The following is a 230686-nucleotide window of genomic DNA, read 5'->3' on the forward strand; positions in this document are numbered from 1 at the left end:
CAACGGCCCGGCACGACCGGCCGGTGAGGGCCCGGATGCGGCGACGGCTGCCGGGGCGAGTGGCCCGGCAGCCGTCGTCACGTCGTTCCGTTGTCAGGTGCGGCGCCCCGCCGGATCGCGCACGGGGCTGTCCAGATCACCGTCGGAGTCCGGTGCCGGTGCGGCCTTCGGCTCCTTCGCCCGGTCCGCGTGGCCCGGCCACCAGGCCGCGTGGCCGATCAGGGCCGTGAGGCTGGGCGTGAAGAACATCGCCATGACGAACGCGGCGACGGCGATGCCGAAGGAGACCGCGAAGCCCATCTCGGTGAGGAGCGCGTTGCCGGCCAGCATCATGGTGGCGAAGGTCGCCGCGAGGATGAAACCCGCCGCGGCGACGGTGGGTCCGGCGTGCCGTACGGCCATGCCGGCCGCCTCGCGTGGATCGCGTCCCTCGCGGGCCTCCTCCCTCAGCCGGGCGATCATGAGGATGTTGTAGTCGGTGCCGATGGCGACCACGAAGAGGTACATGATCACCGGGAGCATGAACATCAGTCCCGAGTGGCCCTGTCCTTCCTGGAAGATCCAGACGGTGGCGCCGAGTGTGGCGCCGAATCCCAGGCCCACCGACCCCATCAGGTACCAGGGAGCGACCACGCTGCGCAGCAGCAGCCCCAGGATGAGCATGATCAGTGCGGCGGCGACGGGGAAGACCGTCTTGTAGTCGTGGTTGACCGCCGTGTCGATGTCCTTGAAGATCGAGGACATTCCGCCGACGAGAGCTTCGGTGCCGTCCGGGGCGTCGGAGTGCGCGACGTCACGGACCTGGCCGACCGTCTCGATGGCCTTGTCCGTCGAGGCCTCGTACTTGAGCGTGACGGTGAAGTCCGCGGTCGTTCCCGCCTTGTTGACCTGGGTCATGCGGGCGCTCGCGACTCCGTCCACGGCCCCGAGTTTCGACGCGTACGCCGTGAAGGCGCCCTTGTCGAGGGGACTGCCGTCGGTGCTGGAGAGGTAGACGTCGGTGGGTGCGGCGGCGCCCGCCGAGTAGGCCTTCTGCATCTCGTCCTGGACGACCATCGACTCCTTCGTGTCGGGCATGGACCCCGACGCCAGGTCGAACGTGGCCTTGTAGCCGAGCGTCCCGAGGGACAGCGCGACCAGGACGAGGCCGGAGAGCGCGGCGGTGAGCGCCGGACGGTTCCGCACGCCCCGGCCGAGGGCGGCGAACCGGGCGTTCTCCGGCTCCCGTTGCCAGGACTTGGACGGCCAGAACACCTTGGGGCCGATGAGGGAGACGACGGCGGGGATCAGCGTCAGGCCCGCGATCAGGGTGACGGTGACCGCGATGGCCAGGGCCGGGCCCATCTGCTTGAGGAAGCCCAGCGTGGACAGCACCAGCGCGAGGAAGGCGATGATGACCGCCCCGGCCGCGGAGGCGATGGCCTCGCCGACCCGGTCGACCGCGTTGATCATGGCCTGCTTGGGTTCGTCACCGAGGCGCAGCCGTTCTCGGTAACGGAACATCAGGAAGAGGAAGTAGTCCGTGCCCACGCCGAACAGCACGACGATCAGGATCGACGAGATCGAGCTGTTGGCCTGGAGATCGAACAGCTTGGTGGCGTACGCGATCAGCCCGTTGGCGATCGCGGACACCAACCCGATCGTGATGAGGGGCAGGAAGGCCAGGATCGGGGCCCGGAAGATGATCAGCAGGGTCACCAGGATGATGACGAAGGTGCCGATGCCGATCAGTGCCTCGCCGCGCTTGGACGAGTCCTGCTGGTCGAGGGCCTGCGCGGCCGAACCACCGAGCTTGACGTCGAGGTCGGTGCCCTTGGCGAGTTGTTTGACGTCGTCGCGCAACACCTTGGCCGCGTCGGCCTGTTCGGGCTGGCCGGCCTTCTTGCTGTCCATCTGGACCAGGGTCAGGGTGTACCTGCCGTCTTCGGACGGCTGGCCGGGGACCACCTTCTGCACCTGGTCGATCTTCTTCTCGCCCAACTCCTTGGTGATGCGGGCGACGTCCTTCTTGTCCTCGGCGGTCAGTCTGCCGCCGTCGGTGCGTTGGTACAGCGCGATCGCGGACGGGGTGAAGGCGCTGGGGAACGCCCTCTCCTGGAGATCCGCCGCTTTGATCGATTCGTAGCTCTTGGGTAGAAAACTGCTCTCGTCGCTGTTCGAGGGCAGGCTCGGGGCGGTGGCGACGATCGCCACGGCGGCGATCAGCCAGGCCACGATCGTCCAGACGGGATGTCGGACGACTGCGTTGCCAATACTTCGGAACATGCGGGGCGTCCTCCTGGGCAGGAAGATCACCGCAGCCCGGGGAGCGGTCCCTGGCACCGGCGACCCCGACCGCCCCTCAGGGCACTCCCCCCGTCGGGCGGCCGGAATGGTTGTCTTGGGCTCTCATGGTAGGGATCACTGTTGAAGATCGCTTCCGGGGGTGCCGCGTTCACCCGTCGCCGCGCCTGAACCGCAGCCGTACGCAGCCGTTGACCGGGCCGACGCTGCCGCGTCCTGGTCGCGTCCTGGTCGAGAACCCGCCGGAGACGCGGGCCTTCGGGCGCCGCCACCGGGTCGGCAGGCGGTGAGCGTTCGTGAAGCGTCTGTACAGGACCGGGACAACTTTAAGTATCAAGCTTCCCTGTCGGGGCGACACCTGTGACAGTGGGGTCATTGGGGGCAGTGCTGATGCCGGACGGACCACCCAGGACCACAACATGACGCAGAACCACAGCGGCGCACGTGTACTCGGCATGCTGCTCGTCCCCTTCCTCTTCAGCGGACTGATCCTCACCTGCACCGTGGGCCACGTCAGAACGACCATGTTCCGGGCTCCGGCCGCGGAGGGCCGCCAGGCGTACGACGACGAGGCGGCGGTCCTGTCGACCGTTCTGGCGACGCCGTCGGACTGCGGCCCGGAGATCCTCTCCTCCCTCACCGTTCGCCTTCCCTCGCCTTCTCCCTTGCCGTCGGCGGCCCCTTGAAGCCGACATCGCGTCCGGTGTGCCGTACAGCGGGATGCCCCGTCGACGGGTGAGGCCCGCCGGCTGATCCTGTACATCCGGCGTCGCACATGAGGGAGCGGAGCACCGATGACCATCCCGTACGGCTTCACGGTCGCCCTGGACCGGCACACCCGGGTCGTCGACGGCGGGCGGGCACTCCTCGGCGGCTTCCCGACCCGGCTGCTCCGGCTCACCCCGCGCGCGAGCGGACTGCTGACCGGGCGAGAAGTGCAGGTGAGCGACCGGGCGGGCGCACTGCTCGCGGAACGGCTGCTCGACGTCGGACTCGGCCACCCCGTGGTCGCCACCCTGCCCGAACTCCCCGCCGCCCGGCACACGTTCGTCGTTCCGGTCCGTGACCGGGCCGCACAGCTCGACCGTCTGCTCACCAGCATCGGACCGGGGCGGACGGTCATCGTCGTGGACGACGCCTCCGAACACCCGGAACCCGTCGCGGACGTCGCCGCGAAGCACGGGGCCCGGCTCTGTGTGCTGCCCGTCAACGCCGGACCGGCGGGGGCCCGCAACGCCGGGCTCCGGCTCGTCACCACGCCGTACGTGGTGCTGGTGGACTCGGACGTGGTCCTGCCCCCGGGCACCGTCCCGACCCTGCTCAGGCACTTCGCCGACCCCAAGGTCGCCATGGCCGTCCCCCGGATCACGGGCCTGGCCACCGCCGCCTCCACGGGCTGGCTCGGCCGTTACGAGAACGCCCGCTCCTCCCTCGACCTGGGTGCCCACCCCGCCGCCGTACGACCCGGCAGCCCCGTCTCCTGGGCGCCCACCGCGTGTGCCGTGGCGCGGACGGAGGCGTTGCGCGACGGGTTCGACGCCCGGATGCGGGTGGGGGAGGACGTCGACCTGTGCTGGCGGCTGATCGAGAACGGCTGGCGGGTGCGCTACGAGCCGAGCGTCGAGGCCGCCCACGAACACCGCGTCCGCGTCGGCGACTGGTTCCGTCGCAAGGCGGTCTACGGCACCGGCGCGCACCCTCTGGCCGAGCGCCACCCCGAGTTCATCGCACCCGCCGTCCTCACCCCCTGGAGCGCCGCACTGGCCGTCGCCCTGCTCGCCCAGCGGCGATGGTCGCTGCCCGTAGCCGGCGCGGTCTGTGCGGTCACCGCCGTCCGGATCGCCGACAAGCTCTCCGGCACCCGTGAGCCGCACCGGCTGGCGCTGCGGCTCACGGCTCACGGCGGCGTCGCGGCCCTCGCCCAGACCTCCGCCCTGCTGACCCGGCACTGGTGGCCCCTCACGGTCGTCGGCTGCCTCGCCTCGCGCCGTGTCCGCAGAGCGGCGGCCGTCGCCGCCCTGACCGACATCGCGCTCGAGTACCGCCGCGACCGCGCCGGGCTGGACCCGGTCCGCTACGGCGTCGCCCGCCGCCTCGACGACCTCGCCTACGGGGCCGGTGTCTGGTTCTCGGCGCTGCGGGGCCGCTCCACGGCGGCTCTGCGCCCCCGTTTCGTCCGCTCGGAGGGGCGTCGGACGCGCGGCTGAGCGAGGTCGAGGAGTGTCGGCCGGGGGGTCGCCCTCCCAAAATTTACTAGGACGTCCTACTATTTTCTTAGCCCACGCTTTTCGACGTGTCTTGGGAAGGCCCCGCCATGAGCGATCTGCACCGCCCCGCACACCCTGTTCGCCTGGTCACGGCTTCGGCGCTGTTCGACGGACACGACGCCTCGATCAACATCATGCGGCGGATCTTCCAGTCGCAGGGCGCCGAGGTGATCCACCTGGGCCACAACCGGTCCGTGCGGGAGGTCGTGGACGCGGCTCTCGAAGAGGACGCGCACGGTGTGGCGGTCTCCTCGTACCAGGGCGGACACGTCGAGTACTTCGAATACCTGGTCGCCTCGCTGCGCAAACAGGGGGCGGAGCACATCCGGGTCGTGGGCGGCGGCGGCGGTGTCATCGTGCCCGAGGAGATCACCCGGCTGCGGGAGAGCGGCGTGGCGATCTTCTCCCCCGAGGACGGCCAGCGGATGGGTCTCGCGGGAATGGTCAACACGGTCGTGCGGGACTGCGACTTCGACCTCTGGGACGGCAAGCCGGCCGACATCTCCGCCGTCCTGACCGGCGACCGGTTCGCGATCGCCCGCGCCCTCACCGGGGCCGAACTCGGCAAGCTGCCCCCGGAGTTCCTGGCGGAAGTGCGGGCCACCGCGGCCGCGCGACAGGTGCCGGTGCTCGGCATCACCGGCACCGGCGGCTCGGGCAAGTCGTCCCTGACCGACGAACTGGTGCGCAGGTTCCGCGTCGACCAGCGCGACGCCCTGCGCATCGCCGTGATCGCGGTCGACCCGACCCGCCGCCGCGGTGGCGGGGCGCTGCTCGGCGACCGGATCCGGATGAACTCCCTCGACGGCGACCGGGTGTTCTTCCGCAGCCTCGCCACCCGCGGCAGCCGTGAGCTGCCCGAGCACCTCGCCGACGTGATCGACGTCGTGAAGGCCGCCGGATTCGACCTGGTGATCGTGGAGACGCCGGGCATCGGGCAGGGCGACGCGGCGATCGTGCCCTTCGTCGACGCCTCCCTGTATGTGATGACGCCGGAGTTCGGCGCCGCCTCGCAGCTGGAGAAGATCGACATGCTCGACTTCGCCGACGTCGTGGCCATCAACAAGTTCGAACGGCGCGGCGCCAAGGACGCGCTGCGGGACGTCGGCCGCCAACTGGTGCGCAACCGCGAGGCGTTCGGCAAACGGCCCGAGGACATGCCGGTGTACGGCACCTCCGCGGCCACCTTCAACGACGACGGCGTCACCGCACTCCAGCAGCACCTCACGGCCGTCCTCGCCGAGAAGGGACTGCCGCCGGCCGAGGGCGCCCTGCCGCGGGTCGACGTACGGCACTCCTCCGGCATCCGTCAGGTGGTTCCTCCCGAGCGGGTCCGCTACCTCGCCGAGATCACCGACACCGTGCGCGGCTACCACGCCGAGACCCTCCAACTCGCCGAAGCGGCACGGCGGGTCCAGCGGCTGGAGGCGGTCACGGCCGAACTCGTCGACGCCGGCTCCGACGCGGACAACGTGCGGTCCCTGTTGGAGGACGCGCACGGGAAACTGCCGCGCGACATCGTGCGGCAGATCGAGAACTGGCCCTCCGTGATCGCCTCCTACTCCGGCGACGAGCAGGTCGTGAAGGTCCGGGACCGGGAGATCCGCACCAAGCTGACCCGCGAGTCCCTCTCGGGCAACAAGATCCCCCGCGTCGCCCTGCCCCGCTTCACCGACCACGGCGAACTGGTCCGGTTCTGGCGCGCGGAGAACCTGCCCGGCCACTTCCCCTTCACGGCCGGGGTCTTCCCCTTCAAGCGCGACGGCGAGGACCCGGCCCGCATGTTCGCCGGCGAGGGCGACCCGTTCCGCACCAACCGCCGCTTCAAGCTTCTCTCGGAGGGCCAGCCGGCGACCCGCCTGTCCACCGCGTTCGACTCGGTCACCCTCTACGGCCGCGACCCCGACGAGCGCCCCGACATCTACGGCAAGGTCGGCACCTCGGGCGTCTCGGTGGCCACCCTGGAGGACATGAAGGCGCTCTACGACGGCTTCGACCTCGTGGCGCCCACCACTTCGGTGTCGATGACGATCAACGGGCCCGCACCGGCCGTCCTGGCGTTCTTCCTCAACACCGCGATCGACCAGCAGATCGAGCGGTTCCGCGGCGAGGAGGGCCGCGACCCGCTGCCCGAGGAGGCGGCCGAGCTGCGCGCGCACGCGCTGGCGAACGTGCGCGGCACCGTGCAGGCCGACATCCTCAAGGAGGACCAGGGCCAGAACACCTGCCTGTTCTCCACCGAGTTCAGCCTGCGGATGATGGCCGACATCCAGGAGTGGTTCATCGAGCAGAAGGTCCGAAACTTCTACTCCGTGTCCATCTCCGGCTACCACATCGCCGAAGCCGGCGCGAACCCCATCAGCCAGCTCGCCTTCACCCTGGCCAACGGCTTCACCTACGTCGAGGCGTACCTCGCCCGCGGCATGCGCATCGACGACTTCGCGCCCAACCTGTCCTTCTTCTTCTCCAACGGCATGGACCCGGAGTACTCGGTCCTCGGCCGCGTCGCCCGCCGCATCTGGGCCGTCGCCATGAAGGAGAAGTACGGCGCGGACGAGCGCAGCCAGAAGCTCAAGTACCACGTCCAGACCTCCGGCCGGTCCCTGCACGCCCAGGAGATGGACTTCAACGACATCCGCACGACGTTGCAGGCACTCATCGCGATCTACGACAACTGCAACAGCCTGCACACCAACGCCTACGACGAGGCCGTCACCACCCCCACCGAGGACTCCGTACGCCGGGCTCTGGCCATCCAGCTGATCATCAACCGGGAGTGGGGCCTGGCGATGAACGAGAACCCGCTGCAGGGGTCGTTCATCATCGACGAACTCACCGACCTGGTCGAGGAGCAGGTGCTCCAGGAGTTCGAGCGGATCAGTGAACGCGGCGGTGTCCTCGGCGCGATGGAGACCGGCTACCAGCGGGGCCGAATCCAGGACGAGTCGATGCTGTACGAGCAGCGCAAGCACGACGGCACCCTGCCCCTGATCGGCGTCAACACCTTCCGCAACCCGCACGCCGACACCGCCGAGCCCGGCGTCGTCGAACTCGCCCGCGCCACCGAGGAGGAGAAGCAGTCCCAGCTGGAACGGGTACGGGACTTCCACGGCCGCCACCACGACGAGGCCCGGATCGCCCTGGACGCCCTCAAGGACGCGGCCGTACGGGGCGACAACGTCTTCGCGGTCCTCATGGACGCCACCCGGGTCTGCTCACTCCAGCAGATCACCGAGGCCTTCTTCGAGGTCGGCGGCCAGTACCGCCGCAACGTCTGAGGGGCCGTCCCAGGACGCGACCGCGCAGGGGGCCGGCACCCCCGGTCATCGGCCGGCGCCCGACTCCCTCACCGACCCGCACCCCACCGCGTCGACCACATGACGCAGGAAGCCCGCCGCCGCGCCGCCGTCGCAGACGCGGTGGTCGAAGGTCAGGGACAGGTTGACGATCTTGCGCACCTCTACGCGTCCGTCCACCGCCCACGGGCGGTCGGTGACACGGCCCACGCCGACCATCGCCACCTGCGGGTGGTTGAGGATCGGCGTGGCGCCGTCGACGTCGAAGACTCCGTAGTTGTTGAGGGTGAAGGTGCCCCCGGTGCGGTGCCCGGCGGGCAGGGCGTCCTGCCGGGCCAGGTCGGTCAGGCGCCGCAGTTCCGCCGCGAGCGCGTCTAGGGACAGCCGGTCCGCATCCCGTACGACGGGCACGACCAGGCCCGTCGGCGTCTGCGCGGCGAAGCCCAGGTGCACCCGGGAGAGACGGACGATCTCCCCGCGGTCGCCGTCGACGCGGGAGTTGAACTCCGGGAACTCGGCGAGGCCGGTGAGACAGGCCCGGGCCAGCAGCGCCAGCAACCCCGTCCCGCGGGAGGCCCGTTCGGCGAGCAGGCCGGTGGCGTCCACGTCCGCCCAGATCGTCACCGCGGGGATGTCGGTATGGGCGCGGAGGAACTTCCCGGCCGCCGCGTCCATCGGCACGCGGGTGTCGGACGGCTCGACCTGCCCGACCTGCCCGACCTGCCCGGCGCTCCGGGCGGGCCAGCGCTCCGGCGCGCCCGTGCCGTACCCCGTCAGTACCGCACCCGACCCGAACTCGGCCTCCGCCACGGTGAGCAGCGGCGCACCCACCTGTACGACCTCACCGGCCGGGCAGTGCAGGGCAGTCACCGTTCCCGCGAACGGACTGGGCAGCGTCACCACGGTCTTGGCCGTCTCGACCTCGGCGACCACCTGGTCGTGCGCGACGGTGTCGCCCACCGCGACCTTCCACTCCAGGAGTTCGGCGTCCGCCAGGCCCTCGCCCAGATCGGGGAGGACGAAAGTGCGGTCGGACGACGGCGGGGAGGGACGGCTCACGGCTCGTCCGGCGACCCCCAACAGGCGGTGCAGTGCCGCGAGTACACGCGGCACACCAGGGATGTGAGCGCCCTCCAGGAGAGGCGGGGGATAGGGGGCGTCCAGGCCCGTCACGCGCAGCACCGGCGCGCGCAGTGCGTCGAAACACCGCTCCTGCACCAACGCCGCGATCTCCGCGCCGACTCCGGCGAAGCCCTGCGCCTCGTGGACCACCAGACAGCGCCCGGTACGCCGTACGGACTCGGTGAGCGTACGGTCGTCCAGCGGGACCAGGGTGCGCAGGTCCAGCACCTCGACGTCCAGGCCGCCGGCTGCGGCCTCCGCGGCGGCCGCCAGGGCCAGGGAGACCGACGGACCGTAGCCGACCAGAGTGGCGTCGGTGCCGGGGCGGCGTATCGCAGCGGTTCCGAACGGCTCGGTACGGGAAGGGAGTTCGGTCTCCTCCTTCGACCAGTAGTGCCGCTTCGGCTCCAGGAAGATCACCGGGTCAGGGTCCGCGATCGCCTCGCGCAGCAGGGAGTAGGCGTCCGCGGCGGTCGCCGGGGTCACCACCTTCAGACCGGCCGTGTGCGCGTAGTACGCCTCGCTGGAGTCGCTGTGGTGCTCGACGGCACCGATCCCACCGCCGTACGGGATGCGCACCACGATCGGCAGGGCGACCCGGCCCCGGGTGCGGTTGCGCATCTTGGCCATGTGCGAGGCGATCTGCTCGAAGGCCGGGTAGGCGAACGCGTCGAACTGCATCTCCACCACGGGCCGGAAGCCCGCCATCGCCAGCCCGATCGCGAGACCGGCGATACCGGCCTCACTGACCGGGGTGTCGAAGCAGCGCCGCTCGCCGAACGCGTCCGCGAGCCCGTCGGTGACCCGGAAGACCCCGCCGAGACGGCCGACGTCCTCCCCGAAGACCAGGACGCGTTCGTCCGCGGCGAGTGCGTCGCGCAGGGCGGCGTTGAGAGCCTGGGCCATCGACGTCGACTTCGGGGACTGTGCCGTCGTGGCCGGTTCGAGGGCTTGTGCCATCTCAGCGCCTTTCCAACTCGATGTGCAGCGCGTCGCGTTGGGCGAGCAGCTGGGGGGTGGGGGTGGCGAAGACGTGGTCGAGCAGGGCCGCGGGATCCGCCTCGGGGTCCGCCGCCAGCCGCTCGCGCAGCCGTGTCGCGTACGCCTCGGCCTCCTCTGCCGCGGCGGCGACGTCCGCGTCGGTGAGCAGGCCCCGCTCGCGCAGCGCGGCCTCCAGGCGGACGAGCGGGTCCCGGGCACGCCAGTGCTCCTCCTCGGCGGCCGTCCGGTAGCGGGACGGGTCGTCGGCACTGGTGTGCGGGCCCACCCGGTAGGTGTGTGCCTCGATCAGCCGGGGCCCACCGCCCGCGCGCGCGTCCTCCACGGCGGCGGTCAGCACGGAGAGCACCGCGGCCGCGTCGTTGCCGTCCACCTGCTCCGCGCGGACGCCGTAGCCGATGCCCTTGTACGCCAGGCCCGGTGCGGCGCTCTGGGCGGACAGCGGCACGGAGATGGCGTACCGGTTGTTCTGGATCAGGAACACCACCGGCGCGCGCAGCACCCCCGCCAGGTTCACCGCCTCGTGGAAGTCGCCCTCGCTGGTGGCGCCGTCGCCGACCAGCGCCAGGGCGACCGTGTCCTTGCCCTTGAGGCGCTCGCCGTGGGCCAGGCCGACGGCGTGCGCCGCGTGGGTGGCCAGCGGGGTGCACTGCGGTGCCGTGCGGTGACGCGTGGGGTCGTAGCCGCAGTGGGCGTCACCGCGCAGCAGGGTGAGCGTCTCCACGGGATCGATGCCGCGGCTGACCAGGGCGACGCAGTCGCGGTAGGTGGGGAACAGCCAGTCGGTCGCGCGCAGCGCGAGGGCCGCGCCGACCTGACAGGCCTCCTGGCCGAGGCTCGACGGATAGACCGCGAGCCGTCCCTGCCGGGCGAGCGCCGTCGCCTGCTGGTCGAACCGGCGCCCGAGGACCATCCCGCGATACGCATCGAGGAGGAGTTCGGAAGGAGGCGCCCCGTCTTTCTCCAATTCTTGGAGAAAGGAAACCGGAACCTTGGAAGGAAGCCAGAAGGAAGGGTCTACCCATTCTGCGGGCTCCTTATGCATCGGCCTATCTCCCATGGCCCGCCGTCCTTTCTTGAAGGGCTGTTCGCCATGGATGCTGTCCGCTTTCCCAACTGCCGTGCAGGGGAGCCCAGGTGAAGCACAGTGAAACATCGAGGTCCGCGTTCAACAGGGTGAACGCGGAGAGGTACGTGTAATCCAGGCGTTGCCGAAGGGTCATTTTCCAGTCGCCTGTGATTCCGGTGGGCCGGGTTCCAATTGACCCGCCAGACCCGGCACTTCGGAAAGCGAGCGAAAATGTCCCGAGCGCTCCCGGGAACACGTCACTACACGGTTGTCTGTTCCTCATGCGGAACCCGCTACGAGGACGACGGACTCATGCTCGACTGCCGTGCGTGCCAGGAACCCGCGTTCCTGCGCACCGAGTACCACGGGACGTACACCGCGAGCGCCGCCGGCCTGTTCCGGCACGCCCCGCTGCTGCCGGTGGCGCGGACCTTCCCCGGGGTGCCCGGACCGGTGGTGTACCCGGCGGACCGGCTCGGCCGGCTACTGGGCCTGGACCGGCTGTGGGTGGCGTTCAACGGCCACTGGCCCGAGCGCGGGGCGCTGTTGCCCACCTGTACGTTCAAGGATCTCGAGGCCTACACGGTCCTCGGCCGGCTGCCCGCGAACCCGCCGCTCCTCGTGATCCCCTCCGCCGGGAACACCGCCGCCGCCTTCGCCTGGGCCGCCACCCGGTACCGGGTCCCGTGTCTGCTGGTCGTGCCGGCCCCGGCCCTGGAGCGGATGCGCTTTCCCGCCGCGCTCGACCCCTGCGTCCGGATCGTCGCCCTCGACGGGGCCGCCACCTACAGCGACACCATCGCCTGCGCCGACCTCCTCGCCCGTATGCCCGGCCACCACGCCGAGGGCGGCGCGCGCAACGTGGGGCGCCGCGACGGACTTGGCACGGTCATGCTGGCCGCCGCGGACGCCATCGGAGCCCTCCCGCAGGTCTACGTACAGGCCGTGGGCAGCGGCACGGGCGCCATCGGCGCACACGAGGCGGCCCGCCGGATCCGCGGCACCGGCGAACGCCTGCCGCGGCTGCTGATGTGTCAGAACGAGCCGTTCGCCGCCCTGTACGAGGCCTGGTGTCACGGCGGACAGCCGCCCGCGAGCCGCGAGCTCGAGCCGCTGGCCCGTGAACTCACCAACCGGCGCCCGCCGTTCGCCGTCCGGGGCGGGGTGCGGGACGCTCTGGACGAGAGCGGCGGCCACGTCCGATGTACCGACAACGAAGCCGCGCTCACCGCCATGGCCCTCTTCGAGGAGACCGAGGGCATCGACATCGAACCGGGCGCGGGTGTGGCCGTGGCCGCGCTCGCCGAGGCAGTACGCGATGGGCAGGTCCGCCCGGACGAACTCGTGCTCCTCAACATCACCGGAGGCGGCCGCGCCCGCCAGGCCCAGGACCTTGCCCTCGTGCCCGCCGAACCGTGGCTCCGCGTGACCTGGCCGGGCGGCGAGCACGGCCCGCGCCGCGTGGCCGAGCAGGTCGAACGCCGACTGGCGGGCGCCATGGCCGCGGGGGCCGCGCGATGACGGAACTCTCCACGCCCGCGCATGCTGTTCGCCCGCCCGGTCCGTCCGCCCCAGCGCGTCCGCTCGGCCTGTCCGCCGCCCAGCGGTCGATGTGGTTCGGTCAGCGACTCGACGCCGCCGCCGGATCCGCGTACAACGTCGGCGAGTACACCGAGATCCACGGCCCTCTCGACATCGACCGCTTCCGCACCGCCCTGCGCCGGGTCGTCGCGGCGACCGAGACGCTGCGGACCCGGTTCACGGCCGACGGCGAGGCCGTCCACCAGATCGTCGAGCCCGACCCCGCCTGGGAGTTGACCGTCCTCGACCTCGCAGGCTCGGCCGATCCCGGTGCCGCCGCCGAGGCCTGGCGGGAGTCGGACTTCGCGGTGCCCTTCGACCTGGAACGGGCCCCGCTGTTCCGGTACGCGCTGCTCCGGCTCGGCGAAGAGCACTGGATCTGGTACCACTGCTACCACCACATCGCCGTCGACGGATTCAGCTGCTCCCTCATCGCTGCCCGGGTCGCCGACGTCTATACGGCCCTCGTGGCGGGCGCCGAGCACGAGCCCGTCGAAGCCCCTCTCGCCCCCCTGGTCGCGGCCGACGACGCCTACGACGCCGACGACCGGCACGAGCGTGACCGCGCGTACTGGGCCGGTGCCTGCGCCGACCGCCCCGATCCGGTCGGCCTCTGCGACCACCCGCCCCGCGTGACCGACGGCTTCCTGCGCCAGACCGGTCATCTCGCCGACGCGGCGGGCGACTTGGTGCACGCTGCCGCCGTACACACCGGCACCCGCTGGTCCCGCGTGCTGATCGCCGCGACCGCCGCCTATCTGCACCGGCTGACCGGAGCCCGGGACATCGTCCTCGGCCTCGCCGTCACCGCCCGCGAGAGCGACACCGAGCGGGCCACCCCCGGCATGGCCTCCAACGTCCTCCCGCTGCGGCTGTCCGTACGCCCCGACACCTCCGCCCACGACCTCGTACGCCAGGCCGCGGCCGCCACCCGTGAGCTGCTCGCGCACCAGCGCCTCCGGGGCGAGGAGCTGCGCCGCGAACTGAACTGGCCGGGCGGCGACCGCCGGTTCTTCGGGCCCGTCGTGAACATCATGGCGTTCGGGCCGGAGTTGAGGTTCGCCGGACATCCGACGACGCGCCACAACCTGTCCACCGGCCCGGTCGAGGATCTCGCCGTCAACGTCTACGAGCGCGGTGACGGCAACGGCATCCGGATCGACCTCGACGCGAGCACCGCCTGCTACACGGCCCCCGAACTCGCCGCCCACCACCGCCGGTTCACGCACTTCGCGGAGCGCTTCGCGGCCGCCGTACTCGGCCCCGGCACCCCCGTCGGGCGGGTCGAGGTGACGCTGCCCGAGGAGTCCGGGTCGGCCCGGCTCGACGGCCCCGCACCCCGTACGGGCGCAGGGACCGTGCCTGCCCTCTTCGCGGCCCAGGTCGCGGCGACACCCACGGCGACGGCCGTCGTCTGCGGCGAACAGGCCTTCACCTATGCCCAGTTGGACGTCCGGGCCAACCGCCTCGCGCACCGCCTCCTGCGCCTCGGTGTCCGTCCGGAGGACCGCGTCGCCGTCCTGATGCGCCGCTCCGAACACCTGGTCACCGCCCTCCTCGCGATCCTCAAAACGGGCGGCGCCTACGTCGGCCTCGACCCCCGCGCCCCGGCCGCCCGCACCCACCGCATCCTGGAGGGGACGGCGGCGGCGGTCCTGCTGACGGACGGGCCGTCGACGGCGACGCCTTGGACGGACGGGCGGGCGCGGTCGTACGCCTGCGAGGTGGTCGTGGTCGACGACCTGCCGTCGCTCGCCGCCGAGCCGGACACCGACCCCGAACTCCCTCTGCATCCGGACCGGTTGGCCTACGTCAGCCACACCTCCGGCTCCACCGGCGCCCCCAAGGGCGTGGCCGTCACCCACCGGGACGTCACCGCCCTCGCGACGGACCGTGCCTTCGCGGGCGGTGCGCACACGCGGGTCCTCGTCCACTCGCCGGTCGCGTTCGACGCCTCCACCTACGAGCTGTGGGTTCCGCTCCTCACGGGCGGCACGGCCGTGGTGGCGGACCCGGACGAGGACGTGGACGCGGCGTCGATCACCCGGCTGACACACCGCCACGGGCTGACCGCTCTGTGGCTGACGGCCGGCCTGTTCCGGCTCGTGGCCGAGGAGGATCCCGGCTGTTTCTCGGGTCTGCGCCAGATCTGGGCCGGCGGCGACACCGTCCCGGCGGGTGCTGTCCGCAGAGTGCTGGACGCCTGTCCCGGGCTGACCGTCACCAACGGGTACGGCCCCACCGAGACCACGACCTTCGCCACCATCCGCCCCTGCCCCGGAGCCCTGCCGGTACCGGACCCGCTCCCCATCGGCCGCCCCCTGGACGGCATGCGGGCCTACGTCCTCGACGGTGCCCTCCGCCCGGTCCCGCCCGGCACGGTCGGGGAGTTGTACGTCGCCGGGGCCGGCGTCGCCCGCGGCTATCTCGGCCGTCCGGGCGCCAGCGCGGAGCGGTTCGTCGCCGACCCGTTCGGGCCGCCCGGCGCGCGGATGTACCGCACCGGGGACCGCGTGCGGATGACCCCGGACCGTGAACTCGCCTTCCACGGACGGGCCGACGACCAGGTCAAGCTCCGCGGCTTCCGCGTCGAACCGGCGGAGGTCGAGGCGGTCCTCGCCGGACACCCGGGCGTAGAGCACGCCGTCGCCGTCGTCCGCGAGGACCGGCCCGGGGACAGCGGCCTCGTCGCCTACGCCACCGTCACCCCGGGCACGGCGGCGGACGCTCTGCGCGAGCACCTCGCCGCGCTGCTGCCCGCCTACCTGGTGCCGTCCGCCGTCGTGCTCCTGGACCGGCTGCCGCTGACCGCCAACGGCAAGGTGGACCGCGCGGCCCTGCCCGCGCCGGTGCACACCGGCGTGGACCTCGAGCGTGGCGCGCGCACCGCCCACGAAGAGCTGCTGTGCGCCCTGATCGCCGATGTGCTCGGTCTGCCCGGCGTCGGCCCCTACGACGACTTCTTCGCCCTCGGCGGTCACTCCCTGCTGGCCCTGAGGCTCGTCCACCGCATCCGCACCACTCTGGGCGCCGACCTCGGCCTGCGGGACGTCTTCGAAGCGCCCACCGCGGCCGCGCTGGCCCGGCTCCTCCCGTCCGCCGAGCCAGCGCGGCCGGTGCCTCCACTGATCCGGAGCACGGAGGACGGCGAGGCCCCGCTGTCCTTTGCCCAGCGGCGCCTGTGGTTCCTGCACCGCGCCGAGCCGACGGGCGCCGCCTACCACGTACCTCTCGCCCTACGGCTGACCGGCGCACCCCTGGACCAGGACGCCCTGCGAGCGGCCCTGGCCGACATCTGCGACCGGCACGAGATCCTGCGGACCGTCTACCCGGACACCGAGGGCACCCCGCGGCCGCGGCTGCTGGAGGGCGTGGCCCCGCACCTGCCCGTCTCACGCGTGGCGGAGGACGAACTCCAGAGCGTTGCCGCCGAACTGGCATCCACGGAGTTCCGGCTCGCCACGGACATACCCTTCCGCGCGCACCTCCTTGTCCTCGCCGCCGAGGAGTCCGGAAAGTCCGGGGAGCGCGAAGATCTCGAGAAGCCCGAGGATCCGGCGTCGTCCGATGCGCCCACGGACCATGTCCTGCTGCTCGTGCTGCACCACATCGCCGCCGACGGCTGGTCCCTCCAGCCGCTCCTGCGTGACCTGGCCACCGCCTACCGGGCCCGGCTGGCGGGCGCGGCCCCCGACTGGGCCCCACTCCCCGTCCGCTACACGGACTACGCGCGCCATCAGCGCGAACTCCTCGCCGCCGACCGGGACCGGCAGCTCGCCCACTGGCGGCAGACCCTCGCAGGCCTGCCCGACGAGCTCGCGCTGCCCGCCGACCGCCCTCGCCCGGCCCGGGCCACCCACCGGGGCGGCGACATCCCGGTCCGCTGGGACGCGGACCTGCACCAAGGACTGCGCGACCTCGCCGCCGGCCAAGGCGCGACGGTGTTCATGGCCGTCCAGGCCGGGCTCGCCGCGTTGCTCACCAGGCTGGGCGCGGGCACCGATATCCCGCTCGGCACTCCGGTCGCGGGCCGCGCCGACGAGGTTCTGGACGATCTGGTCGGCTGCTTCGTGAACACCCTCGTGCTGCGCACCGACACCTCGGGTGAGCCGACGTTCCGGGAACTCCTCGACCGGGTGCGCGACACCGACCTGGCCGCCCACGCCCATCAGGACCTGCCGTTCGAGCAGCTCGTCGAGGCGCTGAACCCAGTCCGCTCACCGGCCAGGCACCCGCTGTTCCAGGTGATGCTCGCCTTCCGCCCGACCGCGTCATGGCGACTCGAACTTCCCGGGCTGAACGACCACGCCATTACGGTGGAGACCGGTGCGACCAAGATCGACCTCACCTTCAACCTCGCCGAACACCGGACGCCCGACGGTACGGCGAACGGGATCGAGGGCACTCTCCAGTACAGCGGCGACCTTTTCGACCGGCGGACCGCCGAGGACCTGGCCGCGCGTCTGGAACGGCTGCTGCGGGCCGCGCTCGCCGAACCGGAGCGGGCCATCGGCGCCCTCGACATCCTCACCGCCGACGAACGGCGACGTCTGCTGTCCGACCTGACCGACACCGCACGGGACGTCCCGGACACGACGTTTCCCCGGATGTTCGAGCAGTGGGCAGCCGAGACGCCGGAAGCCGTCGCCGTGACCGACGCGCAGAGCTCCCTGACCTACCGCCAACTGAACGCACGAGCCGATGACTTGGCGCGCGTGCTGGTCGTGCACGGCGCCGGCCCCGGCCGGGTCGTCGCCTTCGCCCTGTCCCGCTCCGTCGACGTCGCGGTGGCGGTCCTGGCCGTCCTCAAGGCGGGAGCCGCCTATCTCCCGCTCGACCCGGAGCACCCCGCGGAACGCACGGCCCACGTGCTGTCCGACGCCGACCCCGTCTGCGTCATCGCACGGGAAGCCGTCGACACGGACCGCCCGCACGTGCGCCCCGACGCGACGCCCGCCGACCACACGGTCGAACTCCCCGAGGCCCGGGCCGCCGACCCGGCCTACCTCATCTACACCTCCGGAACCACCGGCCGCCCCAAGGGTGTGGTGGTCGAACACCGCAACCTCACCACCTATGTGGCCCGCTGCATGGAGGCCTACCCGAGCCTGCGCGGCACGTCCCTGCTGCACGCCACGATGACCTTCGACGCGACCGTGACCACCCTGCACGGAGCGCTCGCCATGGGCGGCAGGGTCCACATCGCCGCCTTCCACGAGGCGGGCGCCACCGACCTGCCCGGCGGCTACAGCTTCCTCAAGGCCACTCCCAGCCACCTCCCGCTCCTGCCCGCGCTGCCGTACGACCTCTCGCCGGCCGGGGAGTTCATGCTCGGCGGCGAGGTCCTGGTCGGAGAAGCACTGCGCGCATGGCGACGCGATCACCCCGGAGTGCGGCTCGTCAACCACTACGGCCCGACCGAGCTCACCGTCGGCTGCACGGACCACCGCATCGAACCGGGTGAGGAACTTCCGTCAGGGCCGGTACCCGTCGGCCGCCCCATGTGGAACACCCGGGCGTATGTGCTCGACACACACCTGAACCTCGTACCGCCGGGTGTCGAAGGCGAGCTGTATGTGGCGGGAGACCATGTGGCCCGCGGCTACTGGAGGCGCCCCGGCCTGACCTCCGAACGGTTCGTGGCCGACCCCTTCGGGCCACCGGGGGAGCGGATGTACCGCACCGGCGACCTGGCCGTGCGACGCGCCGACGGTGTCCTGGAACTGCGCGGCCGGGCGGACGGACAGCTGAAGATCAGGGGACTGCGGATCGAGCCCGGCGAGGTCGAGGGCGCGCTCACCGGTCATCCGGCCGTCACCCAGGCCGCGGTGATGGTGCGCGAGGACACGCCCGGGGTACGACGCCTGGTCGGCTATGTCGTAGGGGCGGCCGACGGTGATCTCGACGCGATCCGTGCCCACCTCGCCCGGCAGCTGCCCGCCCACATGGTCCCCGAGACGCTCGTCCCCCTCGGCGCCCTGCCCATGACGTCCAACGGCAAGCTGGACCGGCCCGCCCTGCCCGCACCGGCGGCCGGTTCCGGCACGGCGGGCGGACGGGAACCGCGCACACCGCAGGAGGAGACCCTGCGCGGCCTCTTCGCCGAGGCGCTCGGACTGGAGGTGTCCGAAGTCGGCCTGGACACCGGCTTCTTCGACCTCGGCGGTGACAGCATCACCTCCATCCACCTGGTCAGCAGGGCCCTCGCGGCCGGTCTGCGGCTGACGCCACGGGATGTGTTCGAGCAACGGACGGTCGCCGGACTCGCCGCGGTCGCGGCCGCCGCGCCGACCGTGACGCCGGTCGCGCAGGACGCCCCCACCGGCGAACTGCCGCTGACCCCCGCACTGCGGCGACTGGTCGAACGCGGCGGGCCGATCGAGGCGTTCAGCCAGTCGATGCTGCTGGTCACGCCGGAGGACGCCGACCAACAGCGTCTCGTGGCGGCGCTCCAGGCCGTGATCGACCACCACGACGCCCTCCGGATGCGCCTGGGCGGTGACGGCACGGCCGTCATCCCGCCGCCCGGTTCCCTGGACGCAGCCGGCCTGCTGGAGCGGGTGACCGCACCGGACCCGCACCGGCCGCCACCGCGACTCGACACGGAGCGAGGTGAGTTGGTGCGCGCGCTCTGGTACGACGCGGGCCCCGGCCGCCGCGGACGACTGCTGCTGACGATCCATCATTTCGCGGTGGACGCGGTGTCCTGGCACATTCTGCGTACCGACCTGGCCGCCGCCTGGCGGGGAGAGGACCTCACCCCGAAGGGCACGTCCTTCCGGGCCTGGGCCCGTCTGCTGGAACAGCAGAGCATGTCCCGTGAGCCCGAACTCGACCTGTGGCGGAACGTGTTGGCCGACCCCGGCCCGCTCCCCGCCGTCCGGCCCACCGACCTCGTCGGCCAGATGCGCCACCTCACCCGCGCACTCCCGTCCGCCGGTCTGCTCACCACCGTCGCCGCGGCCTTCCACACCGGCCCCGAGGACGTCCTGCTCGCCGCGCTGGCCATCGCCTTCGCCCGCCTGCGCAGCCGGCCGGCACTGCTGCTCGACATCGAGCGGCACGGCCGTGAGGAGATCGCCGACGGCGTCGACCCGACCCGCACGGTCGGCTGGTTCACCAGCGTCGTACCGGCCCGCCCGGACCTGCGTGGGCTCGACCTCGACGATCCGGCGCAGATCCTCAAGGCGGTCAAGGAGCATCTGCGGGCCGCCCCCACGGGCGGCCTGGGACACGGCATGCTGCGCCACCTCAACTCCGGGACGGCCGCGGCCCTCGCCGAACTCCCCGCCCCGCAGGTCGGGTTCAACTACCTCGGCCGCAGCACCCCCGGCGCCGACACCCCCTGGTCTCCAGCGCCCGAAGCCCTGCCCGGCCCGGCACTCGGCGTCGCCCACGACCCGGCGCAGCCCGTCGCCCACGGTCTGGAGATCACCGCCGTGACCGACCCCGAGGGCACCCTCACCGCCACCTGGTCCTGGGTGCCGCGCCTCTGGAACGAGGACGACGTGAGCGCCCTGGCCGACGGCTGGTTCCAGGCCCTGGCCGCCTTCGAAGGCACCGGCGCGGACGGCGGGCACACCCCGTCCGACGTGCCCCTGGTGTCCCTGTCCCAAGCGGAGATCGACGAACTCGAAGCCGAGTTCGGAAGCGAGTGGAGGTAACCCACGGTGACCCGGTCCGGAATTGCCGACATCCTGCCCCTGTCGCCGTTGCAGGAAGGGCTGCTCTTCCACGCCCTGTACGACGACGACCAGGCACCCGACGTCTACGCCGCCCAGCAGATCCTGGAGCTGACCGGCGACGTCGACCCCGCCGCCGTACGCGCCGCAGGCCAGGCGCTGCTCGACCGGCACCCGAACCTGCGCGCCTGCTTCCGCCGCCGTGAGGCCGCGGCGCCCCTCCAGATCGTGCCCACGGACGTCGAACTCCCCTGGTCGGAAAAGGACTTGAGCGGTCTCGACGACGCCCGGCGCGAGGCCGCCTGGCAGCGGACCCTGGACGAGGAGCGCGCCCGCCGCTTCGACCTGGCCCGGCCACCGCTGCTGCGGTACGTGCTCGTCCGCTGGGCCGCCGACCGGTACCGCCTGCTGATCACCAACCACCACATCCTCCTCGACGGCTGGTCGAAGCAGCTGCTGGTGCGGGAGTTCACCGCCCTGTACGCCGGAGAGCACCCGACCGGTCTTCCCATCACCCCGCCGTACCGCGACTACCTCGCCTGGCTCTCCCGGCAGGACCGCGCCGCCGCCGGGACGGCCTGGCACCAAGCCCTGGAAGGCACCGAGGAACCCACCCTCCTGGCCCCGGGAACCGCGGCCGGACCAGCGGTGCTCCCGGACGAACTCGTCGTCGAACTCACCGAGTCGGAGACCGCCGCCGCCGAGAGCGCGGCCCGCGCCCTCGGCATCACCCTCAACACCCTGGTCCAGGGCGCCTGGGGCCTGCTCCTCGGCCGCCTCACCGGCCGCACGGACACCACCTTCGGCCAGACCGTCACCGTCCGCCCGCCCGAACTGCCCAACGTGGCCTCGATGGTGGGCTTCTGCATCAACACCGTGCCGACCCGGGTGCGCTGGGACGACGGGGACACCGTCGCCGGCTTCCTCACCGCTCTCCAGGAGCGACAGGCCGCCCTGCTCCCGCACCAGCACCTGGGCCTCGCCGACATCCGGCGCGCCACCGGCGTCGGCGACCTCTTCGACACCCTGCTGGCCTTCGAGAGCCACCCCACGGCCACCGGCCCGGGCGAGGACCGGGTCACCCAGCTCACCGGCCGCGACGCCACCCACTACCCCCTGACCCTCGCCGTTCTGCCCGCCCGCCGGCTGGCCCTGCGCCTCTCCTACCGGCCCGACCTGTACGACGAGACCGGCGCCCGCACCCTCCTGGACCGGTTCGCCGTCGTCCTGGCGCAGCTGGCAGACGGTCCGGCACGCCGTGTGGGTGAGGTGGAGGCGCTCCTGCCGGGGGAGCGGGAACGGCTCACGAGGGGCGGCGCACCCCTCGCCACCGCCCCGTCCGCCGCCCTCACCGACCTCTTCGCCCGCCAGGTGGCCCACACCCCCGGCGCGAAAGCCGTGGTGCACGGGAACACCAGCCTCACCTATGCCGAACTGGACGCCCGCGCCACGGTGTTGGCGTCCGTGATGGCGGCCCGCGGCGCCGCCCCCGAGCGCCTGGTCGCCCTCGCGCTGCCCCGCTCCAGCGACCTGGTCGTCGCGATCCTGGCCGTCCTGAAGACCGGCGCGGCCTACGTCCCGCTGGACCCGGAGTACCCCGCCGAGCGACTCGCGTACATGCTCGGCGACTGTGCGCCCGTCCTGCTGCTGACCACGCGGGACCTGGCACCCGGGCTGCCCGCCACCGACGTACCCGTGCTGGCCCTGGACGACGACAGGACGTCTCCGTGCGACGCGGACCTCCCGAAGCTGACGGGTGATCACCTCGCCTATGTCATCTACACCTCGGGCTCCACAGGGCGGCCGAAGGGCGTCGCCGTCCCGCACCGCAACGTGGTCCGCCTCCTCGACTCCACCCGGCACTGGTTCGCCTTCGGCCCCGACGACGTGTGGACCCTGTTCCACTCCTACGCCTTCGACTTCTCCGTCTGGGAACTGTGGGGAGCGCTGCTGCACGGCGGCACCCTCGTCGTCGTACCGCACGACGTCACCCGCGACCCGCACGAGTTCCTGCGGCTGCTGGCCCGGGAACGGGTCACCGTCCTCAACCAGACCCCGTCGGCCTTCGGCGAACTGGTCCGGGCCGATGCCGAACTCCCCTCGGTATCAGCCGAACTGAGTCTGCGTCACATCGTCTTCGGCGGTGAGGCGCTCGATGTCGCACCCGTGGCGGAGTGGTTCACCCGGCACCCCGAGGACGCCCCCGCCCTGGTGAACATGTACGGCATCACCGAGACCACCGTCCACGTCACCGGACTCCCGCTCACCCGGGAGCGCTGCGAGGGCATCGGCGAGCCGATCCCCGATCTGCGCGCCTACGTCCTGGACGCCGGTCTGCGGCCGGTGCCGCCGGGCGTGGCGGGCGAGCTGTACGTGGCCGGTGCGGGCCTGGCCCGCGGCTACCTCGGACGACCGGGCCTCACGGCGGGCCGTTTCGTCGCGGACCCGTTCGGCGAGCCGGGCGAACGGATGTACCGCACCGGCGACCTGGCCCGCCGGACGGCCGACGGGCGGCTGGAGTACGCGGGCCGTGCAGACGACCAGGTCAAGATCCGCGGTTTCCGTATCGAGACGGGCGAGGTGGAGGCGGCACTCGCGGCCCATCCCGAGGTGTCCCGCGCGGTCGTCCTGGTCCACGACGGACGCCTGGTGGCCTACGCCGTGGCCGAAGGACCACTGGACCCGGCGGCACTTCGGGCCCACACCGCACTCACCCTGCCCGAGCACATGGTCCCCTCCACGGTCGTCGTCCTGGACCGGCTGCCGCTGACCGCCAACGGCAAGCTGGACCGCGCGGCTCTCCCGGTCCCCGCCGCCACGACCGGTGTCACAAGCGCCACCCGGACCCCGCGCACCCCGCAGGAGGAGATCCTCTGCGGCCTGTTCGCCGGTGTCCTCGGCCTGGAGTCCCACCAGGTCGGCGCGGACGACGCCTTCTTCGACCTCGGCGGCGACTCCCTGCTCGCGATGCGCCTCGCCGACCGGATCAGGACCGCCTTCGGCACCGCACTGCCCGTACGGGCCGTCTTCGAGGCGCCGACCCCGGCCTCCCTCGCCACCCGGCTGGGCGAGTCGCGGGACGGCAACCGCCCCGCCCTCCTGCCCCTGCCGAGCCGCCCCGACCCGATCCCCCTCTCCTACGGCCAGCAGCGACTGTGGTTCATGAGCCGTCTCGACGGCGGACACACCACCTACACCGTCCCCGCGGCCCTGCGCCTGACCGGCCCACTGGACCGGCAGGCACTCACGGAGGCCCTCGCCGACATCGTCACCCGCCACGAGCCGCTGCGCACGCTGCAACCCGACGTCCAGGGCACCCCGTACCAGCGGATCCTCACGCCGGAGGAGGCCCGCCCGAACCCGGACGTCGTCCGCACCACCGAGGCCCAACTCCCCGCGCTGCTCAAGGCGGCAGCCGGCCACCGCTTCGAGCTGGCCGCCGAACCGCCCCTGCGGGTGACCCTGTACGACCTCGGCGCCGACACCCACGTCCTGCTCCTGCTCGCCCACCACAGCGCGGTCGACGGCTGGTCGATGCGCCCGCTCACCCGCGACCTGGAGACCGCCTACGCGGCCCGCTGCGAGGGGCGGGCGCCCGAATGGCCGCCCCTGCCCGTCCAGTACGCCGACTTCGCACACTGGCAGCGCGAATCACTCGGCGACGAGAACGACCCCGGCAGCCTGATGGCCGATCAGATCGACTTCTGGCGTACGGCGTTGGCGGGGATGCCCGAAGAACTCCCGCTCCCCGCCGACCACCCGAGGCCCGCCGAACCCAGCGGCCGCGGCGACCGTACGGCCGTCACCCTGGACGCCGCCCTGCACGCCGGGCTCCGCGACCTGGCCGCCGCACAGCGGGTGACCCTGTTCATGGTGCTCCAGGCCGGCCTCGCGGCCGTACTGACCCGGCTCGGCGCGGGCACCGACGTTCCCGTCGGCACCCCCGTCGCCGGGCGGAACGACGAGCGACTCGACGACGTCGTCGGCTTCTTCGTCAACAGCCTCACCCTGCGCACCGACACCTCCGGCAACCCCACCTTCCGGGAACTCCTCGCCCGAGTCAGGGAGTTCGACCTCGCCGCCTACGCCCACCAGGACGTACCGTTCGACCTGCTCGTGGACGCGGTCGGCCACGAGCGGACACTCGCCCGCCACCCGCTCTTCCAGGTCATGCTGGCCTACACCGGCCATGGCGCGGACCCTGTCCCGGCCCTGCCCGGCCTGAGCGTCGCGCGTGAGACCGTGACGACGGGCGCGGCCCGTTTCGACCTCTCCCTGTACCTCACCGAGCATCGCCACGGCGACGGCACACCGGCGGGCATCGACGGTGTCGCCGAGTTCAGCACCGACCTGTTCGAACCGGAGACAGCCCGCCGACTGGCCCAAAGGCTCATCCACTTCCTCAGCGACATGGCCGCAGACCCGGACCGGCGCATCGGCGACGTCGACCTCCTCGACCGGGACGAGCACGCACGCCTGGTCGACTGGAGCGCCACCGGGGAACCGGTACCTTCCGAGTCCCTGGCCGAGATGTTCTCCCGACAGGTACGGCTCAGGCCCGAGGCCCCGGCCCTCGACGACCTGTCCTACGCCGAACTCGACGCCCGGGCCCGGCAGGTGGCCCACTGTCTCGCCGGCCGCGGCATCGGCCCCGGCGACCTCGTCGCCGTACCGCTCCCGCGATCCGCCGACCGCATCGTCGCCCTGCTCGCGGTCGCCCTCTCCGGCGCCGCGTTCCTGCCGATCGATCCGGCGCTGCCCACCGACCGTATCGACGCCCTGCTGGCCGACGCCCGACCGGCACACGTCCTGACGGACCTCACGGCGGACGGCACCTCCGGCGAACTCCCCACCGCCCACCACCCCCACCACGCGGCCTACGTCATCCACACCTCCGGCTCGACCGGCACCCCCAAGGGCGTGATCGTCGAGAACCGCGGGCTCGCCGCCCTCGCGCGGACCCAGATCGAACGCTTCGGACTCGGCCCCGACAGCAGGGTCCTGCAGTTCTCGGCGCCCGGCTTCGACGCGTCCGTGATGGAACTGCTGATGGCGTTCGGGTCCGGCGGGACCCTGGTCGTGCCCGACGCGCACGGCCCGCTGCTGGGCGCGGAACTCGAACGGGAACTGACCAGCGGCCGGATCACCCACGCCCTGATCCCGCCGACCGCACTCGCCACACTGCCGCCGGGCGAACTGCCCGACCTGGAGACACTGGTCGTGGGCGCCGAGGCGTGTTCGGGCGAGCTGGTGGCCCGCTGGGCGCCGGGCCGCCGTATGGCCAACGCCTACGGGCCCACCGAGTCGACGATCTGCGCGACCATAGCCGTCCCGCTCACCGGCGACCAGGCCCCGCCCGTCGGCCGCCCCGTCGCCGGCACCCGGACCCTCGTCCTGGACGCCTGGCTGCGCCCCGTGCCGCCGGGCGCGGTCGGCGAGCTCTACCTCGCGGGAAGCGGAATCGCCCGCGGCTACCTGGGCCGCCCCGCACTGACGGCGTCGCGCTTCGTCGCGGACCCCCACGGCGGCCCCGGCGACCGGATGTACCGCACCGGCGACCTGGTCCGCTGGTCGCCCGACGGGCAGCTGCAGTACCTCGGCCGCGCCGACGAGCAGGTCAAGCTGCGCGGCTTCCGTATCGAACCCGGTGAGATCGAAGCCGCCCTGGCCCGCGACCCTGCCGTCGCCCAGGCAGCCGTGGTGGTGCGCGAGGACGAGCCGGGGGACCGGCGCCTCGTCGCCTACGTCACCACCCGCGCCGGACACCCGCCCGCCGACCCCGCCGCACTGCGCCGGGGCGCCGAACGCCTGCTCCCGGAGTACATGGTGCCCTCGGCCGTCGTCGTCCTGGACGTCCTCCCGCTGACCCCCAACGGCAAACTGGACCGCAGGGCGCTCCCCGCCCCCGAGGCGCAGGCGGCCCCCGAAGCGGCCCGCGAGCCTAACTCGCCCGCCGAGCGCGTGCTCGCCGAACTCTTCCGCGACCTGCTCAAGCTCCCCGGGCTCACCCTCGACGAGGGCTTCTTCGCGCTCGGCGGGGACAGCATCTCCTCGATCCGGCTGGTGAGCCGGGCCGCCGAGGCCGGCGTGGTGATCAGCCCGCGTGACGTGTACGAGCACCAGACGGTGGCCGCCCTCGCGGCGGTGGCCCGCGGCCCCGTGGGCGCCGCACGCGCCGGCACGGGTGATGACGGGGTGGGACCGGTGCCGTTCACGCCCGTGATGCACTGGCTGGTCGAGCGCGGCGGCCCTATCGGCCGGCTCAGCCAGTCGGTGCTGCTGACCGTGCCCGCGGACGCCGACACGCCACGGCTGACCCGCACGATCCAGGCACTCGTCGACCACCACGACATGCTGCGCTCCCGCCTCACCGGGGAGCGCGCGATGGAGGTCGGCCCGGTGGGCTCGGTCGCCGCCGTCGTGGACCGCCGAGACGTGAGCGGGACCGACGATCTCCACACCGCCGTGGCCGAGGAGTTCGACCGCGCGCTCGGCACCCTCGATCCGGTGACCGGCGCGATGCTGCGGGCCGTATGGCTCGACGCGGGCCGGGACCGTCCAGGGCGGCTGCTGCTGGTCGTCCACCACCTTGCCGTGGACGGGGTCTCCTGGCGGATTCTCGTGCCCGACCTGGAAACGGCCTGGAAGGCGGTCTCGGCCGGACGCGAGCCCCAACTCCCGCCCGTCGGAACGTCGTTCCGATCCTGGTCCGCCCTGCTGCGCGAGCAGGCCCGGGAGCGGGGCACGGAGGCCAAGCTGTGGCGGCGGACGAACGACGCCCCCCGCGCGCCGTTCGGGGCCCGGCCCCTCGACCCCGCCAAGGACACCGCGGCCACCTCCAGGTCGCTCCGGCTGACCCTCGACGCCGACGTGACGGGGCCCCTGCTCGGCAGCGTGCCCGCCGCGTTCCGTACCGGACCGCAGGACGTGCTGCTCGCCGGCCTGGCTCTGGCCGTCGCCGCACGCCAGGACAGCCCGCACGTCCTCGTCGACGTCGAGGGGCACGGCCGTGAGGAGGTCGCCCCGGGCCTCGAACTCTCGCGTACCGTCGGCTGGTTCACCTCGCTCTACCCGGTGCACGTCGACCTGGAGGGCATCGATCTGCGGGACGCGCTGGCCGCCGGTGCCGCGGCCGACGGCGTGGTCCGCCGGGTCGCCGACCGCACGGGCGAACTGCCCGACCGGGGCGTCGGGTTCGGCCTCCTGCGCTACCTGAACCCGGACACCTCGGGCGAGTTGGCCCAGCAGGCCGCACCCGCGATCGGCTTCAACTACCTCGGCCGCTTCACGGCTCCCGCCGCCGACAGCCCCTGGTCGTTCGCCCCGGAGTCCCCGGCCCTCGGCAGCGGCACCGATCCCGGTCTCGCCGCCGCCCACGCCCTGGACCTCAACGCGGTCGTCCACGACACGGCGGCCGGCCCCCGGCTCGTCGCCGACTGGTCCTGGCCCGACGGCGTGCTCACCGAGGCCGAGGTGCGAGAACTCGCCGAGGCCTGGTTCGCCGCCCTCACCGCCCTGGCCGACCGCGCCGCCCGCACGGCACCGGCGGCCCCGGGAGCGCTGCTGTCGGCGGAGCTCGACGCGGACGAACTCGACGACCTGGCGGCCGGATTGGACGGCTAGGGGAACGGCCGACCCCACCGCCGGACCCCCCACCCGCACCGAAAGAGACGATGCGATGACCCAGCCCGCGCTGGCCGACGTACTGCCCCTGACCCCCCTCCAGGAAGGTCTGCTCTTCCACGCCGTGTACGAGCACGAGCGGGACGCCGCCGACGTGTATCTCGTACAGCTGGTCTTCGAACTCGAAGGCCCGGTGGACGCGAGCCGGCTGCGTGACGCCTGGCAGGCCCTGCTGGACCGCCACCCCAACCTCCGTGCCGCCTTCCGGCGCCGCAAGGGCGGCGCGCCCGTCCAGGTCGTCCCGCACCGGGCGACCCTGCCGTGGACGGAGACGGACGTCGACACCGAGGACGCGTGGTCCCGGCTGCTCGACGAGGACCGCGACCGCGGCTTCGACCCGGCCACCCCACCCCTGATCCGCTGCACCCTCGCCCACCTGGGCGACGCACGCCACCGACTCCTCGTCACCCACCACCACATCCTGCTCGACGGCTGGTCGGTGTCCGTCCTGGTCCGCGAACTCCTCGCGCTCTACACGAAGGCCGAGCTGGCGCCCGCTCCCGCCTACCGCACCTTCCTCGAATGGCTGGCCCGCCAGGACCGCACCACCGCGGAGGCCGCCTGGCGGACGGCTCTGGACCAGGTGACCGAACCGACCCGGCTGACCCCGCCCCACCCCGGCCCAGGGCCCCTCGCCCAGGCCCGCGCCGAACTGCCGGAAACCACCTGTGCCGCCCTTACCGCCCTCGCCCGCAGGCTCGGCATCACCGTCAACACCCTCGTGCAGACGGCCTGGTCGATCCTGCTCAGCCGGACGACCGGCCGCAACGACGTGGTGTTCGGCGCCACCGTCTCCGGCCGCCCCGCCGCCCTGCCCGGCGTCGAGTCGATGGTCGGGCTCTTCGTGAACACCGTGCCGGTTCGCGTACGGCTCCGCCCCGACCGATCGCTCGCCGAACTGCTCCGCGACGTCCAGGACGCCGGCGTCGGCCTCCTCGACCACCACCACCTCGGCCTGGCCGACATCCAGCGCACCACCGGACTGCCCGAACTCTTCGACACCCTCGTCGTGTTCGAGAACTACCCGATGGACGAGGCCACCCGGCCGCACACGGGCGGTCTTCGCATCACCGGGACGAGCGGCCGCGACGCCACCCACTATCCCGTGACCCTCGTCGCCTTCCCCGGACCGCGCCTGCGCTTCCGCCTGGCCCACCGGGCCGACCTCTTCGAGAACGGCTGGGCCGACGCCCAACTCGCCCACCTCGTCCACATCCTGGAGACCATCGCCGCACACCCGGAACTCCCGCTCGGCCGCCTGGGCCTCCGCGACCCGGGGAGCGACCCCCGCCCCGAACCGGCCCCCACGCCCCACACTCTGACCGACCTCTGGACGGCCCGGGCGAGGGCCACACCCGACGCGGAAGCGGTGAGAGCGGGCGGGACGACTCTGTCGTACGGCGAACTCGACGCGCGGGCCGAGCAATTGGCAAGGAGACTGACCGCACGCGGCGCCGGACCGGAGCACGTCGTCGGCATCGCTCTGCCCCGCACGCCCGACCTGGTCGTGGCCGTCCTCGCCGTACTGAAGTCGGGAGCCGCCTATCTGCCGCTCGACCCCGCGTACCCGAAGGACCGGCTCGCGTACATCGTCGAGGACGCCCGACCGGTGGCGGTCCTGGCCACAGCCGAAACGGCCGGAGTGCTTCCGGAGAAGACAGAACTGCTCCTGCTCGAGGGTGAAGTGACGGATCATCAGGTAACACTGAAGAGTCCGCTCCCAGGCAACCTCGCCTACATCACCTACACCTCGGGTTCCACCGGCCGCCCCAAGGGAGTCCTCGCCACCCACCGCAACGCGGTCGAGTTCGTGGAGTGGACCCACCGGACCTTCGGCCCCGAGGCCCTGAAGAAGGTCCTCTTCTCGACCTCCCTCAACTTCGACGTCTCGGTGTTCGAGATCTTCGCCCCCCTGCTGTGCGGCGGACGTATCGAACTCGTCGACAGCCTGCTGTCCCTCACCGCCTCTGGCACCGACGCCGGGCTCATCAGCGGCGTGCCGTCGGTGATGGCCCAAGTGGTCGCCGAACGCCCCGACGCCACACCGCACACCGTGGCCCTGGGCGGCGAGCCCATCCCCGCACAGCTGCGCGCGGACCTCGAAGCCGCCTTCCCCGGAGCGCGGTTGGTCAACTTCTACGGGCCCACCGAGGCCACCATCTACGCCACAGCCTGGCGCTCCGACGACGACCCCGCCCACACACAGGGCCCGCCGCCCCTCGGGCACCCGCTGGCCCGCAACCGCGTCCACCTCCTCGACCAGGCCCTGCGGCCCGTCCCCGACGGAATCGTCGGCGAGGTCCACCTCGGTGGCGGCGGCCCGGCCCGCGGCTATCTCGGCCGCCCCGGCCTCACCGCCGAGCGGTTCGTCGCCGACCCGTTCGGGCCGCCGGGGGAGCGGATGTACCGGACCGGTGACCTCGCGGTCCGTGGCCGCGACGGACGGCTGCGGTTCGTCGGGCGGGCCGACCACCAGGTGAAGATCCGCGGTTTCCGCGTCGAACTCGGCGAGATCGAGGCCGTACTCACCGCCCACCCGGCCGTCGCCGAGGCGACGGTGGCCGTACGGCAGGACGGACGCGGTGAGAAACAGCTGGTGGCCTACGTCGTGGGCGCGGGCGAGCGGAACACCCCGCGCAACACCCCGCACCCGGGCCTCCCCGAACCGCGCCCCGAGCAGACGGACACGACCGTCCCGCTCCCGGCCCTGCGCGAGCATCTGACCCGTACGCTGCCCGCCCACATGGTCCCTGCCGTGATCGTGCAGCTCGCCGCCCTCCCGCGCACCGCCAGCGGCAAGACCGACCGCACGGCCCTGCCCGATCCCGCCGCGCCGGCCGCGACCGGCAGCGCCCCGCGGACCCCGCAGGAGGAGCGGCTGCGCGCGATCGTCGCCGACGTCCTGGGTCTGGATCCCTCCCGCGTCGGCGTCCACGACAGCTTCTTCGACCTCGGCGGCCACTCCCTCCTCACGCCTCGCCTGACCGCCCGCATCCGCACCGACCTCGGCACCGAACTGCCCCTGCGTGCCGTGTTCGACACCCCGAGCGTTGCCGGGCTGGCCCAGCGGCTGCGGAACGGCGCGTCGGGGGCGGCACCCCTGGACGCCGTACTGCCCCTGCGCACCCGCGGCGCCAAGGAACCGCTTTTCTGCCTGCCGCCCGCCTCCGGCCTGGCCTGGGGCTTCGCCGGACTGGCCCGTCACCTCGACCCCGAGCGCCCGCTGTACGGCCTCCAGTCCCAGGGGCTGCTCCCCGGCCGACCGCGCGCGGACAGTCTGCGGGCCACGGTCGCCGACCACATCGCCCGCATCCGTGAGATCCAGCCCGAGGGCCCCTACCACCTGCTGGGCTACTCCATGGGCGGTCTGGTGGCGTACGACGTCGCCGTCACCATCCAGCAGGCGGGCCACGAGGTTGCCCTCCTCGCGATGCTCGACGCGTTCCCCGGGGTCTGGATCGACCGGGGAGCCCGCGCGGCGGACCGCCCCGCGCTGCTGCGCAGCCTGCTCGACATCCTGGGCCGCCCGCAGCCCGAGGACACTGAACCCCTTACGGATGCCCGCTTCTCCGAACTCGTGCGCAGGGTCCCGGACATGGCCGCGAGCCTCGACGACGCCGAACTCGCCGCCCTGGTCGAGGTGACCGCGGCCAACCGGCGTCTGATGGAGGAGTTCGCCCCCACGTCGTACCGCGGTGACCTGCTGTTCTTCACGGCCGCACAGGATCCGGACACGCACCCGGAGCGCCACCGCGCCTGGCAGCCGTACGTCGACGGACGCGTAGACAACCACGACATCCCGTGCGTCCACGGGGAGATGACCCGGCCGGGCCCGCTGGAGCGGATCGGCCCCGCACTGAACACCGCAACCCATTGGAGGAACCCCGCATGAGCGTCAACCCGTTCGACGACGACACCCTCGAGCACTTCGTGCTGGTCAACGACGAGGGACAGCACTCGCTGTGGCCCGCCTTCGCCGAGGTCCCGGCCGGCTGGACGGTCGCCCACGGCCCGGCGAGCCGCCAGGAGTGCCTGGACCACGTCGAGCAGCACTGGACCGACATGCGCCCGACGAGCCTCGTCCGGGCCATGGGCGAATAGGGTACGGACCCAAGGGACTTGGAAGGTGGGACGCAGATGACCGCGCGGCGGACGATCGCAGCCGAGGAACTGGACACGCTCGACCTGGCCGATCCGCGGCTGCACGCCGAGAGCGACCTGTCCGCCGTGTGGCGCCGGCTGCGGGAGGAGGAACCGGTCCACTGGAACCCGGCGACCGACACCCGGCCCGGCTTCTGGGTGGTGACCCGGCACGCCGACGTCACCGCCGTCTACCGCGACAGCACCCGCTTCACCTCCGAGGGCGGCAACGTCCTGGAGACCCTCCTCGCCGGCGGCGACTCCGCGGCCGGACGGATGCTCGCCATCACCGACGGGGCCAGGCACACCGGGCTGCGGCGCCTCCTGATGTCCGCGTTCACCCCGCGCGCCCTGCAACCGGTCGTGGCGAGCGTGCGGCGCACGGTCGACCGGCTGCTCCGCGAGGCCATCGCCAAGGGCAGCTGCGACTTCGCGGCGGACGTGGCCGCTGGCATCCCCCTCGGCGCCATCTGCGACCTGCTCGGCGTTCCCGAGAGCGACCGCGCCCATGTGCTCAGCCTGACCTCCTCGGCCCTCGGCTCCCACGACGCCGACGGGACCGCGGCCGACTCCTGGATCGCCAAGAGCGAGATCCTGCTCTACTTCGCCAACCTCGCCCGCGACCGCCGCGACAGCGGCCACGCGGACGTCATCGCGCTCCTCGCCGGCAGCAAGGTCAACGGGGCTCCGCTGGACGACGACGAGATCATGCTCAACTGCTACAGCCTGATCCTCGGCGGCGACGAGACGGCCCGGCTGTCCATGGTCGGCGCGGCGCTCGCCCTGGTGGAGCACCCCGACCAGTGGCAGGCACTCAAGCGGGGCGACACCGGCGTCGACACGGCCGTCGAGGAGATCCTGCGCTGGACGACCCCCGCGCTCCACTCGGGCCGCACGGCCACGGCCGACACCGAGATCGCCGGCCGCGCGATCCGCACCGGCGACATCGTGACCGTGTGGAACGCCTCCGCCAACCACGACGAGCAGGTCTTCGAGGCACCCGGACAACTCCGCCTGGACCGCACCCCCAACAAACACTGCACCTTCGCCTACGGCCCCCACTTCTGTCTCGGCGCGTATCTCGCCCGCGCGGAGATCGGAGCCGTCCTGGAAGGCCTGCGCGACCAGGTGGCGCACATGGAACAGTCCGGCCCGAGCAGGCCGGTCTACTCCAACTTCCTCAACGGCCTCTGCGAGTTGCCGCTGACACTGAAATGACGTTGTGCCGCCTCACGTCAGCCCGGCGGCGGGGCCGTGCTCGCCCTCACCACCAGGCTGGTCGGCACGAGGTCGGTGCCGGGCTCCGCTCCTTGCTGCGCGCGGATCTGCTGGAGGGCCTTGCGGACGCAGCGGTCACCCACCTCGGCGAAGTCCTGGTGGACGGTGGTGAGCGGCGGCACGAAGAACGCCGCGTCGGGGATGTCGTCGAAACCCACCACGCTCACGTCGTGCGGCACGGACAGCCCCCGCTCGTGGAACGCGCGCAGCAGCCCGAGCGCCATCTGGTCGTTCGCCGCGAACACGGCCGTGCAGTCCGGCGGTTCGGCGAGCACCAGCCCGGCTTCGTACCCCGACTCGGCCGACCAGTCCCCGTACAGGGCGGGCGGCACCGGGCGCCCCGCCTCCTCCAGCACCGCCCGCCAGGCCTGCGCCCGCCGCTGTCCCGCGAAGGACGCCTGCGGACCCGTCACATGCCACACGGTCCGATGGCCCAGGTCGAGCAGATGCCGTACAGCCCTCCTGGCGCCGTCCGCCTGGTCGGTGTCGACCACGCTGTAGCGGTCGCCGGCGTCGGAGTCGACCACGACGACATGCACCCCGGGCGGCAGCTGCACCGTGCCGGTGTCGAGCAGATGGATCTCCATGATGACGATGACCGCGTCGACCGCCAGCTCGCCCATCCGCGTGAAGGCCCCGAGGACGTTGTCCTGCGTCGGGACGTCGATGGGGATCAGGGTGATCGCGTACCCCTCGGCCGCCGCGTGTGTGGCGATCGCCTCCACCGTGCGGCTGTTGCCCGTCGAGGACAGGCTGAACAGGATCACCCCGATGGTGTTGAACCGGCCGTACCGCAGAGCCCGCGCGGCACTGTTGGGCCGGTAGCCCAGCTCCCGCATCGCCGCCAGGACCTGCTCCCGCGTCGAACTGATCACCCCGGGGCTGCCGTTGGAGACCCGCGAGACCGTCTGTGAGGAGACGCCCGCGAGCTTGGCCACGTCGGCCATGGACACGCGCTGCTTGCGCCGCCCACCGGGGACACCGGAACCGCCCCGCTCCACCACTGATGCCTCCTTCGCCGAACACGTGCCTGTCGCGTGTCGCACCGGATGTTACGTGTGGAACACCTTGACGGTCGCCGGAGCTGATGCCACGATTCCGGCGCTGTCATGTTTACGTAAACATGCTGTCGCTCCGAAAGGGATTGGCCGATGCGCAAGACCCCCACCAGCGCCCGCCGCACCCCGAGGCTGCGTGCCTCGCTCGTCGCGGTCGCGCTCGCCGCGATCAGCGGCGCCACCCTCACCGGCAGCCCCGCCTCCGCCGCCGCGCCCGCCCAGGACACGACCCAGTTCAAGGGCGTGAACTGGGCGGACCCGCGTGACAACTTCGCAGACGACGCGCTCCAGCTGTCGGGCCTGTCGACCTCCGACACCTACGCCCAGACGTACGCCAAGGCGACCCGGATCATCTCGGCGTTCCGCGCGAACCTCGGCGCCAACACCGTCAGGCTGCCCATCAACCCGTACACGGTCAACGGCTCGTACTGGAAGTCGTACCGAGGCGTCATAGACGCGGCGACGGCCCAGGGCTTCAAGGTCATCGTGTCCTACTGGGAGGGCACCGGTGACCGCAAGGACGGCTTCATCGACGACGAGGCCACCTACTGGCCCATGTGGAACACCGTGGTCAAGGCCTACAAGGGCAACTCCAGGGTCTACTTCGAGCCGATGAACGAGCCGCACGGCTACACGGACGCCCAGTGGGCCGACATCGCCGCGAAGTGGCTGAACACCTACAAGTCGGTGCCCCGCAACCGCGTCTTCGTCAGCGGCGCCGGCTACAACGACCACGTCACGACGGTGTGCGCCGACCCGCGCCTGAAGGGCACCTACCTGTCGCTGCACCACTACGGCTTCTGGAAGTCGTACGCCACCTACGACGAGTGGGTCGCCGACCTGAAGGTGCGCATCGGTGACTGCGCGAGCCGCACAGTGGCGGACGAGTTCGGCGCGCCGATGACGACCGGCCTGAACTACGACGTGAAGACTCCGGACGACAACTTCGTCAACTTCATCCAGGCCGTCACCGACACCTTCCGCGAGCTGAAGATGGGCTCGGTGTACTGGCCGGGCCTGCGCACCGACGACATCTACTCGGTGCAGAAGCTCGTCGGCCCCGCCGACCGCCCGTGGCTGCAGACCACCAACCAGTCCGGCGCCGACCGACTGGCCTGGGCCTGGGGCCGCGGCAAGCCCGTCAAGGGCTGACCGCGATCCGGACATGGCCGGGTCGCACCCTTCTCACGCCTGCCCCGGCTGCCCAGACTCCTTGGAAAGAGCACAAGGGGGGAGGGCGTAATGGCCAGGAGGCGACGGAGCAGGGCCGCTCGCAGGCGGTGGGCGCGGCATCTGTGGTGGGGCGGCGCGGTGGCGCTGGTCCTCGTGGTGGTGTCCCGGGCGGGCGTGTGGCCGTATCTCCTGGGCGTGCTGCTGGTCGCCGGCGCCGCGGCGGTGGCCTGGCGGCTGTGGCGCACGGACCGGTTCGTGCGGGGGAGGGACCGGCTCTGGCGTCAGGAGGAGGCGGTGAAGGCGGGCCGGCGCACCCTCGCCGGGGTGGACACCATGACGGGCACCGAGTTCGAGGAGCTGGTCGCCGGTCTGTGCCGGCGGGACGGATGCACGGAGGTCCGGCGGGTGGGCGGTGCGGGCGACAACGGCGCCGATGTCCTCGGGCGGCTCCCGGACGGCCGGACGATGGTCGTCCAGTGCAAGCGGTACGCGCCGAGCAGGGCGATCCCGACCCGCGAGCTGCGCGATCTGCTGGGCTCGCAGGTGCACTTCCGTGCCGACCTGGCCGTGTTCGTGACGACCTCACGCTTCACCGGCCCCTCCGAGAGGTTCGCGCCCGCCCACGGCATCCTCCTCGTCCACCGCGACCACCTCGGCCTGTGGCACAACGGGGCCTCCCTCATGTCACTGAGCGAGGTGAACGGCCGGGGCCAGGGGGACGCCCGGCACCGGGCCCGCTGGAAGCAGGCGTACGGAGGTTAGGAGACGCGGGTCACATTCATCCATGTCACAAACCGCCGGGCCGTTCAGTCATAGGTGTGTAGCCAACGGCAACGCAGAAGGAGCACACCATGGAAGCCCGACTGAACGTCTTCGCCGGCCCGCTCTCCGGCAAGTTGATGAAGCACTTCGCCATGGCGGGCAAGGTGGTCACCGAATCGGGACTGCCGATGACGACCCAGGAGCTCGTGAAGATCCGCGCGAGCCAGATCAACGGCTGCGGCTTCTGCCTCGACATGCACACCAAGGAGGCCGCGGCCGCGGGCGAGACCGCGCAGCGACTCCACATGGTCGCGGCATGGCGTGAGGCCAAGGTCTTCACCGAGGCCGAGCGGGCCGCGCTCGAACTGGCGGAGCAGGGCACCCGCCTCGCGGACGGGGCCGGTGTTCCGGACGACGTCTGGGAGAACGCCGCCAAGCACTACGACGAGGAGCAGCTCCTCGCCCTGGTCTCCCTGATCGCTCTCATCAACGCCTTCAACCGGCTGAACGTCCTGACCCAGCAGCCGGCCGGCGACTACGTGGTCGGCCAGTTCGGCTGACCCCGACGGCCGGTGGGCCGGCCCCGGGGGCTGCAGACCCCGGGCCTTCAGCCGGCCAGCGGGTAGTGACAGGCCACATGGCGACCGGAGGCTGTCGCCGTGAGCCTCGGACGTTCCCTCGCACACAGCTCCTGGGCATAGGGGCATCGCGTACGGAACGGACACCCCGTCGGCTTGTCCGCCGGACTCGGCACCTCACCGGTCAGCACGATCCGCTCCCGCGGCCCCCCTTCCGTGAGCGTCCCGTCGTCGATGTCCGGGACCGCCGACAGCAGGGCCTGGGTGTACGGGTGGGCCGGGTCCGAGTACAACGCCTCCGTGCCCGCGAGTTCGACGATCTCGCCGAGGTACATGACGGCGATCCGGTCCGACACATGACGGACCACACCGAGGTCGTGCGCGATGAAGACATAGGTGAGGCCGAACTCCTCCTGGAGGTCGGCGAACAGGTTCAGCACCTGAGCCTGGATCGACACGTCGAGCGCGGACACCGGCTCGTCGGCCACGATCAGCTTCGGGTTCGTCGCCAACGCCCGTGCGATACCGATGCGTTGGCGCTGGCCGCCGGAGAACTCGTGCGGATACCGGTCCAGATGGGCCGCGGCCAGCCCTACGACGTCGAAGAGCTCCCCGACCCTGCGGCGGACCGCGGCCCGGTCGCCGTACCGGTGCACGAGCAGCGGCTCGGCGACGATGTCCCCGGCGCGGCGGCGGGGGTTGAGCGACGCCTGCGGGTCCTGGAAGACCAGCTGCATGCCCGGCCGCACGGGACGCAGCCTGCGCGTGGACAGTGTCGAGATGTCCTGCCCGTCGAACTCGACGCGCCCGCCGGTGAGTTCGGTGAGCCGGACCAGACAGCGGCCCAGCGTGGACTTGCCGCAGCCGGACTCGCCCACGATCCCGAGGGTCTCACCGCCGCGCACCTCCAGCGAGACCCCGTCGACAGCGCGGAGTACCTGGCGCCTGCCGCGTACGGGGTAGTGCTTGGTGACGTCCGTGGCCCGTAGCAGTACCTCACCCTCGCCGGGAGACACCAGCCCGTCCACTGCCACGATCTCCTGTGCCGTCACGACGCCGCCTCCGCGTTCAAGTCCTTCTCCGCCGTCAGCCGCAGTGCCGCACGATCGTCCGGCGGCAGCCAGCACGCGTCCCGATGTGCGGCGTCGCCATGGCCCGCGGACGGCACCGGCCGTTCCTCGCACCGCTCGTGCCGCAGCCTGCAGCGTGGTGCGAACGCGCACCCGTCCGGAACGGCACCGGGCGAGACGGGCATCCCCGCGATGGTGGGAAGCCGTCGCAGCCGTGCACCGCCCACCCGGGGCACCGAGTCCAGCAGACCCCAGGTGTACGGATGCCGGGGGCCGTGGAACACCGCCCGCCGCGGACCCTCCTCCGCCACCCGGCCGCCGTACATGACCAGGACCCGGTCGGCGATCTGCGAGACCACGCCCATGTCGTGCGTGATGAGCACCATCGCGGAGCCCCCTGCGTTGAGTTCCCGCATCAGATCGAGGATCTGCGCCTGGACCGTGACGTCCAGTGCCGTCGTCGGCTCGTCGGCGATGAGCAGCGAGGGGCTGCACGAGAGCGCCATCGCGATGACCGCGCGCTGGCGCATCCCGCCGGAGAACTCGTGCGGATAGGCGTTCACGCGCGAGGCCGCGTCGGGGATGCCGACGTCGGAGAGGAGTTGGACGGCCCGGGCCCGGGCCTCCTTGCGGGAGACGTGTTCGTGCGCCCGGATCGCCTCGGCGATCTGCCAGCCCACGGTGTACACCGGGGTCAGCGCGGTCATCGGGTCCTGGAAGACCATCGCGATCTCCCGGCCGCGCACCGCCCGCATCTCCTGGTCGGGCAGGGTGAGCAGGTCGCGTCCACGGAAGCGGACTTCGCCCGAAACGGTCACGTTCGGGTTGGTCAGCAGCCGGAGCACGGCCAGCATCGACACACTCTTTCCGGAGCCCGACTCGCCCACCACGCCCAGCACTTCACCGGGGGCGACGGAGAGGGAGAGACCGTCGACAGCGGTGACCATGCCCTGCCGGGTACGGAAGCGCACGGTCAAGTCACGTACGTCCAGAAGGGGTTCGTCAGGCATGGCGGGCCCTCGGGTCGAGTCGCGCGTACAGGATGTCCACCAGGGCGTTGGCGAGGACCACGAAGAACGCCGCGTACAGGACGGTCCCCATGATCACCGGCAGGTCCAGGTTCTGGAGGGCGTCGAAGGTGAGCTTGCCGATGCCGGGCAGACCGAAGACCACCTCGGTCAGCAGCGCGGCACCGCCCACGAGCGCGCCGAAGTCCAGGCCGAACAGCGACACGATCGGGATCAGCGAGCAGCGCAGGGCGTGCCGGAGCAGGATCCGCCGCTCGGACAGGCCCTTGGCGCGGGCCGTGCGGACGTAGTCCTCGTTCAGCGCCGTGACGACCTCGCCGCGCAGCAGCCGGGCGTAGATGCCGGCGTACAGCAGGGCCAGGGTCAGCCAGGGGGAGAGCATGTGCAGTGCCCACTGCCCCGGGTCCGTGCCGAGGCCGACATAGCCGGGCGGGGGCACCCAGGAGAAGAGCGAGTCGTGGAGCTGCTTCTGGGTGAGGAGGTTGACGACCTCGCCGAGCCAGTAGGCCGGGAGCGAGACACCGACCACGCCGACCAGCATGATCAGCGGGTCGGCCGCCCTGCCGCGCAGGGCCGCGGCGGCCGTGCCCATGAGGATGCCGGCCGTCATCCAGATGAGAGCCGCTCCAATGACCAGGGACAGCGTCACGGGAGTGGCCTGCAGGATCTGCGGAACGACCCGGGAGCCGCGGTTGACGAACGACTCGAGGTCCCGGTCGACGAGCAGGTGACGCATCATCAGCAGATAGCGGACCGGCATCGGCCGGTCGAGCCCGAAGGAGTGCCGCACCTGGGCGAGGGTGGCCGGATCGGCGTTGCGGCCGGCGATGCGGGCCGCCGGGTCGACTCCCGGGGTGGCGAAGAAGATCAGGAAGACCAGCACACTGATCGCGAACATCACCAGCAGGGCGGATCCGAACCGCTTGAGTGCGAAGGACAGCATGGTCACATCCCTCCACGCAGCCGGGCGCCGGGGTCGAGCGCGTCGCGCACGCCGTCGCCGAGGATGTTGAGTGCGGCCGTGGTCAGCGCGATCAGCAGGCCGGGAGCGATCGTCACGGCGGGCCGGGTGTACAGCAGTCCCAGGCCGTCCTCGATGATCGTGCCCCAACTCGCGTCGGGCGGCTGCACGCCGACGGACAGGAAGGACAGCGCCGACTCGGTGAGCATGGCCAGCGCGGTCATCAGCGGCACGAACACGATCGCCGTCGGCACCACGTTCGGCAGCACCTCACGGCGCAGGATGCGCACGGTGGGCGCGCCGGAGCCGATGGCCGCCTGGATGTACTCCTTGTTGCGCAGCACCAGCACCTGACCGCGCAACGGCCTTGCTATGTACGGCACATAGATCGCCGCGATGATCGTGACGGGCAGCCAGAGACTTCCCGCGTCCACGGTGACAGGGCCCAGCTCGAGCCCGTTGGTGAGCAGCACCACCGACAGGCAGATGGCCAGCAGATACACCGGGAACGCCCAGATGACGTCCAGGATCCGGGAGATCACGCCGTCCACGAACCCGCCCGCGTACCCGGCGACGACCCCGACGGCCGTACCGACGGCGCAGGTGAGCAGCGCCGCCGTGAACCCGATGAACAGGCTGGTACGGCCGCCGTAGAGCAGACGGGCCATGACGTCCCGGCCCTGGTTGTCGGCGCCGAGGAAGTAGTGGGAGGGGTCCCAGGTCGGGCCGATCGGGGTGACGCCGAGGCCGAGGCCGGTGCTGCTCGGGGTGAGCACCGGCACGGTCTTTCCGTCCACGATCGTGGAGCCGGAGACCTGGGACTGGAAGGGGTCGGTGTGGGCGATGTGGTCCGCGTAGAGCGGAGCGCACACACTCGCGAGCACGACCAGGAGCAGGACCGCGGCGGCGGCCAGCGCCGGTCTGTTGCGCAGCAGGTCGCCGGCGGCGGTCCGCCAGGGGCCCGGCGAGCGCCGGGCCCCGTCCGGCGGGGCGAGGGTCACTTCACCCACAGCTGCCCGACCAGCATGTAGAACTGCTTGCTGAACCGGTAGTTGCCCACCCGCGTCGACGTGAAGTCGATCAGCTTGGGGTTGATCAGCGGTACCACGGGCGACTGGGCCATGACCGCCTGGTCGACGGCTCCCCACTGCTTGTCGGCGGCCGCCTTGTCGGTCTGGGAGGTCTTCAACGCCGCCTGCATCTGCGCGTCCACGCCCTTGTCGCAGAACCCGGAGATGTTGATGCTGGAGTCGCTGCCGGGGTGGTAACTCGCGCAGGACAGCAGCACGTTGAGGAAGTCGGAGGCCGCCGGGTAGTCCTGGTACCAGGACGTCAGGGCGAGTTGCACCTTGTTCTTGGTGTTCTGGATGTAGGTGAACTGGATGTTCCCCGACAGCGGCTTGAGCGTCGCCTTGTACCCGAGCTGGGTGAGCAGGCTCTGCAGGTACTGCCCGATCGACTTGTTGACGTCGTCGTCCTGCGTGACGATCCCGACCTCCTGCCCCGCCGTGCCGGACTGCTTCACCAGCGCCTTCGCCTTGGCGAGGTCCGCCGCCTTCCAGGTCGTACCGCCGCCCTTGGTGTAGTCGCAGGAGTCGACGTGTCCGGGGAAGCCGGGCGGCAGGATCGTGCAGGCGGGAGAGGCGAGGTTGGTGCCGCCGTACAGCCGCACCACGGCGGACCGGTCGACCGCCCAGTTGATCGCCTGGCGGGCCAGCTTGTTGTCGAACGGTGCCATGTTGACGTTGAGCGTCGCGTACCAGAACGCCGTCAGCGGGTTCACATGCGCCTGGGCGGCGTACTTGGTGCCGATCTCGCTCAGCCGGTCGGCGGGCGGCGGATCGTACATCCAGTCCGCCTGGCCGTTCTCGACGGCGGTCACCTCGGACTCGACGGTCTGGCCGAAGGTGTAGTCGATGGCGTCCGGATAGCCCTGCGGCTCGGCTTCCCGCGACCACTCCTTGAAGTGCGGGTTGCGCACCAGCTTCAGCGCCCGGTTCGGGTCGTACGACGCCGCCATGTACGGGCCGGTCGACGGCAGCGGCTTGGTCCCGGCGTCCTTGGCCGGCGAGTCCTTCGGTACGACGACGGCGTGCGGGACGGCCAGTTTGTACTCGAACTCGGGGTCCGCCGCGGTGAGGTTGATGGTGACGGTGCCGGCCGCGGCGTCGGCGACCACACCCTTGGACAGGGTGCAGGAGGCCGGGGTCTTCAGACAGGCGTCGGCGCCGACGATGCCGTTGTAGAAGGTGCCCGCGGTCGGGCTGGAGACTTTGAAGATGCGCTGGAAGGAGGCCACCACGTCGGCGGTGGTCAGGGGCTTGCCGTTGGAGAAGGTGACGCCCTTGCGGAGGGTGAAGGTGTAGGTCTTTCCGCCGTTGGTCACCTTCGGCATGGCGGTGGCCAGGTCGGGGACGACGGTGAACGACTCCTGGCCGTTGACCTTCTTGAAGGCGAGCAGCCCGTCGTACATCGACTGGAACAACTGCCAGTACTGGAGTGTGTAGTTGACCTGTGGGTCGAAGCTGCCCGCGGCCGCGTGGGCGACGAGTTTCAGGGTGCCGCCCCTGTGCTGCGCCTGGAAGGCGGAGGAGCCGGAGACGGAGGCGCTCGGGTCGGAGGAGGAGCCCGGGTCCGAGGAGGACGAACAGGCGGCGGCGGTGAGTGCGAGGGCGACGGTGGCGGCGGCCAGCGCGCCCCGTCTGGTGGTGCGGGACATGGCAGAGAACTCCCGGATCAGTCGGTGGAGTCGAGGAACTCGCCGACGATCCGGAGGTAGAGCTCCTCCTCCTCGACGTGCGGCATGTGGCTCGAGTGCTCGAACATGTGCCAGCGCGCATCGGGGATGCGGTCGGCGAAGGGACGGACGGTCTCGGGCGTCGCCTCGTCGAAGCGGCCGGACACCAGCAGGGTCGGCACCTCGATCAGGTGCAGCCGGTCGATGACGGACCAGTCCTTGAGGGTGCCGACGACATGGAACTCGTTCGGGCCGTTCATCGTGTGGTACACGGTCGGATCGGCCGCGATGTTGTCCCAAGTGGCCTGTACCTCGGGCGGGTTGGGTGTGAGGCGGCACACGTGGCGCTCGTTGAAGACCTGCTCCGCCGCCCGGTAGTCGGGGTGGCCCGTGGTCCCGGCCGCCTCGTGGGCGTGCAGGACGCGCTGGACCTCCTCGGGGAGCTCGGCGCGCAGTTCGGCGGCCCCCTGGAGCCACAGCTCCATGGACGCGGGGGAGTTGGCGATGACGAGGCCGCGCAGCCCGGGCGGGCGGCGTACCGCGTGCTCGGCGGCGAGCATGCCGCCCCAGGACTGGCCGAGGATGTGGTAGCCGTCGGCTATGCCCAACTCCTTGAGCAGGTTGTCCAGTTCGTCGAGGAAGAGCTGGACGGTCCAGAAGTCGGCGCCCCGGTCGGGCAGATGGGTGGAGAACCCGGTGCCGAGCTGGTCGTAGTGGATCACGGGTCGGCCCTGCCGGGAGATGCCCGCGATGCTGAGGGTGTAGTGGTGACCGGCGCCGGGGCCGCCGTGCAGGACCACCAGCGGTGTCCTGCCCGGTTCGCCCGTGATCCGGTACCAGGTGGAAAGGCCGTTGAAGTCGACCGTTCCGGTGTGGTTCGGTTCGGGGATCGCCACGGGGAAGCCTCCCAGACCGGCCGGAACCGGCCGACCGCTGTCTGAAAACAGGTGGGTGTAACGGATGGGTGAGATAGTGGGGCGCTAAAAGGTCAGCCCACAAGACCTTTTAGCGGGGCGAGGGAAAGACGTAACGGCGGGTTCACATGGCCCGTACGCGTTTACAGAAGCGGCGACTTGCAGGAGGACAACTGACATCCGAACCCGAACCCGGCGACGAGTTCTCCCGCGTTCTCGACCGGGTCCTGCTCGGCGGCGGCCCGTCGTCCTCGCTGCGCCCGGTCCGGGTGAGCTCCGCGGTCGACGAGGTCAGCGACCGGCTGCTCACCGCGATCGCGGTCGGCGACTTCCTCCCCGGCGAGCGCCTGCCGGCCGAGCGGGAGCTCACCGGACTGCTGCACGTCAGTCGCCCCACCGTGCGCGAGGCCGTGGCACGCCTCCAGGTGCTGGGTGTCGTCGAGATCCGTCGGGGCCGCAGCGGCGGCGCCTTCGTCCGCGACAGCTGGACCGAGTCCTCCGGGGACGCGGTCCGCCGCACGCTGCTGCCCCGCTGGGCGGAGTTCGAGCAGCTCTTCGACCTGCGCGGGCTGGTGGAGGGCATGGTGGCGGCGACGGCTGCCCGGCGCCGGCGCCCGGAGGACCTGGAGCCGATGCGTGAGGCGCTGACCGCGCACCTCGCCGCGCGCACTCCCCGCGAGGAGCAGGCCGCCGACAGCGCGTTCCACCTGGCGATCTGCGCGGCCACCCACAACCCGCAGATCGCGCGGCTCAGCCGGGAGCTGCTGACCCGGATCAGCCTGGGCTTCCCGGTCGAGCCCTGGGGGAGGGGCGAGCGGTCCCATCACGAGCGGGCCGGCCACGGGCACGCGGAGCTCTACGAGGCCGTCGCGGCGGGCGAGCCGGAGCGCGCGGAGGGGATCGCCAGGGAGCACTTCATGATCAGTGCCGAGATGATCCGGGATGTCCTGGCCCGGGTGAGGGGAGCAGAGTCCCACTGATCGGGGCTACACCTCCCGGTGATCGATCCCCAGCAGACCCGCGGCCGCCCCGAAGTCGGCGCCGTGGTGACCCACGGCCAGCGACCAGTGGTGCCCCACCCCCGTGGCACTCCAGGCGTCGACCCACTCGCCGGGATCCCGGCCGAAGTCGACCCTGCTGGTGGTGTTGCCGATCTCCAGCAACGGCCCCGGGACGACCGTGCCCTCGGAGGTGATGAATGACAGGCTGCCGTCGGCGTCCTGACCCAGACCGAGGAGGGTCACGGGCCCCTGCCGGACGTCGAACTCCACACTGACCCCCCAACCGCGCTTGCCGTGATAGACGCCGAGGCCGCGCAGCAGTGGGTCCCGGGCGCTGAGCGCCAGGTGGGCAGGGCCGTCGTGGCCCATCTCCACCACCCCGTCCTCGAAGTTCAGCGCCTGGATCTCCGTGAAGGAGCCCCCGGCGCCGACACTCTGCGAGGCCAACTGGGCGATGCTGGTGCGCAGTTCGAACTCACCGGCCGCGGGCACACCCCGGGCCGTGAGCAGCGAGGCGCCCAGGATCATGCCAGCGCCGAGCCGTTCGTGTGTCTCGCCGTCGAGCCCCCGGTGGTAGTACGCGAGGGTGTCGAGGCCGAAGTCCGCCACCAGCCGGTCGAGGGCGACCGACACGGTCGCGCCCCACGCGAAGTCCTCGTCGACCACGCTGTCGTCGACCGTGAAGATCCGCCGGGCCAGCTCCACCCGCTCCCGGGTCTCCGCCTCGGTCACCTTCTCCACCCGGTGCCGCAGATCGTCGAACTCCAGCACCTCGACATGCGAACCGAAGGTCGCCGAGAGGAGCGTCGGATCGGTCTGGACGTCGAGCATGCCGGGATACACATGCCCCATCAGCCCGTGCCGGGCGTGCCGGAGCGCGGCACGGACATGCGCGGCGCGCACCCACCGCTCGATGCGCCGCCACGCCGACTCCTGCCGCAGCCAGCCCGACACCGACCGGAAGGGGATCCCGGCCCGCCGGAAGACGTTGCCGACCTCCGGCACGGAGCACTGCGAGCAGTACGCCAGCCAGGCACCCGTGTCGAAGGAGGCGTGGTCCATCCGCTCGGAGGGCTGGAGGTCGACGACCAGCACCGGGGTGTGCGTGCGCTGGGCGATCGGCAGCACCATCGACGAGGTCAGATAGGTCGTCAGGAACAGCACGATCAGATCGCAGTCGGCCCGCCGGAGCTGCTCGGCGGCGGCCGCGCCCTCCTGTGCGTCGGAGACGAACCCGGCGTCCGTCACCTCCGCGTCCAACTGCCCCAGCCGTTCGGCGACATACGCGGCCGACTCCTTCAACTGGGGTAGCAGCCCCGGGAACTGCGGCCAGTACGTGCCGAGCCCGCCGGACACCAGCCCGATCCGCGGTCGGCGCCGGGTCACGGGCGGCAGCAACTCGCCCAGCACGGCTTCCCGTTCACCGGCATACGTCGTGCGGAATTCGGTCGTCGCCATGGTCGGCGCTCCTTCGGGGTTCGGTTCAGGTCCGCGCGACCTTCAGGTCCGCCGGAGCCGTGGCTGCCGGGGACGCGCGGGGAACGAGGACGCGGACGATGTACAGGCCCGCGAACGCCGACAGCGCCATGCAGCCGGTGATCACCCAGAGCAACAGGCTGGGGCTCCGGTCGAGCAGGGCGGGCGTCACGAACGCGACGCCCGCGAAGACCCCGCGCGAGACGGCGTAGGTGATCCCCTGCGTGGTGCCCCGGGTCTCCGCGGGCAGCGTCAGCTGCGACCACACCTTGTAGTTGGCCTCGCCCGCGAAGGGATAGGACAGCTGGTAGAGGACGTAGAAGACGAGGAAGCCGACGATGGCGCCCAGGGTGAGCGTGCCGATGGCGAACGCCGCGATCTGCACCACCGTGGCGATGTAGAACATCCGGTCGCGGCGCGGGCCGTCGGCGATCCGGACGAAGGCGAGCGTCAGCAGCAGTCCGATCGGAAGACAGGCAAGGTTGATGCCGGTCGCCACGCTCTGGGTGGCGCCACTGACCGTGACCAGCAGATACGTCGTGAACTGGCCCATGGTGTTGGCGCCCAGACCCCAGGTGACGTAGAAGGCGAAGGTCGCGAGCATGGGCACCAGGGCGGCGCGGGTCCAGACGTTCCTGAGCGCGACACCCTGCTCCGCGGTCGGCTTCTCGGCCGTGACCCGGTCCTGTACCGGATCGGGCCCGGTGGCCAGTTCCAGCTTGGAGCGCAGATGCCAGGTGACCAGTGCGGCGACCGCCAGATGGCCGGTGATGAGGCGGGCCCCGAGCATGCCGGTGTCCGACAGGGCGAAGCCGACGAAGACCACGACGATGATGCCCAGCATCCACATGACCTGCGTGAAGGCGATGAGCCGTCCCCGGGCGTGGTCGGGGGCGGCGTCGGAGACCACGGCCAGGGACGTCGGCAGGTCGGCACCGGCCGCGAGACCGGCGAGGAGGACACCCACCAGAAGGGTGATCTCGCCGGGGGCCAGGGTGATGACGACCGCCCCGAGGGCGTAGCAGAGGATGTCCAGGTTGTAGAGACGGCGTCGGCCGAAGACGTCGGCGAGCCGTCCGCCGACCAGGGAGCCGACCGCGATGCAGATGGTGACGATCGCGCTGATCGCACCGGCCATCCAGACGCCCATGTCGTAGGCGTCGCGGTAGATGGCGAGGTTGACGCCGATGCTCACGATGAGCGCGGCGTCGAGGTAGGACGCCATGCCGGAGAGGGTCGCGACCTTCCACAGGCGCTTCTCGATGGGCGGTTCCGGCTGGTTCGGGGCAGGCGAGGTTCGGGCCATGATGCGGCTCCGTCTGGGGAGAGTGGGTCCGAGCGGAGGGGGGACGTCGCTGTTCTCGGCCGATGTCTGGCGACTATAGGAGGGTAAAAACGTTCCAACAAGACGTCATGCGGCCATCCGTGGAAACGACCTGACGGCCCCGCAGTTCTGGTGGGTGTCCCGGAGGTGTCCTACGGTGAGGCTGACGTAAAACGTTTTTGATCCGTGGGAATGTCCGGGCCGAAGTCGGAAGGACCTGTCCGTGATCTCTCCAGCCCTGCGACAACTGTTCGACAATCCGCCCCGGGACTTCGGCCCCACCCCGTTGTGGTGGTGGTCCGGCGCGAAGGTCACCCGCGAGCGTCTGGCCTGGCAGCTGCGCCGGTTCGCGGACGGCGGCGTCCACAACCTCGTGGTGATCAACCTGGCCCCGGCAGGACCGACCTTCGGCGCCCGCACCGACGACCCCATGTGGTTCGGCGAGGAGTGGTGGGCCCGCTTCACGGACGCCTGCGAGATCGCCGGGGACCTGGGCACGCGCCTGTGGTTCTACGACCAGATCGGCTTCTCGGGCGCCAACGTCCAGGGCGGCATCACCCGACGGCACCCCGAGTCCGCGGGCCGGGCCCTGCGCTCGCGCCGGGCGGTCGTCCACGGCGGCAGGGTCGCCCTGAAAGGCACCGAGACACTGCTGGGGGCGTACGACAGCGCGGGCGCCCGGCTGCCGGTCACAGGTCTGCCCGCCCGTGCCGGCCAGGAGGAACCGCCGCGGATCGAGACGGCGGACGGCACCGAGGTGCGCCTGGTCCTCACGGTCCCCACGGCCTTCGACTATCTCGACCCCAAGGCCGTCGGTCTGCTGTTCGACGCCATCCATCACGAGTACGACCGCCGCGTCCCCGAGTACCTGGGCAACGTCATCGCCGGCAGCTTCCAGGACGAGCTGCCCGCCACCAACTCCTGGACCGGCCGCCTCCCCGAGGAGTTCCGGGCCCGGCGCGGCTACGACCTCCTCGACCACCTGCCCGCCCTCTTCGGTGGGAGCGGCGACGACACCACCCGGGCCCGCAAGATCCGCGCCGACTACTACGCCGTACGCGCCGAACTCACCGAAGAGGCCCTGTTCCGCCCCCTCGCCGCCTGGCACGACGAGCGCGGCCTCCTCCTGGGCTGCGACCAGAGCCATCCCGCCCGCTCAGGCTTCCCCGCCCAGTCGACACAGCTCTACACCGACTACTTCCGCACCCACCGCTGGTACAGCGCCGCCGGCAGCGACCACCACGGCGACGCCAAGGTGCACTCCTCCATGGCCCACCTCTACGGCCATGAGCGCGTCTGGATCGAGTCGTTCCACTCCTCCGGCTGGGGCGGCACCCTGGAGGAGACCTACGACTGGCTGCTGCCGTTCCTGCGCAGCGGCGCCAACCTGTACAACCCGCACGCCAGTTACTTCGGCACCGCGGGCGGCTGGTTCGAGTGGGCGCCCCCCTCCACCGACTGGCGCCAGCCCTACTGGCAGCAGTACCCCGCCTTCTCCCGGGCCGTCGCCCGGATCTGCTCGATCCTGACCTGGGGCACCTACAGCGCCGACGTGGCGGTGCTGCACCCCGCCGCCACCATGCAGTCCCTCATTCCCCTGGACGCCCCCGTACGGCATTTCGGCGACGGCCGCCTCGGCGAGGCCCACGCCGACGTCGACGAGACCCAGCGCCACTACCTGGAGCTGTGCGGCACGAACAACTGGCTCCGGCCCGACGTGGGCGCCCTCGACCGCCACCGGATCTCCTTCGACGTCATCGACGACGCCTCGGTGCAGGGCGCCAAGGCGGGCGACGGTGCCCTGCGCGTCAGGGAGCAGGCGTACAGCGTGGTCCTGCTGCCCTCGGCGAGCGTCCTGGAGGACGGGACGGCCCGCCGACTGGCCGAACTCCTCGACGCCGGCGGCCGGGTCGTGGTCGTGGGCCGGCCTCCGGCACAGGCCGCGGGGCTGGCCGGTGACGACTCCGCCGTGGCCGCACTCCTGGACCATCCGCGGCTCGAGCGGGTGCCCGACGCCGAGGCCGGTGCGACGGCGGTCGCCGACGCCGCCGGATACGCGACGGGCGAGGTGCCGCTGCTCGTCAGACGGCAGGGCGACTCGGCGGTCGCGCTGGTCACGGGGGCCTTCCCCGACGCCCGGACGCATCCGCCGGGGGACCACCACGAGATCGACCCCGCGCGCTACGCCCGCACCTCCTCCGTCACGGTGCGGGGCCCGGTCGCCGAGGCCGAGATCTGGAACCCGGCGACCGGCGAACGCCGCCCCGGACGCGTCACCGTCACCGACGGCGTCTCGACCATCGAGGTGCCGCTGGAAGGAGCCCCCGCCGCACTCGTCGTATGGCGCGAGGGTCCTCCGGTGGGCGGCACGCTCCCGGCGCCCGCGCAGCGGTCGGAGACGACCGACCTGTCGACCGGCTGGGAGGGACGCCTCGCTCCGACGATGGACAACACCTGGGGCGATCTGGCCCTGCCCGAGGGATCGTCCGTCGCCGAACCGCAGATCTGGACCATGCGGTGGACCGAGAACGACGGCCTCTGGCAACCGGTCAGGGCGACCTACGGCAATCGGGTCCGGGTCCTGCCACCCGTGCCCTCCGCGCAGGCCCCGGCTCCGCTGGACGCCGCCGCGGTCGGGCAAGTCCTCTCGGGAGAGCGGGAGTTGGCGCCCCCGGACTGGGATGTCTCGCTGTACTCGTCGAGCCGTGGCATTCCGGACCCGAACGGGCTGCTCGGCAACAAGGGCCTGGTGCCGGAGGAGTTCGTGCGGGTGCCGGTGCCCGGGAGCGGGACCGTCGCCCGGGTCAGGACCGTCGTGGAGACCGGCCAGCGCGGTCCCGCCGACCTGCACATCGGCGCGGCCGCGACCAAACGCGTGTGGTGGAACGGCACCAGGCTGGAGACCGGCGGCGGCCATCTGGCATCCGCCCGCGTGGAGATCGAGCGCGCCCGCAATGTGCTCGAGTACGAACTGTCCGACGCCCAGGACCGGCCGCAGACCATCTCGGGTGCCGCACACACCCCCTTGGGCAGTTGGTTCTGCCTGTCCCGCCCGGACGGTTTCGCGCCGCGCCCGCTGTTCATGCGTGTCCCCGACGGTGTGCGGCCGGACGGTGGCGTGACCTACCGGGGCCGGTTCCGCCTCCCGGGGCAGGGCGCGGCCGCGGTCCTCGTCGTGGGCGCGGCGGTGGGTGTGACCGTCCTGCTCGACGGAACCGTCGTGGCACGGCAGGAGAAGGTGGAGTACTACGAGTCCGACTGGGGCGCGGTCCCGATGTTCTTCCGGCACGAACTGGAGCCGGGCGGTGGCGATCACGTCCTGGAGGTCGTGGCCGACAGCGTCGACGCGCGGGACGGGATCTACGTCGACCTCGTGGCCGGCACGACCGCTCTGGTCAGCGGCCCGGGCTGGGAGGCCCGGACGGGGCAGTGGAACGGGCCGACGGTCGAACACGAGGGCCGCTGGGGGGAGTTGCAGCACTGTGCTGCCTCGGTACGGCCGCATCCCCTGCCCGGCGCCGAGTGGCTCGCCGGAGCCCCGGTGCTGGGCTCTGCCGCACTGCCCCTGCGATCCACCGACGACCTCCGGGAGGCGGAGCAGCGGTTCCGGTTCACCGTGCCGGCGGGGACCGTGTCGCTGGACCTGCCGCTGGAACTTCCCGCCCGCCTGAGGATCGACGGCGGTCCCGAACTGTCCCTCGACGGACCGGAGATGACGTTGGATCAACCTCTGGACAGGCCGACGGAGTTCGAAATCGTCACCGCCCCCACGGCTGTCCTTCGCGGTGGCTCCGCCTGGCGCGGACCGGTGCGGGTGCGCATGGTTCCGGCACCCCTGCCCCCGGGTGAGTGGGGGGAGTTGGGCCTTGGCGGCTGGAGCGGAGGCGTGACCTACACGCGGACCCTGGAGGTGCCTGCCGGGTCGGACCCGGTGCTGGACCTGGGGCGGGTGCGCGGCAGCGTGGCGGTGCGCGTCGACGGGGAGCTCGTCGGCGAGGCGTTCTGCGCGCCGTACCGCTTCGCGCTGCGCGGCACTGCCGGGCGCACCGTCCGTCTCGAGGTGACCGTGCACAACACGCTGGCCCCGTATCTCGCCGAGGCCACACCGACCGCCTGGGCGTTCCCCTCCCAGCTGCCGTCCGGGCTACTGGGCCCGGTGACGCTAGAAAGGCCCGTCTGAGGCCGCCCTCGTGGAGTCCCGCAGGACCAGTCCCGGAGCGAACACCCGTGCCTCGTGGGCGTGTTCCGCGCGGGCCTCCACCTCGTCGAGGAGCATCTCCACGGCCGCCCTGCCCAGTTCCTCGACCGGCTGGCGGACCGTCGTCAGGGTCGTGCCCACGAAGCTCGCTATGTCCAGGTCGCCGTAGCCGACGACCTGTACGTCCCCGGGGACCTTCACGCCGCGCTCGCCCAGGGTGCGGCACAGCCCCGCCGCGAGGAAGTCGTTGGTGCAGAAGACCCCGTCGGGCAGCTCGTCGAGACCGCGGGCGATCGCGGCGCCGTACGCCACCGTCATCTCCTCGGCCACCACCTGGCCGATGCGTGCCTCGCGCCGGGTGCGCACGGCCTGGCGGGCGCCCTGGTAGCGGTCGGCGCACTGGCGGATCGTGCGCTCGCCGTTCACGACGAGGATGTCGCGCGCCCCGCGGTCCAGCAGGTGCTGCACGGCGATGCGGCCGCCGGCGATGTCGTCGACGGAGACCGAACAACCCTCCTGGGCGGGCATCGCCCGGTCCGCCAGGACCAGCGGGATGCCCCGCTCGCGCAGTCGTGTCAGCCGGGTGGGGTCGGCGCTGAGCGGGACCACCACCGCGCCCACGGCCCGCTGTTCGACGAGCATGGTGAAGTAGCCCTGCTCCCGCTCCGGCGCGTCCCCGCTGTCGCAGAGCACGAGGGAGTAGCCGTGTTCGTACGCCGCGTCCGCGGCACCGCGTGCGATGCGCGAGTAGAACGAGTTGGCCACGTCCGGCAGCACCAGACCGATCGACGAGGAGTGCCCGGTGCGCAGACCGGCGGCTCCCGGATGGGGGACGTAGTCGAGTGCGGCGACCGCGTTGCGGACCCGCTCGGCGGTGCGCGCGTTGACCCGCTCGGGCCGGTTCAGGACGTTGGACACCGTGGAGACCGAGACTCCGGCGGCGGCCGCGACGTCCTGGATACGGGCGGGGCGAACCGAAATGGCGTCCACCCCCCTTGTTGGTGCGGCCGTTCGACCGGGCGACGCAAGTCTACCCTCGTGGAACGTGAAACGTTTTTCGTAGGGGGAGGCGAACCTGCTCCGGCCGGGTCCGTCATCGAAAATCCGGTGAACCTGCACACCGTTCGCCGCTTGGCCGGGGGAAGTCCGGGTCATGGCCGTGGTTGTCCCGCCCCACGCCTTTTGCGTGTCGCCGCGAGGGCGCGGCGCGTGAAGGAAAAGGTGTGTTCGGTGAGCGGGTTGCGGCGCTGGTGAAGCCCTTCGCGTCGGCCGGTGACGGGCAACTGGCAGTGATGCTCAGGGCATGCTTCGATCCGGGTGCCGCCCTCGGCATCGCTTCCTCGAAAGGAACCGCGCGACATGAACTCCGCCCCCCACATCGACACCACCGAGATCCACGACACGGACCTCGACGCCATCTCCGGTGGTGTGGCCGTCGCCGCCGCCGTCGGCCTCCACGTCGAGGTCGGACCGCTCGCGGTCTGCGCCGACGTCGACGCGTTCGCCTCGGCCGAGGGCGTCTCCGCGAAGGCCAACGCGGCAGCCTTCATCGGCTGAACCGGCCACTGCACGCCCGACGGGCCCCGGATCCACGGATCCGGGGCCCGTCGTGTGACGTTCGGGCGCACCGCGTGGTCCCGGTGACATGCTGGCGGTTCCGGAGTGCCTCAGGAGGCCCGCATGCCCGAGCAGCCGTCCGTCCTCGCCTCGCTGGTGTCCGCCCTGCGAGCCGGCTCGATCGAGGTCGTCGACCTCACCTCACCCTTGTCGTCCTCGACACCGGTGATCCAACTGCCCCCGGAGTTCGGGCAGACGGCGACCTTCGAGCTGGAGGAGATCAGCCGGTACGACGACCGCGGACCGGCCTGGTACTGGAACAACTTCCGCAGCGGCGAGCACACCGGCACCCACTTCGACGCCCCGAACCACTGGGCGACCGGGAAGGACCTCGCCGACGTGGCGTCCGTGCCAACGCACCGGCTGATCGCCCCCGTGGCCGTACTGGACTTCACCGCGGAGGCGGCGAAGGACCCCGACTTCCTGGTGGAGGTGGACCACGTCAAGGCCTGGGAGGAGCGCAACGGACCGCTCCCGGAAGGAGGTTGGCTGTTCCTGCGCACTGGCTGGGACGCCCGCTCGCACTCCCAGGAGGCCTTCCTGAACGCCGACGAGAACGGCCCGCACACTCCCGGCCTGTCCCCGGAGTGCGCCCGCTGGGTGGCCGAGGAGTCGCCCGTGATCGGACTCGGCGTGGAGACGGTCGGCACGGACGCGGGGCGTGCCCACTCCTTCGACCCGGCCTTCCCCTGTCACTCCCATCTGATGGGCAGCGGCAAGTACGGCCTCACCCAGCTCCAGAACCTCGCCGCGCTGCCCGCGACCGGCAGCGTCGTCATCGCGGGCCCACTGCCCATCGTCGCGGGCTCCGGCGCACCCGCACGCGTACTCGCGCTGGTGGAACGGCCGTGAAGGTCGCGGAGGCCGTAGGGCGGGCCCTGTACGCGGCCGGTGTCGAGCAGGTCTTCGGCGTCGTCGGTTCCGGCAACTTCCATCTGACCAACGCCATGATCGCGGCCGGGGCCCGATTCGTCGCCGCCCGCCACGAGGGCGGTGCGGCGACGATGGCCGACGCGTACACGCGCGTGAGCGGCACAGTGGCCGCCGTGAGCGTCCACCAGGGACCCGGCCTGACCAACGCGCTGACGGGGATCGCCGAGGCGGCCAAGAGCCGTACTCCGCTGATCGTGCTGGCCGCCGAGGTGACCCGGCCGACCTCCAACTTCTACGTCGACCAAGAGGCGTTGGGGGCGGCGGTGGGCGCGGTGCCGATGCGGGTCGGTACGGCCGAGGACGCCGTGGAACAGGCGTGTGCGGCGGTGCGGCGGGCTGTGCACGAGCGGCGCACGGTTCTGCTCAACCTCCCTCTGGACGTACAGGCGTTGGACGTCCCCGAGGGTGCCCTCGCCCAGGCGGCAGGACCCCCGCCGCGACCGGCCGTCGCGCCGGTCGCTGCCGAAGTGGCGGCTCTGGCCCAGGTGTTGGAGCGGTCCCGGCGGCCCGTCTTCGTGGCCGGCCGCGGAGCACGCTCACCCGGCGCGCGGGACGCCCTCGAAGCCCTCGCCGAGCGCTGCGGCGCGCTGCTGGCGACCTCGGCCGTGGCACGCGGGCTGTTCCACGGCAACCCCTGGTCGCTCGACGTGTCCGGGGGTTTCGCCTCCCCGCTGGCGGCCGAACTCATCGGCGGCGCCGACGTGATCGTCGGCTGGGGCTGTGCCCTGAACATGTGGACCATGCGGCACGGCGCCCTGATCGGCGCCGACACGACCGTGGCGCAGGTCGACGACGACCCCTCGGCCCTCGGCGCGCACCGGGAACTGCACCTCGCGGTCACGGGCGACGCCGAACTCACCGCGCGGCAGGTCCTGGAGGCCGTCGGCGGCAAGCGGGAGGGCTGCCGGACCCCGGACGTCGCCGAGGACATCGCCACCCGGATCCGCTGGCGTGACGTGCCGTACAAGGACACGAGCACCGGTGACCGGATCGATCCCCGCACGCTGAGCATCGCGCTCGACGACATCCTCCCCGCACAGCGGGTGGTCGGCATCGACTCCGGCAACTTCATGGGCCACCCGAGCATGTTCCTGTCGGTGCCCGACCAGGACGGCTTCTGCTTCACCCAGGCCTACCAGTCGATCGGCCTCGGACTCGCCACCGCGATCGGCGCGGCCCTGGCCCGCCCGGACCGGCTCCCGGTGGCCGCGCTCGGCGACGGGGGCGCGCTGATGGGCGCCGCCGACCTGGACACCGTGCGGCGGCTCGGGCTCCCCATGGTCGTCGTCGTGTACAACGACGACGGCTACGGAGCGGAGGTGCACCACTTCGGTCCGGACGGGCACCCGCTGGACACGGTCGAGTTCCCGCCGACGGACATCGCCGCCGTGGCACGCGGCTACGGCTTCGAGGCGGTGACCGTGCGCACCCGAACGGACCTGGCCGCCGTCGAGGACTGGATCGCGGGGCCACGGGCCGCGCCCCTGCTCATCGACGCGAAAGTGGTGCGGGACCGCGGGGCGTGGTGGCTGGAGGAGGCGTTCCGGGGGCACTGAGCCGGTGTGCGGAAACCCTCGGGCGGATCGTCGTCCCGCTGTGTCAGTCTGGCGGCCCGGACGGCCCAGGGGGAGCACTCATGACCGCAGGACCTCGACTCGCGCCTCTGCTGGACCAGTTCGACTGGGCCTGCGAGCGGCTGGCCGGCCGTCTTGCCGGGCCGGTCATGGACAGCGGCGACGGCTCGCGGACCCCGGTCGGTCCGATGACCGACGCCGAACACCTGTGGGAACCCGTGCCGGCCTGCTGGTCGGTGCGGCGGCGTACGGACGGGCCGGGTGCGCGCGCGGCCTTCCTGACCGGAACCGGCGGGTGGGGCAGGGACGGCGCACCGTACCCGCACCCCGTCCCGCCACCGTTCACGACCATCGCGTGGCGCCTGAGCCACCTCGCCGAGATGCTGCTCCTGCGCGCCGACCACACCGCGGGCACCCACTCCCTCACCCGCGAGGACCACCGCAGCAGTGGCACCGCCGCCGAAGCGATCGCCGCCTTCGACACCGCCGCCGCTGCCTGGCGCGAGGCCCTGCTCGGGACCGACGACAGCGACCTCGACACCGTCGGCCGCTGCACCTACCCGCACGGCAGCGACCCCGAGGAGCCGTTCCTGGACGTCGTGTGGTGGGTCAACCAGGAAGTACTGCACCACGGGGCCGAGATCGCCCTGCTGCGCGACCTGTACCGCGAACTGCGGCGCTGAGCGCGGACCGGCGCGGTTCAGACCGCCGCCGGGTACGTCGGGTACTCCACCCCCGAGACGTGCTGGACGACACGGATGACCTGGCAGGAGTAGCCGAACTCGTTGTCGTACCAGAGGTAGAGGATCGCGTTGTCGCCGTCGACCTTTGTGGCGCCTGCGTCGACGATCGAGGCGTGGCGGGAGCCGATGAAGTCGCTGGAGACCGCGTCGGGGGCCGTGGTGAAGTCGATCTGACGCTTGAGCGGGGAGGTCAGCGAGACGTCGCGGAGGTGGTCGAGGACCTCCTCGCGGGTCGTCTCGCGGCCCAGGCGCAGGCTGAGGATCGCGATGGAGACGTCGGGGACCGGGACCCGGATCGAGCTGCCCGTGATCGGCGCCTCGAGGTCGGGCAGTGCCTTGGCGACGGCGGAGGCGGCGCCCGTCTCCGTGATGACCATGTTGAGCGCGGCCGAGCGGCCCCGGCGGTCGGCCTTGTGGTGGTTGTCCAGCAGGTTCTGGTCGTTGGTGAACGAGTGGACCGTCTCGACGTGACCGCGCAGCACGCCGTACTCGTCGGCCATCGCCTTCAGCGGCGGCACGATCGCGTTGGTCGTGCAGGACGCGCAGGACAGGATCTGCTCGTCCGGCTTGATCGTGTCGTGGTTGACGCCGTGCACGATGTTGGGGACGTCACCCTTGCCCGGCGCGGTCAGCACGACCTTGTCGATGCCGGGGCGCAGATGCTGCGAGAGGCCCTCGCGGTCGCGCCACTTGCCGGTGTTGTCGATGAGGATGGCGTCCTTGATGCCGTACGCCGTGTAGTCGACCTCGGACGGGTCGTTCGCGTAGATCACCTTGATGGTGTTGCCGTTGGCGATGATCGCGCCCTCGGACTCGTCGACGGTGATCGTGCCCTGGAACTGGCCGTGGATGGAGTCCCGGCGCAGCAGCGAGGCCCGCTTCACGAGATCCTCCGAGGACCGGTCGCCGCCGCCCCGGACCACGATGGCCCGCAGCCGCAGACCGTTGCCGGAGCCCGCCTTCTCGATCAGCAGCCGGGCCACCAGGCGGCCGATGCGGCCGAAGCCGTAGAGGACGACGTCCCGGGGTTCACGGCGCTCGATCTTGTTGCCGCCCGTCGCGCCGGCCACGGCCTCGGCGGTGAACTCGGCGACGCTCAGCCCGCGGTCGTCGCTCTGGTAGATCTCGGCGAGCCGGCCGATGTCGATCTGTGACGGGCCGAGGTCCAGCGTGGTGAGCGCCTGGACGAACGGCAGGGTGTCGGTGACGGAGAGCTCCTCACCGGCGATCTGCCGGGCGAACCGGTGGGTCTTGAGGATGCTGACCACCGACTTGTTCACCAGCGAACGGCTGTGCAGCAGAACGGTGACGTCCCGCTCCCGGTGCAGCCTCCCGATCATCGGGATCATCGATTCCGCGATCTCCTCGCGGTTCTTCCAGTCGGTGAACGAGTCGTCCTTGACAGTCACAGAATTCTCTTTCGAGCTAGGCGGCGCTCATATGGTAACCCCCTGATGTTTTGATCGATCGTCGGGGTGTCGCAGCTCACGGGCCCAGGAGCCGGGGCGGCGTGGTGTCCGGAACCGGCCGGAGCAGCGAGGGGTGCGCGTCGGCCACCCGCTCCTTCGTGAACGCGGCCACGATCCTGCGGGCCAGGAGGGGATCCGCCGGGAGCGCGTGCGCGGCGAACCAGCGGGCGGCGGCCGGGTCGGGGGAGGGCTCGACGAACTCGGCGCCCGCGTAGTCGTCCAGCGGCGGGTCGTAGACGTAGCCGCAGACCACGTCGTGCCGCACGAGCCGCTGGACCAGGGTGTCCCGGTCGTGCACCAGCAGCGGCACCCGGAACAGCGGGAGCGGCCCGTCGTGCACGGTCCGCTCCCGCAGCGCCGGTGAGGCCCACGGTGTGCCCGCCAGCAGGGCGACCCCGGCCCTGCGCCTGGCGAGGTCCTCGTCGAGGCCGGCCATCCGCAGCGTCAGCTGGCCGCGGACCAGCGAGCCGTGCCGGGAGCGGTAGCCGTGCAGGTCCACCCGGATCCACGGCTCGTACGCCGTCAGGCTCGGCGCCTCCCGCGCGGACACGGTGAGCCGCGGTGCGCGCAGGTCCATCCGGAACGCGTCCCGCTCCAGCAGCCCCAGCCGTTCCATGGCCCGCCACGCCGGTCGCACCAGACGCAGCGTGCGGACAGCGGACCGGGCCAGCGGGCGCAGGGTCGTGGCGAGGTCCTCGCGGAGCCGGCCCGGGGTCAGCAGATCGTCCCGCAGCAGCTCCAGCTCCCGGCGCGTGCGCGCGTCCTCGACGGCGAGGAAACCGCCCGCCATTCCCGCCACGTGCTTGGACAGGCTGAACGCCGCCGCCCTGCCGAAGGTCCCGATCGGCTGTCCGTCCACGTGACTGCCGATCGCGTGCGCCGCGTCCTCGAACAGCGGGATCCCCAACTGTGCGCAACGGCGCCGCAGTTCGAGAACCCGGTCGGGTACGCCGTAGAGGTTGCTGGTCAGGACGGCGTCCACGTCGCGCCAGGTCGACTCCGGCACCGCGGCCGGGTCGATGTTGCCGTCCCACGCGGACACGGGGGCCTGCACGGGGCGCAGTCCGGCGGCCAGGACCACGAACAGGATCACGTCGTCGGTCACCGGCGACATGAGCACCCGCGCACCTGGTCGGCACCAGCGCCGGAACGCCAGGTACAGGGCCAGCCGGGCCGAGGGCGTGTAGACGCACTCGCGTCCCAGCCGTCGTGTCATCGTCGCGGCCAGCCGTGAGCCGTAGGGCATCGGCACCCCTTGTGTCGATGGGCCGGAGAAGGTCCGGAGAAGGGCTGAGCAGGAGAGCGGCGCTGCCCGCGTCCCCGATGGCGGGCGGAGGCGCTCAGGACGAGACGTCAGGGTGCTTCGAGCGCTGCGGGTGAACCGGGCAGGTGCGCTCAGCTCGCCATCGGGCCCGCCTTGCCGGAGTCCGACGAGCGTGCGGACGTGCGCAGCGTGCCCACGGTCTTGAGGAGGCGGTCGGCGGGCTCGCGCAGGGCCGGATGGGCGTTGACCGTGTTGCGCAGCCCCCGCACCGGGCGGCGCCACAGACGGTGCGCCGTCGCGACCGGATGCGGGCGGGTGGCGAATCCTTCCGCCACGCGCAGCTCACGCGTCTTGAGCCAGTCCTTCCACTCCTTGTCACCGCGCCCCATGTCCATGAGCCGCGCCCCCCGACGGCCCGCCGCCTCGGCCATCCGCAGATGCATGATCAGGCCGGGGGAGTAGTAGCGCAGCTCGGGGTCGTACGCGGTGAACCACGGGGCGAACACCGTGCGCGAGGTCGGTCCGAAGTGGGCGGCCACCGGCCGGTCCCCGGCGTACACGACCGACAGCACACCGGTGAAGTGCTCCTCGCGGACCTGGAAAAGGTCCTCCACCAGGCCCACGATCCATGGCCGCGCGAACCGGTCCATCCGGCCCGTCCTGCGGTACTGGGCGGACTTCCACTGCATCAGGGTGCGCAGCGCCGCCGGGTCCCGCTCGTCGAACACGAACCGCATCTCGCCGAGGTCGCGGGTGAGCCGGCGTTCCTTCTTGAGCGTCGTCTTGGCGAGCCCCGGGTACGCGCCGCGCAGCCACTCCGGGTAACTGTCGCTGCCGACCTTCAGATCGATCACCGGGGAGGCGAACGTCCCCGTGACGTAGGGGGCGAAGGGCCGCTGCTCCTCGACGAGGTGGTCGAACTCGAACACCGAGAGCCGGCAGGCCTTGAGCAGGGCCCGCGTCTCCCAGGTGATCCCGGGGCGGTGCACGAGACCCTGGCAGTCGGAGAGCCCGAGCCCGACCGCCCGGCCGACACCGAAGGAGTTGCGTTCGTACGGGAGGAAGCCCACCGCCTCACCGCGCTGGTGCAGGACCGCCACCCTGGCACCGCCGCGGTGTCTGCCGATCCCGGCCGCGAACTCCGGTGCCAGGAACGGGTTGGCGTAGTCGGGCGACTCGTCCATCGCCCGGTGCCAGGCCTTGCGGAGCGAGGTGTCGAGTTCTTCGGGTCTGTGGATCGTTATGTCCGTGTCACTGCTCATGGATCGCATGGGCGACCGCTCCCCCCAGTTCCCCCCACGACGCGGCGTCCGCGTCCCGCCGAGCGAAATGTCGGCAAGGATCAAACGTCGCCAAACAGTACGCATGCTGTCAAGGGTGCCTGCCGTAACGGAAGAGTGCGGATCGGACACTTCTGGTTCCCGCGGCCGGTCACCCCAGCAGCCGCCGCTCCTTGGCGACCGCCACCGCGCCCGCCCGGGTCTCGACGCCCAACTTGCCGTAGATCCGGCCCAGATGGGTCTTGACGGTCGCCTCGCTGATGAACAGGGCGCGGGCGATCTCCCGGTTGCCGAGGCCGAGGGCGAGCTGCGCGAGGATGTCGTGCTCGCGCGCGGACAGGGCGGGGCGAGGGCTGCGCAGCCGGGTCAGCAGTCGGTCCGCCACCGGGGCGGACAAGGTGCCGCGGCCGGTGGCGGCGTCGCGGATCGCAGTGAACAACTCCTCGGGCTGTTCGGCCTTGAGGAGATAGCCGGTGGCACCCGCCTCGATCGCCCGGGTGATGTCGGCGTCGGTGTCGAACATCGTCAGCACCAGCACCCGGGGGCCCTGCGCGCCCCGGGCGGTCAGCATCCGGGTGGCCGTCACCCCGTCCATCCCGCCGTCGAGTTGAAGATCCATCAGTACGACGTCGGGGCTCAGATGGGCCGCCATGGCGAGTGCCTCCTCGCCGGTCGCCGCCTCCCCGACGACGTCGATACCGCCGGCGCTGGACAGCAGGGCGCGCAGCCCGGCGCGGACGACGGCATGGTCGTCGCAGAGCAGCAGCCGCACGGGGGAGGAGGGGAGTGACGTACTCACAGGGCGGGCTCCTTGACCACGAGGGGGACGGCGACCGACACCACGGTGCCCTCGCCCGGTGTGGACTCCACGGTGAGCGTGCCGCCGGCCTGCCGGGCCCGGATCCGCATGGCGGGGAGACCGTGTCCGCGCGGTGACGTCGGCCGGGGACGTCGAGGACCGCCGGTCTCGAAGCCCCGCCCGTTGTCGGCGATGTCCAGCGACACCTGATCGTCCAGCCAGGTCAGCGTGAGCGCGGCCCTGGTCGCCGCCGCGTGCTCGCGTACGTTGGCCAGCGCGCCCTGGGCGATCCGCACGAGCGCCGCCGCGACCCGCTCCGGCAGCGGGCCCGGTGCCCCGTCGAGCCGGAACTCCACGCTCAGCCCCGGACCGTTCTCGCGCCGGGCGAGTTCTTCGAGCGCCTGCGCGAGAGAGCGCTCCGTGAGGTCGGCCGGAGCCAGGTCGTGCACGAAACGGCGGGCCTCGGCGAGGCTGTGCGAGGTGATCTCCGCCGCCGCCCGGGCGTGCTCCCGGGCCGCCCGCGGGTCGGTGCCCCACACCCGCTCGGCGGCCTGGAGCAGCATCCGCTGACTGGACAGACCCTGGGCGAGGGTGTCGTGGATCTCCGCGGACAGCCGCTGACGTTCCGCCAGGACACCGGCCCGCCGCTCGGTGGCGGCGAGTTCGCGCCGGGTGCGCACCAGGTCCTCGATCAGGAGCCGCTGCCGGGCCCCCTGCCGCTGGAGGTGCACCAGTACGGCGGTGGCGACCGCGGCGACCGCGGGCGGGGCCACGACCATGTTGGGGTTGATCGGTCCTTCGGCCACCCGTATCTCGCAGAGCACGACCAGCGCGGTGAGCACCGCCGCCGACGGCACCGCGATTCTCGCGGGCAGCGCGTGCAGCCCGGCGAACAGCAGGGGCATCACACACCAGGTGGCGCTCGGTGTGACGGCGAGCAGGACGACCCACACGGCGGTGACCGAGCCCAGCCAGAACAGATGACGCCGGGTGGGCGGCAGCCCCGGGCGGGGCGGCGGGGCCAGCGGATGCCCGAGGACGTAGAGCAGAAGGAAGAACGCGAACAGCGCCACCACCGGCCCGGTGTGCGCCCCGCCCTGGTCGCGGCTCAGGAAGCGGACGAACGACGAGCCCAACAGCAGGAAGAACGCGCCGTGCACGATCGCGCCCAGCCAGCGCTCGTCCGGGTCGGTGTGGTTCATGTTCCGTGTCTAACGCCCGGGCCGAAGGACCGCATCAACCGATCGGCTGACATGACGGTCACCCGAACCTCCTCGCGGCACAAGCCTGTTGACCGAGCCGGAGGCCCGGCTCCCGCACCGAGGCTGGCAGCAGAGCGACGACCTCCGAAAGGGCCCAGGATGCCAGCCAAGAACCTCACCGCCAACCGCGCCGCCCTCGGCCACCGCCTCGGCTACGCCCTGCGCCACCCCGACCGCGTGCCCCGCCACTTGGCCCGCGCGGCCCGCGACCTGTGGCTCGGCCACCGCCACCCGGACCACGTCTCCTACTACCGGGCCGTGATGCGCTCCGACACCCGCACCGACCCTGACGCGGCCGTCGGCAGCCGCAACCGGGAACGCTGGATGGCGCTCGGGGCCATGCAGTTCGACTACCTGCTCGGCCACGGCCTGCGGCCCGAGCACCGGATGCTGGAGATCGGCTGCGGCAACCTGCGCGGGGGCTGGCGGTTCATCCGCCATCTGGAACCGGGCCGCTACCACGGGATCGACATCTCGCCCGACATCCTCTTCGCCGCCCAGGACACGATCGTCGAGATGGGACTGGAGAAGCGGCTGCCGAGCCTGACCCCGGTCCGCGACCTGACCCTGCGGTTCCTGCCCGACGCACACTTCGACGTCGTGCACGCGCACAGCGTCTTCTCGCACTCCCCGCTCCCGGTGATCGAGGAGTGCCTGGCCCACGTCGGCCGGGTGCTCGCCCCCGGTGGCTGGTTCGACTTCACCTTCGACCGCACCGAGGGCGAGGAGCACCAAGTACTGCGGGAGGACTTCTACTACCGGGTCGAGACGCTCGTCGTCCTCGCCGAGAGGCACGGCCTGCGGGCCCGGTTCATGGACGACTGGGAGGAGCTCCCGCACGGCCAGTCCAAGATCCGGGTGACCCACGGCGTGCCACGGCTTCAGTGAGGGGACCTCAGGGGTGGGATCTCGTCGGACCGTCGACCTTGGCCCCGGGTGCTGCTCTCGCGGTCGCCGTGGTGATGGGCCGCGCCTGGTAGAGCCACAGTTTCCCGTCCACGTCGAAGGCGAACTCCAGGTCCACCGGCCCGCCGAGGACCCGCTCGGTCTTCTTCGCCAGCGCCACGAGCCGGGTGATCCGCCGGTGGGGCAGCAGCCGCCGCCGGGCCGGTTCGGGCGGTTCGGTCCGCACCAGCCGGGCGAAGCGGGTCAGCTGGTAGTGCACGCCCTGCGTGCCGCCGTCGACAAGTTGGCCGGGTTCGCCGCTCACCACGGTGACCAGGAGCCGGTCGGTGTGCCCGGTGACCGGGTCGGCGGTGGACAGCACTCCGCCGACGGCTGCTCGCAGCATCGGCTGCACCAGCACCGCCGTTCCGCCGTCCGGCGGCCCTGGTAGCTGCGCCTGCCGAGCCGGATCCAGTACGGCCCGCACGGCGTCCTGGAACGCCTCCCAGCCCCGTACGCCGGGCACCGGGTCGATGGGGCCGGCCGCCGAGAACTCCTCGGTGTCTCCGTGCACGGAGGAGGGTCTGACCACCAGGGCCTCCGCGATGTCGTCGAGGACCTGCCAGACGCCGTGCACCGCGTCGCCGCCGGCGGGAGCCCCGGGCGCGCGGTCGGCGGGCACCAGCACGAATCCCGGCAGCACCGGCAGCCCGGCCACGGCGGACCGGGCCAGGTTCGCGGCCCGGGCCCCCGTGACGGCCGGGTTCTTCGCCTGTTCCGTGCCGAGCGCCACCACGGCGAGCTGCGCCAGCGGATTTCCCATGAACTGCTCCTTGAGCCCGTGATCCATATTGCTTGAGTCAGGCAAGCATATTTGAGTTACTTGAGTCAAGCAAATAAATGATATGCATGGTGTGCCGATAACGACCCGGGGTCTTGTTAGGACAATCGCCGGGCATCTAGGGTCGACTCCGGGGAGCAAGCGCTTTCCCTGCACGTCAGCGTCCCTGTGCCGGACGCCCGAGGAGGACCGTATGCCCCGTCCAGCCCGCCGCCGCGCAGCCGTGGTCGGCACCGGCGCCATCGTCAGCGGCAGCCATCTGCCCGCGCTCAGGGCCCACGCGGAGCGGGTGGAACTGGTCGCCGCCGTCGACGTGGACCAGGGCAGACTCGACGCCTTCCAGGAGCTCGCGGGCGCCGGGGTCGCCGGGTACACCTCGATGGACGAGATGCTGGACGCCGTACGCCCCGATCTGGTCCTCATCGGCACCCCGCCCTCGCTGCATCGGGAGCAGACGGTGGCCGCACTCAAGGCGGGTGCCTGGGTGCTGTGCGAGAAGCCGCTGACGCTGTCGCTCGCCGAGTACGACGAGATCGCCGCGGCCGAGGAGGCCTCCGGCGCCTACGCCTCCGTCGTCTTCCAGCACCGCTACGGCTCCGGAGCCGACCACGCGCGCGAGCTCATCACCAGCGGTGAGCTGGGCGCCCCCCGGGTCGCGCACTGCCAGACCACCTGGCACCGGGACTCCGCCTACTACGCCGTACCGTGGCGCGGGACCTGGGCCAGTGAGGGCGGCGGCCCGACCATGGGCCACGGCATCCACCAGTACGACCTTCTCCTGCACCTGCTCGGCCCGTGGGCGGAGATCCGTGCCATGGCGGCCCGGCTGGTCCACGACACCGAGAGCGAGGACGTCTCCACGGCTCTCGTCCGGTTCGAGAACGGCGCCCTTGCCACCGTCGTCAACAGCGTGCTGTCACCCGACGAGGTGAGCCGCATCCGCATCGACTGCGCCGACGCGACCGTCGAACTCACCCACCTGTACGGCCATCGCAACGAGGACTGGACCTACGTCCCCGCCCCCCACGTGGCCGCCGACCGCGTCGACGCCTGGCGCACGCCCGCCTCCGACGTGCCCAGCTCGCACGCGGCCCAGCTCGGCACGCTCCTCGACGCGTACGACAACGGTGTCAGGCCTCCCGGCAGCGGCACCGAGGCGCGTGCCACCCTCGAGTTCGCCGCCGCGCTCTACAAGTCGGCGTTCACGGGGCAGCCCGTGCACGCCGGTGAGATCGCGCCCGGAGACCCCTTCTACCCGGCCATGCACGGCGACCACCCCCACTGGGCCCCCAAGGAGCGCGCATGAGCATCCGCGTCAGCCACGTCCACGGCGAACACATCGCCGTCGAGGCGGCGAACGGCACGGAGATCCTCCGCTACGTCTACCGACCCGACCTCGAGGCCTTCGAGGCCAGGAAGCCCTACGCCCATCCGGTGCGCACCCTCGCCGGGAACACGGTGACCGGCTACCGCCCGAACGACCACCGCTGGCACAAGGGCCTGCAGATGACGGCGAGTCATCTGTCCGGGCAGAACTTCTGGGGCGGCAACTGCTATGTCCACGGGCAGGGTTATCTGCCCCTGCCGGAACGCGTCGGCTCGATGCGGCACGACGGCTTCCCCGTGCTCACGGTCGACGACGACCGTCTCATCTTCACCGAGGAGCTCACCTGGGTGGAGAACGGCGGCACCGAGTGGGCGCGCGAAGTCCGCGGCATCACCGTCCACTCGGTCGACGAGGAGGCCGGCTCCTGGGCCCTGGACTGGTCGATCCGCCTCACCAACACCCGTGACGAGCCCCTCGCTTTCGGCTCCCCGACCACCGCGGGCCGTGAGATGGCCGGCTACACGGGACTGCAGTGGCGCGGTCCCCGCGACTTCACCGGTGGCGCGGTCTTCGCGCCGGGCACCGACGCCGACGCGGACAAGCTGATGGGCAGTCAGAGCCCCTGGCTCGCCTTCACCACCGAGCACGACGACGTGGACGCCCGCTCCACGCTCGTCTTCGCGCACGCCCCCGAGAACCTCGACGCGAACAGCGCGATCCACGAGTCGCACTGGTTCGTGCGCTCCGAGCCCTTCCCGACGGTCGCGTACTCGTGGGCGTTCTTCGAGGAGTTCGAACTGCCGCCGGGGGAGTCCTTCGAGTACCGCTACCGGCTGGTCGTCGCCGACGGCGCCTGGGACACCGAACGGGTCGGTGACCACCTGGAGGGGCTGCCATGGTGAGCGGGCCGGAGCTTTCGGGGTTTCCCCATCCGTTGCCCGGCGCCGTGGGCCTGTCCCACCTGAGCGCCTACGACTGGGAGGCCGCGGACGGCGTCTGCGGCGGCAGCCCGCATCTGCACCTGGTCTGCACGGAGGCCTACGTCGTCACCGGCGGCCGGGGCGCGGTGCAGACGCTGAGCCCCGACGGATACCGCGAGATTCCCCTGGAGCCGGGCTCGGTCGTCTGGTTCACGCCGGGCACCGTGCACCGCATGGTCCAGGGCGGCGACCTGCGGATCACCGTGCTGATGCAGAACAGCGGCCTGCCCGAGGCCGGCGACGCCGTCTTCACCTTCCCGACCGAGGTGCTGGCCGACCCTTCGCGGTACGCCGATGCCGCCCGACTCCCGCCAGGTACGGGGCCGGAGACGGCCTCGGTCGCCCGCAAGCGCCGGGACCTCGCGATCGAGGGCTACCTCGGCCTGCGCGAGGCCCTGGTCGCCGGGGACAACGGCCCGTACCTGGAGTTCCAGCGGGCCGCCGCGCGTCTGGTGCGGGAGAAGGTGCCCGACTGGCGCGAGCTGTGGCAGGCGGGGGCGCTGGCCACCGCCGAGCGCACCGGCGCCCAGCTCGACGCGCTGGCGGCCGGCGAGCCCGCGTACCTCGGTGAGGCGACCGCCCACGAGGCGGCGCCCACCCGGCTCGGCGGCTTCGGGATGTGCGGCCGGCGGGACGAGTACAACCTGCCGGGCACGACGCTGCCGTACCGCGGCGAGTAACACCGCTCGCTCCGGGGGGAGTTACGAGCGGGAGTTCCGAGGGGGGCCGTAGAAAGTCCGAGGAAGGGATGAGGTGACCTCGGCATGCCCGGACACAGGACAAAGGGGTTCTGCGCATCGGCTGTCGCACTCGCGCTCTGCGCGCTGGCGGCCGGTTGCGGGGGATCCGGGGAATCGGTCGGCGGCGGCAAAGTCGTGCTGCGCTACACGTGGTGGGGCAACCCCGACCGCGCGGAACGCACCGAGCAGGCCGTCGCCCTGTTCGAGAAACAGCACCCGGACGTCCAGGTGCAGACGTCGTTCTCGGGTTACGACGCCTACAAGCAGAAGCTCGCCGTCCAGGCCACGGGCGGCGACGCACCCGACGTGATGCAGCTCGACTACCGCCAGATCGACCAGTACGCCTCCGGCGGGGTCCTGCTCGACCTGGCGAAGCAGAAGGCCGTCCTGCGCACCTCGGAGATCGACTCCGGGCTGCTCGCCACCGGCCGCGTGGACGGCACCCAGTACGCGATCCCGCAGGGCCGGGGCACCGAGACCGTCGTCTACGACGTCAAGACCTGGAAGGACTCCGGGATATCGCTGCCCCGGCAGGGGTGGACCTGGGACGACTGGGCCGAGTCCGTGCGCGCGCTGGAGAAGCAGACCGGCGTACCCGGCGCCACCGACCCCGGGCAGAGCGAGGACGCCTTCGAGGTCTGGTTGAGAGGCCAGGGCAAGGCCCTCTACACGAAGAGCGGCGGCCTGGGCTTCACCGCCGACGACCTCACCAAGTGGTGGACCTTCACGGACGGGTTGAGGCGAGAAGGCGCCGTCTCACCGGCCGAGCAGACCACCCAGCTCGACGGGTCCGTGGAGAACACCCCGCTCGGCCGCGGCAAGGCCACCGCGGACATGAACTGGGACGCCCCGTCCAGCGGTTACCTCGCGATCATCCCCACGGGGATCGCGCTGGCGCCCATGCCGTCCGGCGCCGACGGTACGCCCGGCCAGTACTTCAAGCCGTCCATGTTCCTCGGCGTCTCCGCGAACACCGGCCACACCAAGGAGGCGGCACAGCTCGTCGACTTCCTCCTCAACGACAGGAACGCGGCGAAGATCCTCGGCGCCACCCGGGGCATCCCCGTCAACGAGACGATCCGTGAGGAGACCGCACCGCTCCTGAAGGACTTCGACAAGACCGTCGCCGACTACCAGGCGTCCCTGGAAGGCAAGTTGAAGGATCCGCCACAGGCCCCGCCCGCCGGCGACAACGCCCTTCAGAGCACCTTCCAGCGCGACTACGACCAGGTCTCCTACGAGCGCATGTCGCCCCGCGAGGCGGCCGAGGACTACGTCACCGAGGCGAAGGCGGAGCTGAGGTCATGACCACCACCGCGATCCCCACCGGGGAGAGGCCCACCACCGCCACCACCCCGAAACGCCGCCCCAAGCGCGAACGCCAGGGCGCCGCCTGGGTGTTCCTCTCCCCGTGGGTCCTCGGCGCGATCGTCCTCACCCTGCTGCCGATGGCCGTCTCCCTGTACCTGTCCTTCACCGACTACAACCTCTTCGACCCGCCCCACTGGGTGGGCCTGCGCAACTACACGCAGATGTTCACCGAGGAGCCGCGCTACTGGCGCTCGGTCATGACGACCCTGATGTACGTCGTCATAGCCGTGCCGCTCCAACTGGCCCTGGCGCTGGTGGTCGCGCTCGCCCTGAAGTCGATGAAAAGGGGCAAGGCCTTCTACCGGTCCGCGTTCTACGCCCCCTCGCTGCTCGGCGCCTCCATGTCCATCGCCCTGGTCTGGCGGGCCGTCTTCAACGACGGCGGTACCGTGGACAACCTTTTCGGTACCGGCGGCTGGGTCAACCGGCCGGGCTGGGCGCTGCTCGCCGTCGCGCTGCTGACGGTGTGGCAGTTCGGCGCCCCGATGGTCATCTTCCTCGCGGGTCTGCAACAGATACCCGCCGAGCTCTACGAAGCGGCGGCCGTCGACGGAGCCGGGAAATGGCGGCAGTTCCTGTCCGTCACGGTGCCCATGCTGTCCCCGGTGCTCTTCTTCAACCTGGTCCTCCAGACCATCCAGGCCTTCCAGGTCTTCACTCCCGCCTTCGCTGTCAGCGCGGGCAAGGGCGGCCCCGCTGACTCCACGCTCGTCTACACCATGTACCTCTACGACCGAGGCTTCGTCGCCTCCCACATGGGCTACGCCTCCGCCATGGCCTGGGTGCTGCTCCTTGTCATCGGTGTCGTCACGGCGGTCCTCTTCCGCACCTCGCGCTCCTGGGTCTTCTACGCGTCCGAGGGGGACCGATGACCTCCAACTCAACTCCCGTATCCGGCAAGCCCGTTCGCTGGGGCCGGGTCGCCCTGCACCTCGGCTGCCTGGCCGCGCTACTCGTGATGCTGTACCCGCTGGCCTGGCTCCTGGCGACCTCGCTCAAGCCCGCGGACGAGGTGATCGCCAGCCTCGACCTGCTGCCCAGCCATCTGGAGTGGTCCAACTACGAGACCGCCTTCGAGGGCGTCAACGACGTCTCCGTCTGGCGGCTGCTGTCCAACTCGCTGCTGATCGCGGGCGGCGCGGTCCTCGGCAACGTCATCAGCTGCTCGCTGGCCGCCTACGCGTTCGCCCGGCTGCGGTTCCGCTTCCGTGGCCCGATGTTCGCCTTCATGATCGCCACGATCATGCTGCCGCACCACGCGATCCTGATTCCGCAGTACATCATCTTCAACAAGCTCGGCCTGGTGAACACCTACTGGCCGCTGATCCTGCCCAAGTTCCTCGCCACGGAGGCGTTCTTCGTCTTCCTCATCGTGCAGTTCATGCGCGGTCTGCCCCGCGAGCTGGAGGAGGCCGCCCGCATCGACGGCTGCGGGCCCTTCCGCAGCTTCTTCCAGATCGTGCTGCCGCTGACCAGGCCCGCACTGATCACCACGGCGATCTTCACCTTCATCTGGACCTGGAACGACTTCTTCACCCAGCTCATCTACCTGTTCGACCCGGACAAGTTCACGCTCACGCTCGCCCTGCGGTCGTTCGTGGACGCCTCCAGCCAGTCGGCGTTCGGCCCGATGTTCGCGATGTCGGTGATCGTGCTGCTGCCGATCGTGCTGTTCTTCCTCGCCTTCCAGCGGTTCCTGGTGGAGGGCATGGCCAGTTCGGGACTCAAGGGGTGAGCGGGATGCCCGTGCGTGAACCCGGTGAGGTCTTCGGACCCCGCATGACCCTGTTCGCCGACATGCTGAGTGTCGGCCTGGCAACGGCCGTGACGTGTCTGCCCGTTGTGACGGTCCCGGCCGCACTGTCGGCCGCGTGTGCGGTGCTGCGGGGTGCGGGGGAGGGACAACCCGCCACCGCGGGGTGGTACTTCACGGTGCTACGGCGACGGCTGCGGGCCGGCGACCTGGCGGCGGGCGCCGTTGCCCTGGCCGGTGCGCTGCTGTTCCTGGCGGACCTGGCGCTCGCCGGGGCGGGGCTGCCCGGGGCGCCGTTGTTCGCGGTGGTGGCCGCTTGCATCGGCGTGGCCGCGCTCGTGGTGGGCCTGCGTGCGTGTGCCCGCCCCGAGTCGCTCACCGACTGGCCGGCCGCGGTGCGCGCGGCCGCCCGGGATGCCGTCCGGGACGTGGGCGGGAGCGCGCTGGTGCTGCTCGCCGTGGCGACAGCCACCCTGTGCGCCTGGATGCTGGTCCCGCTGGCTTTCCTGGCTCCCGGCCCATTGGCGCTGGCACTGACCGCCGTTCATGTCCGGCAGAACGCCGAATCCGGCTGAGGTTCCCCTCGGTTCCCCGCGCCCGTTGTCGAGCCGGAGGCTCGCAAAGGGGCGCGGGGCTGCATTCATTTGCGGCTCCGCCGAGTGGGCGCGATCAGCCACGAACGATCCGCACCCGCCCACGAGACAACACCTACCGAGCTCATGGGCGCACAGCCCCGTCCGCCGGCCGGAACGAACGCAACCGCAGCGAGTTCCCCACCACGAACACCGACGAGAACGCCATCGCCGCCCCCGCCAGCATCGGATTGAGCAGCCCCGCCGCGGCCAGCGGCAGCGCGGCCACGTTGTAGGCGAAGGCCCAGAAGAGGTTGGTGCGGATGGTGCCCAGGGTCCGGCGGGCGAGTCTGATGGCGTCCGCCGCGGCCCGCAGGTCGCCGCGGACCAGGGTCAGGTCGCCCGCCTCGATCGCGGCGTCCGTGCCGGTGCCCATGGCCAGGCCCAGGTCGGCCTGGGCCAGCGCGGCCGCGTCGTTGACACCGTCGCCGACCATCGCGACCGAACGGCCCTCCGCCTGAAGCCGCTTGACGACGTCCACCTTGTCCTGGGGCAGCACCTCGGCGATCACACGCCCGGGGTCGATGCCGACCTCGCGGGCCACGGTCTCCGCCACGGCCCGGTTGTCACCGGTCAGCAGGATCGGGGTGAGCCCGAGTGCGCGCAGGCGCGTGATCGCCTCACGGCTCGTGTCCTTGACCGCGTCGGCGACTTCGAGCACCGCCCGTGCCTCGCCGTCCCAGGCGACCGCGATCACCGTGCGGCCGGCGGACTCCGCCGCGGCTTTCATGAGCCGGAGTTCCTCGGGCAGCTCCATCGCCCACTCGCCCAGAAGGCGCTCCCGTCCGACGAGGACGGCATGACCGTCGACGATGCCCTGCACGCCGAGCCCCGGTACGTTCGCGAAGTCCTCGGGAGTGGGCAGCGAACCCAGCTTCTCCAGCGCCCCCTCGGCGACCGCGCGGGCGACCGGGTGCTCCGAGGAGTGCTCCAACGCGCCGGCCAGGCGCAGGACTTCGGTCTCGTCGGTGCCGTAGGCCGCGTGCACGGACAGCAGGGTCATGCGGCCCGTGGTGACGGTGCCGGTCTTGTCCAGGACGACGGTGTCGACCCTGCGGGTGGACTCCAGGACCTCGGGACCCTTGATGAGGATGCCGAGTTGGGCGCCGCGCCCGGTTCCGACCAGCAGTGCGGTCGGGGTGGCGAGGCCCAGGGCGCACGGGCAGGCGATGATCAGTACGGCGACGGCGGCGGTGAACGCGGCGGCCGTACCGGCACCGTTGCCGAGCCAGAAGCCGAGGGTGCCGAGCGCGAGGGCGATGACGACCGGCACGAACACCGCGGAGATCCGGTCCGCGAGCCGCTGGGCGGCCGCTTTGCCGTTCTGGGCGTCCTCGACCAGCTTGGCCATCCTGGCGAGCTGGGTGTCGGAGCCGACCCGGGTCGCCTCGACGACGAGCCGGCCGCCCGCGTTGAGGGTGGCGCCGGTGACGGAATCGCCGGGGGTGACCTCCACCGGCACCGACTCACCGGTGAGCATCGAGGCGTCCACGGAGGAGGAACCCTCGACGACGGTCCCGTCGGTGGCGATCTTCTCGCCGGGACGGACCAGGAACCGGTCGCCGACCTTCAACTCCGTGACGGGGACGGTCTGTTCGTGTCCGCCCGCACGCAGGACGGTCACGTCCTTCGCGCCCAGTTCCAGCAGCGACCTCAGGGCGGCGCCGGCCTTGCGCTTGGAGCGGGCCTCGAAGTACCGCCCGGCCAGGATGAACGCGGTGACACCGGCGGCGGCCTCCAGATAGAGGTTCCCGGTGCCGTCACCGCGGGTGATCGTCAGGTCGAAGGGATGCTTCATGCCCGGGGTGCCCGCGCTCCCGAGGAACAGCGCCCACAGCGACCAGCCGAAGGCGGCCGTCGTACCGACCGAGATCAGGGTGTCCATGGTGGCCGCGCCGTGCCGGGCATTGGTGAACGCCGCCTTGTGGAAGGGCCAGCCGGCGTACGTCACCACGGGCGCCGCCAAGGTCAGCGACAGCCACTGCCAGTACTCGAACTGCAGCGCGGGGATCATCGCCATCGCGACGACCGGGACGGCGAGTACCACGGCGGTCACCAACCGCTCGCGCAGGGACCGTAGTTCGTCGGGCTCCTCGTGGTCAGGGGCGGCAGGCTTCGGCGGTTCCGGTTCCCGGGCCGTGTATCCGGTCTTCTCCACGGTCGCTATCAGGTCCTGGACCGAGACGCCGGTGTCGTACGTGACCTTGGCCTTCTCGGTGGCGTAGTTGACGGTCGCGGTGACCCCGTCCATCCGGTTGAGCTTCCTCTCGATACGGGCCGCGCAGGAGGCACAGGTCATACCGCCGATGGCGAGCTCGGTCTCGGCTGCTGCGGTGGTGGTCATCGCCACTCCTCGTGAGTACCGGGTGGGGGTATGCTGGTTCGCATCTCCTGTATACCCCTGGTAGGTATTCGGAGCAAGCGGCATCGACGGCTTGACTTGATACCCCCCAGGGGTATGGTGAACTGCATCGAGAGTCCATACCGGAGGTGTCGATCATGCACGCAGGCCTGAAGATCACCGCATTCGCCGCCGCACTGGCCGCGACGTTCGGCACCGCGTACGGCGTGGGCCAGGGCGTCGGACCCGTGGTCGAGGACAAGAGCCCCGCACGCCATGACACACACACGGCCGACGCCGACAGCGATCCACGGCAGGAGTCATCCCCGGCCGGCGGACTCCAGATCTCCGAGAGCGACTACAGCCTCGACCTCCGGACACCCCGCCTCACGGCCGGCCGAACCGCCGAACTGCGCTTCGCCGTCCGAGATGACGACGGCCGCGCGGTCACCGCCTTCCGTCGGGAGCACGACAAGGAGCTCCATCTGATCGTGGCCTCGCGCGACCTGAACACCTACCGCCATCTGCACCCCACCCGGGCCGCCGACGGAACCTGGAGCATCCCCGTGTCGCTGCCCCGCGCGGGCGACTACCGGGTCTTCGCCGACTTCACCCCCGAAAAGAAGGGCGCCGTGAACCTCACCCTCGGCGCGGACCTGGCCGTGTCCGGCACCTACACACCGCAGAGCCTGCCGACGCCGAACCCCACCGCCACGACCGACGGCTACGAGGTGAAACTGGGTGGCGCCCTGCGCCCCGGCGCCGCCCGAGAGCTGAAGCTCACCGTCTCCCGGGGCGGCAGGCCCGTCACCGACCTCCAGCCCTACCTCGGCGCCTACGGCCACCTGGTCGCCCTGCGCTCCGGCGACCTCGCCTACCTCCACGTCCACCCCGGCGGCGAGCCCGGCGACGGCACGACCGAGCCCGGCCCGGACATCTCGTTCACGGCCACGGCGCCCAGCAGCGGCACCTACCGGCTCTTCCTCGACTTCAAGCACGAGGGCAAGGTGCACACCGCCGCGTTCACGGTCCGGGCGGCAGGAGCGACGGCCGTGGACGAGGCGCCCGGTGAGGCCGCTCACGAGACCTCGGGCGACCACGGCCACTGACGATCGGGCACGGGTTCCGGATCAACCCTGAACCTTCGGGATCGGATCAGGGTGTCTGCGGCGCCGCGCACTGGGTGTCCGGCGGGCAGAACCAGGCTCGGGCCGTGTCGAGCACCTCGCGTTCGGCATCCGTCTGGTCCGTCTGGTCCGACTGCGAGCCGTAGACGATGAGCGCGTACTTCTCGCCGTCCTCGGCCTGGAACCGGTAGTCGATGACGTGGTAGCCGGCACCGGTACCGGTGGCGGGTTCGCCGCTCAGTTCGTCGGACGTGTACTCGTGCTCGGCCGCCTCGCCCCCGGACGGGTCCGTCACATCCTGGACATGGATCTCCTGGTAGCCGTCCAGCTTGCTGCTCGCCTTCTGGGACTCGACCACCGACTCGTGCGCGGTGGCCTCCATGACCTGGAAGACCTGAATCCTGCGGATGCCGTCGGGGCCGCGGTACGCGACGATGTCGATGCCGTACTGCGACGACTGGCTCTCGCGGGTCCATCCCTCGGGCACGGCGATGCGGAAGCCCTGGGCGTCGTCCAGGACCTCGTAGCCCGCCGGGGGAGCGGTCGAGGTCGACACGGACTGCTCGGGGTCGGCGGTCGTGGCGCCCTCGGAGCCGCCCGGATCGACGGGCGCCTCCTGGGCCGGCGGCCGGTAGGGCCGCGGCTCGTCCTTCCAGCCCAGGGCCCACGCGCCGAAGGACACCCCGCACACCGCGAGGACGACAGCCGTGCGCTGAAGGACGGCCCGCTGGCGCGGCAGGTCGAGATACCGCTCGGTGTGGAAGAGCCGTTCACGGCGCGAGGCGGACCACTCCTGCCGCTCGGTGTCGAACACTCTCATCGTCGCCGTCCCCCGTGTCCTCGTGCCTGTCATCGGATGTGCCGCGCACGTCAGCCGAGCAGTTGGGCGATGCCCTGGACGACCGCGGTGGCCGAGGCGATCGCGCCGGCCACCGCGGCCTGCGAGCCCAGCCAGCCCCGCACACCGCCCAGCAGCCGGGTGAGCCGGTTCGCGTCGGCCGTTCCGGTGTCCACGATCTCGGCCTCGGCGTCGGCGAGTTCACCGTCGAGCGCCTCGTCCTCGGCGCTACGGCCGGCCACCGGCGGCAGCGCACCGCGCAACTCGCGAATGGCTGCGAGGAGTTCGGAGTGGCGCGGGTCGGGTCCGGCACCGGTGGTGTTGTACGACGTCGCCCTGCCGTGGCTGCCGGTCGCGATCGACCCCCCGCTCATCGAACCGATACTCACGCCGCCACTGCCGGGTTCCTGCTCCGGAGTGCTCTGTCCGCTGTTCGACATGTGCCGCGTTCCTTCTCTCATGGCGTGTGGTTGGCATGGGTCGGCGGCGCCGGAGACGGCGGCGGGTCGTTGTGGGTGGCGCTGCCGTGGCTGCCGGTGGCGACCGCGCCGCCGGACATGTCCTTGATGAACACGCTGCCGCCGCTGAGCTGGTAGACGTGCTGCTCGAACTCCTCGGTGCGGTAGCCGTGCGCCTTCAGAGCCTCGCGGACTCCGTTCACGATCCGTTCCTGGATGGTCTTCACATAGCGGGTGCTGTCCATCCGCTGGAACGCCGACAGCCGCTTCTGGCTCGCCAGGACGCGCAGGGAGACCCTCGGCACGTCCGGCGGCGGTTCCCGCACCGACCAGTTGGTCGCGACGGTGTTGCGCAGGGTGGCGAGGCCCCCGATGCCTGCGTCGACCCCGATCGCGGGGGCGTCGCGCAGCGCGCGCAACGCGCCCCGGGCCCAGGTCTCGGGGAGCCGTTCCACCAGGGCGTCGATCGCGCGGAACTCCTTGCGGACGGGGCCGAGGACGAACGGCAGCACCTCGAGGACGAGCATGCGGCCCTGGGTGTGCACCCGGACCAGGACGGTGACCACGACCTGCTCACGCCAGGCGCCCACCCGGATCCGCAGGAACACCCGCCGGCCCTCGCCGCCCTCGTCGACGGCCTCCCGCCGGTGGGCGGCGACCTGGGCGGGGTCGTAGACGGACAGCCCATGGCGTCGGCCGTTGCCCTGGGGCATCGCGGCCGGGTCGGGGACACCGCCGATCTCCAGGTCCTCGTCGCGTGCCACTCCGCCCGGGAGGTAGACGAACCGGTCGATCTCCAGGTCCCGCAGCCGGTCCTTGCCGCTGCGCGCGGCGGACTCGCGCAGCCCCGTCAACTGCGGCTCGATCATGGTGAGCGCGGAGTCCGCGGTGAGGGGACCACCGTTCTGGCGCGGCAGAGCGGCACCGGAGAGGAGACCCGGAGCGTCCTGCTCACCGGGCTGCGGCGTGCGCCTGCGCAACTCCATCGCGAACGACCAGGGAGTGCCCTGTTCCCCCAGCCCCACGAACGACGGGCTGTCGGCGTCGTACAGGGTCAGCGATGCCTCCTGCTCCCGCTGTACGTCGTCCCGCAGCATCTCGTACAGGGGACCCGGGGGCAGCGCGGGCTGGGTGGCGGTGGGAAACGTCCAGCGGCTCAGGAGCCGGCAGAGGTTCTTGCGCTGCCAGGTCTGGTACCACCAGGCGATGAGCGCGATCACGACCGGGAACAGCAGCGGGTACGGAGTCTGGGCGTGGCCACCGAGCAGACCGGAGACGTACGAGTACCAGTAGTAGAGGGCGAGGAACCAGGCGCCGAGGGAGACCATCGTGCCTGCTCCGTCGGCGGCCTTGGCCACCGGGTCGGGCAGTCCCGCCGAACGGGCGGCCGAGCCGCCTCCGCCGACCGTGCGGGCGAACCACAACGCCAGGGCGACCAGCGCGTAGAGGACCGACCAGGGCAGGGGTCTGCCGTCGGTCAGCTGGTCGTCGCCCTGGAAGAACGCGGTGAGCACATCGCCGAAGTGCACATCCGAGCCGTCGCCCCAGCGGTCGGAGAGCCGGTCCCAGAACATGATCACGTCGGACAGGAAGAACCCCGCCCAGGCCGCGAGCATGAGCAGTGCGGCCCGTGCCTCCTGCGAGGTCACCCGCAGGGCGTGGGAGAGGACCGGCAGGATGTCGACACCGTTGGGCGGGGCGACCGGCCGTTCCCGGTGGTCGAATACCTCTTCGATGACCTGCCGTCGGAAACCGGCGTCCTGATACACGCCGACGCACAGCAGCCGGGTGGCTTCCGTACGGCTGTAGCGGTGTTGCGGAAGGCCCACACCAGACACGTCGTTCCCCCGATGCTCCGTCGTCTCCCCGGTCGACGGAATGTAGGGCTCCTGCGGCCTCTGGCGGACGGCCATGGCCGCAACGTGCACCGATGGAATGAAAACCAGGCCCAAAGCCTGGACCCGGTCCGACGGGACTGCTACGGCCGTCGCGGTGACGTGGCGCTTCGCTGAGCGCATCCCCCGCCTCAGTCGATGCGAGCCCCGGAACCGCTGACACGCACCCGCGGGTCACCCGCGCCGAGCGTCACCGTGAGCTCGCCCGGGCGGCCCAGGTCCTCGCCCTGGTGCAGAGTGAGGACGGCGTCCTCGGGGACCAGGCCGAGCTCACGGGCGTACGCGCCGAACGCGGCGGCCGCGGCACCGGTCGCCGGGTCCTCGACGACACCGCCGACGGGGAACGGGTCCCGGACGTGGAAGACGGTGGCCGACTCCCGCCACACCAACTGGACGGTGGTCAGGTTCAGTTGATGCATCAGGGATGCGAGGCGAGTGAAGTCGTACGCGAGATCCGCGAGCCGTGCGCGAGTCGCCGCCGCGAGGACGAGATGTCGGGCGCCCGCGAACGCGATCCGGGGCGGAAAGGCGGGGTCGAGATCGGCTGTGGACCAGTCGAGCGCGGCGAGCGCCTCCGTGAGGTCCCCGTCCGCGATCTCCTCGACGTGCGGCTCCACGCTCGTGAGCGTGGCCCGCACCGTCCCGCCCTCCTCGAACACCTCCACCGGCACGGTCCCGGCGCGGGTCGCGAACACCAGCTCGCCCGGGCCGATCCGCTCGGCCAGCGCGACGGCGGTGGCGACGGTCGCGTGCCCGCAGAACGGCACCTCGGCCTTGGGGCTGAAGTAACGGATGCGGAACACCCGCCCCTCCGGGCCTTCGAGACCGTCCGGCGGCGCGGTCAGAAACGCGGACTCGGAATATCCGAGCTCGGCGGCGATGGCCAGCATGTCGCTGTCGTCCAGGGCGGTCGCGTCCAGGACGACACCTGCGGGGTTGCCGCCCTCGGGGTCGCTGGAGAAGGCGGTGTAGCGCAGAACCTCTGGCTGTGGCGCGTTCGTCGTCATGGTCGCCGCAACGTGGGAAGGGCCGCGGCCATTCCGTCCCGGCGGCTTCCGGCGACGCGCACACGCGATCCCACGGGGTCAGCCGAGGGCCCGGTCCAGGTTGAACGCCGCGCTGATCAGGGCGAGATGGGTGAACGCCTGCGGGAAGTTGCCCTGTTGCTCCCCGGTGTGGCTGATCTCCTCGGCGTACAGGCCCAGATGGTTGGCGTAGGTGAGCATCTTCTCGAAGGCGAGGCGGGCCTCGTCGATCCGCCCGGCGTGCACCATGGCCTCGACGTACCAGAACGAGCAGATCGAGAACGTGCCCTCGTCGCCGCGCAGCCCGTCGGGGCTGGCCAGCGGGTCGTAGCGGTAGACGAGGGAATCCGACACCAGCTCCTGGGTCAGGGCGTCCAGCGTGGACAGCCACTTGGGGTCGGTGGGCGCGATGAACTTGGTGAGCGGCATCATCAGGACGGCCGCGTCCAGCACGTCGCCGTCCTCGTGCTGGACGAACGCCTGCCGGGTCTCGGACCAGCCGCGCTGCATGATCCGCCGGTAGATCGCGTCGCGGCACTCCCGCCAGCGGTTGAGGTCGGCGGGCAGACCGCGCCGGTTGGCCATGCGGATCGCCCGCTCGATGGCCACCCAGCACATCAGACGGGAGTACAGGAAGTTCTTGCGGCCGCCGCGGGTCTCCCAGATGCCCTCGTCGGGCTGGTCCCAGTGCTCGCACACCCACTCCACGAGGGTGCACACGTCGTCCCACTGGCCGCTGGAGATCGGCTTGGCCCACTTGTCGTAGAGGTAGATCGAGTCGATCAGGGCGCCGTAGATGTCGAGTTGGAGCTGGTCCGCCGCCGCGTTGCCGACCCGGACCGGCGCGGAGCCCTGATGCCCCTCCAGGTGCGCGAGTTCACGCTCCGTCAGATCGGTGCGGCCGTCGATGCCGTACATGATCTGGAGCGGTCCCGAGGGGCCGTGGCCTTCCGGACTGACGTGCCGGATCAGGAAGTCCATGAACTGCTCGGCCTCGCTGGTGAAGCCCAGCCGCAGCAGCGCGTACACACAGAAGGCGGCGTCCCGCACCCACACGTACCGGTAGTCCCAGTTGCGCTCGCCGCCGAGCTGCTCCGGGAGGCTCGTCGTCGGCGCGGCCACGATGGCGCCTGTGGGCGCGTAGGTGAGGAGCTTCAGGGTGAGGGCGGAGCGGTGCACCATCTCCCGCCAGCGGCCACGGTACTTGGAGGCGGACAGCCAGTGCCGCCAGTAGGCGACCGTGCTGTTGAACTGCTCCTCGGCCTCGGTGCGCGCACACCGGCGCGGGGTCACCTCGCCGCCGACCTGGTCCAGCGCGAACACCGCCGACTCGCCTTCGGAGAGCTTGAAGTCGGCGCGTACGTCCGGCCCTTCGGTCTCCAGCGGTACGGTCGCGGTCAGCCCCAGGGTCAGTTTCGGGGACTCGAAGACCGCGACGTCCCCGACCATGCGGAGGGTGTGCGGCTGGGTGCCGTAGTCGAAGCGGGGCGCCACCCGCGTGCGGAACGGGATGGAGCCGCGGACGCACAGCACCCGACGGATCAGCCGGTGCCGCTCGGTCTCCACCGTGCCGCCGTCGACGGGCATGAAGTCCTGGACCTCGCCCACCCCGTCCTCGGTGTAGAACCGGGTGATCAGGACGTTGGTGTCGGGGAAGTAGAACTGCTTGGTCCGCGCGGGCACGGCCGCCGCCAGCTCGAACCGGCCGCCGCGCTCGACGTCCAGGATCGACGCGAAGACACTCGGCGCGTCGAAGGACGGGCAGCAGTACCAGTCGATCGTGCCGTCGGTCCCGACCAGCGCCACGCTGCGCAGATCGCCGATCAGCCCGTGCTCGGCGATCGGCAGGTAGCCCGTGTCGTTCCCTGGTGATCCGCTCATCGCAGCCTCCTGCAGATCAGCCTAGGCAGGATCGGCCGCGGGTGTCCTGGGAACGGGTCCTCGGCCTGTCTTCGGGCCTCCCTCAGGCCGTCAGGACCCGCAGCCCCGCCTCTTCGAACCGACCGACCGTCTCGGGTGCCGCCGCCGCGTCCGTGACCAGGGCGTCGATCTTCTCGGTGCCGCAGATCCGTACGAACGCCCGCTGCCCCAGCTTCTCCGTCCTCGGACCGTCCTTCGATCTCCCGCTGACCCCAGCGCACGATTCCTGCGCTCGAATGCTTGATTATGCTCGAAACCTCGCTATATCTTGCAAGAACAATCATTACCACGGAGAGGTGCCGGCATGACCCATGTCGAGGACGAGCTGACCAGCCAGCCGGAATGCTGGACCCGGGCGGCGACGGAAGCGGCGCAGCACGCAGGTGCGCTTCCGTCGCCCGGGGAGCGGGTCGCGATCGTCGGGTGCGGCACCTCCTACTTCATGGCGCAGGCGGTGGCGGCACTGCGAGAAGGCGCGGGCCTGGGGGAGACCGACGCCTTCGCCGCGTCGGAGTTCCCGCACGGCCGGCCGTACGACCGTGTCGTGGCCCTCACCCGCTCCGGTACGACCACCGAAGTCATCGACCTGCTCGGGCGGTTGAAGGGGCGCACCCGCACGACCGCCCTCACCGCCGACCCCGCGACCCCCGTCATGGCAGCCGCCGACGACGTGGTCGTCCTCGACTTCGCCGACGAACAGTCCGTCGTCCAGACGCGGTTCGCCACCACGGCCCTCACCCTGCTCCGCGCCCACCTGGGCCTGCACTCCGACTCCGTCGTGACCGACGCCCGCACCGCACTCGCGACTCCCTTGCCCGAAGGGCTCGTCGGGTGCACGCAGTTCACCTTCCTCGGCCGGGGCTGGACGGTGGGACTGGCCAACGAGGCCGGACTGAAGATGCGCGAGGCCTGCCTCGCCTGGACCGAGGCCTACCCGGCGATGGAGTACCGGCACGGCCCCATCAGCATCACCACCCACGGCACCGCCACCTGGATGCTCGGCGAGGCACCGGAAGGCCTGGCCGAACAGGTGCGGGAGACCGGCGGGACGTGGGTGCCGGGCACCCTCGACCCCCTGGCCGAACTGGTCCGCGTGCAGCGCCTCGCGGTCGCCGTCGCGGCGGCCCGCGGCCTCGACCCGGACCAGCCCCGCCACCTCACCCGCTCGGTGATCCTCGCCCGCCCCTAGGGCCTGTGTGGGGTGGCGATCTGGGCTCGCGGGGCGTGGCACGCACTCCCCCAGAGGGGGGACCCCCAGCCGCGTTGCCGAAACACCCTGGTAGCTCCGCTACGAGGGCCCTTCCGGCGCCTTGCGATCGCACGCACCACGCACCACGCCCCGCTCCCTGATCCAGATCACCACCCCACACAGGCCCTAGGAGACGTCGTGCCCCTGGTCACCACCCGCGAACTCGTCACCCGCGCCGCCGCCGACCACTCCGCCGTCGCCGCCTTCAACATCATCACCCTGGAGCACGCCGAGGCCGTCATCTCGGGCGCCGAGTCCCTGGCGGCGCCGGTCGTCCTCCAAGTCAGCGAGAACGCCGTCAAGTTCCGCTACGGGCGTCTGCACCCGCTCGCCCGCGCCGCCGTCGCCCTGGCCGAACGCGCCGCCGTACCCGTCGCGTTGCACCTCGACCACGTGCAGAGCGACGATCTGCTCCGGCAGGCGGCCGACGCGGGTTTCAGCTCCGTGATGTACGACGCGGCCCGACTGCCCTATGCCGAGAACCTCGCCGCGACCCGAGCGGCAGCCGACTGGGCGCGTTCCCAAGGGCTGTGGATCGAGGCGGAGTTGGGCGAGGTCGGCGGCAAGAACGGCGTACCGCCGCTGGACGCCCACGCCCCCGGCGCCCGCACCGACCCCGCCGAGGCCCGCGCCTTTGTCGCCGACTCCGGCGTGGACGCCCTGGCCGTGGCCATCGGCAGCGCGCACGCGATGACCGAACGCACCGCCACGCTCGACCACGGCCTCCTGAAAAGCCTGGCCACCGCGGTGGACGTCCCCCTCGTCCTGCACGGCTCCTCCGGAGTCCGGGACGACGAACTCACCGCGGCCGTCGCGGGCGGCATCGTCAAGGTCAACGTCGGCACCGCGCTCAACATCGCCATGACGGGCGCGATCCGGGAGTTCCTGGCGGCCCACCCCGAGGCGGTGGACTCCCGGAAGTACCTGAGCGTCGGACGGGACGCCATGGCCGAGGCGGCCCGACGGATCATCGGGTTGCTCGGGCGGTGAGTACGGGCTGGTAGAACGCGTCGGCGGCGGGATCGTGCCAACGGATGTCGACGAAACCGGCCGCGGACACGAACTCCGTCAGCTGTGATCGTGTCAGCGCCCAGGAAGTCGTACGGCGGACGCGGACGGTCCAGTCGTCCCCCTCGCCGGCGGCCAGCTGGACGTACTCCTGGTCGTAGCGCTCGCCGTCCTCGTGCCAGTGCCACAGCTGGACGGTGATCACCCGGCCGGCTGAGGTCTCGGAGACCTGCACCGGCGCGGCGCGGGGCCTGGTCCGGCGGATCTCGTCGTAGTCCCGCACGGTGAGCACCAGCAGGCCGCCGTCCCGCACGACCCGACGCATGCCCGCGAGCGAGGCCTTGACGTCCGGGGCCGTCAGCAGATGCGCCACGGAGTTGTCGGCGCAGACGACGACGTCGAAGGCGCCCGGTGCGAAAGGCAGCCGCCGCATGTCCGCGGCGGCCGTCGGCAGCAGTGCCCCGCGGGCCGCGGCCTCCTGGGCGGCACGCGCGGCGGAGACCGGGCTCAGATCGCTGCCGACGACCCGGTGACCGGCGAGGGCCAGCCCGATCGCCTGGGTCCCGATCCCGCACGAGCAGTCCAGGACCCGTTGGGAGCCGGGCCCCACCCCCTCCCGTACGAGCGCCCCGAACACCTCCGCCTGACGCGCCATGCTCGCGTCCCAGTCGGCGAAGATCTGGTGGTAGTCGGGAGCCAGCGAGTCGTAGAAGGCGCGCACCGAGGGATCGGACATGCGATCCACCGTAGCGGCTAGCGCTTCACGGCCTTCAGCACCACGAACTTCGGTCCGCCGGCCACCAGTTCACTGTTGCCGAAGAGCTTGCGCAGCTTCAGGTGGTACCCGAGGTGACGGTTCCCGACGACCCACAGCTCGCCACCGGGCCGCAGCGCGCGGCGCGCTCCGGTGAACATCCGCCAGGCCGTCGCGTCGGTCGTCGCCTGGTGGGAGTGGAACGGCGGGTTGGTGAGGACGATGTCGACGCTGCCCTCCGGGACGCCCGTCAGCCCGTCCCCGACGCGGAACTCCGCGTGTCCGGGCACGCCGTTCGCCTTGTACGTCGCCTGCGCCGAGGCCACGGCCTGGTAGGACTCGTCCACGAACAGCACCTCGGCCCCGGGGTCGGCCAGGGCCGCCGCCGTGCCGACGACGCCGTTGCCGCAGCCCAGGTCCACGATCCGGCGGGTGCCGTGACTGTCGCGGGTGTCAGGGAGGTGCTGGAGGAAGAAGCGGGTGCCGATGTCGAGCCGGTCGGCGCAGAAGACACCCGCGTGGTTGACGACGGATCGCCCGGAGGCGGCACCGATGCCGTCCGGGAGGGTGTAGCCGTACGGCCAGGGGTTTGCTGGGCGTTCGAGCGACGGCTTCGGCTCGCAGAAGATGAGCCGGGCCTTCTTCTCGGCGAGCGAGGTGCGGGTCGGCCCGAGGATCCGCTCGAACAGCTGGAGCGTCGAGGTGTGGATGTCCTTCACCATGCCGGTACCGACGACGACCGTGCCCTCGTGCACCGCGGGCGCGAAGCGCGACAACTGGTCCTCCAGCAGGGCCAGGCTCTTCGGCACACGTACCAACAGGACGTCGATGCGGTCGGGTGGCGGGTCCTGCGTGGACAGCAGCTGGACGGCGCCCGGTTCGACGCCCGCGCGCGCGAGGTTCGCCCGGGTCGCCTCCTGGCCGAGGAAGGAGTCGGTGATCTGGACCGGCCGGTGCGCCGCCAGCGCGGTGACCAGTGCGCCCCAGCGGTCCCCGACCACCACGACCGCACCGGTCAGCGGCACCTCCTCGGCCGCGAGATGCCTGAGCAGATACTCGTCGGAGGCGTCCCAGGCGCGCAGCCGGTCACGCGGGTCCTCGGGGAAGCGGGTGAGCGCGAGCTCGCCCCAGGGGGTCGTCATACGGTCGTCCATCGTGTGCCCAGGCTATCGGAGTCGCAGCTCAGGCCCGCTCGGGCAGGATGGAACCCATGGACGCCGAGCTGTTCCCCAGGTCCCGGGCCACGGTCGCGCCCGGCGCGGTGCACGTCCCGGGCTGGCTGGACCCGGAACGGCAGCGTGAGCTGCTCGCGGCCTGCCGGGAGTGGGCGCGCCCGCCGGCCGGACTGCGCACGGTCCGCACCCCGGGCGGCGGCACGATGACGGCACGGCAGGTGTGCCTCGGCCGGCACTGGTACCCGTACGGCTACGCCCTGACGGTCGTCGACGGCGACGGCGCACCGGTGAAGCCCTTCCCACACTGGCTGGGCGAACTGGGCCGGGAAGCGGTCCGGGACACCCTCGGCCCGCGGCAGGCGCCGTACGACATCGCACTGATCAACTTCTACGACGGCGACGCCCGCATGGGCATGCACCGCGACAGCGACGAGAAGTCGGACGCGCCCGTGGTGTCCCTGAGCCTCGGCGACACCTGCGTCTTCCGCTTCGGGAACACCGGGACACGGACCAAGCCGTACACGGACGTCGAACTGCGCAGCGGCGACCTCTTCGTGTTCGGCGGCCCCTCGAGGCTCGCCTACCACGGGGTGCCCCGTGTGCATCCGGGCACCGCGCCGCCCGAGTTGGGCCTGACAGGGCGGCTGAACATCACGCTGCGGGTCAGCGGCCTGTAGCCCGTGGCACGAACGGATCATGGGAGACTCGCCCTCATGAGCGGCAAGGCGGACCCCCGGCCGGCGGGGGAAGGGACCACCTCGAGGGCGCGGCTGGACCGGGGGCGCGGCGCGCTCGGGCCCGCGCTGGAGCTCGTGCACACCGGACGCGCGCCCACCCGGGCCGTGCTCACCGCCGAACTCGGCGTGACGCGGGCGACGGCCGGCGCGGTCGCCGCCGAGCTGGAGGCACTCGGACTGATCCGCGTCGACGCCCGGCCCACCGCGGCCGCCGGCTCACAGGGCCGGCCCTCGCACCGCCTCGCGGTCGCCGAGGACGGCCCCGTCGTCCTGGCCGCGCAGGTGCACGCCGACGGATTCCGGGCCGCCCTGGTCGGCCTGGGCGGCCGTATCGTCGCCACCGCACCCGGCTGCGAGACCGTCGACGCCGACCCCGCGAAGGTCCTCGGCTCCGTCGTGGAGGCGGGCGCCGACCTGTTGCGCACGACCGGCAGGCGCTGCGTCGGTGCCGGACTCGCCGTACCCTCCGCCGTCGCCGAACCCGAGGGACTCGCCCTCAACCCCCTCCACCTGGCCTGGCCCGCGGGCGCCCCCGTCCGCCGCATCTTCGACGAGTGCGTGCGCGCCGCCGGCATCACCGGCCCGGCCTTCGCGGGCAACGACGTCAACCTCGCCGCGCTCGCCGAACACCGGCACGGCGCCGGGCGCGGCGCCAGGGACCTGCTGTGCGTGGCCACCGGACACCGGGGCGTGGGCGGCGCGCTGGTGCTCGACGGGCGTCTGCACACCGGCAGTTCGGGCCTGGCGCTGGAAGTCGGTCACCTCACCGTCAACCCCGAGGGCCGCCCCTGCCACTGCGGCAGCCGCGGCTGCCTGGACGTCGAGGCCGACCCGCTCGCGTTCCTCACGGCCACGGGACTCGCCCCGGGCCCCGAGCTGTCCCTGCTCCAGCAGGCCAACGACCTCGTCCGCAACCACTACGACGACCCGGCCGTCCGTACGGCCGCAGAGGCGCTGATCGACCGGCTGGGCCTCGGACTCGCCGGCCTGGTGAACATCCTCAACCCGGATCGCATCATCCTCGGAGGCCTCCACCGCACCCTCCTGGACGCCGACCCGCACCGCCTTCGCGCGGTCGTCGCCGACCGAAGTCTGTGGGGACAGAGCGGCGGCGTCCCCATCCTGGCCTGCACCCTCGACCACAACAGCCTGGTCGGGGCGGCCGAGTTGGCGTGGCAGCCGGTACTGGACGACCCGCTGGGGTCACTCACCCGTGACTGAACTGCTGACCGCCGAAGGACTCCGTCTGGTCGAGGTCGCCCCGCCGGCCCTTCCGGCCGAGCAGCGAGCGGCCATGAACCGCGCGTGGGACGAGGCCGTCCTGGCCAACCCGACCCTCTTCGACGGACCGGTCGCGCTCTGCGCGGGGCTTTCGCGCGACGCCGGGGAGAAGCTGGTCGTCTCCTGGTCCCGCTCCACCTACCGGTACTTCGCGCTGCGCCGCGTCCCGGGCGCCACCCCTCTGCGGTCCCTCTTCGTGAGCGTGGTGCAGCCCACGGACGACGGACGGGTGCTGGTGGGCCGCATGTCGCCGTCCACCGCGACACCCGGCCGCTGGCAGTTCCCCGGCGGATCGGTGGAGCCGCCCACCGGCGACGAGCCGCTCGACGAGCCCGCACTGCGCCACCACGCGGCTCTCGAACTGTCCGAGGAGACGGGCGTCGACACCCCGGCCGCCGCGCTCACCCGATGCCTGGTCACCCACGGCGAGGACGGCCAGGTCGGTGTGCACTACCTGGCACCGCCCCTGCCCGCGTCCCGCCTCCATGAGCGGTTCGCCGCACTCGTGGCCGCCGATACGGCACACGGGCGTGTCCCGGAGTTCGACCGGATCGCCCTCGTCGGCTCCCCGGCCGAACTGCCGGACCTCGTCGGCCCGCACGTGCTCTACCTGGAACCCGTCCTCGTGTGGACGAACCGCCGAGTAGGCTCGTGACATGCGGATCTCCGTCTCCTCGGACATGGACGAAGCAGTGGCGCGCGCCCTCGTCGACGAGCTGCGCGCGCGGGGCCACGACGTGGTTCCCCACGGCGCCCTGAGCCCCGGCGACGACCCGCAGTGGGCCGTCTGCTCCGAGGCCGCGGCCCGTGAGGTGGCCGCGGGGACGGCCGACCAGGCCATCGTGTGCTGCTGGACCGGCACCGGCGCGTCCATCGCCGCGAACAAGGTCCCCGGCGTTAGGGCCGCCCTGTGCACCGACGCCTACACGGCCGACGGAGCCCGCCGCTGGAACGACGCCAACGTGCTGGCCCTCAGCCTGCGTCTCACCTCCGAGCCGCTCCTCAAGGAGATCCTCGACGCCTGGTTCACCGCGGAGGCGAGCGAGGACGCCGAGGACCGGGAGAACGTGGCCCGGGTGGGGCGCCTGGACGCCGAACGGCAGGCCTAGCGCCTCCGGTCCCGGACACGGTGGCTCAGCCTCCGGTCCCGGCTCCCGTGCTGTCAGGAGACGAGCGGGCCAGCCACCTTCAGCTCGTCGTGTTCGATCAGCCAGCGGACGGACTCGAGTACGGCCGCCTCCGGTTCGTAGCGCGGTGTGTAGCCGAGGAGGGTGCTGGCCTTCTCGATGGTGAAGCAGTGGCTGCGGTAGAGATGCTCCCAGCTCGCCTCGGCGTGCTCAGGGGCCGTGGTCCGGCGGAACCGCTCCCAGGTCACCGGTTCCAGCGACGCGCTCCGGCCGAACCAGCCGGCACCCACGTGAGCGAACCCGCGGACGTTGAGCGCGGTGGGGGCGACGACGTTGAAGTCCTCTCCGGCCGCCGCGTCCCGGTGCTCGATCGCTCGCTCGAAGGCCTGGGCGACGTCGTCGGCGTGCACGTGGTGCATCAGCTCGACACCGCTGCCCGGGATCTGCAGCGGCTTCCCCGCCGAGAGCGTGTACCAGACCGCGGGGTCGAGGTTTCCGAGCGGGCCGATCGGGTGCCAGCCGGGACCGACGATGTGCCCGGGGTGCAGAGACGTGGTCACCACGCCCCCGGAGGCGGTCTCCTCCTTCAGCATCCGTGCGATCCGGTCCTGTTGGATGCCGTACTCCCCGACGGGCGGGGTGCCCGTGGTCTCCGAGATCGGCACCTTGTCGCTGGGGCCGCAGCGCCACACCGTGCCGCAGTGCAGCAGATGGCCGACCTCGCCGCGCAGCCGTTCGACCAGCGCGGTGGCCGCCTCAAAGGTGAAGCAGACGAGGTCGACCACGACGTCCGGGTCCAGTGCGGCCACCGTGTCGCCGAAGGTGCCCTCGGCATCCTCCCGCTCCCGGTCGGTGGCGACCTGGCGCACCTGCTGCCACTCCGGAGCATCGGCGTAGGCGGTGCGGATGCCACGGCTGATGTTGATCACTTCATGACCCGCTCGCACCAGCCGGGGGACCAGGAAGGTGCCGATGTGCCCGCTTCCGCCGATGACGACGACTCGCATGTGTTTCCCCTCGGTGTCAGGCAGGGCTATGGGGCCACGTTCGAAGGCCGGTTGCTCGTGCACATCCTGCCGCAGCCGGTGGTGACGTACGGGCCGGGGGTCGACGGCTCGATCTCGGGACGAGCAGCAGATCGCTCGCCGGTCCGTGCAGGTCATGTCCGCTTCGGGTCACCCGGCACCGACATCGGTGCGCGTGCTCAGGTGTGGCTCCGCCGGCGCCGTCAGACTCCACAACGCCGACACCAGCGGCCTGCGCAGATCGGAGCGCCGTACGCACAGACCGATGGGGAACCGATCGGGCCGCGGGCCGGCGGGGACCTCCGACAGACGCTCCCGCACCGCGCTGTGCTCCAGTACGAGGCGGGGGACCACGCCCGTGCCGCAGCCCAGGGCGACCAGTGTCAGCAGCCCTTCGTGGCCGTCGGGCTCGCAGGCCACGTCGGGGACCGTGCCCCGAGCGCGGAACCAGCGGTCGGCGGCCTCGCGGACCAGCCCGCGGTGGGGGAGGACGAACGGCCCGTCCAGGTCGGGGTCCGGACGCTCCCGCGCGGTGACGAAAACCAGGTCGGTCACCGCGACCGTCCGGCTCACCAGCCCCTCCGGCAGCCTCGCCGGGATGCCCGCCACGGCGACGTCCACCTCGCCCTCGTCCAGCCGGGCCAGCGCGGCCGCCGCGTCACCGGTGCGCAGGTCCAGCCGTACCTGGGGATGGGCCGCGCGGAACGGGGCCAACAGGTCCGGAAGCAGGGCCTGGCAGGCGGTCACCGTCGCGAACACCGTGAGGTGGCCGGTCAGTTCGGCCGGGTCGGGATGCTCCTCCCTGAAGGAGCGCCACAACTCCAGGGCCTGGACCGCGTATTCGCGGAAGCGATGGCCCTGTGCCGTGAGGGACACCCCACGCGGTCCCCGGTCGAACAGCCGGTGCCCCAGATCCGCCTCGAGGCGCTGCACGGTTCTGGTCAGGGTGGCCGGGCTGACGTGGCAGTCGAGGCTGGTCCGGCCGAAGTTCAGCGTCTGCGCGAGGTGCAGAAAGAGGCGCAGTTCCCGGTGGTCATCCATCCGACCTCGGCCTTTCAATCCGTGCAACAGTCCGCTGCGGAAGTTGCACTTGCCGCAATGCTCGGCCGGAGCCTACAACTCCACCATGACCTCCACCACGTATGCCTCCGGCGTCTTCGACCTCGAATCCATGGACGTCCCCGGCGGATCGGAGACCGTCCTGCGCGGCGGCCGGCACCTGTTCCCCCTGTTGCCGCGGGCTTTCGCCGGGATCAGCCGGGTCGGTGTGCTCGGCTGGGGCCCGCAGGGCCGCGCCCAGGCGCTCAACCTGCGTGACTCCCTCGCCGGTACGGACATCAGGGTGGCCGTGGGCCTGCGCCCCGGTTCCCGTTCGGCCGACGACGCGCGTGCCCACGGCTTCACCGAGGAGGACGGCACGCTGGGCGACTGGCTCGCGGTCGCCGCCGACAGCGACCTGGTCGTGCTGCTGATCGCGGACGCGGCACTCGCCGCCCACCACCAGCAGATCTTCGCGGTGCTGAAACCCGGTGCCGCGATCGGGCTCTCGCACGGCTTCCTCCTCGGCCATCTCCGGGAGAGCGGGGGCGAGTTCCCGGCAGGGCATCCGGTCATCGCCGTGTGCCCCAAGGGCATGGGTGACTCCGTGCGCCGCCTCTACCAGCAGGGCGCCGACATCAACGGCGCCGGGATCAACAGCAGTTTCGCCGTGCACGCCGACCCCGACGGCCGGGCGGTCGACCTCGCGCTCGGCTGGTCGGTGGCGCTCGGATCGCCGTACACCTTCCGCACCACCCTCCGGAGCGAGTACCTCTCGGACATCGTCGGTGAGCGGGCCATCCTGCTCGGTGCGGTCCACGGCATCGTCGAGAGCCTGTACACGCGCTACCGCCTGGCCGGGGACGACGAGGCGACCGCGTACGAGAGGTCCTGCGAGAACGTCACCGGGCCGATCGCCCGCACCATCTCGCACGCCGGACTGCGCGCCGTCCGCGACGGCCTCGATCCGGCCGACCGGGACGTCTTCGACCGCGCGTACACGGCGACGTACGCACCGGCCCGCGAGATCGTCGCGGAGATCTACGACGAGGTCGCCGACGGCACCGAGCTGCGCAGTGTGATCCTGGCCGAACGGCGGCTGGGGGCACGGCCGATGAGCGAGATCGGCGGCTCACCGATGTGGGGTGTGGGTGACCGGGTGCGGGCGCGGCGGGGCGAACGCGAGCTGTCTGTCGACCCGTTCACGGCCGGGGTGTTCGTCGCCACCATGCTCGCCCAGATCGACGAGTTCGCCGAACGCGGCCACCCGTGGTCGGAGATCGTCAACGAGTCGGTCATCGAGGCCGTCGACTCCCTCCTGCCCTACATGCACGCGCGCGATGTGGCCTTCATGGTCGACAACTGCTCCCGTACCGCCCGCCTCGGCGCCCGCCGGTGGGGTCCGCGTTTTCAGGCCGCCTACGAGCAGATCGCGTACCCGGCCGCCGAACGCCCCGCGGACGAGGCCCTGATGACGGCTTTCCTGAGCCACCCCGCCCACGGGGCGCTGGCCGCGGCGGCGAAACTCCGGCCGTCGGTGGACATCTCGGTGGCGTAGCGCCGATGTCAGTGGCGGCGGTTAGCCTGCGGGTCATGTTCGAGACGACTGAGGGCGACCGCGCCTTCCCGCCCGCCCTGGCCGATGTGGCCCGCGTGGAGTTCGACTACGACGACGGCGAGGGCGTCGACTTCGAGCCGTACGACGCCTTCGACTCCGCCGAGGAGACCACCGACTGGCTCCGCAACTGGACCGGCAACCACGAACTGGACGGCGACGCCTACCGGGTCTTCGGCCAGGACGGCACCGGAGGTCTCGCCGCCCTGTGGTGCGTACGGCCGGGGCGGCCCCTCGCCGAGCAGCCCGTGGTGTTCCTGGGTTCCGAGGGCGAGCGCGGTGTGGTGGCGGCCACCCTGTCCGACTTCCTGTGGGTGCTGGCCGACGGCCTGGGACCGATGGAGGTCGTGGAGTACGGGCAGTACGAGGCACGCCCGAACACGGCGCTGACCGAACTCGCCGAGCGCCACGCGGTCACCCCGCGCCGCACCACCCGGGACATCGTCACCGCCGCCCGTTCGGAGTTCCCGGCCTTCTCCGAGGACATCGACGCCCTCTGCCGGTGAGCGCCGGCGCCGGGGTGAGGTGCGGCCCGCCGCGGGAGAGGTCGGCAGCCCGTACGGCGTCCACGGCACGACAGGCCCCCACCCTGGGCGGCGAACGCGGCCGGCTCGGCCCTCGCCGCGGTGACGCTTCGCTACTCCTGCCGGGGCAGTTGCGGGCTGCCGAAGAACAGATGGTCGCGCGCGTCGCACACGCCGAGCCGTTCGTCGGGCACGTCGCCGGTGACCGTACAAACCGCGCTCACCACTGGCGTCCCCGTGGCAGCCGCTCCCGGCCCGGCGCCGACACGTGCAGCACCTCGAACACCTCACCGTCGGCCTTGGGCGCCTCGTGCGTCCACAGCGAGAATTGGGTCAGCTCCCAGCGGGCCGTGTCCACGGCGGCGGCCGCGAACACCACGCCGTCCTCCCGGGCGAGCCGCTCGGTCTCACCCACCGCCTCCGCCATCACCTCGGCCAACTCCACGCCGTCGGGCACCGATTGACTGCGACGCACAGCCGACCGGGCAGGGATGTCGACAGCACCGCCCTCCGCGTACGACAGACCCGTCCACTGCCGTACCGACGGCCGCCCGAAGTCGTTGCTCACCTTCTGGAAGGCACCCTCCCAGAGGAACGTGTTCATGCCGTCCACGGTGTCCCAGAGGTAGAAGGGCGCGTACTGGTTGACGGGCGAGCCGCTCACCCCGCGCTCACGCATCAGATACGTCTTGAATCCGAGCCCCGGCCAGTCGTCGAGCAGATGCCCGACCCGGGCCACCCGGGCCCGGATGACCTCCATGTCGTAGTCGGCGGGCAGTGTGAGCTCGTACTGCATGGCGTGCATCCGGTGCCTCCTAGGGCGGGGTGGTCCTCGGGACCGCCATGCGCGTCCCAGCCGGCGGTCGAGCCGTCCTCCGCGGCCTCGACGACCGCGAGACGGGTCCGCTGATCCGGTGAAGTCCTCGGCCGCTCCCTGCCGGGTCCCGGACGCCGTCGGGTGATCTGCACGTGGTGAACTCCCTTACGGGGAGTGGGGTGTGAGCAGTGCGAGCAGCCCCCGCACGCCCGTGTCGAACGCCGCGGGCGAGCCGGACGCCCGGGCGAGGACATAACCGCCCTGGACGGTCGCGAGAACCGTCGCCGCGATCTCCTCGCCGTCCAGCCGGGACGCGAACTGGCCCTGTTCCTTGCCCTCTTCGACGATCCCGGCGATCCGTTCCCGGATCCAGTCGATCGTCTCGTCGACCGGCGCGCGCAGTTCGTCGCTGGCGATGACGTCCGGGTCCATCGTGAGCCGGCCGATCGGACAGCCGCGCAGTACGTCCCGCTCGCGCCGCAGATACGCCTCGATGCGTTCGTACGGCGTCCCGGGCCCGCCGAGTGCCGCCTCCGCAGTGGCCCGCAACTCTTGGGCGGTACGCCTGATCGCGGCCAGCGCCAGCTCCGGCTTGCCCTTGAAGTGGTGGTACATGCTGCCCTGTCCGGCGCCCGCGCGCTCCAGGATGGCCTTGGGGCTGGTGCCCACATAGCCGCGCTCCCACAGCAGCTCACGGGTGGACTCGATCAGTCGGTCCGAGGTGCTCATACACGCACTGTACATACTAGTAGTTACAGAAGTCGAGACCCTGAGGAGCAGGCAGGGCCGGCCCGCGTACTCCCCGGGAGGTACCCGCACTGCCGCTGCCCGTACGACGACCCGGACCCCTCCCCGGAGCCAGTCTCGAAGCATCACACCTTCAGGAACTCCAGGGAGATGAACCGACATGCAGACTCTCGCCAACTGGGACGGCGGCCCCGGCCCGTGGATCCTCTTCTTCCCGTTGACCTGGGCGGCCGTCGTGCTCGGCGTCGTGACTGTCCTGCGCCGCACCGCCTGGCGCGGCCGCCGCGGACCGTGGCGCGCCATGACCGACAGCGGTCCCTCCGGCGACTCGCCCATCGCCATGCTCGGCCGACGTTTCGCCTCGGGTGAGATCGACGAGGACGAGTACTGGCGCCGGCTCTCCGTCCTGGACGAGCAGTTCGGCCGGGCGACGGGCAAGGGCGGTGCGGCATGACCGCCGCGACCGTCCCGACGAGGACGCTGCCGGCCGCCCGGGTGGTCGACGCGGTGAAGCTGTACGGCAGTGGTGACACCGGCGTGAGGGCCCTGGACGGGGTGAGCGTCGACTTTCCGGCCGGGCGCTTCACCGCGATCATGGGGCCCTCGGGCTCCGGCAAGTCCACTCTCATGCACTGCGCGGCCGGCCTCGACACACTGACCGAGGGTGGTGCCTACATCGGCGACACCGACTTGGGTTCCCTCGACGACCGCCGTCTGACCCTGCTGCGCCGGGACCGTGTCGGCTTCGTCTTCCAGGCCTTCAACCTGGTGCCGACGCTGACCGTGGCGGAGAACATCCGGCTGCCGCTCGACCTCGCGGGCGATGCGGGCGACCCGGAGTGGATCGACGCGCTCGTCGACGTCGTCGGCCTGCGCGACCGGCTCCACCACCGGCCGGCCGAACTCTCCGGCGGACAGCAGCAACGCGTCGCCGTGGCCCGCGCGTTCGCCGGCCGGCCGGACGTCGTCTTCGCCGACGAACCCACCGGAAACCTCGACTCCCGCTCCGGCGGCGAGGTCCTCGGCCTGCTCGGCAGGACCGTGCGCGAGACGGCCCGTACGGTCGTCATGGTCACCCACGACCCGGTCGCCGCCGCCCACGCCGACGAGGTCGTCTTCCTCGCCGACGGACGTCTGGTGGACCGTATGGAATCCCCGACCGCCGACAAGGTCCTCGACCGGATGAAGGCCTTCGAGACGCCCGCACGGACGGAGACGCTCTCATGAACGCCTCCGTACGCCTCAGCGTCTCCTCCCTGCGTGCCCACAAGCGGCGCTTCGCCGGGACCTTCCTCGCGGTGTTCCTCGGTGTGTCCTTCCTCGCCGGGACCCTCGTGATGGGTGACACGCTCCGCGCCGGCTTCGACACCATGTTCGGCAATGCGACCGGCGGCACGGACGCGGTCATCCGCAGTGCCGGGGCCATCACCACGCCTGGGGAGAGCCAGGGGGTGCGCGAACCGGTCAGCACCGGGCTCGTGCGGACCGTCGAGCGGGTTCCGGGTGTCGCGGCCGCCGTGCCCGACATCCAGGGCGCAGGACAGTTGATCGGCGCGGACGGCAAGCCCATCGGCGGCCAGGGCCCACCCACCCTCGCCGGCAACTGGATCGACGACCCGAAGCTCAACCCGTACCGGCTGGCCGAGGGCCGCGCCCCCGAGAAGTCCGGCGAGGTCGTCGTCAACCGCGGCACCGCCGACCGGGGCGGCCTGAAGATCGGCGACAGGACCGTCCTGCGCACGCCCGACCCCGTCGAGGTCACCATCGTCGGCCTCGCCACCTTCGGAGGCGAGGACGGCATGGCCCAGGTGACCTTCACCGGCATGACCCGGTCCGACGCCGAGAAGTACCTCATGGCCGGGCCCGGCGAGGCGTCGGGCATCCAGGTGCGCGCAGGTCCCGGCGTCAGCCAGCGGGAACTCGTCGACCGGCTGACTCCCGTGCTGCCCAAGGGCGTTGAGGCCATCACCGGTCAGGAGTCGACCGAGGAGAACACCGACATGATCTCCAGTCAGTTCCTGTCGGTCTTCACGACCCTGCTGCTGGTGTTCTCGGGCGTGGCGCTCCTGGTCGCCACCTTCTCCATCCACAACACCTTCGTGATCGTCGTCGCCCAACGCACCCGTGAGAACGCGCTGTTGCGGGCACTCGGCGCCTCGCGTCGTCAGGTCACCGCGTCGGCCCTGACCGAGGCGAGCGTCGTGGCGGTGACCGCGTCCGCGGCGGGTCTGGCGGGCGGCATCGGTATCGCCGCCGGGCTCCAGGCCCTGTTCCCGGCCATCGGATTCCCCTTCCCCGAGGGCGACTTGGTGGTCAGCGCCCTGTCGATGGCGCTGCCGCTCGCGGTCGGCATTGTGGTCTGTCTGGCCTCCGCGCTGCTGCCCGCCGTACGGGCCGGCCGCACCGCCCCGCTGGCCGCCCTGCGCGAGACGGCCGTCGACCAGTCGGGCGCCTCCCGCGTCCGCGCGGTCACCGGGGCGGGCCTGGCCGCGCTCGCCCTGGCCGTCACGCTCACCGGCGTCCTGGTGTCCCCGTCCATCCTGCTGGCGGGAACGGGGGCGGTCCTCGCCCTGGCCGCCTTCGTGGTGCTCGGACCGGTCGCCTCGACGACAGCCGTACGTGTCCTCGGCGGCCCCCTCGACCGCCTTCGCGGAGTCACCGGCCGGCTCGCCCGACGCAACGCCCTGCGCAGCCCCAAACGGACCGCCGCCACCGCGAGCGCGCTGATGATCGGCGTGGCCGTGGTCTCGCTGTTCACGGTGTTCGGAGCATCGCTGAAAGCGACCATGGACCAGACCGTGTCCCGGTCCTTCGCGGGCGATGTCGCCGTCAGCACCCCGTCGTTCGGCGCGGGCGGCAGTGGTCTGAGCCCCCGGCTCGCCGCAGCGGTGCAGCGCCTGCCCGAGGTGGACACCGCCGTAGGACTCGGTCGCGGAGTCGCCGAAGTCGACGGCGTGGGACGGGCGTTGACTGTCACCGACCCGCTCGCACTGGAGCGCACCTTCGACCTCGGCAAGGTCCGGGGCTCCCTGAACGACCTGGGCCCCGACGGCATCGCCATCACCGAGAAGGAGGCTGACAAGCAGCATCTCGCCCCCGGTGACACGGCCCGCCTGACCTTCACCGACGGCACGTCACGGACCTTCACGGTGCGCGCGCTCTACGGGCAGTCGGAGCTGGCGGGGGAGTACGTCATCACCCGGGCCGCCTGGGCCCCGCACCGCACGCAGGACTCCGACACCCTGGTCGCCGTCTCCTTCAAGGACGGCGTGAGCACCGCCGCGGGAAAGGCGGCGGTGAAGAAGGTGGCGGCACAGTACGGCAAACCCGAGGTGCAGACCCGCGACGAGTACGCGCAGTCCTCGGCCGGCGGAATCGACATGATGCTGACGCTCGTCTACGCGCTGCTCGCCCTCGCGGTCCTCATCGCCCTGCTGGGCATCGCCAACACCCTGACGCTCGCGATCCACGAGCGCACCCGTGAGCTGGGTCTGCTGAGGGCCGTGGGCCAGACCCGGTCCCAGCTGCGGGCCATGGTCCGCTGGGAGTCGGTCCTCGTCGCCGCCTTCGGCACCGTCGGCGGACTCGCCCTCGGAGCGTTCCTCGGCTGGGTCCTGGTCGAGGCCTCGGACGGCGCGAGCGACAGCACCTTCGCCTTCGCGATGCCGCCGCTGCAACTCGCGGTGGTCGCGTCGGTGGGCCTCGCGGCGGGAGCCCTCGCGGGCCTGCGCCCGGCCCGGCGCGCGGCTCGCCTGGATGTGCTCCGGGCGATCGCGACCGAGTGAGGACGAGGAGTGTCACCGCCCGGTCAGCCGGCAACGGCGGACCGGGCGGGAGCGTGTTCGGGCCTGTGGCTGTCCACCGAGACGTCCGCGAACCTGAGTGCGGGCTTCTCCGTGACCGTCCGCCGGAGCGGATGGGCGACTCCAGGCCGAACAGCGGCAGGCGTCGGCAGCGTGAACCACACGACCTTGCCCGACGGGCCGTCCGGCCGGACGCCCCAGCTCTCGCTGACCGCGGCGACCATCGCGAGCCCGCGCCCGCACGTGGCGAGCGGCTCGGTGTCCTCGATGTCGGCCACGACCGGCAGACGCGGGTCGTGGTCGTGCACCGAGACCATGAGCCGGTCGAGCAGCAGCTCGATCTCCACGGTGCACGTCTTGTCGGGCTGGGCATGGCGGTGGACGTTGGTCAACAGCTCCGTCACACCGAGCTCGGCCCGGTCTATGAGGGGATCCATATGCCAGTAGCGCAAATGCGCGGAAAGGATTCTGCGGACCTGGCCGATCCGCGACGGCAGCGCTTGGAGCTCTACCGTGCAATGCCTGCTTGGGTGACTGATCACAGCTGCGACTCCCCGACGTGAGGTCCGGAAGAACACGGAGTTCGGATCGAGCAGGAGCCTGGACGAAGACGGCCGCCTGCTGTCGTGCCCGGCGGGCTGGTTCGCAGCGTAATCGCCGGTAAACCCAGAGTGATGTGGGATCAGCGTGACGCAGGAGGTGGGGTAGCGCAACTCGCGGTCGGCAAAGCCTGCCCGCGCCGGGCGCGACGACTCAGTCCCGACGTCCGGCAGCCCTGCGTACGGCCTCGATGAACCGGCGTGCCGCCGGCGGCCCCGGCTCGCCCGGAGCGGGGTCGTGATCGCCCAGGGTCAGCAGATACCGGTTTCCGTTGAGATCCGCGAGGGCCCGGTCGTCCGCCGCGAACCAGGGCTTGGAGGCACGTACCGCCTGCACCGGCGCACTGTCGATCTCGCTGCCGTAACTGGTGAGCAGTTCCAGTCTGCCGTCGCTGATCCGCACCTGACCGGCCCGGGTGAGCGAGCGCAACCTCTTGCCGATCCGCACGCCCATCGCCGTGAACTCCGGCTCAGCCATGCCGCCCCGCCCCCTTGTGCGCGTCGGTGTGCCGGCCCGTGTTCCCGCATGGGCCGAGAGCCGGCTCCTGTAGTGATCCAGTGTGCGCCCCCGTCCGAGACTGCGTCCCGCCTGCTGCAGTCTGCCCGTCATGGGCGTGGAGCACCAGTACGCATGGCACCTCGCCGGGAGTGCCCGGAGCACTCGTCCGAATGCGCCCCCGCAGCCGCGTCACAGCGCGACCCCAGGGGTGCCTTTGGGTCTCTCAAAGGTGTGTTTATGCAGGTGAGAAGGGTGCGGAAGGTGTCTATGATCGAACCGTCGGCTGCGTGACCCGCCGTCGGCGCGCAGCGTAAGGAGCCCTGTCGTGAGTACCCCTCAACCGACCCGGACCGGCGGCACACTCGACGTCGACCGCAGTGACGCCGCCTATCGCGGCTGGCTGAAAGAGGCCGTTCGCAAGGTCCAGGCCGACGCCAACCGCTCGGCCGACACCCACCTCCTGCGCTTTCCGCTGCCCGAGAAGTGGGGCATCGACCTGTACCTCAAGGACGAGTCGACCCACCCGACCGGCAGCCTCAAACACCGGCTCGCCCGCTCACTCTTCCTCTACGGCCTGTGCAATGGCTGGATCCGGCCGGGCCGCCCGGTGATCGAGGCGTCCAGCGGTTCGACGGCCGTCTCGGAGGCGTACTTCGCGAAACTGATCGGCGTGCCCTTCATCGCGGTCATGCCGCGCACGACGAGCGCCGAGAAGATCCGCCTCATCGAGTTCCACGGCGGCCGATGTCACTTCGTGGACGACCCGCGCACGATGTACCAGGAGTCCGCCCGTCTCGCGGTGGAGACCGGCGGCCACTACATGGACCAGTTCACCTACGCGGAACGGGCCACGGACTGGCGCGGCAACAACAACATCGCCGAATCCATCTTCCGGCAACTGGAGTTGGAGCGTTTCCCGGAGCCCGCGTGGATCGTCGCCACGGCCGGTACCGGGGGTACCTCGGCGACCCTCGCCCGGTACGTGCACTACATGCAGCACGACACCCGCATCTGTGTGGCCGACCCGGAGAACTCCTGTTTCTTCGAGGGCTGGACCACCGGCGATCCGGACGTCACCTGCGACTGCGGCTCGCGCATCGAGGGCATCGGCCGGCCCCGCATGGAACCGAGCTTCGTACCCGGCGCGATCGACCGCATGATGAAGGTCCCGGACGCGGCGAGCGTCGCCGCCGTGCGCGCTCTGGAGCAGGCCATCGGCCGTCGGGCAGGCGGCTCGACCGGCACCGGGCTGTGGAGCGCGCTGAAGATCATCGCCGAGATGGTGGCCGAGGGCCGCCGTGGGAGCGTCGTCACCCTGCTCTGCGACCCCGGCGACCGCTACCTCGACAAGTACTACTCCGACGCGTGGCTGGCCGAGCAGGGTCTCGACATCGAGCCGTACACGACAGCCATCGCCTCGCTGCTGGAGACGGGGGTCTGGCCCGACTGAGGGTCCACGCGGCGCACCGCCGCGCAGTTGCCGATCAGCAGGCCGACGTCGGCTCCTGCCCGTCGGGCGGCCGACCGGTCGAGGAGCGGCAGGCCGACGGCCGGAGCGCACCGAGCGAGCCGTCGGGCGATCGCCACCGGGTGAGCCGTCGACCGACCGCCATCCGGCGAGGGCCGGCGAGGCGAGGGGAATCGTCGGCCGGTCGCCAACGGGCGAGCCATCGGTCCGACGACTCCTGGGGAGCCCTCGGTCGGCTGCTGCCCGGCGGGCCATTGCCCGGCTGTCGGTCCGGCAGGCCGCCGGTCGGCCGACGCGCGGCGAGCCATCGGTCGGAGCGCGTCGGGCGGCCCGTCGGCCGGTCGCGAGCGGAATCGTTGGCGACTGTCGGTGCGTGGGTCGGTTGGTGTGCGGCGAGGTGCTGGTCGGCTGACGTGCGGTGAGTCATCAGTCGAGGCGCTTGGGCGGCCCGCCGGCGACCGTCGGTGCGTCGGTCGGCTGGTGTGCGGCGAGGTGCTGGTCGGCTGGGGAGCGGCGGGCCTCCCGCGACGCGGTCAGGCCCTCGGGCCCGGCCTCCACCGGGCAACCCAGCGGCGCGAGCACTCGACACCCCGACGGGCCATCGGCGGACCGCTACCCGGCGAGCCGCCGGTCCAGGGCCCTGACCGCGCTACGGAAGGCCCGCCCCAGCCCGGCGCGGCCGAGCTTCGCGACGACGCGGAAGGCCGCCGTGCCGTCCACGGCGAACGTCCACCGCACCCGGGTGCCCGTTCCGGTGGGAGTCAGGAGCCACTCCTCGGCGATGGCGCGGGCGCCGGGAGCGTTGGCCACGTCGACGCGGTAGGCGTACACCTCGGGGTCCTTGGCCGCGATGACCGTCTCCTGGAAGCGCCCGCCGCCCTTGAGGTGGATCTCGCGGGTCGAGCCGTCCCCGGTGGACCGGGCCAGCGTCACCGCCGAGAACCACTCCGCCCAGTCCGGCACGTCCTCGGCGAGGGCACGGAAGACGGCCTCCGGCGGCGCTGACATCTCCTGCGTGAACACCAGCCGTACGGGCGCGGTCTCGATGAAGTCGAGCCCCACCGCACGCAGTTGGTGAGCCATGGGAACCCCCTGATCGACCAGGAGGTGTCACCTTAACTGACGCTCAGTCAGCTGTCTGCACCCTCAACGGACTCACCAGTGGACTCACCGGCAACCACCAGCCGCCGCAGATGCTCGGAGATCTCCGCGCGCGCCGCGGCCGGCAGCCCCGCGTCCGTCACCAGCGTGTCGACCTGTTCCAGAGAGGCGAACGAACTCAGCCCCACAGTTCCCCACTTGGTGTGGTCGGCGACCACCACGACACGCCGCGCCGACTGCACGAGACGGCGGTTGGTCTCGGCCTCGGCGAGGTTCGGCGTCGACAGCCCGGCCTCGACCGATATCCCGTGCACGCCGAGGAAGAGCACGTCGAAGTGGAGCGCCCCGATCGCCTGGTCGGCGACCGGCCCCACCAGCGAGTCGGAAGGCGTGCGCACACCGCCGGTCAGTACCACGGTGGCCGCGCCCTGGCGGGGCCCCGTGGTGCGCTGCGCCGCGTGGAAGACGTCGGCGACCCGCACCGAGTTGGTGACGACGGTCAGATCCGGCACGTCGAGCAGATGGTGGGCCAGCGCGTACGTCGTCGTACCGCCCGACAACGCGATCGCGGTACCCGGCGCGACCAGCTCCGCCGCGGACCGCGCGATGTCCTCCTTGGCGGTCAGCTCCAGGCCGGACTTCGCCTCGAAACCCGGCTCGTGGGTGCTCGCCTCGACCACGGGGACCGCACCGCCGTGCACCTTCTCCAACACGCCCTGGCGGGCCAGCGCGTCGAGATCGCGCCGCACGGTCATGTCCGACACGCCGAGCTTGCGGGTCAGCTCGTTGACGCGCACCCCGCCGCGGCGCCGGACCTCGTCCAGGATCAAGGCGCGCCGCTGCTCCGCGAGGAGGTTCTGATTCTCGCTCACGTACGCTCCGGTCCTTTCGCCTCAAGCCGTCCCACACGCCGTACACCCGCTCCAACAAGCACATTTTGCCCGTCCCAGGCGTGCGGACGTCCCATACTCGCACGGGCCCCCTCCGGTCGCGCCACCGCCCGTCCCGTCGCGCTCATGTCACCAGCTTCACACCGGGGCTCCCGCTGTCACCCGGATCGGGGAGATTCCGTGACGAGACGTGCGCGAAACACGCCGAGCGGAGATCCTTGTGCCCGCACGGACAGATGCCGACAGCGCGTCACGGGGGAAGTGCGAAAAGTGGAACGTGTCCCGACCGCGGGCACGGACGGCTCGGCCGCCCGGCCCGAAGAACCCGGCACCGCCCTGGAACTCCTGGTCCACGGAGTGGGCGGCACCACACCGGAGAAGATGCTCGACGATCCGCGCACGGTGCGGATCACCGGCGACGACATCGCGGCCGTGTTCCGGCGCGCCGACGACGTCGACGCGGAGACCGCAGATACCGGCCCGCACGACGGCCGCACCCGCCCGATACCCGAGGCGTACGTCTGGTGCAACCTCACGTCGGGAAATGGCACCCGCGCCCTGTGGCTGCTGTTGCTTCCGTTCATGGTGGTCAACCTCGCCCACTGGATGCGCCCCACCACGCGCGGCCGTAGACGAACGGTGCGGCTGTACGGCCTGCTGGTCCGGCTCGCGGGCCTGACCCTTACGGTGCTGTTGATCGCCGCGGCCTGTGAGGTGGCCCTGGACCTCGCGGCATGGCAGTGCGCGGGCACGCGCGCGTGCGCCGAGTCGCACTCCTGGCTGGGCTTTCTGTCGCCCGACGTCTCGGAAGGAGGCTGGTGGAGCAGACCCGGCCGCCGTCTCGCCCTCGCGGCTCTCGTCCCGGCCGCGCTCACCGGTCTGCTCTGGTACCTGTCCCACCGCACCTGGAGCGACTACGAGTCCCAGCAGCCCATGTCCCGCCAGGGCGCGCCCGAGGACGACCATGACCGCACCGCGCTCGGCCGACCCGGCTTCTGGTACGGCCGCCGCCTGGTCGCCCGCCTGCGCGCCGCGCACACCGCCGCCGGACTGCTGACGATCGCCGCGGCGGTCGGTTCGACGGCTGCCCGCTTCGACCGCGGCCCGGACGGCCCCGCCCTGCTCGACACCCTCGGCCGACTCCTGCAGACCGGGCTCGTCGCCGCCGGGGTCGCCGTCGTCTGGGTGGTGTGCCGGCGCGGACGCAGCGAGAAGCATCTCGACCGGGCCCTCGACGAGCATCTCGTACGACTCCTGCCGCTCGCCGCGCTCCTTCTGCTCGCCCTCGCCGCGGTGTACGCCGGGTGGGAGCGGCCGGGGTGGCAGTCGCACGGCCGGCTGTCGGGGGACGCCACCTTCGGCGGCATCGCCTTCGTCCAGGGAGCGCTGGTCATCGCCCTCGCCGCGGTCGCCCGCGTGCTGTACCGCACGCATCCCGACCCACGGGCCGCGCTGCGGGGCCTGGGCGGACCCGCCGTGGCGATGCTGGCCTGCGCGCTGGGCGGGGTGATGTCCGGCGGTGTGTCGCAGCGGGTGGCGGACTGGCTGGACGGCACCGGCGCGAGCATCCCCGGACCGCCGGTCCTGCTCACCTGGCAGGCGTCCGTGATCCCGCTGGTCCTCCTCGTGCTTCTGGGGCACTGCGCCTGGCTCGGCCGGCGGACCGTGCGGGCCGGCCGGGCCCAACTGGCCACGGTGGAGAGCGAATACCCCGAGGAACCCAAGGACGCGGCACGCACCCGGCACATCGCAAGAACCCGCGCCATGGCCGCGCTGACGGACCGGGGACCGCGCCTGCTCGGCGTGACGTCGGCCAGCACCCTGCTGCTCGGCGCCGCAGCCCTCGTCGGCGCGCTGACCTCCCACGAGACACCGGGCAAGGCCGCCGAGGGGTCGTACGCCTTCGTCGAGAGTGCCGCGCAGAGTGCACAAGCACTCGGGTCCTGGCTGATCGGCCTCGGCTTCATCCTGTTCGTCACCTGGGGAAGACGCGCCTACAAGGACCCCTCCGCCCGCCGCACCATCGGCATCCTCTGGGACGTCGGCACCTTCTGGCCCCGCGCGGCCCACCCCTTCGCCCCGCCCTGCTACGCCGAGCGCGCGGTACCCGACCTGACCTGGCGGATGGCGACCTGGACCCGGACCACGCGCGGCCGGCTGGTCATCTCCGGACACTCCCAGGGCAGCGTGCTCGCGGCCGCCGCGGCCTGGCAACTGGAGCCGCCGGTCCGCAAGCGGGTCGCCCTGCTGACCTACGGCTCCCCGCTGGAACGCCTCTACGGCCGCTGGTTCCCGGCCCACTTCGGCCCGGCCGCCCTCACCGCCCTGCACCACGACGTGGACTGCTGGCGCAACCTCCACCGGCTCACCGACCCCATCGGCGGCCCGGTCCGGCTGCCCGGCGACTGCGGCCCCGAGGTGGACCGGGAGCCCCTGAAGGACCCGCTGGTCCACGGCCGTACCGACCTGCACCCGCTGCCCGCGCCGATCCTCGGCCACTCCGACTACCAGGCCGACCCGGTGTTCGCCGAGGAGCGGGCGAAACTGCTGGGCAGGCTCCAGCCGGACGTGCCGGGCCCGCGGTCTCAGGACGACTCGGGCAGGTCCTCGGCGTAGAGCAGCGTGAGATCGTCCGTGGTCGGGTCGTCCACCTGGGCGACCCGGCTCGCGTGCCGCTCCACCATCGCCTCGAAGGTCTGGCGAGCGGTACGGCCGTTGCCGAAGGCAGGCCCCTTGGGCAGCACCGTGAAGTACTTCCGCAGGGCCTCCGGGGCGCCCGGTGCCAGCCGGTACTCGTGCTCCTCGGCCTGCTGCTCCACGATGCTGAGGAGTTCCTCGGGGTCGTAGTCGCTGAAGGTGATGGTGCGTGAGAAACGGGAGGCCACACCCGGGTTGACCGACAGGAACCGCTCCATCTCGGCGGTGTAGCCCGCTACGATCACCACGACCGCGTCCCGGTGGTCCTCCATCAGCTTGACCAGCGTGTCGATGGCCTCCTTGCCGAAGTCCCGGCCCGAGTCCTCCGGCGACAGCGCGTACGCCTCGTCGATGAACAGCACTCCGCCGCGCGCCCTGTCGAAGGCCTCCTGAGTGCGGATCGCGGTGGAGCCGATGTGCTCGCCGACCAGGTCGACGCGGGACACCTCGACGAGATGGCCCTTCTCCAGCACACCGAGGGACGCGAGGATCTCGCCGTAGAGCCGGGCCACCGTGGTCTTGCCCGTGCCGGGGGAGCCCGTGAAGACCAGGTGGCGCTTGACGGACGCGGCCTTGAGACCGGCCTCCCGGCGGCGCCGGCCCACCTCGATCATGTCGGTGAGCGCCCGGACCTCGCGCTTGACGCTGTCCAGGCCCACCAGCGCGTCGAGTTCACCGAGGACGGCCTTCGAGGTGCGCGACGCCTTGTCCGGTTCGGCAGGGGGTACCAGCGGTTCCTGCTCGGTGATGCGCTGCCCGGGGATGGCGCCCAGCACACCGGGGGAGTGGGACTCCGTCAGTACGGCCGTCTCCCGGGCCGCGGGCGGTGTCGGGCCGCCGCTCTCGTCGCTCGTGCAGTCCTCGACGACGGGGCCCGCGCCGGCCGCCGCGTCCGGGGCGTCCGCGAACTCGTAACCCCCGCGCGCGCACCGCTCCGTACGGCACTTCTTGAGCGTCGTGCGGCAGCCGTCTATCACGTGGAAGCCGTAGCCGCCGCTGCCGGTCACCCGGCAGTTCAGGAAGCTTCCGCGGCCCCCCGCCGACACGTAGAAGCCGGCCTCGGCCGGGGAGTCGACGGTGCAGCGCTCCATCGTGGGATCGGCGCCCTTGGTGACGATCACGCCGGTCTGGGTGCCGTCCACGGTGCAGTTGTTGAGGGTGCCGCCGCTGCCGTGGTCGCGGAACCAGGCGCCGGTCGCCGCGTCCCGGATCCGGCAGTCGTCGAGCTGGGCGGTGGCGCCGTCACTGACCGACACGGCCGTGTTGCGGACCTGGGAGATGTCGCTGTCGACGACGTCCGCGCGGGAGCCGCGGTCCAGGACGAACAGGGCGTCCGGCACGTCGTGCACCCGGCACGAGTCGAGCACGGCGGTGGCGCCGTCGCTGACCCAGACGGCCGGGTAGTCGCCCGTGCTGTCGAAGATCTCGCACTGGTTGGCGTCCACGCGCGTGCCCGGATCCCACACCGACAGGCCGTTGCGCCCGAACTGCCGGACCGTGGTGCGGGTCAGGGTCAGGACCGAGCGGGAACGCAGGTCGACCGCGTTCTCCGGGATGTCGTGGATACGGCAGTCGGCCAGGGTCAGTACCGCGTCGGTGTCGAGCGTGACGCCGTCGGCGGTGGTGCGGTGCACATCGCAGTCGGTGAGGTGGGCGGTGGCCCGGCCGGTGATCTGGACCCCGCTGCCGCGGACCTCGTAGACCTCACACCCGACGGCCTCCAGCGCGGAGCTCTCGCCGGTCACCGCCAGACCCGAGCCCGAGGTGTGGTGGACCCGGCAGCGCTCCAGACGGGGGTGGGCGCCACCGCGGACCGAGACGCCGGACTGGCCGGCCGCCACGATCTCGCACTCCTCGAACACGCCTCCCGCGCCGTCCAGTACGGCGATGCCGATGCCGGCCGGGTTGTCGACGGTGCAGCGCCGCACGGTCGGCCGCGCGCCGCCGCGCACCTCTATCCCGGCCGCGGAGCGGGTGACGACCCGGATGTCGACGAGCTCGGGGGTGCCCTCCTCGACGAGCAGGGCGGGCGCGGCCGCGTCCTGACCCTCCACATGCAGGTCCTGGACCACCGCGGAGGCACGCACGGTCAACGGCACGCCGTCCATCGGCGCGATCCGCACGGAGCCGGGTGAACCCTCCGGGCCGCGCAGGGTCACCGCCCGCTGCAGGACGAGGTTCTCCCGGTAGGTGCCGGGCGCGACCGTGAGGACGTCACCGTCCGCCGCGGCCTCCAGGGCGGCGGCGAGCGACGCGTACTCACCCGTGCGGCGCCGCCACCGCGATGTACCGGTGTGCGTCACCTGGACCGTGCCCTGTGCCATGGCGTTGCTGTGCCCCCACCTCGTCGTACGCGGGTTTGTGCTGCCGAGGAACCTCGGCCGGTCCACCGTAGCGTGCGCGCGGGCGGTGGGTTGACCAGAGCCGGAAGGCCGTCAACTGCCGGTGCCGGTCCGGCCCCAGTCCGGGCCCGCGCGGTCCCAGGCCTGGTCCCAACGGTCGTACCGGCGACGGACCATGCGCCAGACCGCGAACCGTCGGCCGCCCTCGATCAGGCCCGCGGTCAGCAGGGCCGCGCCGGTGCCGGCGAGCACGGCATGGGTGGTGGCGGTGGCGGAGTCCAGCGGCCGGGCGGCTATCCGGCCGTGCAGGTCCGTCCAGATGCTGAAGCGGTCGCCGCGGTGCGGGCTCTGGAGCTCGGCCAGGACCTTGCCCTCATGCGTGGTGCCGTCCGGCGCGGTCCAGTCGGCCAGTACACGGCTTCGCAGATCCCGTCCGGAGGAGGTCTCGGGATCGGCGTCCAGCGGTGAGCGGTTCAGTTTGCGGACGACTGTCGCCGTCACCAGTTCGCGGGACTCGCGCTGCGCCCGTGCGGAGCGCTGCAACGCGTCCTGTGCCGCCCCGCCGGTGAACGCGCCGATCACCGGTCCTGCCACCAGGATCAGCACCAGGGCCACGAGGCCCACCCAGGCCTCGGCCAGGTCGGTCCCGCGCCGTAGAGGATTGCGCCGCCAACGCCAGAGCCCGCTGATCGCTCGCACCGTCCGCACCCCCTTCCCGCTCCGTGATAACTCCCGGTCGAGTCGTTCACGCACGGGACCGGGCGAAGAGAGAGCGAAATCACCTGCGGCCCGGTCCTCTCATGAACTCCTCACGAAAGCCCCAACGCGCGGGCCCCCGGGCCGTGTTCCCGCCGGTCGGACCCAGGTGGATCTTTGACGCACCCTGACCGCGGCCGTTCCGCGGACGGCCCGCCCGACCACCTATTCGAGAATCCTGACCGGATCACCGACCCGGATGGTGCCGCGGGACAGGGGCACCAGGTTCTGGCCGAAGACCAGCCCTTTGCCGAAGCGGCGGTGTAGGCCCAGGGTGTGCAGGGGCTCCTTGCCACGGACGGCGCTGGCCTGGTCGGTCGTGGTCACCACACACCGCCCGCACATCTTGGCCACCCGGAAGGTGACGTCGCCGATCGCGATGCGCGACCAGTCGTCCTCGGCCCAGGCATCCGCGCCGTCCACGACGACGTTCGGCCGGAATCGGTTCATGGGCAGGGGGCCATCGGCCGCGTGCCGGCCTTCGGAGATCAGGGAGTTGAGGGCGTCCAGGGAGGCCGTGGAGGCGAGCAGCAGCGGATATCCGTCGGCGAAGGAGACGGTCTCACCCGGCAGGGCGTACTCGGGATCGACCGGGCGGCGGGTCTCGGGGGCGTCCATGTGGACGAGGCGTGCCGTGATGCCCAGGTAGTCGCTGCACCAGGAGTGTGCGGACGCGTCGGCGGCGGGCACACCCTCGATCTTTTCCCCGAAGAGGTCGAGCGTGACGGTCTCGACCGGTTCGGGGACCTCTACGGCCAGCGGATCCATGCCGGGCGCGGACAGCACGACGCCGCCGCCGGGCATCAGCTCGGCGGCGGCCAGCGCGAGGCGCGGCTGCTGTCGTTGTGTGACGACCTTTCCCCCGTCGTCGACCAGCACCCAGCGCCGGTCTCCGGCCAGCCCCCAGGGCTCCACGTCGGCCTCCCGGAGCGCGAGGCTCCGCAACGCCTTGACCGGATGGACGTGAATCGACACCAGCTGCGCATTCCCCATGAGGTCATCGTGCCAGGAGGCACTGACAGCCGGGGAGGGGAATCAGTACCCCCGGTACTGCTGGTTGTTGTACGGGTCCTGATAGGGAGCCGCCGGAGCGGGCCGGGGAGCCGCCGGGCGCATCGCCTCGTAGCCCGTGCCCATGCCGGGAGCCGCCTGACGAGGCTGCTGCTGCGGCCCCGGATAGCCGCGCGGCGCGGCGGCCTGCTGTGGGATGTACGCCGCGGGCGCCTGCTGCAGCGGAGAGGGCTGCTGCGCCTGCGGGTAGCCGTAGGCGTACTGAGAGGGGCCCGCGGGAAGGGCGGGCAGCGCGGAGGGCAGCGCGGGCAGATTGCTGACCGGGACGTCGTACGCGGCAGGGACCCGGATCGGGGCGATCTGCGGGGTGCCCCGCTCGGCCACGAGCGAGTCGTAGATCGGAGTGTCCGGGAAGGAGGCGGAGTAGTAGCCGCCGCCATAAGTGGAGCGGGGGGAGGTCATGGCACATAAGGTAAGCCCACGATGTGCTGGTTGGGGAGACCGATAAGAGGGTTGTTTTCCGTGTCGGCAGTGACGTGGGATCCCCAATGCGAGCGAACTCGGCAAAAAAGGACGTCAATCCATGTCCGAGTCGTGTAAAGCCCGAGTTCCCAGCGGGTTACCGACGGTTGACCGGCGATCTTCCTGTGCGTGGGATGGGAGTTCGCTGTCCTGGAGGAATAGGTTGAGCGGGTAGAACACGAGGGACCGCCGGGGCGCGTCCCGACCTGCCGAGACCCGATGGGGGCGGACATGTCGATGTCGAAAGGGTCGAACGTTCCGGTGCCCACGACGGCACTGCGCGTGGAATTGAGCTGGCGCTCCGGACCGGGAGTCCCCCTGGTGGATGCCTCGGCCCTGCTGCTGGTCGCCGGACGGGTCCGTTCCGACGCCGACTTCGTCTTCTACAACCAGCCCGAGCACGCCTCCGGAGCGGTCCGTCACGAGGGCAAGCGAACCGACGGCGGCCGGGTGACCGACACGTTGCTCGTCGACCTCGCGCGCGTGGAGCCGTCGGTGGAGACCGTCGTACTGGCAGCTTCCGCGGACGACGCGACCTTCGCCCAGGTCCCGGACCTCTGCATCGAGGTCCGGGATACCGCGCACGGCACCGTGGCCGCGCGGTTCGACAGCATGGACGCCACCGTCGAAACCGCTTTCGTGCTAGGTGAGTTCTACCGTCGGCAGGGCGCCTGGAAGTTCCGTGCCGTGGGGCAGGGGTACGACAGCGGACTGGAAGGTCTGGCAACGGACTTCGGCATCACCGTGGACGAACCCCAGCACGCCGCACCCCCGGTCACGGCACCCGCACCGGTCGGCGCGCCGCCCCCGCCCGCCGCGCAACCGGTCCGCCTCACCAAGGTCACGCTGACCAAGTCGGCCCCCTCCGTCTCCCTCGCCAAACAGGGCGGCACCTCGGGCGCGATGCGTGTGAACCTCAACTGGCAGGTGCACAAACAGTTCTCGGGCTGGGGCAGCAAGCGCGGTCGCGCAACGGCCATGCACGCCGACCTCGACCTCGACCTGTGCGCCCTGTACGAACTCGCCGACGGCCGCAAAGGAGTCGTACAGGCCCTCGGCAACGCCTACGGAGCCCTGCACCAGCCGCCGTACATCCATCTCGACGGCGACGACCGCACCGGTTCGGTCGCCACCGGCGAGAACCTCACCGTGAACCTCGACCACAGACGGGACTTCCGCCGCATCCTCGTCTTCGTGACCATCTACGAGGGCGCGCGGTCCTTCGCCGACCTGCATGCCACGGTCACGCTCCAGCCGCAGAACGGCGGCCCCATCGAGTTCTCCCTCGACGAGTGCACCGTGCCTTCGACGGTGTGCGCGCTGGCCCTGATCACCCACACCGGTGACGACCTCGTCGTCCAGCGCGAGGCCCGCTACCTGGTGCCCGACCGCGGGGTGAGCCCGCAGCGGACGGTCGACCACGCCTACGGCTGGGGCATGAACTGGACACCGGGCCGCAAGTGAGGGCTCACCGCTCCTCGGTGACGACGGCGTCGGGACGCGCGTACGTGCGGCCCTTCCAGGCCGCGCCGCGCCCCCTGTAGTGCTGCACCGCCGAGTCGACCGTCATGAGGAGATAGAGAAACGCGGTGAACGGCAGCAGAGGAGCGAGCCACAGCGGCTGCCGGTAGTAGCGGAGCATCGGGACGTACGTCCCGGTCATGATCAGCCACGCGCACGTACCGAGCAGCAAGGCCGCCGTATGTCCCGTGGCCGCACCCACGAGGACGGCGACGGGCGGCACCAGGTAGACCAGGAAGAGCCCGGCGACCGTCCCGGACAGCACCAGCGGGTTGTGGCGGAGCTGCGCGTACGCGCTGCGTGACACCATCCGCCACAGGTCGTGCAGCCGGGGATAGGGACGCACGCTGTCCACCCGCTCGGCGAGCCCCAGCCAGATGTGCCCGCCCCCGCCCTTGACGGCCCGTGCGAGGGCCACGTCGTCGATGACGGCGTGCCGGATGGCGTCCGGGATCCGCGCCCGCTCGGCGGTCTCGGCGCGCAGCAGGACACAGCCGCCCGCAGCGGCCGCCGTCCGCGCGCCCTTCCTGCCGATCCGGCGGAACGGATACAGCTGCGCGAAGAAGTAGACGAACGCCGGCACCACGAGCCGCTCCCACAGACTCTCCACCCGCAGCCGGGCCATCTGCGAGACGACGTCGAAGCCCCCGGCGTGCGCGGCCGCGACCAGTCGCCGCAGGCTGTCGGGCTCGTGTGCGATGTCGGCATCCGTCAGGAGCAGGTACTCGGGGCCACGCGCGCGTGCCAGGCCGATGCCGTGGCGCACGGCCCACAGCTTCCCCGTCCACCCTGCGGGCGGCTCCCCGGGTGAGGACACGGTCAGCGGCAGACCCCCGTTCCGATGGGCCAGCTCGCGTGCCAGTTCCCCGGTGCCGTCCGAGCTGCCGTCGTCGACGAGGAAGACCTCCGCCCGGCCGGGATAGTCCTGGGCCAGCAGCGAGGGGAGGCTCGCGGGCAGCACGTCCGCCTCGTCGCGGGCCGGCACCACCACACCCACGGACGGCCAGGTCCCCGGATCCCGCTCCGGCGGGAGCCTCACATCCGTGCGCCAGAAGAAGCCCTGGCAGAGCAGCAGCCACAGCCAGGCGGCGAGGGATACGGCGGCGGTCCACGCGATGGCGCTCACGCGCGCAGTCTGCCCCACGGGACCGGACCGCAAAGGCTCATCGTCTATCGTGGCCGGGTGAAGATCGCGCTCTTGGACTCCGGAATCGGCCTGCTGGCGGCCACCGCCGCGGTACGGCGGCTGCGCCCCGACGCCGATCTCGTGCTCTCCCTCGACCCCGACGGCATGCCGTGGGGTCCCCGGACGCCGGACGACATCATCGGGCGGGCGCTGAGCCTCGCCGAGGCCGCCGCCGCCCACGGTCCCGAGGCCCTGATCATCGGCTGCAACACCGCCACCGTGCACGCCCTGACCGCCCTGCGCACCCGCCTCGAACCGGGTCTTCCGGTCATCGGCACCGTGCCCGCGATCAAGCCCGCCGCGGCCGGCGGCGGCCCCTTCGCCATCTGGGCGACGCCGGCCACCACGGGCAGCCCCTACCAGCGCGGGCTCATCGACGAGTTCGCCAGCGGTGTGCCCGCCACCGAGGTGCCCTGCCACGGCCTGGCCGAGGCGGTGGAGCACGCCGACGAGGCCGCGATCGACGCCGCCGTCGCCGCGGCCGCCGCCCTGACACCCGAGGACGTGACGACCGTCGTCCTGGGCTGCACCCACTACGAACTGGTCGCCGAGCGCATCCGTGCCGCCGTACAGCGACCCGGCCGCCCCCCGCTCGTCCTGCACGGCTCCGCCGGAGCGGTCGCCGCCCAGGCACTGCGCCGGATCGGTGCGCGACCCGCCCCCGAGGCGGCGGCCACCGGCACCCTCATGGTGCTGCTCAGCGGACGCGAGGGCAGCGGGTTGCCCGTGCCCGCCCTGGCCTACGAGGAAGGCCGGCTCCTGCGGACGGCCACACCCGCCCGCTGACCGTCGTCATAGGCAAGGTCATCGGCCGGAAAACCCCGCCCGGCGCAGTCACTCTCCGCGACGAGGTACCCGTACGGCGAAACCTGAGTAACCTCGTAGGCATGAGGGACCACCCCCACGGCGAGCACACCTCGCACCACACCGACGTCTGGACCGGTCGCGCCTCCAACCGGATCCAGTGGCTGCTGGCGCTCGGCGGTGCCGCGATCGTGGCGCTCGGCGTCGAGCTCGCCGTCGACTCGGCGTGGACCTCCGGCGTCGCCCCGCTCGTCATGTCCGTGGTCGGCTGCATCGCCGCGGGACTGCTGGTCCTCTTCCTCACGCTCGCCTTCGTCCACGTCGCCCTCAAGGTCGACATGGATTCCCTGGAGGTGCGCTGCGGCCACATCGGCGTACCGCGCCGCCGGATCCCGCTGGCGCACGTCGCCGGTGCCGAGTTCGCCCCGCACGTCAACCCGCGCCAATGGGGCGGCTGGGGCTACCGCTGGCGTCCCGAGAAGGGCACCGCCGTCGTCGTACGCCGTGGTGAGGGCGTGATCCTTCAGCTGTGGGACGGCCACACGTTCACGATCACCGTGGACGACGCGGAGGCCGCCGTGCGCATCATCCGGGACCGGCTGCGATCCGGGGCGACCGGGCCGCGGCGCTGAGACCGAGCCGATCGCTCACCTCGGGGACGGCTCGTCGCGGAAAGGGTGAGCCGTCGCCAGGCCCGCCAGGATGCCCGCGCCCACCGACACCATCGTGAAGCTCAGCGCGTTGCCGACCGCGGCGATGGCCGCCAGCACCGTCAGGGACGCGCCCGCGGTCAGGACGACAGGTGTGGAGCGTGGAGAGCGCCACAGCGCGTGCAGCAGCCAGCAGAAGGCGGCCGCCAGCAGCACCACTCCGACCACGCCCTGCTCGGCGGCGAGCTGAAGCGGCGCCGAGTGCGGCTTCCCGTCGGGCAGCAGGGACTGGGCCGCCGTCGTGCTGAGCTCGCCGAAGCGCCCGGGCCCCACGCCGAGCGCGGTGTCTTCACGCGCCAGGTGCAGGGCGTCGCGCCACAGGTCGATCCGGTGCGGGGTGAGCTGGCCGCGCAGCGCTTCGGCCGGCCCGTCCGGCACCGCGTTCCCCGCGACCGCCCAGGTCAGGCCGGTGACCGTGGTCGCGGCGAGGGCGAGACCGGCGAGGCCCGTGCCGCGGTGGTGCATCCGGCCCGCGGCGAGCGAGCACAGCAGGACCGCCGTGCAGGCGACCAGCCCGGAGAACGAACCCAGGGCGGCCGCGGCCACGGCGATGCCCACGGCCAGCAGCCGCAGGAGAAGCCGCAGGTGGGCTACTTCGCAGGACCAGGCGGCGCAGCACGCGGCACCGGTGGCGAGCGTCAGCAGGGCGGCCGTGGCACCCGCGTGACCGAGCGGTGCGGCGATCTCGGGGTCCGGCGAGAGATGGGGGAGCCCCACCGTCAGGCCCAGGCCCGCCAGCGCGGCGGCACAGGGTGCGGCCACCGGCAGCAGCGCCCCCGAGATGCGGCCCGCGGAATACCCCGCGGCGACGGCCAGCAGGGCGAGGAGGACGCCCTCCGGCCGGCCCTCGTGCGCGGCCGCCGTGATCAGCGACCACACGGCACTGGCCCCGAGCACCAGGACGCCGACCACGTCCGAAACGTTTCGTCTGTCGCCGTCCTCATCGGAACCGGCCACAGTCGTCATCCCTGTGGAACCCACCCCGCCCCCCGAACCCCGGTCCCCCGACCTGTGGCCCCGCCGCCCGGACGCTGCCGGCCCGTACGACAGGGACTCCGGCACACGGTAACGGCTGATGGTCGATTTGTGGACGAGTTGTGTCGGTCCGCTCGCTCATGAGACGACCCACACACCCGGCCGCGAGCCCGGTCGCCAGGCGGACCGCGCTGTCGACGCCAAGGTCAACGGCCGTACACTCCCCAGGTGACCGTCACCGCAACCTCCGTGGACGAGTCGGACCAGCTGGAACCGCAGTCCGCGCCCGCCTCCCGCTGGGCCGCCCGGCTCCACCGTCTCGTCCCGGCCGCCGCCGCGGCGCTCTCCGGAGTGCTGCTCTACGTCAGTTTCCCGCCACGCACCCTGTGGTGGCTGGCGCTGCCAGCCTTCGCCGTCTTCGGCTGGGTGCTGCGCGGCCGCGGCTGGAAGGCGGCTTTCGGTCTCGGCTACCTCTTCGGACTGGGCTTTCTGCTGCCGCTGCTGGTGTGGACCGGCGTCGAGGTCGGCCCGGTTCCCTGGATCGCGCTGGTCGCGGTCGAGGCGGTCTTCGTCGCCCTGGTCGGCGTGGGCGTCGCCGCGGTGTCGAAGCTGCCGGGCTCGCCGGTGTGGGCGGCGGCGGTGTGGATCGCTGGAGAGGCGGCACGCGCGCGTGCGCCGTTCAACGGCTTCCCCTGGGGCAAGATCGCGTTCGGTCAGGCGGACGGCGTCTTCCTGCCGCTTGCCGCGGTGGGCGGCACGCCCGTCCTGGGCTTCGCCGTGGTCCTGTGCGGCTTCGGCCTGTACGAGATCGTGCGGCTGGTCGTGGAACGGCGGGGAACCGGTGCCCTGCGGCGTCCGGCCGCGGCCGTGGCCCTGCTGAGCGTGACCGTACCGGTGGCCGGGGCGCTCGCCGCGCGGACTCTGGTCAGCGACAAGGCCGAGGACGGCACCGTGACCGTCGCGGCCATCCAGGGCAACGTGCCGCGCGCGGGGCTCGAGTTCAACGCCCAGCGGCGGGCCGTGCTCGACCACCACGTGCGTGAGACCGAGCGGCTGGCCGCCGAGGTGAAGGCCGGCAAGGTCGCGAAGCCCGACATCGTGCTGTGGCCCGAGAACTCCTCCGACATCGACCCGTTCGCCAACGCGGACGCCGCCGCGGTCATCGACCAGGCGGCCAAGGCGATCGACGCACCCATCTCGGTCGGCGGTGTCGTCGAGCGGGGCGGCAAGCTCTACAACGAGCAGATCCTGTGGGACCCGGTGAAGGGCCCCACCGACACCTACGACAAGCGGCAGATCCAGCCCTTCGGCGAGTACCTGCCGCTGCGTTCGCTCATCGGCGCGCTCAACAAGAACTGGACCTCCATGGTCCGCCAGGACTTCAGCCGGGGCAGCGAGCCGGGCGTCTTCCAGATGGCCAACGCGAAGGTCGGCCTGGTCACCTGTTACGAGGCCGCCTTCGACTGGGCCGTCCGCTCCGAGGTCACCGACGGCGCCCAGCTGATCTCCGTGCCGAGCAACAACGCCACCTTCGACCGCAGCGAGATGACCTACCAGCAGCTCGCCATGTCCCGGGTCCGAGCCGTGGAGCACAGCCGGACCGTCACCGTGCCGGTGACCAGCGGGGTCAGCGCGATCATCATGCCGGACGGCAGGATCACCCAAAAGACCGGCATGTTCGTGGCCGACTCGCTGGTGCAGAAAGTGCCGCTGAGGTCGTCCGAGACCCCGGCCACCCGGCTCGGAATCCTGCCGGAGATGATCCTGGTGCTGGTCGCCGCGGGCGGCCTCGGATGGGCGATCGGCGCGGGTGTGCGGGGCCGTCGCGCCGGTGACGCGTAGCCGTACTCCGGCTCCTGTCGCTCATCGCGACAAGATCGCTGGAGGGGTGCGACCGCCGGTTAGGGTCGAACCATGGCTACTCCTGACTTCATCCGCGCCGTGCGGCGCTCCATCGGTCACGACCTCCTCTGGCTTCCCGGCGTCAGCGCCGTCGTCTTCGACGACGAGGGCAGAGTGCTGCTCAACCGCCGCTCGGACACCGGCAGGTGGGCGCTGCTCGGTGGCATCCCGGAGCCGGGGGAGCAGCCGGCGGCCTGTGCGGTGCGCGAGGTCGAGGAGGAGACGGGAGTCCACTGCGTCGTCGAGCGGGTGGTCGTGGTCCAGGCGCTCAAGCCCGTGACGTACGACAACGGCGATTCCTGCCAGTACATGGACATCTCGTTCCGCTGCCGGGCCGTCGGCGGCGAGGCGCGGGTGAACGACGACGAGTCACTGGAGGTGGGGTGGTTCGCGGTGGATGCCCTGCCCGAGCTGAACGAGTTCGGGTCGCTGAGGATCAAGCAGGCGATGATGGACGCACCCACATGGTTCGACTCCACGAGTTCCGACTGAAGTATGGGGTGTAGCCACATGTGGTGAGGGCCCGGTCCTGCCTAGGGTCGGAGCATGACCGCTAGCAGCGCCCTCCAGGGACCTCACGCCCCCACGTTCGACCTCGGCGGCCGTACCGCTCTCGTCACCGGCGCCGCCGGCGGCATCGGCCGTGCCTGTGTGCTGCGGCTCGCGGCCGCCGGGGCCAAGGTGAGAGCGGTCGACCGGGACGCGGCCGGTCTGGAGGCACTGGCCGAGCGGTCGGACGGACTGGCGGGCACCGTCGAACCGCACCTCCTCGACCTCACCGACCTGGACGCCGCCGAGCAGGCCGCCGCGGGCACCGACGTGCTGGTCAACAACGCGGGCCTCCAACTCGTGCGCCCCATCGAGGAATTCCCGCCCCAGGCGTTCCACACCGTGCTCACCGTGATGCTGGAGGCACCGTTCCGCCTGATCCGCGGCGCCCTGCCGCACATGTACGGGCAGCGCTGGGGACGGATCGTGAACGTGTCCTCGGTGCACGGCCTGCGCGCCTCGGCCTACAAGTCGGCCTATGTGGCCGCCAAACACGGTCTGGAGGGCCTGTCCAAGACGGCCGCCCTCGAAGGCGCCCCACACGGAGTGACCTCCAACTGTGTGAACCCCGCCTATGTGCGCACCCCACTGGTCGAGCGGCAGATCGCCGACCAGGCCCGGGCCCACGGCATTCCCGAGGAGCGCGTGGTGTCCGAGGTGCTGCTCCAGGACAGCGCGGTCAAGCGGCTCATCGAACCGGAGGAGGTCGCCGAGGCCGTGGCGTACCTGTGCAGCCCGCAGGCGTCGTTCATGACGGGCACCTCCCTCGTCCTCGACGGTGGCTGGACCGCGCACTGAACGACGGAGGGGGCACGGGGACACCCGGCCGTACATCGCCGGTCCCGGAGTTTTCCACAGGCCTGACGGGGTGAGCGGGAGATGAGCAATCCTGTGAGCATGTCCAGCGATCACGTGCAATCCGCCGAGCGCTCGGTCGGCAGTGCCGAGGCCCCCTTCCTCGAGCTGCTGGCCAGAGGCGCGTCCGCCGACGCCTACGAGCAGCCGGTGCTGGTCGCCCGCGCCGAGGGGAGGCCGGTCGACCGGATCGCCGCACTGGAAGAGGCCAAGGAGCTCGCCCTGCGCGTGCGCTCCGAGCTGGAGGGCCGACGCCGACGCGAGGCCGAGCTCTCCGCCCTGTTCGAGACCGCCCACGACCTGGCCGGGCTCAGAGACCTGGACGCGGTGCTACGGGCCATCGTGCAGCGCGCCCGGTCGCTGCTCGGCACCGACGTGGCATACCTCAGCCTGAACGACCCGGCGCGGGGCGACACCTACATGCGGGTCACCGAGGGCTCGGTCGCCGCCCGCTTCCAGCAACTGCGGATCGGCATGGGCGAAGGTCTCGGCGGACTGGTCGCCCAGACCTCCCGCCCCTATGTCACCGACGACTACTTCAAGGACGACCGCTTCCAGCACACCCTCCCGATCGACGCGGGTGTACGGGACGAGGGCCTGGTCGCCATCCTCGGCGTGCCGTTGACGCTGGGGCACCACGTCATCGGGGTGCTGTTCGCGGCGGACCGGCGGGCCCGGGTGTTCGAGCGGGAACAGATCGCGCTCCTGGGTTCCTTCGCCGCGCTGGCCGCGGCCGCCATCGACACGGCGAACCTGCTCACCGAGACCCGCTCCGCCCTCACCGAACTGGAGCGGGCCAACGAAATCATCCGGGACCGCAGCGGTGTCATCGAGCGCGCCTCCGACGTCCACGACCGGCTCGCCGAACTGGTGCTGCGCGGCGGGGGTGTGCACGACGTGTCGGCAGCGGTGTCCGAAATCCTCGACGGCACCGTCGAGTTCGCCGAGACAGCATCGGCCGGGGCCCTGGAGACCTCCCGGTCCGAAGGACACGCCGTACGGCACAAGGACGACTGGATCGCCGCCGTCGCCGCGGGCGGCGAACTCCTCGGTGCCCTCGTGCTGCGCGGCCACCCCGGGCTCGACCCCGTGGACCAGCGCACGCTGGAGCGCGCCGCGATGGTCACCTCCCTGCTCCTGCTCGCCAGACGCTCCGCCTCGGAGGCCGAACAGCGGGTGCGCGGCGAGCTCCTGGACGACCTGCTCGACGCCCGTGACCGCGACCCGCGCCTGCTGCGCGAGCGTGTATCCCGGCTGCAGGCCGACCTCGACGCCACCCACGTCGTGCTGGCCGCCCGCCTGGACGGACCCGCGGCCGACGCCGACCAGGAAGCGGCCGCCCGCAGACGCCTGTGGTCCGCGGCCTCCCACCTCGCCGCCACCCGGCACGGCCTGGCCGCCGCCCGCGACGGGGGCACCGTCCTGCTGCTGCCCCTCGGCACCGGGGACACCGCCACCGAACTGGCCCGCCGCACTGCCGGGCATCTCACGACGGCCGTCCACGAGGCCGTCACCGTCGGCGCCTCGGCCCCGGTGCGTGCCCTCGCCGACCACCCGGACGCCGTGGCCGCCGCCTACGAGGAGGGCCGACGCTGCCTCGACGCCCTGCGTCTCCTGGGCCGCTCCGGGGACGGCGCCGCCGCCGAGGACTTCGGGTTCCTCGGACTGCTCCTGGCCGGTGACCGGGACATCGCGGGCTTCGTCGACCGGACCATCGGCCGGGTCGTCGCCTACGACGACCGGCGCGGCACCGATCTCCTGCGCACCCTCGACGCCTACTTCGCCAGCGGGATGAGCCCGGCACGCACCAAGGACGAGCTCCATGTGCACGTGAACACCGTCGCCCAGCGGCTGGAGCGCGTAGGCCGTCTGCTCGGCGAGGACTGGCAGAGCCCCGCCCGTGCCCTGGAAGTGCAACTCGCCCTGAGGTTGCAGCGGTTGACGGCGACGCCCCGGCACTGAACCCCGGGCCCCCGTACGCACGGACGTACGGGGGCCGGTCGGGTGCGGCTCAGACGGTTCGGGCGTCCGCCGCAGGGGGCGTGGCGGCGGGCTCGGCGTCGGCGGCCGGTTCGACGTCGGCCAGGTCCCGGTGGCGGGTCTCCTTGGCCACACCCACGGCGACGACCGTCACGACGGCCGCGGCGATGACGTACAGGGCGATCGGGGTGGAGCTGCCGTAGTCGGAGAGGAGCGCGGTGGCGATGAGCGGGGCGGGGGCGCCGGCTGCGACGGAGGCGAACTGGGCGCCGATGGAGGCACCGGAGTACCGCATCCGGGTCGCGAACATCTCGGAGAAGAAGGCGGCTTGGGGCGCGTACATGGCACCGTGCAGGACCAGGCCCACGGTCACCGCGAGGATCAGGTTGCCGAAGCCGCCCGTGTCGATCAGTGAGAAGAACGGGAACATCCACAGACCCACGCCGACCGCGCCGAACAGGTACACCGGGCGGCGTCCGATCCGGTCCGACAGTGCGCCCCAGGCGGGGATCACCGCGAAGTGGACGGCCGAGGCGATCAGCACCGCGTTGAGGGCGGTCTGCTTGGAGACACCGGCCGACGTGGTGGCGTAGACGAGGATGAACGCGGTGATGACGTAGTAACTGATGTTCTCCGCCATGCGTGCGCCCATCGCGACCAGCACGTCGCGCCAGTGGTCCCGCAGCACGGAGACGAGCGGCAGCTTCTCGGGCTCGACGTCACGCGCCGCCTTACGGGCCTCCGCCTGAGCCAACGCCCGCTTGAACACAGGTGATTCGTCGACGGACAGGCGAATCCACAAACCGACGATCACCAGGACGCCGGAGAGCAGGAAGGGAATGCGCCAGCCCCAGCTGGTGAACGCGGCATCCGACAGCACGGCGGTCAGCAGCGACAGCACTCCCGTGGCGAGGAGCTGCCCGGCCGGCGCCCCGGTCTGCGGCCACGACGCCCAGAATCCGCGTCGGCGCGCGTCCCCGTGCTCGGACACCAGCAGTACGGCTCCGCCCCACTCTCCGCCGAGCGCGAAGCCCTGGACGAGGCGGAGGGCAGTGAGCAGTACGGGTGCGGCGGAACCGACGGTGGTGTGCGTCGGCAGCAGGCCGATCGCGAACGTCGCCCCGCCCATCAGCAGCAGGCTCAGCACCAGCAGCTTCTTGCGGCCGAGCCGGTCGCCGTAGTGGCCGAACACCAGGGCGCCGAGCGGGCGGGCGGCGAATCCGACCGCGTATGTGAGGAAGGACAGCAGTGTGCCGACGAGCGGGTCGGCGTCGGGGAAGAACAGCTTGTTGAAGACCAGGGCGGCCGCGGAGCCGTAGAGGAAGAAGTCGTACCACTCGATGGTGGTGCCGATGAGGCTGGCGGCCACGATGCGCTTGAGGTTGGCGGGTGGGGGCGGAGCGGTCGCGGGGGATGACATCGGCACCACTTCCAAGCGGTCGGCGGGGACGTGTTCGTGTCGCCATACCGTAGGAATACACAGATCAGTGGCACATGTGGTGGGGCAACATAGTTCGAGGGTTGGCTATGCGTGTGGCCACCATGCCGACTTACGGCAAGGTGGTTGAGGGCTGGAAACGTCGGATACCGGCTGCCACCCTGCGTGTCGGCAACACACTGGATTCCTGTGGGCCGGTTCAGGAAAATGCGGCGGTACCCAGCGATTTACAGCTGGACTCGCTGCTCCGCGCTCCGCCGACGCCTACGCTTCGTCCTCCTCCATGTAGAGCTCCCCTGTGTAATGACCCTTCGTCCATTGCACTTCCCTGGGCCTGAAACCGGTTCCCTCACGAAAGTACTCTTCCACCACCGAGCGAATGCGAGACAAAGGCACCACGCTGACTCGGTTGAAGAAAGTAGGGCACCCAGGATCAGACAGGACTCTGGGATCCCATTCCGGAGGGGCCGGGTTCAGGGAGACCCATGCGTGGTTCGCCACATCGTGACTGACCTCTGCGGATACTCGATGAGACACAACTCCATCGCAATACCAGAGGAGTCCTCCGTACCCCGAGGTGAAATCAATGCCGATCGAAAGGGCGTTTTCCGGCGTCGGCGCGTGAAGCTTGTCGGCCGCTACGTCCCAGATGACTTCAAAAGCCAAGTCTGTCGAGGACTTGAGTCGGTGACCTTCAGTGAACACTGACTCGAGATACTCGCGCACCTCGCTTTGAGTTTCCAGATACAGCGGTGTTTCTCCCCACACCTTCAGGGTCATTCGGGCCTCTCCGCAGATTTTGCAAACCCCCTCGATATTACAGCGGAGCTTTGAGGTGCTGGGACTCCGTGGCGGCGCCTTCGATCGCGGCCAGGACGAGGTCGAGCTGCTCTGGCCGGTCCTGCCCCACCGGCCTCAAGCAGGTCGTCGGCACGACCGTCATCTGCACAGGGAAGAGGACCGACGGCAGCGTGGTCGTCATACCGGTCGGCTCGGTACCGGGCGCCTTCAGCACACGGTCTGACCCGAGGCGGCGGGCGTGGCGTACGTGGAGTCGTATCCGGAGTCGTATTCGGAGGAGATCTGGTAGAAGCCGGCCTCCTTCACCACGAGCCGGGTGAACTCGCCCTGTCGTCGCAGACAGCCGCCGTTGTCGGCGCGCAGCCAGGGTGAGTACGCGATCCGTACGGCCACTGAACCCGGCTTCGGCACATGTACGACGACAAAGGCCTCCGACGCGCTGACCACCTCAGCGGGTGCGGGCACCAGCGGCACCGCGTTCCGTACCCGGTACAGCCGCCAGTGCGCATCGCGCCACACCGGCTCCAGCCAGCCCGGCCCACCACGCACCAGGCGCGCCTCCGCCCTTCCGTACCGGTCGGGTTCGGCGTCGGACACGGCCACATAGCCGACGGCCCAGCGGTCCAGCCAAGCCCGGTAGGTCGGCGCGGAAAAGGTGCCGTCGTAGAACAACCGGCCCCGCTCCATGTCCAGTTGGGTGTTCCAACCGCGCGCCATGTTGACGTGCGGGGACAGGACGGCGGCCTCGCGGTGATCACTTGCCGGTACGACCTCGACCCGTGCGCGTTCCGCGTCGAGCCGGCCGAGTTCGCGAACGATCCCCCGAGTGTCGGCCGCCCAGGCAGGAACCGCGTCCGAGCCCTTCAAGAAGGAGTACGGCGTGCCGGATCCCAGCCAGAACAGGGAGCCCGCCAGCGCCAGTGCCAGGCCACCACGCCGGTACCGGGCGGCTCGCTCCGTACAGAGCAGGCCCGCCAGCAGCACGGCCGGAGCGAACAGCAGCGCCAGACGCTCGACGTTCGAGCCGATGGGGGAGGGCGTGAAGTAGGTGAGAACGACGCCCGCCGCGTAAACGGCGCCTCCGAGCCGTACGACCCGCCAGTCGCGTGGCGCGCACACCGCCACCGCCACACCCAGCAACGCGGGCCACCAGATCCGCCCCGCAGCCATCGGCTGTTCGCCGTCGAACGGGAACAGCAACGTGGTGGCCCCGACGACCAGGAACGGCGGAACCGTGAGCACGACGGCTCGCTTCCAGTCGCGGACGAGTCCGTAGGCCGCACCGGCGACGACCAGGAACAGCCCGGCCACGGGGCTGCCCATCGTCGCGAGGGTGGCGTACCCGGCGGACAGGACCGGACGACGTTCACCCACCAGCAGCACACACGCCGCGAGAGCGAAGGCGACCCCCAGCGCGAACGTCACCCGGCCCGCCGCGACATCGACCCACAGTCCGAAAGCGGCCATGAGCGCGGGCGCCAGGGGGCGTCGTATCCCGGACCGCACGAACAGGACAGCGGCCAGCCAGCCGGCGGCAAGACCCGAGGCGACCCCGATCGTCCGCACGCCGAAAAAGCCCATCAGATACGGCGACAGCAGGCTGTAGTTCGCGGTGTGCAGTCCGCCGAACCAGAACAGTCCGTACGCCGAGTCACCGTGCTCGGCCGCGAAGCGCGCCCAGGTGTCCTGGGCCGCGAGGTCACCGCCGCCGTTGGCCCGGAAGAACGCCCACACGACATACAGCGGAAGCATCGTCGCAGTGGCGATCAGCGGCACTCGATGCCGGCGCAGGAAGCCGGCCGATCGCCCGTGTCTTCCCGGCCGTTCCGCACGGCTACCTCGCTCGGCGTCGGCGATCGTGTCGACAGCAACTGCCATGGGGGACATCTCCGTTCGGGAATGGACAGCTCTACGGCGACACACGGGCAGGCCGGCACCGCGGCAGGCGTGGCGGCATGTCTCGGCGCGGAGCGGCCGCGCGGAATTTGTGGGGGAGTACCGCGCGGAGCTGTGGCCGGCCGTCGTCCGAATTCTTCGCCCGCGCCGCCCCGGTCGGCATCAGCCGTTCGGCCGAGTCGTCCGCGTGCACCCGCCCAGGAACCGGTAATTCGGCCGAGGCGCGAGCGGGCCGGGGCCGCAATGGGTGGGACGGGGGTGCGGACAGGCTCGGACGCAGACACGAGCTCGGCACGCCGTGGAAGTCGCTCGCGTCGCAGGAGGCCCGGCAGCGACGTGCCGAACTCTCGGGCACCGATGCCGACACCGTCTCGGTGGGTGAGGGTGGCCGGACTTCGCTTCCGCGGGCCGCGGTGGTCGGCCGTGATCGCGCGGGCGAGTGGGCACCATCGCGAAGAGCCCTGCCTCCGTTCGTTGATCTGTGTCTCGAGAACACCGATCAGCGAAGAGAGGCAGGGCACTTCTTCACTGTCCACTCATTGGGGCCGACTGCCTGACCCCGGTGGATCCAGACTCAGTGGGCGATGACGGGCTCGCCCTCCGACGGGGCCAGAGCCCGGTTCGGAATCAGGAACGCCGCGAGCACCGCACCGACCGCAAAGATCCCGGCACCCCACGCGAGGGTGGCCGTGTAGCTCTCGACCCCGGCCTGTGCGGCGGACAGCGCGCCGGGCTTGTGCGAGGACAGGTAGTCGGTCGCGGCCGACGAGGCAACGGTGGTCAGCAGGGCCGTACTGATCGAACCGCCCACCTGCTGGCTGGTGTTGATCATCGCTGAGGCGACGCCCGCGTCCTCGTGGTGCACGCCCGCGGTCGCACCCTGGAACGCGGTGGTCATCACCGCGCCGATGCCGAGACCCAGCAGGATCATGCCGGGCATGATGTGGGCGACGTAGGTGCTGTCCAGGGCGAGCCGGGTCAGCAGGGTCATGCCGGATGCGGCGACCAGGAAGCCGGCGGCGATCACGGCCTTCGGACCGACCCTGGGCAGCAGCAGCGAAGGCACCGTGGTCGACGAGGCGACGATGCCCGCGACCATGGGCAGGAACGCCAGACCTGCCTGGATCGGCGAGTAACCGATGCTGGCCTCCAGGTAGTAGGTCAGGAACAGGAAGATCGAGAACATCCCCATGCCCAGGACGAACACCGCCAGGAACGAACCACCGCGGGTCCGGTCCAGCAGGAGTCGCAGCGGCAGCAGCGGATGCGCGACCCGGGACTCCAGCCGGACGAACACCGCGAGCAGGACCACGCCGCCGATCAGGAAGCCGAGGGTGACCGGGTCGGTCCAGCTGGTGGATTCGACGTGCGCGAACCCGTAGACGATGGCGAACAGTGCGGCGCTCACCGTGATGGTGCCCGGGACGTCGATCTTGGGCCGCTCGGTGATCTCGGGCTTTGCCAGCAGCAGCAGCGCACCGATCAGCGCGACGGCCGCGAAGATCACGTTCACGTACATCACCCAGCGCCACGACGTCCATTCGGTGAGCATGCCGCCGAGCAGCAGCCCGACCGCGGCGCCCGCACCGGACAGCGCACTGAAGATGCCGAAGGCCTTGGGCCTCTCGGACGGCTGGGTGAAGGTCACACTGAGCAGCGAGAGAGCCGCGGGCGCGAGCAGCGCGGCGAAGACGCCCTGGGCCACACGCGCCCCGACGAGGACGTCGAAGCTGGTGGCCGCGCCGCCGACGACGGAGGCGCCCGCGAAGCCGATCAGGCCGGTCACGAAGGTGGTGCGCCGGCCGAACAGGTCACCCAGCCGGCCGCCGAGCAGCAGCAGGCTGCCGAACGCGAGGGCGTAGCCCGTGATGACCCACTGCCTGCTGCCGTCGCTGAAGCCGAGGTCGTGCTGCGCCGCGGGCAGCGCGATGTTCACGACGGTCGCGTCGAGCGTGACCATGAGCTGCGCCGTGCCCAGGACGACGAGCACCCACCAGCGCACGGCATGCGAGCCGCGGCGGCCCGAGTCTGTCTTCCCGGAGGCGGGAGCCTCGTGGTCGAAGGTGGTACTCACTTTTCCCCTTAGGTGCTGGGCATGGCCGACCGGCCGGAAACCGATCTGTTTCCACATAGATAAACAGATCGGTTTCCGCGGTGCAAGTGGGGGGATCGCTCGCGGGCCGGGAGCGGCCCGGCGGTGCCGCGCCCACGTCGGCCGCCGGGTGGGCTGACTCGCGGGGCGATGGCGGTGCCGCTGTCCCGAGTCGGCATCGGAGTCACGGAGTGCTGTTCGGCTCCTGGCCCTCCACTGAACACGCCCGCAGCGTGGGCCCGTTGCCGTCGGCACCGGGATCGCCGTAGCCATTCTCCGTTGTCGTGTGATTCCCCTTGGGCTGCCGGCCTGAAAGATCTTTTCCCTGCGATTTCCCGCTTGCGATTTCCGTGTCCCGAACTGCCGGACGACCGGGCGGCAGCGCTCCGCCGGACCCTCGTCAGGGTGATCGGAAATCCTCGGCCCGCGCATCGGATCGGGTCACCGGAAGACGCTTTCGAGCAATTTCGGCCGACTACGACGTCGAGACGCGACCGGGCCTCCACGGCGAGATCATCCCTTCACCGGAACCGCACAACCGCACATTGCACAACCGCACAGTGCGCAACCGCAAGGAAAGAAGGGGGGCGGTCCATGTCGATCCCAGCTCTCGAACATGCGATTGACTTCGTGGAGGCGCTCGACGCATGGGCGACGCAGCCGAGCGGCGGTCGAGAGCTGCCGGTGATCGTCCTGTGTGACGAGGAGGGCGGACCGGAGCACGCCAGCGCCTTCGTCCTGGGCTACGCCGGCCGGCTCACGGAGAACCACGACGGGCCCTACCTCGTGCCCCGCGCTGTCGTGGGCCCACCGCCGCCCCCGGAGGAAGGAGCCGTCGGGCCGGGCCCGGCTCCCTCCAGGCCGGACGTCGAACTGCTCGAACTCCTCGCGGCGGACTGGGGGAACACCATGCCGCGGCGCACGGGAACGCTGCGCCTACCCGCGTTCCGGGTGTGCCTGGACGTCCTCGACGTACAGATGCCGACCGCCGGGTCGGCGGAATCAGGAACGGGTGTCTCACGGGACCGGCACCGCGTGATGGCCCACGCTCTGTGGACCGACTGGCAACAGCGCGCTCCGGTCCTCGGCACTGTGGGGCAGGCACTCGCCAGTGCCTCGTTGCCCGGATGGGTGGCGGGTGTCTGGACGGTGGTGCTGTCGTGGCCGCTGCGGGCGTGGCACCGATGGCGGCTCAACCGCCGCATGCGGTGGTACGCCCGACGGGTGACCAGTGCCGGACTGGCGGCACGTGACTTCGTCCAGGCCGCGACCAGGCTGCGCTCCGCGGACGCGGAACAGCAGCGGCTGCTGCGGGTCAGCCTGCTCTCGGAGGCGCTGTTCAGGGATCTCGCCCGGGCGGTCGCGCCGAGCTGGTTCCGGCCCCGGCGACGCCGCAGGCTCTGGCCCTTCGTGTTGCTGGTGCCCGATCTCGAGGGCCCCCAGGCGGCCGCGGTGCAGCAGTTCCTCCAGGTCCACCGCGAACTCGTCGCGCAGGGCATGCGTCCTCCGCTGCTGATTCTCGCGGGGCGACGGGGTGGGCCCGAGGGCATCGGTGCCGACGCCGGTCCGGCGCTCGGCCTGGCAGAGGCTGCCGCTGTGCTGCGGCACCCGGAGGACCGGCCGGCGGGCTCCCCAGGTCCCGGCAGCATCACCGTGCGGATCGAGGACGGACCCGGGCGGCCGGATGTGGCCAGGCATCTGAGGCTCCAGGCCAAGGCCACGCCGCAGGAGGTGGGCCCGGTACGTGCTCATGCGGGGTGGGCCGTGCCGGTCCTGGTGCTGTTGGTCCTGTGCTCCGTGGGATTCGCGTTTCGCGGCCAGGTGGAGACCCTCGGGTCCGCGCCGGACACCGGCGACCGGGCGCGCGCCGCGCAGCCCACCCACGATCCCTGCCCGGGCACCCGGCGCTCGGGCAAGGAAATCGTGGGCGTCGACACCGAGACCAGGGGCTGCTACTTCACGGACGCCGAGGACTCCCTGCTGCACGACCTCCAGAACCGGATCCGCGGTCAGAACGCCGCGGTGGAAGGAGCCCACCGGACGGTGGTCTTCCTGGCGCCCTTGACCGCCGATCCCCAGGCGCGCACCGAACAGCTCGTCCCGGCGGGCGTGCTGCAGCTTCAGGGCGCCGCCGCGGCCCAGAAGACCTGGAACGAGCAGGCCCTCGTCAACCAGGACAAGCCCATGCTCAGGATCCTCGTGGCGAACACCGGATTCGCCTTCGGCCACGGACAGGAGGTCGCGCGGCAGATCAAGGAGCTGGCGGCGAAGGACAGCACCGTGTCCGCGGTGATCGGTATCACCCAGAGCCGTGAGGAATCGGTCGACGCCGTCAACGAACTGGGCGACAGCATGCCCGTGATCGGGGCCTCCGTCACCGGCGACTTCATGGCGGAGGAGGCACGCAACTTCTTCCACACCCAGCCGACCAACGAGCGTATGGCCGAGGTCATGGCGCAGCGCGCGGTGGACCGGGGCAGCCGCAAGGCGCTGATCGTCTACGACCACAAGGACCGCTACAGCCAAGAGCTGCGGGACGACCTCGTCGGGCGGCTCAGGACCGGGCACATCGCCGTCGAGGACCCGTGGTTCGCTCAGGTTCCGGCTCCCCGGCCCGGCAACGGCAGCGCGACCGCTCTGGGGCTCCCGGACCTCGCCGACAAGATCTGCGACCTGCACAAGGAGCACGGCACGGTCTTCTACGCCGCCCGGGGCTCCCAGCTTCCGAAGGTGCTCGCAGAGGTGCAGAACGCCTGCGGAGGGAGCGGCGCCACCAAGTCCTCGCCCGTCGCGGTCGTCGCCTCCGACGTGAACACACTGATCGACTACAAGCCCGTGCCCGAATGGGCGGAGCTGTACAGATACCCCGCGGTGGACCTGTACTACGTGTCCTTCTCCGACAAGCCCGTGCTGCACAGTCCCGAGGGCGGGAGTGACCACTCCACCGGTCAGGACTCCTTCCGCGCGGCCGCCGCGGCCATCCGGCAGGCATTCGCGCAGTCCGGCGGATCGGCCTCGCCGTCGAACGTCCTGCAGGCCCTCCGCAACCACGTCGTCGTCCGGGACAGCATCGCGCCGGACCGGCCGTTCACCCTGCCCCTGGACCAGCGGGCGCGGACGAGCCGGCCGATTTTTCTGTGCCTGGCCCCTCACGATCCGGGTACGGACAGCCATGCGCACTGCGATCCCGGCGACCGCTGAGGATGTGAAGGTCCGGTGACGGCGGACCCGGTCGACAACATGGGCACACGGGTTGGGGGGTGCTCACTCCGAGCCCGACCCGGGAAACGGGGACGACTGTTGACCGTATTCAAACAGCCTTATTCACAACGGCATTGCCGGTTGTATTCCCGCAGTGAAAGGTCACGTCATGCCTTCTGCGCGGTGTAACTTCTACCCGTCAGTAGGGGCTTGAGCAAGGGTGGATATGTGGCTGCCTCTCCGCGGACCGAGAAATTCGCCGCTTACCTTCGCATGCTGAAGGACCGCAGTGGCCGGGGCTACGAGCGCCTCGGCAAGGAGGCGGGCGTCAGCGGTTCCAGTCTGCACCGGTACTGCTCCGGCCTCAGCGTCCCGACGGACTACCGGGTGGTGCACGCCTTCGCCAGGGTGTGCGGCGCCGGCGCGGACGAACTGCGCGAACTGCACCGGCTGTGGGCGTTGGCGGACCACGACCGGGACGCGCCTGCCGCGGTCGTCGAGGACACCCCGCAACGGGTTCCGGACGACTCTGCCGAGCTCGCGCGGACGAGCCCCGGAGCGGACGACATCACCCCTTCGGAGGCCGCCCCCGCCGGGGGCGAGGGGCCGCGCCGGCGCATGCTGTCCCCGCGGTTCGCGGTCATGGCCGCGGCGGTCGCGGTGATGCTGGTGGCCGGCTTCATATGGCTGCCGTTCGGGCGCCCGGCCGGCGCCTCTCCCGCGACCGGCGACGAGCTGCTGTACTCGCCGGCGTGCCAGACGGTGAGCATGGGACAGCACGACGAGTGCGTACGCGAGGTCCAGAACCTGTTGGTGCGGGCCAAGGGCAGACTCGCCGTCGACGGGGACTTCGGGCCGGAGACCCTGCGCAGAGTGACCGCGTTCCAGGTACTGGCGGGGTACACGCCGGGCACGTCCGTGGTGAGCCGCAGGTTGATGTCGTTGCACCGCGAGGACGTGGTGTAGGTGCCGTACTCCTTGGCGGCCGCCTGGTAGTGGTACGTCAGGGTCGTGGCGCCGCCGTAGCAGCTGACGGCGGCGGCCGAGGACTGTGCCGAGGCCGGTGCGACGCCGGCTCCCAGCAGCGCGGCCGCGGTGAACAGGGCCGAGACGAACGCGGTTTTGCGGATCATGGTGGTCTCCGTGGGTGAGGGGGGTCGGAAAGCCGCGACGAGACACGCGTGTGCGCACCGGATGGACATGCGGGCTCTCCGGGGAACGGGCGTGATCAGCGGTTGGCCAGGCGGTCCAGATCGGCCTGGGTGCCGTTGAAGAGGTCCGCGGTGGCGGGGGCCTGGATGCCCGGGAACAGGGCGGCGTCGGTGTACTGCCACATCGCCCAGGTCGCCGAGCCGTTCGGCAGCGGCGGCTGGGTGACCGACTGGCGGTAGTCGGCGAGTTGCAGCGGATAGTGGGCGAACGCGGTGGTCGAGTCCAGGCAGTCGTCCAGGAAGGACTTCTGGGTGTAGATCATCGGCGTACGCCCGAAGGCCGCCTCCACCCGGTCGAGCCAGGCTTTGGCGTCGTCGACCGTGCCGTACGTGGGGCAGCGTCCGGTGCCGTCGTCCATGCGTTCCAGGTCGAGGATCGGCGGCAGATCGCCCGCACGCTGCCCGGTGTAGCCGGTCGCCCGGACGGCGGCGACGAACCGGTCGGCCTGCGCGGCACCCGTGTCGGGCGAGGTGCCCGTGTAGAAGTGGTACGGCGCGACCGCCAGCCCCGCGGCTCTGGCCGCCTCGAGATCGGAGGCGAGGTAGTCGTCGGTGACGTTCGTGCCCCGGGTGGCCTTGACCGTCGCGAACTCGACACCCGAAGCCCGTACGGCCTTCCAGTCGATCGGCGCACCGCCCGGGTGCTGGTACTTGGCCGTGTCCAGGCCGTCGATCGGATATCCCGCGGGGCGCGGCGGTGTGCAGTACGCGTTCCGGCTCGACCAATCCGTCAGCTTCGCCCAGGTGTTGGGGCCTACGACGCCGTCGGCGCTGAGATTGGCGCAGTGCTGGAGTTCGACGACCCGGGACTCGGTGCCGCCCCCGAAGTCACCGTCGATCGTCAGCGGCGGATAGTGGAACGGCTCCATGGCCAGGTTCAGCCGGCACTGCAGCTCCTTGACCTCGGTGCCCTTCACGCCCTTCTGCAGGGTCGGGCGCGTATCGGTGTGCCCGCACACGGTCGACTGTGCCGTACTCGACGTGCCCTGGCTCGCGCAGGTGTGCGGTTGGGCGGCCCAGCTGTTCAGCGCCGCCCAGGTCTGCGGGCCGAGCACGCCGTCCACGGTCAGCCCGGCGCACCGCTGGAACTCCTTCACCCGTGTCTCGGTCGCCGGCCCGAACGAGCCGTCCGCCGCGATCGGGGTGTACCGGCTCGGCTTCGTCGCCAGGTCGAGCTGACACTGAGCCTCGACGGCGGCGTCCCCCGTGGACCCCTGTTGCAGCGTGGGCTGCGCGCTCGTGTGCCCGCAGACCGCGACCGCGGTGACCGCGGACTGTGCCGCCTGTACCACCGCCGGCCCGCACAGGGGCAGGACGGCTGCCACGGCGAGGGTCAGACCCCGCAGAAGCGTCCTTCGTCCCATCTGGTGTTCCCCCTCTGATGAGTGGCCGGGAACCCCCGGCCGGATCATGCTGGCAGCGGCCGTCCTGGAGCAGACCCCCTCACCGCCGCATTGGGACACCGGGACGGTGACAGGCCTGTGACCTGCGAAAAAGGGCTGCTGCTGGGATGTGCGTGGGACGCCGACGGGGAGCGGAGGGAGGGGGAGCGGGAGCGTGACGGGGGGACAGGCCGGGGCAGGCGCGTGGCGGACGCCGGAAGTGGAACCCGCGGTCGGGCTGATGCCGTCGCGGCAGCCCTGTGCGGGCCCTGCGGGCACCAGCCGCCGAGCCGACTACATCCGTGTCGTGCCTTTGTGTCTCTCCTGGGGCGTCAGGCGCCCAGTGCCGCCAGAACCACGGACTTGGCCTCCTCCTGGACCTGGCGCAGATGGTCCGCGCCGAGGAACGACTCGCCGTAGATCTTGTAGACGTCCTCGGTGCCCGAAGGGCGGGCCGCGAACCAGGCGTTGGCGGTGGCGACCTTGATCCCGCCGAGGGCGGCACCGTTGCCGGGGGCCTCGGTGAGCACCTGGGTGACCGGCTCACCGGCCAGGGTGTCGGCGGTGACCTGGCTCGGGGACAGCTTGGCGAGCAGCGCCTTCTCCTCGCGGCTGGCCGGGGCGTCGACGCGCGCGTAGGCGGGGGCGCCGAAGCGGTCGGTGAGCCGCGCGTAGTGCTCCGAGGGGGTCTTGTCGGTGACGGCGGCGATCTCGGAGGCGAGCAGGGCCAGCACGATGCCGTCCTTGTCGGTGGTCCACACCGAGCCGTCGCGGCGCAGGAAGGACGCCCCCGCCGACTCCTCGCCGCCGAAGCCGAGCGTGCCGTCGGACAGACCGTCCACGAACCACTTGAATCCGACGGGGACTTCGACCAGCGGACGGCCGACGTCCGCCGCGACCCGGTCGATCATGCTGGACGACACCAGGGTCTTGCCGATCCCGGCACCCGCAGGCCACTGCTCCCGGTGCGAGAAGAGATACGAGATCGCCACGGCCAGATAGTGGTTGGGGTTCATCAGGCCCGCGTCCGGCGTGACGATGCCGTGCCGGTCGGCGTCGGCGTCGTTGCCGGTGGCGATGTCGAACCGGTCGCGCTGCTCGATGAGCGAGGCCATGGCGTACGGCGAGGAGCAGTCCATACGGATCTTGCCGTCCCAGTCGAGCGTCATGAAGCGCCAGGTGGGATCGGCGAGCGGATTGACCACCGTCAGGTCCAGCCCGTGCTGTTCGGCGATACGGCCCCAGTAGGCGACCGAGGCGCCACCGAGCGGATCGGCGCCGATGCGCACTCCGGCCGACCGGATCGCGTCCAGGTCCAGCACGTTCGGCAGGTCGGCCACGTACGTGCCGAGGAAGTCATGGCGTCCGGTACCGGGTGCGGCCAGCGCGCGGGTGTAGGGGATACGCCGGACGTCCTTCAGACCGCCGGTGATGATCTCGTTGGCGCGGTCCTGGATCCAGGTGGTCGCAGCGGACGCCGCGGGGCCGCCGCTCGGCGGGTTGTACTTGAAGCCGCCGTCGGCGGGCGGGTTGTGCGAGGGGGTGACCACCACACCGTCGGCGAGGCCGGAGGTGCGGTTGCGGTTGTGCGTGAGGATGGCGTGGGAGACGGCCGGGGTGGGCGTGTAGCCATCGGCCTGGTCGATGAGGATGGTCACCTCGTTGGCCGCGAACACCTCGAGCGCCGTGACCCGGGCGGGCTCGGACAGGGCGTGGGTGTCGGCGCCGAGGAAGAGGGGGCCGTCGGTGCCCTGTGCGGCGCGGTACTCACAGATGGCCTGGCTGGTGGCCGCGATGTGGTCCTCGTTGAACGCTGTGGTGAGGGCCGAGCCGCGGTGGCCCGAGGTGCCGAACGCCACCCGCTGCCCCGGTTCCGCCGGGTCGGGGTGCAGTGCGTAGTACGCCGTGACCAGGCGGGCCACATCGATGAGGTCCTCGGGTCCGGCGACCTGTCCTGCGCGCGCGTCCTGCATGTCCCCGCTCCTCCGTCGACCGTTGGGTACGGCCCTCATTCTCCCCTGCCCGGGCCACCGGGACGCGCAGGGGGCGGTCGATATCGCACCGGCTCAGCAGGCGTACGCGCGAAGCCGGAACGCGCCCGGGCCGATGACTGAGGCGAAGCACCCGACGCCCTGGTCCGCACGGCCTGTTCCGTACGCCCCGTGCCCTGCGCTGCGCGGGCAGTGCGCTTGCCGGATGTCCTGCCGTGGCGTGCTGCTGTGTGCGAAGTGAGGGACCGACGGGATGGGGCGGCCGGGTGTCGGACGGGTACGAGGCCATGTTGTACGCCGAGTTGAGGGAGGCGTTCGACGTGTGGTTCGCCGGTCCCGGCGGGCGAGGACCCCCAGGCCCGTGATCCCGCCCACCCGGTCACGCACAGCGCGAACGCGAGCCCCTTGCCTGCGATCGCGCGACGGTGGGCGTGAGGGACTGAGACCGAGTCGTCGTCACCATGGGGCATGAAGGAGCAGGCGCCCGTGCCCCCTGTGACTCCGGCAGTTCCGCGCCCCGCAGACGGACGCGGATCCCAGTGAGGGGAGGGAAGGGCCGCCTCGACCTCCCCAGGTGTGACGGCCCCTCCCCGGCAGGCATCGCACCTGCTACCCGGAGAATCCGCGTTCATACCCGGCCCGTCCTGACTCATTGCAGCTGTTCCCCAGTTTCAGAGCATGCCAAGGCGGCTCGTCGGAGCGGTCGGGCAGGCTCGTCCCCCATGCCGCACGGGAAACGGTGAGGCCTCTTGACGTGGGTCGCTCAGCTGCATAGACAGGACTTCGCGATCAGACCACGCGATCAGACCACGCGGTCATGGCCGCTGACCCGGTTCCCCGTGCGGACACAGCCACGGGAGACTTCGTGACACCAGGAGGGGGCGTGACGTGACGTCGCCCGTGCGCAGTGCGGACGTCGCACGGCTGGCCGGAGTGTCCCGCAAGACGGTCTCCCGGGTGCTCAACAACGAGCCCTACGTCTCCGACCAGGCCCGTCGCCAGGTCCTCGCGGCCGCCGAGGAGCTCGGCTACCGCCTCAACCACGCCGCCAGGGCGCTGGCCTCCGGGCGCAACCGCTCCCTCGGTGTCATCGCTCTGGGAACCGCCGGATACGGAACCGCCTCGCTGCTGGTGCACATCGAGCAGGCCGTACGGGACGCCGGATACGCGCTCCGCGTAATCAACACGCCGGACGGCGAGCCGGAAGGCATCGCGGGCGCTCTTGGATCACTCCTCGAACAGGGCGTGGACGGGGTCATCGTCTCCGAACCCGTGGTGAGAGGAAAGGTCGAGCTCCGCGTGGACGTACCGGTTCTCTTCCTCGGCGCGCCGCCTTCCTTCACCGCCACCCGGACACTGACCGTGAGCGTGGGTGCTCACCAACTGGCCCGGGCGGCCACCGACCACCTGCTGGATCTGGGACACGACACCGTCCACCACCTCGCCGGCCCGCGGAAGTGGTACGCCACCAAGGACCGTATCGAGGGATGGCGGGCGGCACTCGCCGCACGGGACGCGCACGAGCCGCCGCTGCTCAACGGCGACTGGTCGGCCGCGTCCGGATACGCGACAGGGCAGGCACTGGCTTCGGACGGCTCCGTGACCGCGGTGTTCGCCGCGGGCGACGAGATGGCCATCGGCCTCATCCATGCCCTGCGGGAAGCAGGGCGGCGCGTCCCGGAGGACATCAGCGTCGTCGGGTTCGACGGCAACCCGGTCTTCGCCTACGTCTCCCCGCCTCTCACCACCGTGTGTCAGCCGTTCGAGGCCGCCGCCCGCGAAGGGGTCAGGCTGCTCGTGCATGCCGTCGAACATCCCGACGCGGAGCTGCCGCACCCGGCCGAACCTCCGGTGCGGCTCGTCGTCCGCGGCTCGACCGCGCCCCCGTCGCGGCTCCGTAGGGCCTGAGCACCGCGCCTTGTCCCTCGCTGCGGCCGGCCGGAACAGGCGTTCGGCGCGCCCGCTGACCGGCCAGGGCGAAAGAGACACCCGCGAGTGCACTGTGCCGGGCCGTGCATCGATGTCCGGGCGGGCCCCGCATCGGAGGTTAAGGTCACCCGGAGCGCCGTTTCGGGGCGGGTCGGACAGCAAAGGGTGGTGCCACGTGCCGAGTTGGGATCGCAGGCTCACGGCGGCCGGTGTGCGGGACCGCGCCCTGCGCGCGGACTACGCGACCGCCGCCCGGGTCTTCGCCCGCAGGATCCTCGCGCACTACGCCGCCGTACGTCTGCTGGTGGCCCCGGAACTGCACCCGCACGTCGTCGCGGCCTACGCCTTCCTCGCCCGGACCGACGACCTCGCCGACCAGGGGCCGCTGCACGAGCGTCTGCCGCGCTGGCACGCATGGGCCGAACACGTCACCACGGGGCTGGAGTCGGGGCACGCCGACGACCCGGTCCTGCGAGCCTTCCTGCACACCGCGGCCGCACGGCGACTGCCGCACCACTGGGTGCACACCTACCTCAAGGCCACCACCGAGGAACTGCACTTCACCGGCCATGACACCGAAGCCGACTTCCAGCGCTACGTCGACAACCTGGCCCTGCCGGCCCTGATGCTGATCGAGGACCTGCAGTACGAGGGCGGCGGCGACGAGGTCTTCCGGTCCCGTTGCCGGTCGTTCGCCGAAGGACTGCAACGCCTGGACTTCCTGACCGACCTCACTGACGACCTGAACGAGGGGCGCCTCTACCTGCCGCAGGAGGACCTGGACCGCCTCGGTGTCACCCGGGCCGACCTCGAGCAGGGCCAGGACACCCCGGCCGTGCGGGAGTTGGTCGCCCTGACCTGCCGTAGGGTCAGGAAGTCCCTCACCGCTTCGCGGGCCCTGGAGGACTCCACCGCGCCCGGATTCCGGCCGTTGCAGCGTGCCCTGCTGGATCTGGCCGAGCATCAGCTGTCCCGCGTCGAGAGCACCGGCACCTCCGTCACGCGACGGGCGGTGGGTTACGGCGTCCGTGTGCCGCTCGCCGTCCTGCTCCGCGAGAGACGACACGCGAAGGGCGGCTTCCAGGGATGAACTCGCCGTGTCGGACCGGCAATCAGTGGGGCCACCGACAGCCTGTGCACGCCGCCCGACGGCCTGGGCCGGGCCGGGCTGTCCGGCCCGGCCCGGTGGACGCGAGGGTTTGTCAGTGCCGCACCTTCACCTTGCTGATCGCCGCCACCCCGAGCGCCGCGAGTGCGATCTGGATCAGCCACTCGACCCAGTCGACGCCGTTCGTGTCGGCGACATCGAGGCCCGCCGCGATGCCCGTGCCGATGAAGGCGGCGACGATGCCGATCAGGATCGTCCACAGGATGCCGATGTGTTGGCGCCCCGGGATCACGAGTCGGCCAAGGACACCGATCACGATGCCGATGACGATCGCGCTGATGACGCCTGAGATCTCCATGCGGTGTCACCCCATCTGTAGTTGGTGACGCACGGGTGCCCGCCGAAGGGGAGCACACTCCACAGCCTTGGCCATCGCTTTGGTGGATCGGTGCCGTTGAGGGTGTGACCTCGGTCAGTTCCGCGAGTTGCCGAACAGCAGGCGATAGCCGATCAGGAGGACCAGGGAGCCGCCGATCGCCGCGCCCCAGGTGTAGAGGTCGAAGAAGTGACTCTCCACCGGGCGGTCGAAAAAGCGCGCGGAGAGCCAGCCGCCGACGAACGCTCCCGCGACACCGATGAGCGTGGTGCCGATCAGGCCGCCCGGGTCCCGTCCGGGCAGCAGGATCTTGGCGATGGCTCCGGCGAGCAGGCCGAGGATGATCCAGCCGATGATGCCCACGTCGTAGTCCTCCAGTCGGGCCGGGGCCCGGCGGGGTCCGCCGGGCCCCGATGCTTCGGGTTGCCTGATTGCGCAAGCCTAGGGACCGGGATGAGGACGGGCGAGGTGCGGACGGTGGCTGGTGACAAGTCGTCGATGTTCTTTCACACACTTATTACATTGCGCAATCGGTGAACTGGCCGCGCCCTCTCCGGTCTCCCGCCACGGCCCCTACACTGAGACAGCGCACGTGTGTTGACAGTGACCGGGGCGGGGCAGGAGAGGACTGTGGCGACACTCGCAGGTGACCGTGACGATCCGTCCGCCGAGGTGCTGACGGAGGCGGCCGCCGTGTTCGGACTGCTCGCCTCGCCCGCCCGGCTGCACCTCATGTGGGCCCTCTCCCAGGGGGAGAGCGACGTGACCCATCTCGCCGACCGGGTGGGCGGTGCGCTGCCCGCGGTCAGCCAGCACCTGGCGAAGCTGAAGCTCGCCGGGCTCGTGCGCTCCCGTCGTGAGGGCCGTCGGCAGGTCTACTACGTGGACGACCCCGACATCGTGACCGTGGTCCGAGTGATGGTCGGCCAGTTGACGGCGCGTACCGCCCCGGCCGTGCGTGGCACTGCCTCACGCATGCCTTGATTGTTCAGGTGTCCCAAAGGTTGCCGCGTTCCTCCATGAGATCCCTCACTTGTGAAATGCGGCGGGCTCCGTGCTGGCCGGGCCGCGGGTTTGTTAGATTGCGCAACTACGCAACCCAGGTGGGGCTCCTGCTCGGCCTGCCTGTACACCGCCGCGCACGCCCGGCCGCCCACCCCTAGGCCCGGCTGACGAGCCCGACCGTTTGTGGGAGTGGTAGATGAGCGACCGGTGGGACGGCCCCGGCGGTCAGGCCACGCGCAGCCGCACCGGCCAGGTGCCCGGGCAGCGTGAGGGTGAACCCGGCTCAGTGCCTCGGCCCGGGGGCCGTGCCGCGGCGCGTGAGGCGGCCCGCTCGCACGGCGGCAAGCGCTCGCGTCGCCGGGTCCGCCCGGTGTCTCGCGGCAAGCGGATACTGAAGATCGCCGCACTGTCCCTGGCGATCCTCGTGCTGGGCACGGCAGGCGTGGGCTGGTGGTTCTACGAGCACCTCAACGGCAACATCAACAGCGTGGCGCTCGACGGCAAGGGCGGTTCGGAGACGGCCGACGCGTTCGGGCGCACCCCGATCAACATCCTGGTCATGGGCTCGGACGGCCGCACCAGCAAGGCGGACTGCAAGCTGGGCGGCGGCTGTTCCCAGACCGGCGTGCAGACCGGCAACGGCAACGCGGACGTCCAGATGGTGGTGCACATATCCGCCGACCGCTCCAACGCCACCGTCATGAGCATCCCCCGCGACACCATGGTCAACGTCCCGGCCTGCAAGGACACCGAGAACGGCGAGTCCACGCCCGGCTACTACGGCCAGATCAACAGCGCCCTCCAGTACGGTCCCGCCTGCCAGGTGGCCACCATCCACCAGCTCACCGGCATCCCCATCGACCACTTCGTCAAGCTGGACTTCTCCGGCGTGGTCAAGATGTCCGACGCGGTCGGCGGTGTCTCCGTGTGCGTCAACGGCAACGTGTACGACACCTACTCGCACCTGAAGCTGTCCGAGGGCACCCACACCCTCAAGGGGGAGGCGGCCCTGGAGTTCGTCCGCTCCCGGCACGGCTTCGGGGACGGCAGCGACCTCGGTCGTACGATCTCGCAGCACATCTTCCTCGGCGCGATGATCCGCAAGTTCAAGAGCGCGGGCACGCTCACCGACCCCACCGCGGTCTACGACCTCGCCGACGCCGCCACCAAGGCTCTGACCGTGGACGACGGCCTCGGCACCGTCAAGAAGCTGATCGCGCTCGCGGCCGACGTGAACAAGGTCCCCACCAAGCGGATGACCTTCACCACGATGCAGACCGCGCCCGACCCGAACAACAGCAACCGTGTGGTGGTGGGCGGGGGAGCCAAGGACCTCTTCGCCAGCATCGCCGGCGACCAGTCCCTGAGCACCGGCTCCGGCAAGAAGGCCGCGACCGCCTCCGCGAAGGCCACACTGTCGGCGGTGCCCGCCTCCCGGATCGCCGTGACCGTCGAGAACGGTACCGAGATCACGGGCCGCGCCTCCGACATCGCGAGCGCGCTCACCGGTCAGGGTTTCAGCTCCGCCACGAACACGGCCAACGCGCCCAGCCCCGCGGCGACCACCACCCTCACCTACGGCACCGGGCAGAAGGCCGAGGCCCAGACGGCCGCCAAGGCCCTGGGGCTGCCCACCTCGCATCTCGAACAGGGCACCGGTACGGGCCTGACCCTGGTGATCGGCGGCGACTGGACGAGCGGAACCACGTATCCGGGCGGCAGTTCGTCCTCGCCGCCTGCCGACACCCAGGCCGCGGTCTCCGACGCCCACGCCCAGACCGCCGACCAGGCCAAGGACTGCGCCAAGGTCAGCCCCTACAAGACGGTCGCCCTCAACGGGGTCCCCATGACCCCCGCGCAGGCGTACGCGGCGGCGACCGACAAGAAGGACTCCGACGACTGAGGCGGGGGACGGCATCGTGGTTGTACAGTTGCGCAAGCTGGCAACAATGAGCGTAGAGAAGGGACGTGCGGAATGCTCCGCAACGGACTGGAACCCTGGCACCTGCTGATCGTCGTGATCTTCTTCCTCCTGCTGTTCGGCTCGAAGAAGCTGCCCGATGCCGCCCGCGGGCTGGGCAAGTCGATGCGCATCCTCAAGAGCGAGGCCAAGGCCATGAAGGAGGAGGGCAGCGCCCAGTCCGTCGCCGCCCCGGAGCAGGACGCGACCTCGGCCGAGCCCGCGCCGCACGTCACCTCCTCCTGACGTCACCTCCTCCTGAACGCGCCGTGACGGAGTCTCGGCCGACCCGTCGCAGCCCGGCCGGACCGACGGCGTCGGCTGTCGGTGGCGGCCACTAAGCTCCCGCCCATGAGTGAGGCAGACGAAGGTCCCGGCAGACGAGTCGTCGACGGGCGCTTCGAGTTGGAGGCCCGTCTCGGCGGCGGCGGGATGGGCACGGTCTGGCGGGCCAGGGACCTGGTGCTGCACCGGATGGTCGCGGTCAAGGAGGTCCGCCCGCCCGACCGCGACCTCGCCGAGTACGACCCCGAGGGCGCACGGACGCTGCGCGAGCGGGTGCTGCGCGAGGCCCGGGCCCTGGCCCGGATCGACCACCCCAACGTCGTCACCGTCCACCACATAGTCGACGGCGGCGAGGGCACCTACCCGTGGATCGTCATGGAGTTGGTCGGCGGCGGCTCGCTCGCCGACCGGCTGGCGCAGGGACCGATGCCGCCGGTCGAGGCGGCCCGGATCGGCCGGGGAGTGCTGGCCGCACTGACCGCCGCGCACGACGCCGACATCCAGCACCGGGACGTCAAGCCCGCCAATGTCCTGCTGAGGTCCGACGGCCGCCCCGTGCTCACCGACTTCGGCATCGCCGCGATCCGTGAGACGACCAGCCTCACCGTCACCGGCTCCATGATCGGCACGCCCGACTTCATGGCACCGGAGCGGATCTCGGGCCACGAGGGCGGCGCCGCCTCCGACCTGTGGTCGCTGGCGATGATGCTGTACACCGCGGTGGAGGGCCACCATCCGCTGCGCCGGGGCAACACCCTGGCCACCCTCGCCGCCGTCCTCAGCGAGGACGTGCCACCGCCGGTGCGTGCCGGTGCCCTGGGCGACGTCCTGATGAGCGTGCTCGTACGGGATCCGGCGGCGCGGCCGTCGTCCGCCGTGCTGGACCGGAGGCTGGCCGAGGTCGAGTCCGGGCAGGTCGGTCCGGTGACCGCCTGGCACCAGCCGACCGCCTACCCGTTGAGCCCGCCGCCCGGAGCCACAGCCCCTACGTATTCGGGAAATCGGGGGCATCAGGGGTATCCGGGGGCCTTCGCCTCGCCGACCGTTCCCGTCCACGCCGGACCCGGCACTCCCGCTCCCTCGGATGCGGCCGCCCCCGGCGGCTTCGGGCCGCCGGTATACCCCGGTCCCGGCGGCGCCATGGCCCAGCCGGTGACGTCGCCCGTGCGAGCGGGCCGAAAGCGCCGAGCCGGTCCGAGTGTCCTGCTCGGCGTGTCGGGGATCGCAGGCGCCCTGGTCCTCACGTGGTGGCTGCTGCCCCTCGGAAACGGCTCGGGCGGCTCGGGCGGCGTCGCGGACCCCGGCGCCTCGTCCGTCACGTCGGCCCCGAAGACGACCGGCTCACCGGCCGCCGCCCCGGCCGCCCGGCAGTCGCAGGACACGACGACCGCCGGCCTGCTCACCCCGGCCGGTATCCGCACCGCCATCGCCGCGATCGAGAAGGAGACGGGCCGAAGCAGGTTCGGCGACTTCACCGCCTACGACGACTTCGTGTCGGTCGAGTTGATGGTCAAGGGCAGCGACAGCAAGTACGACACCTACACCTACCGCCGCGGGCAGGGCGTGGAGAAGGGCATCATCAAGGGCTCCCTCGCCGGCGGCAACAAGCCCTTCGGCCTCGGCGGCTTCGACTGGGACAGGCTTCCCGCCCTCTTCGCGCAGGCCCGGAAGAAGCTCAACGTCGACGATCCGAACACCCGTTACGTGGTGGTGAGACCGCCCAACGACGTGTTCGACACCCCTCTCGGTATGGGCGTGTACCTGAGCAACGAGTACAGCCAGTCCGGCTACCTGGACGCGAGTCCCCAGGGCAAGGTGACTCGCGTCATGCCCGCTGACAACTGACGGCCCACCGCTGAACGCGCCTGCCCGCGTACCCCCCTGTCAGCCGGAGGACGTGGCGGCGGCGCGGTCCCCGGTCAGACGCAGTGTCACCAGGGCCGCCGTCCCCGCCAGGACGCCGAAGGTGAGGGCGGCGGGAACGTCCGCGCCGAGACTCGAGAACAGGTGCACAGGACCCCACACGGAACCGGAGTCGTCGACCGCCATGTGCAGTAGTTGGCTCGCCAGCAGTCCCAGGACGATCGCGCACATCGCGCCCACCGCCATGGCCGGCACCGTGGTCCGGGTGAGCAGCCCGGGCAGCAGCCGCAGCGACCACCACACCACGGCCAGCATGAGCACGTCGGCGGCCCGGTACAGCAGCCAGTCGCCGAGCGGAGCGGTCGTCGGACCCGCCCAGCCGCCGAGCAGCAGCCACTCGCGCAGCAGGTCGCCAGGCTCGGACAGCAGCCCTCCACCGACGAACGAGGTCTGGATCCAGGCCGCCACCGACCCGTAGGAGAGGACCACCAGCGACAGCGCGACGATGGCCGTTCCCACGCTCGCGGCCAGTCGGGCCGCGCGAGGCGGCACGTCCACCCGGGGCAGCGGGTCCTCGCCCTTGGCGGTGATGCGTGCCACGAGCACCGTGACCAGCGAGGTCACCAGGGCCGCGAACACCATGACCGGCCCACTCGACGCGATCACCCCCGCGAGCTGCGGCAGGATCCGGTAACTGCCGTGTCCCCGGGACGCGATCAGCCACGGCGCGGAGAGCGTCACGGCCAGCGTTCCGGCCACCGGGCCCCAGGCCCACAGCGCGAGAAAAGTGGCCGGGGTGCGGCCTCGCGTCGGCGGAATCCTGCGGACCAGAAGCAGCGCGCCGGCCACGAAGAACCCGAAGACCGCCACGAACCTGATCTGCATCGCGGTCCCGTACAGCTCCGTGTACTGCGTGCCCCCACTCGTGACCCCGTCCGCGGACGCGGTCGAGGAGTCGTACGACCAGGGCGCGAGCCACCTCTGCAGTTCGCTCACGGACTCGATGTTCAACACGCTTGTGCTGCCGCGCAGTTGAAGCGCCTGCGCGCTCGCCCCCGCCCACCACAGCAACAGTGTGAGCAGCAGACCTCCGACCAGTGCCGGTATCACCGCGCGCCGATATGCCATGTGCCTTCCCCCGCCTGGAGCCCTGATCCACGAGCTATTCGAACAGCCGAAGAATAAGGCAGGCGATCAGGCCCGGCTCGCGCCGTCTGGTGCATCCGAACCGTCGGTTCGGTCTCACCGTTCGACGAAGAAGGCGAGGTGGTCCGGGGCCGGGCGCAGCAGGCCGTCGCGGACCGCGAGGGCGGTGGCCTCCGCGCGGGAGGCGGCACCGGTCTTGCGGAGCAGGTGCTCGATGTGGCTGTGCACGGTCCGTGGAGAGAGGAACAACGCCTGCGCTATGGCCTGGTTGGTCTGTCCCGTCGCCGCCCGGGTGAGCACTTCCAGTTCCCGGGGACTGAGGCCGTACGGCAGTTCGGTGGGCGTCTCGTGCACCAGCACCGCGTCCGCGGTGAGGGCCGCGTCAGGCCGGTGCCGATGGAGAGTGACGCGGTACCAGACACCGTCGACCGGCCACAACAGCCGCAGCCGGTGACCACCGGTACCGGCGAAGGCACGCAACAGGCCCTGGAATTCCACGTCCCCCAGCACCCGGACGCGGTCACGGCCGGGAAGGCCGATCGCGCCGCCGGCGGTCACCAGGTCCGCCGCGCCGTGTTCCGGCAGACCGTGCGCATCACCGGCCCGTGCCACGGGGTCGGCGAGCGCGGCGAGGGCCGGGATGACGGAGGCGAGCAGCCGGCGTGCCTCGATGTCGTAGGCGTCGGCGCCCTCCGTGCTCAGATGCACCAGGCCGACGAGCCGGTCGTGGTGCCGCAGTGCTCCGGTGACCCCGTCGCGGAAGCCGGCCGGGCGGACCCGCTCGGCATAGAACCAGCCCTGGCGGAAACGGGGGCCGAGTTCCGCCGGATCCTCGATGTCCTCGGAGATGGACGGCGGCAACTCCTGCCCCACGACGTTGCGATACCACGGAGTGGTGCGGAACTCGGCGGCCAGCGCCTGGGAGATCTCGGCGGTGTAGCCGATGCCCGCGACCTGGACATGCGCTCCGGTGAGCGGCTCGATCGCGAGCAGGGTCGCGGCATCGAGCGGCAGGGCGCGGGCGAGCTCGCGCAGCGCCTCGTCACAGGCGGACGCGGTGTCGCGTTCGCGGGTCAGCATGCCGATACGGGTGGCCGCCGCGATCTGGTGGTGGCTGAGCATGCGAGCCTCCCGGGGAGCGGCTCAGAGACGCGGAATGTCGTTTGGGGCCCAACGATGCATGGGGCCCCACGATAGGGACGCGGGCCGCGCCGGGCAAGACGTACACCGCTTGCCGGGGCGGTTTCAGAGGCACGACGGATGCGCGGCTCTCACCGAGTCGGTATTTGTACGGATGGTGGCGCGGGGCGACCAAGGCTTTCCTGTTCGGCACAGCCGGACGCCCGCCGTCAGCGGGCCCGCCCCTCGGAGAGCCCCGCCATGACGACACACCGGTCCGCCAGCGTGCCCACCGCATCGCGCAGACAGTTCCTCGCCTACTCAGGCGCCGCCGTGGCCGCCACCGCGCTCACCGCGGCCGGCTGCTCCGCGCCGGCGAGCTCGTCGGCCTCGACCCGGCCCTCGGCTTCGCCGGGCACCCATCTGACCAGGATCGGTCTGGACTACCCGTTCACCCAACTCCCCCTGTACACCACGCTCGTCAAGCTCTCCACCGCCGCCGCGAAGAAGCCCGGCATCTCCCTGCTGACCACCAACGACGCGGCGAACGCCGACACCCAGGCCAGCAACCTCAACACCTGGGTCGCCCGCAAGGTCCCCGCGATCGTGTCGTTCCCCATGGTCTTCGAGGCCACCGAGGCGATCGCCAAGGCCGCGCTGGACGCGGGCCTGATCTGGGTGACCTACGGCGGCTCGCTGGAGCACCAGAGCGCCGACATCCAGTTCAGCTTCCGCGAGGGCGGCACCCTGCTCGGCACGGCGGCGGCCAAGTGGGCCGAGCAACAGCTCGGCGGCAAGGGCAAGATCGCCTTCCTCACCGACAGCACCATCGAGCTGGGCCGCGAACGCACCAAAGGCATGATCGACGCCTTCACCAAGCTCGCGCCCGGGGTGGACGTGGTCGCCCGGGAGCAGGCCATCGACCCCGACACCGGGCTGGCCAAGACCAACGCGATCCTCGCCAAGCACCCGGACCTCAACCTCGTACTCGGTGTCACGGACGCCGCCGCTTACGGCGGGTTCAAGGCGCTCCAGCAGGCGGGCCGCAAGAAGGACGACGCGAAGACCTTCGTCGGCGGACAGGACGGTGCCGTCCCCTCCCTGCTCGCCATCAAGCAGGGCACCTTCTACCGGGCCTCCGCCGCCCTGGCGCCGCACGACATCGCGAACGCCGTCGTCGACGTACCGGTGGCCGTCGCCGCGGGCAAGGCCGACCCCGGCGTGCAGGTACCCATCTCCCTCGTCGGCCCGGACGACACCGCGGCCATCACCGACCTGCTCGCCCAGAACGCCTAGGGGACGGCCATGACACCGGTGAACCTGCGCATCCGCTCGCTGAGCAAGTCCTTCGGCGGAGTGCGGGCCCTGGACGGCGTGGACCTGACCGTGCCGATGGGACAGGTCCACGCCTTGCTCGGCCACAACGGTGCCGGCAAGTCCACCCTCATCAAATGCCTCGGGGGTGCCTACCCGCCGGACGCGGGCACCATCGAGGTCGGCGGGACCTCGTACACCCGGCTGAGCCCACGGGAGTCGATCGACGCGGGCGTGGCGATCATCTTCCAGACGCTGAGCGTGGTCGACGCGCTCACGGTGACGGAGAACATCTTCCTCGGCCAGGAGTGGACCCGCTACGGCCGCATCGACCGACGCGCCCAGGAGAAGGTCGCCGCAGGGCTCCTTGAGCGGGTCGCGGCGACCTGCTCACCGCGCGACCGGGTGGCTGATCTCCCGATGGGACAACGGCAGTTGGTGGAGATCGCCAAGGCACTCAGCCGCAGCGCCGCCGTTCTCGTCCTGGACGAGCCGACCGCCGCCCTGTCCACCGCCGAGAGCGACGCGCTGGCCGAACGCGTCGAGGACCTGCGTACCCAGGGGCTGGCCATCGTCTACGTCACCCATCTGCTGTCGGAGGTCGAGCGTCTCGCGGACGCGGTGACCGTGTTGCGGGACGGGCGGGTGACCCATCAGTCGGTGGGGTCGGGACAGACGCGGCGCGACCTGGTCGAGGCGATCGCGGGCCGGCCGCCTCGACGAGCCTCTGCGAGTGCGGCGGGCGGGACCCGGGCAGTCGGTGAAACCCTGGCGTCGACGGGCGCGGGAGCCGAGCCCTCGGAGCACATGGGTGCGGGTGACGACACCCCGGTGGCCGCGGTGTCCGCGCGTCCGGTCGGCGAGGCGCGACTGACCGTCGATGGCCTGTACGGCCCCGGGTTCGGGCCGGTGAGCCTTGCCGTCGGACAGGGCGAACGCGTCGGTCTCTTCGGGCTCATCGGGTCCGGGCGTACGCGGATCCTCGAGAGCCTGTACGGCGGGCGCCGTGCCGCCGGTGGCACGGTCCGCGTCGGCCGCCGGATCGTCGCCCCGACCCGGCCCGCCGACGCGCTCGCCGCCGGGATCGCACTGGTTCCGGCCGACCGGCGCCGCCAGGGGCTGTTCCCGGTGCTCAGTGCGCAGGACAACGCGCTGCTGCCCTCCGTACGGCCCCTCGCCCGGGCCGGGATACGGGCCCTGGGCGAGGAACGCCGGGTGTTCGGGACGCTCGCCGAGGCGGTGGGGCTGCGGCCGGCCCGTCCCCGGATGCCCGCCTCCGCGTTCTCCGGAGGCAACCAGCAGAAACTCGTGCTCGGCCGGTGGATCAACGAGGCCCGGCACGTGGACGTCCTGCTGCTGGACGAGCCGACGCAGGGTGTCGACGTGGGGGCCAGGGCGGAGATCTACGAGGTGGTGTCCGCGCTGGCGGCCGACCGGGGCACGGCCGTGCTGTTCGCGTCGAGCGATCCCGAGGAGGTCGTCACCCTCGCGGACCGCTGCCTGATCGTCGCCGCGGGCCGGATCGTCGGGGAGCTGTCCGGCGCCCAACTCACGGAAGAGGCCCTGCTGTCGGCGGTCCATGACGCGGGTCCGGGTCCCGGGGAGGCCTCCACAGCCCACGCCGGTGCCGGCGCGGACGCGGACGTGGGTACCGATGCCTCCCCGCCCCCGGACGGCCCCGCCCACAGTGTTGCTCCCACCCTCACCGCACCCGCCGAAGGAACCGTATGACCACCGCGGACTCCGTCCTCACCCGTCCCCGTCTGCTGGCCTCGGGCGGACTGACCACCCTGCGACGCCAACCACTGCTCGCCGTGCTCACGGCCATGGTGCTGGCCTTCCAACTGTCCACGGGCAGCTTCCTCGACCCGGCGAACCTGCGCGGTATCGCCACCGACGCCGCCACCCTGGCCATCGTCGCCGTGCCGTCGGCGCTGCTGGTCATCAGCGGCTACCTCGACCTGTCGGTCGGCTCCACGCTCGCCCTGGGCGGGCTCGTGGCGGGGTGGCTGGCCGGGCAGGGGCAGTCCCCGGTCATCGCCGTCGTGGGCGCACTGGCCGCGGGAGCGGTGGTGGGCGCGGTGAACGGCGTCCTGTGCTGCTACTTCGGGCTGTCGGCTTTCATCGTCACGCTCGGCATGCTCACCGCCGTACGCGGGTTGGCCCAGCAGCTCTTCCCGCTGCCGCTCAGCGGTTTCGGGACCGGATTCGCCTGGCTCGGCGGGGCCCGGATCGCGGGCCTGGCCGCACCGGTCGTCGTCGCCGCGCTGGTGCTGGTGGCCGGGGCGCTGTTCCTCGCGTTCGCTCCGGCGGGGCGACACGTCTTCGCCATCGGCGTCAACCGGGAGGCCGCCCACCTCTCCGGCGTCGACGTCCGCCGCACCCCCTTCGTGCTGTTCGTGATCACCGGCGTGGCGGCGGCTCTGGCCGGGGCGATCAAGGCGTCGGTGCTGGACAGCGTCGTCGCCGGGACCTCGGGCACCGGCTTCGAACTGGCCGTGCTCACCGCCGTTCTGGTGGGCGGGGTCGCGCTCACCGGAGGTTCCGGCTCGATCCTCGGCGTCCTGCTCGGCGTGCTGTTCCTGGGCTGTCTCCAGAACGGCCTGACACTGCTGGACGTGCCCACGTTCTGGCAGCAGATCGCCCAGGGCAGCGCCCTCGTGGCGGGCGCGGCACTGGCGTACTTCGCGCCTCGCGCCGCACGCTGACCGATCCCCTGTCCCCACCGGTGGTACGGCGGCCGATCCCGTATCCCCACCGGTGGCACGCCGGCCGGCCCCCTTCCCCGTTCGGCGGCCGGCCGGCCCCGTACCCCTTCCGAGAGAGACCCCCATGCGCGCAACCGCGCCCACCCTCATCCTGACCGGCGGTCAGGTCCTCACCGTCGACCGCGACTTCACGGTCACCGAAGGCGTCGCCGTACGCGGCCGGGACATCGTCGCCACGGGCGATGACGCCGAGATGCGCGCCCTGGCCGGCCCCGGCACCCGGATCGTCGAACTCGGCGGCCGGACCGTCCTGCCCGGCCTCAACGACTCCCACCTGCACGGCGCCGCGTACGGCATGACGAAGCCGCCCTTCGCCATCGACGTAGGTCACCCGGCCGTGGGCTCGATCGCCGACATCACGGCCGCGGTGGGACAGGCGGTGCGGGCGGCCCGCCCGGGGGAGTGGATCGTGGGCCTGGGCTGGGACACGGGGTATCTCGCCGAATGCCTGGCCGACCCGTGGCGCTTCCCGCACCGCCGAGACCTGGACGCGGTCGCCCCGCACCACCCGGTGTGCCTGACGGACTTCTCCTCGCACATGGTGTGGGCAAACAGTGAGGCCCTGCGCAGGTGCGGCATCGACGGGGGCACCGCACCTCCGCCCGGCGGTGTCATCGACCACGACGCCGACGGCGGGCCGACGGGCATCCTGCGTGAGGCGGCCCAACGGCTCGCCCAGGTGGCGCTTCCCACCCCGACGATTCCCCAGCGCCGCCAGGCCATCCAGGGCGTGGTCCGCGAACTCCACGCGCGCGGCATCACCAGCTACACCGAACCCGGCCTCGGCCCCGGCGGCGCCGGCACCCTCTTCGGCGGACTGGACACCGACAACTGGACCGCGTACGCCGGTCTCGTGGCGGCAGGCGAACTCGACGCCCGGGTCAGTGTGCTGCTGCTGCCCGCTCCGATGGGCGGCTCGGCCGACGACCTGCGCAAGGGACTGGAGGAGCTGCGCCGCCCGGCGTCGGCGGATCCGCGCCGGCTGAACGCCATCGGCGTCAAGATCTTCGCCGACGGAGTGCCGCCGAACCGTACGGCCTGGATGAGCGAGCCCTACCCGGAGGGCGGCCACGGCGCCCTGTGCGTGCACGGCGACACTCCCGCGCTCCAGGTGGAGGAACTGCGCGACATGATCGGGATCGCACACCGGGCCGGGTTCCAGCTCGGCGTGCACGTGACCGGCGACCGGGCCATCGACACGGTGGTGGAGGCCTTCGTCGCCGCGAACACCGCCGCGCCCCGCCCGGACGCCCGGCACTACGTCATCCACGGCGACTTCATCGGCGCCGGCAGCCTGGCGAAGCTGGCCGCGCACGGCTACGGCGTCAACATGAACCCGGCCATCAAATGGACCATCTCCGACCTGATGGACGAGGTCGTCGGCCGCGAGCGCTCCGCGTATCAGTGGCCGGTGCGGTCCGCGGTCGACTCCGGTGTCCGGGTGTGCGCGAGTTCGGACGCGCCGATCACGCAGCCCGACTGGCGGCAGGGTGTCGCCGCGATGATGCTGCGCGAGTCCAAGGCCAGCGGCAGGACGAGCGGTCCCGAGCAGCGCGTGACCCTCGCCGAGGCCCTGCGCGCCTACACCGCCACGCCGGCGTGGCAGGACTTCGCCGACGACTGGAAGGGCACCGTCGAACCCGGCAGGGCGGCCGACCTGTGCGTACTGGACCGCCCGCTCCTGGACCTCGACCCGCACGAGATCACCGACGTACAGGTCGATCTCACCGTCTTCGACGGCACCGTGGTCCACGAACGCTGAACCCGAACTCGTAGCAGAGGAGGCACAGTTGACGCCCAACCCCCGCATGCTGCTCGTCCTGAGCGAGAACTGGACGCTGACCGGCGGCCGCGCCGACCTGCCGACGGCCGTGCGCTGGGCCCGCGAGGCCGAGGACGCCGGGTTCGACGCGGTCATGGTCAGCGAACACATCGTCCTCGGCCCCGACGCGGCCGCCAACGGCGTCATGGGCAACCCCCGCGGCTACGCGCTCCCCGGCAACCAGGACCCCTTCACCCCCTGGCCCAGCTCCCTGCTCCTGCTCGCGGCCGTCGCCTCGGTCACCACACGCCTGCGACTGGCGGCCGCGGCCGTCCTCGCCCCGCTGCGGCACCCGCTGCTGCTCGCCCGCGAACTCGGCACGCTCGACCTGATCAGCGAGGGCCGGCTGGTCGTCCAGCCGACGGTCAGCTGGAGCAGGGACGAGTACGACGCCCTGGGCGTGCCGTTCGCCCGGCGCGGGCGGCTCCTCGACGAGCACCTACGGGTCTGGGCCAAGGCATGGGGACCGTCGCCGTTCTCCCACGACAGCGAGCACTACCCCTTCCGGGACGTCTACTTCGAGCCGAAGGCGTACCGCCCCGAGGGTCCGAGACTGTGGTTCGGCGGCCAACGGCTGTACGGCCCCGTCCTGCGCCGCCTCGTCGAGCACGGCCACGGCTTCCACCCGCTCGGCCGTCCTGCCCCGGAGGACCTGCACACACTGAAGGAGGCGATGGGAGCGGCCGGCCGGGACACCTCCGAGCTGGAGATGATCGGCGGCACCGATCCCGTCTTCCCCGACGACCACGCGTCGGCCGACCTCGGAGCGGCCCTCGCCTCGATACCGGAGCAACTGGAGCGGGGCTTCACCACGTTCTGCGTCAAGCCGAACCAGTTCATCGACGACCCGGACGGCGTCGGGACGTTCTGCCGTGAGGTGATGCGGCGCGTGGAGGGCATGGTCTGAGGTGGAGGACGGCTCCCCCGTGTCGCGGCGTCCGCAGCACAGGAATTGGGGAAGGCGGCTGATCTCAGCCGACCGGGCGCACCGAATCACGGATCACGAGCTGTGTGCTCAGCACGACATGGTTGTCGGACGTGACACCGACCTCCCGCTCCAGCGCGAGGCGTACGGCGGTGCGGCCCAGTTCCTCGAAGGGGACACGGACCGTGGTGAGGGCGGGGGTCAGGTCGGCGGCGAAGGGGACGTCGTCGAAGCCGACCACGGAGACATCGCGCGGCACCCGCACACCGGCCTCGCGCAGGGCGGCCAGCGCTCCCAGCGCGACCATGTCGGAGCCCGCGAACACCGCCGTGAACCCTGCTTCCGCGCGCAGTGCCTCCCGGGTCCGTAGATAGCCCGACTTACGGGTGTAGTCGGCGGTGGTGTCCAACTCCTCGGCGTACGAGGCGCCGTGGGCCCGCAGGGCGTCCCGGTAGCCGAGGCGGCGCTCCTCCGAACTGCTGAAGCCGGGTGCGCCGCCGAGGAAGAGAACGCGTCGGTGACCGGCCGTGAGCAGATGCGCGGTGGCCTGGAAGGCGCCGCCGCGGTTGTCGTAGTCCACGACCGTGACCGGCCCGCCCCCGGGCAGCGGCGGCCGGCCGCACAGCACCAGCCGGGAGCCCGCGGAGTCCAGTGCCCTGGCGTAACCGGCCATACGGCGGTGGTAGGCGTCGTCCGTCACGGTGCCGCCGACGAGGACGACGGCCGCCGCGTGCTGTTCCCGCATCAGCTGGACGAGATCGCCCTCCCGCTTCGTGTCGCCCTTGGTGGAGCAGACCAGGCTGAGGCGCCCCCTGCCGCCGGCCTCCTCCTCGACGCCCGCGGCCACATGGGCGAGGGACGGTCCTGTGATGTCGTTCAGAACGAGGGCGACGGGTCCGGCGACCCGTCCGGAGAGCGCCTTGGCGTGGACGTTCACGACGTAGTGAAGGGAGTCGACGGCGGCCATGACCCGCTCCCGGGTGTCCGCGGAGACCGGGTAGTTACCGGCCAGCGTCCGGGAAACGGTTGCTACGGAGACACCGGCCTTCGCGGCGACGTCGCGAATCGTGCTGGGCCGGTCGGCCGGGTTCCTCTTCCGCTTAGCCCGCTTAGCCTTGTGGGCACCGGATGGGCCTTCTTCCTCGTCCGTCACAGCTCCGACGTTACTGCACGGGGTCGTCCCTGAGGGTGCCGGAACGAAATCATGCTCACCGCAGATCAGTAAACGTATTCCATACTAGAGACAGTTCGGTCCCCTGCTTCGGCACCCTGTTGTTCTCCCTCTGGGGCCTCGCCCCGCGTACCGATCGGATCCACGTGACGGACCACGTTCCCCTCTTTCACACGGACCTCGGGCCGACCCGTGCCCCCGCCCTGCTGCTGGTGCACGGCTGGGGCGGCGACGGCAGGGAGTGGTCCCCGCACACGGAGGCCCTGGCCGGACGGTTCCGTGTCGTCGTCCCGGATCTGCGGGGGCACGGGCGTTCGCCGGTGCCCGACGAGGACAACACGCCGGTGCACATGGCCGACGACCTCGCCGCCCTTGTCGGCTCCCTGGGCACCGGTCCGGTGATCGCCGTAGGGCACTCCATGGGCGGGCAGGTGGTCAACCTGTTGGCCGTACGGCATCCCTCGCTCGTGAGGTCGGTGGTCGCGCTCGATCCCGCGCACGGTGCGCACGGCGCCGAGGTGGACGGGATCCCGGACCGTCTCACCGCCTACCGGAGACGCGGGGCCCGCGAGGCCGCCGTTTTCGTGGCCGGGGCGTTCTCCCCGCACGCCCCGCAAGGCCTGCGCACAGCCCATGTCCGCACCATGCTGGGCACCCCCGACCACGTCATCGCCCAGGCGTACGCCGGCATGTACACCGAGCCGGGCGCGGTCGGCATCCGCCGGTACAGCGAGGCGTACCTCCGGCTGCGTACCCAGTCGGCGCTCACCGTGTGGACCTCGGAGGAAGCCGCCGGATGGGAACGCGGCACACTGCACGCGCCCGGCTCCCGTGTGGAGCACTGGCCGGACTCCGGGCACTACCTGCACGAGGAACACGTCGACCGCACGATCCGGCTCCTCGCCGACTGGGCGGACCGGGCGGTCGACGACTGACCTCGGTCAGCTCGGCTTCAGGACGAGCGCCTGGCCGCCAGCCGGGGCCATGGCCACGCTCAGGGTGGTCCCGGAGGTGACGGTCCGGGTGCTGACCACCACCGGGGTCTGGTACGGGTTGATGCCCGGGGTGCCGTCGGCGTAGACGGTCGCCGTGAAGGATCCGCTTCCCAGGAACGACAGGGGGAGCGACAGGGTCCGGGACGTCTCGTTGGTCATGGCGCCCAGATACCACGTGTCCCCGTGGCGACGGGCGACGGCCACGTACTCGCCGATCGACCCCGCCAGGGTCCGGCTCTCGTCCCAGGTCGTGGGAACGGCGTTGAACCAGGGCAGCCCCGGCCAGTTCGCGGGGTTGGCGTACTTGGACGGCTTGTCGTACCAGAAGAGGAAGTTGAGGGGCTGGTAGTACACCGCGGCCATCGCCATCTGGTGCGCGTTGGTCGTCTTGTCGCGGGACTGGCCGTAGCAGATGGTGTAGTCGAGCGGCCCGCCGATGTTGCGGGCGAAGGGCAGCGTCACGTTGTGGGTGGCGGTCGGGAACTGCTCGTTGCCGCGGACGCCCTCCAGGCTGATCCAGTTGGGGTAGGTGCGCTCGTAGCCGAACGGCCGGACGTCGTCGTGCATGTCGATCAGCAGCTCGTACCTGGCGGCCGCCTTCGCCCAGTCGGTGATCTGGTTCGTCATCGTCTGCGTGCCGTCGTTGATGAAGCCGAGCTTGATGCCCTGGACACCCCAGCTCTTGTAGAGGGCGAAGAGGGAGTCCGCGTCGGTCAGGGCGAGCCGGTTGACGTAGAGGAAGACACCGACGCCCTTGCCCGTGGCGTACGAGATGACCGACGGCAGGTCGATGGCCGCGATGGGCGTGGTGGCGTCGACGGTCGTGAACTCGGGGCCGTACCAGCCGGCGTCGTACTCGATGTACTCCAGCCCCCGGGCCTCGGCGAAGTCGACGCCCGCGAGTCCTGCGGCGGTGGTGAGCTCGCAGCGGAAGACCTTGCCCGGCTTGATCCACGAGGTGTCGGTGAGGGCGTTGGGCGGGGCCAGGTTGAGCGCCAGCTCGGCGTTGTCGACCAGTTCGGCGTGGGAGGAACCGATTACTATCGCGCGCCACGGTGTGGCGAACGGGGTCGTGACCGTGCTGGTCGTCTCGACCGCACCGGTGCCGCGGGCGGTGTGCTCCATCAGGAACGCGGACAGGGTGCCGGGCTGCCCGTCCACCGAACTCAGCATCAGGCGGGGGAAGTCCAGCCGCGAGGACTCGCAGACGCAGGCGATGAGCCCGTCCGCGAGGGTGGCGGTCAGCGGCAGGTCGGTCAGCGGGCCGTTGTCCGTGGTGGAGGTGCCGGTGACCGGGATCGAGCCCGGTGCCACCGGAAGGTAGGCGTTCTCGTCGCGGGCGCTGTAGACGGTCGTGCCGTCGGGGAAGGCGAACGTGGTGAGTTCGTCGGAGACGGAGAGCGTGCCCTCGTCGAGGAGGAGGTAACGCAGGGCGACTCCGGTCCTGTAGGCGCGGATCTGCACGCCGAAGCGGATCCCCGAGGCGTTGTCCCGCAGGTCCCAGCGCTGCTCCTGGTAGTGGTCGGTGACGGTGGCGTTGCGGCCGTACACCGGGGACCAGGTGGTGCGGCCGCCCCCGGGCCGGCTCCGCCGCACCGTCACCCCGCTGCCGAGGACGGTGCCGTCGCTCAGCGCGAGGCCCAGAGCGGACGTGTCGACGACCGTCCTGCCCTTGTGCTGGACGGACCACCGCAGGGCCCCGTCCACCACCGACACCGTGATGGCGTTGCCGCCCATGCGCGCGGTCGCGTCGCAGCCGGAGTGTCCTGCGGCGGCCGCGTGCGCCGGTTGCGTGGCGGCCACCCCCGCCGCGGCCAGGCCGACGGTGACGGCCGTGCCCTTGAGCACTCCTCGACGCGACAGCGCTCCCGGGCTGCCGTTCCCGCCCGGCGCGGGCTCTTCCCGGTCCTTCGTGGTTCTCATGGTGGGAGGGGCCTCTCCGTTGAGGGCCGCGCGGTGGCGCGACTGGACCGAACGACACGACGACATGGGGGACGAGGATGTGGAGTAAACGTTTTCTGCCGAGGAAAGTTGTACGCGGCGAAGGAAGCCGGGGTCAATACCCGCGGTCGCCGAACCGACCCCCAGGAGGATCGAGGCGACCGAGTGCGGTTCGTGAACCCCGCACCTGGGCACGCGGCTCGGCGACACTGATCGGGTACCTGCCACCTGTTCCGAAAGGAGCAACAACCATGCGCTACCGCACTCTCGGCAGCTCGGACCTGAACGTCTCGGAGATCTCGCTCGGGTCCTGGCTCACCTACTCCGGCGGCGTCGAAGCGGACGCGACCCGTGCCTGCACCGAGGCGGCGTTCGACGCGGGCATCAACTTCTTCGACACCGCCAACGCCTACGGACGGGGAGCCGCCGAGACGGCCTGGGGCGAGATCCTCTCGGCCCACCCCCGCGACAGTTACGTCCTGGCCACCAAGGTCTTCTTCCCGATGTCGGACGACCCGGCCGACCAGGGCCTGGCCCCCGCCCAGATCGCCAAACAGATCGACGCCTCCCTCACCCGCCTGAGGACCGATTACGTCGACCTGTACCAGGCGCACCGCTTCGACCCCACCGTCCCGATCGAGGACACCCTCGAGGCGTTCCAGAAGGTCGTCGAGCAGGGCAAGGCCCGCTACCTGGGCTTCAGCGAGTGGACCCCCGAGCAGATCCGGGCCGCCGTCGACATCGCGGGACCCGACCTGTTCGTCTCCTCCCAACCGCAGTACTCCATGCTGTGGCAGGCCCCCGAGGCCGAGGTCTTCGATCTGTGCGCGGCCGACGACATCTCCCAGATCGTCTGGTCACCGCTCGCCCAGGGCGTGCTCACCGGCAAGTACAAGCCCGGACAGCCCGTACCGGAGGGGAGCCGGTTCGCCTCCGCGGACATGGCCGTCTCCCAGGACCTCGTCTACAGCGACGCCACCCTCGAAGCGGTCCAACGCCTCGTTCCCCTCGCCGAGGAGGCCGGGATGAGCATGGTCACCCTCGCCCTCGCCTGGATCCTGCGCCGCCGCGAGGTTGCCTCCGCGATCGTCGGCGCCTCCCGCCCCGAACAGGTCCACAGCAACGCCGCAGCCTCCGGTGTGGAGTTGTCCGACGACCTGCTGAAGGCGATCGACCAGGCCCTCGGCGACGCCCCCGTCACCGAACCGACCCTCGCCCCCGCCGCACGGACCGGGGTCAAGCACCGCTGACCTCACGAGGCCGACCTGTCGACGGAGCCCGGGGCCCGCGTATCGCGGCTGTGGCGTGGAGCCGGCCGGACTTCCCGTGGAACGGGGCGCTCGACGGCGCGCGGTGGTAGAACGAGGCTGTGATCGGCAGTGGGGGGCCGCTGCGGCCGTAGGGCGGGCCGAACGAGGGCCCGTGAGAGGGGAGTTGGGCATGACGGCAGGGAACATCGACGATGTCGTGGACGGGCTAGCCAAGGTCGTGGAGGAGGCCGCACGCGCCGGCGACCGGGTCGGGTACTTCGCGGCGCTCTACCGGCAGGTGACCGTCGCGGTCCGCACCGCCATCCACGACGGGCGGTTCGACGACGGTGAGCGAATGGACCGTTTCGACACGCTGTTCGGCAACCGCTACTTCGACGCCTACGACGCCTGGCGCCGCGACAGGAGCGGGCCGCGTTGCTGGCGCGAGACGTTCGGGCTGCTCGACGACAGCGACACCGTCATCGTCCAGCACCTGATACTCGGGGTGAACGCGCACATCAACCTCGACCTGGCCGTCGCCGCCGCGCGGACGAGCCCGGGCGAGGACATCCACGCGATGCGTCGCGACTTCCTGCTGATCAACGACATCCTCGCGGGCGTGGTGCTGAAGGTGCAGGACTCCGTCGACACCCTGTCGCCGTTCATGTCGCTGCTGGACCAGGTCGGAGGCCGCGCCGACGAATGGATCCTCGACTTCAGTGTCCGTCAGTCCCGGGAAGAGGCGTGGTACAACGCCGTCCTGCTGGCCGGCCAGAACGAAGCGGAGCAAGAAGCCACCATCGAGCGGCTCGACATCCGGGCCGCCGTACTCGCGCGGTTGATAGCGCGCCCGAGCGGCCTCGTCAGGCCGGCCCTGGAGCTGATCCGCAGAACCGAGAGCGGTGACGTGTCGGCCGTCATCACTCATCTGGACAACGCCATGCAGCGCTCCGCCGCCCGGTAGGCGCGACGGGGCGAGTTCCTGGGGACCGGCCGTCCGGCAGCCCACTGCGCGGCCGGCCCCTGGACCCCCCACCGCTGGTCGAGGTGGGGGGCATAGGAACTGACCTCCTATTCGGTCCATTCGGTCTATTCGGTGCGCAGAGCGGTGGCGGCGCGGGCGCTGGCGGCCCAGCCGGCGGGCAGAAGCGCGCCCAGGGCGGCGATGAGCAGGCCTCCGAGTGCCGGCGACAGCAGTTCGGCGCCGTGATAGACGGAGATGACGGAGTCGGGGAGGCGGAGCCCCGCACTGTCGCCCATCGCGGGGATCACCCGGCCGTGCAGGGCCACGCCGAGCGGCACACCCAGTGCGCCGGCGACCAGGCCGGTCACGGCGACCGAGGTGAGGACCATCACGACGGTCTGCCGGGGGGTCATGCCGAGGGCCTTGTGGATTCCGAGTTCCCGGACGCGCTCGCGGGTGTCGAGCAGCACACCGTTGAGGACGCCGAGCGCCGCGACGGCCACGAGCATCAGCGTGAGGATCGCGGACAGCGCGTTGAGCGTGACGACCGAGTCGCCGCCGGCGTCGAGCCCGCCGGGCCGGGCGGTGACGCCGAGGGGAGCCAGGCCCCGTTTCAGCGCGTCGACGTAGGCGGTGACGTCGGTGCCTGCCGTGACGGCGATGTGATGGCTCGACTCCGTCAGGTCGGGATGCGCGGCCGTCAGCGTCGAGGCATCGGTGAAGACCTGCATGCCGTCGTTGCGCGGGTCGAGCACCTCACCGACGATCCGGACCGTGACCGGCTCGGCGAGACCGCTCAGGGCGACGGTGTCGCCGAGCCGGGTGCCGGTGGCGGCGAGGAAGGGGGTGGGGACCACGGCCTCGCCGGGCCTGTGGATCCAGCGGCCCGAGACCATCGTGTAGCCGCCCCAGGACGCGTCGCCGGTGAAGGCGATCACGTCGATGGTGCCGGTCAGGCCGGACACGGTCGTGCGTACCGTCGCGGCACTGTAGTACTTCGCGGTTCCGGCGGTGGCCTCGATGACCGAGGCCACCGCGGCGGGATCGGTTTCGGGCTGCTCCCCGGAGCCGGAGTCGGGGCTGGGGCCTGGGCCTGGGCCTGAGTCGCGCTCGGAGCCGGGTCCCTGGGGCCCGAAGTCCGGCAACGGCGCGGGCACGACGACATCGGCGACATCGTGGGCCTTGGCTTTCATCACCTGGCCGAGCGAGGCGCCCATCCCCACGGTGAACGTGACGGCGATGGTGCCGAACAGGATCGCCGTGCCCATCGCCAGCGCCCGGGCGGGCCGCACGAAAGGCCGGGCCAGGCCCAGGGCGACCGGCCGCGGCAACGGCAACCGTCCTGCCGACCGCACCGCCCACCGGCCGCGCCCCGCCGAACCGCCGCGCCCTACGGCGAGCGCGTCGACCGTACGCAGCCGGCCTGCCCGCCAGGCTGCCGCCCACGCGGTCGCCGCCACCAGGCCGAGCACCCCGGCGATCACTGCCAGGTCGACCCAGGGGGTGACGGCCATGGATGTGCTGCCGTAGATCTCCCCGGTGTCGGCGAGTACGGGAACGGCGAGCAGGTGGCCGACGAGGACACCGAGGGCCGTACCGGCGGCGGCCGGGATCAGCGCCTGGCCGACGTAGGCCCGAACGACCTGGTCGGGGGTGAAACCCACGGCCTTGAGGATGCCGATTCGGCGGGTTCCGGTGCCGACGGCCGACGCGACGACGTTGCCGACGATGAGCACCGACATGACCAGGCCCAGGGCGCCGAACGCCATGAGGAAGGGGACGTAGAGGGCGGTGTCATGCTCCGCGGTCTTTCTGACGGTGAGCCACGACTGTTTGCCGACGGCCGCTCCAGGCGGCAGGGATGTGGTCACGGCCGCGCCGCCCGCGGTGATCCGAGCGGCGGTGTCCGCCTCGGTGAAGCGGTAGAGCATCTGGTAACCGCCGCTGCCGGGCGCGGTGAGCGCCGGCATCTGGGACGGCACCACCCAGGCGTCGGCGGTCTGCGTGACCGAGCGGGCCACACCGACCACCGTCAGCGTCGGGGCGCCGGACAGACCGGGGAAGGAGATCTTCGTGCCCAGGGTCGCGATGAGCGAGGAGCCGGCGGACAGCACCATCTCGCCGGGCCGCGTGGGCCACCGCCCGTCGAGCAGGGCCACCTCGTCCACGTCCCCGCCGGGACCACTGCGGCCGACCACCGTCATCGGCCACCCGGGGCCCGCCCCGTCCGACCGCGGGACGACCGTCGCGGTACGGAACGGCCCGGCCGCACCGCTCACCCCAGCGGCGTTCCCCGACCTCGACAGCTGTCCGGCACCGACCTCGCCCGCATCGAACTGCACGGCCAGATGCGCGCCGTGCTGCCTGGCGAAAGCGTCGTCGAAGGGCGCGCCGGAGACCATGAGCAGCGATCCGCCGAGGACGGAGGCGGCCACCGCCATCATCGTGGCGAGCCCGATCACCAGCGTCTGCACCCGCCGTCGCCCCACCCCCGAGCGCACCACCTTGCCGAGCGCACTCATCGAACCGCCTCCGAGCCGACGGCCTCCGACGGGACGCCCCGCGATCGGACGTCCTCGATGATCCGGCCGTCGGCGATCCGGACCGTGCGCTGCGTGCACGACCTCGCCAGAGCCAGGTCGTGGGTGACCACGACGATGGTCTGCCCCTCGGCATTGAGGTCGCTGAGCAGTGCGCTGACGTCCTGCCCGGCGGCCGTGTCCAGGGCTCCGGTCGGCTCGTCGGCCAGGAGCAGCGCCGGCCGGTTGATCAACGCCCGTGCCACCGCGACGCGTTGCCGCTCGCCACCGGACAGCCGGGCCGGAAAGGCGTGGGCGTGCCGGTCGATGCCCAGCAGCTCCAGGAGTTCCGCGGCCCGGCGGTCCGCCGCGCCCCGTGCCGTGCCCGCGAGGCGCGCGGGCAGGACGACGTTGTCGGTGACGGTCAGATCGTCGAGCAGGTTGAAGAACTGGAACACCATGCCGATCCTCGACAGTCGATAACGTGCCGATCCGGCTTCGCCCAGCCGGTCCACCCGCACCCCGTCCACGGTGACGGTCCCCGTGTCGGGCCGGTCCAGACCCGCGATCAGATGGAGCAGCGTGGACTTGCCGCTGCCGGAAGGGCCGAGGATCGCGACGGCCTCGCCGGGCCGCACGGTCAGCGACACCTCGTGCAGGGCGGGCGGACCGTCGTCGTACCGGCGGCTCACCTCGCGCAGTTCGATCACCGGCATGGTCATGAAGGGCTCCTCGGATGTGGGCGGTGGTCGGCTGCGTGAACGCTAGGAGCGGGGCCGGGCCGCGCGCGTCGCCCGCTCGAACCCCTTGCGGTACCGCGCTGGGTCGAACCCCGAGAACGTCATCCCTGCGATGTAGGCGGGTGATGCAGCCGGTGCGACGCACATGACCACCAGGACGGACTCCTCAGGTCCGCGTGGCGGCGAGAATGATCCGGTGAAGGAGTTACGCACGACGCCGACACGGCTGCGGGACACCGCCCGCCGGACGCTCCGTGATGTCGGGCTTCCGAGTGGTCCACCGCTGCAACCCACCAGGGGCGCAAGGCAGTTCGACGCGTCGGTGGCCCTGGTGCTCGGGATCACCACCGTCTACTACGGCATCGACAACGCCGACAACGTCGTCATCCGTGAGATCGCACCCGGTGTCGAGGGCGTCGTGCCACGCCCGTCCGGCCCCGGCGGCATGGCCTTCATGGTGGCCCTCGCCGTCATCGCCTCGGGTGCCCTGGCGCTGCGCCGCCGCTACCCGCTCGCCGTGCTGTGCGTCGTGACGGCCGCGACACTGGCGACCCCGCAGAGCGTCCTGCGGCTGACCTTCTACGCGTTCGTCATCGCCGTCTACAGCGCCGCCGTGTACAGCCCGTACCGGGTGGCGACCCTGGCCGCGCTGCCGGTGTCGGTCGTCCTGGTCGGGACCTCGGGGAACTCGGTGACACCGATCGTCCCCAACGAGTACATCGCCCTGCTGATCCTGTGCCCGATGGCCGTGGCCGCCGTAGGCCTGCGGACCTGGAAACTCCGCACCGACGAGGGCCGCACGCGGCTGTCCGCCCTGCAGGGCGAACAGGCCGAGGCGCTGCGCCGGGCCGTCGAGCACGAGCGGGCCAGGATCGCCCGCGAACTGCACGACGTCGTCACCCACAACGTCAGCGTGATGATCATCCAGGCCGGTGCCGCCCGCAAGATCATGCACACCTCTCCCGAGGAGGCCGGCGAGGCGCTGCTCGCCGTCGAGGCCGGTGGACGGTCGGCCATGACCGAGCTGCGCCATGTGGTGGGACTGCTCACCATGACCGACGACAGCGCGGAGACGGACGGCGGCGCGGACCTGGCGGACACGGCGGGCGAGCTGGCTCCGCAACCCGGCCTGGACCAGCTGGATGCGCTGCTCGGCCGGGTCCGGGACACCGGACTGCCGGTCGACCTGACCGTGACCGGCCGGCCCCGCCCCCTCCCGCCCGGCCTCGAACTCGCCGCCTACCGCGTGGTCCAGGAAGCCCTGACCAACACCGTGAAGCACGCGTTCGGCGCCACCGCCGTCGTACGGGTCGAACACGGCCCGGAACTGCTCCGGGTGGAAGTCACCGACACCGGTGGCCGGCCGGGAGCGGGAGCCGCCGCCGGAAGCGGCCGGGGCCTGATCGGCCTGCGCGAGCGGCTGGCCGTCTACGACGGAACCCTCCACGCCGGCCGCCGCCTGACCGGCGGCTACCGTGTGGAGGCCCTGATCCCCTTGGAGACACCGTGACCGAGCCGCTGCGTGTGCTCGTCGCCGACGACCAGACCCTGGTGCGCACCGGATTCCGGTTGATTCTCCGAGCCGACGGCATCGACGTCGTCGCCGAGGCGACCAACGGGGCCGAAGCCGTCGAAGCGGCTCGCCGCACACGCCCCGACGTGGTCCTCATGGACGTCCGGATGCCCGAGATGGACGGACTGGAGGCCACCCGCCGCATTCTCACCGGCGACACCGGCGACACCGGCGACACCGGCGCACCCCGCGTCATCATCCTGACCACCTTCGACCTCGACCGGTACGTCTACGCCGCCCTGTCCGCCGGGGCCAGCGGCTTCCTCCTCAAGGACGTCACGCCCGAGCATCTGACCGCGGCCGTCCGCATGGTGCGTACCGGTGACGCTCTTCTCGCGCCTGCGATCACCCGCCGCCTCGTGCAGCGATTCGCCGGCGGCGAGCATCGGCACGGCACCCCGGGCGCCGGCGACACCGCCGTCCTCCACCGCGACCTCGCCCCGCTCACCCCGCGCGAACTGGAGGTCCTCGGCCTGCTGGCCCGAGGGCTGAGCAACGCCGAACTCGCCGGTCGCCTCCACCTGGCCGAGGCGACCGTCAAGACCCACGTCGCCCGCATCCTCGCCAAGCTCGGACTCCGTGACCGTGTCCAGGCCGTCATCGTCGCCTACGAGACCGGACTGGTCAGCGCCGGTGCACACGAGGCCGCCCAGCAGTTCACGGAGCGGACGTGAACCGTGGGTGCGGACTCGGCGATGAATTCCGGCCGGGCCGCGAGTCCGTACCGGTGACCGTCGTAGGACGCCGTACGACGGTCACCGGCGAAAGACATCTCGGAGGACACCATGACGCCCGCTCCGGACAACCCGGCCACCGCACTGCCCGGCCGACCGCCCGTCGTCGACCCGGCCACCTGGCAGAACGCCCGTGACGAGCTGCTGCTGCGCGAGAAGGCCCACACCCGTGAGGGCGATGCCATCGCCGCGGCCCGCCGCCGGCTGCCGATGGTGGAGTTCGACGGGACGGTCGAGGTCACCGGCCCCGACGGCCCGGTGCCGTTCCTGGACCTGTTCCAGGGCCGCGACGAACTCGTCGTCTACAAGCACATGTGGTACGACGGCGCACCGCACCAGGGCCAGTGCGAGGGCTGCACCACCACGGCCTGGCACCTGAAGGACGCCGTCTATCTCAACGCCCGTGACGTCTCGTTCGCCGTCCTGACCACGGGCCGCCCGGACGAGTTGGCCTCCTATGTCGGCTTCATGGGCTACACCGAGCCCTGGTACTCGGTGCGGGACGTGGACGCGCCGATCGGTGGCGACATGGGCCATCTCACCTGTTTCCTGCGCGATGGCGACCGCGCCTTCCTCACCTACTCCACCACCGGCCGCGGCAACGAGCGGGTCAACAGCTCCCTCGGCCTGCTCGACATGACGCCCTACGGCCGAGGAGAGGCCTGGGAGGACACCCCCGAGGGATGGCCCGAGGGGCGCGACGCCTGCTGGTCCTGGCGCTCGGACGCGGACGGAGCCGCCGGCTGGGGACCGACCAGCCGCCCCGTACCGCAGTGGACCCGCCCGGGCGCGACGCCCGTGCAGACCCTCGGCCGACACGGTCCCCACCACTGACGCGCCCTCGCCGGAGCGACCGGCGAAGCGGCCAAGGACCCGGCACGACTCGCCGCCCCCTGGTGATCCGACATCCACGGCCGGGCCCCGTCCTGCGGGCGTTGCGTGATTGACGCCCCGGCGGGCCCTGCCTACCGTCGGCCCAACACGTCTGCAACACATCTGAACAGGCAGGTCGACGATGACGGACTCCTCGGGTCCCCCCGACAACAGATCCACCGGCCGGCAGCTCCGGATGGAGACGCACGGACTGGACGTGATCGGCGACACCGAACGCAAGGGCACCCCGCGGACCCTGTTCTGGCCGTGGTTCGGGGCCAACGTGTCCATCCTCGGCCTGAGTTACGGCGCCTTCGCGCTCGGCTTCGGGATCTCCTTCTGGCAGGCGCTGGTCGCCGGAGTGATCGGGATCGTCTTCTCGTTCCTGCTGTGCGGTTTCGTCGCGGTCGCCGGCAAGCGCGGTTCCGCGCCGACGATGGTGCTGAGCCGCGCCGCCTTCGGGGTGCGCGGCAACCGCGTTCCGTCCCTCGTCTCCTGGGTGCTCACCGTCGGCTGGGAGACCGTGCTGTGCGCCCTCGCGACCCTGGCCACGGCGACCGTCTTCGGGCGGCTCGGCTGGGGCGGCGGCACGGAGACGCAGGTGATCTCGCTGATCGTGGTCGCCGGCCTCACCGTGGTCGGCGGAGTCATGGGCTTCGACCTGATCATGCGGCTCCAGACCGTCATCACCGTGGTGACGGGCGTACTGACCGTGGTCTACGTCGGTCTCGTCGCCGACCACATCCACTGGAGTACCGTCAGCGCCCTCCCCGCGGGATCCGCCCAGGAGTTCATCGGCGCCTTGGTCTTCATGATGACGGGCTTCGGCCTCGGCTGGGTCAACGCCGCCGCCGACTACTCCCGTTATCTGCCCCGGGCCTCCTCGAGCCGGGGCGTGGTCGGCTGGACCACGTTCGGCGCCTCGGTCGCCCCGCTGCTCCTGCTGGTGTTCGGGCTGCTGCTGGCCGGATCGTCCACCAAGCTGGGCGATGCCGTCGCCGCCGACCCGATCGGCGCCCTCACCACCATCCTGCCCACCTGGTTCCTGGTGCCCTTCGCCGTCGTCGCGGTCCTCGGCCTGGTCGGCGGCGCGGTCCTCGACATCTACTCCTCGGGCCTCGCCCTGCTGTCGGCCGGCCTCAGGATCCCGCGCTATCTGGCCGCGCTCGTCGACGGCGTCCTGATGATCGCGGGCTCCGTCTACATCGTGTTCTTCGCCGACGACTTCCTGGGCCAGTTCATGGGCTTCCTCACCACTCTCGGCGTCCCCATCGCCGCCTGGTGCGGCATCATGCTCGCCGACCTGGCCCTGCGTCGCCGGGACTACGACGAGGACGACCTCTACCGCCCGGCAGGCCGCTACGGCGACGTGCCGCCCACCCCGCTGGTCCTGACAGTCCTCGCCACCGCCCTCGGGTGGGGCCTGGTCACCAACTCGGCCGCCGGCTGGCTCGACTGGCAGGGCTATCTCCTGGACCCCTTCGGTCTCGGCGGCAGGTCCGGCGCCTGGGCGTACGCCAACCTCGGGGTGCTGGCCGCGCTCGCGGTCGGCTTCCTCGCCACCCTGGCGCTCGGCCGCGGACGGGTCCGCGCACAGGAGGGCGTCGTATGACGACAGGGTCGCTCGCAGTCATCGACATGCAGTGCGTCTTCGCCGAGCCCGACAGCCCCTGGCGCACCCCTCGTTTCGCCGAGGCGGCGGCAGGCGTACGGCGACTGCTGCCGGCCTTCGCCGAACGGGTCACCTTCACCCGCTTCGTCGCCCCCGCCGAGCCGGAGGGTGCCTGGCAGGAGTACTACCGGCAGTGGCCCTTCGCCCTCCAGCCGCCGGACGCCCCGCTGTGGCGGCTCACCGACGAGTTCACCGACCGGGCACCCCATGTGCTGGACGCCCCGACCTTCGGCAAGTGGACCCCGGAACTCGCCGCCCGGGTCGGCCCCGAGGGGCGCCTGGTCCTGGCGGGTGTCAGTACCGACTGCTGTGTCCTGTCGACAGCACTCGCCGCCGCCGACGCGGGTGTCGAGACCCTCGTGGTGTCCGACGCCTGTGCCGGGGCCGACGACGACTCGCACCGCGGGGCGCTGGACGTGATGGCGTTGTACGCACCGCTGATCCGGATCGTCACCGTGGATCAACTGCTCGGAAACTGACGTCACTTGGCGATATCCGGTCGGTACCGGACGGCGCCCGCCGTGTTGAATCGGGCCTGCCGCTTCACGAACGGACGGCCCCACACGTCAGGAGGCATCGTGACAGCCGTGTCCCAACCCGGCCTCACCGGGCGGGAGATGATCGAACGGGCCGCGGCCCTGAGGCCCGCGCTGCTCGCACGCCAGGCGGAGACCGAACGCCTCACGCACTATCCGCACGCCACCCACGACGACTTCCTGAAGGCCGGTCTCTACCGGATCCTCCAGCCGCGGCGCTACGGCGGCCACGAGTTCGGGCTGCCCGTCTTCTACCGTGCGGTCGTCGAGATCGCGCGCGGCTGCCCCTCCACCGGGTGGGCCCTGTGCCTGACCGCGGCCCATGTGCTCCAGGTCGCCACCGTCTTCGACGAGCAGGCGCAGGACGAACTCTTCGGCGCCGACGGCGACTTCCGGGCCGCCTCCACGGTCGCCCCCGTCGGCGTGGCGCGGCCCGACGGTCCCGACCACGTGATCCTCGACGGCACCTGGCCGTACTCCTCCGGCGCCCCCTACTCCACCCACTACGTCGGCCAGACCCTGTGCGCGGGTGACCCACCCGGCCCACCCCTGCTGTTCGTCGCCCCGCGCGCCGTGTGGACGGTGCTCGACGACTGGCACGGCGCCCTCGGCCTGCGCGGCACCGGATCCAACAGCGTCCGCATGGAACGGGCCCGCATCCCCGCGTACTTCACACGCGAGGCGAGCCTGCTCGACCTGCCGGTGGAGGGCGGCAGCGTCGGGTCCGAGCTGCACGGCAACCCGATGTACGCCGGGCGCGCACCGAGTTTCTTCCACGGCGAGCTCGCCGCGATCATGATCGGCACCGCCTACGCGGCCGCCGACGAGTACGCCCGCATCGTCGCCGCCCGCCCCCTGCTCCTGGAGCCCGGCCGCACCCGCGCCGAGCTGCACGACTACCAGCGCCACCTCGGCGAGGCCCTCGGGATGATCCACCTGGCCGAGGCGGCCCTGAGGCAGACCGCCGAGGACTGGATGGAGGCCTGCCGCCGCAACGTGAGCGGCGAGGCGCCCTTCACGGTGATCGAGGACAACCGGCTCGCCCTGACGTTCCTGAACGCGGGCAGGACGGCCTGGGACGTGCTCCAGGGCATCCTCTTCCGCACGGCCGGCTCCCGCCACGCGCGCGACGGCGAACGCATGCAGCGCTACTTCCGGGACGCGGCGACGTACTGGACCCATGTGGGGCCCGGCATGTACGAGCCTCTCGTACGGCGCGTCGGATGCGACACCCTCGGCCTGCCCTCGGAGCACATCGCGCTGATTCCCTGAGCCGCGAACGCATGCTCCCGGCACGCTCGGGTACGCGAGCAGCACCGCGCCCCCGGGCGATCATGCCTGCGGGCGGGCCGCACGACCGCCGCTACCAGGGGATCTGCCATGGACACACCCGCCAATGACAACATCGCCACACCGGCCCAGCGGGCGCTGGACGCGCTGACGCAGAACACCGAGGACACGACGGCGCTGGACACGCTCGCGACCAGCGAGGTGCTCATTCCGGTACCCGACGACGCCGCGGACGAGGAGTCGACCGTGGCGCTGCCCGTCCTGGAACAGCAGGACGGCGCTCCCGTGGTGCCGGTGTTCACCTCGGAAACGGAGATGGCCGAACTGCTTCCGTTCGTCTCCCGCTACCGTCTGGTGCCGCTGGGCGCGCTCGCCGCACAGTGGCCGGACGGCGATCTGTCGCTCTCGATCGACGCCAGCTCCGCGCATCCGCTGACCCTGACCTCCGAGGGCGTGCGCACGCTGCTGGCGCGGCCGCAGGGCTGATCTCGCAGTGGGGCCCGGCCACCACGTGCGACAGCGGGGGAGCGGCCGGGCCCGCAGAGGGGCGCGGACCTGCTCCCGCCGCCGCACCCCGGTTCTCGCATGCGGAACGGGGATGAGCGGCGCCGACACTGCTGATCCCCGGTACGTTCTGCGATCGCCGTGCCCCGACCATAGGACCGATCCTGCATGCCGTCGCTCCGCAATACGTGGCGCATGTCCGCAAAACGCGGCGGATCGGCGGGCACGGCGGCTCACACGGCGCGCAGTGTCTGCGCGGGCGACTCCCCGAAGCGCTCCCGGTACCGCCGCGCGAACCGGCCCATATGGACGAACCCCCAGGCGTGGGCCACCTCTGTCACGGTCGTCGTCCCCGGCACGGCGGCCCGTAGCTGCCGTTGGACGCGCTGCAACCGCACTTCGTGGACGTAGGTCATGGGCGACATGCCGACGTGTCTGCGGAAGGCCTCCTGGAGGGTGCGCAGACTGACCTGGGCGATGGCCGCGAGCCGGTTGGCGTCGTACGGCTCGGCGGGCAGCTCCTGCACGGCGTCCATGACGCGCTTCACCGACGCGGGACGCATCGGTGGGGGAGGGGCCTCCAGCGCCTCGCGGTACGGGTGGTCCGTGGCCAGCAACATCCCCTCCAGGAGGGTCTGTTCGAGACGGCCCCGGATCATCGGGTGGCTCAGCAGGCCGTGCGGGACGTCCCGCTCCAGCAGGTTCCACATCGCCAGGCGCATCCAGCTCAGGCCCGGTCCCCGCGAGACGTCCATGTACGGTCCGAAGCACGGCGGACGGCGCACCGTCCGCCCCAGCAGCACCTCCAACTGCCGCAGCAGGGCCGCCTTGTCGATCTTGACCGTGAGTGCGTGGCAGTCGGCGGACCAGGTGTCGATGTGGATGTCCCGTGCCGGATCGAAGACCAGCGCCCGCCGTTCGGTGGCGAACTCGACGTCCTCGTAGCCTTCCTGGACGCTGAAGCGACCGCCGAAGGGGACGGCGACGTGGTACACACCCGGCTCGCCGAAGGACATCCGCATGTCGGTGCCGAAGCGGATGTCGCCCACCGTGAGCGCGCCGAGCTCGACGACACTGAGCCTGGTGGCGAACTGCGAGGCCCGGCCGGTGACTTCGAGCCGCAGGTCGTAGTAATGGGCCGCGATCGCCTCGTGCGCCTCCTCCAGGGAGGCCGTCGCATAGCTGTTGAACTCGGCGGCCCTGTCCTCTTCCACGGCCAAGGCGTTGTCAGCTCCTTCCGCCCTCGGGGTCTGCTGTTCAGCATGACCCCGCGGACGGCCCCTCATACCGGACACGACATGCCCGGGTTTCACAGCGCCTTTCCGGGGTTGAGGATGCCCCGTGGGTCGAACACCTCCTTGATCCGCCGCTGCAAGGAGTCTGCGGCCGGCCCGAGTTCGCCGGAAGTCCGGATCGTTCGTCAGACGCCCCTGATGGGTCGGGCAGGCGGTGCGGGCTCTCGAAGGCCTCCCAACTCCCGGACGTCAGGGGGCGGTGGGCAGGCCTGCGGGCGTCCTGGACATCGTCCGCACCGGCCAGGGCGTGGCACTGCTCGCGGCGGTCGGCCCCGCCCCTGACGGCCTGACCCCGTACGAGGGCCTGCCCGAGGTCTCCCCGATCTCCATGAGCGCGCTGGCCCGCCCCGGTGCGGACCCGGCCACGGTGGAGGCGGCTTTCGGGGCCGGTGCGGGACCTGCTGATCTGAAACCAGGCCCGGCGCTGCGGGCGCGGGACGACAGATGCGGCGATCAGGCGTCGTCGAGCATCCGCGCCAGCACCTCGCGCTGGAGAGGCAGAACGGCGGTGTGCAGGTCACGGCCCTTACGGGTGAGCGAGACATACACCCCACGCCGGTCCTCCAGGCACATGGAACGCTCGACCAGACCGTCCTTCTCCAGCCGGCCGATCAGCCGGGACAGCGCGCTCTGGCTCAGATGCACCCGTCCGGCCAGATTCTGCACCCGGCACTGGTCGCCCTCGCGGGGCGACTCGGTGGCGAGGATGTCGAGCACCTCGAAATCGCTCGCGCCCAGCCCGTGCGGGTGCAGCACACGGTCGATCTCGCACATCGTGCGTGCGTGCACCGACAGGATGTCCCGCCAACGTTCCTCGAGCCCGGTCCCGACCGTTTTCACCGCCATATCTGCACGGTAACACCGATTCGGTCATTCATTGACTGTGCAACTAGTGCGCGCGCAAGGGATCGGTCAGGCCTGCGGGTCCTGCGTCACGCCGATCAGGTTGCCGTCCGCGTCCTTGACGAAGGCGATCAGCTTGCCGCCGCCGACGTCCTGGACCTCCTGCAGCGTCTCGGCCCCGGCCGCCACCAGTGCCGCGAGCGTTGCCCGGATGTCGTCGACGTGCCAGTACGGCACCGGGCCGGTCATGCCCCTGGCGTGCCCGTTGGGGTCGAGCCCGACGTCCTGCCCCGCGTCCTTGAAGCCGACGTAGTAGGGCTCGTCCGCGTACGGCTCCACTCCCAGCAGCGCGCTGAACAGGGCCTTCGCCGCGGCGAGGTCCTTGACGGGATAGATGATCGTCTTGAGGCCGGCAGTCATGGTGTGCTCCTGTGTGAGGTGTCCCCGACGTTCCGCGTCGGTGATCTCACGCTAAGCCGGGGGAGCCGTAGTCCGCTTCTCCGATCCTGACCGGCTCACCGCTCACCGCCCGCGAGGGTGCCGTGCCGGACCCCGCGAGCCTCACTCACGTCGACTCCCGCCGGACCAGTTCCGTGGGCAGGATCACCGCCGCCGGATCCTCGCCCCCGAGCTGGGCCAGCAGCACGCGCACCATCTCGGCGCTGATGCGGTCGTAGGGCTGGCGGATGGTGGTGAGGGCGGGGGTGGCCTCCGTGGCCGCGTTGGAATCGTCGAAGCCGCCCACGGACACGTCCTCGGGGACCCGGCGGCCCGCCCGGCGCAGCGCGGTCAGGGCGCCCAGGGCCATGAGGTCGGAGGCGACGAACACCGCGTCCATGTCCGGGGCCTGCGCCAACAGGCGGTCGGCCGCCTCCTCCCCGCTGCCCCGGCTGTAGTCGCCGGAGACGACGAGCCGCTCGTCGATCTCGATGCCCGCCTCGGTGAGCACCTCTTTGTAGCCGGCGAGACGGTCGACACCGCCCGGTGAGTTCAGCGGGCCGGTCACGATGCCGATGCGGCGGCGGCCCAGCGACAGCAGATGGCGCACCATGTCACGGGCGCCGTCGCGGTCGTCCGCCGCCACGTAACTCACCTTCGAACCGGACCGCATGGGCTTGCCGCACTGGACGACGGGCACGCCCGCCTTGTGCAGTTCCTCGGCCACCGGGTCGGCGGAGTGGCTGGTCACCAGGAGCACACCGTCGAGGTGGCCCGCCGTGATGAACCGCTTGATCCGGCGCCGCTCGTCCTCGGTCCCCGCCAGCATCAGCAGCAGGGGGATGTCGTGCGCGGCCAGTGCCTGGGTGCAGCCGCGCAGCAGGACGTTGAAGTTGGGGTCCTCGAAGAACCGCTCCTGCGGCTCCGTGAGCAGGAACCCGACCGAGTCGGAGCGGCCGGTGATCAGCGAGCGGGCGTGCCGGTTGACGACGTAACCCGTCTTGCGGATGGCGGCGTCGACGGCCTCGTGCGCGGCGGGGCTGACGTAGTGTCCGCCGTTGAGCACACGCGAGACGGTGCCCCGCGAGACCCCGGCCTCGCGCGCCACGTCGTGGATCGTCGGCGCTCTGCGCCGGCCCCCCGCATTGTTCATGGTCAAGACTCTATGCCCCGCGGCGTCGCGGAGGGGCGGCCGGAAGTGGCCGAGGAAACGGCTGGATGAGTGCGTTCTGTGATCGTGCACAGCTTCTGTCGATGTCGGGCACTTGGCAAGCTCCCCTGGCGTGCGGTTATCTTGGGCCGCGCACCTCCAGAGATGTGTGTGCACGTTCCCAACCAGTCGATACGGGAGAGACCCATGCCGGAGACCACCCCCAGGGGCCTCACCAAGCTTGCCTTCGGCGGGGACTACAACCCGGAGCAGTGGCCGGAGAGCGTCTGGGACGAGGACGTACGGCTGATGCGCGAGGCCGGGGTCACCATGGTCAGCCTGGGGATCTTCTCCTGGGCCCTCCTGGAGCCCGAGCCCGGCGTGTACGACTTCGGCTGGCTGGACCGGATCATCGGCCTGCTGCACCAGAACGGCGTCCGCGTCGACCTCGGCACGCCCACCGTCGTCCCGCCCGCCTGGTTCTACCGCGCCCACCCCGACGCACTGCCCGTCACCGCCGACGGCACCCGCCTCGCGTTCGGTTCGCGTGGCGCCATCTGCCACAGCAACAGCGCTTACCGCGCGGCCGCCGCAAACATCACGACCAAGCTCGCCGAGCGCTACGCCGACCACCCCGCCCTGGCGATGTGGCACGTGCACAACGAGTACGGCGTCCCCGTCTCCGCCTGCTACTGCGACTCCTGCGCCGCCCACTTCCGCCGCTGGCTGCAGACGAGGTACGGCGGCGTCGACGGCGTCAACGAGGCCTGGGGAACCGCCTTCTGGGGCCAGCACTACACGAGCCTGGAGCAGATCGACCCGCCGCGCACCGCGGCCACCGTCGGCAACCCCGGCCAGGCGCTGGACCACAAGCGGTTCGCCGACGCGACCATGCGCGAGAACTTCGTGATGGAGCGGGACATCCTGCACCGCCTGTCCCCGGGCATCCCGGTCACCACCAACTTCATGACCGCGCTCAGCCAGTGCGACTCCGTCGACTACTGGGCCTGGGGCCGCGAGGTCGACATCGTCACCAACGACCACTACCTCATCACCGACGGCCGCCGCACCCACGTCAACCTCGCGATGGCCGCCGACCTCACCCGCTCGGTCGCAGGCGGCGCCCCCTGGATCCTGCTGGAGCACTCCACCTCCGGGATCAACTGGCAGCCCCGCAACCCCGCCAAGGCCCCCGGCCAGATGGCCCGCAACTCCCTCGCCCACGTGGCCCGCGGCTCCGAGGGAGCGATGTTCTTCCAGTGGCGCCAGTCCCGGCGCGGCGCCGAGAAGTTCCACTCGTCGATGGTCCCGCACGGCGGCACCGACACACGCGTGTGGCGCGAGGTCGTCGAACTGGGAGCCAGTCTGGACTCGTTGAGCACCCTCCGCGGCACCCGCACCCGGGCGGACGTCGCCGTCCTGTGGGACTGGCACTCCTGGTGGGCGCAGAACCTCGACTGGCGGCCCAGCGAGGACCACGACGCGCGCGAGCGTGCCGACGCCTTCTACGAGGCCCTCTACGACCGCCACCTCACGGTCGACTTCGCCCACCCGGAAGCCGACTTGTCGGCCTATCCCCTTGTCGTCGTACCGGCGCTGTATCTGATGACGGAGGCGGCCGGGACCAACCTCCGGGAGTACGTGGAGAGCGGCGGCACCCTCGTGGTGTCGTACTTCTCCGGCATCGTCGACGAGCACGACGCCGTGCACGAGGGCGCCTACCCGGGCGCGCTGCGTGACGTACTCGGCCTGACCGTCGAGGAGTTCTCGCCGCTGCTGCCGGACCAGTCGGTGCGGATCACCGGACCCGACGCCTGCGAGCTCACCGGCGACGTGTGGACCGAGTTCGTGGTGCCGCGCGGCGCCGAGACCGTGTGGACGTACGCCGACGGTCTGGCCGCCTGCCACCCCGCCGTCACCCGGCACCGGCACGGCGAGGGCACCGCCTGGTACGTCTCCACGCGTCTGGCCCCGCAGGGTCTCGACGTGCTGCTGGGCCGGGCCGCCGAGGACGCCAGGCTCCCCTCGCGCGCCGACCTGCCCCACGACGTCGAGGTCGTCCGCCGCGACGGAGAGTCCGGTTCCTACGTCTTCGTCGTCAACCACACCGCGGTCGAGGCCAAGGTGACCCTGGAGGCGGACGGCACCGAACTGCTCACCGGCGAACGCGCGGCGGGCGGCCTCGCCGTTCCGGCGGGCGCAGTCCGGGTCGTCCGGCTCGACGGCTGAACCGACTCCCCTCCGCCCGCGAGACCACGAGCCGCGGGCGGAGGGGGCGCCGACCGGCTCCTCGGGGCGGCGTAGTTCCTTCCTGCCGGCTGCCGGCTGCCGTACGCGTCGAACAGTCCTTTCAGCCCTTTCTCGCCGAGGAGCTCGATATCGGACAAGCTCGATGACTCCGGGACAAGGCGGCTCCGACTGCGGGACAGTGGGCACACACGCGTTGCAGGAGGCTCGGACGGAGGGGCGCGCGATGCTGAGGACTCCCACCGGCGAGAAGCGCCTGGACATCCTGGAGTTGCTGAAGGACCCGGCCGCACATTTCCCGCCGCGGCGGAACATCGACCCCGTCGAGGACGGCGTCACCGCCCACGCCGTCGCAGGCAGGATCGGCGTGCCCCGCTTGGTCGCCGAGACCCACCTCGGTCTCCTCGTGAACGTCGGTCTCCTGTGCACCAAGAGAATCCGCTGGCGCACGTACTACCGTCGTGACGAGATGCGCATCGCCGAGGTGGCGCGCATGTTCGAGAAGGGCTGGTAGCGACCCGTTTCCGAAGGGCAGGCACCGCATGGACCGTCCCACCGCACTGACCCCACGCCGCTACGTCGACATCGGCGGACGCGGCCCCGAGGACGTCGTCGCCGACGCACGCGGCCGGGTCCTGACCGGAGTGGAGGACGGCCGCATCCTGCGCGTCGACGGACTGACAGAGCCCCTCGCGGCCCGCGTCGAGACGCTCGCCGACACCGGTGGCAGGCCCCTCGGCCTCGAACTCCTCCCGGACGGCGACCTGTTGGTCTGCGACGCCGAACGCGGACTGCTCGGCGTCGACCTGGCCGGCGGCACCGTCCGTGTCATCGCCGACGAGGTGGCGGGGGAGCGGCTGCGGTTCTGCAGCAACGTCGTCGCACTGTCCGACGGCAGTGTGTACTTCACCGTCTCCAGCCGCCGATACCCCCTGCACCAGTGGCTCGGCGACATCGTCGAACACACCGGGACCGGCCGCCTGCTGCGACTGGCGCCCGGTGACGACACTCCCGAAGTCCTGCTGGAGGGGCTCCAGTTCGCCAACGGCCTGGCCGCGAGCGCCGACGAGTCCTTCCTGGTCGTGGCCGAGACCGGTGCGTACCGGCTCACCCGCTACTGGCTCGACGGGCCGCAGGCCGGCCGCGCCGAAGCCCTCGCCGAGAACCTCCCCGGCATGCCCGACAACATCTGGCGCGGCGGACCCGACGGTCCCATCTGGGTCTCCCTCGCCGGCCCGCGCGTACCTCCGCTCGACCTGTTGCACCGCGCCGCCCCGACGGTCCGCCGAGCCGCCGCCCGCGCGGCCGTGCGTGTCCCCTTCCGCCCCACGGGCGCCGTCGGAGTCCTCGCCGTCGACGACGACGGCTCGGTCGTCCACCACCTCTCCCGCCACAGCTCCCGCTTCCGCATGGTCACCAGCGTCTGCGAGGCCTCCGGCCACCTGGTCCTCGGCAGCCTCTGGGAGCGCGGCATCGCGCTGTGTGAGCCGCCCGCCGCGAAGTGACCCCGGCCGGGCCCCGGCGTTACCCTGGTTCTCGGTCGCGATCACCCTCGCGCCACGGCGGTGGGGCCCGCCGTACCCGAACCGCGGCGAGGCGCCGCCAACGGTCCCTACTTGCGATGCAGTGCGCCCGCACGCCCGGGGCCCCGGCGAGTAGGAGAGACACGAGCATGACAGCCCCGGAGAGCCTCCGAGCCCCCGTCGGCGCCCCACGGCAGTCCGCCTGGCGGGGCCAGGCACCGGTCGTCGCGATGGTCGCCCTCGGTGGCGCGCTCGGCGCCACGGCCCGGTACGCCGTCGCCCTCCAGTGGCCCACGCGGACCGGCGGGTTCCCCTGGGCGACCTTCTGGACCAACGTCGTCGGCTGTGCCGTCATCGGCGTGTTCATGGTCGTCATCACCGAGGTGTGGGCCGCCCACCGCCTGGTCCGCCCGTTCGTCGGCACCGGCGTCCTCGGTGGCTTCACCACCTTCTCCACCTACGCCGTCGACATCCAGAAACTCGTCGAGAACGGCCGGCCCGCCACGGGCCTGGCCTATCTCGCCGCGACCCTGCTCGCGGCCCTCACCGCGGTGTGGCTCGCCGCCACGACGACCCGCCGCGTCCTGAAGCGGAGGCAGCCATGACGAGGCTGACCGGCAGCGCCCTGCGGCTGACCGTCCACATCGGCGAGAACGACACCTGGCACCACAAGCCCCTCTACACCGAGATCGTGCACCGCGCCCACGCCGCCGGCCTCGCCGGGGCCAGCGTCTTCCACGGCATCGAGGGCTTCGGCGCCTCCTCCCTCATCCACACCTCCCGACTGCTCTCGCTCAGCGAGGACCTGCCCGTGGCCGTCGTGATCGTCGACACCGAGGCGCGCGTACGGGAGTTCCTTCCGCAGCTCGACGAACTCGTCACCGAAGGCCTCGTGACGCTCGACGAGTGCGAGGTCATCCGGTACATCGGCCGTGACGACACCCAGGCCCGGACGCAGGACCGGACTCGAGGGCGGGGCAAAGCGGGCACGAAGGGTAAGAAGTCGTTGTGAACTGGCTGTTGGTCGTCGCGGGTGCCATGGTCGGCGCCCCGCTCCGCTATCTCACCGACCGCGCGGTGCAGTCCCGGCACGACTCGGTCATGCCCTGGGGCACCTTCGCCGTCAACGTCACCGGCTGTCTGATCCTCGGCCTGCTGACCGGCGCGGTCGCCACCGGGGCCGCCGGTGCGCACCTTCAGCTGTTCCTCGGCACCGGCCTGTGCGGGGCGCTGACCACGTACTCGACGTTCTCGTACGAGACCCTGCGGCTGACCGAGACCGGAGCCGGCTTCCACGCCACCGCCAACGTGGTCGCGAGCGTGGTGGCGGGGCTGGGAGCGGCCTTCGCGGGGGTGGCGCTGGCGCAGGCGGTGTGGGCCTAGGATCCGGTCCTCGTCCGGGTGTAGTAAGACTGTCCCCGCCGCACCCGCGTCCCCTGAGAAGAACTGGATCCCATGAGCGTCATCAGCGTCGGTCAGGCCGTCGTCCTCGGAGCCGTCGAGGGGGTGACCGAGTTCCTGCCCGTCTCCTCCACCGGCCATCTGAAGATCGTCGAGGGGCTGATGAGCATCCCCGTCGACGACGACGCCGTCGTCGGGTTCTCGGCCGTCATCCAGGTCGGCGCGATCGCCGCCGTGTTCGTGTACTTCTTCAAGGACATCGTGCGGATCGTCTCGGCCTGGGGGAGGGGCCTGGTGAACAAGGAGGAGCGGTACCACCACGACTACAAGTTCGCCTGGTGGGTGATCGCCGCGACCGTCCCGATCGTCATCGTCGGTCTCGCCGCCAAGCCGCTCATCGAGGGGCCGCTCGCCTCCCTGTGGGTGGTCGCCGGTTCCCTGATCGTGGGTAGTGGCGTGATGTGGGCGGCGGACCAGATGGGCCGGCACAAGCGCGGTGAGGACGACACCACCTTCAAGGACGCCATGCTGGTCGGCAGCTCGCAGATCCTCGCCCTGCTCTTCCCCGGCTTCTCCCGCTCCGGCGCCACCATGTCCACGGCCCTGATCCTCGACCTGGACCGTGTGGCGGCCACCAGGCTGTCGTTCTTCCTCGGCATCCCCGCTCTCACCGGCGCCGGCATCTACGAGCTCAAGGACGCCCTCGGCGCGGGCGTCGGCCTGGCCCCTCTCGCCGTCGGCACCATCGTCTCGTTCGTCGTCGCCTACGGCTCCATCGCCTGGCTGCTGAAGTTCGTGGCCAAGCACTCCTTCAACGCCTTCGTGATCTACCGGATCGTCATCGGCGTGCTGCTCTTCGGCCTGCTGGCCACGGGCACGCTCAACAGCTGAGACCGGAGACCAAAAGGACCGGAGACCAAGACCGGAGACCGAGTCGTTCGTCGAGCCCACGCGCGCGCCGAACGCCTCGGTCCGGCGCGGCCGTTCCGGGCGAGAGCGCTGCGTGCGACGTCTTCGCTGTCGTCCCGGGCGAGGCCGTGGGCGTCGTACGCGAGGACGTCGCCGGCGATGCCGCGTGCGGGTTTTTCGCGGAGCTTGGTCACTCCCGGCCTCGGCCCCCTTGACAGTTCCCTCCGGCCACCCGGAGTATCACCCGTGTGAACCTGTCAGACAGCCGGACAGCCAGTCAGCCTCCGCGGCGCATCAGCGCCATGGAGGCGGTGCTGGCGCATCTGCGCGGTGCCATCGAGCGCGGCGAGTACGCCATCGGCGACAAACTCCCCTCCGAGGCGGAACTCTGCCGCACCCTGGAGGTCAGCCGGCCCGTCCTGCGTGAGGCCCTCAGGGCCCTGCAGACGATGGGTCTGACCGTCTCCAAGACCGGCAAGGGCACCTTCGTCGTCGCCAACGCGGTGGAGGACCCCACCTTCGGCGACTACGCGGCCAGCGACCTGCTGGAGGTGCGCCGCCATGTCGAGATCCCGGTCGCCGGGTACGCGGCACAGCGCCGCACCCCGGAGAACCTCGACCACCTGGCCCACCTCCTGGACCGGATGGAACGGGAGACCGACACCACGGCCTGGGTCGCGATGGACACCCTCTTCCATCTCGCCGTGGCCGAGGCCGCCCAGAACCCGGTCTTCCGCCGGGTCATCGAGGAGATCCGCGACGCACTGGCGCGTCAGTCGGCCTTCCTCAACGAGCTGGGCGGCCGCCGGGAGCAGTCCAACCGCGAGCACCGCGCGATCGTCGAGGCGCTGATCGACGGTTCCGAACACGACGCGGAGGAGGCCATGTCCCACCACCTCGACCGCGTCGAGACCACCCTCACCGACATCGTGCGTTCCCCCCGCACGGCCTCGGACCTCCCCACGGAAGGCGAACCCCAGGCGTGAGCGAGCAGTCCCTGCACGACGGAGTGCAGAAACGTTCCGGCCATGTCGACGCCGGCGACGAGGGATACAGCAAGTCCCTCAAGTCACGGCACGTCAACATGATCGCCATCGGTGGTGCGATCGGCACCGGCCTCTTCCTCGGCGCGGGCGGCCGCCTCGCCGACGCCGGCCCGTCCCTGTTCATCGCCTACGCGATCTGCGGCGTCTTCGCCTTCCTGGTCGTGCGCGCCCTCGGCGAACTCGTCCTGTACCGCCCCTCCTCCGGCGCCTTCGTGTCGTACGCCCGGGAGTTCCTCGGCGAGAAGGGCGCCTACGTCGCCGGCTGGATGTACTTCCTGAACTGGGCCACCACCGGCATCGCCGACATCACCGCCGTCGCCCTGTACACGCACTACTGGGGCATGTTCTCCGACATCCCGCAGTGGGTGATCGCGCTCATCGCGCTCGCGGTGGTGCTCACGGTGAACCTGATCTCGGTGAAGATGTTCGGTGAGCTGGAGTTCTGGTTCGCCATCATCAAGGTGACCGCGCTCGTGGCGTTCATGCTGATCGGCATCTTCCTGCTGGCCACCCAGCACCCCATCGACGGCCACCACCCCGGCCCGTCCCTGATCACCGACAACGGAGGCATCTTCCCGAGCGGCCTGCTGCCCATGCTGCTGATCATCCAGGGAGTCGTCTTCGCCTACGCCTCGGTCGAACTCGTCGGCGTGGCCGCGGGCGAGACCGAGAACCCCGAGAAGATCATGCCCAAGGCGATCAACTCGATCATGTGGCGCGTCGGCCTCTTCTACGTCGGCTCCGTCGTGCTGCTCTCGATGCTGCTTCCCTGGAACAAGTACACGGCCGGCCAGAGCCCCTTCGTGACCGTCCTGTCCAACATCGGCATCCCGGCGGCGGGCGGCGTGATGAACCTCGTCGTCCTCACCGCGGCCATGTCCTCGCTCAACTCCGGTCTGTACTCCACCGGCCGCATCCTGCGCTCCATGGCCATGTCCGGCTCGGCCCCGAAGTTCACCTCGGTGATGAGCCGCAGCCAGGTCCCCTACGGCGGCATCCTGCTCACCAGCGGCGTCTGTGTGCTGGGCGTCGGCCTCAACTTCGTCGTCCCCGCCGACGCGTTCGAGATCGTGCTGAACTTCGCCGCCATCGGCATCCTCGCCACCTGGGGCATGATCATGGTCTGCCACCTGCTCTTCTGGCAGAAGACCGAGAAGGGCGACCTCACCCGCCCCGGCTACCGACTGCCGGGATCCCCCTGGACCGAACTGGTGACGCTGGCCTTCCTCGCCTCCGTCCTGGTCCTCATGTACGCCGACGGCGGCGCCGGCCGCACCACCGTGCTGTGTCTGCCGCTGATCGCCGCGGCCCTGGTCGCCGGATGGTTCGCCGTCCGAGGCCGGGTCGCCGACAAGTCCACCACCGGCGCCGACGCGTGAGCACTCACGCGGGCACCGGGCCCCGACCCGCAGGCGTTCACGCGTGACCCGTGTGACGCTCCAAGAGAAGGCAGTGATGTACAGCAGTTCCCCCGCGGACGCACCCCTTGTCCGCGAACCCCTGCACGCTCCCGTCGCCCACCTCATCCGTGCCGGGCTGATCGAGGGCACCCACTACGGTTCCGTCGTCGTCCTCGACGGCGACGGGGACGTCCGGTTCCAACTCGGCGACATCGAGGCCGCGTTCTATCCGCGTTCCGCTCTGAAACCGGTCCAGGCCGTCGCCATGGTCCGGGCCGGACTGCCGCTCGACGGCGAGCTCCTCTCGCTCACCGCGGCCAGCCACTCCGGCGAGGAACGCCACCTCGCCGGGGCCCGGCGGATCCTGGACCTCGCGGGCGTGTCCGAGGACGCCCTGCGCAACGTCCGTGACATGCCGTTCGACCCGGTTGTCCGGGACACGTGGATCCGGGAGGGCCGTGCTCCCTCACGGCTCGCGCAGAACTGCTCCGGGAAGCACGCGGCGATGCTGTACACGTGCGTGCTCAACGACTGGCCGCTGGAGGGGTATCTCGACCCCGCGCACCCGCTTCAGCAGGCGATCGCGGAGATCGTCGAGGACCTGACGGGACAGCGGATCGCACGGGTGACCGTCGACGGTTGTGGCGCACCGCTGTTCTCGGTGTCGCTGCACGGGCTCGCCCGGGCTGCCGCGCGGATCACCTCGGCGGTTCCCGGTACCCCTGAGGCCCGGGTCGCCGACGCGATGCGCGAGCACGCCGAGATGGCCTCCGGTGCGGGGCGTGACGTAGCCGCGTTGATGCGGGCCGTGCCGGGGCTGCTGGCCAAGGACGGCTTCGAAGGGGTGCAGGTCGCCGCGCTGCCCGACGGGCGGGCCGTCGCCGTGAAGATCGCCGACGGGGCGAACCGGGCGCGGGTGCCGGTCGCCGCGGCGGCGCTGGCGCGGGCGGGTGTCGATCCTGCGCTGCTCACGGAGTTCGCCGGTGAACCGCTGCTCGGTGGCGGGTTGCCGGTGGGAGCGGTTCGGCCGGTGCGCGCGCTGGATTTCCTCGCCGTCGCGGATTCTGTTTCGTAGCTGGTGCGGGTCCGTTGTGGCTGGTCGCGCCGTTCCCCGCGCCCCTTTGGGGCGCGTTCGTCCTTACCCCGTTGGAAAGAGGATCCGTACCCTCATGAACGACCTCAGCCGCCGTGAGCACGATCTGCTGGGTGACCGCGATGTTCCCGGCGATGCCTACTGGGGTGTGCACACCCTGCGGGCCACGGAGAACTTCCCCATCACCGGCACCCCGATCTCCGCCTACCCCCACCTGATCGACGCCCTCGCCGCCGTCAAGGAGGCCGCCGCCCTCGCCAACGAGGAACTCGGGCTGCTGGAGCCCAGGAAGACCGCAGCCATCGTCGAGGCCTGCCGGGAGATCCGTGACGGCAAGCTGCACGACCAGTTCGTGGTCGACGTGATCCAGGGCGGCGCCGGCACCTCCACCAACATGAACGCCAACGAGGTCATCGCCAACCGGGCGTTGGAGCTGCTGGGACACGAGAAGGGGCAGTACGCGTTCCTGCACCCCAACGAGGACGTCAACCTCGGCCAGTCGACCAACGACGTCTACCCGACCGCCGTCAAGATCGCGACGGTCTTCGCGGTACGTGGACTGCTCGACGCGATGGCTGTACTACAGGACTCCTACGCCCGTAAGGCCGTCGAGTTCCGCGATGTGCTCAAGATGGGCCGTACACAGTTGCAGGACGCGGTACCCATGACGCTCGGTCAAGAGTTTTCAGCGTATGCCGTCATGATTGACGAGGACCGCAGTCGTCTTGACGAGGCCGTCACGTTGATCCATGAGATCAACCTGGGCGCCACGGCCATCGGCACCGGACTCAACGCCCCCGCCGGATACGCCGAGTCGGCCCGCCGGCACCTCGCAGGCATCACCGGGCTCCCGCTGGTCACCGCCGCCAACCTGGTCGAGGCGACCCAGGACTGCGGGGCGTTCGTCCAGATGTCCGGTGTGCTCAAGCGGGTCGCCGTCAAGCTCAGCAAGAGCTGCAACGACCTGCGGCTGCTGTCGTCCGGGCCGCGCGCGGGCCTGGGAGAGATCAACCTCCCGCCCGTGCAGGCGGGTTCGTCGATCATGCCCGGCAAGGTCAACCCGGTGATCCCCGAGGTCGTCAACCAGGTCGCCTTCGAGGTGATCGGCAACGATGTCGCCATCACGATGGCCGCGGAGGCCGGACAGCTCCAGCTGAACGCCTTCGAACCCATCATCCTGCACTCCCTGTCGGAGTCGATCACCCATCTGCGGGCCGCCTGCCTCACCCTCGCCGAGCGCTGCGTGGACGGCATCACCGCCAACACCGAGGCGCTGCGCCGGACGGTGGAGAACTCCATCGGCCTGGTCACCGCCCTCAACCCGCACATCGGCTACACGGCCGCCACCGACATCGCCAAGGAAGCCCTCGCCACCGGTCGCGGAGTGGCCGAACTGGTCCTGGAGAAGGGCCTGCTGCCCGCCGAGACACTCGCCGAGCTGCTGCGCCCCGAGGTCCTCGCGGGCAGCGGCGCTCTCCAGGCCTGACCGTCACCTTGAGCTGATACGCGCCAGGATCGACCCGGAGGCACAATAGTGATCATGACAACGACGTCGTCGCTCACGTTCCAGCCGGTCCTGGAGCGCATCGCCGAGGAGATCGAACGAACCCCGGACCGCGGCACGCCCGCCGACTACATCCCGGCGCTCGCCGCCTGCGACCCGCGCAGCTTCGGCATGGCCGTGGCCGAGCTGGACGGCACGGTGTACGGCGTCGGCGACTGGCGTGAGCCGTTCTCGACGCAGTCCATCACCAAGGTCTTCACCCTCGCGCTCGACCTGGCCCGCGAGGGCGACGAACTCTGGGAGCACGTGGGCCGCGAACCCTCCGGCAACCCCTTCAACTCCCTGGTGCAGCTGGAGTACGAGAACGGCATCCCGCGCAACCCGTTCATCAACGCGGGCGCCCTCGTCGTCACCGACCGCCTCCACACCCGTACCGGAGACGCGGCGGGTGAACTGCTGGCCTTCCTCCGCGAGGAGAGCGGAAACCCCGCCCTGGACTTCGACGAGGAGGTGGCTGCCTCCGAGTCCGCACACGGCGACCGCAACGCCGCCCTGGCCCACTTCATGGCCGCGTACGGCAACATCGACAACGACATCCCGACGCTGCTCGACCAGTACTTCCGCCAGTGCTCGATCCGGGCCTCCTGCGCCGACCTGGCCCTCGCCACCACCTTCCTGGCCCGCCACGGCATCCGCGCCGACGACACCCGCCTGCTCACCCTCAGCCAGGCCAAGCAGATCAACGCGATCATGCTGACCTGCGGCACGTACGACGCGGCGGGCGACTTCGCCTACCGGGTGGGTCTGCCGGGCAAGAGCGGAGTGGGCGGCGGAGTCATCGCGGTGGTACCGGGGCGCTGCACGCTGTGCGTGTGGAGTCCGGGTCTGGACGAGCGGGGCAACTCGGTGGCGGGCGTGGCGGCCCTGGACCGGTTCACGACCCTGACCGGTGTGTCGGTGTTCTGAGACGGGGTGGGCGCATCCCGCACCCGACCACGCACCGGTCACGCCCCGGTCTCCGCCCCGTCGCCTTCCAGCCACCCGAAACTGACACGCTGCTGACGTGTTGGCCAAAGTTCCCGCCGATCTCCGCCGCTGCCAGATCCTCGGTCTGGTCGGCACCGCCTTCATCGCCGCAGGTGGTGAGACAGCCGGGGCCCTGCCGGTGCGGGAGCTCCTCACCCCGTCCTCGCCACGCGCCGCACTCGGCCTGGTCGGCGCCTACTTCGGCGTGGTCCTCCTGATCGCGGCCTGGCTCCTCCTCGGCCGCCTGGTGCGCGGTCCGGACAAGCCCAGCACGCGGGAGCTCATGGCCGTCCTGGTCATCTGGTCGCTCCCGCTGCTGCTCGCCCCGCCCCTGTTCAGCCGGGACGTCTACAGCTACCTCGCCCAGGGCGCGATGGCCGACGCCCACATGGACGTCTACAGCCATGGGCCCGCCCTTCTCGGCGGCCCGCTCGCCGACGAGGTCGCCCCGATGTGGCGCAACACGGCCGCCCCGTACGGCCCCGTGTTCCTCGGCGTGTCCTCCGCACTGGCGAAGGCGTCCCGCGGTGAACTCCCCGTCGGGCTGCTCGGCATGCGGCTCGTCGCCCTGCTCGGCGTGGCCCTCATGGCGGCGGCCCTGCCCCGCCTCGCCCGCCACAGCGGCGCCGACCCGGCCGCCGCGCTCTGGCTCGGCGCCCTCAACCCGCTCGTGCTGCTCCATCTGGTCGCGGGCGCCCACAACGACGCCGTGATGCTCGGTCTGCTCGGCCTCGGCCTGGTCGCCGCCCTCGGCCGGTGGCCGATCCTCGGGGCCGTGCTCGTGACGCTCGCCGCGCTGGTCAAGGCCCCCGCCGTTCTCGGGCTCGCCGCGATCGTCGTGCTGCGGATCCGGGCCGGTGACCGTCCGGTGAGAGCCGTCCTGACGGCCGCCGCGTCGGCCGCCGCCACCACGGTCGCCGCCACGGCCGTCGCGGGCACCGGCTACGGCTGGATAGGCGCCCTCAACACCCCGGTGTCGTCCGGGAACTGGGCCCTCACCAGTCTCCTCGGCCGCGCCACCGGGGCCCTGCTGGAACGGTTCGGCAGCGACCTGGCCCCGCTGGCCGTACCGGTCTGCCACGCGCTCGGCATCGTGACCGCGGCCGCCGTCATCGGCTGCATATGGCTGCGCCTTCGTCCACGGCCCGTCTACGCCCTCGGCCTGAGCCTCGCCACCGTCGCCGCCCTCGGTCCGGCGATCCGGCCCTGGTACGCCCTGTGGGGACTGTTCCTCATCGCGGCCGCCGCACCCAGCGCGTCGGTACGGCACCGGGTGGCCGGAGTGACGGGCGTGCTCGCGCTCGCCACCCTGCCGAGCGGCGGCTCGGCCGACGCCGGCCAACTGGTCCTGGCCGTCTCCGGAGGCGTGCTCGCACTGATGGTGCTGGTGCAGGCCCGCCAGACGGCACGGGCCGCGGTGACGGGACGTACGGCATGAGGGCGCCGACCACGGATCGCGGCCGGCTGCTGATGGTCCTGTCCCTCGCCACCGCGGTCACCGTGTTCACGGCGACCGTGCCGCTGCTGCGCGACTGGTTCGACCTGCGCGTCTACCACGGAGCCGTCGACACCTGGGTCCACCACGGCGGACGGCTCTACGACTACCGGGTGCCGGGGACGGCGTACGGCTTCACCTACCCGCCGTTCGCGGCGGTCGCCATGCTGCCGATGGCCCTGCTCGGTCTGCGCGCCGCGATCGCCGTGGGTCTGCTGCTCAACCTGGCCGCGCTGGCCGTGGTCGTTCGCCTCCTCACCGGACGGGCCTGGCGGCGCTACGGCTGGTACGGCTGCGCCCTGGGCGCCTGCACACTCGCGCTGTTCGAACCATTGCGCGACACGTTCAGCTTCGGTCAGGTGAACCTCCTGCTGCTGGCGCTCGTCCTCGTCGACGCCTGGCTGCTGGCCACCGGCCGCGAACGCCGGGCCGGTATCGGGATCGGTCTGGCCGCCGCGGTGAAACTCACGCCGGCCCTTTTCATCGGCCTGCTGCTGGTCGCCCGGCGCTGGCGCGCGGCGGCCGTCGCCACGGTGATGGCGCTGGCGGCCACCGGGTTCGCGGCCCTTGTGGCACCCGACGCCTCGCGTTTCTACTGGACCGACGCCATGTGGGACACGACCAGGGTGGGCCGCCTGGACTACGTCTCCAACCAGTCGTTGCAGGGCATCCTGGCCCGGCTGGGCGAACTGGACCGTGCGGTCTGGGCGGTGGCGGTGCTGCTGACCCTGTGCGTGTGGGCGGTACGGGCGCGGCGGGCCGCGGCGGCGGGGAACTGGGCGGCCGCGTTCGCGCTGACCGGGCTGACCGCCTGTCTGGTCAGCCCGATCACCTGGGTCCACCATCTGGTGTGGCTGCTGCCGTCCTTCGCCGTCCTCGTGCGGACCGGGCACCCCCGGATCGCGGGCGCCCTCTACGCCGTGCTGTGCACCAGCGTGGTGTGGCTGTGGTTCGACGACGCGTCCGGCATCGACGGCTTCCTCGGCAGCAACGTCTACACCTGGATCACGCTCGGCCTGCTGCTGTGGCTGCCGCTGGATCAGGCCCGGGCCGAAGGGCCGGTCCGGGACCGCAGCGCCATCGCCATCGATCCCGCGCCGAGCCCGGCGGCGGCCAGGATGGCCCAGGTCTCCAGCCAGCCGGGCCCCTCCTCGTGCGGCGACACCGCCGCCGCGACCGGCACGGTCTCGGGACCCGGCCGGGGCTTCACCCGCAGTGCGTCCAGTGAGCCCACCGGAGCCACCCGGCCGGCCGCGCCGAACCCCCAGTCGAGCAGCTCACGCGCCTCCTCGTAGACGGCGAATCCGCCGCCCTCCTGAGGGTTCATCACCGTGACGACCAGCGTCCGGTCACCCCGGTGGGCGGCGGCGACGAGCGTGTTGCCGGCGCGGCTCGTGTAGCCGTTCTTGATCCCGATCAGCCCGCGATAGCGCGCCACGCCGTTGGCGCCCGTCAGCAGCCGGTTGGTGTTCTGGATGCCGTACGACCACCCGCCCCGGCCGGGGAACGTCGACTCGGCCGTGCCGCAGTACCGTGCGAAGTCCCGGTTGCGCAGCCCTGCCCGGCCGAAGACCGCGAGGTCGTACGCCGAGGAGACCTGGCCGGGGGTGTCGTAGCCGTCGGGGGAGCGGACGTGGGTGTCACGGGCGCCCAGGGCCCGCGCCTTGGCCTGCATCCTGGTGGCCGTCGCACGCCAGCCGCCGCTGAGCCCGGCCAGGACGTGCACGGCGTCGTTCCCGGAGTTGAGGAAGACCCCGCGCCACAGGTCGGCCACCCGGTACGTCCGCCCCTCGGCGACCCCGACCAGGCTGCTGCCCGGCGCGACGTCCGCGAGTTCGTCCTGGCCGACCCTGTGCCTGAGGCCGCCGGGCAGCGTCGGCAGCACGGTCAGGGCGAACAGCGTCTTGAGCGTGCTGGCCGGAGGCAGCTTCCGGTGGGCGTCGTGCGCGGCGAGCACCTTTCCGCTGCGGGCGTCGGCCACCACCCACGACAGCGCGGAGACGTCCGGGACCCGGGGCGCGCCCCGGTGTGGCCTGACCTGGGTGCCGGAGCGGTACAGCAGGGCGGGCGACACGGCCGAGGTCTGAGGTGTGCCGGGCCCGGCGGGTCCGGAGCCCGGGTGCGCGGCCGCCGTCACAGGAGCGAACACCAGCAGGCCGGTCGTGCACAGCGCGCAGGCTGAGACGGCCATCCGAGAGGGAAGTCCGATTGTCATACCGCAAAGCTAGGAAGAGACCGGCCGTAGACCGTGCTGCCCCGGCCGAGGAACGTGCGCGAGCACCCGGATGCCGCACGCCGCCCGGCGCCTCAGCCCTGTGAAGGCTCCGGTACGGTGCCGCCCAGGTCCTCGGTCATGGTGCGGGTGGCGGAGATGAGCAGGGTGCCGAGCCCCGAGACGCGTTCGCGGGTGACCCGGGCGGCGGGCCCCGAGATGCTGACGGCCGTGGTGACGGCGCCGGTGTGGTCGTGGACGGGAGCGGCCACGCAGCGGATGTCCTGTTCGTTCTCCACATCGTCGACGGCGTAACCGCGTCGCCGGATGAGGTCGAGCTCGGCGAGCAGCCGGTCGGGCGAGGTGATGGTGGTCGGGGTCCGGGCCGGCATGCCCGCCGCGATCACCCTGGCCACCACGTCGTCGGTGGCGTGGGCGAGGAACACCTTGCCGGTCGCCGTGCAGTACGCGGGCAGCCGGCCGCCGATGCGGGAGTGCATACGGACTGCCCGCGGGCTCTCGACCTTGTCGATGTACACGATCTCCGGCGGGTCGAAGGTCACCAGATGGACCGTCTCGCCGCTCTCCTCGGCCACGCGGTGCAGGTGGGGTGAGGTGATCTGCCGGGTGTCGCGCCGCTCCAGGTAGGCCTGTCCGAGCAGGGCGTTCTGGGGCCCGAGGCGGTAACGGCCGGACTCGGGGTCCTGGTCGACCAGCCTGACGTCCCTGAGCGGGGCGATCAGCCGCAGCACGGTGCTCTTGCTCAGCTCGAGGCCGGTGGCGAGGTCGCTCAGGGTGGAGCCGTGCGGATGGCTCCGTTCCTCGGCGAGGAACATGAGGATGCCCAGCGCGCGGCGCAGCGAGGACGAGGAGTTGCGACGGGGAGCGTCGTCGTCGGGGGAGACCATGCCGCGCATCCTAACGTGCTGCATAGCAAAACGGTATGTCACATATCGAAATCCATGGTTGACGGTTCAGGAATGTCGGGGCTAGCTTCTGCGCAACGCGATGTGAAACAAGGTTTTGCATTGCAGAACGTCACTGTCTGCGGCCGATGACGACCGCCACCTCCCCGCCTGCTTCGCCCTCTCCTCGTGCGTCCCCGAAGGGTGTCCCGCCATGCGATTCCGTCACCGTACCCGGCCTTTGATGGTGATTTGCGCCAGTGTGACCGCCGCCGCATCGCTGTCCGCGTGCAGCTCCGCCGCCGGTTCCACCGGTTCTTCCGCCACTTCCTCGACCCTTCAGCAGGTCATCAAGCGCGGCACCCTCAACGTCGCCAGCTGTCTGACGTTCCCGCCGTTCGGTTCGACGAGCAAGGGCAACAAGCCGCAGGGCTTCGACGTCGACGTCGCCACCGCCATGGCCACCGCCCTCGGCGTCAAGGTGAAGATCGTCGACACGACCTCCGCCAACCGCATCCCCAACCTGCAGACCAAGAAGGTCGACGCGGTGGTCTGCAACTTCACCACCACCGCGGAACGCGCCAAGCAGGTCTCCTTCAGCGACCCGTACATCGTCGCGGGCGAGGTCATGCTGGTGAAGAAGTCCAGCGGGATAGCGGCATTGAAGGACCTCAGCGGCAAGACGGTGGCCGTGACCAAGGGCTCCACCAACGGCGACGCGGTCAAGGCCGGCAACCCCAAGGCGAGGATCCAGGAGTACGACACCTCGTCCGCCGCCGTCCTCGCGGTCAAGCAGGGCCAGGCGGACGCCATGGTCGAGGACTCCAACTTCCTCAACTACCAGGCCAAGCTGGACTCCTCGCTCAAGGTCACCAAGGACTCCGTCGTGCCGCTGGAGTACAACGGCATCGGCGTCCCGCTGGGCGACGCCACCTGGCTCCAGTGGGTGAACACCTGGCTGCGCGACTTCAACACCTCGGGGCAGGCCGACGCGCTCTACAAGAAGTGGTTCGGCGTCAGCCGCTCGTTCCCGCTCAACCCCTCGTACTGAACGGCCCGTTGAGGAGTCCCATGCTCACCGACTGGACGTACGCCCTGCGGGACTGGTCCACCTATGTCGACGCGGCCTGGCTGACGCTGCGCCTGTCGCTGGCCGCCTTCGCCCTGGCGTGCGCCCTCGGCCTGCTCGGCGCCGCCGCCCGCAGATCCCGCCATGCGGTCCTGCGGGCGGTCGCCGCCGTCTACGTCGAGGTCATCCGCAACACCCCCGTCCTGCTCCAGATGTTCGTCGCCTACTTCGTGCTGCCGTCCGCCGGAATCAGGCTCAGCCCGGTCCAGGCGGGCGTGCTCGCGCTCGGTGTGAACGTCGGCGCCTACCTCACCGAGATCTTCCGCGCGGGCATCCAGGCCGTGCCGCGCGGCCAGCGTGAGGCGGCCCGCGTCCTGGCACTGAGCCCGGCCCGCGCCTTCGCCCACATCGTGCTTCCGCAGGCGCTGCGCAACGTCTACCCGGCCGTGGTCAACCAGCTCGTCCAGATCATCCTGGGCTCGTCGCTGCTCTCGGCGATCTCCGTGCCCGAACTCACCGGCACGGCCATGGTGGTCAACTCCCGCACCCTGCTCACGGTTCAGGTCTTCGGCATCGCCGCGGTCCTCTACCTGATCCTCACCAACCTCGTCGCGCTCGCCGCCGGACTCGTCGGACGGGCCGTCTTCAAACCGCCGCTGAGCCCCGCCGCCGTACGACCCCGGCCGCTGGACACCGTACGACGGCTGCTGCCGGCCCTTCCTCGCCGTAAGGAGGCCTGATGGACTGGTCGGTCATCGTCGACAACCGCGAGGTGTATCTCTCGGGACTGCGGGCCACCGTCCTGCTGTCCCTCGCGGCCATCGCCACCGGGACGCTCGCGGGGCTGCTCGTCGCGGCCGTACGGACCAGCCGGATCCCGGTTCTGGCCCAGCTCGCCCGCGGCTACCTGGAGGTGTTCCGCGGCACCCCGCTGCTGATCCAGATGCTCTTCATCTACTTCGGCGCGGCCTATCTGAGCGGGTTCGCGATCAGCGTGTTCGGCGCGGCCCTGCTCGCCCTCACCCTCTACCAGGGCGCCTACATCGCGGAGATCTTCCGGGCCGGTATCGAGGCCGTCCCGCGCGGCCAGTGGGAGGCCTCGAGGGTCCTCGGGCTGGGCCGGATCCAGACCTTCGTGGGCGTGATCCTTCCCCAGACCAGGGCGATCGTGCTGCCCCCGCTGGTCGGCCAGTACCTCTCCCTGATCAAGGACACCTCGATCGCCGTGGTCATCGGCTACGTCGAACTGGTCCGCCAGGGACAGGCCGTCATCGACCGCGTCGGCGACCCGGCGACCTCCTATCTCGCCGTCGCCGTCCTGTACTTCGTCATCTGCTACCCGCTGTCGGTCCTGGTACGGCGGATGGAGAGAAAGGCTGTCACCGCATGACGAACACCCTCACGGACCGGCGGACCGCCCGGGTCTCCCTCTCCGGCGTCCATAAGCGCTTCGGCGCACTGGAGGTCCTCAAGGGCGTCGACATCGACGTCGAACCCGGTGAGGTCGTCGTCCTCATCGGCGCCAGCGGCTCCGGCAAGTCCACCCTGCTGCGCATCATGTGCGACCTGGAGCGGGCCGACAGCGGCGAGGTGTGGGTGAACGACGTCCCCCTGCACGAACGCAAGCGCGCGCCCGAGATCTTCGGTCATGTGGGCATGGTCTTCCAGCAGTTCAACCTCTTCCCGCACAAGACCGCGCTGGGCAACGTCACGCTGGCGCTGCTGAAGGTCCGCGGGCTCGCCAAGGCGGAGGCCGAGCAGCGCGGCCGGGCCGTGCTGGACCGGGTGGGGCTGGCCGACAAGGCGGACGCCTACCCGGCGCAGCTGTCCGGCGGCCAGCAGCAGCGGGTCGCCATCGCCCGCGCGCTCGCCATGGACCCGGCGATCATGTTCTTCGACGAGCCGACGTCCGCGCTCGACCCTGAGCTGGTCGGCGAGGTCACCGGCGTGATGCGCTCGCTCGCCGAGGACGGCATGACGATGGTCGTCGTCACGCATGAGATGCGGTTCGCGCGGGACACCGCCGACCGGGTCGTGTTCATGGACGGCGGTGTCGTGCTCGAACAGGGCACGCCGGAGCAGGTGTTCGGCAGTCCGGCCGAGGCCCGTACCCAGCAGTTCCTGCACCGGGTGCTCGACACGTGAGGCACGAGCACGAGCCGGATGCCGAGGTCGTCTGCGTCGGCGAGACCATGGCCGTCCTGGTCCCGTCCGACGGTGGACCGCTGGAGCGGCAGCGCACCCTGCACCTGGAGGTCGGCGGTGCCGAGTCCAACGTGGCGTGCGGGCTCGCCGCCCTCGGGCACCGTGCGGCCTGGGTCAGCCGCGTGGGCGACGACCCGCTCGGCAGACGCGTTCTGGCCGACCTCGGGGCACGCGGTGTCGACGTCTCGGGCGTCGAGACCGACCCCGACCGGCCCACCGGCGTGTACTTCAAGGACACCGGCGCCGGCGGGACCGGCACGCACTACTACCGCTCGGGCTCCGCGGCGACCCTGATGGGGCCCGCCCTCGCCCGGCATCCGCAGCTGCGGCGGGCCCGGATGCTGCACGTCAGCGGGATCACCGCGGCTCTGTCGGACAGTTGCGCCGAACTGGTGCGGACTCTGCTGTCCCGCCCGGGCCCGGTGGTGTCCTTCGACGTCAACCACCGCCCGGCCCTGTGGCGGCACCGGCCCGCGGACCCGGCGGGGGTGCTGCTGGAGTTGGCGCGTGCCGCCGACATCGTCTTTGTGGGACGCGACGAGGCGGAGACCCTCTGGGGTACCGGCAAGCCCGCGGAGATCCGTGACCTGCTGTCCCCGGCGGCCACCGTGGTGGTCAAGGACGCGGAACGCGGGGCGGTCGCCTTCACCGGCGACGGCGAGGAGGTGTTCGTGGCCACGCCCGACTCGGCGGTCGTCGAACGGGTGGGCGCGGGTGACGCGTTCGCCGCGGGATACCTGGCGGCGAGGCTCCAACGGCGGGACACGGAGGCGGCGTTGCGTCTGGGGCACCTGATGGCCGCAACGGCCATGGCGAGCCTCGGCGACGTCCCCACGGCACTCGCCACGGCGGAGGTCGAGAGCCGTCTCGCCCTCGACGAGGCGGGCTGGGCGGCATTGCGACTCGGTTAGCCGGCGGGCAGTGTCGGCTGGATCCGGCGCAGGAAGGTCGCGTTGTCCGGGGTCTCGCGCATGCGCTCCAGAAGGGTCTCCAGGCTGGCCTGGCCGTCCCGGGTACGCAGTGCCCGGCGAAGACCGTGTACGGTCGCCAGCTCGGCCGGGGCCAGCAGGAGTTCCTCGCGACGCGTGCCGGAGGGGTCGATGGCGACGGCCGGGAAGACGCGCCGGGAGGCGAGCTCGCGGTCCAGGCGCAACTCCATGTTGCCGGTGCCCTTGAGCTCCTCGAAGTAGAAGTTGTCGGCGAGGGAGCCGGTCTCCACCAGGGCGGTGGCGAGGATGGTCAGCGAGCCGCCCTCCTCGGCGAGCCGCGCGGCACCGAAGAACCGCTTCGGCCCGATCAGCGCGGTCGCATCGACCCCGCCGCTGAGGGTGCGGCCACCGCCGGGGGCCGCGTTGTTGTGCGCCCGGCACAGCCGGGTCAGGGAGTCGAGCAGGATCACGACGTCCTCACCGGCCTCGACGAGCCGCTTGGCCCGTTCGATGACCAGCTCGGCCAGCGCGATGTGCTGCTTGGCCGGGCGGTCGAACGTCGAGGCGTACACCTCGCCGCGCACGGAGCGCCGCATGTCGGTGACCTCCTCGGGACGCTCGTCGAGCAGCACCACCATCAGGCGGCACTCGGGGTGGTTGCCGGCGACGGCGGCCGCGATCTGCTGGAGCAGAACGGTCTTGCCGGTCTTGGGCGGGGCGACGATCAGCCCGCGCTGGCCCTTGCCGACGGGGGCGATCAGGTCGGCGACACGGCCGGTGAGGCCGGATGCCGGGTGTTCGAGACGGATCCGCTCGTTCGGGTGCAGCGGGGTGAGATCGCGGAAGTGGCGGCGGCCCGTGTCGGGGATGGCGCCGTTGACCCGGGCGACCTCGGTGAGGGCGCGCTGGGTACCGCGCACCCCGTCGACAGTGTCTCCCTTGCGCAGGCCGAACCTGCGGATCAGTGCGGGGGAGACCTGGAGGTCGGAGGGCGAGGGGAGCAGGCTCGCGGCGCGAAGGTGGCCCTTCCCGCTCGCGTCGATGTCGAGGACGCCGGTGACGGCGCGGACCGGGGGCTGCTGCTGTACCGGGGGGTTTTCGAGAGTGGTGGTCATGGTGGTCTGTCCTTTCGAGGACGGAAGGCATGGGACATGCGCAGGGAAGGGGAGAAGCCGCGCGGGGAAGACGGACAGCGCCTTCGGGCGGCGGGAAACAGCACCTCGGGTACGGCGAACTCGCACGGGGCGAGGGAACCTTGCTCACGAGGTGGTGCTGAAGAGCTGAGAGCCCGGTCGATAACCGACGGGAGGTTCAGCGATTCGAAGGGAACTGGCACCGGCGCCCACAGCGGGGCGTGCACAAGTGCTGTCGGCAGAGTAGCACGTATCCGTCAGCGCTGGGCGAGAAGGCCGTAGAGGAGCGGGATCCGCGGTGCGGGAAGCCGCCACCAGCCGGACGGGGTGCGCTGCATCTGCGGCCAGCGCGGCCAGGGCAGTTCGTCGCTCTCCCTGAGCCGCCGGATATTCAGTCCCGCCCCCGTCAACGCGGTGACGACCTCTCCTATTCCGTGCATCCACTCGAAGCTGTCGGTGGCGCCCTCGACGGCCGGACCGTCGGTGTAGGTGTGGGTCGCGTCCCGGTGGACGGGTCCCGCGCCGCCCAAGTAGTCATGGCGCAGCAGGAGTTCGGGCCCCTGGACCGGTTCGGGCTTCGGGCCGAGCGAGTTGAGCAGCGGATGGAACTCGACGATGTACAACAGGCCGCCGGGGCGCAGCAGTTGGGCGACCACACCCGCCCAGCGCTCCAGGTCCGGGAGGTAGCACAGGGCGCCCTTGCTGGTGTAGACGACGTCGAAGCGCCGGCCGCCCAGCGCCGCGACGGCGTCGTACACGTTCGCCCGCACGTACGCGACGTCCACGCCCGCCTTCGCCGCGATGCCGGTCGCGGCGGCCACCGACGCCTCCGAGAAGTCGAGCCCCACCGCGCGGGCCCCGCGGCGGGCCAGGGCGAGAGTCTCCGTGCCGAGATGGCACTGGAGGTGGAGCACGTCCCGGCCGGTGAGGTCGCCGAGGTCCTCCCACTCGAAGGCGGCGAACCAGCGCTCGGGATCGAGGTCCTGGTCGAGGCCGTAGAACCGGCTGCCGAGGTGGACGGGGGTGCGGGCGTCCCAGTTGGACTGGTTGGCCCGCATCAGCCGCTCGTGCTCGTCGGTGGTCATGACGGCATCCAACCGTGAACCGGGCCGCGACGCGCCGCATACCCGCTGACGGGGGGCGGTGCGGTCCGCGGCCGCCCGACCGACGTACCGCCGACATTTTTCGTGCGCGTCAGGTGTCGATTCGGGTCGGTCGCGTTCGTCGGTGGGGTGTAGGAAGCTCATGAGGACCAGGAGGATCCATGAAGTACATGCTGCTCGTCTGCGGCGACGACACCAACGACGCCTCGGGCATGGCCCCCGTCGAACCCTGGGTCGAGGAGCTCGGAGACCGTGGCGTACGGCAGCACGGGCACCGGCTCGCGCTGCCCGCCGACGCGGTGACCGTACGGGTGCGCGGCGGTGAAGTGCTGCGCACCGACGGGCCGTTCGCGGAGACCAAGGAGTACGTCGCCGGGTTCGACATCCTGGAGTGCGACAGTCTGGAGGAGGCGGTCCAGGCGGCCGCGAAACATCCCGTGGCGGCCATCGGGGCCATGGAGGTGCGGCCGTTCTGGGAGGACGAGGACGCGGAGGGGGAGATCCGGCGCCTCGACACCGAACTGACCGAAGCGGCGCGAACGGGGGACGTCGAGCGGATGGTCGCCTGCTACGCGCAGGATGCGGCGGTGGTGGAGAACGGCCGGGAGCACAGGGGCGTCGCAGCGCTCCGAAAGGTCCGGGCGGAGACCGGTCCTGTCAGCCGCGAGGTCCTGGAGTTCCGGGTCCACGTGGACGAGAGCATCGCCTTCGGCCACGCCCTCGTCCGCACCGGTGACCAGCTGCTGCGCGTCACCACTGGCTACCGCAACGCCGGTCCGCGCTGGCTGATCGTCCACGAGCACGTCACGGAGGTCACGTCATGAAGTACGTCCTGCTGATCTGCACCCCGGCCGGCGGCCCGGAACTCAGCCCCGCCGAGATCGCCGACGACCCCCGCTTCACCTCCTACATCGAGGAGGTCCGCAGCCGGGACGTCGTCAAGGGCGGCGCCCGCCTGCGCCCCGCCTCCGACGCCACCACCGTGCGCGTCCAGGGCGACGAGGTCCTGCTCACGGACGGGCCGTTCATCGAGTCCAAGGAGTACATCGCCGGCATCGACATCATCGAGGTCGCCGACCTGGACGAGGCGATCTCCCTCGCGTCCCGGCATCCGGCGGCGCTCGCGGGCGGCTCGGTGGAAGTACGGCCCGTGTGGGAGTGACCGCGGAAGAGGCCGTCGCCGCCGCCTTCCGGGAGGAGTGGGGCCAGGTCGTCGCCACCCTGATCCGGGTGACCGGCGACTGGGACCTCGCCGAGGAGTGCGCGCAGGACGCCTTCGCCCAGGCCCTCGACCGGTGGCGGCGCGACGGCGTCCCGCGCCGCCCCGGCGCCTGGCTCACCACGACCGCCCGCCACCGGGCCATGGACGTGCTGCGCCGGGAGGCGGTCGGGGCGCGGAAACTGCAGGAGGTGGCGATGCTCACGGGATACGAGGAGCCGTACGACGACAGCGGCGTCCAGGACGACCGGCTGCGCCTGATCTTCACCTGCTGTCACCCCGCGCTGCACATCGAGGCCCGGGTCGCCCTGACCCTGCGGACCCTCGCCGGGCTGACCACGCCGGAGATCGCCCGCGCCTTCCTCGTCCCCGAGGCGACCATGGCGCAGCGCCTGGTGCGCGCCAAGAAGAAGATCCGCAACGCCGGCATCCCCTACCGCGTACCGCCCGCCCACCTCCTGCCCGAGCGCACCACGGGGGTGCTCGGCGTGATCTACCTCCTGTTCAACGAGGGGTACGCGGCCACCTCGGGCGCAGGTCTCGTACGACGGAACCTGTGCGCGGAGGCCATCCGGCTGGCCCGTGTGCTGGCCCGCCTCATGCCCGACGAACCCGAAGCCCTCGGGCTGCTCGCGCTGCTGCTCCTGCACGACGCCCGCCGCGAGACCCGGGTGGACGCGGCCGGAGAGCTGGTGACGCTGGAGGACCAGGACCGCACGGCGTGGGACCACGCCGAGGTCGACGAGGGTGCCGCCCTGCTGGAGACGGCCCTGCGGCGCGGCCGTCCCGGCCCCTACCAGATCCAGGCCGCCGTCGCCGCCTGCCACACCACCGCGGCCACCGCCGCGGACACCGACTGGGCCGACATCGCCGCCCTGTACGGCGAACTGCTCCGCTTCGTGCCCTCGGCCGTGGTCCGCCTCAACCGCGCGGTCGCCGTCGGTATGGCCGAGGGCCCCGACGCGGGCCTGGCGCTGGTCGCGGAACTGGAGCGGGAGGGCGAGCTGCACGGCTACCACCTGCTCCCGGCCACCCGCGCCGACCTGCTGCGCCGCAGCGGCCGTACGACCGAGGCGGCCGAGGCGTACGAGCGGGCGCTGGAGCTGGTGGAGAACGACGCCGAGCGGAACTTCCTCGAAAAGCGGCTCGCGGAGTGCCGATCCGCGTAGAGGCTGCGCGGGAGCCCTCGCCCTGCTCAGGAGGCGGTGGCCGCCCGCGACTCCGCCTCCCTCGCGATCTCGTCGAACCGCGCTCCCATGGCCGCCGCCAGGGCCTGCGCGCCCGACAGCGGGCGGACCATGACCATCAGCCGGTCGATCAGCCCGTCCTCGTCGAGATGGATGAAGTCGCAGCCGTCCAGCGCCCGTTCGCCCACCCGGGTCGCGAACACCAGCGCGTGGTCGCGACCGTCCTCGCTGCTCAGCTCGCTCACATAGCGGAAGTCCTCGAAGACCTTCACCACCGCGCCCAGGATCGCCGCTGTGATGGCCTTGCCCTCGTACGGCTTGAACACGACCGGACTCGTGAACACCACGTTCTCGGCCAGCAACGCCTCGACGCCGCCCAGGTCTCCTGCTTCGACCGCTTCCCGGAACGCTCGCATCACGCCTCCATAGTCAATTTGTTGAGTAAGTGTGGAGTAGATTAATCATCCGCTGCCAGCCTGTCCATATGTCGCTCAAGTACGCCGTCCTCGCCGCCCCGCAGGCCGGCGGCCCTCCGTGACGAGTTGCTGATCAAGATCCAGGCCATGGACGGCACCGGCCCCGAAGCCACCCGGGAGCTGGTCGAGGAGCGTTTGTCCTGGGCGCGCGGCAGACTCGCCCGCTACGAGCGCGTCCGCGACCGGCTCCTCGACGGCCGCACCGAGGAGCAGTACCTCACGGAGGCCGAACGGATCGGCCCCTACCTCACGCTCATGGGCGGGATCGCCCTCGAAACGGCGAACGTCCGCTGGTGCGAGCGCGTTCTCGTGGTTCTGAAGCACCGGGCTCCCCTAAGCTGACGCGGATGTTCAGCCCTGAAGGCCCCAGCCTCCGCGAACTCGCCGTCCAGGCGCTGTCGTCCGTCGAGCGCGGCTACGACCTGCTCGCCCCCAAGTTCGACCACACCCCTTTCCGCACGCCGGACTCCGTACTGGACGCCGTGGCGTCCGCGCTGCGGCGGACCGGCCCCTTCGACGCCGGTCTCGACCTGTGCTGCGGCACCGGCGCAGGGGCCCGGGTGCTGACGCGGGTCTGCCGGGAGAGCGTCACCGGCGTCGACTTCAGCGCCGGGATGCTCGACATGGCCCGGCGGCGGACGCGGTCCGGGGGGCCGCGGGTGTCCTGGGTGCGGGGTGATGCGCGTGCCTTGCCGTTCGCCCCCGCCTCCTTCGATCTCGTGGTGAGTTTCGGTGCCTTCGGCCACTTCCTGCCCAGTGAGCTGCCGGGCCTGTTCGCCCAAGCCCGCGAGGTGCTGCGGCCCGGCGGCTGCTTCGCCTTCCCGATCGTCGCCCCGCCCCGCCCGAGCTCCCGCGCCTACTGGATGCTCCTCGGCTTCGACGCGGTGATGCGCGTGCGCAACGCCGTGTGGCGGCCGCCGTTCGTCATGTACTACCGGGACTTCCGGCTGGGAGACGTGCGACGGGAACTGGAATGGGCCGGCCTTCAGGTGGAGTTGCAGGCCCTGCCCGAGTTCGGGGAGCGCGGGGACGGCAGCCCACGGGTCCGCATGGTGGTGGCGAGGCGCCCTGTCTAGTCGGGCTGCCGGCGGAGCGCGGCGTACAACGCGTCGACCAGCGCCGTCTTGCGTGGGTCGTTGGCGATGTGGGGGCCCATCCGGTTCATCACGTACCCCAGCGAGACGCCCGCCTCCGGATCGGCCAGACCGCACGAGCCGCCGAAACCGTCGTGCCCGAAGGCGCGCGGATTGGGCCCGTACGAGCCGTTCGGCCCGCTGAGCCACAGACCCAGCCCGAGCTCCGTGTCGTCCCCGAGGCCGACGCCCAGCACCAGGTCGCGGCCGCTTCCCTGGCCCTCGCGCACCCGCTCGGCCGACTCCGGGGACAGGACGCGGCGGCCGCCGTAGGAGCCCCGGCCCGCGAAGACCCCGTAGAGCGCGGCTACGGCCCGGGCGGTGCCGTGACCGTTCGCGGCGGGGATCTCGGCGGCCCGCCACCCGGGCGTGTTCGCCTCGGCGGCGCCCGCCACGGGATTGGCCAGAGCGGCGATCGCCGCGGGCGTCAACTGCGCGAAGATCGCGGCCTGTTCGCTCGCCGACGCAGCGGGCGGATGCACCAGTTCCGCGGCGCGTACGGCCTCCTTCTCCGGCAGCCCGATGGTGAAGTCGATACCGAGCGGCCCGGTCACCTCCCGCTCCAGGAAGGCCCCCGGGAGCAGCCCCGATACCCGTCGGACGACCTCGCCGACGAGGAAGCCGTACGTCAGCGCGTGGTACCCCGACTGCGTCCCCGGCTCCCACCAGGGCTCCGTCGCGGCGAGCCGCCGGGTCGTCAACTCCCAGTCGTACAGCTCGGCGAGGGAGTGCGGCTCGCGCAGGCCCGCCAGGCCGGCCCGGTGCGACAGCAGATGCCGTACGAGGACCTTCTCCTTGCCCGCGGCGGCGAACTCCGGCCAGTAGAAGGCGACGGGCGCGTCGAAGTCGAGCAGTCCGCGATCGGCGAGGATGTGGGCGCACAGAGCGGTCGGGCCCTTCGTGGTCGACCACACGTTGACGAGCGTGTCGCGCTCCCACGGGCGGGTGCGGGCCGCGTCGGCCCAACCGCCCCACAGGTCCACCACGGTCTCGCCGTCGACCGTGACGCTCACCGCGGCGCCCAGCTCGCCGCGGTCCCGGAAGTTCTCCTCGAACACGCTGCGCACCGCCGCGAAGCGTTCGTCGCAGTGGCCGTGGACAGCTGACTCGCGCTCGGACATGCGCCCTCCGTCGTCGCCGGAAGCCCGGGCCGCACCGCCGCGACCCGCGCCTCCCGAACATACCGACTGGTCGGACTGGAGGGAAGCTCTGGGGCGGGACTCAGGCGGGGCTCAGGCGCGCGAGCCCAGCCACCGCACCTTCGCCGCCTCCTGGTAGGGGCCGCCGCCTTCGTGGTCGTTGAAGTCGTAGACCTCGATCGCCTTGTCTTCGTGCGCCCAGTTGTTGAACGCCGCGAAGACGGTGGACGGCGGGCAGGTCTGGTCCTCCAGGGCCGCCGAGAAGAGCGCCGGGGCACGGCCGCGGCTCGCGAAGTGCACGCCGTCGAAGTAGGCGAGGGTCTTCAGCACGTCCTCGAAGCGGCCGCGGTGCGTCTTGAGGTAGAGGCCTATCTCACGGTACGGGTGACGGTCCGTCAGGACCGCCGCGCGCGGGAAGTCGCACAGGAACGGCACGTCCGGGGCGACCGCCGCCAGGTCCGGGACCAGACCGCCCACCGCGATCGAGATGCCGCCGCCCTGGCTGCCGCCGAGCACGACCGTGCGTGCCGGGTCGGTCAGCGGGTGCGAACGGGCCGCCTCCACCGCGCGCACCGCGTCCGTGAACACCCGGCGGTAGTAGTAGTTCTCGGGAGCGTCGATGCCCCGGGTCATGAAACCGGGGTAGGCGGGACCACCGGCCACCGGGTCCGCCGTGCCGCCACCGCCACCCCAGGCGCTGCCCTGACCGCGGGTGTCCATCACGAAGTGCGCGCGGCCCGTCGACGCCCACAGCAGGTGCTCGTGCGGCAGTCCGCGCCCGCCGCCGTACCCGATGAACTCCACGACCACCGGCACCGGAGCGGAGACCTCGGCCGGGATCCTGAACCAGCCCTTGACCGGGTGGCCGCCGAACCCGGCGAACGTCACGTCGTACACCTTCACCGTGGACAGGCCCGTGTCGACGAGTTCGAAGCGGGCGTCCAGGTCGTGCTCGCGGGCCTCCTGAAGGGTCTTGGACCAGAAAGCGTCGAAGTCCTCGGGCTCGGCGGACTCACTGCGGTACTCGCGGAGCTCGTCCAGGGGGAGGTCGAACAGGGGCATGCAGGACCGCCTTAACGAAGAATCAGTGCCGGATGATCACACCGTACGTGGATGGTCCGATGAATCGCCAGGCCTTCGCCGTACCCGCCGCCTGCGATGACGCCATGAAGACGCCATGTCGACAACCGCGGATCCGCTGGTCGGAAACCCGGGATCGGCCGGTCCCGGAGGCAGCGCAGACAGCGCCCGCATACGGCGGGGTCAGGCCCGGCGGCGGCTCCACTGCGGCTCGGTGAGCGCCCACTCGCGCTCCCACTCGGCGAGCCGGTGCCGGCCCGCCGCACCGCGCACCACCGAGTGCCCGAGGAGGATCACGGCGATCGCCGCACCCGCCCCGCAGGCGCCCATCGTCACGGTGTGCTGCCAGATCGCGGTGCCGTCCGGGGGCGGGTCCACGTTCCGGCCCCGGGAGTCGAACCACACATCGACCTCCGCGCCCTGACGGGTACCGGCCGGGACGCGGGCCTCGGCTGTCCTCACCCCGCCCCCGGGCTCCGTCCAGCGCACGGACACCCGGTAGGAGCGCTCACGCCCGCTGTGGACGGTGGGCCGAGAGTCGGGGACCTCGCCGACGACCGCCGCGCGGACCTGATGACGTTCCGCGCGCTGCTCGCTCGCCACCGCACGGGCGTCGTCATGCGCCCACCAGCCCACGACCGCGCCGGCCAGCGGGGCGACCAGGAACAACAGAAGAGCGACGGTCAGTACCGTCCACGCCTCGACGACGTCCGACCGGCGCCTGAGCGGATTACGCCGCCAGCGCCAGCCGCGCACCCGGGTTCGCATGTCGACCTCCGCACCACGCACGCCCGCGAGTGGTCACACAGGTGTAGTACCCCTGCATCCGCCTCGTTCACTTGTGGGGGAGGGCACATCCGCGCGGCGTGTCCCTCCGCACCGCATGCACACGCGCACCACCCGTCAGCCGAAGCGCTCGATCCGGATCCGGTCCACCGGTTGACCCGCGTCCACGAGGAGCCGCGAGGCATGCTCGGCGAACGCGTTGGATCCGCACACATAGGCCTCCCACCCATTATCCGGCCGTTCGGCCAGGAACGGCAGAACATGTGCCGCCGCCATACGTCCCACGCGCACACCCTCCGGCGCGCTCCGCGTGAAGACGGTCGTCGTCTCGGCGCCGAACTCCCGTGCGTAGATGAGCTCCTCGGGACTGCGGGCCGACACCAGCAGCCGCAACGGCACGGTCAGCCCGCGCACCCGGTGGTGCCGCACCATCGACATCAGCGGAACGACTCCGGACCCGGCCCCGATCAGCAGCGCGGGCCGGTCACCGGGCCAGGCGAAGAAACCGCTCAGCGGCCCGCGCACCTCGACCTCGTCCCCGGGCTCGGCCTCCGTGTGGAACCAGCCCGAGACCTCACCGTCCGTCACGTGGTCCAGGGTCAGCTCGATGTGCCCGGCGTCGTCGGGAGGGGACGCGATCGAGTAGTGGCGCTGAGCCGTGTAACCGTCCGGGGCGGTCAGCCGCAGCATCAGATGCTGGCCGGGCAGATGCCCCTGCCAGGCGGGTACCGCGAAGCGGAACGTGGAGGCGTGCGGGGTCTCCCGGCGGACCTCGGTGAGCGTGGCCGTCTGCCAGGTGGCGGCGGCCCGGTTGCTCACGGCGATACGGCCGGGCACGGCGAACCGCGTGGCGGGGACGAACGCCGGGGAAGGCAGCGTCTCAGTCACCGGAGTACCTCTGTTCCTTCCACGGGTTGCCCCGCGCGTGATAGCCGTTCTGCTCCCAGAAACCCGGCTCGTCATGGTCGAGCAGGGTCAGCCCCGCGACCCACTTGGCGCTCTTCCAGAAGTACAGGTGCGGCACCAGTAGCCGCGCCGGGCCGCCGTGTTCGGCGGGCAGCGGCTTTCCGTCGTACTCCCACGCGATCCAGGCCCGCCCGCCGGTCAGGTCCGCGAGCGGGAGGTTGGTGGTGTACCCGGTGTGCGAGTAGGCGACGACATGTGTGGCGGACCCATGTGGCCGCACCACATTGAGGAAGGCGTCCAGCGAGACACCCGCGAACCGCACCCCGAACTTCGACCAGCTCGTCACACAGTGGATGTCACCCTCGTAGGCCGACGCCGGCAGCGTATGCGCCTCGTCCCAGTCCCAGGTGCGAGGCTGTTCGACCAGCCCGTCCACGCGGAACGTCCAGTCGGCCGGTGACAGGTCCGGTGTGACCTCCGCGGAGAGTACGGGCCAGTCGTCGCCCGCGTCGTACTGACCGGGCGGGAGCCCGGCGTTGTCGACACGAGGGCGTCCGGTGAAGCCTCGGGTGACCTTCATGCCTCAACCGTACGCTGCCGCCGCGCATGCTCCGTCCCTGGTCAGTGCCCCGATCATTGCGGCCGCATGAACACTGGCCGGGTTCGGGAATAGCCGTCGCGCGCCGCTCCTTGGCGCTGGAGTGCCGGGTCGGTGCCCTGGTGAGAGTGCGAGGAGAGTGAGGAAGCAGATGCCCAAGGCGTATGTCTTCACGCGGTACGGCGGTCCGGAGACCGAGGCGTTCGCGGACCTGGACCGGCCGACACCCGGACCCGGCCTGCTCCTGGTCGCCGTCCGCGCGGCGGGAGTGAACCCCGTGGACTGGAAGCAGCGCACCGGCTACCGCCGCCCCGGCGAGAGCGGCGAGCGCGCATTCCCCGTCGTGCTCGGCAACGAGGTCTCCGGTGTCGTGGCGGAGATCGGTGAGGGCGTCGAAGGGTTCGCCGTCGGTGACGAGGTCTTCGGTACCGCGTCGGCCGGGGGCTACGCCGAGTACACACTCGTACCGGCCGCCATCGCCGCCCACAAGCCCGCCGAGCTGTCCCACACGGTCGCCGCCACCCTGACCGTCGCCGCCGCCACCGCGTACGACGGCGTACGCCAGCTCGCTCTGCCGTCAGGCGCGACCCTGCTGGTCACGGGTGCCGGCGGGGGAGTCGGCGCGGCGGCCGCGCAGATCGCCCGCGCCTTCGGCCTGCGCGTGATCGGCGTCGCGGGCACGGCCAAGAAGGACTTCGTCGAGTCGCTCGGCGCCGTCCACGTCGCCTCCGGGCCCCAGTGGGCCGGGCGCGCACGGTCGGCGGCACCGGACGGCATCGACGCCGTCTACGACCTCGTCGGCGGCGAAGTGCTCACCGAAGCCGCCGAACTGCTCGCCGACCGGACGAGGCTGATCACCGCCGCGGCCCCGGAGGAGACCGTGCGGCAGTTGGGCGGCGCCCGCGTGACCCGGGCCCGCAGCGCGGCCGTGCTCGAGGAGGTGGCACGGCTCGTGCTGGACGGTGACCTGGACCCGCATGTCACCAGGACGTTCCCCCTCGACGAGGCCGGCGAGGCGCTGCGCACGGTCGAGGAAGGCCATGCGCGAGGCAAGATCGTGATCGAGGTCGCCCGATGAGCGACCGCACACGGCAGCCGCACGACGACGCGGTGTACGAGGACGTGCCGGCCCCGCACGTTCTCGACAATCCCGCCTTCGCCTCCCTGACCGGCCCGCACGCCCACTTCGCCGAGAAGCGCGGACGGATCCTGCGTTACCCCGTGGACGTCTCTCCCTGGCTGGCCCTGCCGAACGCCCCGGACGCCGACGACTGGGCCGCTGTCGCGGCGCTCGCGGGCCCCGGCGCCGAGGTGCCGCTGGCCGGCTACATGGGCCGGGTTCCTGACGGCTGGGAGATCACCTTCCACATCGAGGGCGTGCAGCTGGTGGACGACGGCCTCGCCACCGCGCCCGATCCGGAGGCGGTCAGGCTCGGCCCCGCCGACGTGCCCGAGATCCTCGACCTGATCGCCCGGACCCAGCCCGGCCCCTTCCTGCCCCGCACCATCGAGATGGGCACCTACCTGGGCATACGCAGGGAAGGCGCCCTCGTCGCCATGGCGGGGGAGCGGCTGCACCCGCCGGGCTGGACCGAGATCAGCGCGGTCTGCACCGACCCCGCCGTGCGCGGCCAGGGCCTCGCCACGCGCCTGGTCCGCGCCGTCGCGCACGGCATTCGAGAACGCGGCGAGACCCCCTTCCTGCACACCGGCGCCAAGAACACCAACGCCATCCGGCTCTACGAGTCCCTCGGCTTCCGACTCCGCCGCAGAACGGCCTTCCTCGCGGCACGGACTCCCGAGCGCCTGGCCGAGGCGGTGTCCTGAACGGGCCGTCGGGTCAGGACTCCTCGGTCGTTTCCGGCCAGGTGTTGTAGCGCACGAGGTACCCCGCGAACCGTTCCAGGTCCTCCTCGGACCACTCCGCGAGCCGCTCACCCACGGCGGCCCGGCGGCTCACCGTGACCTGACCGAGGATGCTCCGGCCTGCCTCGGTCAGGTGCAGCACCTGGACGCGGTGGTCCTCCGGGTCCGGGCGCCGCTCGAGGAGCCCGGCCCGCTCCAGGGCGGTGACCTGACGGCTCACGGTGGACTTGTCCAGGGCGTAGTGGGCGGCCAGGTCGGTGGCGCGGCAGCCGTCGCGCTCCTCCAGATGCCCGAGGAGGGTGTACGACACCAGGGACAGTTCGGGATGCAGACGTCCTGCCGAGGCCCGTGCCCGTCGCGCGAAGACCGTCATCTCGCGCTGGATCGTCTCCACGGCCGTGGGTGCTTTCACCGGACCTCCCTCACAGTGCTGGTTGCAGAATACAACTCATGCCCCACGGCGGCGCCGTCGGGACGCGTCGCCGGTGTAGGGTGGCCGTCCGGCTGAGGGACGTCCCAGCCGTGAGTACAGAGGAGGTGGGACCCATCGACGCAGTGTCAGATCGGGTGCTCTCTCCTCGTATCGGCGCGGATCACCGCCTGTAGGCGGCCGCCGGAGCGCCCTTCGCGTCCTTCGAAAGGCTCTCGGCTTCCATGCCCTCGCTGTCTCCCCGCTTCGCCTCCGCCGACTCCGTCGTCACCGCACTCCGCGCCGCGGGCTGCGTCTTCGCCGAGGACGAGGCCCGGCTGATCCTCACCTCCGCACGTACCCCGGACGAACTGGCCGCCATGGTGGACCTCCGGGTCGCCGGACACCCTCTCGAACTCGTCGTCGGCTGGGCCGAGTTCCGAGGTCTGCGCATCACCGTTGCCCCCGGCGTCTTCGTGCCCCGCCGCCGCACCGAGTTCCTCGTCGAACAGGCCCTCGCCCAGGTGCCGGACGCCTCCGTCGTCGTGGACCTGTGCTGCGGCTCGGGTGCCGTCGGCGCCGCGCTCGCCGCCGCGCTGGGTCCGGTCGAACTGCACGCCGCCGACATCGACCCGGCCGCCGTGGACTGCGCCCGCCGCAACACCGCCGACGTGGGCGCCCACGTCCATACCGGCGACCTCTTCGAGGCTCTGCCCGACGGCCTGCGGGGCCGCGTCGACATCCTCGCGGCCAACGTCCCCTACGTCCCCACCGGAGAGGTGGCCCTCCTCCCCTCCGAGGCCCGCGACCACGAGCCCCTGGTCGCCCTCGACGGCGGCACCGACGGCCTGGACGTCCTGCGTCGCGTCGCGTCCGAGGCCCCCCGCTGGCTCGCCCCCGGCGGCTGCCTCCTCGTCGAGACGAGCGAGCGCCAGGCCGACGCCGCCGTCGACGCCTTCACGCGCAGCGGCCTCACGACCCGCCTGGCGGTCTCCGAGGAGCTCTACGCCCAGGTCGTGCTCGGCACCAGGACGTAGGAGCGTCGTCCGCGCCGGGACCTGCTGCCCCTCACACCCAGCTCGGTGTCCACGTCCCCGTGTCCGGCGGCTCGGGCCGGGTCGTGTGCAGGTGGGATCTGAGGGCGTCCAGGGTCGGATGCGGGTTGTCGGCGCGCCAGATCAGGGAGTGGGGGTAGACCGGAGTGGGCCCGTGCACCGGGATGCGGCGCAGGTCCTGGTCGGACGGCCAGACCAGGCGGGTCAGTTCGCCCACGAAGGTGGCCAGGGTCGAGGAGTCGGCGATCGTGTCTAGGAGGGGGTCGGTGCCGAAGTCGGGTCCGGTGACCTCGATGGTGAGACCGAAGGTGGCGGCGAGGTCGTCGTAGTACGTACCCCATTCGGTCCCCGTGACCAGGCCGGGCATCCAGATGCGGTGCCCGGCCAGCCGGGACGGTTCCACCGTGCGGGCGGCCGCGAGCGCGTGGTCCGGGCCGGTGAGCAGTTGGATCGGCTCGTCGTAGACCCGGGCGGACGCGATGCCGTCGATCGCCTGCCGGGCGGAATGGGGGACGGCGCGGAAGGAGGCGTCGATCGTGCCGGACCGCAGGGCGGCGAGGGCCGCGTCGGCGTCGAACAGGGTCACGACGTCGAGCTCGATGCCGGGATGCGTGCGGTGGAAGGCGCGCAGCAGTTCCGCGGGGGCGAGCCGGCGGCCGATCACGTCGACCCGCAGGGCACGGCTGCCCGGCCGTACCGAAGCTGCCGCCCGTTCTGCGGCCCGCAGGAGATCGCGGGCGTGCGGCAGGAACGCCTGTCCGTCGATGGTGAGGCGGGCGCCGCGCGGAGTGCGGGTGAAGAGCCGGGCGCCGAGTTCCTTCTCCAGCGCGGCGACCCGCTTGGACACGGCCTGCTGGGTGATCGCCAGCCGGTCGGCGGCCTCCTGGAAGCGCCCCGCGTCCGCCACGGCGACAAAGGTGCGTACGGCGTCGAGATCCATGCGGGAAGCCTAGGCCGTCCCCTGCACAACCTGAGGTTGTGTCAGTCCGGTCCCCTGGTTGTTTGATAGGCGGGCCCGGCACTCGGTTTGATGGCGTCGGTCAACGTGCGGTTGTCGACGAGGGGGCTGTGGGAGTGGACGGGAGACGGTCGCTGGGCCGGCGGTTCGGGTGGCTGTGGGCGGCCTACGCGGTCAGTGCGTTCGGCACCTCGCTGTCGTTCGGCGCCTTCCCGCTGATCGCCGTCCTCGTGCTGCACGCCGGCCCGGCCGCGGTGTCCGCGCTGGCGGCCGCGGGGCTCGCGGTCGGGGCCGTGGTGGCGGTGCCGCTCGGACCCTGGGTGGAGTTCCGCGACAAGCGACCGGTGATGGTCGCGATGGACCTCGTCCGGTTCGCGGCACTGCTGAGCGTCCCCGCCGCATACGCCCTCGGCGCGCTGAGCTTCCTCCAGCTCCTCGCCGTGTCGGTGGTCGTCGCGGCGGCCGACATCACCTTCACCTCCGCCTCCGGGGCCTTCCTCAAGTCCCTTGTCGGTCCGGAGGACCTGCTGGTCGCCAACGGGCGCTTCGAGGCGACGAACTGGACCTCCATCCTGGTCGGCCCGCCCCTCGGCGGCGCCGCCATCGGGATCTTCGGCCCGGTGACGACCCTGGTGGCCGACGCCGTCAGCTATCTGCTGTCGGCGCTGGGGATCCGCGCGATCGGCGGCGGTGAACCGCGCCCCGCACCCTCCACCGGCGCGGCGAAGGGCTCCCTCCTGGAGGGCTGGCGCTGCATCCTGGCCAGTCCCGCCCTGCGCCCGCTGTTCTTCAACACGGTGCTGGTCAACGCCCTGATCATGGTGTCCATGCCGCTGCTCACCGTCCTGATGCTCGGCCCGCTGGGCTTCGCCCCCTGGCAGTACGCCCTCGCGTTCTCGGTGCCGTGCATCGGCGGCCTGCTCGGCTCACGGATGGCCCGCCCGCTGGTCGCCCGGTACGGGCGGCACCGCGTCCTGCTCACCTCGGGCGTCCTGCGCGCGTGCTGGCCGCTCGGCCTGGCCTTCATCGGCCCCGGTACGGCCGGACTCGTACTCGTCATGGCGATCGAGCTCGGGGTGATCACGTCCTGCGCAGTCTTCAACCCGGTGTTCTCCACCTACCGGCTCGAGATGACGCCGACGGACCGGGTGGTCCGTACCCTCTCCGCCTGGTCCGTCACCGGAAAGCTGGTCACCGCGGCCCTGACCGCCCTGTGGGGCCTGCTGGCGGCCTTCACCGGAACGCGTGAGGCGATCGCCCTGGCCGGCCTCCTGCTGCTGGCCACGCCCCTCCTGCTGCCCCGGCGGCCCGCCGCCCCGCGTGAGGAGCTTCAGGACTCCCTGCCCTCCGCCATCGGACCCCCGTGAGGCCGGCCCCATGGACCGCGGCCCGGGAATCCGCCGTGGCCGTCGTCCGCACCGGTGCCGACGAAGACCTGGGCGGCGGTCCTGGGTCCGTCGTCGGAGAGCCTGCCAGTCACATGGACCGTGTCGCCCTTCTTCAGCGTGCCGGCTCCTGAGCCGGACGTGCCGTCCCGGAGCACCCTGGCGTCCGAGCCGACGGTCCACTTCCACTCGGCGCCGTCCTCGCTCTTCACGGTGACCTGGTCGCCGTCCACCTTCTCGACGGTGCCCGACTGCCAGGTCCGCACGACCCACTTGCCGGACCCGACGTCCTTGACGGTCTCCTCACCGTGCACGGCACCGCCCCGCAGGCCGAACCAGGGCCCCCTGCCGTCCGGTGACTTCGAGGACGACGGTGACGAGGCCGCCGCCGGTGTCGTGCTGCCGGGGCCGTCCGAGGCGGCGGCGTAGGCGACCGTGCCGCCGACGGCCAGGACACCGACCGTGGCCGCCGCGATCACCGCCCGTGCCCGCACGGGCTGGCGCTCCCAGCTCCCGCGCAGGCCCCGGTGCTCGGATCCGGTCCCGCCCGGGCCCGTGAGGACCTCACCGGGCCCGTCGAGGGGCTCTTCACCCGGCGTGTGTTCCTGGTCCCGTTCGTGCGTCACGGCTCGCTCCCATCGGCCCCGGCACCTGGCGTCCCCACGCCGTGCCCTGCTGAGATTGTGGGAAGAACCCGGTAAGGATCCGGTAATGGGGGCCTGTGAATTCGGAGGTCCCGTCCCACCCGCCCCGGGCGGTCACTGCTGTGTCTGCACCCGCGCGATCAGCAGCGCCACGTCGTCGGAGTTGTCCGGTTGGTGCAGGGTGCGCAGCAGCACGTCGCAGACCTCCTCCAGCGGTCGGTCGGGGCCGTCGAGGAGTTCGAGGAGCGCGTCCAGGCGCTCGTCGAGCGGATGCTGGCGGGTCTCGACGAGGCCGTCGGTGTAGAGGACGAGCCGGTCGCCGGGTTCGAGGCCGACGGTGGTCGTGGAGAAGGCGACCCCGCCCACGCCCAGCGGGGCCCCCGTGGGCAGGTCGAGCAGTTCCGGCGGACGGCCCGGGCGCAGCCGTACCGGTGGCAGATGCCCGGCGTTGGCGATCCGGCACTGCCCGAGGCCCGGATCGTGCACGGCGTACACGCAGGTGGCGATGGAATGCTCCGGGCCCTGGCTCTCGGTGATCCGGTCGAGGTGTTCCAGGAGCCTGGCCGGGTCGAGGTCGAGGGAGGCCAGGGTGTTCGTCGCGGTGCGCAGCCGGCCCATGGTCGCGGCGGCGTTGATGCCGCTGCCCATCACATCGCCCACCACCAGCGCCGTCTTGCCGCCCTCCAGGGGGATCACGTCGAACCAGTCGCCGCCGACCTCGGCGGTGGCGCCCGCAGGCTGGTAACGGGAGGCGACCTCCAGTCCGCCGGTCACCGAGGGGTGGCTGGGCAGCATGCTGCGCTGGAGGGTGAGAGCGGTGTTGCGGGCGTCCTGGTACCAGCGCGCGTTGTCGATCTGTACGGCCGCGCGGGCCGCGAGTTCCCGCGCCAGCAGCAGGTCGTCCTCGCCGAACGGCTCGGGGTTGGCGGCGCGCTTGAGGTCGAGGGCACCGAGCACCTCACCGCGCGCGATCAGTGGCACGGCCAGGTAGGAGTGCACCCCGGCCCTGGCCAGCAGCGCGGCCGCCTCCGGTGAGCGGGCGATGCGGGTGAGGTCGGCGGGCCCGACCCGCGCCACCAGGACCGGGCTTCCGGTGCGCACGCACTCGGTGACCAGACGCTCGGCGGCGTACCGGGCCACCTGCCCGGGTGGGTCCGCCGCGTTGAGGGCGTCCGGGGCGCCGGTCGCCTCGACGGCCAGCGGGCGGATCACGGCGGGCTCGGCGGGGCCGAGGGTGCTCGGTCTGCCCTGCACCACCGCCTCCAGCAGGTCGACCGCCGCCACGTCCGCCAGTTCCGGCACCGCCACGCCGGCCAGCTCCCGGGCGGTGCGGTCCAGGTCCAGCGTGGTGCCGATGCGGGCGGAGGCGTCGGCGACGAGCGCCAGCCGGCGCCGGGCGGTCTCGGCCTCCACGGTCGCCAGATGCTGTTCGGTCACGTCCAGCACCGAGGCGGCGACCCCGAGGACGGTCCCCAGCGAGTCCTCCAGGCGGTACAGCGAGACCGACCAGGCGTGTTCCGAGTCGGGGTCCGCGGCCGTACGGCCGACCGTGTGGAGGTCGACCAGCGGCTTGCCGGTCCGCAGCACTTCCCGCGCGGCGGTTTCGAAGGCGGCCGCGTCGAGGTGCGGCAGGATTTCGCCGATCTTGCGCCCGACATGGTCCTCGGCCGGTACTCCGTTCAACTGCTCCAGCGCCGGGTTCACCGAGACGTACCGCAGCTCGGTGTCCAGTACGGCCAGTCCGATCGGGGACTGGGACACCATGCGCGTGGAAAGCGCCACGTCCCGCTCCAGCCGGCGCACGATCTCGTGGTCGGCGCACAGGCCCAGCGCGTAGACGCCGCCCCGGTCGTCCAGCAGCCGCATGTTGCGGAACTCGACCAGTCTGGTGCCGCCGTCCTTGTGCCGGACGGGAAAGGCGCCGGCCCAGCTCTGGCCGGTCTCCATGACGTCGGCGAACAGCTTGACGACCAGGTCGACGTGCTGCTCGTTGATCATCAGGTGGGCGGCATACTTGCCGAGCGCCTCCTGCGCGCTGTAGCCGAACAGCTCCTCGGCCTGGGGGCTCCACAGCACGATGCGTCCCTCGGTGTCCGTGACCACCGAGGCCATGCCGAGTACGTCGAGCAGTCCGCTCGGCCGCACGGTGCCGCGCGCGGGCTCCCCGCCCTCGGACGCGGGTATTCCGGCTGCACCCATTGCACGAACCGCCTTCGACCGTCCTCGCGGCACGCCGTACCCCCGTGCCGACTCCCCTTGTTCTATCGCGCTCCACCGCCTCCGCCATCACGCGGTGGTGTTCTTCCACCATCTCTCAACACGGGGGCGCGCGTCCGGTGAAGTGCGCTGGGGTGACGAAAGCCCTTTGTTCACCAACTTGGTCTGTACATGTCGACCCCGCGGTCGTCAGACTGTCCGCCGAGCCACGCCACCCCCGCCCCTGAAGCCTCAGGAGTCCTCATGCCCCTGCGCGCCGGACAGCGTTGTCACGCGCTACTCGCCGCCCTGGCCACCCTCACCGCGACAGCCCTCATGGCTGCCGCCCCGACCGCCTCCGCCGCCGACACCTGGACCGAGACCGGATCCGACCGCGCCGACCCGCTCACCGAGAGCCAGGGCCTGACCTCGGTCGAGGTCCCCGCCGGCGCCGCCAACCGGTACACCGGCATCGGCACCATCCCCGTCGGCGTGAGCAGCCGCGGCTGGAACCACGTCGGCGACCCCGACGCCTCCTACGACGGGCACTACATCGAGCCCTACCAGGCCGACTCCGGCACCGCGAAGATGTTCCGGGTGCAGGCGCCGGACGGGACCTGGTCCGAGTACGTCCACACGCTCGGCTCCGGAGAGGCGCTCAACAACTCCTGGGTCGCGATCTCGCCCGACGGACAGTGGATGCTGTCGGGCGAGTACGGCACCATGAGCCGCTTCCTGGTCTTCCCCACGCCCGGCGTCAACGCGAGCACCTCGCCCTCGGCGAACCTTCCGCAGGCGGCCACCGTCACCCTCGACCACGCCGTACGGGACGTACAGGGCTGCGACTTCGTGAGCGCCACGCAGCTGCTGTGCTCGTCCGACGACCCGGCGGGCACGCTCTTCGGCTACACCAAGCCGCTCCTCCAGATCGACCTGTCCGCCGCCCCGACCGGCACGGCGAACGTCACCGGGCATGTCACGGCACTGCGCCAACTGCCCCTCAGGAGCTCGTGTTCCGGCGAGTTCGAGGCGGAGGGCATCGACTACGACCGCCGTACCGCGACCCTGCGCGTGATCGTCGTCTCACCCGGCTTCTGCGTGCTGACGGACAGCAAGACGTACCGCTTCACCAGGAGTTGAGCCCCTGACGGAAGGTGCCGGCCCGCCACGGAAATGAGGGTCGGCACCGATGGCGGGGCCGCACGGGCGGATGCAACGGTGGACGAACACCCCACCGACAAAGGGAGTTCGCGCATCCATCCCCGTGAAGCACAGCCCGTCCGTCCTTCCGTGCCCTCGCGGGAGGTGAACCATGGGACACGCTGACACCCTGCTCGCCATGGGCGGCGCCTTCCTCGCCGCCGCGTTCCTCGCCCGTCTCGGCGGCCGGATCGGACTGCCGACCATCCCGCTGTTCATGCTCGCCGGCATCCTCCTCGGCCCGCACACCCCCGGCATCGTCCTGATCGAGGACGCGCACGACTTCGAGATGCTCTCCGCGCTTGGCCTGGTGCTGCTGCTGTTCTACCTGGGCCTGGAGTTCCACGTCGACGACCTGCGCACCGGCGGCAGACGGCTCCTGGCGGCGGGCGGCATCTACCTGCTGGCCAACGTCGGCGTGGGCCTCGGCTTCGGGTTCGCCCTGGGCTGGGGGACCCGCGAGGCCCTGGTGCTCGCCGGAGTCCTCGGCATCTCCTCCTCGGCGATCGTCACCAAGATCCTGATCGACCTGGGGCGCATCGGCCGCCCCGAGACCCGGCTCATCCTCGGCGTCATCGTGGTCGAGGACATCTTCCTCGCGCTCTACCTCGCCGCCCTGCAGCCGGTCATCAGCGGTGCCAGCGGACCGGTGGAGGTGCTCCTGCAGTCCGGCAAGGCCTTCGGGTTCCTGCTGGTGCTGGCCGCCGCCGCCCGGTACGGCACGCGCTGGATCGGCCGGCTGATCCACGTCAGGGACGACGAACTCCTGGTCATCAGCTTCCTCGGCGCCGCGGTGCTCGTCGCCGGTGTCTCCGAGGTCCTGGGCGTCGCCGACGCCATCGGGGCCTTCATGGTGGGCCTGATCCTGGCGGGCACCCCCTCCGGGCCCCGCATCCGACGGCTGGTGCACCCGCTGCGCGACGCCTTCGCCGCGATCTTCTTCTTCGCGTTCGGGCTGTCCATCGACCCCGGCGTCGTCACGTCCGTCGCCGGACCCGTCGCCGCCGCGGCGGCCGTGACCGTGGTGATGAACATCGTCGCGGGTCTGCTCGTCGCCCGCCTCTACGGCTACGGCGCCCAGCCCGCCGCCGACATCGCCACGACCCTGGTGGCCCGTGGGGAGTTCGCCCTGATCCTCGGTGCGATGGCGGCCAGTGCGGGGCTCGACGCACGTCTGGCGCCGTTCATCGCCGGGTATGTCCTTGTCCTGGCCGTTCTCGGTCCGGTGGCCGCGGGGCGGGCCCATCTGCTGGCCCGGGCCCTGGGCGCACGTCGTGCCCGGCCGTCCGGGGACGACACCGCACCGGAGCCGGTTCCCGTCGGGGTGGGTGCGGACCTCGAACGGTAGGGGCCGTCCGAAGGAGGAGCCATGCACCGGCCCGACGACGAACACCTGGGCGATCTCGCGGCACGGCTGGAGCGTGAGGACCCACGGTTCGCGCGTGCACTGGGGTCGGGCCGGCCGGCCCGACCCCGCGAGTACCGGCGCACCAGTGCCTGGGGCACCCTTGCCGTCGCGGTGGCCTTCCTGGTCGTCGGAATGGTCCTGCCGGAGGGCATCCTCGTGGCCGCGGGCCTCGTGCTCGCCGGTATCGCCGTGCCGCTGTTCGACCCGCACCGGGACCGTCCGCACAACTGACGCCGCCGGTAGTGCTCCGGGAAAGGTGGTGCTTCTCTGAGGATGTGGCGCGGTTCGCTGGGAACCCGGCGGTACCGGTCATGCCCGAGAGAGGAGCCATCACGATGGAACGCGAGCGATCGCACGAGGAGTCCGTCTCCCTGGAGATCAGCGGATGCAGCGCGGAGGACGCGCGGATCGTCTTCGACACGCTGAACGCGTGCTTCGAGTCCGACCGAGGTGCCGACGACGTGCCGCAGCAGCTGCATGAGAGCCGGCCGATGGTGTGGCTCGGCACCTTCGAGGTCACCGACGCACAGGAGTGCCCGCCGCCGGCGCGGTTGTCGTCCTCCGTGGAGGCCGACGCGCAGGGGGGCTACTGGGCCATCGAGAAGCTGCGTACGACGTTGGACTCGATGTTCACGGTGCGGGATCTCTCCTCCGCCTCGGGAGATCAGGAACGGGAGCTGCATGTGCGGCTGGAGAGCCGTTGAGCGTGGGCCGGCCGGCCGACTTGCTCCGGGTGGGCCGGCCGGTCGGTCACCCCGCGTACAGCCCGTGCGCACCGGCACTACGTTGGCGGCATTCCACCTGAACATCACCCGACGTGGCCCGGATCACCCCTCCCCGGTTGTGCAACTAGTTGCATAAAGACGGCGCGGTCCTCTACAACAGAGAGGCACAAGACCGCGACGGAGGGGCCCCCATGAGCCGATACCCGCACCTGCTGAGCCCGCTCGACCTGGGCTTCACCACTCTGCCCAACCGCGTCCTGATGGGTTCGATGCATGTCGGCCTGGAGGAGGCCGAGCGCGGGTTCGAGCGCATGGCGGAGTTCTACGCGGCCCGCGCGCGTGGGGGAGTGGGCCTGATCGTCACCGGCGGCATCGCGCCCAACGACGAGGGCCGTCCCTACGAAGGCGGCGCGAAGCTCACCACGGACGCGGAGGCCGAGCAGCACCGGGCGGTCACCGAGGCCGTGCACCGTGCGGGCGGCCGGATCGCGATGCAGATCCTGCACTTCGGCCGGTACGCCTACCACCGGGACCTGGTCGCCCCGAGTCCCCTCCAGGCGCCGATCAGCCCCTTCCCGCCCCGCGAGCTCACCGACGCCGAGGTCGAGCGGACCATCGACGACTACGCCCGTGCCGCCCGCCTCGCCCGCAAGGCCGGATACGACGGCGTCGAGATCATGGGCTCCGAGGGCTACCTCATCAACGAGTTCATCGCAGCCCAGACCAACCACCGCACGGACGGATGGGGAGGGTCGTACGAGAACCGCATGCGCTTCCCCGTGGAGATCGTGCGGCGGGTGCGCGAGGCCGTCGGCGAGGACTTCATCATCGTCTACCGGCTGTCCATGCTGGACCTCGTCCCGGGCGGCTCCACGCTCGACGAGGTGATCACGCTCGGCAAGGCCGTCGAGGCCGCCGGAGCCACGATCATCAACACCGGCATCGGCTGGCACGAGGCCCGCATCCCCACGATCGCGACCTCGGTGCCGCGCGGCGCCTACACCTGGGTGACCAAACGGCTCATGGGCGAGGTGTCCGTCCCGTTGGTCACCACCAACCGCATCAACACCCCCGAGCTGGCGGAGGAGTTGCTCGCCGACGGGTACGCGGACATGGTGTCGATGGCCCGCCCGATGCTCGCCGATCCCGACTTCGTGGTGAAGGCCGCCGCCGGGACGCCGGAGGCCATCAACACCTGCATCGGCTGCAACCAGGCCTGCCTCGACCACACCTTCAGCCTGAAGATCACCTCCTGTCTGGTCAACCCGCGTGCCTGCCACGAGACCGAGCTGGTGCTGGCCCCGACCCGGCTGAAGAAGCGCGTCGCGGTCGTCGGCGCGGGACCGGCCGGACTGGCCTGTGCGGTGAGCGCCGCCGAACGCGGCCACGAGGTCACGCTGTTCGACGCCGCGAGCGAGATAGGCGGCCAGCTCAATGTCGCCCGCCGGGTTCCCGGCAAGCAGGAGTTCGACGAGACGATCCGCTACTTCCGCCACCAGCTCGCCGCCCACGGCGTGGACGTACGGCTCGACACCCGAGTGGACGCGGGGGACCTGTCCGCCTACGACGAGGTCGTCGTCGCCACCGGCGTCACCCCGCGCACCCCCGACATCCCGGGCGTCGACCACCCCAGCGTGGTCGGCTACCTCGACGTCCTGCGGGACAACGCCCCCGTCGGCGACCGGGTCGCGATCCTCGGCGCCGGAGGCATCGGATTCGACGTCGCCGAGTTCCTGACCGACGGCGGCGACAAGGCGAGCGAGGACCCGGCGACGTACTTCCGTCTGTGGGGCGTCGACATGGACTACACGGCACCCGGCGGACTCGCCGCCCCCGAACGCCCCGCCCCGCCCCGCTCGGTCCATCTGCTCCAGCGCAAGGAGGGCAAGGTCGGCGCCGGGCTCGGCAAGACCACCGGCTGGATCCACCGCGCCGAGCTCAAGCACCGGGGAGTCGGCATGGTCCCGGGGGTGCGCTACGACCGTATCGACGACGCCGGCCTGCACATCACCGTCGGAGAGGAGAGCACGGTCCTGGAGGTCGACACGATCGTCCTGTGCACCGGGCAGGAACCGCGCCGGGACCTGTACGAGGAGCTCGTCGCGGCGGGCCGCAGCGCGCATCTGATCGGCGGGGCGGACGTGGCCGCGGAGCTGGACGCAAAGCGGGCGATCAAGCAGGGCACCGAGGTCGCGGCCGCCCTCTAGACCGACAGGCGCCGTCCCTAGGATGACTCCATGTCACTCCCGCACGCGATCCTCACCGCTCTGCTCGAAAGGCCGTCGGCGGGGCTGGACCTGACCCGGCGGTTCGACAGGTCGATCGGCTACTTCTGGTCGGCCTCGCACCAGCAGATCTATCGCGAGCTGGGAAAGCTGGAGGCCGAGGGCCACATCCGGGCCATTCCCGCGGCCCAGCCGACCCGGGGGCAGAAGAAGAGCTACGAGGTCCTGCCCGCCGGCCGCGCCGAACTCGAACGCTGGACGGCCGCGCCGCAGGACCCCAAGCCGCACCGGGACGCGATGCTGCTGCGGCTGCGCGCGGCGGCCGTCGTCGGCACCGAGGGGCTCGAAGCCGACCTGCGACGCCATCTCGATCTGCACCGGCGGCAGTTGGCGGAGTACGAGGAGATCCAGAAGCGCGACTTCCCGCCCGGCGACGACAGCGCGCAGGCCAGGCTTCAGCACCTGGTCCTGCGCGCGGGCATCGAGCTGGAGACCTTCTGGACCCGGTGGCTCACCGAGGCCCTGGAGGAGTTCGGTGAACTCCCGGACCGGTGAAGGCTGTCAGAGGCGGTACGGGCGAGAGCGGCGACGCAGGAACCACGCCGTGGCCACCACGCCGATCGCCACCAGGCCGCCGCCGGCCGCCAGTGTCAGGGTGCCGTAGTCCTTGGTCGCGCCGCCAAGCCCGCCCAGGACACCACGGGAGGGGGAGGCGGAGGCCGTCGCCGAGATCGTGGGCGTCGCGGATCCCGAGACGATGATCGACTGGGTGCCCGCCGTGCTGTTGTTGTAGGCGCACATCACGATGACCGTGTACGTGCCGGGGCTGACGCTCGACCAGGCCGCGGACTGGAGCGAGGTGGTCCCCGACAGGGCCACCTGACGGCCCTGGCTGAAGTTGGCCTGACTGCTGGTGAGCAGCGAGGCCGTGCCCCAGCCGCCGGTGGTGGCGGTGCGGGAGCATGCCGTGGTCGTGACGGAGACCGTGGATCCGGAGGTGCTCACGGAGATCCCCGTCGCCGCGGCGGCCGGCCCGGCGGTCAGGGTGAGCGGCAGCGCGGCGACGGCCGCGACGGTCAGGCCGGAGCGGAGAAGTGGCTGAGTAGTGCGCATGGACTGCCCTCCGGCGGCACGGTTGGCGGTACATCCGTGGCGCCGCCGAGGTGGGGGAGGGCCCGTGCTGCCTCGGGGACAGCCAAAGGGCTCACGGCCCGGCCCGCACGCGGAGCGCCCCCAGGCAGGTGACGGTCTCCTTCGTCCGGCGCGACGACGAGGGGCCGTCACGGGACCGCGGTCGCGCCCGTCGTGACCGTGCGCTCCTCCGACAGACCGCGCCACGTGCCGTCGGGCAGCCGGGCCCGGATCCGCACCCGGTGGTGCTCCCCTGCCTCGCGCCCCAGATAGAAGCTGTACGTCGCCCTCCCCGGCGGCGGTGTCCCGCCGAACACGAGCGAGGTCGCCGCGGTGCCGTCGAGATGGACCTGGTACTCCGTGACGACACCGTCCGTGCGGGGCGCCACCCAGACCAGATCGAGGTAGTAGGCCCCGTCGCCGCCGAGCCGTGTCGTGGCGCGGAAGTCCGTGGGTGCGGTGTCCCGGCCGTCGTCGCTGCCCGCAGTGGTGAGGCGGACGGGGCTCCCGGCGGGCGAGAGGTTGCCGGCCGCGTCCCGGGCGCGGACCGTGAAGGAGTAGCGGGTGCCCGGACGCAGCCCCGTGAGCACGGTCGCCGTCTGGGCCCCGCCCACACTGTGGATCTTGCTGCCGCCCTGGTAGACGTCGTACGACAGCACGTCCCGGTCGTCCGTCGAGGCGTCCCAGGACAGCTGGACGGCCCGGCTGCCCGCCGTCCGCCCCCGCAGCCCTCCCGGACGGGTCGGGGCGGAGTGGTCGGACGCCGTGGCCGCGGGAGTCGTCGCCCGCACCTCCCGGCTGGGCGGGCCGAGGCGCCCGTCGGTGTCGCGGGCGCGCACGGTGAACACGTAGCGGGTGGCGGGCTGCAGCCTGGTGGCATCCACCATGTGCTGCGAACCCGGCACATCCTCGATCTTCGTGGTGCCGCGATATACCTCGTAGCCGTGGATGCCCGCGGCGGACGGCACGGCGTTCCACATCACGTGCACGGTGGTCGCGCTGCCCGCGGCGGCGGTGACCCCGACGGGTGCGGCGGGCAGTCGGCCACTCTCGTCCTCGACCGGTCCGCCCCACCCGCAGGAGCCGACGAACACGAGCGCGGCGCACAGGCACAGGGGAACGGGAACGCCTCGCACGGCTCTGCCTCCCGGAGGACATGTCTGCAATAGTCCGGACCAATATGGCGCCGGTGGTGTGCCCGCATCAAGAGGGCGGACCGTGTCGGTCCGGTCCGGGGGCGGTACGTATGCTGAAGCCCGTCACGGCTGAACTCGCCTTGAGCACAGAGGAGTTCGGGCCGGTGGCGCGGGCCGCTGTCGTCGCTGTTCCCGCGCCGGAACCGGTGGCCGGGAGCCCGGGGTCCGTCGAGGACCAGGGCCCCCGGCCCCTGCCCCGTCCGGACCCCCTGCGGTGGCCGCACAGCTGAAGCAGCATCAGATTGGGCTGAGTGTGCGTCACCGTCCCCCAGGAGAGGGTCCTTCATCGTGCGTGTCCAGTCGCTGACGCTGGCCGCGGCAGGCGCCGCTCTGCTCGCCCCCATGGCGTCCCCCGCCATGGAGCTCACCGCCGCCCGGACGGAGCCGGCGGTGCGACGCGAAGGCGATGTCCAGGCCGCCGACCTGCTGGCCAGGGTGCGGAAATGCGCCCCCGTCTCGCGCGGCCGCTACCGCAGTGACGACGGCACGCCCGCCACCATTCCGGTCTGCGGCACCCAGGACGCGGTGTTCTGGAAGGCCGACATGGACATCGACTGCGACGGCAGGCCCGGCCGCCTCTGCAACCGCCGCACCGACCCGCTGTTCTCCGACGCCACCGCCTACCAGCAGTCCGACGGCCGCTATCTGAGCGCCGAACGCCTGCCGTACATCGTGGTCCCGACCCCGAGCCGGATCTGGGACTACCGCGACCACGGGGTGCACGGCGGTGCGGTCGCGGCCGTCGTGTACGAGGACCGGGTGCAGTACGCCGTCGTCGGCGACGTGGGCCCGAGCGGCATCATCGGAGAGGCGTCCTACGCCACCGCGGACGCCCTCGGGATCCGACCCGACCCGCGCGGCGGCGGCACGTCCTCAGGCGTCACCTACATCGTCTTCAAGGACTCGAAGGTGAAACCGATCGAGGACCATGCCGCCGCCGTCGCGACGGGGGAGCGGCTGGCGCGGCTTTTCGTCGGGGAGAAATGACCCGCTGAGGGCACACGCCTTCGTGTCTGTAAGAGGCATGAATGCGTGGTGGAGAATTTCCGGTGAGGGCGATCAGACGATCACCGAAGCCGGAGGAACCGATGACCGCAGCGCGCGGACGCACGGGGCGACCACCCCTGACCGAGCAGCGCAAGGCGGAGATACGGCTGGAGATCGCGCGGGCCGCGGTGGAGCTGTTCGTCGCCCAGGGTGTGGTGGCCACCACTGGTGAACAGATCGGCCAGGCGGTCGGCGTCTCGGCGCGCACCGTGTGGCGCTATTTCCCGAGCAAGGAGAGCTGCGTCGGTCCCCTGTTCTCGGAGGGCATCGACATGATCGCGGCCCTGCTGCGGGAGTGGGCGCCCGACCAGCCGCTGGAGCGGCTCTTCGACCAAACCCTGGCGGCCGGGATCGGTATCTTCGGCGGGCCCGAGCGGGCCACCGTCGGCGACCTGGTGCGCCTGACCCGCACCGAACCGGGACTGCGGGCCGTCTGGCTCCAGACCTACGACGAGGCGGAGCCGGTGTTCGCCCGCGCCCTGGCCGAACGCGCCGGAACTCCCTGCGAGGGACTCGGGCCGAGGATCCGGGCGGCCATGTTCAACGCGGCCCTGCGCGCGGCGGTCGAGCACCACGCCTGGCGCACCGCCGACGCCGGAACCGAGCGCGCGACGGCGGAGGCCGAGCTGATCGAGACCCTGCGCTCGGCCCTCGCCGTCGCGGCGCAAGGGGTCGCATAGCACCCGTCGGGGCGATGCCAAGCCTCCGCCACCGTGCTGCCCGCCCTGCCGTGCGCCGACTGTCAGACCTTGCGGTAGCTGTACGCCTCCGCGGCGGCCGCCTCCACCGCCGCGAGATCGGCTCCCGTCGCCGCCGTGACCACCGCGGCCACCGCACCCTCGACGAACGGAGCGTCCACCAGGTGTGTCCCGTCCGGGAGTTCGTCGCCCTCCGCCAGCAGCGCCTTGACGGTGAGCACCGCACTGCCGAGGTCGGCCAGAACGGCGACCCCGGCACCCCGGTCCACGGACGCTGCCGCGGCGGCGATCAGTTCCGAACTCGTACCGAGCCCACCGCCCTCGGTGCCACCGGCCGCAGCGACGGGCACCTCGGTGCCGCCTCCCGCGAGCCCCTTCGCCAGCTCGGCCACGGACGCGGCGACCTCCGCGCTGTGCGACACCAGCACGATCCCGACCAGCTGTCCGTCACTCACCGGCCGCCTCCGCGAGAGCGCCGATCAGCAGCGACGCCGAGGTCGCGCCCGGGTCCTGGTGGCCGATGCTGCGCTCGCCGAGATAACTCGCCCTGCCTTTGCGGGCCTGCAACGGAGTGGTGGCCAGGGCCCCCTGCTCGGCGGCCGTCCGGGCCGCCGCGAAACCCGTACCGAGCGCGTCGACGGCGGGCACCAGCGCGTCGATCATGGTCTTGTCGCCCGGTGCGGCCCCGCCCAGCGCCATGACCGCCTCCACGCCCGCCCGCAGTGCCTGGGTGAGCTCCTCCGCACTGACCTCGGGGGCATCCCCGAGAGCCTTGCCGGTCCGCCGCAGCAGCGTGCCGTACAGGGGTCCCGAAGCGCCGCCGACCGTCGAGATGAGCCGGCTGCCGGAGAGGACGAGGACCGTGCCCGGGGTGTCCGGGGTCTCCTTCTCCAGGGTCGCGGCCACCGCGGTGAACCCGCGATGGAGATTGCTGCCGTGGTCGGCGTCCCCGATGGGGGAGTCGAGGGCGGTGAGCCGTTCCGTCTCACGTTCGACGGACGCGGCGGTCGCCGTCATCCAACGGCGGAAGAAGTCGGCGTCGAGCACTGGATCTCCTTGGGTGGTCGGTACGGTGATCGCTTCCTCACGCTCCCCAGCGCAGCCCCGGTGTCCTCACCGGCGCGTCCCACAGGCGCAGCAGTTCCTCGTCCACCTGGCACAGGGTGACCGAGGCGCCGGCCATGTCGAGCGAGGTGACGTAGTTGCCGACCAGGGTGCGGGCGACGGCGACCCCGCGATCGCCGAGCACCCGCTGCACCTCGGCGTTGAAGCCGTACAGCTCGAGGAGCGGGGTGGCCCCCATGCCGTTGACCAGGACGAGCACGGGGTTGCGCGGGCGCATGTCGTCCAGGATGGCGTGCACGGAGAAGTCGGCGATCTCCCGCGAGGTCATCATCGACCGGCGCTCCCGGCCGGGCTCACCGTGGATACCGACCCCCAACTCCAGTTCACCGGTGGGCAGATCGAAGGTCGGGCTGCCCTTGGCCGGTGTGCTGCACGCGCTCAACGCCACGCCGAAACTGCGTGAGTTCTCATTCACCTGACGGGCGATGGCCTCCACCCGCTCCAGCGGCAGACCCTCCTCGGCCGCGGCGCCGGCGATCTTCTCCACGAACAGGGTGGCACCGGTGCCGCGCCGACCGGCCGTGTAGAGACTGTCGGTCACCGCCACGTCGTCATTGACCAGGACCTTGGCGACCTGGATGCCCTCGTCCTCGGCGAGTTCGGCCGCCATGTCGAAGTTGAGCACGTCACCCGTGTAGTTCTTCACGATGAACAGGACGCCCGCCCCGCTGTCCACGGCGGCGGCCGCCCGCACCATCTGGTCGGGCACCGGAGACGTGAACACCTCACCCGGGCAGGCCGCGGACAGCATGCCGGGCCCGACGAAACCGCCGTGCAGCGGCTCGTGACCCGAACCGCCGCCGGAGATCAGGGCGACCTTCCCGGCGACGGGAGCGTCCCGTCGTACGATCACCCGGTTCTCGACATCCACGGTCAGCTCGGGATGGGCGGCCGCCATGCCTCGCAGGGCGTCCGCGACCACGGTTTCCGGGACGTTGATCAGCATCTTCATGGGTACCTCCTGGTGGCCCGTGCGGATGGGCCGTGCGCCGGCTCGGAGTGCTGCTTTCGGAAGTATCGACCTTGAGGCAGTGAAGGTCACGCCGGGCGGCGGCTGACGGTGTCCGGACGCGGTTTCCGGCACGGAAGCGCGGCGCTCCCGTGAACACCGTTGATCCACACCGCGTCCGCCGCATAGGTTCTGCGTATGACGAACCTTCGGATCGGTGTCATGCACGACCGCGACTGGGCTCCGGAGGGGCTCCCCGGCTTCGCGCGCCGGGCCGAGGCACTGGGTGTGGACGACCTGTGGGTCGTCGAGGACCTCGGCTGGAACGGCGGGGTGTCGGCGGCGGCCGTGGCGCTGGGGGCGACGCAGCGCCTGCGGGTGGGCATCGGCATCGCGCCCGCGCCGTTGCGCAGTCCGGCACTGCTGGCGATGGAACTGGCCACGCTGGCAAGGGTGTTCCCGGGACGGCTCGTGGCCGGCATCGGACACGGCGTGCGCGAGTGGATGGAACAGGTGGGAGTGGCGCCACGCTCCCCACTCGCTCTCCTGGAGGAGACGATCACCGCCGTGCGCGCACTGCTGCGGGGCGAGAAGGTCGAACTGGAGGGCCGTGAAGTACGCCTGGACGGCGTGCGGTTGGTCCATCCGCCGGCGGAGATCCCGGCGGTCGTCGCCGGTGTCGTCCGGCCCCGCTCCCTCGAGCTCTCCGGCCGTGTCGCGGACGGCACCCTGATCGCCGAGGGCCACGGCCCCCACGACCTCGAGAACATCCGGGCCCTGACCGCGAAGGGCGGTGCACGCGCCGATCACAGCCTGAACGTGTTCGCCTTCTGCCACGTCGGCGACGACCCGGACCAGGTCGCCCACGTCCTTCACCCCCACACCAAGGGCCACGGCAGCTGGCTCGGCCGCCCCCAGGAGGAGGTCTTCACCGTCTCGGGTACGGCGCCCGAGGCCGCCGAGGCCATCCACGCCCTCGCGGCGGCGGGCGCCGACACGGTCGTCCTGCGGGTCGTCGGCCCCGAGCCCGTGGGACAGCTCGAAGCTCTGATGAGGGCTCTCGGGCACCGGCAGGACTGACTCCGCAGCCGGCCCGGCAGCACCGGGCCGGCTGCGACGGGCCGTTGCCGAGGCGCGGATGTCTGTTCCTTCGGAAACATCCCTCGTCTGCCGTCACCGTATGATCGGCGCCCAACCTCTGAAGGAGGCCCCCGGTGTCCCTGACGGACAAGGCCATCGAGCAGATCCGCGAACTGATCCGCACGGGTTCGCTGCCTCCTGGCTCGAAGCTGCCGCCGGAGGCCAACCTGGCGGCCCAGCTGGGCCTGTCCCGCAACCTCGCCCGTGAAGCGGTCAAGGCGCTGGCCGTCGCACGGGTCCTGGAGGTCAGGCGCGGCGACGGCACGTACGTGACCAGCCTCCAGCCGAGCCTCCTCCTGGAGGGGCTGGGCGGGGCCGTGGAACTCCTCCAGGGTGACTCGGGGGCACTGCTGGACCTCATGGAGGTACGGCGGCTGCTCGAACCGGCCGCCACCGCGCTGGCCGCCACCCGGATCACCGACGGGCAACTCGCCGAGGTCGAGCGGCACTTGGACGCCATGCGGGAGGCGCGCGACGACGTGGAGCGGCTCAACGTGCATGACGCGGCCTTCCACCGGGCCGTCGTCTCGGCCACCGGCAACGAGTCCCTGCTCGCCGTCCTCGAGGGCATCTCCGGCCGCACGCTGCGTGCCCGTATCTGGCGCGGCCTGGTCGACACCCGGGCCGCGGGCCGTACCCTCGCCGAGCACGAGGCGATCTTCGCGGCCCTGTCCACGCGCGACGCGGCTCTCAGTCAGGCGGCCGCACTGCTGCACGTGAGCAGCACCGAGCAGTCGCTGCGGGAACACCTGCGGTCCCTGGAGCCGGCCACCGGCTCATAGCCCCGCGGTCCAGGGCCGGGACGGCGTACGACCCTGGACGGCGGCCTGCTCCCGCGGACTGCGGACTGCGGGCTTCTGGTCACGCCCCCAGCGGATTGGCGCGGGCCGTGGCCAGGAGGTACCAGGCGGTGGCACCCGTGTGCCGGTAGGGGTAGTAGCCGAACCCGAAACCGGTGTCGAGGGGGCTGCTCGCCGACACGACTCCGGAGCGTGCGGGGAGTGCCGTGCCGCCGACCGTCTGGGCGTCGCCGAGGAGGTCCTGGGCGCGTTCGATCGAGGCGAGCAGACGGCGGGCGCGCTTCTCGTCGCCGGCCGAGCCGCGCTCGCGCAGGGCGAGCGCGAGGTGGGCGGTGCCCTCGAACCAGACGCCGCCCCGGTCCGGCCTCGGCTGACCGTCGGCGATCGGGGCGTCCTCGTCCGCCAGCAGGCTCGCGGAGCTGAACGTGACGCCTTCGTAGGACTGACCGGACGGGACCGTGCTGTTGGGGCGGTCGGCCGTGTCCCGTACGGCCAGTTCCCTCGCGGCCCAGTCGAGCGAGCGGGAGTGGGTGCGGGAGGCGAGGGCCAGGTGGGTCCAGGTCTGGGTGTCCTCGGGGACCGGGGACTTGTTGATCGTCACACCGTCGTTGGTGCCGGTGTAGAAGAAACCGCCCGACGGCTCCCACATCTTCTCGACGAACGCCCGGGCCCGCGCGCGTCGTTCCCGCCACACCCGGTCCCCGGTCAGCCTGGCGAGCTGCCCGAACAGGCCCACCAGGTCGGTGTTGTGCTCGGTCGAGGTGAACGGGAGCCGCTCGTCGGCCCCGTTGACGCCGAACTTGTAGCCGCCCAGTGGCTCGTCGGTCCGCCCGACCCGCTCGATCCACTCGCCGATCCGGACCGCGCCGGTGAGGAAGCGACGCCCACCGGTCCGCCCGGCGAGCGCCCCCAGCGCGATGCCGGCCCACGCCATGTCACCCACCGCGGTGCCGGTGAAGCCGAACTGCGTACCGACGTTGGCCGTGCCGTCCGCCCGGACGAACCCGTCCGGCTGCGGGGAGCCGTCGTAGAAGGTGTACGGCCCGACGTTGTAGGCCTGTCGCAGTCTGCCGTCGTCGTGGGCGGGGTCGTGGTCCTGCGCGTAGAGGAGCGCGTCACCGAGCGCCACGGCCCGGGCATCGCCCCCGGGACAGGCGAGGAGGGCCAGGATCGCGAGGGCGTTGTCGTAGGTGAACGCGGTGCTGAACAGACCCGCCTGGTCCGCGTAGCTCTGGGTGAGCCGGATCGTGCCGTGGTCGGGGTAGGCGTCCATGGCGGCGGCGAGGAAGGCCTGCGCACGGCGCGGCGCGGAGGCCTCGGCCCCGTCCTGAGCCGCCCGGGCCGTGCCGGTGCCGGTCGCGGTGAGGATCGCGGCCGTGATGCCGGTCCCGATGAGCGTACGGCGGCTGAGGGGCTGGCGTGGGCTGCCGGTCATGGGTCTCCTCGGGAAGGACGGGACGGAGGGCGTGAGAGCGCTCTCAAAGGGGCGGGGCCATTCTGCTGTGGCGCCCGGGGCCGGTCAACGTCCGGCATCCGAACAGGAGTTGTCGGCCGGCTCCTTGGCGGACGTGACCGGGGCGACCGGTGGAGCCGAGTGGTCCCGGGATCGGATCGGCTCCGCGTGACTCGCACCGGAGTCCGGCGCGGACGGATGCCGGCCTCCGGGCTGCTGCTATGCCGGGCTCGGAGGGATCAGCCTGCCGTGCGCGATGAGTGAGGCGGCCTGCTTGAGGCGGCGGACCCGGATGCTGACGCTGTAGGCGTCGATGCCGGGGACAGCGGCCACGCGGGTGGTGAGGTAGCGGTAGAAGTCCTCCGTGTCCCGGCAGGTGACGACGACCATGATGTTGTGGTCGCCGCTCATGGCGCCCGCGAAAGCCACCTCGTCGTGGTCCGCCAACTCCTCGCCGACACGGTGGAGATGAGCCGGGGCGACGCGCAGCCAGAGCGTGGCGTTTAGGTGGTGGCCCAGCCGTTCGGCGAGCAGGTCGACGTCGTAGGACAGGGCCCCCGAGGACTCCAGGGCGGTGAGCCGACGGGCGACGCGTGCGGTGGACCAGCCGGTGAGTTCGGCGAGCCGGGTGTGAGTGGTGCGGCCGTCCTCGGCGAGGGCGGCGAGAAGCGGGGCGTCCTCGGCGGTGGGCGGATCGTGGGGCCCGGTGGGCGCGGGCGGCCGGTCCGCGATGAGCAGGGCGATCTGCTCGGGAGTGAGGTGGCCGCCGTATCCGCCCCACTCGGAGACGCCCGCGGTGCCGAACGGGTGGATCAGCAGGTCGATGCTGACGTCCAGCACCGAGGCCGCTTTGGGCAGTTGTCGCAGGAGGATGTCGTCGCGCGCGGCGTCGACCGGTGAGTGGATCAAGCAGATGATCTCCGAACCGCCCGAGGCGAGAGCGAGGTAGGCGATGTCGGGCCGCCGGGTGAGGGCGTCCGCGAGCGAAGCGACCCGGTCGGGGCGGCACCGGATGCGGGTGACCCAGCGGGCCAGGCCCTGTGCCTCCGGGTTGACCAGACCTACCACTCGCATCACCCCCTCCCGCCGCAGAGCCTGACAGCGGCGGGCCGCGGTCTGCTCCGACACCCCGGCGACCTCACCGATGAGCCGGAAAGAGGCGCGCGGCGAGTAGCGCAGTGCACGGAGGATTTTCCTGTCGATCTCGTCGGCCATGGAAGAAGTGTTGCAGCTCGAGTCGTTGAAATGGAGGTTGATGCGCGTTTCTGGCCACCGCGTAGGGGATTGGGACAGGTGCGGCCGAAGCTGGGGCGACCGAGATCAAGTGAACCGCCGCGGTGCGCGTCGTCGTAGAGGAGAGTCCCCCGTGAATGTCACGACCCCGGCAACCGGGCCGGCCGAACGGCGGGCTGCCACGCTCGTCATGGCCTGCCTCGGCGTCTTCGTCGCCTATCTGCCGGTCACGACGGTCGCCGTGAGCCTGCCCGCCATCCAGTCGGCACTGGACGCGACGACCGCCCAACTGTCGTGGGTCCAGGACGCGTTCGTCCTGCCCATGGCAGCGTTCATCCTGACCGCAGGTGTCGTCGGCGACGTCCATGGGCGCAAGAAGGTGTTCCAGGCCGGGCTGCTCTTCTCCGCGGCCGGTGGCGTCGTCGCACTCACGGCCCAGTCGGTGCAGATGCTGTGGCTGGGGCAGGCCCTCGCGGGCCTGGGAGCGGCCACGCTGCTGCCCACCACGCTGGCGCTGATCAGCCATGTGGTGCCCGACCACCGGGAGCGCGGCAGGTTCATCGGGCTGTGGGCCACCTCGTTGATGGCGGCGCTGGCCGTCGGCCCGATCGTCGCCGGAGTGGTCCTCGACCACTTCGCCTGGCGCTGGATCTACCTGCTGGCGATCCCCGTCTCACTGCTCGCCGCCGGCTTCGCCGCCCGGCTGCTGACCGACTCGCGCGCGCCCTTCGAGCGGCGGCTGGACTGGCCCGGCCAGATCACCGCCACGGTGGCCGTCACGGCCCTGGTCTACGGCGTCATCGAGGGCGGAGCGGGCTCCTTCACCGACCCGATGGTGATGACGGCCCTCTCGGTGGCCGTCGTCGGCGGTGTCGCCTTCGTGCTCGCCGAACAGCGCAGCGACAGTCCGATGCTCGACCTCGCACTGTTCCGCAGCCCTGCCTTCACCGCCACCACGCTCGTCGCGATGATCACCTTCCTCGCGCTGATCGGCTTCTTCTTCCTGCTCAGCCTCTATTTCGGGATGGTGCAGCGGCTCGACACCCTGGAGGCGGCCTGGCGGCTGCTGGTGGTGACCGCGTGCGCCCTGCTGGTCGGTGGGCCCGTGGGGCGCCTCATGCACCGGATCTCGGCCCGCGTACTGATCACGGCTGGTCTGCTCGTCGTCTCCGCCTCGCTGTTCTCGCTGATCGGTGTCGACGCGGACACCTCCTTCCTGTCCCTGGCCTGGCGGCTGGCGCCACTGGGGCTGGGCCTCGGGGCCGTCCTTACGCCGATGACAGCGACGGCCGTGGCCTCGGTGCCGTACCACCTCGCCGGCATGGCCGCGGCGGGCAACAACGCCTTCCGGCAGGTCGGCGGCGCGCTCGGACCGGCCGTCCTGGGCGCGTTGCTGACCACCCGCGCGCTGAACGCGTTCCCCGCTCACCTGGCCGATGCCGGGGTGACCGGGACGGCGGGGGAGCAGGCCCTCGCGGCGGCTGACCAGGCAGGACTGGGTGCGGTCGCTGGGCTCGACCTGGGGGCGGACACGGGACGGGTCATGGGCGCCCTGGGCGATGCCTTCCTGGACGGACTGCGGCTGTGTCTGACCGTCGCCGGGTCGCTGACGCTACTGGCCGCGGCGGTCGCCCTCGTCCTCCTGCGTCGGCCTGCGAGGGCGGGTTCCGGGGTGACACAGGTCGCCGCGTCGAGCCCGGCGGGTGGCGGCGCGTCCGTCGTGGGGGTCACGGCAGCGGTGGGGAGCGACGGGGAAGTCTGAAGCCGCCGCCGCAGCAGCCGCAGGGCCAGGGCGCGGCGGGTGTCGGGGCGGTCGCTCTCGGGCCGCCTTCCGGTTTCGAACCTTCGGCGAGCCGGAGGTCCGAGCAGGGGCGGCAGCCGGGGATGAGCTCACCGGGTGGGCTCCCGGCTCCGATTCCGCGGCTCCCCGGAGTTCCGAGCCGTCGCCCCCGTCGCCCCCGCGCCCGACTCCCCGGAC

190 protein-coding genes and 3 pseudogenes are annotated in these 230686 nt (G+C 71.5%); 109 read left to right on the plus strand and 84 right to left on the minus strand.

The genetic code is table 11. The annotated features are described in order from the left end of the window. Nucleotides 1-93 precede the first annotated feature (93 nt). Entirely contained in the window at nt 94-2265 is a 2172-nt protein-coding gene (locus ACFYRX_RS19730; protein WP_389101219.1) for an MMPL family transporter, read from the minus strand. 437 nt (nt 2266-2702) lie between these two features. On the opposite strand from ACFYRX_RS19730, the gene ACFYRX_RS19735 reads away from it, so the two are divergent. The 3 genes from ACFYRX_RS19735 (at nt 2703) to icmF (ending at nt 7828) form a co-directional block, all read left to right on the plus strand. Then, nucleotides 2703-2969 carry a hypothetical protein gene (locus ACFYRX_RS19735; protein WP_389101221.1) on the plus strand — a complete coding sequence of 89 codons (267 nt, stop codon included), beginning with the start codon at nt 2703-2705 and terminating at the stop codon, nt 2967-2969. A 108-nt stretch (nt 2970-3077) separates the two neighbouring features. Continuing rightward, entirely contained in the window at nt 3078-4490 is a 1413-nt protein-coding gene (mftF, locus tag ACFYRX_RS19740) for a mycofactocin biosynthesis glycosyltransferase MftF (RefSeq protein WP_389101223.1), read from the plus strand. A gap of 107 nt (nt 4491-4597) precedes the next feature. Beyond that, nucleotides 4598-7828, plus strand: a complete 3231-nt coding sequence (gene icmF / locus ACFYRX_RS19745) for a fused isobutyryl-CoA mutase/GTPase IcmF (RefSeq protein ID WP_389101225.1) — start codon at nt 4598-4600, stop codon at nt 7826-7828. Nucleotides 7829-7873: 45 nt separating this feature from the next. Here the strand turns inward: icmF and ACFYRX_RS19750 are convergent, their stop codons facing one another. After that, the gene (locus tag ACFYRX_RS19750) at nt 7874-9928 is read right to left on the minus strand and encodes a 2-oxo acid dehydrogenase subunit E2 (RefSeq protein ID WP_389101227.1); all 2055 of its coding nucleotides are present in this window, start codon (nt 9926-9928) and stop codon (nt 7874-7876) included. Nucleotide 9929: 1 nt separating this feature from the next. Then, complete coding sequence (gene pdhA / locus ACFYRX_RS19755) at nt 9930-11027, minus strand: pyruvate dehydrogenase (acetyl-transferring) E1 component subunit alpha (RefSeq protein WP_389101229.1); 1098 nt, start codon at nt 11025-11027, stop codon at nt 9930-9932. Between the two features lie 240 nt (nt 11028-11267). Here pdhA and ACFYRX_RS19760 point away from each other — a divergent pair, with 240 nt between their 5' ends. The 6 genes from ACFYRX_RS19760 to ACFYRX_RS19785 are packed head-to-tail and all read left to right on the plus strand — an operon-like array spanning nt 11268 to nt 33340. After that, nucleotides 11268-12557, plus strand: coding sequence for a cysteate synthase (locus ACFYRX_RS19760; RefSeq protein WP_389101231.1), 1290 nt, complete (start codon nt 11268-11270; stop codon nt 12555-12557). Continuing rightward, on the plus strand, nt 12554-20281 hold the full coding sequence (locus ACFYRX_RS19765) for an amino acid adenylation domain-containing protein (RefSeq protein ID WP_389101233.1): 7728 nt from the start codon (nt 12554-12556) through the stop codon (nt 20279-20281). The genes ACFYRX_RS19760 and ACFYRX_RS19765 overlap by 4 nt, the downstream gene beginning before the upstream one ends. A gap of 6 nt (nt 20282-20287) precedes the next feature. Then, nucleotides 20288-27922, plus strand: coding sequence for an amino acid adenylation domain-containing protein (locus ACFYRX_RS19770; protein WP_389101235.1), 7635 nt, complete (start codon nt 20288-20290; stop codon nt 27920-27922). A 55-nt stretch (nt 27923-27977) separates the two neighbouring features. After that, entirely contained in the window at nt 27978-31874 is a 3897-nt protein-coding gene (locus ACFYRX_RS19775) for an amino acid adenylation domain-containing protein (protein ID WP_389101237.1), read from the plus strand. Further along, the gene (locus ACFYRX_RS19780; RefSeq protein ID WP_389101239.1) at nt 31871-32083 is read left to right on the plus strand and encodes an MbtH family protein; all 213 of its coding nucleotides are present in this window, start codon (nt 31871-31873) and stop codon (nt 32081-32083) included. Before ACFYRX_RS19775 ends, ACFYRX_RS19780 begins: the two co-directional genes overlap by 4 nt. Before the next feature lie 36 nt (nt 32084-32119). Then, a complete protein-coding gene (locus ACFYRX_RS19785; protein WP_389101240.1) occupies nt 32120-33340 on the plus strand; it encodes a cytochrome P450 in 1221 nt (406 codons plus the stop codon). Nucleotides 33341-33357: 17 nt separating this feature from the next. Here ACFYRX_RS19785 and ACFYRX_RS19790 read toward each other — a convergent pair whose 3' ends face one another. Beyond that, entirely contained in the window at nt 33358-34404 is a 1047-nt protein-coding gene (locus tag ACFYRX_RS19790; RefSeq protein ID WP_389101242.1) for a LacI family DNA-binding transcriptional regulator, read from the minus strand. Nucleotides 34405-34551: 147 nt separating this feature from the next. Here ACFYRX_RS19790 and ACFYRX_RS19795 point away from each other — a divergent pair, with 147 nt between their 5' ends. The 3 genes from ACFYRX_RS19795 (at nt 34552) to ACFYRX_RS19805 (ending at nt 36953) form a co-directional block, all read left to right on the plus strand. After that, a complete protein-coding gene (locus ACFYRX_RS19795; RefSeq protein ID WP_389101244.1) occupies nt 34552-35610 on the plus strand; it encodes a glycoside hydrolase family 5 protein in 1059 nt (352 codons plus the stop codon). Between the two features lie 90 nt (nt 35611-35700). Further along, entirely contained in the window at nt 35701-36393 is a 693-nt protein-coding gene (locus tag ACFYRX_RS19800) for a restriction endonuclease (RefSeq protein ID WP_389101246.1), read from the plus strand. Nucleotides 36394-36482: 89 nt separating this feature from the next. Then, entirely contained in the window at nt 36483-36953 is a 471-nt protein-coding gene (locus tag ACFYRX_RS19805) for a carboxymuconolactone decarboxylase family protein (protein ID WP_389101247.1), read from the plus strand. 47 nt (nt 36954-37000) lie between these two features. On the opposite strand, the gene ACFYRX_RS19810 is transcribed toward ACFYRX_RS19805, so the two are convergent. From ACFYRX_RS19810 to ACFYRX_RS19835, 6 genes are read right to left on the minus strand one after another with little or no spacing between them, the layout of a single operon-like run. Further along, complete coding sequence (locus ACFYRX_RS19810; protein WP_389101249.1) at nt 37001-38023, minus strand: ABC transporter ATP-binding protein; 1023 nt, start codon at nt 38021-38023, stop codon at nt 37001-37003. Then, entirely contained in the window at nt 38020-39051 is a 1032-nt protein-coding gene (locus tag ACFYRX_RS19815) for an ABC transporter ATP-binding protein (RefSeq protein ID WP_389101250.1), read from the minus strand. Before ACFYRX_RS19815 ends, ACFYRX_RS19810 begins: the two co-directional genes overlap by 4 nt. Then, nucleotides 39044-40012, minus strand: a complete 969-nt coding sequence (locus tag ACFYRX_RS19820; protein WP_389101251.1) for an ABC transporter permease — start codon at nt 40010-40012, stop codon at nt 39044-39046. The genes ACFYRX_RS19815 and ACFYRX_RS19820 overlap by 8 nt, the downstream gene beginning before the upstream one ends. A gap of 2 nt (nt 40013-40014) precedes the next feature. Beyond that, nucleotides 40015-41040, minus strand: a complete 1026-nt coding sequence (locus ACFYRX_RS19825) for an ABC transporter permease (RefSeq protein ID WP_389101253.1) — start codon at nt 41038-41040, stop codon at nt 40015-40017. Then, complete coding sequence (locus tag ACFYRX_RS19830; RefSeq protein ID WP_389101255.1) at nt 41028-42749, minus strand: ABC transporter substrate-binding protein; 1722 nt, start codon at nt 42747-42749, stop codon at nt 41028-41030. The genes ACFYRX_RS19825 and ACFYRX_RS19830 overlap by 13 nt, the downstream gene beginning before the upstream one ends. A 17-nt stretch (nt 42750-42766) precedes the next feature. Further along, nucleotides 42767-43663, minus strand: a complete 897-nt coding sequence (locus tag ACFYRX_RS19835; RefSeq protein WP_389101257.1) for a proline iminopeptidase-family hydrolase — start codon at nt 43661-43663, stop codon at nt 42767-42769. Between the two features lie 146 nt (nt 43664-43809). On the opposite strand from ACFYRX_RS19835, the gene ACFYRX_RS19840 reads away from it, so the two are divergent. After that, complete coding sequence (locus ACFYRX_RS19840) at nt 43810-44661, plus strand: FadR/GntR family transcriptional regulator (protein WP_389101259.1); 852 nt, start codon at nt 43810-43812, stop codon at nt 44659-44661. Between the two features lie 6 nt (nt 44662-44667). Here ACFYRX_RS19840 and ACFYRX_RS19845 read toward each other — a convergent pair whose 3' ends face one another. Then, the gene (locus tag ACFYRX_RS19845) at nt 44668-46140 is read right to left on the minus strand and encodes an arabinose isomerase (protein ID WP_389101261.1); all 1473 of its coding nucleotides are present in this window, start codon (nt 46138-46140) and stop codon (nt 44668-44670) included. 25 nt (nt 46141-46165) lie between these two features. Continuing rightward, entirely contained in the window at nt 46166-47464 is a 1299-nt protein-coding gene (locus ACFYRX_RS19850) for an MFS transporter (protein ID WP_389101263.1), read from the minus strand. A 241-nt stretch (nt 47465-47705) separates the two neighbouring features. Between ACFYRX_RS19850 and ACFYRX_RS19855 the strand changes: the two genes are divergently transcribed. Beyond that, nucleotides 47706-51662, plus strand: coding sequence for a glycosyl hydrolase (locus ACFYRX_RS19855; RefSeq protein ID WP_389101265.1), 3957 nt, complete (start codon nt 47706-47708; stop codon nt 51660-51662). On the opposite strand, the gene ACFYRX_RS19860 is transcribed toward ACFYRX_RS19855, so the two are convergent. Further along, nucleotides 51645-52670 (minus strand): LacI family DNA-binding transcriptional regulator, encoded by a 1026-nt coding sequence (locus ACFYRX_RS19860; RefSeq protein WP_389101267.1) that lies wholly within the window; start codon nt 52668-52670, stop codon nt 51645-51647. The two genes, ACFYRX_RS19855 and ACFYRX_RS19860, sit on opposite strands and share 18 nt — an antisense overlap. Nucleotides 52671-53039: 369 nt before the next feature. Here ACFYRX_RS19860 and ACFYRX_RS19865 point away from each other — a divergent pair, with 369 nt between their 5' ends. The 4 genes from ACFYRX_RS19865 to ACFYRX_RS19880 all read left to right on the plus strand — a co-directional run bounded on the left by ACFYRX_RS19865 (nt 53040) and on the right by ACFYRX_RS19880 (nt 56487). Continuing rightward, the gene (locus tag ACFYRX_RS19865; protein ID WP_389101269.1) at nt 53040-53237 is read left to right on the plus strand and encodes a hypothetical protein; all 198 of its coding nucleotides are present in this window, start codon (nt 53040-53042) and stop codon (nt 53235-53237) included. 123 nt (nt 53238-53360) lie between these two features. Next, on the plus strand, nt 53361-54149 hold the full coding sequence (locus ACFYRX_RS19870) for a cyclase family protein (protein WP_389101271.1): 789 nt from the start codon (nt 53361-53363) through the stop codon (nt 54147-54149). After that, entirely contained in the window at nt 54146-55786 is a 1641-nt protein-coding gene (locus tag ACFYRX_RS19875) for a thiamine pyrophosphate-binding protein (RefSeq protein WP_389101273.1), read from the plus strand. Before ACFYRX_RS19870 ends, ACFYRX_RS19875 begins: the two co-directional genes overlap by 4 nt. 80 nt (nt 55787-55866) lie before the next feature. Continuing rightward, nucleotides 55867-56487 carry a DinB family protein gene (locus tag ACFYRX_RS19880; protein ID WP_389101275.1) on the plus strand — a complete coding sequence of 207 codons (621 nt, stop codon included), beginning with the start codon at nt 55867-55869 and terminating at the stop codon, nt 56485-56487. A 17-nt stretch (nt 56488-56504) separates the two neighbouring features. Here ACFYRX_RS19880 and ACFYRX_RS19885 read toward each other — a convergent pair whose 3' ends face one another. The 5 genes from ACFYRX_RS19885 to ACFYRX_RS19905 all read right to left on the minus strand — a co-directional run bounded on the left by ACFYRX_RS19885 (nt 56505) and on the right by ACFYRX_RS19905 (nt 62561). Beyond that, entirely contained in the window at nt 56505-57956 is a 1452-nt protein-coding gene (locus ACFYRX_RS19885; protein ID WP_389101277.1) for a glyceraldehyde-3-phosphate dehydrogenase, read from the minus strand. Nucleotides 57957-58032: 76 nt separating this feature from the next. Further along, on the minus strand, nt 58033-59262 hold the full coding sequence (locus tag ACFYRX_RS19890) for a DegT/DnrJ/EryC1/StrS family aminotransferase (RefSeq protein ID WP_389101279.1): 1230 nt from the start codon (nt 59260-59262) through the stop codon (nt 58033-58035). 149 nt (nt 59263-59411) lie between these two features. Further along, nucleotides 59412-60551 (minus strand): GNAT family N-acetyltransferase, encoded by a 1140-nt coding sequence (locus tag ACFYRX_RS19895; protein ID WP_389101281.1) that lies wholly within the window; start codon nt 60549-60551, stop codon nt 59412-59414. A gap of 160 nt (nt 60552-60711) precedes the next feature. Beyond that, nucleotides 60712-61359, minus strand: coding sequence for a response regulator (locus tag ACFYRX_RS19900; protein ID WP_389101283.1), 648 nt, complete (start codon nt 61357-61359; stop codon nt 60712-60714). Next, the gene (locus ACFYRX_RS19905) at nt 61356-62561 is read right to left on the minus strand and encodes a sensor histidine kinase (RefSeq protein WP_389101285.1); all 1206 of its coding nucleotides are present in this window, start codon (nt 62559-62561) and stop codon (nt 61356-61358) included. Before ACFYRX_RS19905 ends, ACFYRX_RS19900 begins: the two co-directional genes overlap by 4 nt. A gap of 159 nt (nt 62562-62720) precedes the next feature. Between ACFYRX_RS19905 and ACFYRX_RS19910 the strand changes: the two genes are divergently transcribed. Then, entirely contained in the window at nt 62721-63509 is a 789-nt protein-coding gene (locus ACFYRX_RS19910) for a class I SAM-dependent methyltransferase (protein ID WP_389101287.1), read from the plus strand. Nucleotides 63510-63516: 7 nt separating this feature from the next. Here the strand turns inward: ACFYRX_RS19910 and ACFYRX_RS19915 are convergent, their stop codons facing one another. Then, on the minus strand, nt 63517-64329 hold the full coding sequence (locus ACFYRX_RS19915; protein WP_389101289.1) for a PEP/pyruvate-binding domain-containing protein: 813 nt from the start codon (nt 64327-64329) through the stop codon (nt 63517-63519). Between the two features lie 211 nt (nt 64330-64540). On the opposite strand from ACFYRX_RS19915, the gene ACFYRX_RS19920 reads away from it, so the two are divergent. From ACFYRX_RS19920 to ACFYRX_RS19950, 7 genes are all read left to right on the plus strand, one after another. Next, nucleotides 64541-65653, plus strand: a complete 1113-nt coding sequence (locus ACFYRX_RS19920) for a Gfo/Idh/MocA family protein (RefSeq protein WP_389101291.1) — start codon at nt 64541-64543, stop codon at nt 65651-65653. Continuing rightward, nucleotides 65650-66576, plus strand: coding sequence for a PmoA family protein (locus ACFYRX_RS19925; RefSeq protein ID WP_389101293.1), 927 nt, complete (start codon nt 65650-65652; stop codon nt 66574-66576). The genes ACFYRX_RS19920 and ACFYRX_RS19925 overlap by 4 nt, the downstream gene beginning before the upstream one ends. Next, a complete protein-coding gene (locus tag ACFYRX_RS19930) occupies nt 66570-67334 on the plus strand; it encodes a cupin (RefSeq protein WP_389101295.1) in 765 nt (254 codons plus the stop codon). The genes ACFYRX_RS19925 and ACFYRX_RS19930 overlap by 7 nt, the downstream gene beginning before the upstream one ends. A gap of 84 nt (nt 67335-67418) precedes the next feature. Next, nucleotides 67419-68702 (plus strand): ABC transporter substrate-binding protein, encoded by a 1284-nt coding sequence (locus ACFYRX_RS19935; RefSeq protein ID WP_389101297.1) that lies wholly within the window; start codon nt 67419-67421, stop codon nt 68700-68702. Next, nucleotides 68699-69637: a carbohydrate ABC transporter permease gene (locus ACFYRX_RS19940; RefSeq protein ID WP_389101299.1), complete on the plus strand. Its 939-nt coding sequence runs from the start codon at nt 68699-68701 to the stop codon at nt 69635-69637. The genes ACFYRX_RS19935 and ACFYRX_RS19940 overlap by 4 nt, the downstream gene beginning before the upstream one ends. After that, nucleotides 69634-70500: a carbohydrate ABC transporter permease gene (locus ACFYRX_RS19945; RefSeq protein ID WP_389101301.1), complete on the plus strand. Its 867-nt coding sequence runs from the start codon at nt 69634-69636 to the stop codon at nt 70498-70500. Before ACFYRX_RS19940 ends, ACFYRX_RS19945 begins: the two co-directional genes overlap by 4 nt. A 5-nt stretch (nt 70501-70505) precedes the next feature. Beyond that, nucleotides 70506-71093 (plus strand): hypothetical protein, encoded by a 588-nt coding sequence (locus ACFYRX_RS19950; RefSeq protein ID WP_389101303.1) that lies wholly within the window; start codon nt 70506-70508, stop codon nt 71091-71093. A 142-nt stretch (nt 71094-71235) separates the two neighbouring features. On the opposite strand, the gene ACFYRX_RS19955 is transcribed toward ACFYRX_RS19950, so the two are convergent. Next, nucleotides 71236-73494, minus strand: a complete 2259-nt coding sequence (locus tag ACFYRX_RS19955; RefSeq protein ID WP_389101305.1) for a heavy metal translocating P-type ATPase — start codon at nt 73492-73494, stop codon at nt 71236-71238. A gap of 155 nt (nt 73495-73649) precedes the next feature. Here ACFYRX_RS19955 and ACFYRX_RS19960 point away from each other — a divergent pair, with 155 nt between their 5' ends. After that, nucleotides 73650-74600 carry a hypothetical protein gene (locus ACFYRX_RS19960; RefSeq protein ID WP_389101307.1) on the plus strand — a complete coding sequence of 317 codons (951 nt, stop codon included), beginning with the start codon at nt 73650-73652 and terminating at the stop codon, nt 74598-74600. A gap of 46 nt (nt 74601-74646) precedes the next feature. Here the strand turns inward: ACFYRX_RS19960 and ACFYRX_RS19965 are convergent, their stop codons facing one another. The 6 genes and pseudogenes from ACFYRX_RS19965 to ACFYRX_RS19990 form a co-directional block, all read right to left on the minus strand. After that, nucleotides 74647-75438, minus strand: a complete 792-nt coding sequence (locus ACFYRX_RS19965; protein WP_389101309.1) for a hypothetical protein — start codon at nt 75436-75438, stop codon at nt 74647-74649. Between the two features lie 50 nt (nt 75439-75488). Beyond that, the gene (locus ACFYRX_RS19970) at nt 75489-75896 is read right to left on the minus strand and encodes a hypothetical protein (RefSeq protein ID WP_389101311.1); all 408 of its coding nucleotides are present in this window, start codon (nt 75894-75896) and stop codon (nt 75489-75491) included. Between the two features lie 17 nt (nt 75897-75913). Next, nucleotides 75914-77827 carry a hypothetical protein gene (locus ACFYRX_RS19975; RefSeq protein WP_389101313.1) on the minus strand — a complete coding sequence of 638 codons (1914 nt, stop codon included), beginning with the start codon at nt 77825-77827 and terminating at the stop codon, nt 75914-75916. Nucleotides 77828-77940: 113 nt separating this feature from the next. Next, nucleotides 77941-78816 (minus strand): PhzF family phenazine biosynthesis isomerase, encoded by an 876-nt coding sequence (locus tag ACFYRX_RS19980; protein WP_389101315.1) that lies wholly within the window; start codon nt 78814-78816, stop codon nt 77941-77943. 78 nt (nt 78817-78894) lie between these two features. Then, complete coding sequence (locus tag ACFYRX_RS19985; RefSeq protein ID WP_389101317.1) at nt 78895-80715, minus strand: glycoside hydrolase family 15 protein; 1821 nt, start codon at nt 80713-80715, stop codon at nt 78895-78897. Between the two features lie 82 nt (nt 80716-80797). After that, nucleotides 80798-80935 (minus strand): annotated as a pseudogene (locus ACFYRX_RS19990) (alkaline phosphatase); the annotation flags it as partial. Between the two features lie 123 nt (nt 80936-81058). Here ACFYRX_RS19990 and ACFYRX_RS19995 point away from each other — a divergent pair. Both ACFYRX_RS19995 and ACFYRX_RS20000 read left to right on the plus strand, forming a co-directional pair. Further along, entirely contained in the window at nt 81059-81943 is an 885-nt protein-coding gene (locus ACFYRX_RS19995) for an SIS domain-containing protein (RefSeq protein ID WP_389101319.1), read from the plus strand. A gap of 198 nt (nt 81944-82141) precedes the next feature. Beyond that, entirely contained in the window at nt 82142-82993 is an 852-nt protein-coding gene (locus ACFYRX_RS20000; protein ID WP_389101321.1) for a ketose-bisphosphate aldolase, read from the plus strand. Here ACFYRX_RS20000 and ACFYRX_RS20005 read toward each other — a convergent pair. Both ACFYRX_RS20005 and ACFYRX_RS20010 read right to left on the minus strand, forming a co-directional pair. Continuing rightward, on the minus strand, nt 82971-83747 hold the full coding sequence (locus ACFYRX_RS20005; RefSeq protein WP_389101323.1) for a class I SAM-dependent methyltransferase: 777 nt from the start codon (nt 83745-83747) through the stop codon (nt 82971-82973). The genes ACFYRX_RS20000 and ACFYRX_RS20005 overlap by 23 nt on opposite strands. A gap of 17 nt (nt 83748-83764) precedes the next feature. Continuing rightward, nucleotides 83765-84907, minus strand: a complete 1143-nt coding sequence (locus tag ACFYRX_RS20010) for a methyltransferase (RefSeq protein ID WP_389101325.1) — start codon at nt 84905-84907, stop codon at nt 83765-83767. A 68-nt stretch (nt 84908-84975) separates the two neighbouring features. Between ACFYRX_RS20010 and ACFYRX_RS20015 the strand changes: the two genes are divergently transcribed. The 4 genes from ACFYRX_RS20015 to ACFYRX_RS20030 are packed head-to-tail and all read left to right on the plus strand — an operon-like array spanning nt 84976 to nt 88067. Next, nucleotides 84976-85617, plus strand: a complete 642-nt coding sequence (locus ACFYRX_RS20015; RefSeq protein WP_389101326.1) for an alpha-ketoglutarate-dependent dioxygenase AlkB family protein — start codon at nt 84976-84978, stop codon at nt 85615-85617. 36 nt (nt 85618-85653) lie between these two features. Beyond that, complete coding sequence (locus ACFYRX_RS20020) at nt 85654-86898, plus strand: ROK family protein (RefSeq protein ID WP_389101328.1); 1245 nt, start codon at nt 85654-85656, stop codon at nt 86896-86898. Next, a complete protein-coding gene (locus ACFYRX_RS20025; RefSeq protein WP_389101330.1) occupies nt 86891-87613 on the plus strand; it encodes an NUDIX hydrolase in 723 nt (240 codons plus the stop codon). Before ACFYRX_RS20020 ends, ACFYRX_RS20025 begins: the two co-directional genes overlap by 8 nt. A gap of 1 nt (nt 87614) precedes the next feature. Continuing rightward, nucleotides 87615-88067, plus strand: coding sequence for an RpiB/LacA/LacB family sugar-phosphate isomerase (locus tag ACFYRX_RS20030; protein ID WP_389101332.1), 453 nt, complete (start codon nt 87615-87617; stop codon nt 88065-88067). A 53-nt stretch (nt 88068-88120) separates the two neighbouring features. Here the strand turns inward: ACFYRX_RS20030 and ACFYRX_RS20035 are convergent, their stop codons facing one another. Next, nucleotides 88121-89092 (minus strand): NAD-dependent epimerase/dehydratase family protein, encoded by a 972-nt coding sequence (locus ACFYRX_RS20035; RefSeq protein WP_389101334.1) that lies wholly within the window; start codon nt 89090-89092, stop codon nt 88121-88123. 168 nt (nt 89093-89260) lie between these two features. Further along, nucleotides 89261-90151, minus strand: coding sequence for an HTH-type transcriptional activator IlvY (ilvY, locus tag ACFYRX_RS20040; protein WP_389101336.1), 891 nt, complete (start codon nt 90149-90151; stop codon nt 89261-89263). An 85-nt stretch (nt 90152-90236) separates the two neighbouring features. On the opposite strand from ilvY, the gene ACFYRX_RS20045 reads away from it, so the two are divergent. Together ACFYRX_RS20045 and ACFYRX_RS20050 are read left to right on the plus strand one after the other, a co-directional pair. Further along, nucleotides 90237-91706, plus strand: a complete 1470-nt coding sequence (locus tag ACFYRX_RS20045) for a ketol-acid reductoisomerase (RefSeq protein ID WP_389101338.1) — start codon at nt 90237-90239, stop codon at nt 91704-91706. Nucleotides 91707-91741: 35 nt separating this feature from the next. Then, entirely contained in the window at nt 91742-92269 is a 528-nt protein-coding gene (locus tag ACFYRX_RS20050) for an SMI1/KNR4 family protein (RefSeq protein WP_389101340.1), read from the plus strand. A 238-nt stretch (nt 92270-92507) separates the two neighbouring features. Here the strand turns inward: ACFYRX_RS20050 and ACFYRX_RS20055 are convergent, their stop codons facing one another. Together ACFYRX_RS20055 and ACFYRX_RS20060 are read right to left on the minus strand one after the other, a co-directional pair. Further along, nucleotides 92508-93092, minus strand: coding sequence for a DUF4865 family protein (locus ACFYRX_RS20055; RefSeq protein ID WP_389101342.1), 585 nt, complete (start codon nt 93090-93092; stop codon nt 92508-92510). Nucleotides 93093-93269: 177 nt separating this feature from the next. Further along, complete coding sequence (locus ACFYRX_RS20060; RefSeq protein ID WP_389101343.1) at nt 93270-93848, minus strand: TetR/AcrR family transcriptional regulator; 579 nt, start codon at nt 93846-93848, stop codon at nt 93270-93272. Between the two features lie 163 nt (nt 93849-94011). Here ACFYRX_RS20060 and ACFYRX_RS20065 point away from each other — a divergent pair, with 163 nt between their 5' ends. Genes ACFYRX_RS20065 through ACFYRX_RS20075 form a run of 3 tightly spaced genes read left to right on the plus strand, consistent with a single transcriptional unit; the run spans nt 94012 to nt 97636 of the window. Next, a complete protein-coding gene (locus ACFYRX_RS20065) occupies nt 94012-94305 on the plus strand; it encodes an SHOCT domain-containing protein (protein ID WP_389101345.1) in 294 nt (97 codons plus the stop codon). After that, nucleotides 94302-95078 carry an ABC transporter ATP-binding protein gene (locus tag ACFYRX_RS20070; RefSeq protein ID WP_389101347.1) on the plus strand — a complete coding sequence of 259 codons (777 nt, stop codon included), beginning with the start codon at nt 94302-94304 and terminating at the stop codon, nt 95076-95078. The genes ACFYRX_RS20065 and ACFYRX_RS20070 overlap by 4 nt, the downstream gene beginning before the upstream one ends. Beyond that, entirely contained in the window at nt 95075-97636 is a 2562-nt protein-coding gene (locus ACFYRX_RS20075) for an ABC transporter permease (protein ID WP_389101349.1), read from the plus strand. The genes ACFYRX_RS20070 and ACFYRX_RS20075 overlap by 4 nt, the downstream gene beginning before the upstream one ends. Nucleotides 97637-97659: 23 nt before the next feature. Here ACFYRX_RS20075 and ACFYRX_RS20080 read toward each other — a convergent pair whose 3' ends face one another. Together ACFYRX_RS20080 and ACFYRX_RS20085 are read right to left on the minus strand one after the other, a co-directional pair. Continuing rightward, nucleotides 97660-98196 (minus strand): ATP-binding protein, encoded by a 537-nt coding sequence (locus ACFYRX_RS20080; protein WP_389101351.1) that lies wholly within the window; start codon nt 98194-98196, stop codon nt 97660-97662. Between the two features lie 211 nt (nt 98197-98407). Further along, entirely contained in the window at nt 98408-98731 is a 324-nt protein-coding gene (locus ACFYRX_RS20085; RefSeq protein ID WP_389101353.1) for a hypothetical protein, read from the minus strand. A gap of 346 nt (nt 98732-99077) precedes the next feature. On the opposite strand from ACFYRX_RS20085, the gene ACFYRX_RS20090 reads away from it, so the two are divergent. Beyond that, on the plus strand, nt 99078-100202 hold the full coding sequence (locus ACFYRX_RS20090; RefSeq protein ID WP_389101355.1) for a PLP-dependent cysteine synthase family protein: 1125 nt from the start codon (nt 99078-99080) through the stop codon (nt 100200-100202). A gap of 444 nt (nt 100203-100646) precedes the next feature. Here ACFYRX_RS20090 and ACFYRX_RS20095 read toward each other — a convergent pair whose 3' ends face one another. From ACFYRX_RS20095 to ACFYRX_RS20105, 3 genes are read right to left on the minus strand one after another with little or no spacing between them, the layout of a single operon-like run. Next, entirely contained in the window at nt 100647-100802 is a 156-nt protein-coding gene (locus tag ACFYRX_RS20095; RefSeq protein WP_389101357.1) for a hypothetical protein, read from the minus strand. A 30-nt stretch (nt 100803-100832) separates the two neighbouring features. Continuing rightward, nucleotides 100833-101303: an SRPBCC family protein gene (locus ACFYRX_RS20100; protein WP_389101359.1), complete on the minus strand. Its 471-nt coding sequence runs from the start codon at nt 101301-101303 to the stop codon at nt 100833-100835. Between the two features lie 47 nt (nt 101304-101350). Next, entirely contained in the window at nt 101351-102193 is an 843-nt protein-coding gene (locus ACFYRX_RS20105; protein WP_389101361.1) for a DeoR/GlpR family DNA-binding transcription regulator, read from the minus strand. 288 nt (nt 102194-102481) lie between these two features. Between ACFYRX_RS20105 and ACFYRX_RS20110 the strand changes: the two genes are divergently transcribed. Beyond that, nucleotides 102482-104827, plus strand: a complete 2346-nt coding sequence (locus tag ACFYRX_RS20110; protein ID WP_389101363.1) for a hypothetical protein — start codon at nt 102482-102484, stop codon at nt 104825-104827. Here ACFYRX_RS20110 and ACFYRX_RS20115 read toward each other — a convergent pair. From ACFYRX_RS20115 to ACFYRX_RS20130, 4 genes are all read right to left on the minus strand, one after another. Beyond that, complete coding sequence (locus tag ACFYRX_RS20115; protein WP_389101365.1) at nt 104797-107232, minus strand: right-handed parallel beta-helix repeat-containing protein; 2436 nt, start codon at nt 107230-107232, stop codon at nt 104797-104799. The genes ACFYRX_RS20110 and ACFYRX_RS20115 overlap by 31 nt on opposite strands. Before the next feature lie 111 nt (nt 107233-107343). Further along, entirely contained in the window at nt 107344-107949 is a 606-nt protein-coding gene (locus ACFYRX_RS20120) for a hypothetical protein (RefSeq protein ID WP_389101367.1), read from the minus strand. Nucleotides 107950-108171: 222 nt separating this feature from the next. After that, entirely contained in the window at nt 108172-108999 is an 828-nt protein-coding gene (locus ACFYRX_RS20125; protein WP_389101368.1) for an MOSC domain-containing protein, read from the minus strand. Nucleotides 109000-109041: 42 nt separating this feature from the next. Then, nucleotides 109042-109479, minus strand: a complete 438-nt coding sequence (locus tag ACFYRX_RS20130) for a DUF6643 family protein (RefSeq protein ID WP_389101370.1) — start codon at nt 109477-109479, stop codon at nt 109042-109044. Nucleotides 109480-109776: 297 nt separating this feature from the next. Here ACFYRX_RS20130 and ACFYRX_RS20135 point away from each other — a divergent pair, with 297 nt between their 5' ends. Beyond that, entirely contained in the window at nt 109777-111003 is a 1227-nt protein-coding gene (locus tag ACFYRX_RS20135) for a TerD family protein (RefSeq protein WP_389101659.1), read from the plus strand. A gap of 4 nt (nt 111004-111007) precedes the next feature. Here the strand turns inward: ACFYRX_RS20135 and ACFYRX_RS20140 are convergent, their stop codons facing one another. Next, complete coding sequence (locus ACFYRX_RS20140; RefSeq protein ID WP_389101372.1) at nt 111008-112204, minus strand: glycosyltransferase; 1197 nt, start codon at nt 112202-112204, stop codon at nt 111008-111010. Nucleotides 112205-112243: 39 nt separating this feature from the next. Between ACFYRX_RS20140 and ACFYRX_RS20145 the strand changes: the two genes are divergently transcribed. After that, nucleotides 112244-113032, plus strand: a complete 789-nt coding sequence (locus ACFYRX_RS20145) for a glutamate racemase (RefSeq protein WP_389101374.1) — start codon at nt 112244-112246, stop codon at nt 113030-113032. Between the two features lie 101 nt (nt 113033-113133). After that, the gene (locus tag ACFYRX_RS20150) at nt 113134-113682 is read left to right on the plus strand and encodes a hypothetical protein (protein ID WP_389101376.1); all 549 of its coding nucleotides are present in this window, start codon (nt 113134-113136) and stop codon (nt 113680-113682) included. A 15-nt stretch (nt 113683-113697) separates the two neighbouring features. Here ACFYRX_RS20150 and ACFYRX_RS20155 read toward each other — a convergent pair whose 3' ends face one another. Continuing rightward, the gene (locus ACFYRX_RS20155) at nt 113698-114726 is read right to left on the minus strand and encodes an O-antigen ligase family protein (RefSeq protein WP_389101377.1); all 1029 of its coding nucleotides are present in this window, start codon (nt 114724-114726) and stop codon (nt 113698-113700) included. A 237-nt stretch (nt 114727-114963) separates the two neighbouring features. Between ACFYRX_RS20155 and lnt the strand changes: the two genes are divergently transcribed. The 4 genes from lnt to ACFYRX_RS20175 all read left to right on the plus strand — a co-directional run bounded on the left by lnt (nt 114964) and on the right by ACFYRX_RS20175 (nt 120003). After that, nucleotides 114964-116577, plus strand: coding sequence for an apolipoprotein N-acyltransferase (lnt, locus tag ACFYRX_RS20160; RefSeq protein ID WP_389101379.1), 1614 nt, complete (start codon nt 114964-114966; stop codon nt 116575-116577). A gap of 72 nt (nt 116578-116649) precedes the next feature. Further along, entirely contained in the window at nt 116650-117129 is a 480-nt protein-coding gene (locus ACFYRX_RS20165; protein ID WP_389101381.1) for an NUDIX domain-containing protein, read from the plus strand. A gap of 54 nt (nt 117130-117183) precedes the next feature. Next, nucleotides 117184-117984 (plus strand): 3-hydroxybutyrate dehydrogenase, encoded by an 801-nt coding sequence (locus ACFYRX_RS20170; protein WP_389101382.1) that lies wholly within the window; start codon nt 117184-117186, stop codon nt 117982-117984. A gap of 99 nt (nt 117985-118083) precedes the next feature. Continuing rightward, complete coding sequence (locus tag ACFYRX_RS20175; RefSeq protein ID WP_389101383.1) at nt 118084-120003, plus strand: helix-turn-helix domain-containing protein; 1920 nt, start codon at nt 118084-118086, stop codon at nt 120001-120003. Between the two features lie 49 nt (nt 120004-120052). On the opposite strand, the gene ACFYRX_RS20180 is transcribed toward ACFYRX_RS20175, so the two are convergent. The 5 genes from ACFYRX_RS20180 to ACFYRX_RS20200 form a co-directional block, all read right to left on the minus strand. Further along, nucleotides 120053-121441 (minus strand): MFS transporter, encoded by a 1389-nt coding sequence (locus ACFYRX_RS20180; protein ID WP_389101384.1) that lies wholly within the window; start codon nt 121439-121441, stop codon nt 120053-120055. A 282-nt stretch (nt 121442-121723) separates the two neighbouring features. Next, the gene (locus ACFYRX_RS20185; RefSeq protein WP_389101386.1) at nt 121724-122239 is read right to left on the minus strand and encodes an Imm1 family immunity protein; all 516 of its coding nucleotides are present in this window, start codon (nt 122237-122239) and stop codon (nt 121724-121726) included. Nucleotides 122240-122276: 37 nt separating this feature from the next. Continuing rightward, complete coding sequence (locus tag ACFYRX_RS20190) at nt 122277-122441, minus strand: hypothetical protein (protein ID WP_389101388.1); 165 nt, start codon at nt 122439-122441, stop codon at nt 122277-122279. A 26-nt stretch (nt 122442-122467) separates the two neighbouring features. Continuing rightward, nucleotides 122468-124138 carry a glycosyltransferase family 87 protein gene (locus ACFYRX_RS20195; RefSeq protein WP_389101390.1) on the minus strand — a complete coding sequence of 557 codons (1671 nt, stop codon included), beginning with the start codon at nt 124136-124138 and terminating at the stop codon, nt 122468-122470. Between the two features lie 592 nt (nt 124139-124730). Further along, nucleotides 124731-126230, minus strand: coding sequence for an MFS transporter (locus tag ACFYRX_RS20200; RefSeq protein WP_389101392.1), 1500 nt, complete (start codon nt 126228-126230; stop codon nt 124731-124733). A gap of 612 nt (nt 126231-126842) precedes the next feature. Here ACFYRX_RS20200 and ACFYRX_RS20205 point away from each other — a divergent pair. Further along, the gene (locus ACFYRX_RS20205) at nt 126843-129449 is read left to right on the plus strand and encodes an ABC transporter substrate-binding protein (RefSeq protein ID WP_389101394.1); all 2607 of its coding nucleotides are present in this window, start codon (nt 126843-126845) and stop codon (nt 129447-129449) included. Nucleotides 129450-129677: 228 nt separating this feature from the next. Beyond that, nucleotides 129678-130415, plus strand: a complete 738-nt coding sequence (locus ACFYRX_RS20210; RefSeq protein WP_389101396.1) for a helix-turn-helix domain-containing protein — start codon at nt 129678-129680, stop codon at nt 130413-130415. Nucleotides 130416-130677: 262 nt separating this feature from the next. On the opposite strand, the gene ACFYRX_RS20215 is transcribed toward ACFYRX_RS20210, so the two are convergent. Then, the gene (locus ACFYRX_RS20215) at nt 130678-132024 is read right to left on the minus strand and encodes a GH25 family lysozyme (protein ID WP_389101398.1); all 1347 of its coding nucleotides are present in this window, start codon (nt 132022-132024) and stop codon (nt 130678-130680) included. 350 nt (nt 132025-132374) lie between these two features. Further along, on the minus strand, nt 132375-134015 hold the full coding sequence (gene pgm, locus ACFYRX_RS20220; RefSeq protein WP_389101400.1) for a phosphoglucomutase (alpha-D-glucose-1,6-bisphosphate-dependent): 1641 nt from the start codon (nt 134013-134015) through the stop codon (nt 132375-132377). 906 nt (nt 134016-134921) lie between these two features. Between pgm and ACFYRX_RS20225 the strand changes: the two genes are divergently transcribed. Further along, nucleotides 134922-135941: a LacI family DNA-binding transcriptional regulator gene (locus ACFYRX_RS20225; RefSeq protein WP_389101402.1), complete on the plus strand. Its 1020-nt coding sequence runs from the start codon at nt 134922-134924 to the stop codon at nt 135939-135941. Between the two features lie 196 nt (nt 135942-136137). Further along, on the plus strand, nt 136138-137052 hold the full coding sequence (locus ACFYRX_RS20230; RefSeq protein ID WP_389101404.1) for a squalene/phytoene synthase family protein: 915 nt from the start codon (nt 136138-136140) through the stop codon (nt 137050-137052). A 112-nt stretch (nt 137053-137164) separates the two neighbouring features. Here the strand turns inward: ACFYRX_RS20230 and ACFYRX_RS20235 are convergent, their stop codons facing one another. Both ACFYRX_RS20235 and ACFYRX_RS20240 read right to left on the minus strand, forming a co-directional pair. Next, nucleotides 137165-137428, minus strand: a complete 264-nt coding sequence (locus ACFYRX_RS20235; protein WP_389101406.1) for a GlsB/YeaQ/YmgE family stress response membrane protein — start codon at nt 137426-137428, stop codon at nt 137165-137167. Between the two features lie 114 nt (nt 137429-137542). After that, nucleotides 137543-137809 carry a GlsB/YeaQ/YmgE family stress response membrane protein gene (locus ACFYRX_RS20240; RefSeq protein ID WP_389101408.1) on the minus strand — a complete coding sequence of 89 codons (267 nt, stop codon included), beginning with the start codon at nt 137807-137809 and terminating at the stop codon, nt 137543-137545. 267 nt (nt 137810-138076) lie between these two features. Between ACFYRX_RS20240 and ACFYRX_RS20245 the strand changes: the two genes are divergently transcribed. From ACFYRX_RS20245 to ACFYRX_RS20260, 4 genes are all read left to right on the plus strand, one after another. Next, nucleotides 138077-138430 carry an ArsR/SmtB family transcription factor gene (locus ACFYRX_RS20245; protein WP_389101410.1) on the plus strand — a complete coding sequence of 118 codons (354 nt, stop codon included), beginning with the start codon at nt 138077-138079 and terminating at the stop codon, nt 138428-138430. A 217-nt stretch (nt 138431-138647) separates the two neighbouring features. Continuing rightward, the gene (locus ACFYRX_RS20250; RefSeq protein WP_389101411.1) at nt 138648-140354 is read left to right on the plus strand and encodes an LCP family protein; all 1707 of its coding nucleotides are present in this window, start codon (nt 138648-138650) and stop codon (nt 140352-140354) included. Between the two features lie 72 nt (nt 140355-140426). Next, complete coding sequence (tatA, locus tag ACFYRX_RS20255; RefSeq protein ID WP_389101413.1) at nt 140427-140657, plus strand: Sec-independent protein translocase subunit TatA; 231 nt, start codon at nt 140427-140429, stop codon at nt 140655-140657. A 105-nt stretch (nt 140658-140762) separates the two neighbouring features. After that, entirely contained in the window at nt 140763-142541 is a 1779-nt protein-coding gene (locus ACFYRX_RS20260) for a protein kinase (protein ID WP_389101415.1), read from the plus strand. Nucleotides 142542-142580: 39 nt separating this feature from the next. On the opposite strand, the gene ACFYRX_RS20265 is transcribed toward ACFYRX_RS20260, so the two are convergent. Then, nucleotides 142581-143687, minus strand: a complete 1107-nt coding sequence (locus tag ACFYRX_RS20265; RefSeq protein ID WP_389101417.1) for a hypothetical protein — start codon at nt 143685-143687, stop codon at nt 142581-142583. A gap of 114 nt (nt 143688-143801) precedes the next feature. Further along, entirely contained in the window at nt 143802-144827 is a 1026-nt protein-coding gene (locus tag ACFYRX_RS20270) for a response regulator transcription factor (RefSeq protein ID WP_389101419.1), read from the minus strand. Nucleotides 144828-145085: 258 nt separating this feature from the next. Between ACFYRX_RS20270 and ACFYRX_RS20275 the strand changes: the two genes are divergently transcribed. From ACFYRX_RS20275 to ACFYRX_RS20295, 5 genes are all read left to right on the plus strand, one after another. Continuing rightward, nucleotides 145086-146120, plus strand: coding sequence for a sugar ABC transporter substrate-binding protein (locus tag ACFYRX_RS20275; protein WP_389101420.1), 1035 nt, complete (start codon nt 145086-145088; stop codon nt 146118-146120). Between the two features lie 9 nt (nt 146121-146129). After that, nucleotides 146130-147869 carry a sugar ABC transporter ATP-binding protein gene (locus ACFYRX_RS20280; RefSeq protein ID WP_389101422.1) on the plus strand — a complete coding sequence of 580 codons (1740 nt, stop codon included), beginning with the start codon at nt 146130-146132 and terminating at the stop codon, nt 147867-147869. Beyond that, a complete protein-coding gene (locus ACFYRX_RS20285) occupies nt 147866-148846 on the plus strand; it encodes an ABC transporter permease (RefSeq protein ID WP_389101424.1) in 981 nt (326 codons plus the stop codon). Before ACFYRX_RS20280 ends, ACFYRX_RS20285 begins: the two co-directional genes overlap by 4 nt. A 124-nt stretch (nt 148847-148970) precedes the next feature. Continuing rightward, entirely contained in the window at nt 148971-150668 is a 1698-nt protein-coding gene (locus ACFYRX_RS20290) for an amidohydrolase (protein WP_389101426.1), read from the plus strand. Nucleotides 150669-150696: 28 nt separating this feature from the next. Next, entirely contained in the window at nt 150697-151635 is a 939-nt protein-coding gene (locus ACFYRX_RS20295; RefSeq protein WP_389101428.1) for a TIGR03619 family F420-dependent LLM class oxidoreductase, read from the plus strand. A gap of 64 nt (nt 151636-151699) precedes the next feature. Here ACFYRX_RS20295 and ACFYRX_RS20300 read toward each other — a convergent pair whose 3' ends face one another. Beyond that, nucleotides 151700-152719 carry a LacI family DNA-binding transcriptional regulator gene (locus tag ACFYRX_RS20300; protein WP_389101661.1) on the minus strand — a complete coding sequence of 340 codons (1020 nt, stop codon included), beginning with the start codon at nt 152717-152719 and terminating at the stop codon, nt 151700-151702. Nucleotides 152720-152970: 251 nt separating this feature from the next. Here ACFYRX_RS20300 and ACFYRX_RS20305 point away from each other — a divergent pair, with 251 nt between their 5' ends. Further along, complete coding sequence (locus ACFYRX_RS20305; RefSeq protein ID WP_389101430.1) at nt 152971-153759, plus strand: alpha/beta fold hydrolase; 789 nt, start codon at nt 152971-152973, stop codon at nt 153757-153759. 6 nt (nt 153760-153765) lie between these two features. Here ACFYRX_RS20305 and ACFYRX_RS20310 read toward each other — a convergent pair whose 3' ends face one another. Continuing rightward, nucleotides 153766-155742, minus strand: coding sequence for a glycoside hydrolase family 97 catalytic domain-containing protein (locus ACFYRX_RS20310; protein WP_389101432.1), 1977 nt, complete (start codon nt 155740-155742; stop codon nt 153766-153768). Between the two features lie 269 nt (nt 155743-156011). Here ACFYRX_RS20310 and ACFYRX_RS20315 point away from each other — a divergent pair, with 269 nt between their 5' ends. Beyond that, entirely contained in the window at nt 156012-157010 is a 999-nt protein-coding gene (locus ACFYRX_RS20315) for an aldo/keto reductase family protein (RefSeq protein WP_389101434.1), read from the plus strand. A 190-nt stretch (nt 157011-157200) separates the two neighbouring features. Continuing rightward, nucleotides 157201-157974: a DUF5995 family protein gene (locus tag ACFYRX_RS20320; protein ID WP_389101436.1), complete on the plus strand. Its 774-nt coding sequence runs from the start codon at nt 157201-157203 to the stop codon at nt 157972-157974. 125 nt (nt 157975-158099) lie between these two features. On the opposite strand, the gene ACFYRX_RS20325 is transcribed toward ACFYRX_RS20320, so the two are convergent. Beyond that, nucleotides 158100-160496, minus strand: a complete 2397-nt coding sequence (locus ACFYRX_RS20325) for an FtsX-like permease family protein (RefSeq protein WP_389101438.1) — start codon at nt 160494-160496, stop codon at nt 158100-158102. Further along, the gene (locus ACFYRX_RS20330; RefSeq protein ID WP_389101440.1) at nt 160493-161215 is read right to left on the minus strand and encodes an ABC transporter ATP-binding protein; all 723 of its coding nucleotides are present in this window, start codon (nt 161213-161215) and stop codon (nt 160493-160495) included. The genes ACFYRX_RS20325 and ACFYRX_RS20330 overlap by 4 nt, the downstream gene beginning before the upstream one ends. A gap of 163 nt (nt 161216-161378) precedes the next feature. On the opposite strand from ACFYRX_RS20330, the gene ACFYRX_RS20335 reads away from it, so the two are divergent. The 7 genes from ACFYRX_RS20335 (at nt 161379) to ACFYRX_RS20365 (ending at nt 168397) form a co-directional block, all read left to right on the plus strand. Beyond that, the gene (locus ACFYRX_RS20335) at nt 161379-162743 is read left to right on the plus strand and encodes a sensor histidine kinase (RefSeq protein ID WP_389101442.1); all 1365 of its coding nucleotides are present in this window, start codon (nt 161379-161381) and stop codon (nt 162741-162743) included. Then, nucleotides 162740-163480 carry a response regulator gene (locus ACFYRX_RS20340; protein WP_389101444.1) on the plus strand — a complete coding sequence of 247 codons (741 nt, stop codon included), beginning with the start codon at nt 162740-162742 and terminating at the stop codon, nt 163478-163480. The genes ACFYRX_RS20335 and ACFYRX_RS20340 overlap by 4 nt, the downstream gene beginning before the upstream one ends. 111 nt (nt 163481-163591) lie before the next feature. Beyond that, nucleotides 163592-164374 (plus strand): DUF899 family protein, encoded by a 783-nt coding sequence (locus tag ACFYRX_RS20345; protein WP_389101446.1) that lies wholly within the window; start codon nt 163592-163594, stop codon nt 164372-164374. A gap of 235 nt (nt 164375-164609) precedes the next feature. Beyond that, the gene (locus tag ACFYRX_RS20350; protein WP_389101448.1) at nt 164610-166025 is read left to right on the plus strand and encodes a purine-cytosine permease family protein; all 1416 of its coding nucleotides are present in this window, start codon (nt 164610-164612) and stop codon (nt 166023-166025) included. Then, nucleotides 166022-166564 carry a cysteine hydrolase family protein gene (locus ACFYRX_RS20355; RefSeq protein ID WP_389101450.1) on the plus strand — a complete coding sequence of 181 codons (543 nt, stop codon included), beginning with the start codon at nt 166022-166024 and terminating at the stop codon, nt 166562-166564. The genes ACFYRX_RS20350 and ACFYRX_RS20355 overlap by 4 nt, the downstream gene beginning before the upstream one ends. 99 nt (nt 166565-166663) lie before the next feature. Further along, on the plus strand, nt 166664-167893 hold the full coding sequence (locus ACFYRX_RS20360; RefSeq protein ID WP_389101452.1) for an acyl-CoA dehydrogenase family protein: 1230 nt from the start codon (nt 166664-166666) through the stop codon (nt 167891-167893). 108 nt (nt 167894-168001) lie between these two features. Then, entirely contained in the window at nt 168002-168397 is a 396-nt protein-coding gene (locus ACFYRX_RS20365) for an SseB family protein (protein ID WP_389101454.1), read from the plus strand. Between the two features lie 251 nt (nt 168398-168648). Here the strand turns inward: ACFYRX_RS20365 and ACFYRX_RS20370 are convergent, their stop codons facing one another. The 5 genes from ACFYRX_RS20370 to ACFYRX_RS20390 form a co-directional block, all read right to left on the minus strand. Next, on the minus strand, nt 168649-169629 hold the full coding sequence (locus ACFYRX_RS20370) for an AraC family transcriptional regulator (protein ID WP_389101663.1): 981 nt from the start codon (nt 169627-169629) through the stop codon (nt 168649-168651). Nucleotides 169630-169724: 95 nt separating this feature from the next. Further along, nucleotides 169725-169829, minus strand: a complete 105-nt coding sequence (locus ACFYRX_RS20375) for an FAD-linked oxidase C-terminal domain-containing protein (protein WP_389101665.1) — start codon at nt 169827-169829, stop codon at nt 169725-169727. A 334-nt stretch (nt 169830-170163) separates the two neighbouring features. Then, nucleotides 170164-170556 (minus strand): MarR family winged helix-turn-helix transcriptional regulator, encoded by a 393-nt coding sequence (locus ACFYRX_RS20380; protein WP_389101456.1) that lies wholly within the window; start codon nt 170554-170556, stop codon nt 170164-170166. 66 nt (nt 170557-170622) lie between these two features. After that, nucleotides 170623-170973, minus strand: coding sequence for a VOC family protein (locus tag ACFYRX_RS20385; RefSeq protein WP_389101458.1), 351 nt, complete (start codon nt 170971-170973; stop codon nt 170623-170625). A gap of 145 nt (nt 170974-171118) precedes the next feature. After that, nucleotides 171119-172150 carry a LacI family DNA-binding transcriptional regulator gene (locus ACFYRX_RS20390; RefSeq protein WP_389101460.1) on the minus strand — a complete coding sequence of 344 codons (1032 nt, stop codon included), beginning with the start codon at nt 172148-172150 and terminating at the stop codon, nt 171119-171121. Between the two features lie 198 nt (nt 172151-172348). Between ACFYRX_RS20390 and ACFYRX_RS20395 the strand changes: the two genes are divergently transcribed. The 14 genes from ACFYRX_RS20395 to ACFYRX_RS20460 all read left to right on the plus strand — a co-directional run bounded on the left by ACFYRX_RS20395 (nt 172349) and on the right by ACFYRX_RS20460 (nt 187080). Continuing rightward, complete coding sequence (locus tag ACFYRX_RS20395) at nt 172349-174370, plus strand: beta-galactosidase (protein WP_389101461.1); 2022 nt, start codon at nt 172349-172351, stop codon at nt 174368-174370. Between the two features lie 244 nt (nt 174371-174614). Next, complete coding sequence (locus ACFYRX_RS20400; protein ID WP_389101463.1) at nt 174615-174902, plus strand: ArsR family transcriptional regulator; 288 nt, start codon at nt 174615-174617, stop codon at nt 174900-174902. 28 nt (nt 174903-174930) lie between these two features. Further along, complete coding sequence (locus ACFYRX_RS20405) at nt 174931-175893, plus strand: SMP-30/gluconolactonase/LRE family protein (protein WP_389101465.1); 963 nt, start codon at nt 174931-174933, stop codon at nt 175891-175893. 167 nt (nt 175894-176060) lie between these two features. Beyond that, entirely contained in the window at nt 176061-176516 is a 456-nt protein-coding gene (gene crcB, locus ACFYRX_RS20410) for a fluoride efflux transporter CrcB (protein ID WP_389101467.1), read from the plus strand. Continuing rightward, nucleotides 176513-176923: a DUF190 domain-containing protein gene (locus ACFYRX_RS20415; protein ID WP_389101469.1), complete on the plus strand. Its 411-nt coding sequence runs from the start codon at nt 176513-176515 to the stop codon at nt 176921-176923. The genes crcB (ACFYRX_RS20410) and ACFYRX_RS20415 overlap by 4 nt, the downstream gene beginning before the upstream one ends. After that, the gene (gene crcB / locus ACFYRX_RS20420; RefSeq protein ID WP_389101471.1) at nt 176920-177294 is read left to right on the plus strand and encodes a fluoride efflux transporter CrcB; all 375 of its coding nucleotides are present in this window, start codon (nt 176920-176922) and stop codon (nt 177292-177294) included. The genes ACFYRX_RS20415 and crcB (ACFYRX_RS20420) overlap by 4 nt, the downstream gene beginning before the upstream one ends. Before the next feature lie 72 nt (nt 177295-177366). Continuing rightward, nucleotides 177367-178203 (plus strand): undecaprenyl-diphosphate phosphatase, encoded by an 837-nt coding sequence (locus ACFYRX_RS20425; protein WP_389101473.1) that lies wholly within the window; start codon nt 177367-177369, stop codon nt 178201-178203. Nucleotides 178204-178523: 320 nt separating this feature from the next. After that, nucleotides 178524-179207: a FadR/GntR family transcriptional regulator gene (locus tag ACFYRX_RS20430; protein ID WP_389101667.1), complete on the plus strand. Its 684-nt coding sequence runs from the start codon at nt 178524-178526 to the stop codon at nt 179205-179207. Continuing rightward, nucleotides 179204-180646, plus strand: coding sequence for an amino acid permease (locus tag ACFYRX_RS20435; RefSeq protein WP_389101474.1), 1443 nt, complete (start codon nt 179204-179206; stop codon nt 180644-180646). The genes ACFYRX_RS20430 and ACFYRX_RS20435 overlap by 4 nt, the downstream gene beginning before the upstream one ends. A gap of 76 nt (nt 180647-180722) precedes the next feature. Then, the gene (locus tag ACFYRX_RS20440) at nt 180723-181742 is read left to right on the plus strand and encodes an asparaginase (RefSeq protein WP_389101476.1); all 1020 of its coding nucleotides are present in this window, start codon (nt 180723-180725) and stop codon (nt 181740-181742) included. Between the two features lie 94 nt (nt 181743-181836). After that, the gene (gene aspA, locus ACFYRX_RS20445; protein ID WP_389101478.1) at nt 181837-183246 is read left to right on the plus strand and encodes an aspartate ammonia-lyase; all 1410 of its coding nucleotides are present in this window, start codon (nt 181837-181839) and stop codon (nt 183244-183246) included. A 54-nt stretch (nt 183247-183300) separates the two neighbouring features. Beyond that, complete coding sequence (locus ACFYRX_RS20450) at nt 183301-184230, plus strand: glutaminase (protein WP_389101480.1); 930 nt, start codon at nt 183301-183303, stop codon at nt 184228-184230. 97 nt (nt 184231-184327) lie between these two features. Continuing rightward, nucleotides 184328-185728 (plus strand): polyprenol phosphomannose-dependent alpha 1,6 mannosyltransferase MptB, encoded by a 1401-nt coding sequence (gene mptB / locus ACFYRX_RS20455; protein ID WP_389101482.1) that lies wholly within the window; start codon nt 184328-184330, stop codon nt 185726-185728. After that, nucleotides 185725-187080 (plus strand): glycosyltransferase 87 family protein, encoded by a 1356-nt coding sequence (locus ACFYRX_RS20460; RefSeq protein WP_389101484.1) that lies wholly within the window; start codon nt 185725-185727, stop codon nt 187078-187080. Before mptB ends, ACFYRX_RS20460 begins: the two co-directional genes overlap by 4 nt. Before the next feature lie 83 nt (nt 187081-187163). Here ACFYRX_RS20460 and ACFYRX_RS20465 read toward each other — a convergent pair. Both ACFYRX_RS20465 and ACFYRX_RS20470 read right to left on the minus strand, forming a co-directional pair. Continuing rightward, a pseudogene (locus ACFYRX_RS20465) lies at nt 187164-188000 on the minus strand (D-alanyl-D-alanine carboxypeptidase family protein); the annotation flags it as partial. Nucleotides 188001-188092: 92 nt separating this feature from the next. Then, entirely contained in the window at nt 188093-188929 is an 837-nt protein-coding gene (locus ACFYRX_RS20470) for an IclR family transcriptional regulator (protein ID WP_389101485.1), read from the minus strand. A gap of 235 nt (nt 188930-189164) precedes the next feature. Between ACFYRX_RS20470 and ACFYRX_RS20475 the strand changes: the two genes are divergently transcribed. The 5 genes from ACFYRX_RS20475 to ACFYRX_RS20495 are packed head-to-tail and all read left to right on the plus strand — an operon-like array spanning nt 189165 to nt 193087. Continuing rightward, nucleotides 189165-189953 (plus strand): transporter substrate-binding domain-containing protein, encoded by a 789-nt coding sequence (locus ACFYRX_RS20475; RefSeq protein WP_389101487.1) that lies wholly within the window; start codon nt 189165-189167, stop codon nt 189951-189953. A gap of 20 nt (nt 189954-189973) precedes the next feature. Continuing rightward, nucleotides 189974-190711 (plus strand): amino acid ABC transporter permease, encoded by a 738-nt coding sequence (locus ACFYRX_RS20480; RefSeq protein ID WP_389101488.1) that lies wholly within the window; start codon nt 189974-189976, stop codon nt 190709-190711. Next, complete coding sequence (locus tag ACFYRX_RS20485; RefSeq protein ID WP_389101490.1) at nt 190711-191361, plus strand: amino acid ABC transporter permease; 651 nt, start codon at nt 190711-190713, stop codon at nt 191359-191361. The genes ACFYRX_RS20480 and ACFYRX_RS20485 overlap by 1 nt, the downstream gene beginning before the upstream one ends. Further along, a complete protein-coding gene (locus ACFYRX_RS20490; RefSeq protein WP_389101492.1) occupies nt 191358-192116 on the plus strand; it encodes an amino acid ABC transporter ATP-binding protein in 759 nt (252 codons plus the stop codon). Before ACFYRX_RS20485 ends, ACFYRX_RS20490 begins: the two co-directional genes overlap by 4 nt. Then, nucleotides 192113-193087, plus strand: coding sequence for a sugar kinase (locus ACFYRX_RS20495; protein ID WP_389101493.1), 975 nt, complete (start codon nt 192113-192115; stop codon nt 193085-193087). Before ACFYRX_RS20490 ends, ACFYRX_RS20495 begins: the two co-directional genes overlap by 4 nt. On the opposite strand, the gene rho is transcribed toward ACFYRX_RS20495, so the two are convergent. Both rho and ACFYRX_RS20505 read right to left on the minus strand, forming a co-directional pair. Then, nucleotides 193084-194220, minus strand: a complete 1137-nt coding sequence (gene rho / locus ACFYRX_RS20500; RefSeq protein ID WP_389101495.1) for a transcription termination factor Rho — start codon at nt 194218-194220, stop codon at nt 193084-193086. The genes ACFYRX_RS20495 and rho overlap by 4 nt on opposite strands. 275 nt (nt 194221-194495) lie before the next feature. Continuing rightward, nucleotides 194496-195323, minus strand: coding sequence for a class I SAM-dependent methyltransferase (locus tag ACFYRX_RS20505; protein ID WP_389101497.1), 828 nt, complete (start codon nt 195321-195323; stop codon nt 194496-194498). A 179-nt stretch (nt 195324-195502) separates the two neighbouring features. Between ACFYRX_RS20505 and ACFYRX_RS20510 the strand changes: the two genes are divergently transcribed. The 3 genes from ACFYRX_RS20510 to ACFYRX_RS20520 are packed head-to-tail and all read left to right on the plus strand — an operon-like array spanning nt 195503 to nt 197729. After that, nucleotides 195503-196165, plus strand: a complete 663-nt coding sequence (locus ACFYRX_RS20510) for a YciI family protein (protein ID WP_389101499.1) — start codon at nt 195503-195505, stop codon at nt 196163-196165. Further along, nucleotides 196162-196503 carry a YciI family protein gene (locus tag ACFYRX_RS20515; RefSeq protein ID WP_389101501.1) on the plus strand — a complete coding sequence of 114 codons (342 nt, stop codon included), beginning with the start codon at nt 196162-196164 and terminating at the stop codon, nt 196501-196503. The genes ACFYRX_RS20510 and ACFYRX_RS20515 overlap by 4 nt, the downstream gene beginning before the upstream one ends. Continuing rightward, nucleotides 196500-197729 carry an RNA polymerase sigma factor gene (locus ACFYRX_RS20520; RefSeq protein WP_389101503.1) on the plus strand — a complete coding sequence of 410 codons (1230 nt, stop codon included), beginning with the start codon at nt 196500-196502 and terminating at the stop codon, nt 197727-197729. Before ACFYRX_RS20515 ends, ACFYRX_RS20520 begins: the two co-directional genes overlap by 4 nt. A 26-nt stretch (nt 197730-197755) precedes the next feature. On the opposite strand, the gene ACFYRX_RS20525 is transcribed toward ACFYRX_RS20520, so the two are convergent. After that, nucleotides 197756-198163, minus strand: a complete 408-nt coding sequence (locus ACFYRX_RS20525) for a nuclear transport factor 2 family protein (RefSeq protein ID WP_389101504.1) — start codon at nt 198161-198163, stop codon at nt 197756-197758. Between the two features lie 87 nt (nt 198164-198250). On the opposite strand from ACFYRX_RS20525, the pseudogene ACFYRX_RS20530 reads away from it, so the two are divergent. Both ACFYRX_RS20530 and ACFYRX_RS20535 read left to right on the plus strand, forming a co-directional pair. Beyond that, nucleotides 198251-198565: pseudogene (locus ACFYRX_RS20530) on the plus strand (PadR family transcriptional regulator); the annotation flags it as partial. Between the two features lie 5 nt (nt 198566-198570). Further along, complete coding sequence (locus tag ACFYRX_RS20535; protein ID WP_389101506.1) at nt 198571-199299, plus strand: methyltransferase domain-containing protein; 729 nt, start codon at nt 198571-198573, stop codon at nt 199297-199299. Here ACFYRX_RS20535 and ACFYRX_RS20540 read toward each other — a convergent pair. The 5 genes from ACFYRX_RS20540 to ACFYRX_RS20560 form a co-directional block, all read right to left on the minus strand. Then, nucleotides 199296-200477 carry a serine hydrolase domain-containing protein gene (locus tag ACFYRX_RS20540; RefSeq protein ID WP_389101508.1) on the minus strand — a complete coding sequence of 394 codons (1182 nt, stop codon included), beginning with the start codon at nt 200475-200477 and terminating at the stop codon, nt 199296-199298. The genes ACFYRX_RS20535 and ACFYRX_RS20540 overlap by 4 nt on opposite strands. 111 nt (nt 200478-200588) lie before the next feature. Further along, nucleotides 200589-201557, minus strand: a complete 969-nt coding sequence (locus ACFYRX_RS20545) for an acetylxylan esterase (protein ID WP_389101510.1) — start codon at nt 201555-201557, stop codon at nt 200589-200591. Nucleotides 201558-201758: 201 nt separating this feature from the next. After that, nucleotides 201759-202343, minus strand: a complete 585-nt coding sequence (locus ACFYRX_RS20550; protein WP_389101511.1) for a DUF3592 domain-containing protein — start codon at nt 202341-202343, stop codon at nt 201759-201761. A gap of 135 nt (nt 202344-202478) precedes the next feature. Next, on the minus strand, nt 202479-203249 hold the full coding sequence (locus ACFYRX_RS20555; RefSeq protein WP_389101512.1) for a ferredoxin reductase: 771 nt from the start codon (nt 203247-203249) through the stop codon (nt 202479-202481). Further along, complete coding sequence (locus ACFYRX_RS20560; RefSeq protein WP_389101514.1) at nt 203242-203847, minus strand: sulfite oxidase-like oxidoreductase; 606 nt, start codon at nt 203845-203847, stop codon at nt 203242-203244. Before ACFYRX_RS20560 ends, ACFYRX_RS20555 begins: the two co-directional genes overlap by 8 nt. A gap of 169 nt (nt 203848-204016) precedes the next feature. On the opposite strand from ACFYRX_RS20560, the gene ACFYRX_RS20565 reads away from it, so the two are divergent. Together ACFYRX_RS20565 and ACFYRX_RS20570 are read left to right on the plus strand one after the other, a co-directional pair. Continuing rightward, the gene (locus ACFYRX_RS20565; protein WP_389101516.1) at nt 204017-204943 is read left to right on the plus strand and encodes an NADP-dependent oxidoreductase; all 927 of its coding nucleotides are present in this window, start codon (nt 204017-204019) and stop codon (nt 204941-204943) included. Further along, on the plus strand, nt 204940-205692 hold the full coding sequence (locus tag ACFYRX_RS20570; protein WP_389101518.1) for a GNAT family N-acetyltransferase: 753 nt from the start codon (nt 204940-204942) through the stop codon (nt 205690-205692). Before ACFYRX_RS20565 ends, ACFYRX_RS20570 begins: the two co-directional genes overlap by 4 nt. Before the next feature lie 13 nt (nt 205693-205705). Here the strand turns inward: ACFYRX_RS20570 and ACFYRX_RS20575 are convergent, their stop codons facing one another. Then, entirely contained in the window at nt 205706-206104 is a 399-nt protein-coding gene (locus tag ACFYRX_RS20575; RefSeq protein WP_389101669.1) for a MarR family winged helix-turn-helix transcriptional regulator, read from the minus strand. 281 nt (nt 206105-206385) lie between these two features. On the opposite strand from ACFYRX_RS20575, the gene ACFYRX_RS20580 reads away from it, so the two are divergent. Further along, nucleotides 206386-207177, plus strand: a complete 792-nt coding sequence (locus ACFYRX_RS20580) for a putative protein N(5)-glutamine methyltransferase (RefSeq protein WP_389101520.1) — start codon at nt 206386-206388, stop codon at nt 207175-207177. Between the two features lie 31 nt (nt 207178-207208). Here ACFYRX_RS20580 and ACFYRX_RS20585 read toward each other — a convergent pair whose 3' ends face one another. Further along, nucleotides 207209-208135 (minus strand): LysR family transcriptional regulator, encoded by a 927-nt coding sequence (locus ACFYRX_RS20585; protein WP_389101522.1) that lies wholly within the window; start codon nt 208133-208135, stop codon nt 207209-207211. 134 nt (nt 208136-208269) lie between these two features. Between ACFYRX_RS20585 and ACFYRX_RS20590 the strand changes: the two genes are divergently transcribed. Continuing rightward, complete coding sequence (locus ACFYRX_RS20590; protein WP_389101524.1) at nt 208270-209520, plus strand: MFS transporter; 1251 nt, start codon at nt 208270-208272, stop codon at nt 209518-209520. Here the strand turns inward: ACFYRX_RS20590 and ACFYRX_RS20595 are convergent. Then, nucleotides 209484-210164, minus strand: coding sequence for a hypothetical protein (locus ACFYRX_RS20595; protein ID WP_389101526.1), 681 nt, complete (start codon nt 210162-210164; stop codon nt 209484-209486). The genes ACFYRX_RS20590 and ACFYRX_RS20595 overlap by 37 nt on opposite strands. Nucleotides 210165-210296: 132 nt before the next feature. Then, nucleotides 210297-212381, minus strand: a complete 2085-nt coding sequence (locus ACFYRX_RS20600) for a SpoIIE family protein phosphatase (protein WP_389101528.1) — start codon at nt 212379-212381, stop codon at nt 210297-210299. A 261-nt stretch (nt 212382-212642) separates the two neighbouring features. Here ACFYRX_RS20600 and ACFYRX_RS20605 point away from each other — a divergent pair, with 261 nt between their 5' ends. The 6 genes from ACFYRX_RS20605 (at nt 212643) to ACFYRX_RS20630 (ending at nt 218491) form a co-directional block, all read left to right on the plus strand. After that, complete coding sequence (locus tag ACFYRX_RS20605) at nt 212643-213518, plus strand: hypothetical protein (protein ID WP_389101529.1); 876 nt, start codon at nt 212643-212645, stop codon at nt 213516-213518. Between the two features lie 172 nt (nt 213519-213690). Continuing rightward, nucleotides 213691-214926 (plus strand): cation:proton antiporter, encoded by a 1236-nt coding sequence (locus ACFYRX_RS20610; protein ID WP_389101531.1) that lies wholly within the window; start codon nt 213691-213693, stop codon nt 214924-214926. 21 nt (nt 214927-214947) lie between these two features. Further along, on the plus strand, nt 214948-215217 hold the full coding sequence (locus ACFYRX_RS20615; protein WP_389101533.1) for a DUF3040 domain-containing protein: 270 nt from the start codon (nt 214948-214950) through the stop codon (nt 215215-215217). Between the two features lie 104 nt (nt 215218-215321). Beyond that, nucleotides 215322-215690 carry a hypothetical protein gene (locus ACFYRX_RS20620; protein WP_389101535.1) on the plus strand — a complete coding sequence of 123 codons (369 nt, stop codon included), beginning with the start codon at nt 215322-215324 and terminating at the stop codon, nt 215688-215690. Between the two features lie 212 nt (nt 215691-215902). After that, nucleotides 215903-217918, plus strand: a complete 2016-nt coding sequence (locus ACFYRX_RS20625) for an FAD-dependent oxidoreductase (protein WP_389101537.1) — start codon at nt 215903-215905, stop codon at nt 217916-217918. Between the two features lie 30 nt (nt 217919-217948). Then, nucleotides 217949-218491 carry a PadR family transcriptional regulator gene (locus tag ACFYRX_RS20630; protein ID WP_389101539.1) on the plus strand — a complete coding sequence of 181 codons (543 nt, stop codon included), beginning with the start codon at nt 217949-217951 and terminating at the stop codon, nt 218489-218491. Between the two features lie 6 nt (nt 218492-218497). Here the strand turns inward: ACFYRX_RS20630 and ACFYRX_RS20635 are convergent, their stop codons facing one another. Together ACFYRX_RS20635 and ACFYRX_RS20640 are read right to left on the minus strand one after the other, a co-directional pair. Beyond that, the gene (locus ACFYRX_RS20635; RefSeq protein ID WP_389101540.1) at nt 218498-219049 is read right to left on the minus strand and encodes a hypothetical protein; all 552 of its coding nucleotides are present in this window, start codon (nt 219047-219049) and stop codon (nt 218498-218500) included. A 167-nt stretch (nt 219050-219216) separates the two neighbouring features. Continuing rightward, a complete protein-coding gene (locus ACFYRX_RS20640; protein ID WP_389101542.1) occupies nt 219217-220203 on the minus strand; it encodes a fibronectin type III domain-containing protein in 987 nt (328 codons plus the stop codon). Nucleotides 220204-220551: 348 nt separating this feature from the next. Between ACFYRX_RS20640 and ACFYRX_RS20645 the strand changes: the two genes are divergently transcribed. Beyond that, nucleotides 220552-221250: a glycoside hydrolase family 75 protein gene (locus ACFYRX_RS20645; RefSeq protein ID WP_389101544.1), complete on the plus strand. Its 699-nt coding sequence runs from the start codon at nt 220552-220554 to the stop codon at nt 221248-221250. A gap of 101 nt (nt 221251-221351) precedes the next feature. Further along, nucleotides 221352-221990: a TetR/AcrR family transcriptional regulator gene (locus ACFYRX_RS20650; protein WP_389101546.1), complete on the plus strand. Its 639-nt coding sequence runs from the start codon at nt 221352-221354 to the stop codon at nt 221988-221990. A 62-nt stretch (nt 221991-222052) separates the two neighbouring features. Here the strand turns inward: ACFYRX_RS20650 and ACFYRX_RS20655 are convergent, their stop codons facing one another. From ACFYRX_RS20655 to dhaK, 3 genes are read right to left on the minus strand one after another with little or no spacing between them, the layout of a single operon-like run. Continuing rightward, entirely contained in the window at nt 222053-222463 is a 411-nt protein-coding gene (locus tag ACFYRX_RS20655) for a PTS-dependent dihydroxyacetone kinase phosphotransferase subunit DhaM (RefSeq protein WP_389101547.1), read from the minus strand. Then, on the minus strand, nt 222456-223055 hold the full coding sequence (dhaL, locus tag ACFYRX_RS20660; RefSeq protein ID WP_389101549.1) for a dihydroxyacetone kinase subunit DhaL: 600 nt from the start codon (nt 223053-223055) through the stop codon (nt 222456-222458). Before dhaL ends, ACFYRX_RS20655 begins: the two co-directional genes overlap by 8 nt. Nucleotides 223056-223092: 37 nt before the next feature. Continuing rightward, complete coding sequence (gene dhaK / locus ACFYRX_RS20665; RefSeq protein ID WP_389101551.1) at nt 223093-224085, minus strand: dihydroxyacetone kinase subunit DhaK; 993 nt, start codon at nt 224083-224085, stop codon at nt 223093-223095. Nucleotides 224086-224280: 195 nt separating this feature from the next. Here dhaK and ACFYRX_RS20670 point away from each other — a divergent pair, with 195 nt between their 5' ends. Both ACFYRX_RS20670 and ACFYRX_RS20675 read left to right on the plus strand, forming a co-directional pair. After that, nucleotides 224281-225162: an LLM class flavin-dependent oxidoreductase gene (locus ACFYRX_RS20670; protein WP_389101553.1), complete on the plus strand. Its 882-nt coding sequence runs from the start codon at nt 224281-224283 to the stop codon at nt 225160-225162. Nucleotides 225163-225296: 134 nt separating this feature from the next. Then, nucleotides 225297-226004 carry a FadR/GntR family transcriptional regulator gene (locus ACFYRX_RS20675; protein ID WP_389101555.1) on the plus strand — a complete coding sequence of 236 codons (708 nt, stop codon included), beginning with the start codon at nt 225297-225299 and terminating at the stop codon, nt 226002-226004. 79 nt (nt 226005-226083) lie between these two features. On the opposite strand, the gene ACFYRX_RS20680 is transcribed toward ACFYRX_RS20675, so the two are convergent. Beyond that, complete coding sequence (locus ACFYRX_RS20680; RefSeq protein WP_389101557.1) at nt 226084-227457, minus strand: Tat pathway signal sequence domain protein; 1374 nt, start codon at nt 227455-227457, stop codon at nt 226084-226086. A 237-nt stretch (nt 227458-227694) separates the two neighbouring features. Beyond that, on the minus strand, nt 227695-228690 hold the full coding sequence (locus ACFYRX_RS20685) for an Lrp/AsnC family transcriptional regulator (RefSeq protein WP_389101559.1): 996 nt from the start codon (nt 228688-228690) through the stop codon (nt 227695-227697). 151 nt (nt 228691-228841) lie between these two features. On the opposite strand from ACFYRX_RS20685, the gene ACFYRX_RS20690 reads away from it, so the two are divergent. Further along, a complete protein-coding gene (locus tag ACFYRX_RS20690; RefSeq protein WP_389101561.1) occupies nt 228842-230470 on the plus strand; it encodes an MFS transporter in 1629 nt (542 codons plus the stop codon). The last annotated feature ends 216 nt before the right edge of the window (nt 230471-230686 follow it).

The organism is Streptomyces sp. NPDC005374 (assembly GCF_042872225.1).
In the GTDB taxonomy this organism is placed as follows: domain Bacteria; phylum Actinomycetota; class Actinomycetes; order Streptomycetales; family Streptomycetaceae; genus Streptomyces.

Coding starts and splice junctions, on each gene's coding strand:
- ACFYRX_RS20010 (WP_389101325.1), bottom strand. CDS start 84,907: ATGACGACCCCCTGGGGCGAGCTCGCGCTCACCCGCTTCCCCGAGGAC.
- ACFYRX_RS20045 (WP_389101338.1), top strand. CDS start 90,237: ATGACCTCCACCACGTATGCCTCCGGCGTCTTCGACCTCGAATCCATG.
- ACFYRX_RS20580 (WP_389101520.1), top strand. CDS start 206,386: ATGCCCTCGCTGTCTCCCCGCTTCGCCTCCGCCGACTCCGTCGTCACC.
- ACFYRX_RS20170 (WP_389101382.1), top strand. CDS start 117,184: ATGACCGCTAGCAGCGCCCTCCAGGGACCTCACGCCCCCACGTTCGAC.
- crcB (WP_389101467.1), top strand. CDS start 176,061: ATGACAGCCCCGGAGAGCCTCCGAGCCCCCGTCGGCGCCCCACGGCAG.
- ACFYRX_RS19920 (WP_389101291.1), top strand. CDS start 64,541: ATGCCCCGTCCAGCCCGCCGCCGCGCAGCCGTGGTCGGCACCGGCGCC.
- mftF (WP_389101223.1), top strand. CDS start 3,078: ATGACCATCCCGTACGGCTTCACGGTCGCCCTGGACCGGCACACCCGG.
- ACFYRX_RS20285 (WP_389101424.1), top strand. CDS start 147,866: ATGACCACCGCGGACTCCGTCCTCACCCGTCCCCGTCTGCTGGCCTCG.
- ACFYRX_RS20215 (WP_389101398.1), bottom strand. CDS start 132,024: ATGGGACGAAGGACGCTTCTGCGGGGTCTGACCCTCGCCGTGGCAGCC.
- ACFYRX_RS20130 (WP_389101370.1), bottom strand. CDS start 109,479: ATGACCTCCCCCCGCTCCACTTATGGCGGCGGCTACTACTCCGCCTCC.
- ACFYRX_RS19850 (WP_389101263.1), bottom strand. CDS start 47,464: ATGGCCCGAACCTCGCCTGCCCCGAACCAGCCGGAACCGCCCATCGAG.
- ACFYRX_RS20260 (WP_389101415.1), top strand. CDS start 140,763: ATGAGTGAGGCAGACGAAGGTCCCGGCAGACGAGTCGTCGACGGGCGC.
- ACFYRX_RS20485 (WP_389101490.1), top strand. CDS start 190,711: ATGGACTGGTCGGTCATCGTCGACAACCGCGAGGTGTATCTCTCGGGA.
- pdhA (WP_389101229.1), bottom strand. CDS start 11,027: ATGGGAGATAGGCCGATGCATAAGGAGCCCGCAGAATGGGTAGACCCT.
- ACFYRX_RS20190 (WP_389101388.1), bottom strand. CDS start 122,441: ATGACGACCACGCTGCCGTCGGTCCTCTTCCCTGTGCAGATGACGGTC.
- ACFYRX_RS20055 (WP_389101342.1), bottom strand. CDS start 93,092: ATGCACGCCATGCAGTACGAGCTCACACTGCCCGCCGACTACGACATG.
- ACFYRX_RS20575 (WP_389101669.1), bottom strand. CDS start 206,104: ATGACGGTCTTCGCGCGACGGGCACGGGCCTCGGCAGGACGTCTGCAT.
- ACFYRX_RS20610 (WP_389101531.1), top strand. CDS start 213,691: ATGGGACACGCTGACACCCTGCTCGCCATGGGCGGCGCCTTCCTCGCC.
- ACFYRX_RS20310 (WP_389101432.1), bottom strand. CDS start 155,742: ATGAGAACCACGAAGGACCGGGAAGAGCCCGCGCCGGGCGGGAACGGC.
- ACFYRX_RS20585 (WP_389101522.1), bottom strand. CDS start 208,135: ATGGATCTCGACGCCGTACGCACCTTTGTCGCCGTGGCGGACGCGGGG.
- ACFYRX_RS20615 (WP_389101533.1), top strand. CDS start 214,948: ATGCACCGGCCCGACGACGAACACCTGGGCGATCTCGCGGCACGGCTG.
- ACFYRX_RS20415 (WP_389101469.1), top strand. CDS start 176,513: ATGACGAGGCTGACCGGCAGCGCCCTGCGGCTGACCGTCCACATCGGC.
- ACFYRX_RS19910 (WP_389101287.1), top strand. CDS start 62,721: ATGCCAGCCAAGAACCTCACCGCCAACCGCGCCGCCCTCGGCCACCGC.
- ACFYRX_RS20100 (WP_389101359.1), bottom strand. CDS start 101,303: ATGGCTCACCAACTGCGTGCGGTGGGGCTCGACTTCATCGAGACCGCG.
- pgm (WP_389101400.1), bottom strand. CDS start 134,015: ATGCAGGACGCGCGCGCAGGACAGGTCGCCGGACCCGAGGACCTCATC.
- ACFYRX_RS20165 (WP_389101381.1), top strand. CDS start 116,650: ATGGCTACTCCTGACTTCATCCGCGCCGTGCGGCGCTCCATCGGTCAC.
- ACFYRX_RS19820 (WP_389101251.1), bottom strand. CDS start 40,012: ATGCTGTCCTTCGCACTCAAGCGGTTCGGATCCGCCCTGCTGGTGATG.
- ACFYRX_RS20185 (WP_389101386.1), bottom strand. CDS start 122,239: ATGACCCTGAAGGTGTGGGGAGAAACACCGCTGTATCTGGAAACTCAA.
- ACFYRX_RS19840 (WP_389101259.1), top strand. CDS start 43,810: ATGGCCCGTACGCGTTTACAGAAGCGGCGACTTGCAGGAGGACAACTG.
- ACFYRX_RS19960 (WP_389101307.1), top strand. CDS start 73,650: ATGCACGCAGGCCTGAAGATCACCGCATTCGCCGCCGCACTGGCCGCG.
- ACFYRX_RS19925 (WP_389101293.1), top strand. CDS start 65,650: ATGAGCATCCGCGTCAGCCACGTCCACGGCGAACACATCGCCGTCGAG.
- ACFYRX_RS20180 (WP_389101384.1), bottom strand. CDS start 121,441: ATGTCATCCCCCGCGACCGCTCCGCCCCCACCCGCCAACCTCAAGCGC.
- ACFYRX_RS20685 (WP_389101559.1), bottom strand. CDS start 228,690: ATGGCCGACGAGATCGACAGGAAAATCCTCCGTGCACTGCGCTACTCG.
- ACFYRX_RS19795 (WP_389101244.1), top strand. CDS start 34,552: ATGCGCAAGACCCCCACCAGCGCCCGCCGCACCCCGAGGCTGCGTGCC.
- ACFYRX_RS20325 (WP_389101438.1), bottom strand. CDS start 160,496: ATGAGTGCGCTCGGCAAGGTGGTGCGCTCGGGGGTGGGGCGACGGCGG.
- ACFYRX_RS19935 (WP_389101297.1), top strand. CDS start 67,419: ATGCCCGGACACAGGACAAAGGGGTTCTGCGCATCGGCTGTCGCACTC.
- ACFYRX_RS20405 (WP_389101465.1), top strand. CDS start 174,931: ATGGACCGTCCCACCGCACTGACCCCACGCCGCTACGTCGACATCGGC.
- ACFYRX_RS20550 (WP_389101511.1), bottom strand. CDS start 202,343: ATGCGAACCCGGGTGCGCGGCTGGCGCTGGCGGCGTAATCCGCTCAGG.
- ACFYRX_RS20015 (WP_389101326.1), top strand. CDS start 84,976: ATGGACGCCGAGCTGTTCCCCAGGTCCCGGGCCACGGTCGCGCCCGGC.
- ACFYRX_RS20570 (WP_389101518.1), top strand. CDS start 204,940: ATGAGCGACCGCACACGGCAGCCGCACGACGACGCGGTGTACGAGGAC.
- ACFYRX_RS19915 (WP_389101289.1), bottom strand. CDS start 64,329: ATGGGAAATCCGCTGGCGCAGCTCGCCGTGGTGGCGCTCGGCACGGAA.
- ACFYRX_RS19890 (WP_389101279.1), bottom strand. CDS start 59,262: ATGCCCTACGGCTCACGGCTGGCCGCGACGATGACACGACGGCTGGGA.
- ACFYRX_RS20205 (WP_389101394.1), top strand. CDS start 126,843: ATGTCGATCCCAGCTCTCGAACATGCGATTGACTTCGTGGAGGCGCTC.
- ACFYRX_RS20070 (WP_389101347.1), top strand. CDS start 94,302: ATGACCGCCGCGACCGTCCCGACGAGGACGCTGCCGGCCGCCCGGGTG.
- ACFYRX_RS20400 (WP_389101463.1), top strand. CDS start 174,615: ATGCTGAGGACTCCCACCGGCGAGAAGCGCCTGGACATCCTGGAGTTG.
- ACFYRX_RS19975 (WP_389101313.1), bottom strand. CDS start 77,827: ATGGCCGTCCGCCAGAGGCCGCAGGAGCCCTACATTCCGTCGACCGGG.
- ACFYRX_RS20115 (WP_389101365.1), bottom strand. CDS start 107,232: ATGGCACAGGGCACGGTCCAGGTGACGCACACCGGTACATCGCGGTGG.
- ACFYRX_RS20620 (WP_389101535.1), top strand. CDS start 215,322: ATGGAACGCGAGCGATCGCACGAGGAGTCCGTCTCCCTGGAGATCAGC.
- ACFYRX_RS20315 (WP_389101434.1), top strand. CDS start 156,012: ATGCGCTACCGCACTCTCGGCAGCTCGGACCTGAACGTCTCGGAGATC.
- ACFYRX_RS19970 (WP_389101311.1), bottom strand. CDS start 75,896: ATGTCGAACAGCGGACAGAGCACTCCGGAGCAGGAACCCGGCAGTGGC.
- ACFYRX_RS20270 (WP_389101419.1), bottom strand. CDS start 144,827: ATGCTCAGCCACCACCAGATCGCGGCGGCCACCCGTATCGGCATGCTG.
- ACFYRX_RS20525 (WP_389101504.1), bottom strand. CDS start 198,163: ATGCGAGCGTTCCGGGAAGCGGTCGAAGCAGGAGACCTGGGCGGCGTC.
- ACFYRX_RS19905 (WP_389101285.1), bottom strand. CDS start 62,561: ATGAACCACACCGACCCGGACGAGCGCTGGCTGGGCGCGATCGTGCAC.
- ACFYRX_RS20635 (WP_389101540.1), bottom strand. CDS start 219,049: ATGCGCACTACTCAGCCACTTCTCCGCTCCGGCCTGACCGTCGCGGCC.
- ACFYRX_RS20540 (WP_389101508.1), bottom strand. CDS start 200,477: ATGTCCGAGCGCGAGTCAGCTGTCCACGGCCACTGCGACGAACGCTTC.
- ACFYRX_RS20195 (WP_389101390.1), bottom strand. CDS start 124,138: ATGGCAGTTGCTGTCGACACGATCGCCGACGCCGAGCGAGGTAGCCGT.
- ACFYRX_RS20175 (WP_389101383.1), top strand. CDS start 118,084: ATGTCCAGCGATCACGTGCAATCCGCCGAGCGCTCGGTCGGCAGTGCC.
- ACFYRX_RS19780 (WP_389101239.1), top strand. CDS start 31,871: ATGAGCGTCAACCCGTTCGACGACGACACCCTCGAGCACTTCGTGCTG.
- ACFYRX_RS20680 (WP_389101557.1), bottom strand. CDS start 227,457: ATGACCGGCAGCCCACGCCAGCCCCTCAGCCGCCGTACGCTCATCGGG.
- ACFYRX_RS19805 (WP_389101247.1), top strand. CDS start 36,483: ATGGAAGCCCGACTGAACGTCTTCGCCGGCCCGCTCTCCGGCAAGTTG.
- ACFYRX_RS20020 (WP_389101328.1), top strand. CDS start 85,654: ATGAGCGGCAAGGCGGACCCCCGGCCGGCGGGGGAAGGGACCACCTCG.
- ACFYRX_RS20125 (WP_389101368.1), bottom strand. CDS start 108,999: ATGGGGAATGCGCAGCTGGTGTCGATTCACGTCCATCCGGTCAAGGCG.
- ACFYRX_RS19955 (WP_389101305.1), bottom strand. CDS start 73,494: ATGACCACCACCGCAGCAGCCGAGACCGAGCTCGCCATCGGCGGTATG.
- ACFYRX_RS19870 (WP_389101271.1), top strand. CDS start 53,361: ATGCCCGAGCAGCCGTCCGTCCTCGCCTCGCTGGTGTCCGCCCTGCGA.
- ACFYRX_RS19800 (WP_389101246.1), top strand. CDS start 35,701: ATGGCCAGGAGGCGACGGAGCAGGGCCGCTCGCAGGCGGTGGGCGCGG.
- ACFYRX_RS20515 (WP_389101501.1), top strand. CDS start 196,162: ATGAAGTACGTCCTGCTGATCTGCACCCCGGCCGGCGGCCCGGAACTC.
- ACFYRX_RS20065 (WP_389101345.1), top strand. CDS start 94,012: ATGCAGACTCTCGCCAACTGGGACGGCGGCCCCGGCCCGTGGATCCTC.
- ACFYRX_RS20560 (WP_389101514.1), bottom strand. CDS start 203,847: ATGAAGGTCACCCGAGGCTTCACCGGACGCCCTCGTGTCGACAACGCC.
- ACFYRX_RS20430 (WP_389101667.1), top strand. CDS start 178,524: ATGGAGGCGGTGCTGGCGCATCTGCGCGGTGCCATCGAGCGCGGCGAG.
- ACFYRX_RS19880 (WP_389101275.1), top strand. CDS start 55,867: ATGACCGCAGGACCTCGACTCGCGCCTCTGCTGGACCAGTTCGACTGG.
- ACFYRX_RS19735 (WP_389101221.1), top strand. CDS start 2,703: ATGACGCAGAACCACAGCGGCGCACGTGTACTCGGCATGCTGCTCGTC.
- ACFYRX_RS20490 (WP_389101492.1), top strand. CDS start 191,358: ATGACGAACACCCTCACGGACCGGCGGACCGCCCGGGTCTCCCTCTCC.
- ACFYRX_RS20060 (WP_389101343.1), bottom strand. CDS start 93,848: ATGTACAGTGCGTGTATGAGCACCTCGGACCGACTGATCGAGTCCACC.
- ACFYRX_RS20135 (WP_389101659.1), top strand. CDS start 109,777: ATGTCGAAAGGGTCGAACGTTCCGGTGCCCACGACGGCACTGCGCGTG.
- ACFYRX_RS20545 (WP_389101510.1), bottom strand. CDS start 201,557: ATGCCCCTGTTCGACCTCCCCCTGGACGAGCTCCGCGAGTACCGCAGT.
- ACFYRX_RS20155 (WP_389101377.1), bottom strand. CDS start 114,726: ATGACGACTGTGGCCGGTTCCGATGAGGACGGCGACAGACGAAACGTT.
- ACFYRX_RS20330 (WP_389101440.1), bottom strand. CDS start 161,215: ATGACCATGCCGGTGATCGAACTGCGCGAGGTGAGCCGCCGGTACGAC.
- ACFYRX_RS20630 (WP_389101539.1), top strand. CDS start 217,949: ATGTCACTCCCGCACGCGATCCTCACCGCTCTGCTCGAAAGGCCGTCG.
- ACFYRX_RS20335 (WP_389101442.1), top strand. CDS start 161,379: ATGACCACCAGGACGGACTCCTCAGGTCCGCGTGGCGGCGAGAATGAT.
- ACFYRX_RS19945 (WP_389101301.1), top strand. CDS start 69,634: ATGACCTCCAACTCAACTCCCGTATCCGGCAAGCCCGTTCGCTGGGGC.
- ACFYRX_RS19750 (WP_389101227.1), bottom strand. CDS start 9,928: ATGGCACAAGCCCTCGAACCGGCCACGACGGCACAGTCCCCGAAGTCG.
- ACFYRX_RS20235 (WP_389101406.1), bottom strand. CDS start 137,428: ATGGAGATCTCAGGCGTCATCAGCGCGATCGTCATCGGCATCGTGATC.
- ACFYRX_RS20150 (WP_389101376.1), top strand. CDS start 113,134: ATGAGGGACCACCCCCACGGCGAGCACACCTCGCACCACACCGACGTC.
- ACFYRX_RS20265 (WP_389101417.1), bottom strand. CDS start 143,687: ATGGCATATCGGCGCGCGGTGATACCGGCACTGGTCGGAGGTCTGCTG.
- ACFYRX_RS20250 (WP_389101411.1), top strand. CDS start 138,648: ATGAGCGACCGGTGGGACGGCCCCGGCGGTCAGGCCACGCGCAGCCGC.
- ACFYRX_RS20385 (WP_389101458.1), bottom strand. CDS start 170,973: ATGACTGCCGGCCTCAAGACGATCATCTATCCCGTCAAGGACCTCGCC.
- rho (WP_389101495.1), bottom strand. CDS start 194,220: ATGACCACCACTCTCGAAAACCCCCCGGTACAGCAGCAGCCCCCGGTC.
- ACFYRX_RS20510 (WP_389101499.1), top strand. CDS start 195,503: ATGAAGTACATGCTGCTCGTCTGCGGCGACGACACCAACGACGCCTCG.
- ACFYRX_RS20075 (WP_389101349.1), top strand. CDS start 95,075: ATGAACGCCTCCGTACGCCTCAGCGTCTCCTCCCTGCGTGCCCACAAG.
- aspA (WP_389101478.1), top strand. CDS start 181,837: ATGAACGACCTCAGCCGCCGTGAGCACGATCTGCTGGGTGACCGCGAT.
- ACFYRX_RS19760 (WP_389101231.1), top strand. CDS start 11,268: ATGTCCCGAGCGCTCCCGGGAACACGTCACTACACGGTTGTCTGTTCC.
- ACFYRX_RS20440 (WP_389101476.1), top strand. CDS start 180,723: ATGTACAGCAGTTCCCCCGCGGACGCACCCCTTGTCCGCGAACCCCTG.
- ACFYRX_RS20280 (WP_389101422.1), top strand. CDS start 146,130: ATGACACCGGTGAACCTGCGCATCCGCTCGCTGAGCAAGTCCTTCGGC.
- ACFYRX_RS20030 (WP_389101332.1), top strand. CDS start 87,615: ATGCGGATCTCCGTCTCCTCGGACATGGACGAAGCAGTGGCGCGCGCC.
- ilvY (WP_389101336.1), bottom strand. CDS start 90,151: ATGGATGACCACCGGGAACTGCGCCTCTTTCTGCACCTCGCGCAGACG.
- ACFYRX_RS20290 (WP_389101426.1), top strand. CDS start 148,971: ATGCGCGCAACCGCGCCCACCCTCATCCTGACCGGCGGTCAGGTCCTC.
- ACFYRX_RS20275 (WP_389101420.1), top strand. CDS start 145,086: ATGACGACACACCGGTCCGCCAGCGTGCCCACCGCATCGCGCAGACAG.
- ACFYRX_RS19985 (WP_389101317.1), bottom strand. CDS start 80,715: ATGAGCGGATCACCAGGGAACGACACGGGCTACCTGCCGATCGCCGAG.
- ACFYRX_RS20535 (WP_389101506.1), top strand. CDS start 198,571: ATGTTCAGCCCTGAAGGCCCCAGCCTCCGCGAACTCGCCGTCCAGGCG.
- ACFYRX_RS20460 (WP_389101484.1), top strand. CDS start 185,725: ATGAGGGCGCCGACCACGGATCGCGGCCGGCTGCTGATGGTCCTGTCC.
- ACFYRX_RS20005 (WP_389101323.1), bottom strand. CDS start 83,747: ATGTCCGATCCCTCGGTGCGCGCCTTCTACGACTCGCTGGCTCCCGAC.
- ACFYRX_RS20425 (WP_389101473.1), top strand. CDS start 177,367: ATGAGCGTCATCAGCGTCGGTCAGGCCGTCGTCCTCGGAGCCGTCGAG.
- ACFYRX_RS20565 (WP_389101516.1), top strand. CDS start 204,017: ATGCCCAAGGCGTATGTCTTCACGCGGTACGGCGGTCCGGAGACCGAG.
- ACFYRX_RS19930 (WP_389101295.1), top strand. CDS start 66,570: ATGGTGAGCGGGCCGGAGCTTTCGGGGTTTCCCCATCCGTTGCCCGGC.
- ACFYRX_RS20380 (WP_389101456.1), bottom strand. CDS start 170,556: ATGGCGGTGAAAACGGTCGGGACCGGGCTCGAGGAACGTTGGCGGGAC.
- ACFYRX_RS20670 (WP_389101553.1), top strand. CDS start 224,281: ATGACGAACCTTCGGATCGGTGTCATGCACGACCGCGACTGGGCTCCG.
- ACFYRX_RS19950 (WP_389101303.1), top strand. CDS start 70,506: ATGCCCGTGCGTGAACCCGGTGAGGTCTTCGGACCCCGCATGACCCTG.
- ACFYRX_RS20480 (WP_389101488.1), top strand. CDS start 189,974: ATGCTCACCGACTGGACGTACGCCCTGCGGGACTGGTCCACCTATGTC.
- ACFYRX_RS20365 (WP_389101454.1), top strand. CDS start 168,002: ATGGACACACCCGCCAATGACAACATCGCCACACCGGCCCAGCGGGCG.
- ACFYRX_RS20470 (WP_389101485.1), bottom strand. CDS start 188,929: ATGCAGCACGTTAGGATGCGCGGCATGGTCTCCCCCGACGACGACGCT.
- ACFYRX_RS19815 (WP_389101250.1), bottom strand. CDS start 39,051: ATGCCTGACGAACCCCTTCTGGACGTACGTGACTTGACCGTGCGCTTC.
- tatA (WP_389101413.1), top strand. CDS start 140,427: ATGCTCCGCAACGGACTGGAACCCTGGCACCTGCTGATCGTCGTGATC.
- icmF (WP_389101225.1), top strand. CDS start 4,598: ATGAGCGATCTGCACCGCCCCGCACACCCTGTTCGCCTGGTCACGGCT.
- ACFYRX_RS20050 (WP_389101340.1), top strand. CDS start 91,742: ATGTTCGAGACGACTGAGGGCGACCGCGCCTTCCCGCCCGCCCTGGCC.
- ACFYRX_RS19830 (WP_389101255.1), bottom strand. CDS start 42,749: ATGTCCCGCACCACCAGACGGGGCGCGCTGGCCGCCGCCACCGTCGCC.
- ACFYRX_RS19765 (WP_389101233.1), top strand. CDS start 12,554: ATGACGGAACTCTCCACGCCCGCGCATGCTGTTCGCCCGCCCGGTCCG.
- ACFYRX_RS20350 (WP_389101448.1), top strand. CDS start 164,610: ATGGAGACGCACGGACTGGACGTGATCGGCGACACCGAACGCAAGGGC.
- ACFYRX_RS19965 (WP_389101309.1), bottom strand. CDS start 75,438: ATGAGAGTGTTCGACACCGAGCGGCAGGAGTGGTCCGCCTCGCGCCGT.
- ACFYRX_RS20650 (WP_389101546.1), top strand. CDS start 221,352: ATGACCGCAGCGCGCGGACGCACGGGGCGACCACCCCTGACCGAGCAG.
- ACFYRX_RS20600 (WP_389101528.1), bottom strand. CDS start 212,381: ATGGGTGCAGCCGGAATACCCGCGTCCGAGGGCGGGGAGCCCGCGCGC.
- ACFYRX_RS20345 (WP_389101446.1), top strand. CDS start 163,592: ATGACGCCCGCTCCGGACAACCCGGCCACCGCACTGCCCGGCCGACCG.
- ACFYRX_RS20320 (WP_389101436.1), top strand. CDS start 157,201: ATGACGGCAGGGAACATCGACGATGTCGTGGACGGGCTAGCCAAGGTC.
- ACFYRX_RS19785 (WP_389101240.1), top strand. CDS start 32,120: ATGACCGCGCGGCGGACGATCGCAGCCGAGGAACTGGACACGCTCGAC.
- dhaK (WP_389101551.1), bottom strand. CDS start 224,085: ATGAAGATGCTGATCAACGTCCCGGAAACCGTGGTCGCGGACGCCCTG.
- ACFYRX_RS20355 (WP_389101450.1), top strand. CDS start 166,022: ATGACGACAGGGTCGCTCGCAGTCATCGACATGCAGTGCGTCTTCGCC.
- ACFYRX_RS19730 (WP_389101219.1), bottom strand. CDS start 2,265: ATGTTCCGAAGTATTGGCAACGCAGTCGTCCGACATCCCGTCTGGACG.
- ACFYRX_RS19865 (WP_389101269.1), top strand. CDS start 53,040: ATGAACTCCGCCCCCCACATCGACACCACCGAGATCCACGACACGGAC.
- ACFYRX_RS19940 (WP_389101299.1), top strand. CDS start 68,699: ATGACCACCACCGCGATCCCCACCGGGGAGAGGCCCACCACCGCCACC.
- ACFYRX_RS19775 (WP_389101237.1), top strand. CDS start 27,978: ATGACCCAGCCCGCGCTGGCCGACGTACTGCCCCTGACCCCCCTCCAG.
- ACFYRX_RS20035 (WP_389101334.1), bottom strand. CDS start 89,092: ATGCGAGTCGTCGTCATCGGCGGAAGCGGGCACATCGGCACCTTCCTG.
- ACFYRX_RS19995 (WP_389101319.1), top strand. CDS start 81,059: ATGACCCATGTCGAGGACGAGCTGACCAGCCAGCCGGAATGCTGGACC.
- ACFYRX_RS20625 (WP_389101537.1), top strand. CDS start 215,903: ATGAGCCGATACCCGCACCTGCTGAGCCCGCTCGACCTGGGCTTCACC.
- ACFYRX_RS19895 (WP_389101281.1), bottom strand. CDS start 60,551: ATGCGATCCATGAGCAGTGACACGGACATAACGATCCACAGACCCGAA.
- ACFYRX_RS20505 (WP_389101497.1), bottom strand. CDS start 195,323: ATGACCACCGACGAGCACGAGCGGCTGATGCGGGCCAACCAGTCCAAC.
- ACFYRX_RS20605 (WP_389101529.1), top strand. CDS start 212,643: ATGCCCCTGCGCGCCGGACAGCGTTGTCACGCGCTACTCGCCGCCCTG.
- ACFYRX_RS19980 (WP_389101315.1), bottom strand. CDS start 78,816: ATGACGACGAACGCGCCACAGCCAGAGGTTCTGCGCTACACCGCCTTC.
- ACFYRX_RS20395 (WP_389101461.1), top strand. CDS start 172,349: ATGCCGGAGACCACCCCCAGGGGCCTCACCAAGCTTGCCTTCGGCGGG.
- ACFYRX_RS20085 (WP_389101353.1), bottom strand. CDS start 98,731: ATGGCTGAGCCGGAGTTCACGGCGATGGGCGTGCGGATCGGCAAGAGG.
- ACFYRX_RS20450 (WP_389101480.1), top strand. CDS start 183,301: ATGACAACGACGTCGTCGCTCACGTTCCAGCCGGTCCTGGAGCGCATC.
- ACFYRX_RS19845 (WP_389101261.1), bottom strand. CDS start 46,140: ATGGCGACGACCGAATTCCGCACGACGTATGCCGGTGAACGGGAAGCC.